The sequence below is a fragment of the Rhodobacter sp. P2_H5 genome (genome assembly GCF_056403335.1).
This window is the reverse complement of record NZ_JBFUFS010000006.1, coordinates 1-226,968: the sequence shown is the minus strand read 5'-3', so window position 1 is coordinate 226,968 and position 226,968 is coordinate 1. Positions and strand designations below refer to the sequence as shown.

General features: G+C 65.0%; 204 protein-coding genes, 1 tRNA gene, 1 rRNA gene, 2 riboswitches and 1 other annotated feature. Of the genes, 97 read left to right on the top strand and 109 right to left on the bottom strand.

Annotation, left to right across the window (positions count from 1 at the left end):
* The first annotated feature begins 34 nt into the window (after positions 1 to 34).
* A complete protein-coding gene (locus AC1DVR_RS10680; RefSeq protein ID WP_478000547.1) occupies positions 35 to 1,060 on the top strand; it encodes a LacI family DNA-binding transcriptional regulator in 1,026 nt (341 codons plus the stop codon).
* Between the two features lie 7 nt (positions 1,061 to 1,067).
* Here the strand turns inward: AC1DVR_RS10680 and AC1DVR_RS10675 are convergent, their stop codons facing one another.
* The gene (locus tag AC1DVR_RS10675) at positions 1,068 to 2,096 is read right to left on the bottom strand and encodes an NADP-dependent oxidoreductase (protein WP_478000546.1); all 1,029 of its coding nucleotides are present in this window, start codon (positions 2,094 to 2,096) and stop codon (positions 1,068 to 1,070) included.
* 236 nt (positions 2,097 to 2,332) lie between these two features.
* On the opposite strand from AC1DVR_RS10675, the gene AC1DVR_RS10670 reads away from it, so the two are divergent.
* The 4 genes from AC1DVR_RS10670 to AC1DVR_RS10655 are packed head-to-tail and all read left to right on the top strand — an operon-like array spanning position 2,333 to position 6,152.
* Positions 2,333 to 3,196 (top strand): FAD binding domain-containing protein, encoded by an 864-nt coding sequence (locus AC1DVR_RS10670; RefSeq protein ID WP_478000545.1) that lies wholly within the window; start codon positions 2,333 to 2,335, stop codon positions 3,194 to 3,196.
* Positions 3,193 to 3,669, top strand: a complete 477-nt coding sequence (locus tag AC1DVR_RS10665; RefSeq protein WP_478000544.1) for a (2Fe-2S)-binding protein — start codon at positions 3,193 to 3,195, stop codon at positions 3,667 to 3,669. The genes AC1DVR_RS10670 and AC1DVR_RS10665 overlap by 4 nt, the downstream gene beginning before the upstream one ends.
* A gap of 1 nt (position 3,670) precedes the next feature.
* Complete coding sequence (locus AC1DVR_RS10660) at positions 3,671 to 5,905, top strand: xanthine dehydrogenase family protein molybdopterin-binding subunit (protein ID WP_478000543.1); 2,235 nt, start codon at positions 3,671 to 3,673, stop codon at positions 5,903 to 5,905.
* A gap of 1 nt (position 5,906) precedes the next feature.
* Positions 5,907 to 6,152 carry a MoaD/ThiS family protein gene (locus AC1DVR_RS10655; RefSeq protein ID WP_478000542.1) on the top strand — a complete coding sequence of 82 codons (246 nt, stop codon included), beginning with the start codon at positions 5,907 to 5,909 and terminating at the stop codon, positions 6,150 to 6,152.
* Here the strand turns inward: AC1DVR_RS10655 and AC1DVR_RS10650 are convergent.
* Complete coding sequence (locus AC1DVR_RS10650; protein ID WP_478000541.1) at positions 6,149 to 7,639, bottom strand: SulP family inorganic anion transporter; 1,491 nt, start codon at positions 7,637 to 7,639, stop codon at positions 6,149 to 6,151. The two genes, AC1DVR_RS10655 and AC1DVR_RS10650, sit on opposite strands and share 4 nt — an antisense overlap.
* Before the next feature lie 63 nt (positions 7,640 to 7,702).
* Positions 7,703 to 7,760, bottom strand: a sequence feature (sul1 is cis-regulatory element that is thought to sense ions involved in sulfur or methionine metabolism; They are found in Alphaproteobacteria).
* Positions 7,761 to 7,873: 113 nt separating this feature from the next.
* On the opposite strand from AC1DVR_RS10650, the gene AC1DVR_RS10645 reads away from it, so the two are divergent.
* From AC1DVR_RS10645 to AC1DVR_RS10605, 9 genes are all read left to right on the top strand, one after another.
* Positions 7,874 to 8,362, top strand: a complete 489-nt coding sequence (locus tag AC1DVR_RS10645; RefSeq protein WP_478000540.1) for a DUF2478 domain-containing protein — start codon at positions 7,874 to 7,876, stop codon at positions 8,360 to 8,362.
* A gap of 86 nt (positions 8,363 to 8,448) precedes the next feature.
* Positions 8,449 to 9,714 carry a flavin-containing monooxygenase gene (locus AC1DVR_RS10640; RefSeq protein WP_478000539.1) on the top strand — a complete coding sequence of 422 codons (1,266 nt, stop codon included), beginning with the start codon at positions 8,449 to 8,451 and terminating at the stop codon, positions 9,712 to 9,714.
* A gap of 19 nt (positions 9,715 to 9,733) precedes the next feature.
* Positions 9,734 to 10,150, top strand: coding sequence for a RidA family protein (locus AC1DVR_RS10635; protein ID WP_478000538.1), 417 nt, complete (start codon positions 9,734 to 9,736; stop codon positions 10,148 to 10,150).
* Between the two features lies 1 nt (position 10,151).
* The gene (locus AC1DVR_RS10630) at positions 10,152 to 10,826 is read left to right on the top strand and encodes a DUF1028 domain-containing protein (RefSeq protein WP_478000537.1); all 675 of its coding nucleotides are present in this window, start codon (positions 10,152 to 10,154) and stop codon (positions 10,824 to 10,826) included.
* A complete protein-coding gene (locus tag AC1DVR_RS10625; protein WP_478000536.1) occupies positions 10,826 to 11,752 on the top strand; it encodes a LysR family transcriptional regulator in 927 nt (308 codons plus the stop codon). Before AC1DVR_RS10630 ends, AC1DVR_RS10625 begins: the two co-directional genes overlap by 1 nt.
* Positions 11,753 to 11,760: 8 nt before the next feature.
* Positions 11,761 to 13,827 (top strand): oxidoreductase, encoded by a 2,067-nt coding sequence (locus tag AC1DVR_RS10620; protein ID WP_478000535.1) that lies wholly within the window; start codon positions 11,761 to 11,763, stop codon positions 13,825 to 13,827.
* A gap of 3 nt (positions 13,828 to 13,830) precedes the next feature.
* Positions 13,831 to 15,396, top strand: coding sequence for an amidohydrolase (locus tag AC1DVR_RS10615; protein WP_478000534.1), 1,566 nt, complete (start codon positions 13,831 to 13,833; stop codon positions 15,394 to 15,396).
* Between the two features lie 73 nt (positions 15,397 to 15,469).
* Positions 15,470 to 15,666: riboswitch (cobalamin riboswitch) on the top strand.
* Positions 15,667 to 15,761: 95 nt separating this feature from the next.
* Positions 15,762 to 17,000 carry an aromatic ring-hydroxylating oxygenase subunit alpha gene (locus AC1DVR_RS10610; protein ID WP_478000533.1) on the top strand — a complete coding sequence of 413 codons (1,239 nt, stop codon included), beginning with the start codon at positions 15,762 to 15,764 and terminating at the stop codon, positions 16,998 to 17,000.
* 3 nt (positions 17,001 to 17,003) lie between these two features.
* Positions 17,004 to 18,095, top strand: a complete 1,092-nt coding sequence (locus tag AC1DVR_RS10605; RefSeq protein WP_478000532.1) for an FAD-binding oxidoreductase — start codon at positions 17,004 to 17,006, stop codon at positions 18,093 to 18,095.
* 49 nt (positions 18,096 to 18,144) lie between these two features.
* On the opposite strand, the gene AC1DVR_RS10600 is transcribed toward AC1DVR_RS10605, so the two are convergent.
* Positions 18,145 to 18,810 carry a response regulator gene (locus AC1DVR_RS10600; RefSeq protein WP_478000531.1) on the bottom strand — a complete coding sequence of 222 codons (666 nt, stop codon included), beginning with the start codon at positions 18,808 to 18,810 and terminating at the stop codon, positions 18,145 to 18,147.
* Positions 18,811 to 18,950: 140 nt separating this feature from the next.
* Positions 18,951 to 19,676, bottom strand: coding sequence for a sensor histidine kinase (locus AC1DVR_RS10595; RefSeq protein WP_478000530.1), 726 nt, complete (start codon positions 19,674 to 19,676; stop codon positions 18,951 to 18,953).
* Positions 19,677 to 19,884: 208 nt separating this feature from the next.
* Between AC1DVR_RS10595 and AC1DVR_RS10590 the strand changes: the two genes are divergently transcribed.
* Positions 19,885 to 20,565 carry a response regulator gene (locus AC1DVR_RS10590; protein ID WP_478000529.1) on the top strand — a complete coding sequence of 227 codons (681 nt, stop codon included), beginning with the start codon at positions 19,885 to 19,887 and terminating at the stop codon, positions 20,563 to 20,565.
* A gap of 6 nt (positions 20,566 to 20,571) precedes the next feature.
* Here the strand turns inward: AC1DVR_RS10590 and AC1DVR_RS10585 are convergent, their stop codons facing one another.
* From AC1DVR_RS10585 to AC1DVR_RS10550, 8 genes are all read right to left on the bottom strand, one after another.
* On the bottom strand, positions 20,572 to 20,985 hold the full coding sequence (locus tag AC1DVR_RS10585) for a response regulator (protein ID WP_478000528.1): 414 nt from the start codon (positions 20,983 to 20,985) through the stop codon (positions 20,572 to 20,574).
* The gene (locus tag AC1DVR_RS10580; protein WP_478000527.1) at positions 20,982 to 22,196 is read right to left on the bottom strand and encodes a sensor histidine kinase; all 1,215 of its coding nucleotides are present in this window, start codon (positions 22,194 to 22,196) and stop codon (positions 20,982 to 20,984) included. The genes AC1DVR_RS10585 and AC1DVR_RS10580 overlap by 4 nt, the downstream gene beginning before the upstream one ends.
* The gene (locus AC1DVR_RS10575; protein ID WP_478000526.1) at positions 22,196 to 22,834 is read right to left on the bottom strand and encodes a SpoIIE family protein phosphatase; all 639 of its coding nucleotides are present in this window, start codon (positions 22,832 to 22,834) and stop codon (positions 22,196 to 22,198) included. Before AC1DVR_RS10575 ends, AC1DVR_RS10580 begins: the two co-directional genes overlap by 1 nt.
* Positions 22,822 to 23,238, bottom strand: a complete 417-nt coding sequence (locus tag AC1DVR_RS10570; RefSeq protein WP_478000525.1) for an anti-sigma regulatory factor — start codon at positions 23,236 to 23,238, stop codon at positions 22,822 to 22,824. Before AC1DVR_RS10570 ends, AC1DVR_RS10575 begins: the two co-directional genes overlap by 13 nt.
* A gap of 2 nt (positions 23,239 to 23,240) precedes the next feature.
* Complete coding sequence (locus tag AC1DVR_RS10565) at positions 23,241 to 23,561, bottom strand: STAS domain-containing protein (protein ID WP_478000524.1); 321 nt, start codon at positions 23,559 to 23,561, stop codon at positions 23,241 to 23,243.
* Between the two features lie 39 nt (positions 23,562 to 23,600).
* The gene (locus AC1DVR_RS10560; RefSeq protein WP_478000523.1) at positions 23,601 to 24,509 is read right to left on the bottom strand and encodes a protoglobin domain-containing protein; all 909 of its coding nucleotides are present in this window, start codon (positions 24,507 to 24,509) and stop codon (positions 23,601 to 23,603) included.
* A gap of 204 nt (positions 24,510 to 24,713) precedes the next feature.
* Positions 24,714 to 25,946 carry an argininosuccinate synthase gene (locus tag AC1DVR_RS10555; protein WP_478000522.1) on the bottom strand — a complete coding sequence of 411 codons (1,233 nt, stop codon included), beginning with the start codon at positions 25,944 to 25,946 and terminating at the stop codon, positions 24,714 to 24,716.
* Between the two features lie 80 nt (positions 25,947 to 26,026).
* A complete protein-coding gene (locus tag AC1DVR_RS10550; RefSeq protein ID WP_478000521.1) occupies positions 26,027 to 26,356 on the bottom strand; it encodes an Hpt domain-containing protein in 330 nt (109 codons plus the stop codon).
* 198 nt (positions 26,357 to 26,554) lie between these two features.
* Here AC1DVR_RS10550 and AC1DVR_RS10545 point away from each other — a divergent pair, with 198 nt between their 5' ends.
* Complete coding sequence (locus AC1DVR_RS10545) at positions 26,555 to 27,814, top strand: PP2C family protein-serine/threonine phosphatase (protein WP_478000520.1); 1,260 nt, start codon at positions 26,555 to 26,557, stop codon at positions 27,812 to 27,814.
* Here the strand turns inward: AC1DVR_RS10545 and AC1DVR_RS10540 are convergent.
* Complete coding sequence (locus AC1DVR_RS10540) at positions 27,811 to 28,251, bottom strand: NUDIX domain-containing protein (RefSeq protein ID WP_478000519.1); 441 nt, start codon at positions 28,249 to 28,251, stop codon at positions 27,811 to 27,813. The two genes, AC1DVR_RS10545 and AC1DVR_RS10540, sit on opposite strands and share 4 nt — an antisense overlap.
* 90 nt (positions 28,252 to 28,341) lie before the next feature.
* Between AC1DVR_RS10540 and hslO the strand changes: the two genes are divergently transcribed.
* The 7 genes from hslO (at position 28,342) to AC1DVR_RS10505 (ending at position 36,610) form a co-directional block, all read left to right on the top strand.
* Entirely contained in the window at positions 28,342 to 29,355 is a 1,014-nt protein-coding gene (gene hslO / locus AC1DVR_RS10535) for an Hsp33 family molecular chaperone HslO (RefSeq protein WP_478000518.1), read from the top strand.
* Positions 29,345 to 29,935 (top strand): CoA pyrophosphatase, encoded by a 591-nt coding sequence (locus tag AC1DVR_RS10530; RefSeq protein ID WP_478000517.1) that lies wholly within the window; start codon positions 29,345 to 29,347, stop codon positions 29,933 to 29,935. Before hslO ends, AC1DVR_RS10530 begins: the two co-directional genes overlap by 11 nt.
* Positions 29,932 to 31,098 carry a CCA tRNA nucleotidyltransferase gene (locus AC1DVR_RS10525; RefSeq protein WP_478000516.1) on the top strand — a complete coding sequence of 389 codons (1,167 nt, stop codon included), beginning with the start codon at positions 29,932 to 29,934 and terminating at the stop codon, positions 31,096 to 31,098. The genes AC1DVR_RS10530 and AC1DVR_RS10525 overlap by 4 nt, the downstream gene beginning before the upstream one ends.
* A 37-nt stretch (positions 31,099 to 31,135) precedes the next feature.
* Entirely contained in the window at positions 31,136 to 32,986 is a 1,851-nt protein-coding gene (locus tag AC1DVR_RS10520; RefSeq protein WP_478000515.1) for an ABC transporter ATP-binding protein, read from the top strand.
* Positions 32,983 to 34,821, top strand: a complete 1,839-nt coding sequence (locus AC1DVR_RS10515) for an ABC transporter ATP-binding protein (protein WP_478000514.1) — start codon at positions 32,983 to 32,985, stop codon at positions 34,819 to 34,821. The genes AC1DVR_RS10520 and AC1DVR_RS10515 overlap by 4 nt, the downstream gene beginning before the upstream one ends.
* A complete protein-coding gene (locus tag AC1DVR_RS10510; protein WP_478000513.1) occupies positions 34,818 to 36,038 on the top strand; it encodes a class I SAM-dependent RNA methyltransferase in 1,221 nt (406 codons plus the stop codon). Before AC1DVR_RS10515 ends, AC1DVR_RS10510 begins: the two co-directional genes overlap by 4 nt.
* Positions 36,039 to 36,139: 101 nt before the next feature.
* Positions 36,140 to 36,610: a L,D-transpeptidase family protein gene (locus AC1DVR_RS10505; RefSeq protein WP_478000512.1), complete on the top strand. Its 471-nt coding sequence runs from the start codon at positions 36,140 to 36,142 to the stop codon at positions 36,608 to 36,610.
* A gap of 55 nt (positions 36,611 to 36,665) precedes the next feature.
* Here AC1DVR_RS10505 and dalA read toward each other — a convergent pair whose 3' ends face one another.
* Positions 36,666 to 37,193 carry a divisome-associated lipoprotein DalA gene (dalA, locus tag AC1DVR_RS10500; RefSeq protein ID WP_478000511.1) on the bottom strand — a complete coding sequence of 176 codons (528 nt, stop codon included), beginning with the start codon at positions 37,191 to 37,193 and terminating at the stop codon, positions 36,666 to 36,668.
* A 186-nt stretch (positions 37,194 to 37,379) separates the two neighbouring features.
* On the opposite strand from dalA, the gene AC1DVR_RS10495 reads away from it, so the two are divergent.
* The 3 genes from AC1DVR_RS10495 (at position 37,380) to AC1DVR_RS10485 (ending at position 38,854) form a co-directional block, all read left to right on the top strand.
* On the top strand, positions 37,380 to 37,991 hold the full coding sequence (locus AC1DVR_RS10495; RefSeq protein ID WP_478000510.1) for a L,D-transpeptidase: 612 nt from the start codon (positions 37,380 to 37,382) through the stop codon (positions 37,989 to 37,991).
* 276 nt (positions 37,992 to 38,267) lie between these two features.
* Positions 38,268 to 38,456: a hypothetical protein gene (locus AC1DVR_RS10490; protein WP_478000509.1), complete on the top strand. Its 189-nt coding sequence runs from the start codon at positions 38,268 to 38,270 to the stop codon at positions 38,454 to 38,456.
* A 206-nt stretch (positions 38,457 to 38,662) separates the two neighbouring features.
* On the top strand, positions 38,663 to 38,854 hold the full coding sequence (locus tag AC1DVR_RS10485) for a hypothetical protein (protein ID WP_478000508.1): 192 nt from the start codon (positions 38,663 to 38,665) through the stop codon (positions 38,852 to 38,854).
* 131 nt (positions 38,855 to 38,985) lie between these two features.
* Here the strand turns inward: AC1DVR_RS10485 and hemH are convergent, their stop codons facing one another.
* Entirely contained in the window at positions 38,986 to 40,047 is a 1,062-nt protein-coding gene (gene hemH, locus AC1DVR_RS10480; protein WP_478000507.1) for a ferrochelatase, read from the bottom strand.
* Positions 40,048 to 40,096: 49 nt separating this feature from the next.
* Positions 40,097 to 40,906: a methyltransferase domain-containing protein gene (locus tag AC1DVR_RS10475; RefSeq protein ID WP_478000506.1), complete on the bottom strand. Its 810-nt coding sequence runs from the start codon at positions 40,904 to 40,906 to the stop codon at positions 40,097 to 40,099.
* Positions 40,907 to 40,929: 23 nt separating this feature from the next.
* Between AC1DVR_RS10475 and AC1DVR_RS10470 the strand changes: the two genes are divergently transcribed.
* The 4 genes from AC1DVR_RS10470 to AC1DVR_RS10455 are packed head-to-tail and all read left to right on the top strand — an operon-like array spanning position 40,930 to position 43,245.
* Positions 40,930 to 41,652 (top strand): double zinc ribbon domain-containing protein, encoded by a 723-nt coding sequence (locus AC1DVR_RS10470; protein ID WP_478000505.1) that lies wholly within the window; start codon positions 40,930 to 40,932, stop codon positions 41,650 to 41,652.
* A gap of 48 nt (positions 41,653 to 41,700) precedes the next feature.
* Complete coding sequence (gene grxC, locus AC1DVR_RS10465; protein ID WP_478000504.1) at positions 41,701 to 41,955, top strand: glutaredoxin 3; 255 nt, start codon at positions 41,701 to 41,703, stop codon at positions 41,953 to 41,955.
* A 4-nt stretch (positions 41,956 to 41,959) separates the two neighbouring features.
* The gene (locus AC1DVR_RS10460) at positions 41,960 to 42,790 is read left to right on the top strand and encodes a carbon-nitrogen hydrolase family protein (protein WP_478000666.1); all 831 of its coding nucleotides are present in this window, start codon (positions 41,960 to 41,962) and stop codon (positions 42,788 to 42,790) included.
* Positions 42,787 to 43,245, top strand: coding sequence for a MarR family winged helix-turn-helix transcriptional regulator (locus tag AC1DVR_RS10455; RefSeq protein ID WP_478000503.1), 459 nt, complete (start codon positions 42,787 to 42,789; stop codon positions 43,243 to 43,245). The genes AC1DVR_RS10460 and AC1DVR_RS10455 overlap by 4 nt, the downstream gene beginning before the upstream one ends.
* A 2-nt stretch (positions 43,246 to 43,247) precedes the next feature.
* Here AC1DVR_RS10455 and AC1DVR_RS10450 read toward each other — a convergent pair whose 3' ends face one another.
* On the bottom strand, positions 43,248 to 44,372 hold the full coding sequence (locus tag AC1DVR_RS10450; RefSeq protein WP_478000502.1) for a polysaccharide biosynthesis/export family protein: 1,125 nt from the start codon (positions 44,370 to 44,372) through the stop codon (positions 43,248 to 43,250).
* Between the two features lie 120 nt (positions 44,373 to 44,492).
* Here AC1DVR_RS10450 and AC1DVR_RS10445 point away from each other — a divergent pair, with 120 nt between their 5' ends.
* The 7 genes from AC1DVR_RS10445 (at position 44,493) to AC1DVR_RS10415 (ending at position 52,285) form a co-directional block, all read left to right on the top strand.
* The gene (locus AC1DVR_RS10445) at positions 44,493 to 45,350 is read left to right on the top strand and encodes an NAD-dependent epimerase/dehydratase family protein (protein WP_478000501.1); all 858 of its coding nucleotides are present in this window, start codon (positions 44,493 to 44,495) and stop codon (positions 45,348 to 45,350) included.
* A 30-nt stretch (positions 45,351 to 45,380) separates the two neighbouring features.
* Positions 45,381 to 45,995, top strand: coding sequence for a sugar transferase (locus tag AC1DVR_RS10440; protein WP_478000500.1), 615 nt, complete (start codon positions 45,381 to 45,383; stop codon positions 45,993 to 45,995).
* Positions 45,996 to 46,143: 148 nt separating this feature from the next.
* Positions 46,144 to 48,096 (top strand): polysaccharide biosynthesis protein, encoded by a 1,953-nt coding sequence (locus tag AC1DVR_RS10435; RefSeq protein WP_478000499.1) that lies wholly within the window; start codon positions 46,144 to 46,146, stop codon positions 48,094 to 48,096.
* A 109-nt stretch (positions 48,097 to 48,205) separates the two neighbouring features.
* On the top strand, positions 48,206 to 50,362 hold the full coding sequence (locus tag AC1DVR_RS10430; protein WP_478000498.1) for a YjbH domain-containing protein: 2,157 nt from the start codon (positions 48,206 to 48,208) through the stop codon (positions 50,360 to 50,362).
* A 2-nt stretch (positions 50,363 to 50,364) separates the two neighbouring features.
* The gene (locus AC1DVR_RS10425; protein WP_478000497.1) at positions 50,365 to 51,060 is read left to right on the top strand and encodes a YjbF family lipoprotein; all 696 of its coding nucleotides are present in this window, start codon (positions 50,365 to 50,367) and stop codon (positions 51,058 to 51,060) included.
* A gap of 76 nt (positions 51,061 to 51,136) precedes the next feature.
* A complete protein-coding gene (locus tag AC1DVR_RS10420; protein WP_478000496.1) occupies positions 51,137 to 51,352 on the top strand; it encodes a hypothetical protein in 216 nt (71 codons plus the stop codon).
* Between the two features lie 99 nt (positions 51,353 to 51,451).
* Positions 51,452 to 52,285, top strand: coding sequence for a YihY/virulence factor BrkB family protein (locus AC1DVR_RS10415; RefSeq protein WP_478000495.1), 834 nt, complete (start codon positions 51,452 to 51,454; stop codon positions 52,283 to 52,285).
* A 3-nt stretch (positions 52,286 to 52,288) separates the two neighbouring features.
* Here AC1DVR_RS10415 and AC1DVR_RS10410 read toward each other — a convergent pair whose 3' ends face one another.
* Both AC1DVR_RS10410 and AC1DVR_RS10405 read right to left on the bottom strand, forming a co-directional pair.
* Entirely contained in the window at positions 52,289 to 56,089 is a 3,801-nt protein-coding gene (locus tag AC1DVR_RS10410; RefSeq protein ID WP_478000494.1) for a translocation/assembly module TamB domain-containing protein, read from the bottom strand.
* Positions 56,089 to 57,897 carry an autotransporter assembly complex protein TamA gene (locus tag AC1DVR_RS10405; RefSeq protein ID WP_478000493.1) on the bottom strand — a complete coding sequence of 603 codons (1,809 nt, stop codon included), beginning with the start codon at positions 57,895 to 57,897 and terminating at the stop codon, positions 56,089 to 56,091. The genes AC1DVR_RS10410 and AC1DVR_RS10405 overlap by 1 nt, the downstream gene beginning before the upstream one ends.
* A 154-nt stretch (positions 57,898 to 58,051) precedes the next feature.
* On the opposite strand from AC1DVR_RS10405, the gene mgrA reads away from it, so the two are divergent.
* The gene (mgrA, locus tag AC1DVR_RS10400) at positions 58,052 to 59,080 is read left to right on the top strand and encodes an L-glyceraldehyde 3-phosphate reductase (RefSeq protein WP_478000492.1); all 1,029 of its coding nucleotides are present in this window, start codon (positions 58,052 to 58,054) and stop codon (positions 59,078 to 59,080) included.
* A gap of 101 nt (positions 59,081 to 59,181) precedes the next feature.
* On the opposite strand, the gene ubiG is transcribed toward mgrA, so the two are convergent.
* Positions 59,182 to 59,913, bottom strand: a complete 732-nt coding sequence (gene ubiG, locus AC1DVR_RS10395; protein WP_478000491.1) for a bifunctional 2-polyprenyl-6-hydroxyphenol methylase/3-demethylubiquinol 3-O-methyltransferase UbiG — start codon at positions 59,911 to 59,913, stop codon at positions 59,182 to 59,184.
* A 59-nt stretch (positions 59,914 to 59,972) separates the two neighbouring features.
* Between ubiG and pip the strand changes: the two genes are divergently transcribed.
* Positions 59,973 to 60,950 carry a prolyl aminopeptidase gene (gene pip, locus AC1DVR_RS10390; RefSeq protein WP_478000490.1) on the top strand — a complete coding sequence of 326 codons (978 nt, stop codon included), beginning with the start codon at positions 59,973 to 59,975 and terminating at the stop codon, positions 60,948 to 60,950.
* On the opposite strand, the gene AC1DVR_RS10385 is transcribed toward pip, so the two are convergent.
* From AC1DVR_RS10385 to AC1DVR_RS10365, 5 genes are all read right to left on the bottom strand, one after another.
* Positions 60,947 to 61,657: a YoaK family protein gene (locus AC1DVR_RS10385; protein ID WP_478000489.1), complete on the bottom strand. Its 711-nt coding sequence runs from the start codon at positions 61,655 to 61,657 to the stop codon at positions 60,947 to 60,949. The two genes, pip and AC1DVR_RS10385, sit on opposite strands and share 4 nt — an antisense overlap.
* A gap of 138 nt (positions 61,658 to 61,795) precedes the next feature.
* Positions 61,796 to 62,449, bottom strand: coding sequence for an ATP-binding cassette domain-containing protein (locus AC1DVR_RS10380; protein WP_478000488.1), 654 nt, complete (start codon positions 62,447 to 62,449; stop codon positions 61,796 to 61,798).
* Positions 62,446 to 64,143 (bottom strand): ABC transporter permease, encoded by a 1,698-nt coding sequence (locus AC1DVR_RS10375; RefSeq protein WP_478000487.1) that lies wholly within the window; start codon positions 64,141 to 64,143, stop codon positions 62,446 to 62,448. Before AC1DVR_RS10375 ends, AC1DVR_RS10380 begins: the two co-directional genes overlap by 4 nt.
* The gene (locus AC1DVR_RS10370) at positions 64,140 to 65,324 is read right to left on the bottom strand and encodes an ABC transporter substrate-binding protein (protein ID WP_478000486.1); all 1,185 of its coding nucleotides are present in this window, start codon (positions 65,322 to 65,324) and stop codon (positions 64,140 to 64,142) included. The genes AC1DVR_RS10375 and AC1DVR_RS10370 overlap by 4 nt, the downstream gene beginning before the upstream one ends.
* A 31-nt stretch (positions 65,325 to 65,355) precedes the next feature.
* The gene (locus AC1DVR_RS10365; RefSeq protein WP_478000485.1) at positions 65,356 to 65,964 is read right to left on the bottom strand and encodes a CDP-alcohol phosphatidyltransferase family protein; all 609 of its coding nucleotides are present in this window, start codon (positions 65,962 to 65,964) and stop codon (positions 65,356 to 65,358) included.
* Between the two features lie 179 nt (positions 65,965 to 66,143).
* Here AC1DVR_RS10365 and AC1DVR_RS10360 point away from each other — a divergent pair, with 179 nt between their 5' ends.
* On the top strand, positions 66,144 to 66,914 hold the full coding sequence (locus tag AC1DVR_RS10360; protein WP_478000484.1) for an enoyl-CoA hydratase/isomerase family protein: 771 nt from the start codon (positions 66,144 to 66,146) through the stop codon (positions 66,912 to 66,914).
* A 44-nt stretch (positions 66,915 to 66,958) separates the two neighbouring features.
* Here the strand turns inward: AC1DVR_RS10360 and AC1DVR_RS10355 are convergent, their stop codons facing one another.
* The 10 genes from AC1DVR_RS10355 to AC1DVR_RS10310 all read right to left on the bottom strand — a co-directional run bounded on the left by AC1DVR_RS10355 (position 66,959) and on the right by AC1DVR_RS10310 (position 80,302).
* Complete coding sequence (locus AC1DVR_RS10355; RefSeq protein WP_478000483.1) at positions 66,959 to 68,737, bottom strand: thiamine pyrophosphate-binding protein; 1,779 nt, start codon at positions 68,735 to 68,737, stop codon at positions 66,959 to 66,961.
* An 86-nt stretch (positions 68,738 to 68,823) separates the two neighbouring features.
* Complete coding sequence (locus AC1DVR_RS10350; protein WP_478000482.1) at positions 68,824 to 70,365, bottom strand: FGGY-family carbohydrate kinase; 1,542 nt, start codon at positions 70,363 to 70,365, stop codon at positions 68,824 to 68,826.
* Positions 70,366 to 70,370: 5 nt separating this feature from the next.
* Positions 70,371 to 71,360: an ABC transporter permease gene (locus AC1DVR_RS10345; protein ID WP_478000481.1), complete on the bottom strand. Its 990-nt coding sequence runs from the start codon at positions 71,358 to 71,360 to the stop codon at positions 70,371 to 70,373.
* A 2-nt stretch (positions 71,361 to 71,362) separates the two neighbouring features.
* Positions 71,363 to 72,352, bottom strand: coding sequence for an ABC transporter permease (locus AC1DVR_RS10340; RefSeq protein WP_478000480.1), 990 nt, complete (start codon positions 72,350 to 72,352; stop codon positions 71,363 to 71,365).
* Positions 72,349 to 73,866 (bottom strand): sugar ABC transporter ATP-binding protein, encoded by a 1,518-nt coding sequence (locus tag AC1DVR_RS10335; protein ID WP_478000479.1) that lies wholly within the window; start codon positions 73,864 to 73,866, stop codon positions 72,349 to 72,351. The genes AC1DVR_RS10340 and AC1DVR_RS10335 overlap by 4 nt, the downstream gene beginning before the upstream one ends.
* Positions 73,867 to 73,941: 75 nt before the next feature.
* Positions 73,942 to 74,958, bottom strand: coding sequence for a sugar ABC transporter substrate-binding protein (locus AC1DVR_RS10330; RefSeq protein ID WP_478000478.1), 1,017 nt, complete (start codon positions 74,956 to 74,958; stop codon positions 73,942 to 73,944).
* An 80-nt stretch (positions 74,959 to 75,038) separates the two neighbouring features.
* Positions 75,039 to 76,520, bottom strand: coding sequence for a xylulokinase (gene xylB / locus AC1DVR_RS10325; RefSeq protein WP_478000477.1), 1,482 nt, complete (start codon positions 76,518 to 76,520; stop codon positions 75,039 to 75,041).
* An 85-nt stretch (positions 76,521 to 76,605) separates the two neighbouring features.
* The gene (glpD, locus tag AC1DVR_RS10320) at positions 76,606 to 78,150 is read right to left on the bottom strand and encodes a glycerol-3-phosphate dehydrogenase (protein ID WP_478000476.1); all 1,545 of its coding nucleotides are present in this window, start codon (positions 78,148 to 78,150) and stop codon (positions 76,606 to 76,608) included.
* Positions 78,150 to 78,959 carry an HAD-IIB family hydrolase gene (locus tag AC1DVR_RS10315; protein ID WP_478000475.1) on the bottom strand — a complete coding sequence of 270 codons (810 nt, stop codon included), beginning with the start codon at positions 78,957 to 78,959 and terminating at the stop codon, positions 78,150 to 78,152. The genes glpD and AC1DVR_RS10315 overlap by 1 nt, the downstream gene beginning before the upstream one ends.
* Positions 78,959 to 80,302, bottom strand: coding sequence for an iron-containing alcohol dehydrogenase (locus tag AC1DVR_RS10310; protein WP_478000474.1), 1,344 nt, complete (start codon positions 80,300 to 80,302; stop codon positions 78,959 to 78,961). The genes AC1DVR_RS10315 and AC1DVR_RS10310 overlap by 1 nt, the downstream gene beginning before the upstream one ends.
* A gap of 173 nt (positions 80,303 to 80,475) precedes the next feature.
* Here AC1DVR_RS10310 and AC1DVR_RS10305 point away from each other — a divergent pair, with 173 nt between their 5' ends.
* From AC1DVR_RS10305 to AC1DVR_RS10270, 8 genes are all read left to right on the top strand, one after another.
* On the top strand, positions 80,476 to 81,468 hold the full coding sequence (locus AC1DVR_RS10305; RefSeq protein WP_478000473.1) for a sugar-binding transcriptional regulator: 993 nt from the start codon (positions 80,476 to 80,478) through the stop codon (positions 81,466 to 81,468).
* A gap of 67 nt (positions 81,469 to 81,535) precedes the next feature.
* Positions 81,536 to 81,658: riboswitch (TPP riboswitch) on the top strand.
* Positions 81,659 to 81,780: 122 nt separating this feature from the next.
* The gene (gene thiC / locus AC1DVR_RS10300; protein WP_478000472.1) at positions 81,781 to 83,592 is read left to right on the top strand and encodes a phosphomethylpyrimidine synthase ThiC; all 1,812 of its coding nucleotides are present in this window, start codon (positions 81,781 to 81,783) and stop codon (positions 83,590 to 83,592) included.
* Positions 83,589 to 84,524, top strand: a complete 936-nt coding sequence (locus tag AC1DVR_RS10295) for an FAD-dependent oxidoreductase (protein WP_478000471.1) — start codon at positions 83,589 to 83,591, stop codon at positions 84,522 to 84,524. The genes thiC and AC1DVR_RS10295 overlap by 4 nt, the downstream gene beginning before the upstream one ends.
* The gene (gene thiS / locus AC1DVR_RS10290; RefSeq protein ID WP_478000470.1) at positions 84,514 to 84,711 is read left to right on the top strand and encodes a sulfur carrier protein ThiS; all 198 of its coding nucleotides are present in this window, start codon (positions 84,514 to 84,516) and stop codon (positions 84,709 to 84,711) included. The genes AC1DVR_RS10295 and thiS overlap by 11 nt, the downstream gene beginning before the upstream one ends.
* Before the next feature lie 2 nt (positions 84,712 to 84,713).
* Positions 84,714 to 85,472 (top strand): thiazole synthase, encoded by a 759-nt coding sequence (locus AC1DVR_RS10285; RefSeq protein WP_478000469.1) that lies wholly within the window; start codon positions 84,714 to 84,716, stop codon positions 85,470 to 85,472.
* Positions 85,472 to 86,083, top strand: a complete 612-nt coding sequence (locus tag AC1DVR_RS10280; RefSeq protein WP_478000468.1) for a thiamine phosphate synthase — start codon at positions 85,472 to 85,474, stop codon at positions 86,081 to 86,083. Before AC1DVR_RS10285 ends, AC1DVR_RS10280 begins: the two co-directional genes overlap by 1 nt.
* Entirely contained in the window at positions 86,080 to 87,030 is a 951-nt protein-coding gene (locus AC1DVR_RS10275; RefSeq protein WP_478000467.1) for a ThiF family adenylyltransferase, read from the top strand. Before AC1DVR_RS10280 ends, AC1DVR_RS10275 begins: the two co-directional genes overlap by 4 nt.
* Positions 87,027 to 87,767, top strand: a complete 741-nt coding sequence (locus AC1DVR_RS10270) for a hydroxymethylpyrimidine/phosphomethylpyrimidine kinase (RefSeq protein ID WP_478000466.1) — start codon at positions 87,027 to 87,029, stop codon at positions 87,765 to 87,767. The genes AC1DVR_RS10275 and AC1DVR_RS10270 overlap by 4 nt, the downstream gene beginning before the upstream one ends.
* 18 nt (positions 87,768 to 87,785) lie before the next feature.
* Here the strand turns inward: AC1DVR_RS10270 and AC1DVR_RS10265 are convergent, their stop codons facing one another.
* The 8 genes from AC1DVR_RS10265 to AC1DVR_RS10230 all read right to left on the bottom strand — a co-directional run bounded on the left by AC1DVR_RS10265 (position 87,786) and on the right by AC1DVR_RS10230 (position 97,367).
* Positions 87,786 to 89,576 (bottom strand): thiamine pyrophosphate-binding protein, encoded by a 1,791-nt coding sequence (locus AC1DVR_RS10265; RefSeq protein WP_478000465.1) that lies wholly within the window; start codon positions 89,574 to 89,576, stop codon positions 87,786 to 87,788.
* Positions 89,577 to 89,685: 109 nt separating this feature from the next.
* Positions 89,686 to 91,407, bottom strand: a complete 1,722-nt coding sequence (locus tag AC1DVR_RS10260; protein ID WP_478000464.1) for an ABC transporter substrate-binding protein — start codon at positions 91,405 to 91,407, stop codon at positions 89,686 to 89,688.
* A gap of 94 nt (positions 91,408 to 91,501) precedes the next feature.
* Positions 91,502 to 91,903, bottom strand: a complete 402-nt coding sequence (locus tag AC1DVR_RS10255; protein WP_478000463.1) for a DUF2160 domain-containing protein — start codon at positions 91,901 to 91,903, stop codon at positions 91,502 to 91,504.
* A complete protein-coding gene (locus AC1DVR_RS10250; protein ID WP_478000665.1) occupies positions 91,903 to 92,679 on the bottom strand; it encodes a carbohydrate ABC transporter permease in 777 nt (258 codons plus the stop codon). Before AC1DVR_RS10250 ends, AC1DVR_RS10255 begins: the two co-directional genes overlap by 1 nt.
* A gap of 94 nt (positions 92,680 to 92,773) precedes the next feature.
* Positions 92,774 to 93,646 (bottom strand): carbohydrate ABC transporter permease, encoded by an 873-nt coding sequence (locus tag AC1DVR_RS10245; RefSeq protein ID WP_478000462.1) that lies wholly within the window; start codon positions 93,644 to 93,646, stop codon positions 92,774 to 92,776.
* Positions 93,646 to 94,746 (bottom strand): ABC transporter ATP-binding protein, encoded by a 1,101-nt coding sequence (locus AC1DVR_RS10240; RefSeq protein ID WP_478000461.1) that lies wholly within the window; start codon positions 94,744 to 94,746, stop codon positions 93,646 to 93,648. The genes AC1DVR_RS10245 and AC1DVR_RS10240 overlap by 1 nt, the downstream gene beginning before the upstream one ends.
* A gap of 10 nt (positions 94,747 to 94,756) precedes the next feature.
* Positions 94,757 to 95,842, bottom strand: coding sequence for an ABC transporter ATP-binding protein (locus AC1DVR_RS10235; protein WP_478000460.1), 1,086 nt, complete (start codon positions 95,840 to 95,842; stop codon positions 94,757 to 94,759).
* Positions 95,835 to 97,367, bottom strand: a complete 1,533-nt coding sequence (locus AC1DVR_RS10230; protein WP_478000459.1) for an FGGY-family carbohydrate kinase — start codon at positions 97,365 to 97,367, stop codon at positions 95,835 to 95,837. The genes AC1DVR_RS10235 and AC1DVR_RS10230 overlap by 8 nt, the downstream gene beginning before the upstream one ends.
* 266 nt (positions 97,368 to 97,633) lie before the next feature.
* Here AC1DVR_RS10230 and AC1DVR_RS10225 point away from each other — a divergent pair, with 266 nt between their 5' ends.
* From AC1DVR_RS10225 to AC1DVR_RS10170, 12 genes are all read left to right on the top strand, one after another.
* Complete coding sequence (locus tag AC1DVR_RS10225) at positions 97,634 to 99,328, top strand: glycerol-3-phosphate dehydrogenase/oxidase (protein WP_478000458.1); 1,695 nt, start codon at positions 97,634 to 97,636, stop codon at positions 99,326 to 99,328.
* Positions 99,329 to 99,350: 22 nt separating this feature from the next.
* Entirely contained in the window at positions 99,351 to 100,130 is a 780-nt protein-coding gene (locus tag AC1DVR_RS10220) for a GntR family transcriptional regulator (RefSeq protein WP_478000457.1), read from the top strand.
* A gap of 138 nt (positions 100,131 to 100,268) precedes the next feature.
* Positions 100,269 to 102,782 (top strand): cation-translocating P-type ATPase, encoded by a 2,514-nt coding sequence (locus AC1DVR_RS10215; protein WP_478000456.1) that lies wholly within the window; start codon positions 100,269 to 100,271, stop codon positions 102,780 to 102,782.
* Positions 102,783 to 102,999: 217 nt separating this feature from the next.
* Positions 103,000 to 103,338, top strand: a complete 339-nt coding sequence (locus tag AC1DVR_RS10210) for an STAS domain-containing protein (RefSeq protein ID WP_478000455.1) — start codon at positions 103,000 to 103,002, stop codon at positions 103,336 to 103,338.
* Positions 103,339 to 103,467: 129 nt separating this feature from the next.
* Entirely contained in the window at positions 103,468 to 105,036 is a 1,569-nt protein-coding gene (locus AC1DVR_RS10205; protein ID WP_478000454.1) for a DUF3131 domain-containing protein, read from the top strand.
* Positions 105,037 to 105,038: 2 nt separating this feature from the next.
* Complete coding sequence (locus AC1DVR_RS10200; RefSeq protein WP_478000453.1) at positions 105,039 to 106,187, top strand: acyltransferase; 1,149 nt, start codon at positions 105,039 to 105,041, stop codon at positions 106,185 to 106,187.
* A gap of 6 nt (positions 106,188 to 106,193) precedes the next feature.
* Positions 106,194 to 108,014, top strand: coding sequence for a glycosyltransferase family 2 protein (locus tag AC1DVR_RS10195; protein WP_478000452.1), 1,821 nt, complete (start codon positions 106,194 to 106,196; stop codon positions 108,012 to 108,014).
* A 2-nt stretch (positions 108,015 to 108,016) separates the two neighbouring features.
* Complete coding sequence (locus AC1DVR_RS10190; RefSeq protein ID WP_478000451.1) at positions 108,017 to 109,336, top strand: DUF3131 domain-containing protein; 1,320 nt, start codon at positions 108,017 to 108,019, stop codon at positions 109,334 to 109,336.
* Positions 109,333 to 110,322: a hypothetical protein gene (locus tag AC1DVR_RS10185; protein WP_478000450.1), complete on the top strand. Its 990-nt coding sequence runs from the start codon at positions 109,333 to 109,335 to the stop codon at positions 110,320 to 110,322. Before AC1DVR_RS10190 ends, AC1DVR_RS10185 begins: the two co-directional genes overlap by 4 nt.
* 108 nt (positions 110,323 to 110,430) lie before the next feature.
* Entirely contained in the window at positions 110,431 to 111,045 is a 615-nt protein-coding gene (locus AC1DVR_RS10180; protein WP_478000449.1) for a response regulator, read from the top strand.
* Positions 111,046 to 111,160: 115 nt separating this feature from the next.
* Positions 111,161 to 111,676, top strand: coding sequence for a putative pterin-binding protein (locus AC1DVR_RS10175; protein WP_478000448.1), 516 nt, complete (start codon positions 111,161 to 111,163; stop codon positions 111,674 to 111,676).
* A 12-nt stretch (positions 111,677 to 111,688) separates the two neighbouring features.
* On the top strand, positions 111,689 to 114,223 hold the full coding sequence (locus tag AC1DVR_RS10170) for an ATP-binding protein (protein ID WP_478000447.1): 2,535 nt from the start codon (positions 111,689 to 111,691) through the stop codon (positions 114,221 to 114,223).
* A gap of 7 nt (positions 114,224 to 114,230) precedes the next feature.
* Here AC1DVR_RS10170 and AC1DVR_RS10165 read toward each other — a convergent pair whose 3' ends face one another.
* The 12 genes from AC1DVR_RS10165 to AC1DVR_RS10110 form a co-directional block, all read right to left on the bottom strand.
* On the bottom strand, positions 114,231 to 115,856 hold the full coding sequence (locus AC1DVR_RS10165) for an ABC transporter ATP-binding protein (RefSeq protein WP_478000446.1): 1,626 nt from the start codon (positions 115,854 to 115,856) through the stop codon (positions 114,231 to 114,233).
* A gap of 19 nt (positions 115,857 to 115,875) precedes the next feature.
* Positions 115,876 to 116,226, bottom strand: coding sequence for a cupin domain-containing protein (locus tag AC1DVR_RS10160; protein ID WP_478000445.1), 351 nt, complete (start codon positions 116,224 to 116,226; stop codon positions 115,876 to 115,878).
* 19 nt (positions 116,227 to 116,245) lie between these two features.
* Positions 116,246 to 117,568 (bottom strand): NAD(P)/FAD-dependent oxidoreductase, encoded by a 1,323-nt coding sequence (locus tag AC1DVR_RS10155; protein ID WP_478000444.1) that lies wholly within the window; start codon positions 117,566 to 117,568, stop codon positions 116,246 to 116,248.
* A gap of 4 nt (positions 117,569 to 117,572) precedes the next feature.
* On the bottom strand, positions 117,573 to 118,460 hold the full coding sequence (locus AC1DVR_RS10150; protein WP_478000443.1) for an ABC transporter permease: 888 nt from the start codon (positions 118,458 to 118,460) through the stop codon (positions 117,573 to 117,575).
* Positions 118,461 to 118,473: 13 nt separating this feature from the next.
* Entirely contained in the window at positions 118,474 to 119,424 is a 951-nt protein-coding gene (locus tag AC1DVR_RS10145; protein WP_478000442.1) for an ABC transporter permease, read from the bottom strand.
* A gap of 81 nt (positions 119,425 to 119,505) precedes the next feature.
* Positions 119,506 to 121,161, bottom strand: a complete 1,656-nt coding sequence (locus tag AC1DVR_RS10140) for a peptide ABC transporter substrate-binding protein (protein ID WP_478000441.1) — start codon at positions 121,159 to 121,161, stop codon at positions 119,506 to 119,508.
* A 96-nt stretch (positions 121,162 to 121,257) separates the two neighbouring features.
* Positions 121,258 to 122,589, bottom strand: coding sequence for an NAD(P)/FAD-dependent oxidoreductase (locus tag AC1DVR_RS10135; protein ID WP_478000440.1), 1,332 nt, complete (start codon positions 122,587 to 122,589; stop codon positions 121,258 to 121,260).
* Positions 122,590 to 123,285 (bottom strand): SDR family NAD(P)-dependent oxidoreductase, encoded by a 696-nt coding sequence (locus AC1DVR_RS10130; RefSeq protein ID WP_478000439.1) that lies wholly within the window; start codon positions 123,283 to 123,285, stop codon positions 122,590 to 122,592.
* A complete protein-coding gene (locus AC1DVR_RS10125; RefSeq protein ID WP_478000438.1) occupies positions 123,282 to 123,785 on the bottom strand; it encodes a MarR family winged helix-turn-helix transcriptional regulator in 504 nt (167 codons plus the stop codon). The genes AC1DVR_RS10130 and AC1DVR_RS10125 overlap by 4 nt, the downstream gene beginning before the upstream one ends.
* Before the next feature lie 252 nt (positions 123,786 to 124,037).
* Positions 124,038 to 124,793 (bottom strand): molybdopterin-binding protein, encoded by a 756-nt coding sequence (locus AC1DVR_RS10120; RefSeq protein ID WP_478000437.1) that lies wholly within the window; start codon positions 124,791 to 124,793, stop codon positions 124,038 to 124,040.
* Positions 124,794 to 124,795: 2 nt separating this feature from the next.
* Entirely contained in the window at positions 124,796 to 125,644 is an 849-nt protein-coding gene (locus tag AC1DVR_RS10115; RefSeq protein ID WP_478000436.1) for a cytochrome b/b6 domain-containing protein, read from the bottom strand.
* A gap of 68 nt (positions 125,645 to 125,712) precedes the next feature.
* Entirely contained in the window at positions 125,713 to 126,186 is a 474-nt protein-coding gene (locus AC1DVR_RS10110) for a hypothetical protein (protein ID WP_478000435.1), read from the bottom strand.
* Positions 126,187 to 126,427: 241 nt separating this feature from the next.
* On the opposite strand from AC1DVR_RS10110, the gene AC1DVR_RS10105 reads away from it, so the two are divergent.
* Positions 126,428 to 127,081: a peroxiredoxin-like family protein gene (locus AC1DVR_RS10105; RefSeq protein WP_478000434.1), complete on the top strand. Its 654-nt coding sequence runs from the start codon at positions 126,428 to 126,430 to the stop codon at positions 127,079 to 127,081.
* On the opposite strand, the gene AC1DVR_RS10100 is transcribed toward AC1DVR_RS10105, so the two are convergent.
* The 10 genes from AC1DVR_RS10100 to AC1DVR_RS10055 all read right to left on the bottom strand — a co-directional run bounded on the left by AC1DVR_RS10100 (position 127,021) and on the right by AC1DVR_RS10055 (position 138,811).
* Positions 127,021 to 127,965, bottom strand: coding sequence for a LysR family transcriptional regulator (locus AC1DVR_RS10100; protein WP_478000433.1), 945 nt, complete (start codon positions 127,963 to 127,965; stop codon positions 127,021 to 127,023). The genes AC1DVR_RS10105 and AC1DVR_RS10100 overlap by 61 nt on opposite strands.
* 123 nt (positions 127,966 to 128,088) lie before the next feature.
* Complete coding sequence (gene msrA / locus AC1DVR_RS10095) at positions 128,089 to 128,808, bottom strand: peptide-methionine (S)-S-oxide reductase MsrA (RefSeq protein WP_478000432.1); 720 nt, start codon at positions 128,806 to 128,808, stop codon at positions 128,089 to 128,091.
* A 73-nt stretch (positions 128,809 to 128,881) separates the two neighbouring features.
* Positions 128,882 to 130,219, bottom strand: a complete 1,338-nt coding sequence (locus AC1DVR_RS10090; protein ID WP_478000431.1) for a cytochrome c biogenesis protein DipZ — start codon at positions 130,217 to 130,219, stop codon at positions 128,882 to 128,884.
* Between the two features lie 24 nt (positions 130,220 to 130,243).
* Entirely contained in the window at positions 130,244 to 130,729 is a 486-nt protein-coding gene (msrB, locus tag AC1DVR_RS10085; RefSeq protein WP_478000664.1) for a peptide-methionine (R)-S-oxide reductase MsrB, read from the bottom strand.
* 300 nt (positions 130,730 to 131,029) lie between these two features.
* On the bottom strand, positions 131,030 to 132,004 hold the full coding sequence (locus tag AC1DVR_RS10080; protein ID WP_478000430.1) for an NAD-dependent epimerase/dehydratase family protein: 975 nt from the start codon (positions 132,002 to 132,004) through the stop codon (positions 131,030 to 131,032).
* Between the two features lie 117 nt (positions 132,005 to 132,121).
* A complete protein-coding gene (locus AC1DVR_RS10075; RefSeq protein ID WP_478000429.1) occupies positions 132,122 to 134,299 on the bottom strand; it encodes a GumC family protein in 2,178 nt (725 codons plus the stop codon).
* On the bottom strand, positions 134,296 to 135,318 hold the full coding sequence (locus AC1DVR_RS10070) for a glycosyltransferase family 4 protein (protein ID WP_478000428.1): 1,023 nt from the start codon (positions 135,316 to 135,318) through the stop codon (positions 134,296 to 134,298). The genes AC1DVR_RS10075 and AC1DVR_RS10070 overlap by 4 nt, the downstream gene beginning before the upstream one ends.
* 244 nt (positions 135,319 to 135,562) lie before the next feature.
* On the bottom strand, positions 135,563 to 136,663 hold the full coding sequence (locus AC1DVR_RS10065) for a glycosyltransferase family 4 protein (protein WP_478000427.1): 1,101 nt from the start codon (positions 136,661 to 136,663) through the stop codon (positions 135,563 to 135,565).
* Positions 136,660 to 137,610: a glycosyltransferase gene (locus tag AC1DVR_RS10060; RefSeq protein ID WP_478000426.1), complete on the bottom strand. Its 951-nt coding sequence runs from the start codon at positions 137,608 to 137,610 to the stop codon at positions 136,660 to 136,662. The genes AC1DVR_RS10065 and AC1DVR_RS10060 overlap by 4 nt, the downstream gene beginning before the upstream one ends.
* A gap of 19 nt (positions 137,611 to 137,629) precedes the next feature.
* Positions 137,630 to 138,811: a polysaccharide biosynthesis/export family protein gene (locus AC1DVR_RS10055; protein ID WP_478000425.1), complete on the bottom strand. Its 1,182-nt coding sequence runs from the start codon at positions 138,809 to 138,811 to the stop codon at positions 137,630 to 137,632.
* 559 nt (positions 138,812 to 139,370) lie between these two features.
* Between AC1DVR_RS10055 and AC1DVR_RS10050 the strand changes: the two genes are divergently transcribed.
* Positions 139,371 to 140,690 carry an O-antigen ligase family protein gene (locus AC1DVR_RS10050; RefSeq protein ID WP_478000424.1) on the top strand — a complete coding sequence of 440 codons (1,320 nt, stop codon included), beginning with the start codon at positions 139,371 to 139,373 and terminating at the stop codon, positions 140,688 to 140,690.
* Here AC1DVR_RS10050 and AC1DVR_RS10045 read toward each other — a convergent pair.
* A complete protein-coding gene (locus AC1DVR_RS10045; protein WP_478000663.1) occupies positions 140,656 to 142,077 on the bottom strand; it encodes a mannose-1-phosphate guanylyltransferase/mannose-6-phosphate isomerase in 1,422 nt (473 codons plus the stop codon). The genes AC1DVR_RS10050 and AC1DVR_RS10045 overlap by 35 nt on opposite strands.
* Positions 142,078 to 142,567: 490 nt before the next feature.
* On the opposite strand from AC1DVR_RS10045, the gene AC1DVR_RS10040 reads away from it, so the two are divergent.
* From AC1DVR_RS10040 to AC1DVR_RS10020, 5 genes are all read left to right on the top strand, one after another.
* Positions 142,568 to 143,482, top strand: coding sequence for a WecB/TagA/CpsF family glycosyltransferase (locus tag AC1DVR_RS10040; RefSeq protein ID WP_478000423.1), 915 nt, complete (start codon positions 142,568 to 142,570; stop codon positions 143,480 to 143,482).
* 150 nt (positions 143,483 to 143,632) lie between these two features.
* On the top strand, positions 143,633 to 145,027 hold the full coding sequence (locus AC1DVR_RS10035; RefSeq protein WP_478000422.1) for a sugar transferase: 1,395 nt from the start codon (positions 143,633 to 143,635) through the stop codon (positions 145,025 to 145,027).
* A gap of 50 nt (positions 145,028 to 145,077) precedes the next feature.
* Positions 145,078 to 146,136, top strand: a complete 1,059-nt coding sequence (locus tag AC1DVR_RS10030; RefSeq protein WP_478000421.1) for a UDP-glucuronic acid decarboxylase family protein — start codon at positions 145,078 to 145,080, stop codon at positions 146,134 to 146,136.
* Complete coding sequence (locus tag AC1DVR_RS10025) at positions 146,133 to 147,329, top strand: glycosyltransferase (protein ID WP_478000420.1); 1,197 nt, start codon at positions 146,133 to 146,135, stop codon at positions 147,327 to 147,329. The genes AC1DVR_RS10030 and AC1DVR_RS10025 overlap by 4 nt, the downstream gene beginning before the upstream one ends.
* 85 nt (positions 147,330 to 147,414) lie before the next feature.
* Positions 147,415 to 148,851: an oligosaccharide flippase family protein gene (locus AC1DVR_RS10020; RefSeq protein WP_478000419.1), complete on the top strand. Its 1,437-nt coding sequence runs from the start codon at positions 147,415 to 147,417 to the stop codon at positions 148,849 to 148,851.
* Positions 148,852 to 148,923: 72 nt separating this feature from the next.
* Here AC1DVR_RS10020 and AC1DVR_RS10015 read toward each other — a convergent pair whose 3' ends face one another.
* On the bottom strand, positions 148,924 to 149,511 hold the full coding sequence (locus tag AC1DVR_RS10015) for a LuxR C-terminal-related transcriptional regulator (protein ID WP_478000418.1): 588 nt from the start codon (positions 149,509 to 149,511) through the stop codon (positions 148,924 to 148,926).
* Between the two features lie 610 nt (positions 149,512 to 150,121).
* Here AC1DVR_RS10015 and AC1DVR_RS10010 point away from each other — a divergent pair.
* Positions 150,122 to 150,343 carry a hypothetical protein gene (locus AC1DVR_RS10010; RefSeq protein ID WP_478000417.1) on the top strand — a complete coding sequence of 74 codons (222 nt, stop codon included), beginning with the start codon at positions 150,122 to 150,124 and terminating at the stop codon, positions 150,341 to 150,343.
* A 153-nt stretch (positions 150,344 to 150,496) separates the two neighbouring features.
* Entirely contained in the window at positions 150,497 to 151,129 is a 633-nt protein-coding gene (locus AC1DVR_RS10005) for an LbetaH domain-containing protein (protein ID WP_478000416.1), read from the top strand.
* 5 nt (positions 151,130 to 151,134) lie between these two features.
* On the opposite strand, the gene AC1DVR_RS10000 is transcribed toward AC1DVR_RS10005, so the two are convergent.
* Genes AC1DVR_RS10000 through AC1DVR_RS09980 form a run of 5 tightly spaced genes read right to left on the bottom strand, consistent with a single transcriptional unit; the run spans position 151,135 to position 155,982 of the window.
* Positions 151,135 to 152,322 carry a DegT/DnrJ/EryC1/StrS family aminotransferase gene (locus tag AC1DVR_RS10000; protein WP_478000415.1) on the bottom strand — a complete coding sequence of 396 codons (1,188 nt, stop codon included), beginning with the start codon at positions 152,320 to 152,322 and terminating at the stop codon, positions 151,135 to 151,137.
* Entirely contained in the window at positions 152,319 to 153,320 is a 1,002-nt protein-coding gene (locus tag AC1DVR_RS09995; RefSeq protein ID WP_478000414.1) for an SDR family NAD(P)-dependent oxidoreductase, read from the bottom strand. Before AC1DVR_RS09995 ends, AC1DVR_RS10000 begins: the two co-directional genes overlap by 4 nt.
* A 12-nt stretch (positions 153,321 to 153,332) precedes the next feature.
* Positions 153,333 to 154,448, bottom strand: a complete 1,116-nt coding sequence (locus tag AC1DVR_RS09990) for a DegT/DnrJ/EryC1/StrS family aminotransferase (RefSeq protein ID WP_478000413.1) — start codon at positions 154,446 to 154,448, stop codon at positions 153,333 to 153,335.
* On the bottom strand, positions 154,445 to 155,464 hold the full coding sequence (locus AC1DVR_RS09985; RefSeq protein ID WP_478000412.1) for a Gfo/Idh/MocA family protein: 1,020 nt from the start codon (positions 155,462 to 155,464) through the stop codon (positions 154,445 to 154,447). Before AC1DVR_RS09985 ends, AC1DVR_RS09990 begins: the two co-directional genes overlap by 4 nt.
* Positions 155,461 to 155,982, bottom strand: a complete 522-nt coding sequence (locus AC1DVR_RS09980; RefSeq protein WP_478000662.1) for an acyltransferase — start codon at positions 155,980 to 155,982, stop codon at positions 155,461 to 155,463. The genes AC1DVR_RS09985 and AC1DVR_RS09980 overlap by 4 nt, the downstream gene beginning before the upstream one ends.
* A gap of 770 nt (positions 155,983 to 156,752) precedes the next feature.
* Between AC1DVR_RS09980 and AC1DVR_RS09975 the strand changes: the two genes are divergently transcribed.
* Positions 156,753 to 158,774, top strand: coding sequence for a right-handed parallel beta-helix repeat-containing protein (locus tag AC1DVR_RS09975; RefSeq protein ID WP_478000411.1), 2,022 nt, complete (start codon positions 156,753 to 156,755; stop codon positions 158,772 to 158,774).
* 567 nt (positions 158,775 to 159,341) lie between these two features.
* Positions 159,342 to 164,105: a DUF4082 domain-containing protein gene (locus AC1DVR_RS09970; protein WP_478000410.1), complete on the top strand. Its 4,764-nt coding sequence runs from the start codon at positions 159,342 to 159,344 to the stop codon at positions 164,103 to 164,105.
* 61 nt (positions 164,106 to 164,166) lie between these two features.
* On the opposite strand, the gene AC1DVR_RS09965 is transcribed toward AC1DVR_RS09970, so the two are convergent.
* Together AC1DVR_RS09965 and AC1DVR_RS09960 are read right to left on the bottom strand one after the other, a co-directional pair.
* A complete protein-coding gene (locus tag AC1DVR_RS09965) occupies positions 164,167 to 164,973 on the bottom strand; it encodes an anti-sigma factor family protein (RefSeq protein WP_478000409.1) in 807 nt (268 codons plus the stop codon).
* A complete protein-coding gene (locus tag AC1DVR_RS09960; protein WP_478000408.1) occupies positions 164,970 to 165,560 on the bottom strand; it encodes a sigma-70 family RNA polymerase sigma factor in 591 nt (196 codons plus the stop codon). The genes AC1DVR_RS09965 and AC1DVR_RS09960 overlap by 4 nt, the downstream gene beginning before the upstream one ends.
* 363 nt (positions 165,561 to 165,923) lie before the next feature.
* On the opposite strand from AC1DVR_RS09960, the gene AC1DVR_RS09955 reads away from it, so the two are divergent.
* Genes AC1DVR_RS09955 through AC1DVR_RS09945 form a run of 3 tightly spaced genes read left to right on the top strand, consistent with a single transcriptional unit; the run spans position 165,924 to position 167,877 of the window.
* Positions 165,924 to 166,898, top strand: a complete 975-nt coding sequence (locus AC1DVR_RS09955; RefSeq protein WP_478000407.1) for an MBL fold metallo-hydrolase — start codon at positions 165,924 to 165,926, stop codon at positions 166,896 to 166,898.
* A gap of 17 nt (positions 166,899 to 166,915) precedes the next feature.
* Positions 166,916 to 167,380: a tetratricopeptide repeat protein gene (locus AC1DVR_RS09950; protein WP_478000406.1), complete on the top strand. Its 465-nt coding sequence runs from the start codon at positions 166,916 to 166,918 to the stop codon at positions 167,378 to 167,380.
* 56 nt (positions 167,381 to 167,436) lie between these two features.
* The gene (locus tag AC1DVR_RS09945) at positions 167,437 to 167,877 is read left to right on the top strand and encodes a DoxX family protein (RefSeq protein ID WP_478000405.1); all 441 of its coding nucleotides are present in this window, start codon (positions 167,437 to 167,439) and stop codon (positions 167,875 to 167,877) included.
* Here the strand turns inward: AC1DVR_RS09945 and AC1DVR_RS09940 are convergent.
* On the bottom strand, positions 167,858 to 168,772 hold the full coding sequence (locus AC1DVR_RS09940; RefSeq protein ID WP_478000404.1) for a LysR family transcriptional regulator: 915 nt from the start codon (positions 168,770 to 168,772) through the stop codon (positions 167,858 to 167,860). The genes AC1DVR_RS09945 and AC1DVR_RS09940 overlap by 20 nt on opposite strands.
* A 133-nt stretch (positions 168,773 to 168,905) precedes the next feature.
* Here AC1DVR_RS09940 and AC1DVR_RS09935 point away from each other — a divergent pair, with 133 nt between their 5' ends.
* Complete coding sequence (locus AC1DVR_RS09935) at positions 168,906 to 169,445, top strand: carboxymuconolactone decarboxylase family protein (RefSeq protein WP_478000403.1); 540 nt, start codon at positions 168,906 to 168,908, stop codon at positions 169,443 to 169,445.
* Positions 169,446 to 169,457: 12 nt separating this feature from the next.
* Here AC1DVR_RS09935 and AC1DVR_RS09930 read toward each other — a convergent pair whose 3' ends face one another.
* From AC1DVR_RS09930 to AC1DVR_RS09915, 4 genes are all read right to left on the bottom strand, one after another.
* On the bottom strand, positions 169,458 to 170,522 hold the full coding sequence (locus AC1DVR_RS09930) for an ABC transporter ATP-binding protein (protein ID WP_478000402.1): 1,065 nt from the start codon (positions 170,520 to 170,522) through the stop codon (positions 169,458 to 169,460).
* A complete protein-coding gene (locus AC1DVR_RS09925) occupies positions 170,519 to 171,343 on the bottom strand; it encodes an ABC transporter permease (RefSeq protein ID WP_478000401.1) in 825 nt (274 codons plus the stop codon). The genes AC1DVR_RS09930 and AC1DVR_RS09925 overlap by 4 nt, the downstream gene beginning before the upstream one ends.
* Positions 171,340 to 172,224, bottom strand: a complete 885-nt coding sequence (locus AC1DVR_RS09920) for an ABC transporter permease (RefSeq protein ID WP_478000400.1) — start codon at positions 172,222 to 172,224, stop codon at positions 171,340 to 171,342. The genes AC1DVR_RS09925 and AC1DVR_RS09920 overlap by 4 nt, the downstream gene beginning before the upstream one ends.
* Before the next feature lie 111 nt (positions 172,225 to 172,335).
* A complete protein-coding gene (locus AC1DVR_RS09915) occupies positions 172,336 to 173,436 on the bottom strand; it encodes an ABC transporter substrate-binding protein (RefSeq protein ID WP_478000399.1) in 1,101 nt (366 codons plus the stop codon).
* Between the two features lie 374 nt (positions 173,437 to 173,810).
* On the opposite strand from AC1DVR_RS09915, the gene AC1DVR_RS09910 reads away from it, so the two are divergent.
* The 7 genes from AC1DVR_RS09910 to AC1DVR_RS09880 all read left to right on the top strand — a co-directional run bounded on the left by AC1DVR_RS09910 (position 173,811) and on the right by AC1DVR_RS09880 (position 179,408).
* Positions 173,811 to 174,812 (top strand): type III polyketide synthase, encoded by a 1,002-nt coding sequence (locus tag AC1DVR_RS09910; RefSeq protein WP_478000661.1) that lies wholly within the window; start codon positions 173,811 to 173,813, stop codon positions 174,810 to 174,812.
* A complete protein-coding gene (locus AC1DVR_RS09905) occupies positions 174,809 to 175,315 on the top strand; it encodes an isoprenylcysteine carboxyl methyltransferase family protein (RefSeq protein ID WP_478000398.1) in 507 nt (168 codons plus the stop codon). Before AC1DVR_RS09910 ends, AC1DVR_RS09905 begins: the two co-directional genes overlap by 4 nt.
* Positions 175,302 to 176,858 (top strand): DHA2 family efflux MFS transporter permease subunit, encoded by a 1,557-nt coding sequence (locus AC1DVR_RS09900; protein WP_478000397.1) that lies wholly within the window; start codon positions 175,302 to 175,304, stop codon positions 176,856 to 176,858. The genes AC1DVR_RS09905 and AC1DVR_RS09900 overlap by 14 nt, the downstream gene beginning before the upstream one ends.
* A gap of 53 nt (positions 176,859 to 176,911) precedes the next feature.
* Complete coding sequence (locus tag AC1DVR_RS09895) at positions 176,912 to 177,331, top strand: CopG family transcriptional regulator (protein WP_478000396.1); 420 nt, start codon at positions 176,912 to 176,914, stop codon at positions 177,329 to 177,331.
* 29 nt (positions 177,332 to 177,360) lie between these two features.
* Positions 177,361 to 178,545, top strand: a complete 1,185-nt coding sequence (locus AC1DVR_RS09890; RefSeq protein ID WP_478000395.1) for an extracellular catalytic domain type 1 short-chain-length polyhydroxyalkanoate depolymerase — start codon at positions 177,361 to 177,363, stop codon at positions 178,543 to 178,545.
* Between the two features lie 90 nt (positions 178,546 to 178,635).
* Complete coding sequence (locus tag AC1DVR_RS09885; RefSeq protein WP_478000394.1) at positions 178,636 to 178,887, top strand: GlsB/YeaQ/YmgE family stress response membrane protein; 252 nt, start codon at positions 178,636 to 178,638, stop codon at positions 178,885 to 178,887.
* A gap of 29 nt (positions 178,888 to 178,916) precedes the next feature.
* Positions 178,917 to 179,408 carry a YidB family protein gene (locus tag AC1DVR_RS09880; RefSeq protein WP_478000393.1) on the top strand — a complete coding sequence of 164 codons (492 nt, stop codon included), beginning with the start codon at positions 178,917 to 178,919 and terminating at the stop codon, positions 179,406 to 179,408.
* 167 nt (positions 179,409 to 179,575) lie between these two features.
* Here AC1DVR_RS09880 and AC1DVR_RS09875 read toward each other — a convergent pair whose 3' ends face one another.
* The 6 genes from AC1DVR_RS09875 to AC1DVR_RS09850 form a co-directional block, all read right to left on the bottom strand.
* The gene (locus AC1DVR_RS09875) at positions 179,576 to 180,655 is read right to left on the bottom strand and encodes an ABC transporter ATP-binding protein (protein ID WP_478000392.1); all 1,080 of its coding nucleotides are present in this window, start codon (positions 180,653 to 180,655) and stop codon (positions 179,576 to 179,578) included.
* Positions 180,652 to 181,575, bottom strand: coding sequence for a carbohydrate kinase family protein (locus AC1DVR_RS09870; protein ID WP_478000391.1), 924 nt, complete (start codon positions 181,573 to 181,575; stop codon positions 180,652 to 180,654). Before AC1DVR_RS09870 ends, AC1DVR_RS09875 begins: the two co-directional genes overlap by 4 nt.
* Positions 181,572 to 182,594, bottom strand: a complete 1,023-nt coding sequence (locus AC1DVR_RS09865) for an SIS domain-containing protein (RefSeq protein ID WP_478000390.1) — start codon at positions 182,592 to 182,594, stop codon at positions 181,572 to 181,574. The genes AC1DVR_RS09870 and AC1DVR_RS09865 overlap by 4 nt, the downstream gene beginning before the upstream one ends.
* Positions 182,591 to 183,436, bottom strand: coding sequence for a carbohydrate ABC transporter permease (locus AC1DVR_RS09860; RefSeq protein WP_478000389.1), 846 nt, complete (start codon positions 183,434 to 183,436; stop codon positions 182,591 to 182,593). Before AC1DVR_RS09860 ends, AC1DVR_RS09865 begins: the two co-directional genes overlap by 4 nt.
* A complete protein-coding gene (locus AC1DVR_RS09855) occupies positions 183,436 to 184,320 on the bottom strand; it encodes a carbohydrate ABC transporter permease (protein WP_478000388.1) in 885 nt (294 codons plus the stop codon). The genes AC1DVR_RS09860 and AC1DVR_RS09855 overlap by 1 nt, the downstream gene beginning before the upstream one ends.
* A gap of 94 nt (positions 184,321 to 184,414) precedes the next feature.
* Positions 184,415 to 185,650 carry an extracellular solute-binding protein gene (locus tag AC1DVR_RS09850; RefSeq protein ID WP_478000387.1) on the bottom strand — a complete coding sequence of 412 codons (1,236 nt, stop codon included), beginning with the start codon at positions 185,648 to 185,650 and terminating at the stop codon, positions 184,415 to 184,417.
* 118 nt (positions 185,651 to 185,768) lie between these two features.
* Between AC1DVR_RS09850 and AC1DVR_RS09845 the strand changes: the two genes are divergently transcribed.
* From AC1DVR_RS09845 to AC1DVR_RS09835, 3 genes are all read left to right on the top strand, one after another.
* Positions 185,769 to 186,974: an ROK family transcriptional regulator gene (locus tag AC1DVR_RS09845; protein WP_478000386.1), complete on the top strand. Its 1,206-nt coding sequence runs from the start codon at positions 185,769 to 185,771 to the stop codon at positions 186,972 to 186,974.
* Positions 186,975 to 187,073: 99 nt separating this feature from the next.
* Positions 187,074 to 187,466, top strand: coding sequence for a DUF3775 domain-containing protein (locus AC1DVR_RS09840; RefSeq protein WP_478000385.1), 393 nt, complete (start codon positions 187,074 to 187,076; stop codon positions 187,464 to 187,466).
* 250 nt (positions 187,467 to 187,716) lie between these two features.
* Complete coding sequence (locus AC1DVR_RS09835; protein WP_478000384.1) at positions 187,717 to 188,451, top strand: lysostaphin resistance A-like protein; 735 nt, start codon at positions 187,717 to 187,719, stop codon at positions 188,449 to 188,451.
* Between the two features lie 35 nt (positions 188,452 to 188,486).
* Here the strand turns inward: AC1DVR_RS09835 and AC1DVR_RS09830 are convergent, their stop codons facing one another.
* Both AC1DVR_RS09830 and AC1DVR_RS09825 read right to left on the bottom strand, forming a co-directional pair.
* Entirely contained in the window at positions 188,487 to 188,936 is a 450-nt protein-coding gene (locus AC1DVR_RS09830) for a RidA family protein (protein WP_478000383.1), read from the bottom strand.
* The gene (locus tag AC1DVR_RS09825; RefSeq protein ID WP_478000382.1) at positions 188,933 to 190,138 is read right to left on the bottom strand and encodes a pyridoxal phosphate-dependent aminotransferase; all 1,206 of its coding nucleotides are present in this window, start codon (positions 190,136 to 190,138) and stop codon (positions 188,933 to 188,935) included. Before AC1DVR_RS09825 ends, AC1DVR_RS09830 begins: the two co-directional genes overlap by 4 nt.
* 281 nt (positions 190,139 to 190,419) lie before the next feature.
* Between AC1DVR_RS09825 and AC1DVR_RS09820 the strand changes: the two genes are divergently transcribed.
* Genes AC1DVR_RS09820 through AC1DVR_RS09805 form a run of 4 tightly spaced genes read left to right on the top strand, consistent with a single transcriptional unit; the run spans position 190,420 to position 193,535 of the window.
* Complete coding sequence (locus tag AC1DVR_RS09820) at positions 190,420 to 191,391, top strand: alpha/beta fold hydrolase (protein WP_478000381.1); 972 nt, start codon at positions 190,420 to 190,422, stop codon at positions 191,389 to 191,391.
* A 48-nt stretch (positions 191,392 to 191,439) separates the two neighbouring features.
* The gene (locus AC1DVR_RS09815; RefSeq protein WP_478000380.1) at positions 191,440 to 192,147 is read left to right on the top strand and encodes an alpha/beta hydrolase; all 708 of its coding nucleotides are present in this window, start codon (positions 191,440 to 191,442) and stop codon (positions 192,145 to 192,147) included.
* A gap of 23 nt (positions 192,148 to 192,170) precedes the next feature.
* On the top strand, positions 192,171 to 192,845 hold the full coding sequence (locus AC1DVR_RS09810) for an isochorismatase family protein (RefSeq protein ID WP_478000379.1): 675 nt from the start codon (positions 192,171 to 192,173) through the stop codon (positions 192,843 to 192,845).
* A gap of 54 nt (positions 192,846 to 192,899) precedes the next feature.
* Positions 192,900 to 193,535, top strand: a complete 636-nt coding sequence (locus tag AC1DVR_RS09805; RefSeq protein WP_478000378.1) for a pyridoxamine 5'-phosphate oxidase family protein — start codon at positions 192,900 to 192,902, stop codon at positions 193,533 to 193,535.
* 4 nt (positions 193,536 to 193,539) lie between these two features.
* Here AC1DVR_RS09805 and AC1DVR_RS09800 read toward each other — a convergent pair whose 3' ends face one another.
* From AC1DVR_RS09800 to AC1DVR_RS09760, 9 genes are all read right to left on the bottom strand, one after another.
* Positions 193,540 to 194,004, bottom strand: a complete 465-nt coding sequence (locus tag AC1DVR_RS09800; RefSeq protein ID WP_478000377.1) for a nuclear transport factor 2 family protein — start codon at positions 194,002 to 194,004, stop codon at positions 193,540 to 193,542.
* A gap of 31 nt (positions 194,005 to 194,035) precedes the next feature.
* On the bottom strand, positions 194,036 to 194,959 hold the full coding sequence (locus AC1DVR_RS09795; protein WP_478000376.1) for an MBL fold metallo-hydrolase: 924 nt from the start codon (positions 194,957 to 194,959) through the stop codon (positions 194,036 to 194,038).
* 151 nt (positions 194,960 to 195,110) lie between these two features.
* Positions 195,111 to 197,966, bottom strand: a complete 2,856-nt coding sequence (locus AC1DVR_RS09790) for an ATP-binding protein (RefSeq protein ID WP_478000375.1) — start codon at positions 197,964 to 197,966, stop codon at positions 195,111 to 195,113.
* 133 nt (positions 197,967 to 198,099) lie between these two features.
* Positions 198,100 to 198,975 (bottom strand): carbon-nitrogen hydrolase family protein, encoded by an 876-nt coding sequence (locus tag AC1DVR_RS09785; protein ID WP_478000374.1) that lies wholly within the window; start codon positions 198,973 to 198,975, stop codon positions 198,100 to 198,102.
* The gene (locus tag AC1DVR_RS09780) at positions 198,972 to 200,081 is read right to left on the bottom strand and encodes a DmpA family aminopeptidase (RefSeq protein ID WP_478000373.1); all 1,110 of its coding nucleotides are present in this window, start codon (positions 200,079 to 200,081) and stop codon (positions 198,972 to 198,974) included. The genes AC1DVR_RS09785 and AC1DVR_RS09780 overlap by 4 nt, the downstream gene beginning before the upstream one ends.
* A gap of 11 nt (positions 200,082 to 200,092) precedes the next feature.
* Positions 200,093 to 201,691 carry a dipeptide ABC transporter ATP-binding protein gene (locus AC1DVR_RS09775; RefSeq protein WP_478000372.1) on the bottom strand — a complete coding sequence of 533 codons (1,599 nt, stop codon included), beginning with the start codon at positions 201,689 to 201,691 and terminating at the stop codon, positions 200,093 to 200,095.
* A gap of 1 nt (position 201,692) precedes the next feature.
* On the bottom strand, positions 201,693 to 202,523 hold the full coding sequence (locus AC1DVR_RS09770) for an ABC transporter permease (RefSeq protein WP_478000371.1): 831 nt from the start codon (positions 202,521 to 202,523) through the stop codon (positions 201,693 to 201,695).
* Positions 202,520 to 203,458, bottom strand: a complete 939-nt coding sequence (locus tag AC1DVR_RS09765; RefSeq protein ID WP_478000370.1) for an ABC transporter permease — start codon at positions 203,456 to 203,458, stop codon at positions 202,520 to 202,522. Before AC1DVR_RS09765 ends, AC1DVR_RS09770 begins: the two co-directional genes overlap by 4 nt.
* Before the next feature lie 3 nt (positions 203,459 to 203,461).
* On the bottom strand, positions 203,462 to 205,003 hold the full coding sequence (locus AC1DVR_RS09760; protein WP_478000369.1) for an ABC transporter substrate-binding protein: 1,542 nt from the start codon (positions 205,001 to 205,003) through the stop codon (positions 203,462 to 203,464).
* A 136-nt stretch (positions 205,004 to 205,139) separates the two neighbouring features.
* Here AC1DVR_RS09760 and AC1DVR_RS09755 point away from each other — a divergent pair, with 136 nt between their 5' ends.
* Positions 205,140 to 205,985: a MurR/RpiR family transcriptional regulator gene (locus AC1DVR_RS09755; protein ID WP_478000368.1), complete on the top strand. Its 846-nt coding sequence runs from the start codon at positions 205,140 to 205,142 to the stop codon at positions 205,983 to 205,985.
* A 12-nt stretch (positions 205,986 to 205,997) separates the two neighbouring features.
* On the opposite strand, the gene AC1DVR_RS09750 is transcribed toward AC1DVR_RS09755, so the two are convergent.
* The 8 genes from AC1DVR_RS09750 to AC1DVR_RS09715 all read right to left on the bottom strand — a co-directional run bounded on the left by AC1DVR_RS09750 (position 205,998) and on the right by AC1DVR_RS09715 (position 213,423).
* Positions 205,998 to 207,593: a ribulokinase gene (locus AC1DVR_RS09750; RefSeq protein ID WP_478000367.1), complete on the bottom strand. Its 1,596-nt coding sequence runs from the start codon at positions 207,591 to 207,593 to the stop codon at positions 205,998 to 206,000.
* Positions 207,594 to 207,602: 9 nt separating this feature from the next.
* On the bottom strand, positions 207,603 to 208,292 hold the full coding sequence (gene araD / locus AC1DVR_RS09745) for an L-ribulose-5-phosphate 4-epimerase AraD (RefSeq protein ID WP_478000366.1): 690 nt from the start codon (positions 208,290 to 208,292) through the stop codon (positions 207,603 to 207,605).
* Positions 208,293 to 208,375: 83 nt separating this feature from the next.
* Complete coding sequence (locus AC1DVR_RS09740; RefSeq protein ID WP_478000365.1) at positions 208,376 to 209,314, bottom strand: ABC transporter substrate-binding protein; 939 nt, start codon at positions 209,312 to 209,314, stop codon at positions 208,376 to 208,378.
* 91 nt (positions 209,315 to 209,405) lie between these two features.
* Complete coding sequence (locus tag AC1DVR_RS09735; RefSeq protein WP_478000364.1) at positions 209,406 to 210,392, bottom strand: ABC transporter permease subunit; 987 nt, start codon at positions 210,390 to 210,392, stop codon at positions 209,406 to 209,408.
* Positions 210,389 to 211,906 carry a sugar ABC transporter ATP-binding protein gene (locus AC1DVR_RS09730; RefSeq protein ID WP_478000363.1) on the bottom strand — a complete coding sequence of 506 codons (1,518 nt, stop codon included), beginning with the start codon at positions 211,904 to 211,906 and terminating at the stop codon, positions 210,389 to 210,391. The genes AC1DVR_RS09735 and AC1DVR_RS09730 overlap by 4 nt, the downstream gene beginning before the upstream one ends.
* Positions 211,903 to 212,679 carry a DeoR/GlpR family DNA-binding transcription regulator gene (locus AC1DVR_RS09725; protein WP_478000362.1) on the bottom strand — a complete coding sequence of 259 codons (777 nt, stop codon included), beginning with the start codon at positions 212,677 to 212,679 and terminating at the stop codon, positions 211,903 to 211,905. The genes AC1DVR_RS09730 and AC1DVR_RS09725 overlap by 4 nt, the downstream gene beginning before the upstream one ends.
* A gap of 247 nt (positions 212,680 to 212,926) precedes the next feature.
* The gene (locus tag AC1DVR_RS09720; RefSeq protein ID WP_478000361.1) at positions 212,927 to 213,163 is read right to left on the bottom strand and encodes a helix-turn-helix domain-containing protein; all 237 of its coding nucleotides are present in this window, start codon (positions 213,161 to 213,163) and stop codon (positions 212,927 to 212,929) included.
* 11 nt (positions 213,164 to 213,174) lie between these two features.
* A complete protein-coding gene (locus tag AC1DVR_RS09715; protein ID WP_478000360.1) occupies positions 213,175 to 213,423 on the bottom strand; it encodes a hypothetical protein in 249 nt (82 codons plus the stop codon).
* A 231-nt stretch (positions 213,424 to 213,654) separates the two neighbouring features.
* On the opposite strand from AC1DVR_RS09715, the gene AC1DVR_RS09710 reads away from it, so the two are divergent.
* From AC1DVR_RS09710 to AC1DVR_RS09700, 3 genes are all read left to right on the top strand, one after another.
* On the top strand, positions 213,655 to 214,530 hold the full coding sequence (locus AC1DVR_RS09710) for a Crp/Fnr family transcriptional regulator (protein WP_478000359.1): 876 nt from the start codon (positions 213,655 to 213,657) through the stop codon (positions 214,528 to 214,530).
* Positions 214,531 to 214,607: 77 nt separating this feature from the next.
* Positions 214,608 to 215,156, top strand: a complete 549-nt coding sequence (locus AC1DVR_RS09705) for an Hsp20/alpha crystallin family protein (RefSeq protein WP_478000358.1) — start codon at positions 214,608 to 214,610, stop codon at positions 215,154 to 215,156.
* 172 nt (positions 215,157 to 215,328) lie between these two features.
* A complete protein-coding gene (locus AC1DVR_RS09700) occupies positions 215,329 to 215,742 on the top strand; it encodes a type II toxin-antitoxin system MqsA family antitoxin (protein ID WP_478000357.1) in 414 nt (137 codons plus the stop codon).
* Between the two features lie 229 nt (positions 215,743 to 215,971).
* On the opposite strand, the gene ftsH is transcribed toward AC1DVR_RS09700, so the two are convergent.
* The gene (ftsH, locus tag AC1DVR_RS09695) at positions 215,972 to 217,816 is read right to left on the bottom strand and encodes an ATP-dependent zinc metalloprotease FtsH (protein ID WP_478000356.1); all 1,845 of its coding nucleotides are present in this window, start codon (positions 217,814 to 217,816) and stop codon (positions 215,972 to 215,974) included.
* A gap of 151 nt (positions 217,817 to 217,967) precedes the next feature.
* Complete coding sequence (locus tag AC1DVR_RS09690) at positions 217,968 to 218,165, bottom strand: hypothetical protein (protein ID WP_478000355.1); 198 nt, start codon at positions 218,163 to 218,165, stop codon at positions 217,968 to 217,970.
* Between the two features lie 1,083 nt (positions 218,166 to 219,248).
* On the opposite strand from AC1DVR_RS09690, the gene AC1DVR_RS09685 reads away from it, so the two are divergent.
* The 3 genes from AC1DVR_RS09685 (at position 219,249) to AC1DVR_RS09675 (ending at position 222,694) form a co-directional block, all read left to right on the top strand.
* Positions 219,249 to 220,166, top strand: a complete 918-nt coding sequence (locus AC1DVR_RS09685) for a zinc-dependent alcohol dehydrogenase family protein (protein ID WP_478000354.1) — start codon at positions 219,249 to 219,251, stop codon at positions 220,164 to 220,166.
* Between the two features lie 291 nt (positions 220,167 to 220,457).
* A complete protein-coding gene (locus tag AC1DVR_RS09680; protein ID WP_478000353.1) occupies positions 220,458 to 222,047 on the top strand; it encodes a peroxidase family protein in 1,590 nt (529 codons plus the stop codon).
* Between the two features lie 26 nt (positions 222,048 to 222,073).
* A complete protein-coding gene (locus AC1DVR_RS09675; RefSeq protein ID WP_478000352.1) occupies positions 222,074 to 222,694 on the top strand; it encodes a hypothetical protein in 621 nt (206 codons plus the stop codon).
* Here the strand turns inward: AC1DVR_RS09675 and AC1DVR_RS09670 are convergent.
* A complete protein-coding gene (locus AC1DVR_RS09670; protein WP_478000351.1) occupies positions 222,678 to 225,152 on the bottom strand; it encodes an adenylate/guanylate cyclase domain-containing protein in 2,475 nt (824 codons plus the stop codon). The two genes, AC1DVR_RS09675 and AC1DVR_RS09670, sit on opposite strands and share 17 nt — an antisense overlap.
* Positions 225,153 to 225,183: 31 nt before the next feature.
* Here AC1DVR_RS09670 and AC1DVR_RS09665 point away from each other — a divergent pair, with 31 nt between their 5' ends.
* Entirely contained in the window at positions 225,184 to 226,461 is a 1,278-nt protein-coding gene (locus tag AC1DVR_RS09665; RefSeq protein WP_478000350.1) for a YcaO-like family protein, read from the top strand.
* 262 nt (positions 226,462 to 226,723) lie between these two features.
* On the opposite strand, the gene AC1DVR_RS09660 is transcribed toward AC1DVR_RS09665, so the two are convergent.
* Both AC1DVR_RS09660 and rrf read right to left on the bottom strand, forming a co-directional pair.
* Positions 226,724 to 226,800: transfer RNA gene (locus AC1DVR_RS09660), tRNA-Met, on the bottom strand.
* Positions 226,801 to 226,844: 44 nt separating this feature from the next.
* Positions 226,845 to 226,959: ribosomal RNA gene (gene rrf, locus AC1DVR_RS09655) — 5S ribosomal RNA — on the bottom strand.
* Positions 226,960 to 226,968 lie beyond the last annotated feature (9 nt).

The window sequence follows — 226,968 nt, the reverse complement described above, 5'->3', positions numbered from 1 at the left end:
CGCTTCGAAGATCGGCAGGATGACGAAACCCCATATGCCCCCGCCTCGCGTGACCCTTCAGGACGTGGCCCGCGCGGCCGGCGTCTCTCCTGCTACGGTGGACCGGGTGCTGAACGGCCGCGACGGAGTGCGCGCCCGCACGCGCGAGGTGGTGATCGGCACGGCGCAACGGATGGGTTATATCGCAGGTCCCGCAGATACTCCCGAGTCCGAAGCGGCGCTGCGGCTGGTATTCCTGCTTCCGGCGGGCACCAATGCCTTCATCAACACCCTGCACCGCCAGATCGAGTTGGCCGCCGCCACCCGGCCGGAACTTGCCGTCACGGTGGAGCGGATAGAAGGGTTCAATCCGCTGACGCTGGCCGCGCGGCTTCTGGCCCTGCAAAGCGTGGCGCAGGGTGTAGGGCTGATCGCGCAGGACCACCCCCTGGTGCGCGAGGCGATCCGCAGCCTGGCGCAGGCCGGGGTTCCGGTTATCACCCTCGCCTCCGACATCCAAAGCGTGCCGCGTCTGGCCTATGTCGGCATCGACAACCGGCAGGCCGGGCGTCTGGCGGGGCTTCTGATGGGGCGGCTTTTGCCCAAGGGGCAAAGGTCAAAGGTGGCGCTGTTTGCAGGCTCCCTCTCCTACCGTGGCCATGAAGAGCGCGAGATGGGCTTTCGCCACATCCTGCGCGAGGAGTTCCCCGAAGTGCAGATCCTGGAGCTGCGCGAGATCATGGATGACCGCGAAAGGGCCATGTCAGAGACGTTTTCGCTTCTGGACCAGCACCCCGACCTGGCGGCGATCTACAACGTCGGCGGCGGCACTTCGGGCATTGCGGCGGCCCTGAAGGGACGCGGGGCAGAGCATAGCGTCGTTCTGATCGGCCATGAGGCAACCGAAAGCACCAAGCGGTTGCTCTTGGATGGCACGGTCGATGCCGTGATCGACCAGAACCCGCGGGTCGAGGCGCGCGAGGCCCTGAACCTCTTGACCGCCGCCCTGCAGGGCAGGCCCTATACTTATATCCCGCCGCGCCTGCAGCTGATCCTGAAGGAAAACCTGCCGGACGAATAAGGCGGGATCAGCCGACCTTGACCACTAGCTTGCCGAAGTTGGCGCCCTTGAGCAGGCCGAAGAAGGCTTCCGGCGCGTTCTCCAGCCCTTCGACGACCTGTTCGCGGTAGTGCATCTGGCCCTTGGCGATCCATTCGGTCATCGCGGCGGCGAAGGTCGGGTAAAGCGGGCCGAAGTCGAGGAAGATGATGAAGCCGCGCAGGGTCAGCCGGCGGCGCAGGATCATGCTCATCAGCATCGGCACGCGGTCCGGGCCTTCGGGCAGGGCGGAGGCGCTGTATTGCGAGATGAGGCCGCAGACCGGAATCCGCCCGCCGGGGTTCATCAGGGGCAGAACCGCATCCAGAACCGCGCCGCCGACGCTTTCGAAATAGATGTCGATGCCCTTTGGGGCGGCCGCCTTCAGACGGGCCGCCATGTCGAGTGCCTTGTGGTCGATGCAGGCATCAAAGCCCAGTTCCTGCACCGCATAGGCGCATTTCTCGGGCCCGCCCGCCACGCCGATCACCCGCAATCCCATCAGCTTGCCGATCTGTCCAACCACGGCGCCCACCGCCCCGGTGGCGGCGCCGACGCACAGGGTCTCGCCCGGTTTCGGCTGGCCGATCTGGGTCAGACCGGCCCAGGCAGTGAAACCCGGCATGCCCAGAATCCCCAGGGCCCAGGACGGCGATTTCGGGTCACGCCCCATGTTCACCACTTCGCGGCCATCCGACAGGGCATAATCCTGCCAGCCATTGGAACTCAGCACCAGATCGCCGGGGCGGAAACCCGGCAGGTCCGAGGTCACCACCTCGGCCACCGTGCCGCCGACCATCGGCTGGCCGACCTCGACCGGCGCGGCATAGGAGGGCGCATCGCTCATCCTGCCGCGCATATAGGGGTCCAGCGAAAGATAGATGGTGCGCAACAGCATCTGGCCCGGGCCGGCCACGGGGACGGCCGCTGTCTCCATCCGCAAGGTTTGCGCATCGGGCTCGCCCTTGGGGCGGGAGGCGAGGACAAGACGGCGGTTCACAGCGGGGCTTTGCGGCATCGGGAGGACTCCTGTCAGGGACACTTTCGCTGCTTGCAGGGGCAAGATCGGCGGGCGCAGAAAATATTTCATCCGCATTAGTCTGTTTACGGCAATTCCGTTCCGGGAGCGACCTGCCATTTCAACCCCGCCAGAAGCATGGCTTGAAACGGCGCAAGATTGGAGCTTAACCTAGGGCTGCCGGTGCAGACCCCATTTCCTGCGCCCCAAAGTTTCAGCCGACGGACAGGTCAATCATGAAATATATGACAGCACAGACTGCAAGGGCGGCCGCGCAGGCGATCGCCGCAGAGCCCGGCTCCGCCCGGGTTCTGGCGGGCGGCACCGATCTTCTGGTGCAGATGAAGGCGGGCAACCTGCAGGTGGACCTGCTGGTCGACATCAAGAAGATCCCCGGCATCCGCGAGATCACGCCCGAGGCGGGCGGTTTCCGCATCGGCGCTGCCGTGGCCAATTCCGAGCTGCGCGAACATCCCGAGGTTTGCGCGCTCTGGCCCGGCGTGGTCGAGGCGGCAGGCCTGATCGGATCGACCCAGGTGCAGGGCCGCTGCACCATGGCGGGCAACCTCTGCAACGGCTCCCCCGCGGGCGATTCGGTGCCGGCACTGGCCGCCGCGGGCGCCATCCTGCGCATCGAAGGCCCCGACGGCACCCGTGACGCCGAAGTGATGGAAATCCCGACCGGCCCCGGCAAAACCTCGCTGAAGAAGGGCGAGATCGTCACCTCGATCCTGCTGCCCGCACGCCCGGCGCATTCGGGTGACGCCTATCTGCGCTTCATCCCGCGCACCGAGATGGACATCGCCGTGGCCTCCGCCGCCGTCAGCCTGACGCTCGACGCTTCCGGCACCGTCACCGCCGCCCGCGTGGCTTTGGGCGCTGTGGCCGCGACCGTACAACTGGTCGAGGCGGCTGCCACGGCCATCATCGGCACCAAGCTGGACGATGCGGCGCTTGCCGCTCTGACCACGGCTTGCGAAGCGGCCTGCAAACCCATTGATGACAAGCGCGGCACCATCGCGTTCCGCACCAGCACGGCCGGCGTTCTGGCCCGCCGCGCTGCCAAAATCGCCTATGCCCGCGCCGGAGGTTCCAAATGAAGTCGACCCACGTTTCCACCACGATCAACGGCGATCCCGTCGAGTTCATCTGTACCCCTGACGAACCCCTGCTGGACGTGCTGCGCAACCGCCTGCACCTGACCGGCGCGAAAGAGGGCTGCGGCACCGGCGACTGCGGCGCCTGTTCGGTCACCGTGAATGGCCGTCTGGTCTGCTCCTGCCTCGTCCTCGGGGTCGAGGTGCAGGATGCCCAGATCACCACGATCGAAGGCATGGCCAAGGGTGACGAGTTGCACCCCTTGCAACGCGCCTTCATCGACGGTGCGGCCCTGCAATGCGGCATCTGCACTCCCGGCATTCTGGTCGCGGCCAAGGCGCTTCTGGAAAAAAACGCCAGCCCGACCGACGAGGAAGTGCGCTACTGGCTGGCGGGCAACCTGTGCCGCTGCACCGGATATGACAAGATCATCGCTGCCGTTCAGGTGGCTGCTGCCGAAATGAGGGGGGCATAATATGGCGCTCGACCAACCGAAACGCGAATTCCGCTATGTCGGCACCCGTCCGAACCGCCCTGATGGTGTGGACAAGGTGACCGGCCGCGCCCAATATGGCGCCGACTTCACCGCGCCCGGCATGCTGACCGCCGCGATCCTGCGCTCACCCCATGCCCATGCGCGGATCGTGTCGATAGACACCTCCGCCGCCGAAGCCATCCCCGGCGTACGCGCCGTGGTGACCGGCGCCGATTTCGCCCGCCCCGAGGATGATTTCCTGCGCGATGTGCAGGAAAACTGCATGGCCCGCGATGTCGCCCTCTATGATGGCCATGCGGTTGCCGCCGTCGCAGCAACCTCTCCCGCCATTGCCAAGGCCGCGCTGAAGGCGATCAAGGTCACCTATGAGGCGCTGCCCCATGTGATCGACGTGGACGAGGCAATGAAGCCCGGCGCTCCGGTCGTGCAATCGGGCCGCGCGATGGAGAATGTGCCCACCGGCATGTCCGAGAACGTGACCCATACCTGCGAATTCGGCCATGGCGATGTCGCCGCCGGTTTCGCCAAGGCCGATCTGGTGGTGGAGCGCAGCTTCAAGACCGCAGCCACCCATCAGGGCTATATCGAGCCGCACGCCTGCCTCGCCTCGGTCACCGCCGATGGCAAGGCGGATCTGTGGTGCTGCACCCAGGGCCATTTCTTCGTCCGCACCCTTTGCTCGGCCATGTTGGGGATGGAGGCGAGCCAGTTGCGCGTCACCGCTTCCGAAATCGGCGGCGGTTTCGGCGGCAAGACCACCGTCTTCATCGAGCCGGTGGCGCTGGCCCTGTCGAAGAAGGCCGGGCGCCCTGTGAAGGCCGTGATGACGCGGGACGAGGTGTTCCGCGCCACCGGGCCGACGGTCTCCACCTCAATGGACATCAAGATCGGCATGACCAAGGATGGCCGCATCACGGCGGGCGAGGGTCGCCTGCGCTATTCCGGCGGCGCTTTCCCGAACACCACCGTCGACATGGGGGCGCAGGCCGGCTTTGCCGCCTATGACCTCGAGGCGGTGCATACCCTCGGCTGGAACGCGATGACCAACCGCCCGAAAGAGGCCGCCTATCGCGCCCCGGGCGCCCCGCAGGCGATTTACGCGGTCGAAAGCGTGGTGGACGAACTGTGCCAGAAGCTGGGGCTTGACCCCTTGGCCACCCGCCTGAAGAATGCGGCCAAGAAGGGGACGCTCTCCTCCTACGGCCCGACCTTCAACGAAATCGGCCTGGTCGCGACGCTGGAGGCCGCCAAGGCCCACCCGCATTACACAGCACCCCTCGGGCCGAACCAAGGGCGCGGCCTGTCCTGCGGCTTCTGGTTCAACTTCGGCGGCAACACCTGCGTGTCCCTCAACGTCAACACCGATGGCACCGTGGGCGTGACCGAGGGTAACCCCGACATCGGCGGCTCGCGCGCCTCGATCAGCCTGATGGCGGCGGAAGAGCTGGGGATTCCCTACGACAACATCCGCACCATCGTCGCCGACACCAACTCGCTTGGCTATAACGATGTGACCGATGGCAGCCGCGTAACCTTTGCGGTCGGTCTGGCCACGATCAAGGCCGCCCGCGATGCCGTGAAGAAAATGAAGGCGCGTGCCGCGAAGTTCTGGGGCATCGACGAAGACGCCGTGGATTGGGTCGATGGCGCCGCCGTGCCCGCTGGCCCGAACGCGGGCAAGTTCCCGCCCTTGACGCTCGCCGAGATTGCCGCCACCTCGCCGCAGACCGGCGGGCCGATCGCCGGCCATTACGAGACCAACGTCGACGGCGCGGGCGTCTCCTTCGGCGTTCACCTCGTCGATGTCGAGGTGGACCCGGAAACCGGCTTCACCAAGATCCTGCGCTACACGATCTTCCAGGATGCCGGCAAAGCGGTCCACCCCGATTACGTCGAGGGCCAGATGCAGGGCGGCGCCGTGCAAGGCATCGGCTGGGCGCTGAACGAGGAGTATATCTACGGCAAGGACGGGCGTCTGCAAAACCCGGGCTTCCTGGATTACCGCATCCCGGTCGCCTCGGACCTGCCCAAGATCGAGACGGTGATTCTGGAAATCCCGAACCCCGGCCACCCCTACGGTGTGCGCGGTGTCGGCGAGACCCCGATCGTCCCACCGCTGGCTGCCATCGCCAACGCCGTCTCCCGTGCCGCCGGCGTGCGTCTGACCGAACTGCCGATGTCGCCGCCGCGCATTCTGAAAGCGATGAAGGGTTAAGATGGTCAAGGTCAAGCTTTGGGGGTCTTTGCGCCACTGGACCGACGGGCAATCCGTCGTCGAGGTGGAGGCCACGACCTTCAAGCAACTGCTTGACCGACTGTCCGAAACCTACCCCGGCCTCGCGCCGCAAATCCGGCGCGGGGTCTCGATGTCACTGGATGGGGTGATCTACCGCGAAGCCTGGTTTCAAGAGATCAAACCAGACTCCGAGGTCGTCCTCATGCCCTTCATGCAGGGCGGTTAGTGCACCGGCAGCTTGTCGAGCGCCCCCGGTTTGTCATGCAACGCCAACTTATCCACAATGGTCTCTGACGCGGCATTCATGCCCACAACCTTCACCACCGCGCCCGCGCGACGGAACTTGAGCACGGCCGTATCCAGCGCCTGCACCGAGGATATGTCCCAGATATGCGCCGCCGAGACGTCGATCACGACGCGTTCCAAAGCCTCCTTGAAGTCGAAGGCATTGCGGAAATCCTCGACCGAGGCGTAGAACATCTGCCCCGCCACCCGATAGGTGCGCTGCGTCCCATCGGAGCTGAGGGTTGAGGTGACCTTGAACAACTGCGCAATCTTGGCGGCAAAGAAGATGCCCGACAGCAGCACCCCCAACAGCACCCCGATGGCAAGGTTATGGGTATAGACCACCGCCGCCACCGTCGCGAGCATCACGACGGAAGACGAGGCCGGATGCGTCCTGAGGTTCCCGATCGAGGCCCAGGAAAACGTCCCAAGGCTGACCATGATCATGATCGCAACCAAGGCCGGCATCGGAATCTGGCTGACCCATTTGCCCAAGACCACGCAGAAGATCAGCAGCATCACCCCGGCAAAGCCACAAGACAACCGCCCGCGCCCGCCGGATTTCACGTTGATCATGCTCTGCCCGATCATCGCACAGCCCGCCATGCCGCCGATAAACCCGGTCGCCGCATTGGCAAGGCCCTGCCCGATACACTCCTGATTGCGGCTCGACTTGGTGTCGGTCACCTCATCCACCAGATTTTGCGTCATCAGGCTTTCCAAGAGGCCAACGATGGCCACGGCGAGGGAATAGGGGAAGATGATCTGCAACGTCTCGAACGTGAAGGGGATCTGCGGGATCAGGAAGACCGGCAAAGTGTCCGGCAAGGCCCCCATATCGCCCACCGTCCGCACATCCAGCCCAAAGCCCAGGGTCAGCGCGGTCAGCACAACGATGGTAACAAGCGGCGATGGCACCGCTTTGGTGACATAGGGAAACAGGTAGATGATCGCGAGGCCGGCCGCCACCAGCACATAGGTCAGCATCGGCACCCGGGCAGGGTCAAGCTCGGGCAGCTGCGCCATGAAGATCAGGATGGCCAGCGCATTCACAAACCCCGTCATCACCGATTTCGAGACATAGCGCATCACGAAGCCCAGCCGCAAAAGCCCAAGGCCAATCTGCAAAAGCCCCGCCAGAACCGTGGCGGCCAGCAAGTATTGCAGCCCGTGGTCTTTGACGAGCGTCACCATCAAGACCGCCGTCGCAGCCGTCGCAGCCGAAATCATCCCCGGCCTGCCGCCCGCAAAGGCCGTGATGACGGCAATCGAGAATGAGGCGTAAAGCCCCACCTTCGGGTCGACGCCTGCGATGATTGAAAAGGCAATCGCCTCGGGGATCAGGGCAAGGGCCACCACGAGGCCGGAGAGCAGATCGGCTCTGATATTGCCGAACCACTGGTTTTTGTAGGTTTCCAAAGAGATCATGTCTATCCGTTCCAGACCGATCGCGCCCCGCGAGGTCGCGTCGAAAGCTGAGGTTTGTCTGACGGTGGTCCGGCGGATCGGCGGCCGGAAGAGCCAGCCGGGGGTCGCACCCGGCTCCATGTTGCTGACCGTTCGCTTAACGGCCTCGGCCAGCAAAGCCAACCGTCTTTCGACCGTTGCCCCTTTTCCCCACCCGGATTTTCGGCGCATGATGCCGCAAAGCGGGAGAATGCCTTGAACCTACGCTATGTCAGCTTGGCCGGTCGCGGCCAGACCGATGCCTGCCTGACCGAAGCCGTGCGGCTGATGCAGGCCGCCGGGTTGCGGCTGGCGGGAACCTTCGCGCTGGAATTGGATGACCCCACCTGTGACATGCAGTTGCAGATCCTGCCCGATGGCCCGGTCATCCGCATCAACCAGAACCTCGGCCGTGCGGCGCGGGGTTGCCGTTTGGACGGTGGCGCGCTGGAGCAGGCAGTGATGGAGGTCGCCACCCGCACCGAAGGCGCGCAATTGCTGGTGGTGAACAAGTTCGGCAAGCTCGAATCCGCCGGTCGCGGCTATGTGCCGCTGATCTCCGACGCGCTGGAGAAGGGCGTGCCGGTGCTGATCGGCGTCAACACCCTCAACCTGCCCGAACTTTTGGCCTTTGCGGGTGATCTGGCCGAGGCGCTCCCAGGCGATCCGCGGGCGATTGCGGATTGGGCCTTAGCCTCCACCTAATCAAGGCTGAGATTTTCTGTTCTTTGCTTTAAGCAAGACCTGCGGCACTCTGTCCGGATTGCGGGGTACGAGGACGGGATCAGGACATGGTTGTTGAAAAGGTAGAGGCGCTGGTGGTCGGCGCGGGTCAGGCCGGCGTGGCGATGAGCGAGCATCTCTCGCGCTGCGGCATTGGCCATCTTGTGCTGGAACGGAGCCGCATTGCCGAGCGCTGGCGCTCGGAACGCTGGGATTCGCTGGTGGCCAACGGCCCGGCCTGGCATGACCGCTTTCCGGGGATGGAATATGCCGAAACCGCCCCCGACGCCTTTCCGGGCAAGGAACAGGTCGCCGATTACTTCGTTTCCTATGCCGAGAAAATCGCCGCCCCGATCCGCTGTGGCGTGGCCGTGACCAAGGTCACGCGGCTTGACGGCAAGCCCGGCTTTCGCGTCGAAACCTCTGAAGGCGTGGTCGAGGCCGACTATGTCGTGGCCGCCACCGGCGCCTTTCAACACCCGGTGATGCCCAAACTGGTGCCCGCCCAGCCCGGGCTGATGCAGCTGCATTCCAGCGCCTATCGCAACCCCGCCCAATTGCCCGAAGGCGCGGTGCTGGTCGTCGGCGCCGGCTCCTCCGGTGCGCAGATCGCGGCGGAGCTGCAAGAGGCCGGGCGCAAGGTCTATCTCTCGGTCGGCCCGCACGGCCGCCCGCCGCGCAGCTACCGCGGCCGCGATTTCGTCTGGTGGCTCGGGGTCCTCAACAAATGGGACCTCGAATATGTCCCCGGATCGGACCATGTGACCATCGCCGTCAGCGGCGCCAATGGCGGCCGCACGGTAGATTTCCGCAAGCTGGCAGTAGGCGGCATGACCCTTTTGGGCCGTGCAGAGACATATCAGGACGGCACCCTCACCTTCGCCGCCGACCTTGCCGCCAATGTGGCCAAGGGCGATGCCGACTACCTTTCCGTACTGGACGAGGCCGACGCCTTCGCCACCCGCAACGGCCTCGACCTGCCGCTGGAGCCTGAAGCCCGTGTGATCGGCCCCGATCCGGAGTGTCTGACCCATCCGATCCTGGCGCTGAACCTTGCCGAAGCCGGGATCACCTCGATCATCTGGGCAACCGGCTTCACCCAGGATTTCAGCTGGCTTGAGGTTGATGCCTTCCACCCCAACGGCAAACCCCGTCACCAGCGCGGCGTCTCCTCCGAGCCGGGGATCTATTTCCTCGGCCTGCCCTACCAGTCGCGGCGCGGGTCGTCCTTCATCTGGGGCGTCTGGCACGATGCCAAGCACGTCGCCGACCATATTGCCAAACAGCACGGCTATCTGGCCTATAAAGGCCCGGGCAAGCCCGTCACCGCCTGAAGCCCTTCCGGAGAGAAACATGGCCCACCAACGCATCCGCCCCTTCAACACCAAAGTCACCTATCCCGAGCAGAACCTCGACAATGACCTGGCCCATGCCGTGGTCACCCGCGGCGGCCGCACCGTCTGGTTCCGCGGCGCCTGCCCGCAGGATCTGGACACCGCGGTCAACCTCGGCAGCCACGATCCGGCCGAACAGACCCACAAGGTGATGCAGAACATCAAGCAGGTGATCGAAGAAGCCGGCGGCAAGATGGAGCATCTGGTCAAGCTGGTGGTCTATCTGACCGATGTCCGCCACCGTGAACCAGTGTATCGCACGATGGGCGAGTATATCAAAGGCGTCCATCCAGTCTGCACCGGCCTGACCGTTGTGGCGCTGGCCCGGCCCGACTGGCTGGTCGAGATCGACGCCACCGCTGTGATCCCGGATTGAGATGACCTTCTCCATCGTCGCGCGTTGCGCTGAAACCGGGCTGTTCGGCATGGCCATCTCCTCCTCCTCCCCCGCCGTGGCGGCGCGCTGCGCCTATGCGCGGGCCGGGGTGGGGGCCGCTGCCAGCCAGAACATCACCAACCCCGCCTTGGGCGATCTGATGCTGGATCTTCTGGGCTCTGGCCTCTCCGCTCCCGAAGCGGTGGCTGAAGCGGTCGCCCGTGAGAAATTCCCGGAATACCGGCAGCTTCTCTGCGTCGATGCCCAAGGCCGCACCGCCACTTGGTCAGGCCAGAACGCTCTCGGCATCTGGGGCGCGGCAGAGGGTGCGGGCGTGGCCGCAGGCGGCAACCTGCTCGCAGACAAAGCCATTCCCGCCGAAATGGTGACTGTTTTTGAAGAGACCACGGGCCATATCGGCGACCGGCTTCTCGCCGCGATGCAGGCTGCGCTGGCCCTTGGCGGCGAGGCGGGGCCGGTCCATTCGGCGGGCCTTCTGATCGTCGGCACCCACCCCTGGCCCCTCGCCGAGCTGCGCTGCGATTGGGAGGAGGGCGACCCCATCGCCCATATCGCCCGCGCCTGGGAGGTCTACAAGCCGCAGATGGAGGCCTACCAGACCCGGGCGCTGGATCCGCGCGCGGCGCCGTCTTACGGCGTTCCGGGCGAAAAATAGTGGCCCTCCGCCTGACCCTGCGCCAGCTTGAATACCTCGTGGCCGTGGGTCAGGCGGGGTCGATCACCCTCGCTGCCGAACGGCTCAGCGTCTCGGCCCCCTCGATCTCGACCGCCATCGCCCAGCTGGAGGCCGAGTTCGGCCTGCCCCTCTTCGTGCGCAAGCACGCCCATGGCATGTCGCCCAGCCAGGCCGGGCGCGAGATGATCCGCGAGGCCGCCCAGACCCTCGCCGCCGCCGCCCGCCTGACCGAACTGGCCGCACAGTATCGCGGCACGGTGATGGGGCGGCTGAACGTCGGCTGCCTGCTGACCTTTGCCCAGATCCTCTTGCCGCAACTGCGCCGCAGCTTCATCGACCGCTATCCCGCCGTGGAGTTCCGCCAGAGCGAAACCCATCAAGCCGCCCTGATCGAAGGCCTGCGCGACGCCTCTCTGGATGTGGCCCTGACCTACGATCTTTCCCTGCCCGCCGATCTGGAGTTTGTCTCCCTCGCCACCCTTCCGCCCTTCGTCATGCTGCCCGCGAGCCACCCGTTGGCGCCGGCGAAATCCCTCTCGGTTGGCGATCTGGCGGAGCTCCCCTTCGTCCTGCTCGACCTGCCCCTGTCGGGCGAATATTTCCTGTCCTTCTTCGAAAAAGCGGCTCTAAGACCGCGGATTGTGGAGCGGAGCCGGGATATGGCCGTGGTGCAATCCCTCGTCGCCAACGACTTCGGCTATTCCATCATCAACTTTCGGCCCCTGACCAACCTCGCCCCCGATGGCAAGAAACTCGCCTTCGTGCCGCTGACCGGCAAGGTGCAGCCGATGCGGATGGGGCTGCTTTGCGCGCCGGGCAGCCGCGCGTCGTTGACCATCAGCGCCTTCATCGACCATGCCGAAACCGACTTGCAGAGCCTCCTGCCCGACCTGATCTTGCGATAGGACACCCGATGCGCGATCCCCGCTATGACATCCTGTTCCAGCCTCTGGCCATCGGCCCGCTGACCGCACCGAACCGTTTTTACCAGGTGCCGCATTGCAACGGCGGCGGCTACCGCGACCCTTCCGCCGCCGCCGCGATGCGCGGCATCAAGGCCGAGGGCGGCTGGGGCGTCATCTTCACCGAACAGACCGAGATGCACCACACCTCGGAGATCACCCCCTTCATCGAACTGCGCCTGTGGGAGGACAAGGACATCCCCTCCATCGCCAAGATGGCGGCGGCGATGAAGACCCATGGCGCGCTGGCCGGCATCCAGCTGGCCTATTCCGGCATCAACGGCCCGAACATGTACACCAAGGAGGTGCCGCTGGCGCCCTCCGCGCTGCCGATCCGCACCTTCACCAATGACCCGGTGCAGGCCCGCGCGATGGACAAGACCGATATCAGGAACCTGCGCCGCTGGTTCGTGAACGCCGCCAGGCGCAGCAAATTGGCCGGCTTCGACCTGATCTGCCTGTATGGCGCGCATGGTTTTGGCATCTTCCAGCACTTCCTTTCCCGGGCGACCAACCAGCGGAGCGACGAATACGGCGGCAGTCTGGAAAACCGCTCGCGCTTTGCCCGCGAAGTGATTGCCGACATGCGGGATGCGGTGGGTGACACCATGGCGCTGACGCTGCGGGTCTCGCTGGACGAGACCATCGGCACCCTTGGGTTTTCCAATGCCGAGGTTCGCGATTTCGTCTCTATGAACGCCGAATTGCCCGATTTGTGGGACCTGGCGATGGGGACGTGGGAGGATTGTTCCGGCCCCTCGCGCTTCAAGGAAGAGGCGGCGCAAGAGGCCTGGGTGACCGGCATTCGCGAATTGTCACCGCGCCCGGTGGTGGGCGTCGGGCGCTTCACCTCGCCCGATGTGATGGCACGGATGATCAGGTCGGGGCGGCTGGATTTCATTGGTTGCGCGCGGCCCTCGATCGCCGATCCTTTCATCCCGAGGAAGATCGACGAAGGCCGCGTTGAAGACATCCGCGAATGCATCGGCTGCAACATCTGCATCACCGGCGACATGACGCAAGGCATGGGCCGCTGCACCCAGAACCCGACCTGGATGGAGGAATGGCGCCGCGGCTGGCATCCGGAGAAGATCGCGACCAAGGGCGCCAGCGAGACGGTGCTGATTATCGGCTCCGGTCCCGCGGGGCTGGAGGCAGCGCGGGCGGCGGCCCTGCGCGGCTATGAAGTGGCGGTGGCCGAGGCGCGCGAGGACTTTGGTGGCCGCGTGTCACGCGAACGCCTGCTTCCGGGCCTTTCCGCCTGGGGTCGCGTGGCGGATTATCGGCTGTTTCAGCTGAAACAGAGACAGAATGTGCAGCTCTACCCCGGCTCCAAACTGACCGCCGAGGAGGTTCTGGAGTTCGGCTTCCAACATGTCTGTGTGGCCACCGGGTCCACTTGGCGGGCCGATGGCGTGGCGCGCCAGCATGTCGTGGCGATGCCGATCGACGCCGCCATGCCGGTTTTCACGCCTGATGATCTGATGATGGGCCGCCTGCCCAAGGGCGAAGTCGTGATCTATGACGACGACCACTACTACATGGGCGGCGTTCTGGCCGAGCTTTGCGCGCAGGAAGGCTGTCAGGTGACACTCATCACCCCCTCGGCCTTTGTGTCGGACTGGACGGCGAATACACTGGAGCAGGCATCGATCCATCGACGGTTGGCGGGGCTTGGCGTCAGGATCGTGCTCAATACCGGGGTGACGGCGGTGCAGGCGGGCGGTGTGGCGACCAATTGCACCTATACCGGCGCGCCCGGCATCGTGGAGTGTGATGCGGTCGTGCTGGTGACCTCGCGGCTGTCGGAGGATGCGCTCTATCTGGCGCTGAAGGCGCGGGAGGCTGATTGGGCAGACGCGGGCGTCCGCTCGGTCAAGGTGATCGGCGATGCGGCGGCCCCTGCCCCCATCGCCTGGGCGACCTTCGCCGGCCACCGTTATGCGCGCGAGCTGGACGAGGCCAATATCGGCGACGCAATGCCCTTCCGCCGCGAAGTCACCAGGCTGGAAGATTAGGCCATGTCAGAGCCACACATCCTGCCCGGCTTGCGGTTCTTCGGGCAGAACGGCAGCCATGATCTGACCATTCAAGATGGGCTGATCACCGACATCAGCGCGGCACAGGGCGCCGGCACTCTGACCCTGCCCGCCTTCCGCGACGGTCATTTGCACCTGTTCCCCGGTGGCGTGGCACTGGAGCAGGTGAACCTCGCCCATGTCCATGACGCCGATTCCCTGCGCGTCGCCCTGTTGCCGCAGGCCCAGGCCTTGCCTGAGGGGGAGCTTCTTTGCGCCTATGCCGCGAATTACGACCTTTTGGGTGCCAACCGCCCCGACCGCCACGCGCTGGATGCCATCCTGCCCGACCAGCCCCTATGCATTGCCGCGACCGATTTCCATTGCGCCTGGGCCAATACCGCGGCCCTGCACCTCGCGGGCATCCTGAACGGCGCCGACGCGGGACCCGGCTCGGAGGTTGTGATGGGGCCGGACGGGCTTGCCACCGGCGAGCTTCGCGAGTTTGCCGCGATGAACCTGGTGCGCAATCTTGCCCCCTCGGGCGGGCGTGAGGTGCTGGGACTGTCGGGGTTGGAGCCGGAGGCCGTCACCCCAGCCCAGCGCGCCAGAGACAAGGCGACGCTGACTCGCGCCATCGATGAATGCTTGCGCCACGGCATCACCTCGGTCGTCAACATGGACGGCAACCTTTACCTTGCCGATCTTCTGACCGAGATGGCGGGCGAGGGCCTGCCGCTGGACATCAGTCTGCCGATGACCCTCGTTCCGGGGCAGAGCGACACGCGCCGCCGCGCGCTGATGGATTGCGCACGACGCGCGCCGGTCGGCAGGCTCAGCTTCGGTCGGGTCAAGATGTTCATGGATGGGGTTTTCGACACCTGGACCGCCTTTCGCACCGATGATTACCCGGACCGCCCCGGCTTCCGGTCCGCCCCCCTCTTCACGCCCGAGGAGTTTGCCCGCAACTGCATCGAGGCCGACGCGCTTGGCCTCAGCATCGCCACCCATGCGGTGGGCGATGGCGCGGTACGTGCGACACTGGATGGCTACGAGGCGGCGGCGAAGGCCAATGGCAGCCGCATTGGCCACCAGATCGAGCATATCGACATGATCCACAAGGACGACCTGCCCCGGCTGGCGGCACTGGGCGTCGTGGCCTCGATGCAGCCGGTGCATCCGCCGGGCCTTGCCGGGTTGCCGCTGGAGCCGACCATTACCATCATGTCGCCCGACCGCTGGGGTGATACCTTTGCTTGGAAAGCGATCGCGGCGCTTGGTGTGAACCTGGTCTTCGGCACCGACTGGCCGGTCTCGCCCCTGTCACCCTTCCACGCGCTGCATTGCGCCTTGTCGCGCCAGCCCTGGGCACCGGGCGTGCCCGATCAGCGGATTCCTCTGGCCGCGGCGCTGGCCGCCTATACCCTAGGCCGCAAAATCGCCATCGGCGCGCCCGCCGACCTGATTCTGCTGGAGGGCGACCTCGCCGATCTCGCCCATGACCCGCAGGCCTGCAGGATTCTCCGCGTGATCAGCCGGGGTCAGCAGGTCTGGCCGCCTGCAATTTGAGCCCGCTTGGGGCCCGCGTCTCCGCCGCGCATTGGCATGTCGCAAATGATCTATCCGGTCCGCCTGCGACATGCTCTAAAGGCCGGGCAAGGTGCCATCGGCGACGGTGGAGAATTGGGAAGCCGGTGCGAAGCCGGCGCTGCCCCCGCAACGGTGACGGAAAAAGCGGCGTGACGGGAGGCCACTGAAGCTCGCTTCGGGAAGGTGTCGCGCCGGGACTGCAAAGTCCTGATCCGCAGCCCGGAAACCAGCCTTGCACCAGACGTCACGCCCAAGGGCGGTTGGCGGCGCGGGAGGACGCGTTGCCGGTCGGCTCTATTCCACAATCGTTCCGCGCGGGGAGGCGCGGACCACAAAGGTGCAACATGCTGAAGACCGCCGAAATCCGCGCCGAACTCGATGCGCGCCGCCCCAATTACTCGCTGACCCGGGCGCTTTACTGCGACGAAGGGGTCTTTGAGGCCGATCTGGAGCAGATCTTTTACCGCGAATGGCTGTTCGCCGTGCCCGCAGCCGAAGTGGCCAAGACCGGCGCCTTTGCGACGCTGCAAGTCGGCGCCTATCCGGTGGTGATCACCCGAGGCAACGACGGCATGGTGCGCGCCTTCCACAACGTCTGCCGCCACCGTGGCCAGCGGCTCTGCGCCAAGGACAGCGGCAGCACGCCGAAGCTGGTCTGCCCCTATCACCAGTGGACCTATGACCTTGACGGCAAACTGCTTTACGCCCGCGACATGCAAGAGGGCTTCGACCCTTCGGCCCATGGCCTGAAGAAGGTGCATTGCGTCGATCTGGGCGGGATGATCTTCATCTGCCTCGCGCAGGTGCCGCCGCCGATCGCCGATCTGGCCAAGGTGATGATGACCTACCTCGCACCTTCGGGCCTCAAGGATGCCAAGGTCGCCTATTCCTCGACCATCGTGGAAAAGGGCAACTGGAAGCTGGTCCTGGAAAACAACCGCGAGTGCTATCACTGCGGCGGCTCGCACCCCTCGCTGTGCCGGACCTATTCCGACAATCCCCGCATGACCGCGATGGAGGGGCCGGACAGCGCCTCGCCCGACATCCTTGCCCATTGGACGCGGTGTGAAGCGGCTGGTCTGCCCTCGCGCTTCGTCAACCATCCCGACATGCAATGGCGTCTGGCGCGGATTCCGCTGCTGAACAACGCCGAAAGCTACACGATGGACACCAAGGCCGCCGTATCGAAAAAGATGGGCAAGATGCCCTTCAATGACGCCGGCAGCCTGTTGTTCTTCCACTATCCCAACACCTGGAACCACTTCCTCGGCGATCACGCGATCACCTTTCGCGTGCTGCCGATTTCCGCCACCGAGACTCAGGTCACCACTTTCTGGCTGGTCCACAAGGATGCGGTCGAGGGCGCGGATTACGACGTCAAGAACCTGACCGAGGTCTGGATCAACACCAATGACGAAGACCGCGTCGTGGTTGAGGAAAATCAGAAGGGCATCCTGTCGCCCGCCTACGAACCCGGCCCCTATTCCACCATTCAGGAAGAAGGTGTCATCCAGTTCGTCGATTGGTATTGTGGTGTGATGGGCCAGCGTCTGGCCCCAACACCTGCGATGGCTGCGGAGTAAATCATGGCGAAGTCCCGTCTGAACTGGTCCGTCGAACCCTGGAACGATTCCGAGCTTTTGGAATGCGCGATGATCGTGCCAGAGAATGACGATACCGCCTCCTTCACCTTCCGCGCGCCTTCGGGCGCGTGGTTTGACTATCAGCCGGGGCAGTTCATCACGCTGGATCTGCCGGTGGACCCCGCCAAGGGGCCCGCTGGCAACGTGCAGCGGACTTATACGATCTCGTCCTCACCCTCGCGGCCGCTGTCGATCTCGATCACGGTGAAGGCGCAAAGCACCTCGATCGGGACGCGCTGGATGCTGGACCATCTGAAGCCGGGGATGAAGATCCGCGCCTTTGGTCCGGCGGGGATTTTCAGCTTCCACCGCCATCCGGCGAAGAAGTACCTGTTCATCTCGGCCGGGTCGGGCATCACGCCGATGATGTCGATGACGACCTGGGCCTGGGATTCGGGCGAAATGCCGGACATCGTTTTTGTCCACGCCGCGCGCCGCCCGTCGGAGATCATCTTCCGCGAAAGGCTGGAGCAGTTCGCCAACCGCGTCCCCGGCTTGCAATTGCGCTTCACGGTTGAAGAGCCCGATCCCTTCCGCGCCTGGCCCGGGTTCAAGGGGCGCCTCAGCCAGATCATGCTGGGCCTGATGGCGCCGGATTATCTGGACCGCGAGGTCTTCTGCTGCGGTCCCGAACCCTTCATGCATGCCGTGCGCGAGATGTTGCAGAGCATCGGCTATGACATGACGCGCTATCATCAGGAAAGCTTCGGCCTGGCCGTGGCGACCGAGGCCGATGCCCCGGTGCTGGATGACGTGATCCCCGAAGAGGGCGCCAAGGCCGAGATCACCTTCGCCACCAGCGGTGTCACCACCGCCTGTGGCGAGACCGATACCGTACTGGCCGTGGCGAAACGGTCGGGCCTCAACATCCCGTCGGGCTGCACCTTTGGCCTTTGCGGCACCTGCAAGGTCAAGAAGCTGTCGGGCGAGGTTCATATGGTCCACAACGGCGGCATCTCGGACGAGGATGTTGCGGACGGCTACATTCTGGCCTGCTGTTCCAACCCGATGGGCAAGGTTTCCGTCGCGGTGTGAGGTGGCAAGGGCGGGGTCTGTCCCCGCCCTTCATCCTGTGAATTTCAGCTCAGCGAAACTCGAACGTATCCGCCTGCTCGAAATCGACCAGGAACTGGGCAATCTCGGGACTGGCCTGCAGACCCCAGCCGACGCCGACCATGCGCGCCATGGCCTCCAGCCCCTCTTGCATCGGTTTGCGCAGGATGTCGCGGATCGCCGGATCCTCGACCGCAAGCTGCAGCAGGTGGCGCATGTCGTCGAGCCCGAGATCCAGCCGCGGCCGGTCGAAATAGCGCGAGAACTGGCGTGAGGTGTTGAGCGCGCTCAACACGGCGCCCCGCAGGGATTGCGGCGAAATATCCGATTTCACGATGAAATCCTGAAATCCCTTTTTCATCGCCGAAACCGCAACCCTCTGGTCCGCCTGACCGGAGATCATGATGGCCACCGAATCCGCCTGCCCGCGGTGGTTGCGGATCATCTCCAACGCGGCGAGGCCGTCCGCCTCTGGCAACATGTAGTCGATCAGGAACAGATCAAAGCTTTGCCGGTCCATGCATTCGCGCAGCACTGCGACCGAGCCCGCCTCCTCGAAGTTCATCTTCAGGTCCAACCCGTCGCCCATTCGCCGGATGCGCTTGCGGTCAAAGCTGCTGTCATCCAGCACCAAAGTCCGGATGACCGGCAATTGTGAGCCCATTCCGGAGGACCACCCCGCTGAATGTTCATTCATCTAACCCGCTCCCACTTGGTCGTACGGCATGGCCAAGCTTGCTAGAAAGGCACCTTCCAAATGGTAAACTTTTTGGACGCCGTGACAGGATCTTTAGGCATGAGACGATACAAAATTCGTTCAATCCTTAGGGGTTCCACCTAGTCCGGAAACCTCAGGTCAAAGCAGACACCACGCCCGTCGGCGCGGTCAACCCAGGTCAGGCTGCCGCCGTAAAGCTGCAGGATCTTGCGCAGATGGGCGAGGCCCATACCGCTGCCCTCAACCTCATCCCGCGATCGCAGCGTGGTCATCGCGCGAAAGATGCGCTCGCGGTAGATCGGGTCCACGCCGGGGCCATCGTCGCCAAAATGCAGAACAGTGGTGCCCGCCTCGCTGCGCGAGGTCAGGGTGATGCAGCTGGTCCGCGCGTCGCGGTGCCGGACCGCGTTGGAGATCAGCGCGGTCAGCAGGGTCAGCAGATCCCGTTCACCCATCCAGAGCGACGGGGTCCGCAGGTCCACGTCGATCCGGATGCCGGGGGGGATGTGCAACTCCTGACAAACCTGGTCAATCGCCTCGGCCAGATCCAGCTTGCGGACGTCCTGCATCCGCCCGATCCGCGAATGGACCAGCAAATCGTTCAGCATCCGGTCGAGCCGCATCGTATGGGTGTTCATCAGGCCGATGTTTTCGGCCAGAGACCCCTCGATCCGATGCCCGCCCTCGACCAGATCCTCGGCGATCCATTGCGGCACCTCGATCAGCGCGCGCACCGAATTGCGTACGTCATGGCTGATCATATAGATGAAATCCTCGTAATCCCGCGAGGGCCCGTCCGGCAGGCTGGGCTGAGCGGGTGTGCCCGGTTCAACATGAACGTTCACAGATCACCTCTTGCTTGGTTTTCCGCATCTAACCCCGAATGTAGCTACGAAGCCCTTAACACAGAAAATTCTTATGGTTTTCTGTTGCTTCGCCTTCGGGTTGCCGTCGCATTTTAAGGATTGGCCGCAGTTCCGCCCCAAAGCCTTAACGAAGGCGCAAGGGCGCGCGCCTACAAAGCGGGAGGAATGGAACCTTTGGGAGGATGTGATGCACAGTGCAGCAGCGGCGATAGACCAGTCCAAATCCCGGCGGGCGGTGACCGGGCAGCCGATCAACGCCCTGATCCTCGATGACAGCAAGTTCGACCGGCAACGCATCCGCCGGATGACCCGCGAGTCGGGCCTGCCGATCTATCTGGACGAGGTGACCTCGATCGACGGGCTCCGCGCCCTGCTGGACGAGGATGAGTTCGATGTGATCCTGCTCGATTACCGGCTGAACGCCGGCGACGGGATTGAGGCGCTGGAAATGGTGCGCACCCATCCCCGGAATGCGCTGTGCCCGACGATCATGGTCTCGGGCGTGGCCGATCCCGATGTTGCCATCCGCGCGATGCGGCTGGGCTGTTCGGATTACCTCGCCAAAAGCCATATCGACGCCGACAGCCTGAAAGAGGCCGTCGTCGGCGCCATCGAAAAGGCTGGCGTGATGCGGGGCAGCGAAAAGCGCAAGAGCGAGATGATGCAGGCTCTGGTGAAGGCGGTACTGGCTCAGGTCCGCGAAAGCCTGCAACCGGAAATGGCCGCCATGGCGCGCGCGATCCGTGACCTGCGCGCGCAGATGGACCACCCCGATCTGGATCTGGAGCCCGCGCTGGACGGGCTGGAAACGCGGGCCCTGGCCATGTGGTCGCTGCTGTCGCGTCTGGTACAGAACCGACAGAACTGACCCCCCTCATCCTGCCATCTCGCGCAGGATTTCGGCGACCTCCTCCAGATGCTCACGCGTCAGCGGCTTGTTGATGAACCGCCGTACCACCGAATAGGAGGCGGCGCGTTCGCGGTCGCTCCGCTCTAGCGAAGTGGTCAGCATGACCACGACGATCCGGGCAAATTCCTCGCCCAGGGTCCGGGTCGCCGCCTCAAGGAATTCAAAGCCGTTCATCCGCGGCATGTTGATATCGAGGAAGATCACATCAATCGGCTTGCTGTCGGCAGAGGCCAGATAGGCCAGCGCCTCATCGGCATAGAGAAAGGAAATCACCTCGCCCACCAGACCGGAGCGGGTGATAACCCGTTGATAAAGCTTCTGATCGAAGCTTTCGTCGTCAATCAGCATGACAGTTTCGATGAGGGGAATCGGGGTCATTCCGGATACCTGTTGAGCATGACGGTGAAGCTGCTGCCCACACCGGGTTGAGATTTGACGCGGATGTCGCCGCCAAGATTGCCGGCGATACGTTTGCAAAGTGCGAGGCCGATCCCGCTGCCGCGATAGGCGCTGTGGGTGTGAAGCCGCTGGAAAAGGCCGAAGATCCGGTCGAAATGCTCCGCCGCGATGCCGATGCCGTTGTCCGTGATCGTGATCAGCACCCGGTGCCCCGAAATCGCCTTGCGTGAGATCACGACCTTCGGCTCGCGGTCGGGATGGCGGAACTTGAACGCATTGGAGATCAGGTTCTGAAACAGCAACTTGACCTGCATCGGATCGCCGAGGACCGACGGCAGCGCCGCGACCTTCAGATCGACGTTCGCCTGCAGCATGTCATAGCGCAGATCAGCGATGATCTCGGGAAGAAGTTCATTCATGTCAACGCGTTGAAAGGGATTTTGGTTGTCGAGGCAGCGCGAGTAGGACAGCACGTCATCGACCAGCCGCGCCATGCGGGCCGTCGTCTGGCGCGCCAGATCCAGCAGCTCCAGCCCGTCGGCATCCAGCGCCCCCGCGTAGCCGATCTGGAACTCGTTGATCAGCATCGCGATGGTATTCGAGGGCGACTTCAGGTCGTGCGAGATCGCATAGGTGAACTCCGCCTGCTCGCGGTTGGTCTGGCGCAATTGCTCCAGGGTTTTTTCGACATCGCGCGCCTTCGCCTGCAACTCTTGCGTGCGTGTCAGGACCTGGGCGTCCAGATTGTCGCGCTCGGCGGCGAGTTCGGCCGATTTCACCCGCAGCTCCTCCTCGATCCGCTTGCGGTCGGTGATCTCCTTTTGCAGAAGCGGCACGGCGTTCTGATAGCCCTGCAAGGCCATGTCGTAGACCGAGATGAACTCCAGCACGAAGGTCTCGACCCGGTCGCGGGCATCGGGCGACTGGCGCAGGACGCTGGCGATGGTGGAGACGGCCCCGAGGTGGAAGGCCAGGTATTCCGACAGCTGCACCCCCCGGGTCAGCGCCTCTCGTGCCAGCTCGTAGGCCAGCATCAGGTTGATTTCACTGCCATCCTGCACAAAGCCCCGCAGCGCCGCGCGGTAGCGGGCGCGCAGGCGATCATGCCGCCGGTCGCGTGTGGCCTTTGTCCGCCCGGCGGTCAGGGCAACGTGTTCGGCGGGGCCGTCTATGATGAAATTGACCAGCATCACCCGGCGACCACCGCGATCGCCAGCACAAGACAATCGTCGGTCCGGCTGCCGTAGTCCTGAAGGGTGCGGGCGGCGATCTCTTCCGCCGTCCGGTACATCCGCGCGCCCACGATATAGTTGCGCGCCACGCCATCGGTCGTCATCGCCAGGGTATCGCCCGGCTGCAACAGATGAGACTTCAGCGCGACACCGGAGAAGCTGACCCCCAGAGTCCCCGAAATCTGCAATATCCCGGCATAGCGCACCCGCTTGCCCTCACGCTCGCGCATCAGGATGCCGTCGACATCGCCCACCGCGGCCCAGGTCATCACGCCACTTTCGACATCGACCGAGACCACGGCGAGGGCCGCGCCACGGCCACCGCGAAGCTGCTCGTGGCACCGGCGAAATTCGGATTCAAGTTGATCCGACGCGGACTCGACGCTGGAAAGACAGTGCGAAACGGCACGCGCCGCCTCTGCCCCACTGCCGGAGCCGTCTGCCACGGCAAAGAGAAGACGATCGGCCTGTCGCAGGATCGTATAGCCATCGCCGCTTGGCTGACCCTCGTGTTTCGCGCGGGCCTGGACCGACCAGTGGAGCACGAAACCGCACTGGCCGAGGTCAATCCTGCCGCCTGCCTTCATCGGATCCATTTGATGACGGCCACCTTGACTCCTTTGCCGGGCTCGGAGGCGATGTGAAATTCGTCGACCATCCGGCGGGTGCCAGGCAGGCCCAATCCCAGCGATTTGCCTGTCGAGAACCCATCCGTGAGCGCGGCTTCCAGATCGGGGATTCCGGGACCCTCGTCGCTGGCGATGATTTGCAGCCCGCGTTTTCGCCCGCGGACGAGTTCGGACATCTCGATCCGCCCGACCTTGGCGTAATTCACGATGTTGCGGGCAAGTTCGGAGATTGCGGTGGCGATCAGGGCCTGGTCGGGGCGACCAAAACCGATGTCATCGGCCAGCTGGCGCCCCAATTGTCGGGCGGCCACGACATCCGCATCCGACAAGACCTTGCACCCTGTCGTGCGAGAGATGATCGGCAGGTTCAAGATCAGACCCTCCGCCCCAACACGGCCAATCCGGCGTCAAGATCGAGGGCGGTTGCGACATTGTTCATGTTGAGGCCCAGCAGCACCATGGACAGCGCCACTTCCGGCTGCACCCCCACGATCACCGTTCTGGCTCCGCGCAACTGGATCGAGGAGGCGATGTCCGACAGGATCCTGGTGCCGAAACTGTCCAGAACATCCAGCGCACTCACGTCGATGATCACGCCCGTCGCATTTCTTGCGATCACTTCCCCCAGCAAGCGGCGCTGAAGGTCCAGAAGGTCGCTATCGCTCAAGGCATCCTGGATGGATGCGATCAGCACATTGCCTTGTCTCAGGATAGGGACCCGTATTGCCATATTCTACCGCTCCAACATCGCTTCTGCTTCGAGGATGCCGTTTTCCAGATTGCCGGCCGTGTGCAGATCGGCTTTGCCGACCCCGAGTTTGACCAGCGACAACGCCACTTCGGACGAGACCCCGGTCAGCACGGACTTGGCCCCCATCAGACGTGCCGCCTGCATCGCCTGGATCAGATGATTGGCGACTGCGCTGTCGATGTCGGCAACCCCGGTAATGTCGAGCACCACCGCACCGGCCTGATAGTGGCGGATCCCCTCCAGAAGGGCGACTGTCAGGTTGCGCGCCCGCACCGCATCCAGCGCACCGACGACGGGAATCAGGATCAGCCCGGTCTTCAGCTTCAGCACCGGGGTGGGCAGTTCGCTCATCTCGCGCTGCTGTTGTTCGATCGTATGTTCGCGCGCCTCGACATAGGTCTCCAGCGCCAGCGACATGTCGAAATGGGCGATTTTCTGCAGCGAGAGGTAGAGTTTGAAGGCCGTATCCGGGTCATCCGCCATCTTTTCGCGGATCAGATGGCCCAGCCGGCTGAGGTAATAGGCGTAAGAGCCGATGTAGAGGGTCGGCGTGATGCCCGCCGCCTCATGAATGCGGCCGATACGGCGCCTTTCGTTGATATAGCCCTCATCAAGCTTGGCCGCGATCAGTTCGGTGAAATACCGTTTCTGGCCGGCTTTGACCCGGGCAATCTGCGCCCCGGAGGAGAACTGCTGCGCCGCGCTTTCGAAGCGCAGGATGTGGTCGTAGAAGGTTTCGATGATCTCATCCGCGACCTGGCCACTGATCGGGCCAAGCAGGGCTGCCTGTTCCCGATCGACAGGTTGCAGATCAAACCACGCAAGCGAATCTTCTAAGCCGGGGCTTTCGCTTGCCTGGTTCGCAAAGGAGCGAGAGAGGATTTCGTTCATGATATGGCCTGAATGTTGTTCGCTGGTTCGGTTCCTTCCTCAGGATTAGGGATTCAAGTTTAACGGGTGATTACCAAGGCCAAGGAATATGACGCGACCGGGCCGAAATCCGACATCGCCTTGCGGCGCAAAAGAAAAAGCGGCGCCGGGATCCCCGGCACCGCTTGTTTCAGATCATCATCGCAGAGGCTTGCGCCCCAGGCGTCAGCCTTTCACGCGGGCATTGCGCGTCGCGATCAGCTTCAGCCGCAGCGCGTTGAGGCGGATGAAACCCTCGGCGTCCTTTTGGTCGTAGGCGCCGGCATCCTCTTCAAACGTCACATGTTTTTCAGAGTAAAGCGTCTGATCGGACCAGCGCGCCACAGTCCGCGCCGAGCCCTTGTAGAGCTTGACCCGCACGGTGCCCGAAACATGTTCCTGGCTCTTGTCGATCAGCGCCTGCAGCATCTCGCGCTCGGGCGAGAACCAGAAGCCGTTGTAGATCAGCTCGGCATAGCGCGGCATGATCGAATCTTTCAGATGGCCCGCGCCGGAATCGAGGGTGATCTGTTCGATGCCGCGGTGCGCCTCCAGGAGGATGGTGCCGCCGGGGGTTTCGTAGATGCCGCGCGACTTCATGCCGACGAAGCGGTTTTCGACCAGATCCAGCCGGCCCACGCCATGCTTGCCGCCGATCTCGTTCAGCTTGGTCAGGATCGTGGCGGGCGACATCGCCTCGCCATTGATGGCAACCGCGTCGCCCTTCTCGAAGGTGATCTCGACCATTTCGGCCTGATCGGGGGCGGCTTCCGGGCTGACGGTGCGCTGATAGACAAACTCGGGCGCTTCTTCGGCCGGGTTTTCCAGAACCTTGCCCTCGGAGGAGGTGTGCAACAGGTTGGCATCGACCGAGAAGGGTGCCTCGCCGCGCTTGTCCTTGGCGATCGGAATCTGGTTTTTCTCGGCGAATTCCAACAGCTTGGTCCGCGAGGTCAGATCCCAGAGCCGCCAGGGCGCGATGACCTTGATCGCCGGGTCCAGCGCGGCAGCGGAGAGCTCGAACCGAACCTGATCGTTGCCCTTGCCGGTCGCGCCATGCGAGACGGCATCGGCCCCGGTCTCATGCGCGATCCGCACCAGATGTTGCGAGATCAGCGGCCGGGCGATCGAGGTGCCAAGCAGATAGAGCCCTTCGTAAAGCGCATTGGCGCGGAACATCGGGAAGACGAAATCACGGACAAATTCTTCGCGAACATCGACGATATGGATGTTTTCCGGCGCGATCCCCATCAGGATCGCCTTCTTGCGCGCCGGCTCCAGCTCTTCGCCCTGGCCGAGGTCGGCGGTGAAGGTCACCACTTCGCAGCCATATTCTGTCTGCAGCCATTTGAGGATGATCGAGGTGTCCAGGCCGCCGGAATAGGCAAGGACGACTTTCTTGGGCTTGAAGGCAGGCATAGGGGCGCTCCCGGGTCAAAAACTGACCGGGGTCTAGTCAGTTTTTCGGCCCGGAACAAGAACCATCGACACGGAAAACCTCAAGCCGCAAAGGCTTGGGCGGCCCCGGCCTCGAAAGCGGCGCGACAAGCGGCATAGGCGGCGCGCACGGCGGCAAGATCAACCGCCAGATCCCCCGCGCCGGCCCGTCGTTCGCCGTCCTGACAGAGGCCGGAAAGGTTGGCAAAGCCAAGGTTCAGCGCCGCCCCTTTCAGAAAATGCAGATCGGCGGCCAGCGCCTTGGCCCCATTGGCGGGCGACAGCCGGGCAATCGCCTCGTCCGCCTCTTCCAGAAACAGGCAGACCACTTCGTCAAAATCCTCCGCCCCGATTTCAGCGCGCAGTTCGCGTACCCTGTCCCAGTCGATCATGCAGGCATCCCCGTGGTTCCCTGCCCGCAGCTTGGCGCGGCAAGCTTAACAAGTGGTAATCCGCGCAACCTTAGAAATGAGAATTTTAGGCTTCATCCTCTCTTAAAGCCTGTGGGGCAAACCGGGGGAACGGGCAAAGTCCGGTTTCCCATGAGCAGCCGCAGTTGGCGCAGCCCCAAGGTAACGATGTCACGACCCATGATGATTCCGCGCGACGCCTTGCCCACGCCCGCCCCTTTTGGCCGGGTGCGCGTGCTTGTGGTCGACGACAGCGCGGCCCAGCGCCGGATCCTGTCGGTGCAGCTGAAACGCTGGGGCTACGAGGTGACCGAGGCGCCCACGGGCGACGCCGCACTGGACCTGTGCCGCGCCCGGACCTTCGACATCATCCTGTCGGATTGGGTGATGCCCGGCATGACCGGGCTGGAGCTGTGCCAGGCCTTCCGCGCCCTGCCGCGCGAGGGGTATGGCTATTTCATCCTGCTCACCTCGAAATCCGAAAAGTCCGAAATCGCCAACGGGCTGGAAAACGGCGCCGACGATTTTCTGACCAAACCGGTGAATTCCGACGAACTCCGCGCCCGTCTGCGCGCGGGGGAACGCATCGTCTCGATGCAGCAGGAGCTGGTCGAAAAGAACCGGCTGGTCGGCAGCACGCTGGATCAGCTGCAAAAGCTGTACGATTCTCTGGACCGCGACCTGATCGAGGCGAAAAAGCTGCAACAGTCGCTGATCCGCGACCGGCAGCGCGATTTCGGCGAGGGCATGGCCTATCTGATGCTGAAACCCTCGGGCCATGTCGGCGGCGATCTGGTGGGCTCCTTCGTCATCGACGAAAGGCGGATTGCGATCTATTCGGTCGATGTCTCGGGGCATGGCGTGGCCTCGGCCATGATGACGGCGCGGCTTGCGGGGCTGTTGTCGGGCGGCTCGCCCGACCAGAACATCGCGCTTTGCATCAATGCCGAAGGCGCCCGCGACGCCTATCCGCCGGAAGAGGTGGCCTTCCGCCTGAACCGCATGATGATCGAGGATGTGCAGGTCGAACAGTATTTCACCCTCGCCTATGCCGAGATCGACCTGCACAGCGGGGCGGTCCGGCTGGTGCAGGCCGGCCATCCGCATCCGATCGTCCTGCGGCGCGAGGGGGTGGAGACGCTGGGCGACGGCGGCCTGCCGATCGGCCTTATTCCGGGGGCGACCTACCAGGCCTTCTCGACCCGGCTTCTGCCCGGCGACCGGCTGTTTCTGGTGTCTGACGGGGTGACCGAATGCCCCGATATCACCGGCCATGAACTGGGGAGCGAGGGGCTGGAGGTCTTGCTCCAAAGCTCGGCCCACATGAACAGCGCCAACCTGCTGGAGGCGCTGATTTGGGATCTGTCGGTCTATGCCGGCGGGCGCGACTTTCCCGATGATGTCTCGGGGATCCTGTTTGACTATTCCGGCCCGGTTTAAAGCCGCAAGGCCTGCGCCAGCATCGCCCGGTCACCCACATTGTCCAGAAGATCCAGCGCCGCCCCGGCATCGGCCCAGATGGCGCTGTGGCCCGGCTCGCTCGGCGGGCCGATCCGCAAGGTGGGGCGCGCCACATAGATCGCGCAGACCTTCTCGGCCCACATGTCGTAATCCGGCATGAAGGTGAAACGCCGGTAGGTGCCAAGCCAGCGCGGGCTGTCGATGTGCCAGCCGGTCTCCTCGAAAACCTCGCGGTGCAGGGCGGCAATCGGCGCCTCGCCCTTGTCGATTCCGCCACCGGGCAACTGGTATTCCGGCAGGGGCGCCTCTTGAAAGGTCAGCAAAACCTCGCGCCCGCGCAACAGCACGGCATAGATTCCGGGCCGCCGCGTGTAGCGTTGACCCGCTTTTACCGCCTCGCCATGACGTCTGATCATCTCTTGCCCCTTGGTGGCCCGGTTGCTCTGCCTATATAGGCGCGGTATGCCAAGCATGGCACCTTAAGGAAACCCCCCAAGGAACCCGCAATGTCCTCCGGAAACCAGATCACCTGGGACGATACCGTCCTGCCCTTTCAGCTGGATACCAGCGACATCCGTGGCCGCGTGGTCCGTCTGGATGGCGCGCTGGACCGTGTGCTGCAACAACACAAATACCCGGCCCAGATCGAAGCCCTGGTGGCCGAGGCCGCCCTTCTGACCGCGCTGATCGGCCAGTCGATCAAACTGCGCTGGAAACTGTCGCTGCAGATTCGCGGCAAGGGCCCGGCCCGGCTGATCGCGACCGATTATTACGGCCCGACCGATGATGGCCAACCGGCCCGGATCCGCGCCTATGCAAGCTACGATGCCGAACGGCTTGACCCGCTCGCCACGCCCTTCAGCCAGATCGGCGAGGGCTATTTCGCCGTCATGCTGGATCAGGGCGAGGGGATGACCCCCTATCAGGGCTTCACCCCCATCGCCGGCAATTCGCTGTCCGACTGCGCCGAGACCTATTTCGCGCAGTCCGAACAGCTGCCGACCCGGTTTTCGTTGACCTTCGGCAAAAGCCAGATGCCAGGCCATCCCTCGCATTGGCGCGGCGGCGGGGTGATGCTGCAGCACATGCCGCAGGTTGGCGGCTCGGTGGCGGAGGGTGTCGCGGCCGAGGGTGGCTCGGGCGAAGGCGGGTTGCTCACACATACCGACATCCTCGCCGGCGAACCGGCCGAGAACTGGAACCGCGTCAACGTGCTTCTGGACACGGTCGAAGAGATGGAGCTGATCGGCCCGACCGTGGCGCCGACCGATCTTCTGGTCCGCCTGTTCCACGAAGAACAGCCGCGCGTCTTCGATGCGACCTCGGTGCATTTCGGCTGCTCCTGCTCGGGCGACAAGGTGCGTCAGACCATGTCGATCTATTCGAAGAAAGACATCGCCCATATGACCACCGCCGAAGGCATCGTGACCGCCGATTGCCAGTTCTGCGGCGCGCATTACGAGTTTGACCCCAAAACCCTGGGGTTCGATGCGGAAAAGGCGCCTGACAATGCCGAATGAAGTGGCTCGCCTGACCGCCGCTCTGGCTCGGTCGGGCGGCGCTTCGTCGGATTTCGACCTTAACCCCGAACTGGCCCCGGCGGAGCGCACCCTGCGCCCCGCCGCCGTGCTGGTGGGCATCATCGCGGGTCGGGCCGGGGCCGAGGTCATCCTGACCAAGCGCGCCTCGCATCTGAAACACCACCCCGGCCAGATCGCCTTTCCCGGCGGCAAGACCGAAGACAGCGACAGCGGCCCCGAAGCCACCGCCCTGCGCGAGGCCGAGGAAGAGATCGGCCTGCTGCCCGCCCTCGTCCGTCCGATCGGTCGCCTGCCCGGGCACGAGACGGTGACCGGGTTTCAGATGACGCCCATTCTTGCCGAAGTGGCCAATTTTTCACCGTGCCGCGACCCGAGTGAGGTGGAAGAGGTCTTTACCGTGCCTTTGGCGCATCTTCTCGACCCGGGCCGCTACAGTGTGGAACGACGGCAGTGGCGCGGGCAATGGCGGTCCTATTACGCTGTGCCCTGGGGGCCCTACTACATCTGGGGCGCCACGGCCCGCATTCTGCGCGGCCTTGCGGAAAGGGCCGGCGGGTGAGGATTGGGGGGGCTTGGCTGAAGCAGCACGGCACGCAAGCGCTGTGTGCGGCCGTGGGTCTGGCGGGGCACCGGATCCTGTTCGTCGGCGGCTGCGTGCGCAACGCGCTGTTGCGCGAGCCGGTGCACGATCTGGACCTTGCCACCGATGCCACGCCGCAAACCGTCACTGACATTGCCCAAACCGCCGGGTTCAAGGTCGTCCCCACCGGCATCGACCACGGCACCGTCACCGTGATCGCCAATGGCGTGGTTCACGAGATCACCACCTTCCGCCGCGATGTCCAAACCCACGGCCGCCGCGCCACCGTGGCCTTTTCGACCGACCTCACCGAGGATGCCGCCCGCCGCGACTTCACCATGAACGCGCTTTATGCCGAACCCTCGGGCGAGGTGGTCGACCCGCTCGGCGGGTTGCCCGACCTGATCGCGCGCCGCGTCCGCTTTGTCGGCGAGCCCGAACAGCGCATCCGCGAGGATTACCTGCGCATCCTGCGATTCTTCCGCTTTCACGCCGTCTATGGCGACCCGGCGCTGGGAATCGACGCCGAGGGCCTTGCCGCCTGCGCCGCCTTGGTCGACGGGATCGCGGGCCTCAGCCGCGAACGCGTCGGCGCCGAAATGCGCAAGCTTCTGGCCGCGCGCGACCCCGCACCCGCCCTGGCCAGCATGGCCAGCACCGGGGTTCTGGCCCAGGTCCTGCCCGGCGCCGACCCCCGACCCATTGCCCCGCTCATCCATCTGGAGGACGGCATCGCGCCGCGCTGGCAACGCCGGCTTGCCGTGCTCGGCGGTGCCGAGATGGGCGAGCATCTGCGGCTTTCACGGCAGGAACAGGCCGAAATCGGCAGGATCAGAGACGAAATCGGCACCACGCTCAGCCCCGCCGGTCTGGGCTGGAAACTCGGGGAGACGCCGGGCGGCGATGTCCTTCTGGCCCGCGCCGCGGTGCTGGAAACGCCGCTGCCCGCGGGGTGGCAGACCGAACTGCACCGCGGCACCGAGGCGCATTTCCCGATCACCGCCGCCGACCTGATGCCCGACCTGCGCGGCGCAGCCCTTGGTACACGGCTGAAAGAGCTGGAGGCCCTCTGGCTCGCCAGTGACCTCACCCTCAGCCGTGAGGCGCTGCTTTCTGCGCCTTCGGGTTTCCCTTCGGCCTGAAAGGGCCTATATGCCTTTGGCAATCCAAAGGTTCGTCATGTTTCGTTTTTTCGAGGGTCTCATTGACCCTTACGCCCCCTATTCGCAAACCGATACTCCGCCCCGCAGGCTTTGGCCGTTTCTCGCGGACTACATTCGGCCGTTCCGCAAGGTCTTTGTGGCGACCGGGATCTTGTCGATGCTCAACGCCGGGGCCGAGGTCGGGATGATCTGGTATCTCGGCCGCATGGTGGACCTGCTGTCGCAGGGCACCCCGGCCGAGGTCTGGGCCGCGCATGGCACCGAGGTCATGCTGGTTGCTGCCGCGATCCTTTTGCTGCGGCCCCTGATCAGCGGTACCAATGTCGCCCTGCTGCACAACACGATCCTGACCAATTTCGGCACCATGATGCGGTGGCGCGCCCATGCCCATGTGCTGCGCCAGCCGGTCGGCTGGTTTGAAAGCGATTTCGCCGGGCGGATCGCCAACCGGATCATGCAGGCGCCTCCCGCCGCGGGCGAGGCGGTGTTTCAGGTCTTCGACGCCGTGGCCTTCGCCTCCACCACGCTGATCGGCGCGGCGTTGATGCTGGCCAATTCCGATGCCCGGCTGCTGATCCCCTTGATCCTGTGGTTCCTCGGCTATGTCGGCCTGATGCGCTGGACGATCCGCCGCGCCGGCCCAGCCTCTGCCGCAGCCTCCGAGGCGCGTTCCGCCGTCACCGGGCGCGTGGTCGACAGCTATACCAACATCCATTCGGTCAAGCTTTTCGCCCATGACGCGCGCGAGCTTGACTATGCCAAGGAGTCCATCGAAGCCTCGCGCACCGCCTATCAAAAGGAAATGCGCATCGTCACGGCGATGGACATCATGCTGACCGTGATCAACGGGCTGATGATCCTCGGCGTCTCGGGCTGGGCGCTTTACCTGTGGTATCATGAGCTTGCCTCGATCGGCATCGTGGCGGGGGCGGTGGCGCTGGTCTTGCGGCTTAACAGCATGACCTTCTGGATCATGTGGGCGACGACCAGCCTGGTGCAGAACCTCGGCACCCTGATGGAGGGGATGCAGACCATCACCCAGCCGATCGAACTGGTCGACGACAAGGGGGCCAAGCCGCTGGCCTTCCGCGAGGGCCTGATCGAGATGCAAGGCGTCAGCCACCACTACGGGCGCGGCTCGGGCGGTTTGCGTGACCTGAACCTGACCATCCGCCCGGGCGAGCGGATCGGCCTGATCGGACGCTCCGGTGCCGGCAAGACCACGCTCGTCAAGCTGATCCTGCGGTTTTACGATGCCGAGACGGGCCGCATCCTGATCGACGGTCAGGACATCGCCCATGTCACGCAAGACAGCCTGCGCGCGCAAATCGGCATGGTTCAGCAGGATTCGAGCCTGATGCACCGTTCCGTCCGCGAGAATATCCTCTACGCCCGCCCCGATGCCGGCGACGCCGCAATGATCGCCGCCGCCAAACGGGCCGAGGCGCATGACTTCATCCTGACCCTGGAGGACCCGCAGGGCCGCCGCGGCTATGACGCCCATGTCGGCGAACGCGGCGTCAAGCTTTCGGGCGGGCAAAGGCAGCGGGTGGCCCTTGCCCGGGTGATCCTGAAGGACGCGCCGATCCTGATTCTGGATGAGGCGACCTCGGCCCTGGACAGCGAGGCCGAGGCCGCCATTCAAAAGGCCTTGTTCGGCGTGATGGAGGGCAAGACAGTGATTGCCATTGCCCACCGCCTGTCGACTATTGCCGCCATGGACCGGATCGTCGTTCTGGATGCCGGTCAGATCGCGGAGGAAGGCAGCCATGCCGAGCTTCTGGCCAGGAACGGGCTTTACGCCCAGTTCTGGGCCCGGCAGTCCGGCGGCTTCCTGCGCGACGACATAGAGGAGCCTGCACCATGATCCTTGGCCCGAAAATCGCGCCCTTCCGGCCGACCGACATCCCGCCGCCCGCAAAGCCGGTGAAATTCTTCCGCTGGGCGCTGACAGGCGCCTGGGCTGGCGTGCTTTGGGCCACCTTCTGGTCCGCCGCCGCAGGCTCGCTTGAAGCGGTCTCGGCCACGATCCTCGGCCGGGTGATCGACGCGGCCAATTCCGCCACGCCCTCGGAGGTTTTTGCCACCCACTGGCCGCTGTTCCTGGGCTTCGTGGTCTTCTACCTCGTGGCCCGGCCCCTGGTTTTCGGCATCAACACCTCGGCCCTGTCGCTGACCATCGAACCCAACCTCTTCCCGCTGATCCTCTCGCGTCTGCACCGCTGGACTTTGGGCCATTCGGTGACGTTTTTCGACAATGACTTCGCCGGCCGCATCGCGCAAAAGCAGATGCAGACGGCGCGGGCGGCGACGGATGTCGTCTCGGGCACCGTCGAAACCGTGGCCTTCGCGCTGGCCTCGGTCGTGGGGTCGGTCGCGCTGATGGTGGCGATCAACGGCTCTGTGTCCTTGCTGCTGGTCGGCTGGGTCGTGGCTTACGTCTTCTTCATCCGCTACTTCCTGCGCCGGGTGCGCGGAGCATCGGCGCAGCGCGCCTCGGCGCGGGCCAATGTCACCGGGCAGATCGTCGACACCGTCACCAACATGAAGACGGTCAAGCTTTTCGCCCATACCGAACATGAGGACCGCGTGGCGCTGGAGGCGATGGGCGCCTTCCGCGATTCGGCGATGGCTTACGGGCTGATCTCCTCCTGGTTTCGCTTCACGCTGATGGCCCTTGCCGGGGTTTTGCCGGTGCTGATGGTGATCGGCACCGTCTGGCTGTGGAGCCGGGGCGGCGCCACCGCCGGCGATATCGCCGCCGCAGGTGCGGTCAGCTTCCGGCTGGCGCAGATGACGGGCTGGGTCTCCTTCAGCCTGATGTCGATCTTCGGCAATCTGGGCGAGGTCGAGGACGGCTTGCGCACCCTGACCCCGCCCTATTCCCTGACCGATGCCGCCAATGCCACCGAAATGCCCCGCGTCTCGGGAAGGATCGAGATGGACCACGTCTCCTTCGCCTATGGCCGCCGGAAGGGCGGCTTGCAGGAGGTGTCATTGACCGTGCTGCCGGGCCAGAAAATCGGCATCGTCGGCGCCTCTGGCGCGGGGAAATCGACGCTGGTCGCCCTGCTGTTGCGGCTCTATGACACCGAAAGCGGCAAGATCCTGATCGACGGCATCGACATCCGCACCGTCACGCAGGAAAGCCTGCGCCGGCAGATCGGCATGGTCACGCAGGAAACCGCGATGTTCAACCGCTCGGCGCGCGAGAACATCCTTTACGGTCGCCCCGACGCCACCGAAGAGGAAATGTACGCCGCCGCCCGCGCCGCCGAGGCGCATGATTTCATCCTCAACCTGCGCGACCATCAGGGCCGCAAGGGCTATGACGCCTTCCTCGGCGAACGCGGCGTGAAGCTTTCCGGCGGCCAGCGCCAGCGCATCGCCCTGGCCCGCGCCTTCCTGAAGGATGCCCCGATTCTGGTGCTGGACGAGGCGACCTCGGCCCTCGATTCGGAAGTTGAAGCCTCGGTTCAGGGCGCCCTGACCCGGGTGATGGAGGGCAAGACCGTGCTCGCCATCGCGCACCGGCTGTCCACCATCGCCGAAATGGACCGGATTATCGTGCTGGATGAGGGGCGGATCGTCGAAGACGGCTCTCATGCCGAGCTTTTGGCCTCGGGGGGGCTTTACGCGCGCTACTGGAACCGTCAAAGCGGCGGCTTCATCGGCGTAGACGAAAAGGAAGCGGCAGAGTGACTTTCACCATAGCGCGGCTCGGCCATCTGGGTGACGGGATCATTCAGGGGCCCGACGGGGCGATCTTCGCGCCGCAGACCCTGCCCGGCGAAGCGGTCGAAGGCACGGTCAAGGGCGACCAGCTGACCGATATCCGCATCGTCACCCCCTCGGCCTTCCGGGTCAAGGCGCCCTGCGTCCACGCCCGCACCTGTGGCGGCTGCATGATGCAGCACGCCGCCAATGGTTTCGTGGCCGACTGGAAGACCGCCATCGTGCGCGGCGCCTTGGCAGCCCAGGGGCTGGAGGCGGACCTCAGGCCCATCATCACCTCTCCCCCCCGCTCGCGCCGCCGCGCCACTTTGGCAGCCCGCCGCACCAAGGGCGGGGTCCTGATGGGCTTTCACGCCCGCGCCTCGGAGGTGCTGGTGCCGGTGCCCAATTGCCAGCTCCTGCACCCCGACCTGATGGCCGCCTTCCCCGCGCTGGAAGAGATCGTCAAGCTTGGCGGCTCGCGCACAACGGAACTTGATCTGGCCGTCACCCGCACCTCCTCCGGCCCCGATGTCGCCGTCTCCGGCGGCAAACCGGCTGACGCCGCCCTGCAACTGGAACTCGCCCGCCTGACCGAGGCGCATGGCCTCTCGCGCCTGACCTGGAACGGCGAGATCGTGGCGTTGCGCGCCCAGCCGATGATCCGCCTTGGCCGCGCCAACGTGCCCCTGCCCTTCGGCGCCTTCCTGCAAGCCACCGCCGAGGGCGAGGCCGCCCTGCTCGCCGCGGTCATCGAATCGGTGGGGTCTGCCAAGCGGATCACCGACCTTTTCTCCGGCATCGGCACCTTCTCCCTGCCGCTCGCCGAAAAGGCCGAGGTCCACGCGGTCGAGACCGACGCCAAGATGCTCGCCGCGCTCGACAAGGGCTTCCGGATGGGCGAGGGGCTGAAGCGCGTGACGCACGAGGTCCGCGACCTCTTCCGCCGCCCGCTGGAACCCGACGAGTTCAAATATGTCGAAGCCGTGGTGATTGACCCGCCCCGCGCCGGAGCCGAGGCGCAGAGCCACACGCTCGCCCGCTCGAAAGTGCCGATGATCGCTGCGGTCTCCTGCAACCCGGCAACTTTCGCGCGCGATGCGAAAATCCTCATCGCGGGCGGCTACCGCCTGAATTGGGTGCAGGTCGTCGACCAATTCCGCTGGTCGCCCCATGTCGAGCTTGCGGCACAGTTCACGCTTTAGTGACGGGCCAGTTCGGTCTGGCCAGAACCGCCATCTTGCGCTAAAGCCGGGAAAAATACCTGAGGCAGGCACAGATGACAGCATTCTTCCGGGCGGTCTTGATGACCCTTGTTTTGTTTGGGCTGGTGGCCTGCTCCCACTCGAAGTTCCAGACCTATCGCGGCCCGACCGTCACCCTGATCGAGGTGCACAAAGCCGACCGCAAGATGTACCTGATGCACGACACCAAGCTCTTGAAGACCTACAACATCCAGCTGGGCGGCATCCCGGTGGGCCCCAAGCAGTTTGAAGGTGACCGCAAGACGCCCGAGGGCGCCTACTACATCACGCACCGCAACCCGAAGTCGACCTATCACCTGTCCTTGGGCATCTCCTATCCCAACGACTCGGACCGCGCCTATGCCAAGTCGATGAACAAGGAACCGGGCGGCGACATCTTCATCCACGGCCAGCCCGGCTGGACCAAGGCCAAGGGCGACTGGACCGCCGGCTGCATCGCGCTGACCGACAAGCAGATGGAAGAGGTCTATGCGATGGTCAACCCGGGCACCCAGATCAACATCTTCCCGTGACAGGAAAAAGGGGGCCCGAAAGGCCCCCCGCGTCGCGCTGCATGGCGGTCTGCCATCACGCGATGTTCGAACTGCCCATGAGCAGCGTCCACCACAGCTTGCCGCTCGGCTCCTGGAACCAGGAAAAGCCCATTTCGGTGGCTTTCGGGTCCAGAACCAGGCTGCGGGTGTCGGATTGGTTCATCCAGTCCGACAGGGTCACCAGCTCGGTCTCGTAGGTTTCCGAGATCAGCTCGCCCAAGAGCTTGCCGGTATAGCCGACGCGCTGGACCCGCACCAAGGGCGAAGACCCGTCAGAGCCGAAGTGCCAGGGCCGGTTCTGCACCGCCATGTCGCGCGAATGCGCCGCACAGGCGGCGATCAGCGCGGCGTTCAGCGTCAGCTGCGGGGCGCCCTTGCCCTGGCGCAGCGCGTTGACGGCATCCAGCATCCGGTAGGTGATGACCGATTCGTCGCCCGGCTTGATTCGGTACACCTGCGGCAGCGGGCGGCCGTCGGAACCGACCGGCGGGGGCGCGACCTCGCGCGCACAGGCGGCAAGTGCCGCTGCGGCGCCGAGAATAAGGGCAGAACGTCGTTGCATGGCAATACACCTGTATCGGGCCCTGAACGGACCTCTGAGATCATATCCGGCCCTCTTATCGCAACTCGCGCCCAAGAAAAACCCATTGCGTCAACTGGCCGATTGACATGCGTGTGAATTGCGGCTGCCGCGCCGGCGCTGTATGATCCGCCCAATCAAGCAGTAAAAAAGACCGGAGATCAGAGAATGTCTGACGAAAGCAAAGCGAAGTTGGGGCGACGTCTGTTTCTGGGGGCTGCGGCTGCGGGCCTGGGGGCTGCGGCCCTGCCGGCGCGGGCGGACGAATTCGCCAATTCCACCGAATTTGAAACTCCCACGACCGAGGCGACCCCGCGCGCCAATATCTCCAGCTTCCGCACGGTGGATTGGCGCGACCATTTCGCCAATACCAAGAACGGCGCCATCCTGGTCGACATCACCTCGCGCGCCCTGCACTTCTGGTCCGAGGATCAGTCGGTCTACAAGCTTTACCCGACCTCGGTCCCCCTGACCGAAGAGCTGACCAAGCGCGGCAACACCACCGTGATTCAGAAAGTCGTCAACCCGCGCTGGGTCGCCACCAAGGGCGAGCTGGAGCGCAACCCCGACTGGCCGCCCTTCGTCGCTGGCGGTTCGCCGGAAAATCCGCTGGGCGTGCGCGCGCTCTATCTCGGCTGGCCCGCCTACCGGATCCACGGCACCCATGACACCCGCAAGATCGGCCGCCGCTCGTCGAACGGCTGCATCGGGCTTTACAACGAACAGATTCTCGAACTGTTCGACCTGGCCAAGGTCGGGACTCAGGTCCTGCTGGTCTAGGCAGAAATATTCCCCCGAATTGGGAACGCAATAGGCTCGGGCGGCGTTAGAACGCTCGGGCCGCGACTTGGTTTCAATCATAAAAGCGCCGCCCGGTCCAACTTGGCCGGAAGGTGTTGCTTATTTGACGATTCCGCGGCCACCTGCGGCCACGAAGCCATAGAGCCTGTTGCAAAGCGGGTTTTGACCTGCTTTTTACGTCGTTATGAGGAACAGTCTTGGGCGCGCCCGCCACCTCTGCGCATACTAGGCAGGGCGCATTAACTGGAGATAACTATGAAGAAAATCGCACTCGCCGCTGCTCTGTCGCTGGCCGCTTCGTCCGCTTTCGCTGGCGGCGTCGTTGAGCCGACCGTTGTCCAACCGACCGTCGTCGAAAAAACCACCTCGTCCTCGTCGGGCGGTGGCTACCTGATCCCGCTGCTGCTGCTGATCGTTGTGGCTGCTGCTGTCGCCAGCAACTAAGTCCGGTTTTCGGATTTTTGGAAAAGACGGTGGGCTGCCCACCGTCTTTTTCTTTTGCTTTCGGTGGGTAATCTGGCAACAGTTGCGCAAACCCGTTGGCGAGCCGTTGCATTTGGACCGTCAAAATGCTTTTATCCTGCCACGAGCAACAATTCCGCCGCGCTCCTAACCAACCAAGCGGCCGAAGAATCAAAACGGAGATCAAGATGAAAAAAATCGCTCTCGCCGCCGCGCTGTCGCTGGCCGCTTCCACCGCTTTCGCTGGTGGCATGGCTCAGCCGGTCGTCGAACCCGCACCGGTCGTCGCCGAAACCCACACCAACTCGTCCTCGGGCGGTGGTTACCTGGTTCCGCTGCTGCTGCTGATCGTTGTGGCTGCTGCTGTCGCCAGCAACTAAGATCGCGCCTTCGGCCGCGTATCGCGAATTTGCAAAAGGACGGCAGATTTCTGCCGTCCTTTTCATTTGAAATCCCGCGGACAGACCCCAGACTTGGGTCCGAGACTCGGGCCCCAGACTCGGAACCTGGCCTAGACGATCCAGCCGCCCAGATTCTCGCGAATCACTGCCGTCAAAGCCGTGATATGATCGGGCTCGGCGTTCAGGCAGGGGATATAGGTGAAGCTTTCGCCGCCGGCATGCAGGAAGGCTTCGCGAATCTCGCCCTGAATCTCCTCCAGCGTTTCGATGCAATCGGCCGAGAAGGCCGGCGCCATCACCGCGATCCGCTTCTTGCCCGCCTTGGCGAGTTCCGCCACATGTTCGACCGTATAGGGCTTCAGCCACTCTTCCCGGCCAAAGACCGACTGAAAACTGACGTCGATCGCGCCCTTCTCCCAGCCAAGTGATTCTCGCAACAGCCGTGTGGTTTTCATGCACTGGCAATGGTAGGGGTCGCCCTCCATCAAATAGCGCTTCGGCATGCCATGATAGCTGGTCACCAGCACATCGGGCCGGTGGTCGAGCTTGGCATAGGCCGTGGCAACCGACTGGGCCAGCGCGGCAATATACTGCGGATGGTCGAAATACTCCGCCACCGTACGCACCGCCGGCTGACGCTTTTCGCGGCCCAAGGCCTTGAAAAACGCATCATTTGCCGTGGCAGAGGTTGCCCCGGCATAGTGCGGATAAAGCGGGAAAAACAGGATCTTCTCGCAGCCCGCCTCCACCATGGCCCGCACCTTGGACGGGGTCGAGGGGTTGCCATAGCGCATGCAGAAATCAACCATCACCCGGTCGCCGTACAGCGCGGCCAGGCTCTCGCGGATCGCGGCGGTCTGTTGTTTCGTGATGGTCAGCAGCGGGCTTTCGTTCAGCTCGTGGTTCCAGATCGACTTGTAATTCGCCCCCGAGCGCGACGGCCGGATCGTCAGGATGATGCCCTGCAGAATCGGCTGCCACTTCCAGTCCGGGATATCGACGACGCGCTTGTCAGACAGAAACTCGTTCAGGTAGCGCCGCATCGACCAATAATCATAGCCGTCCGGCGTGCCCAGATTGGCCAGCAGGACCCCGATCTTGGCCACCTTCACCTTGGGGTGGTCGGCAGGGGCGTGCGCGAGGCGGCCGGTTCCGGGGCTGACGTCAGACATGCAGGTCTCCTTCATTGCTGGGGCAGAGATAGACGTTACGCCCCCCATGTCAAAGCGGATCACGCGGCAGGCGCAATTCCGGCACCGCCAGCGCATCCGCAAGTCGCGCCTTGGCCGATCCGGGGCGCAGCGCCTTGGGCTGGCTGTCATGCGGGGCCCAGCCGGTCAGGACCACAATCTCGAACGTCGCGGGAATCCGCCCATCCGGCCCGCCGAAACTGTCCTGATAGATCTCCGCCGCGCGTTTGAAGACGGCGCGGCGCGTCGGCCGGCGCAGCCGCTCGGCCAGGGCATTGCCCTCCCCCATCGCGCGCAGATCGCGCATCAGGTGATACGCATCGCGGTAGCGCACCTCGGTCGAGAAGCTGTCGGCCACCGGCAAGGCAAACCCGGCCCGTTGCAGCAGCGCCCCCAGGTCGCGAATCTCGCCCATCGGCAGGATGCGCGGCGACAATCCGCCGGTCACCTCCGCCTCGGCCTGGCCCAGACAGGCGCGCAACTCGTGCAGGGTCTGGCCTGCAAACAGCAGCCCGACGAACCAGCCATCCGGTTGCAAGGCCCGGCGGCACTGCACCAGCTGCCCGACGAGGTCATTGGCCCAATGCAGCGTCAGCGCGTTGATCACGATGTCATGCGCATTCGGCTCCGCCGCCAGCACCTCATCATCGGCAATCGTCGGCATATCCGGCCAGATTTGCGGGAATCCGGTCACGGCGAGGGGTGATGTAAAGGTTCTGTTAACCTCCTTCAGCCTCTCCTGCACTTCATCGCGGGCGAGGTCCTGCAGGAACAGGGCGGTGGCACGCTGGCGATGGCGCAAAAGCGTGCGGCGGTTGGTCAGGGGGGGCGGTGTCTGCATGGCGCGGACCATAGGAGGGCGGGATGGGAATGCAAGCCTTGCTGCACATGATCTACCCGCCGCAATGCATCAGCTGTGGGGCGCGGGTGACCAGCGACTTCGGCCTCTGCGGCCCGTGCTGGGCCGAGACGCCCTTCATCACCGGCCTCGTCTGCCAGCACTGCGGCGTGCCCCTTCCGGGCGAGGACCGGCAGGAGGATGTGCTCTGCGACGACTGTCTTGCCATCGCGCGGCCGTGGACGGCGGGGCGGGCGGCGCTTTTGTACCGCGACAACGCGAGGAAACTGGTGCTGGCCTTGAAACACGGCGACCGGCTCGACCTGTCGCGCCCGGCAGCGCAGTGGATGTACCGCGCCGTCGCCCCGATTCTGGTGCCGAACATGCTGGTGGCGCCGATCCCGCTGCACTGGATGCGGCTGATCAAGCGGCGCTACAATCAGGCGGCGCTCTTGTCGGCCCGGGTTGCCAAACTCGCCAAGCTGGAGCATTGCCCCGACCTTCTGCGCCGCCGGCACAATACTGGCTCGCAAGACGGGCTCGGCCGCGACGCGCGCTTTGCCAATATGTCGGCGGCCCTGACCCTGCACCCCAAACGTGAGGCACGGGTGGAGGGGCGGCATGTCCTTCTGGTTGATGACGTGATGACTTCGGGGGCGACGTTGGCTGCCGGGGCCGAGGCCTGCATTGCAGCCGGCGCAATCGGGGTTTCCGTTCTGGTCATGGCACGCGTTGCGAAGGATGACTAGTTAGGTATAGTGCCCCTGCATCCGAGGATGCGCCCAAGGAAAACCGCCATGAAACCCGTCGAAATCTACACCACGCCGACCTGCCCCTATTGCACCGCGGCCAAGCGCCTGCTGACCAAGAAGGGCGCCGCCTTCACCGAGATTGACGTCAGCCGCGACCCTGACAAGCGGGCCGCGATGATGCGCCGCGCCAACGGCGGCCGCACCGTGCCGCAAATCTTCATCGGCGGCACCCATGTCGGCGGCTGCGACGACCTGCACGAGCTGGACCACGAGGGGCGGCTCGACCCGCTTCTGGCCTGAGCCCTTGCGCGCCGCCCTTGTCCAGCTGACCGTGACCGACGACCCGGCGCAGAACCTCGCCAGGACCTTGGCCTATATCCAGCAGGCCAAGGCCGGCGGCGCTGACTTTGTTCTGACGCCGGAATGCAGCAATGGCCTCTGGTCAAATCGCACCGCCCAACGCGCGCTTTTGCGCCTGGAAGCGGATGACGAAACCCTCGCCGCCCTGCGCGCGGAGGCGGCGAAACTTGGCATCTGGCTGCTGATCGGCTCGCTCGCCCTGCTGACCGAGGATGCGGATGGCCGTTTCGCCAACCGGTCTTTCCTGATCGCCCCCGATGGCAGCATCGCCGCGCGTTACGACAAGATCCACATGTTCGACGTCAACGTCTCGGAAACCGAGATTTATCGCGAATCGTCTGGCTTCCGGCCCGGCACGCAGGCGGTTGTGGTGGAAACCCCCTTCGCCCCCGTGGGCATGACCGTCTGCTATGACGTCCGCTTCCCCCATCTCTACCGCCGCCTGGCCCAAGGTGGCGCCCGCATCCTGACGGTGCCCGCCGCCTTCAACCACCTGACCGGTGCGGCGCATTGGGAAACTTTGCTGCGCGCCCGCGCCATCGAAAGCGGCGCCTTCGTCCTCGCCCCGGCGCAGACCGGCTTTCATGCCGAGGCCAACGGCAAGGGGCGCCGCACCCATGGCCACAGCCTGGCCATCGCCCCCTGGGGCGAGATCCTCGCCGATGCCGGAACCGAACCCGGCGTGACGCTGGTCGACCTCGACCTCGCCCGCGTGGACGAGGCGCGCCGCCGGGTGCCCTCGCTCACGCATGACCGGCCCTTTGACGGGCCATGAGCGACAAGGCCGAGAATGAGCGCACCGAAGACCTCGCGGTCTCGCTGTTTGGCGAGCTGTTGACGGCGGATCAGCTGGCGCGCAACCGCATCTCCAAGGTACTGCCCAAGGGGATGGAGCTGTCGCATTTCTCGGTGCTGAACCACCTCGCCCGCCTGCAGGAGGAACGCACTCCCGCTCAGCTGGCCAAGGCTTTCCACGTCACGCGCGGGGCGATGACCAACACGCTGTCCAAGCTGGAATGGGCCGGCCATGTCCATATTCGCCCCGATTGGGACGATGCGCGCCAGAAGCTTGTGGCGATCAGCCCCGCCGGAAAGGCGGCACGCGATGCCGCCGTCCATTCGGTGGCGCCCTTGATCGCCGATGTGGTCAAGGCGCTTGGCGTCGACCGGGTCCGCGCCGTCCTGCCGGTCTTGCGCGAATTGCGCATCCGGCTGGAGGAAAGCGACTAGACTTACTGCGTGATCCGCGAGACCGAGCGCGTCGTGCCCAAAAGGTCGCTGACGATGCCCAGGATGGTGCGGGTGTTGACCAGCGCGCTTTGGGTGACCAGCACCAGGTCGCGGTCCTCGATCTTGAACTCGCCCGCGCTGAACAGCCCGTCAGCCGAGGTCATGTCGAAGGCGAAGATCATCCGGTTCTTCGGCGGCCCGCGCTGCACGTCGCTGCGCACCATCGAGTCGGGGTAGTTGCGCAGGATCAGCACACCCTTGGGGTTCGCCGTGCTGGCATTCAGGCCGCCGATGATCGACAGCGCATCCAGCGTCGTGATGTTGTCGCGCGGGAAGTTGAACAGGGCCTCTTTGCCCGCCGCCCCCAGCGACAGGAAATAGCGGTCCTCGGGCTGGATGAATATCTTGTCGCCGCCGCGCAGGGTGGTGTCCAGCTCGGGATGGGTCAGGAGCGTGTCGGCCGCAATCCGGTAGACCCTGCCGCCGCGTGTCAGACTCAGCTGCGGGTTCACCATGCCGACCGGAACGCCACCGGCCTGCGCCAGAATCGAGGACACCGTGGTGCTGCGGTCGATCAGCGGGAAGCTGCCGTTGTTGGCCAGCCCCGACAGGACCTCGACCGAGTTGTTGACGCCCGACGCATAGTTCAGCTGCACCTGGGCCGAGGGGATGATCGCCAGAAGCTTGGTCTGGATCGCCTTGCGCGCCTGTTCCGGCGTCATGCGGGCAACATAGACCTCATCGACATAGGGCAAGAAGATCGTGCCCGAGGTCGAGACCTTGAGGTCGGGCAGCTGGATCACCTTCTGCGCCGGCTGGCTCAACAGCGAGGATTCGTCATTGTCCCAGACCGCCAGGCTCAGCTTGTCGCCAGGCTGGATCTGCGGGTCGCTGCCGGTGCGCTGATGGCCGATCCAGCCCGGATTGGCGCGCGGATGGCTGTCGGGCCAGGTGCGGAGCATCGACAGCGTGGCACGCGACACGATCTGCACGGCGAAGGTCGCATCGGCGCGGTCAACGCCGGCGGTGACTTGCTGCACATTCGCCACATCCTGCGGCGGGGTGCAGGCCGCCAGGAGAAGGATCAGAGCCAGTACGGGGCCGAAGGGCCTTGCGATTGCAGGCATGCGGGACTCCTTGATCCGGCCCGCATGGGCTGGACTTGAATGAGCCGCAGTACATACTGTCCCTTCTCGGCGGGTCAACCGGAATGGCAACGGCGCCCATAAACCTTTGGGGATAAGTTCGTGGCAGACCTTGAAAAATCGCAATGCTGCACCGTGGTGACCGGTGCGGCGGGTCGGGTCGGTCGCGCCTTGCGGGCGGTGCTGGGCGGTCACGCGGCGGGGGGGCCGATCCTCTGGTCGGCGCGCAGGCCCGGTCAAGGCATTGATCTTGTTTGGGATATCGGCACCGACCCGCCACCCGCACTGCCTGAAGGCTGTGTCATCCTGCATCTTGCCGGCCAAACCCGCGGCGATGCCGCCGCATTGGCGGAAAATTGCCGTAGTGCCCAGTTCTTGGGCAAAGCGGCGCAAATCGCGCAGGCGCGGCATGTTTTCCTGATGTCTTCGGTGGCGGTTTACCGCCCCGAACCCACCCCGATCCCCGAGGATCGCCCCCCCGATCCGATCAGCCCCTATGGCCAGGCCAAGCTTCTGGCGGAACGCGCCCTCCAGGCCGAGGTGCCCGCAGATCGCCTGACCCTCCTGCGCCTCGGCAATCTCGCCGGGGCCGACGCGCTTCTGACCGCCGCGCGCGCCGGCCCCGTGGTGCTTGACCCGATCGCAGGCCGCAGGGGCGGGCCCGAACGGTCCTACATCGGGCCGCAAAGCCTGGCCCGCACGCTGGAGGCGCTGATCGCCGCCGCCCGGCTTGGCGCGCCCTTGCCCGCGATCCTCAACCTGGCCCAACCCCCCGCCCTCGCCATGGCCGATCTTCTGACCGCCGCCGCGGCCGACTGGCGGTTCGGCCCGCCACGCGCCGCAGCCCTCCCGATTGTTGCCGTTTCGGTCGCCCGCCTGGCCGCTTTGGTTGACTTGCCCGCCGCCACGGCCGAAGGCATGATCGCCGAATTGGACTCACTCAAATCCGTTTGGCCCTGAAACGTGAACCCCTGAGACTCGCGGAGCCCCATGACCTTTGGCAAACGTCTAGCGGATATCGTCCTGGCCCTCTGCCTGATGGCTGTCCTGGCGCTGCCCTTCGGACTGCTGCTCCTCTGGCTTTGGTGGCGTGAAGGGCGGCCCCTGTTCTACGTGTCCGAACGGATGCGGGCGCCGGGACGTCCCTTCCGCCTGTGGAAACTGCGCACGATGAGCGTGGTGCCCCCCGAACAGGGCGTGTCGGGCGGCAACAAAAGGTCGCGCATCACGGCCACCGGGGCCTTCCTGCGGCGCTGCCGTCTGGATGAGGTGCCGCAGCTCTGGAACGTGCTGAAGGGCGACATGAGCTTTGTCGGCCCGCGCCCGCCCCTGCGGCTTTACGTCGAGCGCCACCCCGAGATCTATGCCCGGGTGCTGCGCAACCGGCCGGGAATCACCGGCCTCGCCACGCTGGTCTTTCACCGCCACGAGGAAAGATTGCTGGCCGCCTGTCACACTTCTGAAGAAACTGATACCGTATATTCACGGCGTTGCGTGCCCCGCAAAGCCCGGATCGACCTGATTTACCAAGAGCATCGCAATTTGATCTATGACTTCCGCCTGATGGCCCAGACCCTTGCCCGCGCCTTAAATATGAACAATTGAACGTAAATTGGCCTGCAGTTTATGGCGAAATGCTTGATCGCTAGGCGTCGCAGGCTTACCCTGAAGCCATTGGCACAGGCCGTGCTGCAAAGTCCGGTCCGGTCTTTGGCGACTGAACGCCAAATTTGCAAAGGCACAGCCTACCCAGATGTCGGAAATTAGAACGCGCCTTTTCTCTACGGTGGATCGCCTGAACCGCGTCCACAAACGCTTCGTATTTCTTCTGATCGACGTGGTGATCGCCCCCCTGGCGCTCCTCGCGACCGTGATGCTGTTGACCTCTTCTCTGTTTCCTCAGAACTCCGTTGTCCGCATGTCGGAGGTGTTTTTCTGGCTCCCGATCGCGGCGGCGCTGATCTCGCTGGTGCTCGGCATTCCAAACATCCGGCTCAAAGCCTATGAATCGCTCGCCGTGCTGCGGACGGCGGCCTTTTCGGGCCTTCTGGTGCTGGCGCTGTGGTTCATCTGCCGGGCGTCAGGGCAGGGATTTGCGGCGGTGGGCTACAGCCTGTTCGGGCTTTTGTTCTTCCTCGGCTCGGTCGGGGTCCGGCTGGCCATGCTCAACTTCTACCTTCTGGTGCTGCGCTGGGGGCAAAGGCGCTGGCGCGTGCTGATCTATGGCGCGGGCACCACCGGCACCCAACTGGCCGCCGCGCTGAAATCGCACGATTCCATCGTCGTCGTGGCCTTCATGGACGACAATGAAAGCCTGCATTCGATGACCGTGGCGGGCTTGCGGGTTCTGGCCCCGAGCCGGATCGAACAGATCGTCCGCGACAAGGAGATTGACCGCGTTCTGCTCGCCATGCCCTCGGCCTCGGCGCCCAAGCAGATGCAGATCGCCCGCCGCCTGCAGTCGCTGGGGGTGGATGTGCTGGCCCTGCCCTCTTTTGCGCAGCTGGTGGGGGCAGAGGCGCTGGTCGACAATCTGGCTCCGGTGACGGCCGACCAGTTCCTGGGCCGCCAATCGGTCGAAGACAAGGTGACCGATGGTGTCGCGGCCTATGCCGGACGCTCGATTCTGGTGACCGGGGCCGGCGGCTCGATCGGCTCCGAACTCTGCCGCCAGCTGTTGACCTTCGGGCCGAAGCGCCTGGTCCTGTTCGAGATGAGCGAACTTGCCCTCTACGAGATTGACCGAGAACTGCGCGCCCGCGCCGATCTGGGTGCCACGGTGATCGTGCCGGTGCTGGGCTCGGTGACCGATTCGCGCGCCACCCGCTCCGCCATGTCGGATCACGAGGTCGAGGTCGTCATCCACGCCGCCGCCTACAAACATGTGCCCCTGGTCGAGGCCAACCCCGTCGCGGGCATGGCCAATAACGTGCTGGGCACCCGGACCCTGGCCGACGCCGCCGAAGAAGCGGGGGTTGAACGCTTCATCCTGATCTCCACCGACAAGGCGGTGCGGCCGACCAATGTGATGGGCGCCTCCAAGCGCCTGGCCGAGATGGTCGTGCAGGATCTGGCGAAACGCTCGCGCAAGACGGTGTTTTCGATGGTCCGCTTCGGCAATGTGCTGGGGTCGTCAGGGTCCGTGGTGCCTCTGTTCAAGGAACAGATCCTGCGCGGCGGCCCGATCACCCTGACCCATGAAGACGTCACCCGCTATTTCATGACCATCTCCGAGGCGGTGCATCTGGTCCTGCTGGCCGGCGGCTTTGCCTCCTCGGGCGTCTCCTCCAACGGTGATGTCTTCGTGCTCGACATGGGCAAGCCGATGCGAATCCGCGATCTGGCCGAACAGATGGTCCATGCCGCAGGCTACACCGTGCGCGACGAGACGCGGCCCGATGGCGATATCGAGATCAAGATGATCGGCCTGCGCCCCGGCGAGAAGATGCATGAAGAGCTGTTGATCGGCGCCGGCCTTCTGACCACGCCCCATGCCAAGATTCTGCGCGCCCATGAAAACAGCCTGACCGAGTTGGACATGGCCAAGGCCTTGCAGGCGCTGCGGATTGCGATGGCGACCGGCGACGCGATGGCCGCCCGCGCCGTGGCCGCATCCTATGTCGAGGGGTTTGGCGACCTCGCCGGGGCGTCCCAACAGGGCCTGGCCGAGCCGGTCTTCGCCAAGGGCGCGCTGCCGAACGGTTGAGGCGCGGGCAGCGTTGCTGCACTGCCGCAGACGCGGAAATTTGCAACAATCGGGTTTGTCTCTTCCCGGGCTTGTCCTAGAGTGACCTCGCTCATGAAAGGCCATTCACGTGACCCATCCGATGAAACGGTTCGCCTCACGCATCCTCGCGACGGTAGCATGCCTCACGCTCGCGGTGCCCAGCCACGCCGAGTTTCGGCCCGGGCTGAACCTGTCGGGCCAGACCGGCATCATCGACATGCCCTCGGGCGAGCAGCTGCCGGATGGCTATCTGACCATCGACCACTCGAAATTCGGCCCGATCCTGCGGAACTCCCTGCGGTTCCAGATCACGCCGCGCCTGTCGGGCACCTTCCGCTATATTGGCATCCATCAGTGGAACAACAACTTCTGCCCCCCCGATTGTGATGGGGCGAACGGGTTTTCGACCTATTACGACCGCAACTTCGACCTCAGCTACCAGATCCTGAAAGAGGGCCGCTATGTGCCCGCCATCAGCATCGGCCTGCAGGATTTCGTCGGCACCGGGCTTTCGTCGGCCGAATATATCGCCGCGACCAAGAACGTCAGCCCGCGGCTCAAGGTCACCGGCGGCATCGGCTTCGGACGTCTCGGCAGCTACGGCTCCTTTGGCCAGCCCTTCGGCTCGCGTGCCAAGATCGACATCGGCACCGGCGGCAATTTCAACGCCAAGCAATGGTTCCGCGGCAATGCCGCAGCCTTCGGCGGGGTCGAGTATCAGCTGAGCGACAAGCTGGTGCTGAAGGCCGAATATTCCTCGGACGCCTATACCGAAGAGGCCAAGCGCCGCGGCGCCTTCAAGCACAGCAGCCCCTTCAACTTCGGTGTGGAATATCGCCCCAACTCGGCGTTCAGCGTCGGCGGCTATTACATGTACGGCAGCGAGGTTGGCATCAACCTCACCCTCTTCCTCAACCCCGACCAGCGTCCCGGCGGCGGCATCGGCGGCACGGCACCCGAGCCGCTTCTGCCGCGCCCCTCGCGCGCCAGCGACCCGATCGCCTGGTCCACCGACTGGACCCAGCAATCCGACGTCAAACAGGTCCTGCTGGAGAGCCTGAACAACAACCTGGAACGGACCGGCATCACCGTCGAATCCCTCGGTGTGACCGCGACCCGGGCCCAGGTCCGCTTCTACAACTCCACCTATGATGCGACGGCCCAGGCCGTTGGCCGCATGGCCCGCGCGATGAGCCAGGTGATGCCCGCCTCGGTCGAGATGTTTGAACTCGTGCCGATGGATCATGGCGTTCCCGGCGCCAAGATCGTCATCCGCCGCCTTGACCTCGAAGAGCTGGAATTCGCCCCCGAGGCCGGCCCCGACCTGCGCGTGCGCACCGACATCTATGACGGCGGCCCGCCGATGGCGGATTCGTACCGCAACCCCAAGGCCTATCCGCGGCTCACCTGGTCGATCCTGCCCTTCGTGCGGACCTATGTCTTCAACCCGCGCAACCCGCTGCAGGCGAGCTATGGCCTGCGCGCGTCAACCCAATATCAGATTTCGCCCGGCTTCATCCTGTCCGGCTCGGTGACGGCACTGTCGCTCAAGGGCATCGACGAGAATGTCGGCAAAAGCTCCAGCCGCCTGCATCACGTCCGCAGCGATTCCGTGCTTTATGCGACCAAGGGCAACCCCGACCTCGAGTCTTTGACCGCCGCCTGGTACACCAACCTCGCGCCGGCGGTCTATGGCCGGGTTACGGCGGGATATCTCGAACAGATGTTCGGCGGCATTTCGACCGAGGTGCTCTGGCGTCCGGAGGCCCGCAACTGGGCCCTGGGGGTCGAGGCGAACTATGTCGCACAGCGCAACACCGATGGCGGGCTGGGCTTTGACCAGTACGACTACCGCGTCGCGACCGGCCATGTCTCGGGCTACTACGACTTCCAGAACGGCTATCACATGCAGGTCGATGTCGGCCGCTATCTGGCGGGCGATTTCGGCGCCACGCTGACCCTGACCCGCGTCTTTGAGAATGGCTGGCAGGTCGGCGCCTTTGCGACCAAGACCAATGTCTCGGCCAAGGATTTCGGCGAAGGTTCGTTCGACAAGGGGATCCTCCTGTCGATCCCGCTGTCCTGGTTCATGGGCAAGCCGACCCGGACGGTGCGTTCGCTGGTGATCCGGCCGGTGGGCCGCGACGGCGGTGCGCGCCTTTATGTCAACGATCGTCTCTATGACGTCTTGCACAGCTACGATCAAACCAAGCTGGATGCTCAATGGGCGCGGGTCTGGAAATGAAAATGCGGTCCTTCTCCCTTCTCGGCCTTCTGTGTCTCTGCCTGCCGCTGCTGGCCGCCTGCGGCAATGGCGACGAGGCGCTGGACGCCCGCAATTCGCTCAATGCGGGCAAGGGCCTGTTCAGCGTGGTGCTGGCGGGCAAGGGCAAGCCGGTTCCGGTGCTGACCAACCTCGATCCCGCGATCGGCACGCCTGTGCGCACCGCGCTGGAGCAAAGCGGCCTGCCGGCGATTGCGGTCGGCCTGCCGGGGCGCGGCTATCTCAGCTTCATGGGCATCTATGGCCAGAACGGTCCGGTGACCACCTGGGTCAGCCAGACCTACGAGACGGTCTCGCTGCGCGACGGCATTCTGGTCGCCACGCGCGGCTTCGGCCCCGATCTGATGACGGCGGTCGCCCCCGAACTGTCGCAGGTCAGCCGCGCCTCGGGCAGCTTCCACCGCATTTATTACTACCTCGACGGTGCCGATCAGACGGTCAGCACCGATTACGACTGCGACTTCGCCGCGGCGGGCAAGGAAACCATCACCGTTCTGGGCAAGGCCTATGTGACGCGCAAGGTGACCGAATCGTGCGACGGCCCGCACAAACCCTTCGAGAACGCCTATTGGTTCGACGGAAGCGGAAGATTGCGGCAATCGGCCCAAAGAATGACCCCGGACCTGTCGCTGATGACGCTGCAACGTGTCATTGACTGACTTGTCCAGAAAGGTCTTATCAGCTCGACGAAATCGTGATAGAAAAACACCATCCCCCATGTATTGGAGAGAAGTCATGAAGAAGATTGCCGCATTGGCCCTGAGCCTTGCATTTGTTGCCTCGGTTGCTGGCGCCCAGACCGCCCCGGTGAAGCCGAAGCCCGCGCCGGGCCCGACCGTTGTGGCCGGCGGCATTACCGCTACCACCGTTGGTCTCGCGCTGATCCCGCTGGCCCTGCTGGCCGCGCTCAACGGGGGCAGCAGCAGCAGCTCGTCCTCGACCACGAACTGAGGCAAGCCGCTCAGGCCTGTTGAATTCTAGATTACGGGCGCGCTGTTTGGCGTGCCCGTAGTGATTCGTATTGTGTCAAGACCGCCGGAGGATTGGGGTTTGCGACGACTGCCGCTTTCGCCCCAGTATATCGCCGCGGCATTGCGCCTCTACCGCCGCTCCGAACAGGCCGAGCTGGGGCTGATTTCGGCGGGCGTCGCCTTCTTCGGCTTTCTGGCGATCTTTCCCGCCGCCGCCGCCGTGATTGCGGTCTGGGGCACGGTCTATGACCCTTCGGTCATCCAGACCCAGGTCGACCTCCTCAAAGGTTTTCTGCCGCCCGACGCCTTGAGCCTGGTGCGGACCCAGGTCCAGGGCCTTCTGGCCGTGCGCGGGCCGCAGCTCGGCTGGGCCACCATCCTGTCCACGCTCTTTGCCCTCTGGTCGGCGCGGGCCGGGGTGGCGGCCTTGATCCGCGGGCTGAACGCGATTCACCAGCTGCCCAACCGGCCCGGCGGCCACCACCAGCTGCGCGCGATGCTGCTGACCCTGGCGCTGATGGGGCTGGCGCTGGCGGCGATGCTGGTCACCGTGGTTGCCCCCCTGATCATCGGGCTTCTGCCGATGCCGGGCGACGATGCCGCGGTGCTGCACCGCGCCAACCTGGCGCTGGGGGTGATCCTGGTCGTCGTCTCGGTCGGGATCGCCTATCGCTACGGCCCCAACTTCGGCCAGCGCCGCCCGCCGTTCTTCAGCTGGGGGCTTCTGGTCGCGGTGGTTCTGTGGGCGCTGGCGGCGCGCGGCTTCATGCTCTACCTCGCGAATTTCCCGTCCTACAACCGGGTTTACGGGTCGATCGGCGCCGTGGTCGTGCTGCAGATGTGGCTTTACGTCAGCGCCTATTCGGTGCTGCTGGGCGCCGCGGTCGATGCCGAACGGCACCGCCGCAAGTAGCCCTCAGTAATCCTTCTGCAGGAAGACCCCCGCGCCCGTCGCCCCGTCCGAGGTGACATGCGCCTTCAGCGTCACGTTGCGCCCCACATCGTAGTTGAGGCTGATCGTGCTTTTCCCAGTCTGGTCCACCGTGACCTCGCTATAGGTCTTGTCGCTGAAATACTTGCCTGCCGTCAGCGAGGCATTCCCCGTCGCATCCGCCTGCACGTCCAGATTGTCCAGCCCCGTCCCGCTGCGGATCTTGGCGAGGATCCCTTCGCCGCCACCGCCGGCCAGCGTCGCCACCGCCCCGGCCAGCTGGGCCGCCTGAAAGGCGCTGATATTCTCCAGCCCGCGGTTGAACAACAGCCGCGCGATCACCTCTTCCTGCGGCAACGAGGGCGAGGAGGTGAAGGTCACCGTCGGATCATTCGCCTCCCCCTCGATCACCACCTGCGAGGTCACGCCATCGCTCTCGACCGAGGCCACGACCCGGACATAGGGCACCAGGGCGCCCTGCAGCTGGATCTGCGCCTCGGTCAGCACCAGCCGCCGGCCAAGAATGTCCAACCGGCCGCGGATCAGGTTGAAGGCGCCCGAGGGCGTGATGTTGGTGGTCGAACCGCGCAGCACCAGACTGCCGCCCAGTTCGGCATCAAGCCCGCGGCCGCGGATGAACACCTGATTGGGCGCCGAAATCCTTATGTCCAGCCCATAGCCCCGGTTCGGCTTTGCCACGCCAACCGAGGTGCCAACCCCGGCCCGCGCCCGGGTCGCCTTGACGGCGGCAGGCTCGTGCAGATGCTTCAGCCCCGGCAGGTTGCCATCGGCCCCCGCCCCGGTCGAAGGGATGCGCAACTCGGTCTTGCCCAGCGCAATCGCCCCGGCAATCATCGCCCCGCCCATCGCCGGGCCCTTGAAGGTCACCGCGCCATTGACCGTGGTCTCGTAAAGCTCGGGGTTCTTCAGCACGACGCTGTTAAGCTGGATCGCCAGATCCGCCGTATAGGGCGCATCCAGCCCGATGCCGCCCTTGACCGACAGGTTGCCCCCGGTCGAGACCGCGCTGTTCACGTCGATCTGCGCCCGCCCGCCCGAAAGCCGCGCCGTCGCCGCCAGCTCCTGCAGGGCAAAGTTCTGCGACGGGTCGGCCAGCCGCCCGCCCGTGATGGTCACCGGACCGCTCAGCGACGACAGCGCCAGCGGCCCGTTCAGCCGCAAATCGAACCGCATCGCCCCGTCAATCGAGCGCGGCCCGATGAAGGCATTGGCCAGCGAGGCCGAGGCGCTGCCAGCGATGCTCAGATCGGCGCGCGTGTAGTCGGCGGCGACCGTGCCCTTGATCTTGGCATCAAGCTGCCCCGGACCCTTGGCCGCGATATCCAGCGTGGTGCCGGCGGCGCCCTGCACCGCGGTCCCGGTCAGCGTCGCGGCACCGGGGAATTGCGGGTACAGAACCCCGACATTGGCCAGTTTGGCCGACAGCGTCAGGTTGCGGTTGGCGCCCTGCACCACGCCGATGATGCTGGCGCGCAGCTGCGCATTGCCGAGCTCCGCCTTGTCGATCTGCACGCCCTGCGGCGTCAGCGCCAGCTTCACCGAAACCGAGGAACTGCCGCGCAGCAGCGCATCGGCCTGCGCCTGCCCCAGCGCCAGATCGCTCGCCTTCACATCCAGCGTCACCGCTCCGTTCGTCGTCGTGCCGGTCAGCGTCGCATCGCCCTCGACCGCACCGCGATAGCCCGCGCCCAGCACCGACAGGTCAGGCAGCGACAACTTGGCCGCAAGGTCGTTCTGCGCGGCCGAGGCGGTGCCCGTGACCGCAATCACGCCCTGCGCCGTGGTGGCCTGCGCCTTCTGGATCGTGGCGACCTCATTGGCAAAAGTCGCCTCCAGCGCCAGATCGCTGGTGCCTTTCAGCATTGCATCCGCCTGCGGCTGGCCAATCGCCAGATCCTGCCCCTGCGCCAGCACCGAAAGCTGACCCGCCTTCATCGTGCCCGTGAAGCTGCCCTTGGCCGAAAGGCTGCCGTGATACTGCGGCCCAAGGGCTGCAAGATCGTTGAACTCCACCGTGCCCTTGAGGTCGCTGTTATCCCCCGTCAGCGTGCCCGACAGATCGACGGCCAGACTTTTCGCCTTCAGGCTCAGCGCGCGGATCACCGTCCCCGTCTCGTCCCGCTTGGCCGAGAGGTCAAGCGCACTTTGCCCCTCCAGCAGGTGATCCAGCTGCGCGATCCCCGCGCCAAGGCCCAGACCCTCCAGCGTGCCATCCACGTCAAAGGCGCCGCTTACCGGGCTGCCCTTGCCTTTCAGGTCGAACTGCACCGAACCCGTCAGGGGCCGCCCGGTCAGGCTGGCGAGCCGCGACAGGTCGTCATAATGGCCCTGTGCGGTGCCCTCCAGCTCGGCCAGGCCGCTGATATTGCCCTGGCTGGTGATCCGGTAGCCGGGTGCTGTCAGCGACAGGTCAGAAACTTGCAGCGCCGACTTGGCCTTGTCCCAGCTGAAACTTGCAGCCCCGGTCACGGTAGAGCCTAACGCCTTGGCCAGGCCAGGGTCACGCGGCAGCAGGGACAGCGCCGAAAAGCGCGCCGTGCCGTTGAACAGAAGGTCCTGCAACTGGCCCTCCGCCGTCAGCTGCAGCCGCCCGACCGCGACATTGCCGGTGTCGAACTGGTCGGCTGTCATGCCAAAGTTCCACAGATTGCTGACCGCCTTGTCATAGGCCAGCGTGAGGTCGGCATGGCCGACCCGGATCGGCAGATCCGAAACGACGGGCAGCGTCACCGGCCCGGTGGGCAGGCCAAGAACGCCGGTTAGATGCAGGTTCTCCGGCTGACCATCCGCGCCCAGCGCCATATTGCCCTGCAGTTTCAGCGCCTGCGCCTCCACCGCGAAATTGTCGATCGCGAGCGCGCCATCGGCGCCGCGCCGGCCCTTCAGCTGGATCGCGACATTGGGGCCGAAGAAGCTGGCATATTCCGGCAGGAAGACCGGCGTCGGATCGCCCGCGAGATCGGCGGTAAAGCTGCGGTTGCCCTCGGCATCGTCCTTCTGGGTCAGCTTGCCGGCAAGCCTTGTCTGCCCATCGGTCGACAGGTTCACCTCGGCGCCGAAATCCGACAAGGGACCCTTGCCCTCGATCGTCAGACTGGCCGCCGGAACGCCCGGCACATGCAGCAAGGTGCCAACAATCCCGCCCTCACCCTCCGAGGCGTCCAGCGACAGGGCCAGAACCTGCGTCGCATTGGCAAAGGAGGAGGAGAGCGTGACCTTGCCCTGCGGCCCGGTCCCGGTGCGCTCCAGCGCCACATGCAGCGTGCCCTCGCCCCCCGCGAGGTTGGCATCCGCCGCAAGGCTCGCCTCGACCGGCTGGCCCAGAACTGTCGGCCCGAGGATGATCTTCTTGGCCAGGATGCTCTTGATCGCGATCGACACCGGCAGATCCGGCAGGGCCCAGGGCTTGGCCTCGGCTGCAGGAATGGCACTGTCGGTCGAGCTGGCGGTGGGCAGGCGGTCGAGGTCGATCTCGCCCGCCGAAAGCTCGTTCACCGCGATCCGACCGGAGAACAGCGCGGCGCGGCTCCAGTCCAGCGTGACATCCTTCAAGGTCAGCCAGACCCCGGCATCATCGGCGATGGTCAGCTTGGTCAGGGTCGCCTGCGACGACAAGGCGCCCTGAAACCCCTCGATCGTGATGATCCGCCCGGCGCCGGACAGGTTGGTTTCCAGCCAGTTGGTGATGAAATCCTTGTCGGCCGCTTCATCGGCAAAGGCCGTGGCGGGCAGAAGGAACAGAAGGAACGCTACCAGAAACCGCATCAGAACGCCTGCCCCAAACCAACGTACAGCTGCACGCCCTGGCCCGTGTCGCCGTGAACCGGCATCGCCACATCCAGCCGGATCGGCCCGACCCCTGTGGCATAGCGCAGGCCCAGACCCGCGCCCGCCTGCCAGTTGTTGCCCGAAATCCCGCCGACGCCGACCGCGCCCGCATCCACGAAGCCCACCACGCCGATGTTGTCGGTCACCCGCACCCGCGCTTCAAGCGAGGTGGCAAGGAAGGTCGTCCCGCCAATGTCCAGGGGCGTGCCGTTGTCATCGACCGTCACCCCCAGCGACTGGTAGGGCTGGCCCCGCACCGTACCGCCGCCGCCCGAATAGAACAGATCCGTCCGCGGCGCCCCCAGCACCGAGGCGCCAAGGATCGCCCCGCCCTGCAACCTTGCGGCCAGAACCACGCCCTTCTTTTCGCCGACGCTTTTGTAAACCCGCCCGTCAAAGCCCAGCTTGATGCCATTGTCGGTCTGGCCAAAGCCGAAGAAGGGCTTGGCGCTGACGTCGATATAGAACAGACGCGTCGCGTCGGTCTTGCTGTCGCGGCGGTCCCAGGTCACGCCCATCGGCAGATCAAGGCTGCGGTACAGGAAATCCCCCGCCGCATCGGTGCCGTTGGAATAGTTGTAGGTCAGCGCGATATGGCTGGTCAGCTCTTCCGAGAAATAGTGCGTGAACCCGCCGCCCGTGGTGAAGGTGTCGGCGGAGAAATCGTCCTCGTCCTGGTGGCCGATATTGGCCAGAAGGTTCAGCGTGGTATCCGCCCCCGGCGTTGCCGGCCGGTCCAGCGTCACCCCCAAGGAGTAATCCAGCCCGCTTCCCGTGGTGCCGCCAATGTTGCTGACCGCCCCGGTGATCTGCAACCGCTCGCCACCGCCCAGAAGGTTGCGGTGCAGCCAGCTGCCGTTCAGGCTCAACCCGTCATCGGTCGCAACTTCGGCGCCAAAGGTGTAGCGGCGGCGCTTGGCCTCGACCAGATCCGCCGTCAGGCCCAGATAATCCGGCGGGGTGATCCCGGCATCTTCGGTCACCGTGACCGAGGAGAAGACGCCCGACCGCCGCAGCCGCTCCACCACGCGCTTTTCCTGCACCGGGTCAAAGCGTTCGCCCGTCGGCACGCCGGCAATCTTCTGCACCCGGTTCGGGCGGATGGTCTGCGCCCCGTTCACCTTCAGCGCACCAAAGCGCAGCACCGGCCCCGGCGCCAGCGCGACCCGCGCGCTGAGGGTAGAGGTCGCATGATCCGCCGTCAGATCCTGCGCCGCCACCTTGACCTTGGCATTGCCCTGACTGCGCCAGCCATCGACACCTGCCTGCACCGCGCCCTTGATCACCCCGGCCCCGGCGGGTTTGCCCACCGCAAAGGCCGGCGGCATCTCGGTCCGCGGCGCCAGGGGCGCCACCTGCGCCTGCGCGAAATTGAACACCGGGCCGGGATCGACCGTCACCGCAACCGTGCCAATCGTCGAAGGCGCGTTCAGCGGGGCGATGCTGGATGCCTCGCGCCCGTCGATCAGCACATGGATCACCGGGCCATAATGCCCCGTGGCGTAAAGCGCCGACAGAAGCCGGCCATATTCGGCCCGCGCATCGGCGAAAAGGTCCTGCGCGCTCCTGTCCTTGGCCGCCGCCGCCAGACCGGAGGCCGCGCGCAGCTCCTTGGTCAGCTTCGCGTCATTGCCCGCCACGGCGAATTGCACCGCATCAAAGGCCTGACCGGGCAGGGCCGCCGCAAGCCCTACCGCAAGCGCCGCAGCACCGACCAGAACCCGCCTGTGGATCGAAGCGCCCATAGTGACATGCGACCTTTCAATAAAGTGATTGGACTATCGCAGTCGTCACCACAAAGGGCAATGCAGCTGCGCGGCCTGCGGTTCCCTCGGCAGGTTAGCGCTGGAAATTCTTGCACGCCTATAAGACAAGACTGCAACACTTCAGGAGGCCGCCATGACCTATATCCCCGCAGACACCCGGTACGACCGGATGATCTACAACCGCTCGGGCCGCAGCGGGTTGAAACTCCCCGCCATTTCGCTCGGGCTCTGGCACAATTTCGGCCATGACACGCCGCACCAGACCAAACAGGCGATCCTGCGCACCGCCTTTGACCTTGGCATCACCCATTTCGACATCGCCAACAACTACGGCCCGCCCCCCGGCTCGGCCGAAACCGCCTTTGGCGAGATCATGCGCAACGATTTCAAGGGTCTGCGGGACGAGATGATCATCTCCTCCAAGGCGGGGTACCTCATGTGGCAGGGCCCCTACGGCGAATGGGGCAGCCGCAAGAACCTGATCGCGTCCTGTGATCAAAGCCTGAAACGCACCGGGCTCGACTATTTCGACATCTTCTATTCGCACCGCTTCGACCCCGAGACCCCCCTGGAAGAGACGATGGGCGCTCTGGATCAGATCGTCCGCTCCGGCAAGGCTTTGTACGTCGGGATTTCCAGCTACGGCGCCCAGCGCACCCGCGAGGCGGCGGCGATCCTGAAGGACCTCGGCACGCCCTGCGTCATCCACCAGCCCAGCTACAGCATCCTCAACCGCTGGATCGAGACCGAGGGCCTGCAAGACACGCTGGAAGAGCTTGGCATCGGCTCGATCGGTTTTGTGCCCTTGGCGCAGGGCATGTTGACCAACAAGTACCTCAAGGGCATCCCCGCCGGCAGCCGCGCCACCCAAGGCTCCAGCCTTGATGCCGGGCTTCTGACCGCAGGCACCGTGGCCAGCCTGAACAAGCTGAACGATCTGGCCCAGTCGCGCGGCCAGACCCTCGCCCAGATGGCCCTCGCCTGGGTCCTGCGCGACGGCAAGCTGACCTCGGCTCTGATCGGCGCGTCCAAGCCCGAACAGGTCGTGGACTGCGTCGGCGCCCTGCAGAACCTGACCTTCACCCCCGAGGAACTGGCCGAGATTGACCGGATCTCGCTGGAGAAAGACATCAACCTCTGGTCCAAGTCCTCGTCGGACTAGGCTCCTGTCCGGGTTAACGAAACCCTAACAGAATTTCGAAACCGGTTTGATATCAAATCCTTAAGCAGGATTGCACGCGTGCAATCCTGCCCCTTGCACGCCTATTTCCGGCTGGTCGTCACATAATTGACGGACAAATCCCGCGCCGAAAGGCTCCAGCTCCACCCGACCGGGTTGAAGACCATGCCCTTGCGGTCCAAAGGCGTCAGCCCCGCGCGGCGGATCAGGTCATAAAGCTCGTCCGGGGTGATGAACTTGGCCCAGTCATGCGTGCCCTTGGGCAACCACCGCATCACCCACTCCGCCCCGACAATCGCCATCATGAAGCTTTTCGCGTTCCGATTGAGGGTCGAACACAGCATGATCCCACCGGGTTTCAGCAGGGTCTGACAAGCGGTCAGATAGGCGAGCGGATCGCTGACATGCTCGACCACTTCCATGTTCAACACGACATCAAACCGCTCCCCGGCGGCGGCCAGATCCTCGGCCGTGGTGAAGCGGTAGTCGATGCTGAGGCCCGATTGCTCCGCATGAACCTGCGCCACCGGAATATTCCGCGGCGCCGCATCCGCCCCGACAACCTCAGCGCCAAGCCGCGCCATCGGTTCCGACAGGAGCCCGCCACCACAGCCAATGTCGAGGATCCGCAGCCCGGCAAAGGGCTTGGGCTGCGCCAGATCGCGGCCATATTCGGCGGCAATCTGGCTGGTGATATAATCCAGCCGGCAGGGATTCATCAGATGCAGCGGGCGGAATTTCCCGTTCGGATCCCACCATTCCGCCGCCATCGCCTCGAATTTCGCGACTTCACTCGGATCGATGGTGGTTTGCATGTCATACTTCCTTCAAAAACCGTGTGTCACAGGCCGCAGCACACGCTATATAGGCCGAGATGGATCACAGATCAGGCCCAAAACGCGCAAGCGACTATCTTTACCCGCCGGTTGAGCCCTTCGACCAGCGCATGATGGACATGGGCGACGGCCACCGCCTTTATGTCGAGCAATGCGGCAACCCCGATGGCGTGCCGGTCATCGTCCTGCACGGCGGCCCGGGCGGCGGCTGCAGCCCGGCGATGCGGCGCTATTTCGATCCGGCGCATTACCGTGTCGTCCTCTTCGACCAACGCGGCTGCGGCCGCTCGCGCCCGCATGCCAGCGTGGAGAACAACACCACCTGGCACCTCGTCGCCGATATCGAGGCGATCCGCGAGGCGCTGGGGGTCGAGAAGTTCATCGTCTTCGGCGGCAGCTGGGGCGCGGCCCTGGCCCTCATTTACGCCATCACCCATCCGACCCGCGTGGCCCACCTGACCCTGCGCGGCATCTTCCTGATGAGCCGGAGCGAGCTGGACTGGTTCTATGGCGGCGGCGCCGGCATGTTCTTTCCCGACCTCTGGGCCCGCTTCTTGGCCCCGATCCCGCCGGAAGAGCGCGGCGACCTGATCGGCGCCTATCACCGGCGGCTGTTCTCGGGCGATCTGGCCGAAGAGATCCGCCTTGGCCGGATCTGGTCGAACTGGGAAAACGCCCTCGCCTCGGTCAGCCATGACGGTTTCTGGGGCGAAGGCCCCGCCGACTATGCCCGTGCCTTTGCCCGGCTGGAGAACCACTACTTCCAGAACGCCGGCTTCCTGCCCTGTGACGGCTGGATCCTGCGCGAGCGCCACAAGATCGAGGGCATCGGCGTCACCATGGTCCAGGGCCGCCTCGACATGATCTGCCCGCCCGCCGCCGCGTGGCGGCTGACCCAAGGCTGGCCGGGGGCCGAGCTGCGGATGATCGCGCAGGCGGGCCACGCCCTCTCGGAGCCCGGCATATCCGAGGCGCTGGTTTCGGTGATGAACGGCCTGCGCGGCAGGACGTTCTAGGCGCCACCGCCCCGCGTCAGGAGCGTGGGCAGCGACAGGCCCAGCAGGATCACCGCCAGCGGCAGCGAGAAGAAGAAGCCGACATGGCCATATCCGACCGCCCCGGTCACGCCGCCCAGCAGGAAGGCCGAGACCAGCGTCGCCAGGATTCGCAGCTTGGCCCAATCCGGCCGCACCCCGCGCATCCGCAAAACGCCGCTGAAAATCGCCCGACCAAACTCGATCCCGATGTCGGTCACCATGCCCGAGGCATGGGTGGTGCGGATTCGCGCGTTGGAAATCTTGGTGATCGTCGCATTCTGCATCCCCATGATGAAACACAGACAGGCGAGCGAGAAGAGCCGGCCGACCTCACCCGTAAAGATCCCGCCCCACGAAAAGCACAGCATGAAGGCGCCCTGCAGCGCCAGCGGCAGGGCATATTGCTGGCGCAACAGGTGCTGGCGCGCCCAGTTGATCAGGATGGTGCTGAAGGCCGCGCCGCTGACGAAGGACCCGATTGCCAGCACGCTGACCAAGGCCACCGCGAAATCCAGCACCGCTACCCCGTCGGCGAGTTGCGAGATATAGCCCGTCATATGCGAGGTATATTTGCCAAGCGCAAAGAAGCCGCCCGCATTGGCTGCCCCGGCGATGGCTGCCAGAACGGTGGCCAGAACAAAGTCTCGCTTGCGCGACCGACGATGGCCCGACAGCGTCCGGGCCATGCGATGGCTTCGCAGGAAGACTCCGCTCTTTGCAGGTGTCATGAGGTCCAACGGTGCTGAAATTGCAAAAGCCGCAAATGGCTGTCGCCCAAGCCTTCCACCTTTCGCGCCGCCTCTGCAAGCCGGGCGCGGCAGAAATTATCCTGCCTCAGGCCGGGTTTGCAGGTGCACCACGGCGCCGCCCGCTAGGGCCGCATCCTGCGGGTCATGCGTGACCAGAAGCGCCGGGATGGCCCGGTCACGCACCAGGGCAAAGATGAAGGCGCGGATCTCGTCGCGCAGGGCCACGTCCAGCCGCGAGAAGGGCTCGTCCAGCAGCAGGGCCAGGGGCTCGGCCAGCAGGGTCCGCATCAGGGCCGCCCGCGCCTTTTGCCCGCCCGACAGGGTGGCGGGGTCGCGGGCGTACATGCCGGACAGTCCGGCCTGATCCAGCGCCGCCTCGACCGCGGCGCGGCGCGGGGCGCGGCCTTTCACCCGCTGCGGCAGGCCGAAGGCGAGGTTATCGCCCACCGACAGATGCGGGAACAGAAGCGCGTCCTGAAACAGCACGCCGATCCGCCGCGCCTCGGCCGGAAGGCGGGTCATGTCGGCGCCATCCAGCAAGATCTTGCCCGACAGGTGGAAACCATGCGCCAGATGGCCGCCGATCCCGTCCAGCAGCGTCGATTTGCCGATGCCCGAGGGGCCCATGACGGTGGCGACCTCTCCGGGGGCGACATGCAGGGTCAGAGGCGCAAACAGCGCCTCGCCCGCGGTGGTGCGGATGCAAAGCGCCTCCAGATCCAGGCTCATGGCACGGGCCCTCCCAGGAGGTCGCGGCGGTGGCGGTGCAGAAGGGCGGGCAGCAGGAAGGCCAGCAGATAGGCCGCCAGCGGCACGGCGGCCTGCAGGCTGGCATAGACCCCGGTCACCCGGCGGTCGGAGCCGGAGGAAAGCGTCACCGCCTCGGTCGTCAGCGTCGCGATCCGCCCCGCTCCGGCGAACAGCGTCGGCAGGTACTGCGCCACCGAAACCGCGATGCCGATGGCCGCCGCCGTCAAAAGCGGGCGCAAAAGGATCGGCAACTTGACCGCGACCAGCCTGCGCCACGGCCCCGCCCCCAGCGCCGCGGCCGCAGCCACCAGCCGGGGGTCCAGCGCGCGCCAGGGGTCCGACAGCGCGATCATCACATAGGGAAAAACGAAAAGCGCCTGCGCCCAGACCACCGCCACCATGCCGCCCGACACGCCCAGATGCAGGAAGACCACGTTCAGCCCGTAAAGAAACCCGATCTGCGGGATCAGCAGCGGCAGGTAAATCAGCGCCTCGGCCCAGGGGGCGCGCACGCGGTCCTCGCCCTCCAGCCAAGCCACGGCCAGCGCCAGCGACAGGCCGGTGGTCAGGCCCGCCAGCGTCAGGGTGTGGGACAGCGCGAGGCTCCAATCGCCGGAATGGCGGGTCCAGGCGGCCAGCGACCAGCTCTCCGGCAAAAGTTGCGGAAAGGACCAGCGCCACGCCAGGCTCCAGACCCCAAGCGCCAGCATCGCCACGGAACCCAGCGCCAGCAGGGCCACCACCGCAGCGCTCGCCGCCCGAAGCCCCGGCTCCGCAGAAAGCCCGCGACCGCCACGCCGCAGCCACCACAGGCCGATGTGCCGCACCAGCCCCTCGCCGCCCCAGAACAGGCCGATCGCCGCCAGCACCAGCGCCGCCTGCAGCAAGGCCCCGGCCGAGGCTGGCAGGATCATCGCGAGGTCCGCCGCCCCGTACCAGCGCATCACCGCGACCGACAGCGTCGGCGGGTTCGATGGCCCGAGGATCAGCGCCATGTCCACCGTCGACAGCGCATAGGCCAGCACCACCCAGACCGGCAGCCGGATCAGGGGCCAGACCTGCGGCATGATCACCTTGATCCAGACCAGCCCGCGCCCATAGCCAAGCGCCCGCCCCGCCGCCATCTGCCGCCCGACCGCGATCTGCGACAGGGCCGACAGGATCACCAGCAAAAGGAAGGGCACCTCCTTGACCATCAGCCCCAGCATCAGCGCGAGACCCCAGCCGTCGTTGACCGTGGCGAGATCCGGCGGCTGGCTCCACCCCGCAACCCCGGCCAAAGCCCGGGCGATCCAGCCCGAGGGTGCCAGCACAAAGGCCAGCCCCACCGCCATCGCCGCATGGGGCACCGCCAGAAACGGCGCCAGAAGCCGCTCACCCGCGGCCAGACGCATCCGCCCATGAAGCGCCGCACAAAAGCCGGTGGCCAGCAGCAAGGACAACAGCGTCGCCCCCAGCCCGGTGACCAGGGTCAACCGCAGACTGGTGGAAAAGCCGGGCAAGGCCGCCAATTGCCGCCAAGGCGCCAGGGACAGATCATGCAGCCCCAGCGCCGGCAGGATGCCAAAGGCCGCCCGTCCGGTCTGCCAAAGGCCAAGGCCGATGGGCGCGATCAGCCCAAGAGCCACCACGCCCAGCACGACCCCTCTGAGCAGCCGGCGCCCTTCGGTCATTTCGTGGTTCGCTTGGCCCATTCCGCGGTCAACCGGGTCATCCAGCTGGCATGCGGCTCCAGCAGCGTCGGGCCCAGATCAGCGGCCGTCGGCAAGGCGGGCGATTGCGGCAGGGCCGCGAAAGCCGCCTGCCCCGCCGCATCGAGCTTGGTGGGGTCCAGCACCGAGAAGGAGCCCAGCACCTCTATATTCTGCATCCGCGCCTGAGTTTCCGGCGCCAGCAGGAAATTCGCCACAACTTCCGCCCCGGCGCTATGGGCGGCGTTGAAGGGGATGGCCACAAAGCTGACATTGCCGATCGATCCCGCCTCGGGCACGAAAACCCGCGCCGTTTCGAGCAAAAGCCCCTGCCCGATGGCGGCGGCGGTCGAGGCCGGGTCGAAGGACATCGCGATATCAACCTCGCCATCGTTCAACAGCTGTTGCTGGATGGATTCGTTCTCCGGGAAGGTCTTGCCCTCATGCCAGAGGTTGGGGCGCAAAGCGTCATACCAGGCCCAGAGCGGGGCGGTCTGGGTCGCAAATTCCGCCTCCGTCACCGGCTTTTGCAGGGCACTCGGGTCAGGCGCCAGCTCGATCAGCGCCTGTTTCAGGAAGGTCGCCCCCATGAAGTTCGACGGTTGCGGATGGGTCAGCCGCCCCGGATGCGCCTTGGCCCATGCGCCCAGGGCAACCATGCTGCGCGGCGGAAGGGCCAAGCGGGCGCTGTCATAGCTGAAGACGAATTTCGCCAGCCGCCAGGGGCTTTCCATCCCCTCCACCGGCACGGTGAAATCAACCGAGGCCGGGGCTGCGGGCGACAGGTCGAGGTATTTCGCATTGGGCAAGTCGGCCACAAAAGGCCCATGCAGCAGGCCCTGCTCTTTCATCGCAAGGAAATTCGGCCCGTTGATCCAGATCAGGTCGACGCTGCCGCCCTGCACCTGCCCCGCCGCCTTTTCCGACAGGACCCGCGTCACCGCCTCGGCCGTGTCGCTCAGCTTGACCTGGGTCACCTTGACGCCAAACTGCGCTTCAGTCTGCGTGCTCACCCAGGCAATAAAGGCATTGGTCCGCTCATCCCCGCCCCAGGCGTTGAAATAGACGGTCTGGCCGCGCGCCTCGGCCAGCGTCTGCGGCCAGTCGGCTAAGGCGGGGCTGGCAAGGCCAAGGGTCAGGGCGGCGACGAGGGAAAGCTTCATGAAAACTCCGGATCGGTCAGGGCGGCGCGCCCTATTCTGAAAAACTCCGCCAGCCCTGGTGCCAGCGCAGAAGCGTGGTGACGGCGCAGGCCGCGGCATAAAGATAGGCCAGAAGCGGAAAGCTGCCAGGAAAAAGGCATATCGCCATGAAAAACGCAATTGTCTCAAAGCCTTCGGTCAGGCCACCCAGGTAGTGGATCCCCTTGGTGGGAAAAGCCGCCGCCTTCTGCCCGCGCTGCGCGGCCACGCTGGCGAAGGCCAGAAAGGACGACCCGGTGCCGACGAAAGAGGTGATCAGCACCGCCGCCGCCAAGGCATTGGCGCCAGGGTCCGCCAGTGCAAAACCCAAGGGAAACAGCGCGTAAAAGGCGAAATCGAGCGCGATGTCTAGAAAGGCCCCGCGATCGCTCGCCCCCGTCAGCCGCGCCACCGCGCCATCCAGCCCATCCGCCAGCCGGTTCGCCAAAAGAAGCGCCAGCGCCAGCCCGTAAAGCTGCAGGGCCAGCGCCGGCACCGCCAGCACCCCCAGCGCAAACCCCGCCAGCGAGATCTGATCCGCCGCCACCCCACGCGCCACCAGCCCTCGGGCCAGGGGCGCCAGAAGCCGGGCTTGCAGCGGTGCGAGGATTGCGTCGATCATCAGCCTCTCCTTTGCGGCCAGCCTTGGCCATGGCGCCGTGCCGGGTCAACCGGCAATCCGCAGGAGGCAGCCCTCGTGGGGATTGCCCTTGTGGGGAAAGCCCTTGTGGCGGCGCGCGGAAGACCCGATCCTTGGCCAAAGCACCGCGCCAGCGCGGTCCGGAGACAAGGGCGGAAGAGATGACGGATATTCTGGTCGAGATCGCGGCGGATGTGGCTTTGGTCACGCTCAACCGTCCGCAGCAGCGCAACGCGTTGACCTTGGCGATGTGGCGGGGCCTCGCCACGATCTTCGCCGATCTGGGGCGCGATCCGGGGGTCAAGGCGATTGTCCTGACCGGGGCCGGGGCAGATTTCACCGCCGGGGCCGATATTGCCGAGTTCGGCCAGATCCGCGACGACGCCGATCAGGCCCGCGCCTATGAGGCGGCGGTTGACGCGGGCTGCGACGCCATCGCCGCCTGCCCCAAGCCGGTGATCGCGGCTTGCAAGGGCTATACCCTGGGCGGCGGCATGCATGTCGCCATGGCCGCCGACTTCCGTCTGGCACCCGAGGATGGCCAGTTCGGTATCCCGGCGGCGCGACTCTCGATCGTTTATGGCGAGGGTGGGACGCGCAAACTGCTGGCCCTGGTCGGCCTTACCGCAGCCAAGCGCATCCTCTACACCGGCGACCGCTTTCCCGCTGCCGAAGCTTTGCGGATCGGCCTGTTAGACCGCATCGCCGCGGACCCTCAGGCGGCAGCTTTGGAGATGGCGCGCGGCCTTGCCGCCACCTCGGCCCCGCTGACCATCGCGGGGGCGAAATATATCCTGAACGGACAGGCCTTTGGCAGCTTTGATCCCGACGTAGCAGAGGCGCTCGCCGCCGCCGCGGCCTCAAGCGAGGACTACCGCGAGGGCCGCGCCGCCTTTGCCGCCAAACGCGCCCCGGTGTTTCGCGGGCGTTGAGGCATTCAGCCCTGCGGCAGGTTTGACCCTGCCGCAGGCGTGGCTCAGAGATCGGGTGAGATCTTGAACTGGCGGAGCTTGTAGACCGTGCCGGGACGCGGTTTCGGGGTGGCGTTCAGCTCGCGCATCCGGCGTTTGAAGGAATGGATCGGCGTGGCGCGGTCGTCGATGCGGACCTCGACCACCGAGGGGCCGTCATGCGCGAAAGCGCGGTCGAGGGCCGGGCCGATCTCGTCCGGCTTGTCGCAGTAGATGCCGAGCAGGCCAAGGCCCGCGGCGGCGGCGGCATAGCCCGGCGTCGAGGTCTGGCTTTCGAGGTTGGCCGACTGGACATTGCCGAAGTAGATCTCCTGCCAAAGCTGGATCCAGCCGAGTTTTCCGTTGTTGATCACGACGTTGACCACGCGCTGGTTGTACTGCGCCATCGTCGCAAGCTCGCCGATCGTATAGGAAAACGCGCCGTCGCCTGCCACGGTGACGATGCGCGCCTCGGGCCTTGTGGCGGCTGCGCCGATGGCGCCGGGCACGGCATAGCCCAAGCCCCCCTGGCCCCGCGCGAAGAGGAATTGGCGTTCGGATTTCTTCGCCGGGATATAACCGGAGATCCAGCCGGCGGAGAAAGACGCGTCGGAAACCACCACATCCGTATCCCCCAACCGCGCCGCGATCTCGCGCATCACGCGGGGCGGCAGGACGGGGATCTGCTCCGAGGCCATTTCGATCGCCTTCGCCGCATCTCCCTCGGCCTTGACCGCGGCAATCCGCGCGTCCCAGTCGGGGCGGGTGCCAGTCAGACTGTCGCCCAGAGCGGCGTTCAGGCTGCGCAGGATTTCGCGCACGTCGCCGAACAGCGGCACGGTCGGGCGGAAGGTGCGGCCATGCTCCATCGGGTCGCAGTCGATGGTGATCGTGGCCTGGGTTGCCTTCGGCAGGGTCCAGTTCATCCCGGTGTTCTGGCTGACCTTCGATCCGCACCAGATGATCAGGTCGGCCTCCTGAATGAGTTCAATCGCAGCCCAGGAGCCGAGCGGATTGAGGACCCCCGCCGCATAGGCGCGGGTTTCGGGGACCGAGCCCTTGCCGGACAGGCTTGTGACCACCAGCCCGCCGAGCCGGTCGGCGAAGGCCGTGGCCTCAACCGCCGCGACCGAGCCATGGACGCCGCCGCCATAGACGATGGCAGGGCGCTTGGCCTTCCTGATCAATGCGACCGCGCGTTCGATATCCTCGTTGGGGGCGGTGGAGCGGACGAAGGGGATTTGCTTCGCGCGGTCGTCGATGACGATGGGCAGGGCCTCTTCGTCCCATTCGGCGTCGAAAATGTCATGCGGGATGATCAGCGCCACCGGGCCGGGGCGGGGTGAGGTGGCGATGCGGAAGGCGGCGCGGATCAGGTCGGGGAGGGCCGCGACGGAAGGCACCAGAAAGGCCTCCTTCGAGCAGGTCTTGAAGAAGGCGAGCTGGTCGAAGCCCCGGCTCGCAATGCCTTTTTCCTTCAGGGACAGCCAATCCAGCGGCAGTTCCCCCACAATCGCGATCATCGGGATCGAGGCGTTCAAGGCCTCCAGAAACCCGGCAGGCAGCAGGTTAGCCCCCGGCCCCACGGTCACGTCGCAGACCCCGGGCTTGCCGGTCAGCCGCGCATAGGCATCCGCCGCATAGGCCGCGTTGCGCTCGTCCCGCATCAGGATATGCTTGATCCGGTCATTGCGCCGCGAGATCCCGTCGTGCAGCGCCGTCGTCTGCCCGCCTGGCATCCCGAACACCAGTTCGACACCGTATTGCGCAAGCATCTCAGATACGAGATCACCGATATGGGCCATGGTCTTTCCTTTCATGAAACAAGTCGAAGCCGTGCCGCAAACCGGGTCTGCGGCGGCATGGGGGCCGAAGCCTGGGGGAAGCCGGGTCAGCCTTGCGGGCTGGCCCTGGTGCGGGCGGCCATGCGGTGCATCAGCGGGCTGAGGGCGGCATGGGTTTCGAGATAGAATTCAAAGACCTCGCCATAGGCGGCATGTCTTGCGGCGTCAGGCTGCACCGTGCGGTGATGGCGGACCATCCGGGCAGCGGCCTCGGGCAGCGAAGAAAAGCAGCCCGCGCCGACCGCCGCCACGATGGCCGAACCCAGCGCCGTTGCCTCGGAAACCTCGGGCACATGGATCGGCAGGCCCGCGACATCGGCATGCATCTGCAGCCAGAAGGGGGTGCGGACCGCTCCACCCGCCACGGTCATCGACTGGACGCCGACGCCATGGTCAGTCAGCCGCTTCAGGATATTGGCGGTGCCATAGGTCACCGATTCCATGAAGGCGCGCAGCATATGGGCCGGGGAGTGTTTCAGCGTCAGGCCCCAGATCGCCCCCTGCAGGTCGTAGTCGATATAAGGATTGCGGTTGCCCTGCCAGAAATCGAGCGCGACCAGACCGTCGGCGCCCAGCGGCACCGCCTCCGCCTCGCGCATGATGCGGCTGTAGTCGTCATCACCGCCCTGCACCGCGATATTGTCGCGCCACCAGCGGATGACCGAGCCGCTGGAGACCTGGCCGCCCTCCATCACGAAAAGCCCGGGCACGACGCAATCGGGATGCGGGCCGAAGATGCCCTCGATCTGCGCCGCACTGTCGGTCATCGGCAGCACAAGATGCGACGATCCGGTGATGAAGGCGGTCTCGCCCGCCCGCAGGGTGTTGAGGCCAACCATCGCCACATAGGCGTCGGTGCCGCCGCAGACGACGATTGTCTTGCGGGTCAGACCCAAAGCCTCGGCCGCCTCGGCGGTCAGGGGGCCGATAGGGGCACCGAGGGGAAGCATGGTGGCAGGAAAGCGGGCGGTGATCCCGGCCAGACCCACCTCTGCCAGAAGCGCCTCGGGCCAGCCGCCCTTGCGCGGATCATAAAACCAGCGGTTGATCGTGTGGTTCAGGCCCAGCGTCAACTCGCCCGACAGGCGAAGCGCCATGTAATCGGTCATCTCGACGAACCAGCTTGTGGCGTCGAAGAGGGCGGGCTCGTTTTCCTTGAACCAAAGGATCTTCGGCAGCATGAATTCCGCACTGACCCCGCCTTTCGAGCGGCCAAGCGCCGGGTCCTTGCTGCAGCCGATCCGCCGCGCTTGCGGTGAAGCGCGGTTGTCCATCCAGAGGATTGCCGGGGCCACGGGCCGCAGATCGGCGCCCAGGGCCACGAAGGTGCTGGAGGTGCCATCGGCGCAGATCGCCAGCACGTCCTCGGGCTTCACGGCACCTTGCTGCAGGGCGCGGCGCACCGCCTCGGTGCCGGCTTGCCACCAGTCTTGCGGGGACTGCGTGGCCCAGCCGGGGCGGGGGTAAAGCGTGGGATATTCGACGCTGGCGACCGCGATCACCTTGCCCTTCAGGTCGCTGATCAGCGCCCGCGCGCCGCCGGTGCCGCAATCGAGGCCGATCACGACCGGTATTTTGGAACCTTTCATCGCCCTCACCTTGCCCGGCCAGCGCCAAGACGGCGGTTGGCGGTGGTCGCCACGATCAGGCCCAGGGCCAGCAGCACGCCCTGGATGATCTGGCGCTGATAATCCGGCAGGCCAAGCAGGGCCGCGCCGCTGAAGAGAACGCCGATGAACAGGGTGGCCGTGACGGTGCCAAGGATATTCGGCTTGCCGACATGGATCATCATGCCGCCCAGAAGCACCACGGTCAGCCCGTTGATCAGGTAAGGCCCGCCGATCATCGGCTGCCCGGATTCGAGGTTCGCCGCCAGCAAAAGCCCCGCGACCGAGGCGCTCGCCCCCGACAGCACGAACAGCGTCAGCACCAGCCGCCGCACCGGCACGCCGACCGCCTGCACCGCCGCCTCGTTCTGGGCGATGGCATAGATGTAGCGGCCAAGCGCCAGCTTCTCCTGCATGTACCAGCCCAAGGCGCAGAGGATCAGGACCGCGAAGATCACCACCGGCACCGGGCCGACCGTCGCATGCAACACCGTGCCGAGGAAGCCCGTGTCGGTGATCCGGATCACTGTCCCCTTGCCCAGCGCCGCCGCAGCCGAGGCGCAGATGCCCGCCGTCGCAATCGTCACGATCAGCGCGGGCAGCCGCAGATAGCAGACCAGCCAGCCATTGATCAGCCCGGTCAGCACGCCAACGCCCAGGCCCGCCGCCACGCCAACCCCCATGCCGTAGCCATGCGACAGGCTCCAGGCGAAGGTCATGTTGGCCAGGGCCGCGATTTGCATGAAGCTGACGTCGATCTTGCCCGCCGCCATCACCCAGGTCAGGCCCAGCACCATCACCACCATGATCGAAAAACTGCGCAGCACCGTGTTGATGTTGCCGGGGTCCAGAAGCTGCGGGCTGATGTTCCAGATCCCCGCGATCAGGAGGACCAGCACCCCCAGAAGCCAGCCGTTCATCACCATCCGGGCCAGACCGCCCTGCGCCAAGGGGCGCGCGCCTTCAAGGCTTTGCATCGTCATTGTCCTTCCCCCCGTGCCAGCATGATCCGCCACCCGCGCCACCCGTCGCGCACCGCATCGCTGAACAGGAGAACCCCCATCAGCAGGATCAGGCTGACCACCCCGTCGCTGTAGTAATAGGGCACCCCCAAGAGCGAGAACCCGTCGAGCAGCATGGTGATCAGGAAGATCCCGGCCAGCGAGGCGAGGACCGAGGTTCCCCCCATCAAGGCCGCGCCCAGGAACACCCCGGCATAGGCGGGCATCATCAGGTTGGCGCCCTTGTTGGTCTCGGCATTGCCGGATTCCGCCAGGATCAGCGTCACCGCCAGCACCGCGCAAATGCCGCAGATCACGAAGGCCAGCGTCGTATAGCGCCCGACATTGACGCCGGAATAATAGGCCGAAACCGGGTTCTCTCCCGCTGCGTAAAACGCCGTGCCGGAGCGCGTCCGGTGCATGACGAACCACGCCACCGCATAGGCCGCGAGCAGGAACCAGAGCGAAGCGCCGAAGCCGAGGAACCTTGCATCATTCAGCCGGATGATCCCGCTGGTGAAGAAGTTCTGAAAGATCGACCGCCCGCCGGTATAAAGAAACGCCATGCCAGAGACGATCGAGCCTGTCGCAATCGTCGTCACGATATCCGGCAGGCCAAAGCGGCTGACCGCGATGCCGTTGACGAGGCCAATGCCGCCCCCCACGATCAGCCCGGCCAGAACCGCCGTCCACAAGGGAAACCCCGCCGCGATCACCGCCCCCATCGACATGGCCGAGAAAGAGGCGACACCGGCCAGCGACAGATCGAACCGCCGCACGATGACGACGAAGGTCAGGCCCAGCGCGGCAAGCCCATTCGCCGCCATGTGCCGGGTGATGCCCGCGAAATTCGCCTGGCTGAGGAAGCGCGGCTCTGCCACCGCAAAGGCGCCGCCGATCAGCAGGACCAGCAAAACAAAGGCCAGAAACCGCCCGGCCCCCTTGGGCAAGGTTGAAACGCGGGTCATTTCGGGGCTCCTCCCAGGATTCCGGCCATCAGGAGTTCGTCGCGGGAATAGGCGGCCATCGGCGCGGGCACCTGGCGGCCCTTGTAAAGCGCGATGGAGCGGTCGGCGATGCCATGCACCTCGTCGCAATCCGAGGACATCACGATCACCGCTGCAGTCTGCGCCAGTTCGCGGATCAACGCGTAGATCTTGGCCCGGGCGCCGATATCGACGCCGATGGTCGGCTCGACGAAGATGTAAACCTTGGCCTCGGCATAAAGCCCCTTGGCCAGTACGATCTTTTGCTGATTTCCGCCGGAATAGCCACTGGCGGGCAGGTCAATGACAGGAGGATGCAAGGCCACCCGCCGCGTCAGTTCCCCCGCATCGCGGCGGATGCGGCGACGCTGCAGCATCCAGCGACCAGAAGTGGCGCGGCCCAGATTGGCGAGCGGCACGTTGAAGATGGCATCGCGCGACAGGGTCAGCCCTTCGGACCGCCGGTCGCCGGGCACCAGAAACAACCCGGCCTTCAAGGCTGCAGCCGGTGATTTCGGGCGCACCTCCCGCCCTTCCAACTGCATCCGGCCAGCCGAGACCGGCTCAGCCCCGAAAAGCGCCTTGGAAAGCTCATCCAGACCCGAGCCGACCAGCCCGAAAATCCCGAGGATCTCGCCCCGCCGCAGGTCGAAATTCACACCCTGAAAGGCGCGGCCGGCGGCAAGGCCCTGGGCTTCAAAGACCACCGGGCCTATGGGCGCGGCCTCTGCCTTCGGGGGAAAGACCCCGCCCAACGCCTCGCCCAGCATCATGGTGGCGAGGGACACGCCCTCGCGCCGTGCCTGTGCTGCACTCATCCGCGCCACGGTGCGCCCGCCACGAAAGACCGAGAATGTGTCGGCGATTTCAAACACTTCCTCCAGGTGGTGGGTGATGTAGATGATCGAAATCCCCTGCGCCCGCAGCACGTTCATCATCGCGAAGAGATCGGCGCGCTCGACCTCGGTCAGTGTCGAGGTCGGCTCGTCCAGGATCAGCACGCGGATGTTGTCCGAGGCCAAAGCCTGCAGAATCGCCACCGCCTCGCGCTGGACCGGAGACATCCGGGCGAGGGGTTGCGACAGGTCGATGTCGATCGGAAAGCGCTTGAGCAGCGCCGCCGCCCGCGCCTCCAAAGAAGCGCGGTCGATCCGGCCGAAAAGACCGCCGCCCTTGGTCTCGCGGCCAAGGAAGATATTGTCAAAGCCGGTCATGTCGCCGACCAGCTCGGGGTGTTGCTGCACGGTGGCGACGCCGGCGCGGATGGCGTCTTCGGGCTTTCGGAAATGCACCTCCTGGCCCGCCACGGTGATCGTGCCACCATCCTTCTGGAAGATGCCCGACAGGATCTTGATGAAGGTCGATTTGCCGGCGCCATTGATGCCGAGCAAAGCGTGGATCTCACCGGGCATCAGGGTGAAATCGACCTGTTCCAGCGCGACAACGGGGCCGAAGCGCTTGGCGATGCCGGTGGCCGTCAGGGTTGCAGCTTCCATCGGAAAGACTTTCTCATGCCGCTGAAGAAGGGGTGGGCCACGGGCAGCGCGCCCATGGCCCGTGAAGCAAGGCGCTCAGACGGCGCGGACCCAGCCCAGCCTTTGCGCATGGCCCGGCACGTCGAAATCGTCGGGGATCGAGTCCTTCAGCATGTCCTGCGTGACGGCATAGGTCGGCGTCACCACCAGACGCGGGGTGTTGCGACCGGCCAGTTTCTCATGGGCGTAGAAGACATCCAGGAAGGCCATCTCGTAGAAGCTCTGCGCCATCGACAGTTTCAGGGGAGAGTTGCCGGCGATGTAGTTGAAGGCCTGCGAACCGCCGTCGATGCCGGTGATGATCAGGTCGTTGCGCCCTGCGGCCCCGGCGGCCAGGGTCCCCTCGACCGCGGCGCCATCCCAGGCGCACCAGATCGCGTTGATGTCGGGGTTGGAGGTGAGGATATTGTCGACCGCCTGACGCGGCGTGACATTGCCGGCCAAAGCGAATGCCCATTCGGCAACGATCTTCACATCGGGATACTGCTTCAGCGTCCATTCCATCCCGAGCGTCCGCTGATCCCAGCTTTCGTTCTGCGGCAGCATGACCCGGGCGATCTTGCCCCTGCCGTTCAAGGCCTTGCAGATGAACTCGCAGGAATATTGGCCCATGCCAAAGTTGTTCGACATGGCGGTGGTGTTGACCAGCACGCCGGGAATGGCGCTGTCGCCACAGAAGACCGGGATACCAGCGGCCACGGCGCGCTGCACGGCGGGGGCAATGGCCACGGCATCGGCCGGGGTGATGAACAAAGCGTCGGGTTTGGTGGCGACAAGCGAGTCGATCTGGTCGGATTGCACCCTGGCGTCAAAGCCCGCGTCGGTGGTGGTCAGCGTGCCGCCCAGTTCCTTGACCGCAGCGGCGAAGCCGTCCTGCAGGTGACGCCCGGAATCATAGGTCGTCCAGCCGAGCGAGGCCGCGAACTTGCGGTCTGCCGCTTGCGCCAGCACGGCCTTGGGCCAGCTCGCCATGGTGGCCGTCGCTGCCGCCACGGCGGCCGAGGTCATGAACATCCGCCGGTTCATCGAACCTTGGGTGGTGTTTTCCGTCATCTCGCACTCCTCCTCTTTGTGCCTTCAGCCGCCTGTGGCGCACCCTTGGCACTGGTTAAGACCACCCTCCCAGATGGCCCCTATGCGCCGGACGCCGCCCCTTGCGGGGCGATCCTCCCGAGAACCGGCACAAGGCTTTGCCAGGCCTCATAGGCGCTGGTGTAACTGTCGGCATGGGCGGGATGCGGGCGCACCACCCCCCGGAGTTTCGGCGCCCGCAGCACGGTTTCGGGGCGCGCGTTGTTGGCGGCGACCATGGCGAGCCTTGCGGCGCCAAAGGCCGCGCCAAGCTCGCTCGCCTCGGGCAGATCCAGATCGGCGTCCAGAACCGAGGCGATGATCGACAGCCACAGCACGGACTGCGACCCGCCGCCCAAGGCCACCAGCCGGTCAAGCCTTGTGCCTGCGGCGCGGAAAGCATCGGCGCTGTCGCGCAGGGCAAAGGCCACGCCCTGCAACACGGCCTGCGTCATCGCGGCATCGTCGTGCTGATGCGCGAGGCCAAAGAAGCCTCCCCTGATCTGCGGGTCGAAACGTGGCGACCAGCAGCCATCGAGATAGGGCACGAAGAGAAGGTCCGTCGCCGGGCGCGGCTCGCTGCCAAGCTCGGTCACGAGGTCGCGGGCCGAGCGTTTCAGCCGCGCCGCCAGCCAGTTCAGCGTCGATGTCGCCGACAGGACCACCGACATCTGGTGCCACATCCCCGGCACGGCATGGCACAGCGTCTCGACCGAGATGCCGCGCGTCGGGCGCGGGGTATCAGAGGCCACGAACAAGACACCCGAGGTGCCGAGCGAGACCGTCCCCGCGCCATCGCCCACCGCCCCCACACCGCAGGCGCCGCAGGCATTGTCGCCTCCGCCACCGGCAAAGACCGGTTGCGCGGCCATGCCCCAACGCGCCGCCAGATCGGCGCGCAGGCGCCCTGTCGGCTCGGTGCCATCGAACAATTCCGGCATCTGGCTGCGCTGCATGCCGGTGGCGGCCAGCAAAGCGTCCGACCAGTCGCGCCGCGCCACATCCATCCAGTAGGTGCCGCTGGAATCCGCCCGGTCCGAGGCCTTGTCGCCGGTCATCAAGAGGCGGATGTAATCCTTGGGGAGAAGGACACTGCGGACTTGCGCGAAAACCTCGGGCTCGTGCCGCGCCAGCCAGGCAAGTTTGACCGCCGTCACGCCCGGGGTGGCGGAACGGCCCGCCAGCGCCTCGCCCTCGGGCAGGGAGGCGGCCAGATCGGCGCATTCGCGGGCGGTGCGCATGTCGTTCCACAGGATCGCCGGGCGGAGCGGCCTGTCCTCGCCGTCCAGCACGGTCGCGCCATACATCTGCCCCGAAAGCCCGATGCCACGCACCGCCGACAGGGCCCGGCCATGCCGCGCCTTCAGCCCGTCCATCGCCTCGCAGACCCCCGCCCACCACAGTGCCGGGTCCTGTTCGGACCAGCTGGGATGCGCCCGCGTCACCGCCAGCGGGCGAGAGGCATATTCACCGACCAGGTATTGGTTGTCGTCGATCAACAGGGCTTTCACGCCCGAGGTTCCAAGGTCCAGTCCCAGATACATCGATTTCCTCCCCGAAATCCGGCCCCTCCCAAGGCCGTTTGTGTTTCTGTGCAGTCTGTCGTGCGGTCTCCGGTCGTGTGGTGTCTTACTGCGCGGCCAGAGCTGCGCTGCTTTCGGTCTTCGCGGTCAGATAGGCGTCGATCGCAGCAGCGTCGGCCGGGCTGAGGACAAGGCCCAGCTTGCTGCGGCGGAACAGGATGTCCTCGGCACGGCGCACCCATTCCTCGCGGCAGAGGTAGTCAATTTCCCGTGCGGTCAGGCCGCCGCCGAATTCGTGCCCCAGATCGGCGCGCCTGGTGGCATTGCCGAGGATGCGACGCGCCCGGGTGCCGTATTGCCGGATCAGCCGATGCGCCTCGTCTCGGGTCAGGAAGCCGTAGGACTTGATCAGGCCATTGACCTGCATGTTCAGATCCTGCGGCTGGAACTCGCCACCCGGCAGGGGATGGCGACCGGTCCAGCCCTTGGCCTCGCCCTTGGTTCCCGCACCTGCGGGCAGAAGCGGCAGGATCTTGTCCAGCGCGGATTCGGCCAGCCTGCGGTAGGTGGTGATCTTGCCGCCGAAGACCGAAAGCATTGGCGCATTGGCGGTGGTATCGACCTCCAGCACATAATCGCGGGTCGCCTGCTGCGCCTTGGACTGGCCATCGTCATAAAGCGGGCGGACGCCGGAATAGGTCCAGACCACATCCTTCGGCGTCACTGCCTTGCGGAAATAGCCGCTGACGGCTGCGCAGAGGTAGCTGATCTCGGCCTCGGAGGCCGTCACCTTGGCCAGTTCGCCCTTGTAGTCGCGGTCGGTGGTGCCGATCAGGGTGAACTTGCCCTCGTAGGGGATGGTGAAAACGATCCGGCCATCGGGATTCTGGAAGATGAAGCAGCGGTCGTGGTCGTAAAGCTTGGGCACCACGAGATGCGAGCCTTGCACCAGCCGCACCTTGCCCTTGGGCGGGCGACCGACCAGATCATGCGCCACCTGATTGGCCCAGGGGCCGGCGGCATTGACCAGAACCCTTGCCCGCAGGCTGCGTTCCTCGCCCGTCGTCAGGTCCTGCGTCACCACACGCCAGCCGCCGCCCGCCTCGGGCGCAGCACTGATGCAGCGGGTGCCCACGGCAATCTCGGCGCCGCGTTCTTCGGCATCGCGGGCGTTCAGGATTACAAGGCGGTTATCCTCGACCCAGCAATCGGAATATTCATAGCCGAAGTCGATGCCGGCCTTCAGTCCCTGCCCGATGGGCGAGCGGGCGAAGTCCACGCGCGAGGTGCCGGGCAAAAGCTTGCGACCGCCCAGATGGTCGTAAAGAAACAGGCCAAGCCGCAGAAGCCAGGCAGACCGCATCCCCTTGGCATGCGGCAGCACGAAACGCAGCGGGCGGACGATATGCGGGGCGATGCCCCAGAGCACCTCACGCTCGATCAGCGCCTCGCGCACCAGGCGGAATTCGTAGTGCTCCAGGTAGCGCAAGCCGCCATGCAGCAGCTTGGTCGAGGCGGAGGAAGTCGCGCCCCCCAGATCGCCCTGCTCGCAGAGGTAGACCTTCAGCCCGCGCCCCACCGCGTCGCGGGCGATGCCGCAGCCGTTGATGCCGCCGCCGATGATCGCCAGATCGAAGACCTGCTCCCCCATCACCGCGCCCCCACTTGAAGGCTGTGCAGAAGGCGCTCGGCAATCTCGACAAAGCCGGCACCGCCCTTTTGGCTCGCGACAAAGGCGGGGAGGGTGCAGCCGGTGCCTTCGAATTCCTTCACATTGGCGACACCGCAGGAATTGGGGAAGAAGCCGAACATCGGCCCGTCGTTCGGGCTGTCGCCGACAAAGATGATCCTGTCGCGGTCGGCGTCGATATCCAGCCCCAGCACGTCCCTGGCAAAGATCCGGGTCATCGACAGCTTGTCATAGGCGCCGAACCAGCCGTTGACGTGGATCGAGGAAAGCTTGGCAACGGCGCCGGCGTTTTCGAAATGCGCCAGCACCTTGGCCACATCTTCCGCCGACAGCGGCTCGACATCCTCGCAGATATCGATCGCCAGATCCGCCTCGCGGTAGAGCTGGTCCGAGGCGATGCCTGCCCCCGGCACATCGGCGAGGATCTGGGTCCGCAACCCGTCCAGCTTCTGGCGGTTGCTGCGGCGTTCGGCGTCGGTGGCGAAGAACTTCTGCCGCATCTTGCGGGCCTCGCGATCGTAGGAGAAGTAGAAGGCGCCGTTTTCGCCCACGATCCCCGAGACCGGCCAGAAGCGGGCGATCATGTCGCACCAGCCCGCCGGACGCCCGGTGATCGGCACCACGGGCAGGCCGGCTTGCGAGAGCCGTTCCAGCGCGGCATAGGCTTCGGCGGGCAATTGGCCATCGGTGGTCAGCGTGTCGTCGATGTCGGTGAAGACGGCGATACAGCGGGACAGGGCTTCGCTCGAAAGCTCGGACAGCGGGCGCATCACAGGGTTTCCTCGATGAAATCTTCCAGAATCCCCATGTCTGCCGCCAGATCGAGGAACGAATACCGGTCGCGCATCTCGCGGCTATACCGCAGCGCATCGGCGTAAAGGGCGCGGTCAAGGCCGATCTCCTCAGGCGCGGCCCCACCGCCTGCGGCGCGCAGATGGCGGGCGAGGTCTGCCGAAGGGATCATCATCGCCCTCAGGGTCTGGCGCAGTTCGGGCCATTTCAGCGCCAGATCGGCGTTGAACCGGTCGGCCGCTGCCTGATCCATCACCTTGGCGCGGCTGGCTTTCAGACAGGCCTCCACCGCCGCCGCCGGATAGCGGGCGCGGATTTCCGCCTCGTCAAAATGGGTCGGGCCGACACGGGGCGCCTCTTCCATGGCCAGGATCTGCTCTTGCAACCGCGCCATGGTGACCGAGGCGACGCCGACCTGCTGGCCATGCACGGTGCCCGGGTGGCGGTCGCCGGCAAAACTGTCGATCCAGTGCGAGATCTGGTGTTCGCCCATCGAGCCCGGATGGCTCATCTTCGTCACGGCAATGCCAAGACCACCGAGGGTCAGGATGCGGTGCAGATAGCCCACCGCCTCGTGATCCTTGATGCCAAGTCCGGCGGAGCGGGCCAGCATCGCGACCTCATCCGCGTCTTGCAGCACATAGGGCGCGGTCGCGTAATAGGTGCCCAGCATCTGGTGCGAGAAGTACCAGTCGACCTGCGCCGTGGGCCGGCACAGACTGTCGCCAAAGCCCGCCGCGATCAGGTATTGCGGGGCGCGGGCACTCTCGGCCACGTCGAGGAAAACGCCTTTGGCGGCATGGGCGTTCTGGGTGGACTTCAGACCCGAATCCAGCGTGATCGAGGCGGTGGACGAAGTATAGCCGTTCATCGACGGCGCCGTGCCAAAGACCGAATACTGCCGACCGTCGCCAAAGGTCGCGAACTTGCAGAGGTCGTTCAAGGTGCCAGAGCCGACCGCCACCAGCGCCTCGATCCCCCTGGTTTCAGCCTGCAGGGCGCGCACCGTCTGCGCATCGGCATGGGGGTGGTTCAGCACGATCAGCCGCGCTTTCGGGCCGATCTGGGCTGCGACAGCGGCGCCCATCACGTCCACCGTGTTCTCGTCACAGACCACGCCATAGCTTTCGGCGGGCATCGTCCGGGCCAGAAGACCCGCCGCATCCTGGGCCAGCGTGTCGTGGATCACGATGGTCTTGAAGGGCACATCCGCCGGCTTTCCGGTGTCCGGGTCGATCCAGCGGCCTGCAGTGACCTCGTCGATCAGAGCGGTCCAGTCGCGTGTGGACGTGGCGTTTTGCGCCCTTGCCTCGTGGTCCATGCGCTCCTCCCAAAGCTTATCGACTCTCGATGACTGACAAATGTCACTATACGTTGTCATCTGTCAATGACGTTTTTCACAGGCATCTGAATTTTGCCAAATTCGAACGGCTGGATTTGTCCGCGATTTCCTGCAATGACAGAAAGATCCCAGACCAAGGACCAATCCCCGCGATGCCCCCTGCCGTGTCCGAGCCGAAATCGCCCAGCGCCCGCCGCGTGCCGCCGATGCAATTTGGCACCGATCAGGTTCTGTGGGCGGCCTGGCTTTATTACGAGGAAGGCCTGAAACAGGAGCAGATCGCCGAACAGCTCGGCATCTCGCGCGCCTCGGTTTTCAACCTGTTGCAAAAGGCGCGGGATGAGGGCGTGGTGACGATCACCATCGACCCTTCCCGCATCGCCCGTGCCAACCTAGCCCTGGAATTGCGCGACAAGATCGGGTTGGAGGAGTGCTTCGTGTTGCCCACCGGCACCTCGACCCAGCCCCTGTCGCAGCAGATCGGCCATCTGGGTGCGCGGCTTCTGGAAAGCCGGATCAAGGAGGACGAGATCATCGGCGTCGCCTGGGGCCGCACGGTGCTGGCCCTGTCGCAGGCCTTGTCCACGCTGCACCGCCCGCATGTCACGGTGGCGCAGCTGACCGGCAGTTCGGCGGCGACGATGGATTTCTCGCCGGTCTTCTGCACCTCGAACATCGCCGAAAGGCTCAATGCGCGCTGCGTCAACCTGCATGCGCCGGGCGTGGTCTCCAGCCCCGCGGTCAAGGATATCCTGATGGCCGAGCCCGCGATCCGCGAGCATTTCGACCTTCTGGGCCATTGCACCACGATCCTCTTCGGCGTGACGCAACTGACCGGCGAGACCTTGCTGGTCACCGGCGGCTTCATGACGCCGGACCAGCTGGCGGTCTACCGCGATCTGGGGGCTGTCGGCTTCGCCTCGGGGCATTTCTTCGATGCGGCGGGGCAGCTGGTGACTAGCGAGTTCGACAGCCGCCACATCACCATGTCGGCCGAAACCATGATGCGGGTGCCGCAGCGGATTTGCGTCGGCGGCGGCTTGGGCAAGGTCGACGCCATCGCCGGCATGATTCGCGCCCGGCTGGCGACGGTTCTGGTGACGGATGAGGAAACCGCCCGCGCCCTTCTGGCCAAGATTTCCTGACGGAAACGGGTCTGTGACGACCTTCCGAAAGATCCGCATTGACGGCGGTGCGCCTTTGGATATCCTTGCCTCACGTCGGGGGAGTCCCACCCAAGGGACTGAGAGGCTGATTTAGGGGGCAACCCCGGTGCAGCGACCCTTTGAACCTGACCCAGTTGACACTGGCGTAGGAAGACCGAAGGGCAAACCCTCCCCAATCTTATACGGGGTGGTCCTTTCGGGCCACTTGGGCCCTTTGCGCATCTGCGTGCCGGGCCTGATGGCCCCTTTCTGCCTTCGTTTCACTTGGGTCTTTTCGCGAGAGGAGACCAGATGAACAAGCCTATTTCCCAGACCAAAGCCCACCAGATCACGACCGGCGCCCTGCCCGGCTCGTCCAAAGTCCATGTCGCTGGCACGCTGCATGACATCCGCATACCCCTGCGCCAGATCACGGTGACCGGGGAAGCGCCGCTGAATGTCTACGACAGTTCAGGCCCTTACACCGATGCCGCCGTCTCGGTGGAAATCGCCAAGGGCCTGCCGGACGTGCGCGGCCTCTGGCTGCACCAGCGTGGCGATGTGGAACCCTACCCGGCCCGCGCCGTCCTGCCCGCCGACAATGGCTTTGTCGAGGGCGCCAGGCTGACCCCCGCCTTCCCGCACCAGCGCGATCCGCTGCGCGCCACCCAAGGCCGTGCCGTCACCCAACTGGCCTATGCCCGCGCCGGCATCATCACGCCGGAGATGGAGTTCGTCGCGATCCGCGAGAACGAGGGCCGCAGCGCCGCCTATTCCCGCGATGGCGAAGCCTTTGGCGCCGATCTGCCCGACCTCATCACCCCCGAATTCGTCCGCCGAGAAATCGCCGAAGGCCGCGCCATCATCCCAGCCAACATCAACCACCGCGAGCTGGAGCCGATGATCATCGGCCGCAACTTTCTGGTGAAGATCAACGCCAATATCGGCAACTCCGCCGTCACTTCCTCGATGGAGGAGGAGGTGGAGAAGATGGTCTGGGCGATCCGCTGGGGTGCGGATACCGTCATGGACCTGTCGACCGGGCGCAACATCCACAACATCCGCGACTGGATCATCCGCAACGCCCCGGTGCCGATCGGCACGGTGCCGCTGTACCAAGCCCTGGAAAAGGTCGGCGGCGTGGCCGAGGATCTGACCTGGGAAATCTACCGCGACACGCTGATCGAACAGGCCGAACAGGGGGTGGATTACTTCACCATCCACGCCGGGGTGCGGCTGCACATGATCCCGATGACGGCGCGGCGGGTGACCGGGATTGTCAGCCGCGGCGGCTCGATCATGGCGAAGTGGTGCCTGCATCACCACCGCGAAAGCTTTCTCTATGAACGCTTTGACGAGATCTGCGACATCATGCGCGCCTATGACGTCAGCTTCTCGCTGGGTGACGGCCTCCGCCCCGGTTCGATCGCCGATGCCAACGATCAGGCGCAGTTTGCGGAGCTTGAGACGCTGGGCGAACTGACCAAGATCGCCTGGGCCAAGGATTGTCAGGTGATGATCGAAGGGCCGGGTCATGTGCCGATGCACAAGATCAAGGCCAATATGGACAAGCAGCTGAAGCATTGCCACGAGGCGCCCTTCTACACGCTCGGGCCGCTGACGACCGACATTGCGCCCGGCTATGACCACATCACCAGCGCCATCGGGGCGGCGATGATCGGCTGGTTCGGTACCGCGATGCTGTGCTACGTCACGCCGAAGGAACACCTCGGCCTGCCCGACCGCAATGATGTGAAAACCGGGGTGATCACCTACAAGCTGGCCGCCCATGCCGCTGATCTGGCCAAGGGACATCCCGGCGCGCAGGCCCGTGACGATGCCCTGTCCCGGGCGCGGTTTGAATTCCGCTGGGAGGATCAGTTCAACCTCGGCCTCGACCCTGACACCGCCCGCGCCATGCATGACGAGACCATGCCGAAAGAGGCGCACAAGGTGGCGCATTTCTGCTCGATGTGCGGGCCGAAGTTCTGTTCGATGAAGATCAGCCACGACATTCGGGCCGAGGCGGAAAAGCAGGACGGCATGGCGCGGATGGCGGAAAAGTTCCGCGAAGGCGGCGCGTTGTACCTGCCCGCCGCCGATGTGAAGGAACCGGCCGAATGATCTCGGTTCTCGGGCAAGGCGTGGCGGGGCTTTGCGCCGCAACGGCCCTGGCTGACAAGGGCGTGGCGGTCGAAGTGATCGCCCCGCCCGACGCTCCACCCCCGGCCAGCCATCTGGCCGGGGGGATGCTGGCCCCCTTTTGCGAGGGCGAAAGTGCGCCCCCGGTGATCGTGGCGCGCGGGCAAGAGGCGGTGGATTGGTGGCAGGCCCATGTCCCCGGCGTGGTGCGGCGCGGCACGCTGGTTCTGGCCAGCCCGCGCGATCAGGGCGAGTTGGACCGCTTTGCCAAAGCCACGGGAGGTCATGAGGCCGTCAGCCCCGACGCGCTGGAACCTGACCTGTCGGGCCGCTTTCAGCGCGGGCTTTTCTTTGCCACCGAGGCGCATATGGACCCTGTCGCCGGGCTCGACCATCTGCGGAACACCCTTTTGGCGCGTGGCGTCAGCTTTCGCAGCGGTCCGCCGCTGGGCCGGATCGTCGATTGTCGCGGCATCGCGGCGGCGGACCGTCTTCCCGACCTGCGCCCCGTGCGAGGCGAGATGGTGGAGGTTTCGGCTCCAGATGTGACCCTGACCCGCCCGATCCGCCTGCTGCACCCGCGCTTTGCCTGCTACATCGTGCCACGCGGGCAGGGCCGCTACATGATCGGCGCGACCATGGTGGAAAGCGCCTGCAAAGGCGGCATCACCGTGCGGGCGGTGGTGGAACTGCTCTCCGCCGCCTTCACCGTCCACCCCGGCTTTGCCGAGGCTGAGGTCACAGCCACGGGCGCCGGCCTGCGCCCGGCCTTCCCCGACAACATCCCCGCCCTGCGCGTCCAAGGCGACCGCATCCACCTCAACGGCATGTACCGGCACGGTTTCCTCATGGCCCCGATCCTCGCCCGCGACCTCGCCACCCTGATCTGCAAGGAGCGCGCCGATGCGCATTGATCTGAACGGCCAAACCCTGGCCACGGCGGCCACGACCCTTTCCGCCTTGGTGGAGGAACAGGGCCTTGATGCGGCCTCAGTCGCAACGGCGCTGGACGGCAGTTTCGTGCCCCGGACGCTGCGCGCGGCAGCCGCCCTGCGCGACGGGGCCAAGGTCGAAATCCTGACGCCGATGCAGGGGGGCTGAGGATGTTCTACGGCACCAACCTCACCTCGCGCCTGATGCTGGGAACGGCGGGCTACCCTTCCCCCGCCGTGCTGCGGCAGGCCATCGCGGCCTCGGGCGCCGAGGTCATCACCGTCTCTTTGCGGCGCGAGGGTCCGGCGGGCCAGGCCTTCCGCGAGATCCTGGCCGACAGCGGCAGGCGCATCCTGCCCAACACCGCCGGCTGCCACACGGCACGTGAGGCGATCACCACCGCCCATATGGCGCGCGAGCTTTTCGGCACGGAGTGGATCAAGCTGGAGGTGATCGGCCACGCCGACAGCCTGCAACCCGACCCTTTCGCCCTGGTCGAGGCCGCCCGCGTGCTCTGTGCCGAGGGCTTTTCGGTCTTCCCCTACACGACCGAAGACCTGATCGTCGGCGAAAAGCTGGTCGAGGCCGGCTGCCGCGTCCTGATGCCCTGGGGCGCGCCGATCGGCTCCGGCCAGGGGCTGCGCAACATCGAAGGCCTGCGCGCCTTGCGGGCGCATTTCCCCGATATCGCGATGGTGATCGACGCCGGAATCGGCGCGCCCTCGCAGGCCATGCAGGCGATGGAGATGGGCTTTGACGCGGTCCTTCTCAACACCGCCGTCGCCAAGGCTCTTGACCCAGTGGCGATGGCCGCGGCCTTCGGTCAGGCCGTGGCGGGCGGCCGTGCCGCGCATGAGGCCGGCCTGATGCCGCGCCGCGACATGGCCCAGGCCTCGACCCCGATCCTCGGCCTGGCGGAGCTGGTGTGATGGCAAGGCTCGACCCCTTCTACCTGATCACCGGCCATGTTGACCGCCTGGCCGCCCTGCTGCCCCTTGGCGTGCGCTTGGTCCAGCTGCGCCTGAAGGACCTGCCGGAGGCCGAATTACGCCGCCAGATCGCTCTGGCTCGCAGACTTTGCGCCGCCCATCGCGCGCAGCTTGTGGTCAACGATCACTGGCAGATCGCGCTCGACCTCGGCTGCGATTTTGTCCATCTGGGGCAGGAGGATATGGACAGCGCCGATTTTACAGCTCTAAGCCGCGCAGGCATATCCTTCGGCCTTTCCACCCATGACGAAGCGGAACTGGACCGCGCTTTGGCCCATGCGCCGGCCTATATCGCGCTCGGGCCGGTCTGGCCGACCCTGCTGAAACAGATGCCTTGGGAACCGCAAGGTCTCGACCGGGTGCGCGACTGGAAGCGCCGGGTGGGGGCGGTGCCGCTGGTCGGCATCGGCGGCGTGACGCCTGACCGCCTGCCGCAGCTTTTCGCCGCCGGGGCCGACAGCGCCGCCGCGGTCACCGACATTCAGCAAGCCGCAGACCCTGTGGCGCGCTGCAAGGAATGGCTTTCGGCAACGCGGGAGTATGTCAGATGACCCGCTATGAAAGGCAAATCTGCCTGCCCGAAGTCGGCCCACAGGGCCAGGCCCGCCTGCGCGCCGCAAAAGTGCTGGTGGTCGGCGCGGGCGGCCTCGGCTCCACCCTTCTGCCGCTTCTGGCCGGGGCGGGTGTCGGCCATCTGCGCGTGATCGACCCCGACCATGTGGATGAGACCAACCTACACCGCCAGACCCTTTACCGCATGACCGACCTTGGCCGCCCCAAGGCCGAGGTCGCCGCCGAAACGTTGCACGCCCTGAACCCCGATTGCCGGATCAGCCCGCTCGTCCAGCGCCTCGACCCGGCTTTGGCCCGCACCGAACTGGCGAAAGCCGATCTGGTCGTCGATGCGGCGGATTCCTTCGCCGTGACCTATGGCCTGTCCGACCTGTGCCTGAGGCAGGACAAGCCCCTGATCAGCGCCTCGGTTCTGGGACATTCCGGCTATGTCGGCGGCTTTTGCAGTGGCGCGCCAAGCTATCGCAGCGTCTTTCCCGACCTGCCGGCGCAGATGGGCAGTTGCGCCACGGCCGGGGTGATGGGGCCGGTGGTGGCGACGCTCGCCGCCCTGCAGGCGCAGATGGTGCTGGCGGTACTGCTCGGGCAAAGCCCGTCGCCGCTGGGCCAGATGATCTCGGTCGATCTGAAAAGCTGGCGGATCTCGTCCTTTCGCTTTGACACGGCCCCCGAACCTGACCTTCCGGGCCCCGAAGTGATCGCCGAAGCCGACCTCCTCCCCGATGACCTCGTGATCGAGCTTCGGCCCGTCGAAGAGGCCGCCGGATTGCCGCGCGCCGTGCGGATGGCGCCCGGGCTGCTCGACACGGTGCCGCAGGGCCGTCGCGTGGTCTTTTGCTGCGCGACCGGCCTGCGCGCCTGGCGCGCCGCGCGGGCCTTGGGCGCAAGATGCGACAACCCCACGGCCATTCTGGCCCTGCCATGAGCGGCGCGCCGGTTCTGTTCATCGGTGGGATGGATTCCAGTGGCGGCGCGGGGGTGCTCCGCGATGCGGCGACCGCCGCCCAGCTGGGCGCGCGTTTCAGGGTCGCGGTGACCGCTGTGACCGCGCAAAGCGACGAGAGGGTCAGTGCGGTGCATCAGGTGCCGGCCGAGGTCGTGGCCGATCAGATCGCGATTGCTGCGGGAAACGGCCTCGGCGCGGTCAAGATCGGCATGCTCGGCTGGGCGGATACGGTCATGGCGGTGGCGCGCAACCTGCCGCAAGTGCTCGTGGTGCTGGACCCGGTGGTCTGCGCCTCCTCGGGCCGGGCGCTGATCGACAGCGCCGGGCTTGGCGCGCTGCTGGCGCTTTTGCTGCCACGCACCAGCGTGCTGACCCCGAACCTGCCCGAACTCGCGGTGCTGGGCGCGGCGCTTGGCCTCGGGCCCACAGCGGCAGAGGCCGATGTCGTGGCAGGCCTTCTGGCACACGGCTGCGGGGCGGTTCTGGTCAAGGGCGGCCATGCGGCAGATGCCGTGATCAGCGAGGATCGGCTTTACCAGCAAGGGCTGCCGATGCGCGCCTTTGGGGCGCCGCGTCTGCCGGGATCGGCCCGGGGCACCGGCTGCGAACTGGCCAGCGCCCTCGCCGTGCATCTGGCCCGAGGCGTGGCGCTGGAAGTCGCAGTGCAGAAGGCGAAAGATCTGGTGCGGGCCCGTCTTGCCCTGCGGCAGGTTTGACCCTGCCGCAGGGGGGTGTCACAGATCGGGCGAGATCTTGAACTGGCGGAGTTTGTAGACCGTGCCGGGGCGGGGTTTCGGGGTGGCGTTCAGCTCGCGCATCCGGCGCTTGAAAGAGTGGATCGGCGTGGCGCGGTCGTCGATGCGGACCTCGACCACCGAGGGGCCGTCATGGGCAAAGGCGCGGTCGAGGGCCGGGCCGATCTCGTCGGGTTTGTCGCAATAGATGCCGAGGAGGCCAAGGCCAGCGGCGGCGGCGGCATAGCCCGGGGTCGAGGTCTGGCTTTCGAGGTTGGCCGACTGGACATTGCCGAAGTAAATCTCCTGCCAGAGCTGGATCCAGCCGAGTTTTCCGTTGTTGATCACCACGTTGACCACGCGCTGGTTGTACTGCGCCATGGTCGCAAGTTCCCCGATCGTATAGGAAAACGCGCCGTCGCCTGCCACGGTGACGATGCGGGCCTCCGGCCTTGTGGCGGCGGCCCCGATGGCGCCGGGCACGGCATAACCAAGCCCGCCCTGGCCGCGGGCGAACAGGAACTGGCGTTCGGATTTCTTCGCCGGGATATAGCCGGAGATCCAGCCGGCGGAGAAAGACGCGTCGGAGACCACCACATCGGTATCCCCCAACCGCGCCGCAATCTCGCGCATCACGCGCGGCGGCAGGACGGGGATCTGCTCCGAGGCCATCTCGATGGCCTTGGCGGCATCGCCCTCGGCCTTCACCGCGGCAATCCTTGCGTCCCAGTCGGGGCGGCTGCCGGTCAGGCTGTCGCCCAGAGCGGCGTTCAGGCTGCGCAGGATTTCGCGCACGTCGCCGAAGAGGGGCACGGTTGGGCGGAAGGTGCGGCCATGCTCCATCGGGTCGCAGTCGATGGTGATCGTGGCTTGGGTGGCCTTCGGCAGGGTCCAGTTCATCCCCGTGTTCTGACTGACTTTCGAGCCGCACCAGATGATCAGGTCGGCCTCCTGAATGAGTTCAATCGCAGCCCAGGAGCCGAGCGGATTGAGGACCCCCGCCGCAAAGGCGCGGGTCTCGGGGACCGAGCCTTTGCCGGACAGCGAGGTCACCACCAGCCCGCCGAGCCGGTCGGCGAAGGCGGTGGCCTCCAGTGCCGCGACCGAACCATGCACGCCGCCGCCATAGACGATGGCCGGGCGCTTGGCCTTCCTGATCAATGCGACCGCGCGTTCGATATCCTCATTCGGTGCGGTGGAGCGGACGAAGGGGATTTGCTTCGCGCGGTCGTCGATGACGATGGGCAGGGCCTCTTCGTCCCATTCGGCGTCGAAAATGTCATGCGGGATGATCAGCGCGACCGGGCCGGGGCGGGGTGAAGTGGCAATCCGGAAGGCGGCGCGGATCAGGTCGGGCAGGGCCGCGACCGAGGGGACAAGGAAGGCCTCCTTCGAGCAGGTCTTGAAGAAGGCGAGCTGGTCAAAGCCCTGGCTCGCAATGCCTTTTTCCTTGAGCGACAGCCAATCCAGCGGCAGTTCCCCCACAATCGCGATCATCGGGATCGAGGCGTTCAAGGCCTCCAGAAACCCGGCAGGCAAGAGGTTCGCCCCCGGCCCCACGGTCACATCGCAGACGCCGGGCTTGCCGGTCAGCCGCGCATAGGCATCCGCCGCATAGGCCGCGTTGCGCTCGTCCCGCATCAGGATGTGCTTGATCCGGTCGTTGCGCCGCGAGATCCCGTCGTGCAGCGCCGTCGTCTGCCCGCCCGGCATCCCGAACACCAGTTCGACACCGTATTGCGCAAGCATCTCCGAGACGAGATCACCTATGTGTTGCTTGGGGGAGGTCATGATCTTCTCCTGACGCCGCGAACGGCGTGGGTTGTGTGCTTCAATTTTGGGGAAGGAGGAGGGGAGGCCGACCGACGTGGCGGTCGGCCTCGGGTTCAGGCGTCCGGGCTTACTTCTGCCAGGACTTGATCAGCTCGTCATAGGCAATGGTTTCGCCCTTCGGCTTTTCGTTCTCAAGTTTGGCCACCGGCGAACCGGGGGCATCCAGCCATTCCTGCGGATCTTTTTCCTCGTTCATCTTCGGGCCGATATCGCCCTGAACGCCGGACTTCTCGATCCGCGCCATCACTTTTTCCTGCTCGGCGCAGAGGCTGTCGAGCGCCTGTTGCGGGGTTTTCTCACCCGACATGGCGTCGCCGATGTTCTGCCACCACAGCTGCGCCATCTTCGGATAATCCGGGATGTTGGTGCCGGTGGGCGACCACGCAACGCGGGCGGGCGAGCGGTAGAATTCGATCAGGCCGCCGAGTTTCGGGGCGCGATCGGTGAAGTGCTGGCTGTTGATCGTCGATTCCCGGATGAAGGTCAGGCCGACATCCGATTTCTTCACGTCAACGGTCTTGGAGGTGACGAACTGGGCATAGAGCCAGGCCGCCTGCGCGCGGTCCACCGGGGTGGACTTCATCAGGGTCCAGGAACCCACGTCCTGATAGCCGACCTTGGTGCCTTCCGACCAGTAAGCGCCGTGCGGCGAGGGGGCCATGCGCCACTTCGGCGTGCCGTCCTCGTTCATCACCGGCAGGCCGGGCTTGACCATATCGGCGGTGAAGGCGGTGTACCAGAACATCTGCTGGGCGATATCGCCCTGGGCAGGAACCGAACCCGCCTCGCCGAAGACCATGCCGGCGGCCGAGGGCGGCGAGTACTTCTGCAGCCATTCGATCGACTTGGTGATGGCATAGACTGCAGCCGCGTCGTTGGTGGCACCGCCACGCGCAACGCAAGAGCCGACGGGACGGGATTTCTCGTCCACGCGGACGCCCCATTCGTCAACCGGCAGGCCGTTCGGCTCGCCCTTGTCGCCCATACCGGCCATCGACATCCAGGCGTCGGTGTAGCGCCAGCCCAGCGAGGGGTCCTTCTTGCCGTAGTCCATGTTGCCGAAGGCCGACTTCGGCCCGCCGATATAGGACATGTCGCGGCCGGTGAAGAACTCTGCGATGTCTTCATAGGCCGACCAGTTGATCGGAACGCCGAGGTCATAGCCGTATTTGGCTTTGAAATCGTCCTTGGTTTTCTGATCGTTGAACCAGTCGTAGCGGAACCAGTAAAGGTTGGCGAACTGCTGGTCGGGCAGCTGGTAAAGCTTGCCATCCGGCGCCGTGGTGAACTTGGTCCCGATGAAGTCGGCCAGGTCCAGCGTCGGCGAGGTCACGTCCTTGCCTTCGCCTGCCATCCAGTCGGTCAGGTTGCGGGCCTGCTGATAGCGCCAGTGGGTGCCGATCAGGTCGCTGTCGTTGATATAGGCGTCGTAGATGTTCTCGCCCGACTGCATCTGCGTTTGCAGCTTTTCGACCACATCGCCTTCGCCGATCAGGTCATGAGTGATCTTGATGCCGGTGATGGCGGTGAAGGCCGGAGCCAGCACCTGGGATTCATAGGTATGCGTGGCGATGGTTTCGGAAACCACCTTGATTTCCATGCCGGCATAGGGCTTTGCCGCATCGACGAACCATTGCATTTCCTTTTCCTGATCGGCCCGGCTCAGGGTCGACAGGTCGCCGATTTCCTTGTCGAGGAAGGCCTTTGCGGCATCCATGTCGGCGAAAGCCGGCATCGCAAAGGCCATCAGCGCAAGGGCCATGGCGGTTGACGTTGTACGCAGTCTCATTCGATTCCTCCCAGAATGTTGAGTTTGTCGCACCTGCGGGTTTGGCCCGCAGTTTGGTCTGCTGCGGATTTGGCCCGCAGTTTGGAGTTCCGGCCTAGACCCAGCGGAAGACCGCAGCGGCATAGACCAGACAGGCGATCAGGGCGCCCCAGAGGGAATCCCCGATGAGTGCGAGCCAGCCAAGACAGATGAAGGCCGAGCCCAGAAGCGAGATGAAAAGCCTGTCGCCGCGCGTGGTTTCGATATGCAGCACCCCGATGCGCGGCGTTTCGGGGAAGCGGATCGCCAGGATGGTGAAGATCACCAAGAGGCAGGCAATGAGGTAGAAGAACAGGGCCACCGGGAAGGTCCAGGCCATCCAGCCGCCCTTGATCATCGGGTCGAACCAGACGAAGGCGCCATCCTTGCGCGGCACGGCCCAGATCAGCGCGCCCAGCACGGCAAGCATGATCGCTCCGGTCGTGCCATAGATTGCGGGCCAGCGAGTAGCGGTCATCACACCCTCCCCAGGGCGAAGCCCTTGGCGATGTAGTTGCGGACAAAGTAGATCACCAAGGCGCCCGGGATGATCGTCAGCACCCCCGCAGCCGCCAGCAGGCCGTAGTCAAAGCCCGTGGCCGAAGAGGTCCGCGTCATCGCCACCCCGATCGTCTTCACATTGACCGAGGTCAGGGTCCGCGACAGCAGCAGGTCGACCCAGGAGAACATGAAGCAGAAGAAGGCGGCGACCCCGATGCCGGAGGCGATCAGCGGCAGGAAGATCCGGATGAAGAAGCGGCCGAAGGAATAACCGTCGATATAGGCCGTCTCGTCAATCTCACGCGGGACTCCGCGCATGAAGCCTTCGAGGATCCAGACGGCGAGGGGGATGTTGAACAGGCAGTGCGCCAGCGCCACCGCGATATGGGTGTCGAACAGCCCGATCGAGGAATAGAGCTGGAAGAAGGGCAGCGCGAAAACCGCGGGCGGCGCCATCCGGTTGGTCAGAAGCCAGAAGAACAGGTGCTTGTCGCCTACAAAGCTGTAGCGCGAGAAGGCATAGGCCGCAGGCAAGGCCACCGTGATCGAGATGACCGTGTTCATCACCACATAGATCAGCGAGTTCACATAGCCCATGTACCAGGTCGAGTCGCTGAAGATCTTCTCAAAGTTCACGAAGGTCAGGTGCTTCGGCACCATGCCGATGCTGGTCAGGATCTCGGTATTGGTCTTCAGGCTCATGTTGATCAGCCAGTAGATCGGGATGAACAGGAACAGAAGGAACACCGTCATGATCACGATCGAGACGGTGGGGCCCCAGTCCTTTTTCGGGCGGCTGGTTTCGGTCGCGGCGGAGAGGACTCCGACAGAAGATTGCACGGCCATCTCAGCGCTCCTCTTGTTTGTCGAGCGTGGTCATCACGGTGTAGAACACCCAGCAGACCAGCAGGATCACCAGGAAATACATGATCGAGAAGGCGGCGGCGGGGCCAAGGTCGAACTGTCCGATGGCCATCTTCACCAGATCGATCGACAGGAAGGTGGTGGCGCTGCCCGGCCCGCCCCCGGTCAGAACGAAGGGCTCGGTGTAGATCATGAAGCTGTCCATGAAGCGCAGAAGGATCGCGATCAGCAGCACGCCACCCATCTTCGGCAATTCGATATAGCGGAACACGCTCCAGCGGCTGGCCTGATCAATCTTGGCGGCCTGATAATAGGCCTGCGGGATGGATTGCAGCCCGGCGTAGCACAGCAGCGCCACCAGCGAGGTCCAGTGCCAGACATCCATCACCACGACCAGGATCCAGGCGGTGACGGGGTCTTTCCCCGGGTTGACCTCGATCCCGATGGACATGAGACCGGCGCCCAGAAGGCCAATGTCGGTGCGGCTGAACAGCTGCCAGATCGTGCCGACCACGTTCCACGGGATCAGCAGCGGCAGGGCGATCATCACGAGGCAGAAGCTGGACCAGCCGCCCTTTTTCGGCATGTTGAGCGCCACGATGATGCCAAGCGGCACTTCGATGGCAAGGATCGTGGCAGAGAACACGATCTGCCGGCCCAAGGCGCCCCAAAGCCGGTCGGATTCCAGCATCTCCTGGAACCATTCCAGCCCGGCCCAGAAGAAGGCATTGTCGCCGAAGGTGTCCTGGACCGAGTAGTTGACCACCGTCATCAGCGGGATCACCGCCGAGAAGGCCACCAGCAGAAATACCGGCAGGACCAGAAACCAGGCTTTTTGGTTGACTGTCTTTTCCATCACGCGGCCTTTCCAGAAACCAACCCGAGCGGGCTTTGGCGCCAATCGTCGGCAAACACGCTGATCCGGGCGGGATCGAAGCTCAGGTGAGTCATTTCGGCCCCGACGCTGGCATCTTCATCAAGGATCGCGCTCACTTCGCCCGTGGCGATTTCCGCGCGCAGGATGCGGTGACGGCCGACATCCTCGATCCGGATGATCCGCATCGGGATTCCACCGGCGCGGCCATTGGTCAGGCTGACGAACTCCGGCCGGATGCCGATCTGCACGCGGCCCTTGGGCGCGGTGTAGGTGCCGCCCAGCGGTACTGTGATATCACCAACCTTGGCCATGTTGCCTTCGACCTTGGCGTCCATCAGGTTCATCCCGGGCGAGCCGATGAAATAGCCCACAAAGGTATGCTCGGGCGTCTCGAACAGCTCCTGCGGGGTGCCCATCTGGACGACGCGACCCTCGTGCATCACCACCACCTTGTCGGCGAAGGTCAAAGCCTCGGTCTGGTCGTGGGTCACATAGATCATCGTATGGCCGAACTGGCGGTGCAACTGTTTCAGCTGGGTGCGCAATTCCCATTTCATATGCGGGTCGATCACGGTCAGGGGTTCATCGAACAGGATCGCGTTGACATCCTCGCGCACCATGCCGCGGCCAAGGCTGATCTTCTGCTTGGCATCGGCGGTCAACCCGCGCGCTTTCCGGTTCAGGTTCTGCTCCATCCCGATCATCCGGGCGATCTGCTCGACGCGCCCGGCGATGTAGCCCGCATCCATGCCCCGGTTGCGCAGCGGAAAGGCCAGGTTTTCGCGCACGGTCATCGTGTCGTAGACCACCGGGAACTGGAAGACCTGGGCGATGTTGCGCTCCGCCGTCGGCGCATCGGTCACGTCGCGGTCGCCAAACAGCACCCGGCCATGGCTGGGCCGGATCAGGCCGGAGATGACGTTCAGAAGCGTGGTCTTGCCGCAACCCGAGGCGCCCAGAAGCGCATAGGCGCCGCCGTCCTGCCAGACGTGGTTCATCTCTTTCAACGCGTAATGCGAGTCACGGTTGGGATGGCTGATATAGCTGTGGGCAAGGTTGGAAAGGGTGATCTGTGCCATTGCGTTTTCCCTAACTGGCCAAGGCATAGGCGGCGGGTGCGGCCAAGGCACCATCCGGCGAGAAAAGATAGACATAGGACGGGTCCAGCCAGACCGAGACATCCTGCCCCGAGGGCAGATCATGCACGCCCTCGACCAGCCCGACCCAGCGGTCAGGGCCATGGTCCAGATGCAGGAAGCTTTCCGAGCCGGTGATCTCGGTCACGGCGACCTTGCAGGGAAACTCCACCGAAGAACCGCTTTGACGGTGCAGCGACAGATGGTTGCCGCGGAAGCCCGCCGTATAGGTGCCATCCGGCAGCGCAGCGAAGGCACCTTCGGCGGGGGCCGAGGCGAGTTGACCAAAGCTCAGCCGCGCGCCGCGCTTTTCGGCGCTGATGAAGTTCATCGGCGGGTCTGAGAAGACCCGCGCCGTCGTTGCATCCACCGGCATCCGGTAGACGCGCGGCGTCGGGCCAAACTGGGTGATGCGGCCCTTGGACAGGGTGGCTGTATTGCCGCCCAGAAGCAGCGCCTCCTCCGGTTCGGTCGTGGCATAGACAAAGATCGCGCCCGAAGCCTCGAAGATCTTCGGGATCTCGCTGCGCAGCTCTTCCCGCAGCTTGTAATCGAGGTTGGCGAGCGGCTCGTCAAACAGCACAAGCCCCGCATCCTTGACCAGGGCCCGCGCCAGGGCGCAACGTTGCTGCTGGCCGCCCGAAAGCTCCAGCGGCTTGCGGTCCAAAAGCGGCGTCAGCTTCAGCATGTCGGAGGTTTCGCGCACCGCGCGGTCAATCTCGGCCGCCGATTTGCCCATCAGCTTCAAGGGCGAGGCGATGTTGTCATAGACCGTCATCGAGGGGTAATTGATGAACTGCTGATAGACCATCGCCACCCGGCGCTGCTGCACGGGCATGCCGGTGACATCCTTGCCATCCCATTTCAACGTCCCGGTGGTGGGCTTGTCCAGGCCCGCCATCAGCCGCATCAGCGAGGTCTTGCCCGACAGCGTGGCGCCCAGAAGCACGTTCATCGTGGCGCGTTCAAGGACCAGCGAGGTGGGCTCGATCCAGGTCTGGCCCTTGACCACACGCGAGACGCCCTGAAGTTCAAACATGCTGCACGCCTGTCGTAGCTGAAGTGGACCAGGCCTGAGCGAAAGCCGCGCTGAGGCCGACATATCGGGGATATTTCGCGAGATAAGGCTTGGCCCGCACCGCATCGCCGTCATGGCGACGGGCGATGCTGGTCATCGCAGCCACCGCGGCCTGAAGCGAGGGATAGACGCCAATCCCCGCCGCCGCACAGATTGCGACACCCAGGGCACCCAGCTCCGACCCGTCCGGCACTTCGACCGGCAGGCCCAGCACATCGGCGAACATCTCGGACCAAAGCTCGCTCCGCGACGCGCCACCGGCCAGCCGGATCACATTTGGCCGCGCGGCGTCATTGCCCGACAGAAGCCGGTCCACATCGACCTTGTGAGCGAAGACGATGCCCTCGAACACGGCCAGCATGATGTCGTCAAAGCTGTAATCGGCGGTCATGCCGACCAGACCGGCAGGCGCCCCGCTCGGGCCGCCGAAAAGAAAGGGGAAGAACAGGGCCTCTCTCGGCTTGCCCAGCTTGCGCGAGACGGCGGCGTTGATCACATCATAGATGCCGGCAGCCTGTTCGGGCGGCAGGGTGCCGCCATGGCTGAGCAGGGTCTTGACCATCCATTCCAGATTGCTGGCCGAGGTCGCGGCGCCTTCGGTCGCCAGATAGCCGCCGAGCGGATAGGGCGTCTGCAGGAAGGGCGCGAAGGACTGGCGCGGGGTGGCATGCAGCGTGGAGTTGATGCTGAAGGTGCCGGCGACGATGCTCATCTCTTCCGGCTGGGTCAGACCCGAGGACAGGGCCGCCGCCGTCACATCGACCACGCCACGCACCACGGGCGTGCCTTCCAACAGGCCGGTCAGACGGGCAGTTTCCGCCGTGATGCCGCCCACGACCTCGCAAGACGGGCCGATCGGCGGCAGCAAGGGCAGCCAGGCCTCGAGCCCCAGAAGCTTCAGCGCCTCCAGCGAATAGGTCGAGGTGGTCACGTCGATCAGCCCGGCAATCCCGCCATCCGACGGATCGGTGGAAAAGTCACCGCAAAGCTTGGCGCGCAGGAAATCCTTGCAGAACAGCACCCGGTTGCCCGGTTTCATCATCTCCGGCTCGTGGCGCTGCATCCAGCCCAGAAGCGCCAGGGTCTGGCCCGGCCAGATGCGCTGCTGGATCATCGGCTCGACCAAGGCAGCCAGACCGGCGCGAGTCCATTCCTCGACAAGGCTCGCGGCCCGGCTGTCGGTGGAAACGATACCGGGGCGCTGCGGATTCGCCTCCGCATCCACCACGTACAGACCGCCGCCGTAGCCCGCGACACTGACCGCCGCGACATCCTCGGGCCCGCGGCCCGACAGGCTCAACACCTCGCGGATGGCGCCAACCGCGGCATCCCACATCACGTTCGGATCACGTTCCGTCCAGCCCGGATGCGGAAACACCATGACGTTCTTGCGCCTTGCACAAGCCAGCTCTCTTCCCGAAAAATCGAAAAGCGCAGCCTTCGTCATGGTGCCACCGGCATCAATGCCGATCACACAATTCTTCATGGATCCCCCCTGCCAGAACGCCCCAGCTCCTCTTCCGAAGCGGCCTGACTTGTTATAATAAGTTACCGTAGACGAGATTTTCGTTCTGTCAACAAATCAATTTTACTAAGCAGATTCCGCCGTTTGTGCACATATTTCTGGCTTTTTGCGAAAAACTCGCAGAATCAGCTTCTCGGATCACCGCAAAGGCTGCATAACTTGTCATTAACAGTTGTCGGGTATGACCCTTGTCAAAAGGGCGGCCGGGCCGGTCGGGAGGGGCCGCTATGCAAACAAGAGACGAGCAGCTTGCGCGGCTGCGAGCGGGTGAATGTCCGCAGGTTTTGATCATCGGCGGCGGCATCAACGGTGTGGGCACTTATCGCGATCTGGCAGCGCAGGGGCAGGCGTCACTTCTGGTCGAGGCGGGTGATTTCGCCTCGGGAACAAGTTCGGCGCCGTCACGGCTGATCCACGGCGGCCTGCGCTATCTGGAAACCGGCGAGGCGGCCCTGGTGCGGGAATCGCTGACGGAACGAAACCTGTTGCTGAAGAATGCCTGTCATGTCGTGCATCCGCAACCGGTTTGGGTGCCGCTCGACAGCTGGTTTCGTGGCAGCCTGATGGCGGTCGCGCGGTTCCTGCGGCTGACCCGCACGCCGGGGCCGAAAGGTGGGGTGCCGGTCAAGCTGGGGCTGATGCTCTATGACCGCTTCGGCGAGGCGCACCAGACCATGCCGAATCACAAGATGTACGGCGCCGCGGCCGCGCTGAAGGAGATGCCGGTTCTGGCGCCCAGCCTGCGCGCCGTGGCCGAATACTACGACGCCCGCATCAGCCACCCCGAACGGCTGGTGGCCGAACTGGTCGAGGATGCTGAGCGCGATTGCCCGCAGGCGATGGCGATCCCTTATCTGGCGGCCGGAAAGCTGTCGGATGGCGGCGTGACCCTGACTGATGTTCTGACCGGTGAGACCTTTGTCGTCCGCCCCAAGGTGGTGGTCAACGCCTCCGGTGCCTGGGTCGATGGCGTGCAGGCGGCGCTGGGTTTTCAAGAGCGCATGATCGGCGGCACACGCGGCTCGCACCTCGTGATCAAAAGCGCCGATCTGACCCGCGATCTGGCCGGCAAGATGCTGTATTTCGAGACCGGCGACCACCGCGCCTGCCTGATCTATCAGATCGGCGAGGACCGTCTGTTGCTGGGCACGACGGATCTGCGCAGCGATGACGCCAATGACAAGTTCTGCACCGAGGCCGAGATCGACTATCTCTTCCGCGAGCTTCAGGTGGTGCTGCCCAAGGTCAGGCTGACCCGTGCCAACATCATCTTTGCCTATGCCGGCGTACGGCCCCTGCCCCTGACCAAGCCGGGCGCGACCGGCGCCATCAGCCGCGACCATAAGCTGGTGCAATACGCCCCCACGGCCGAACGCCCCTTCCCGCTGGTCACGCTGATCGGCGGCAAGTGGACGACCTACCGGGTCTGCGGCGAACAGATCGCCGATGCGGTCCTGGCCCATCTCGGGGCCAAGCGGCGCTGCACCACGCAGGACATGGTGATCGGCGGCGCGCGGGATTTCCCCTTCGAGCCCGCCCGGCGCGCCGCCTTCTGCAGCGATCTTGCGGCGCAAAGCGGCCTGTCCCTCGCGCGCTGCCAGACGCTCGCCACCCGCTATGGCAGCCGCGCCCGTGCCGTGGCGCTGGCGGAGGCTGCGGACCCCGCCATGATCGAGGGAATCGACGGCTACAGCCGGGCCGAGATCGCGCTTCTATGCCGCGATGAAAGGGTCAGCAAGCTGGACGACATCGTGCTGCGCCGCACCCTGATGGGTTTTGAAGGTGTGGTCACGCAAAAGGGATTGCGCGCCCTCGCCAGCCTTGTTGCATCTTTGCTGCATTGGGATGAACTGCGCCAATCGACCGAGACGGCGGCGACGCTTAGACTCTTGCAAGACCGGCACCGCATGACTATCGCCTGACTACCTTCATAAGGGGAAAAGCTTGGAATCCGCCAATACGCAGGATTTTGCAGATCGTTTGCAGCCAACCAGCCGAAGCAAGACAGAACCGCTCTGGCTTCAGGTCAAATCTGCGCTGTGCCATCTGATCCTGCAGGGCGAGTTGGCCGAACACGCGCAACTTCCATCCGAGGCCGAGCTGTGCCTGCGCTTTGCCGTGTCGCGCACCGTCGTGCGCGAGGCGCTGGCGCAGATGGTGAACGAGCGTTTGATTTACAAGCTGCAGGGCAAGGGCGCCTTCGTGGCCGGGCGGCGGGACGAACAGGATTTCATCGGCACCACGATCAGCTTTTCCGGCGAACTGGCCGACAAGAGCAAGACCGTCTCGCACCGCAACCTGCGGCAAGAGATCGCTTTGCCCACGGCCCGGATGTGCAAGGTCCTCGGCATCGACGAAAAGACCCCCGTGGTGGTTCTGGACCGGCTTCTGTCGGTGGATGGTCACCCGCGCTTCATCGTGCGCTGCGCCCTGCCCGAACATTTCGTGCCCGGGCTGGACAAGATGCCGATGGAGAACCGCTCGCTCTATGACACGATCGGGCGGCAATACGGCATCAAGCTGGTGCGCGCCGAACGCTGGATCGAGGCGACCAAAGCCGGGATCGAAGAGGCCAAGCTGCTGCTGGTCCCGGTGGGCAGCCCGCTTCTGGGCATCGAATCCGTCGGGATGAACGACCGGGGCGAGAAGGTCGAATATTACACCTCGCTTTACCTGACCGACCGGTCGCGGTTGCACTTCTCGGTCGTGTCGCCAAATCTCTGAAACCGGCCGCCCCGGATTGCAGCGGCGCGCGGTTTGGGCCTCGCCTTATGACCCAGATCAACGCGCAGGACCGCCAGATGCGGCCTTCTGTCCTTGGCCGAAGGCGATGATCCTGCAAGCGGCCGTCAGGGAGGCGCTATGACCGGCAGTTCTGACGCGAAGGCCCCGCCGCACGGCCTGACCCAGGCCGAGGCCGCAAGGCGCCTGGCGGCGCAGGGCCCGAACGAACTGGCGCGGACCAGAAGCCGTTCGGCGCTGCGCATCGTGGTCGACGTGATCAAGGAGCCGATGCTGGCGCTGCTTTTGAGTGGCGGCGTGGTCTATCTTCTGCTCGGCAACCGGGAAGAGGCGCTGATCCTTCTGGTCCTCGCCTGCCTCTCCATCGGCATCACCGTGGTGCAGGAGGCGCGGACCGAACGTGTGCTCGAGGCGCTGCGCGACCTGACCAGCCCGCGCGCCTTGGTGATCCGCGACGGAGAGCGCCAGCGCATCGCCGGGCGCGAGGTGGTGGTGGGCGATCTGATCGTGCTGGGCGAGGGCGACCGCGTGCCCGCCGACGCGCTGCTGATCGAGGCGACCGGTCTGGCCGCCGATGAATCCCTGCTGACCGGCGAAGCGGTGCCGGTGCGCAAGCGGGCGCAAGCCAGCCGCGGCCCCGCCGCCCGCGCCGGGGGCGAGGATCTGCCGCAGGTCTTTTCCGGCTCGCTGATCGTGCGGGGCCTTGGCATCGCCGAGGTGACCGCCACCGGTCCGCGCAGCGAGTTGGGCAAGATCGGCGCCTCGCTCGCCGCACTGGACTCCGAAGCCCCGCAGCTGCAACGCCAGATCGGCCGGCTGGTCCTTGTGCTGGCCGTCGCGGGGGGACTGATCAGCCTGACGGTCGTGGTGCTTTACGGTCTGTGGCGGGGCGGTTGGCTGGAGGCGGTCCTGGCCGGGATCGCCGTGGGCATGTCGATGCTGCCGGAAGAGTTTCCGATGGTGCTGGCGGTCTTTCTGGCGATGGGGGCCTGGCGCATCTCGAAGGCGCGGGTGCTGACCCGGCGGGCCTCGGCGATCGAGACGCTGGGTGCCGCCTCGGTCCTGTGCACCGACAAGACCGGCACCCTGACCGAAAACCGCATGACGGTGGCAGAGCTGCGTCTGGCCAATGGCCAGGCCCAGCGCGTGGGGACCGATCCGCTGGCCGACCCTTTCCTCGACCTGGCCGAGATTGGCACCATGGCCTCGGCCCCGCAGCCCTTCGACCCGATGGAGAAGGCCTTTCACGCCCTTTACCCGCTGGATGGCGGGCAAAACCTGATCCGCTCCTATCCCTTGACGCAGGACATTCTGGCAATGACGCAGGTCTGGGAAGCCGGCGACAGCCGGCTCGCCACCGCCAAGGGCGCACCCGAGGCGATTGCCGCCCTGTGTCATCTAGGCCCGGTGGCGCAAAAGGCGGTGATCTCGCAGGTCAACCAGATGGCCGCGCGCGGCCTGCGCGTGCTGGGTCTGGCGGTGGCCGAGGCGCGGCTGCTGCCCGATGCGCAGACCGGCTTCGCCTTCCGCTTCCTGGGCCTTGCCGGCCTCGTCGATCCCTTGCGCAGCCAGGTGCCCGCCGCCGTGGCGGAATGCCAGGCCGCCGGGATCAAGGTCGTGATGATCACCGGCGATTACCCCGCCACCGCCCGCGCCATTGCTGCGGAGGCCGGGCTGCAGGGCGAAGCCGTGATCACCGGCCCCGACCTGCAGAGCATGAGCGACGAGGACCTGGCCCGCGCGGTCACCTCCGCCACGATCTTTGCCCGCATCCAGCCCGAACAGAAGCTGCGCATCGTCAACGCCTTCAAGGCGGGCGGGGCCGTGGTCGCGATGACGGGTGACGGTGTGAACGACGCGCCCTCGCTCAAGGCCGCGCATATCGGCATCGCCATGGGCCGGCGCGGCACCGATGTCGCGCGCGAGGCGGCGGCGATGATGCTGCTGGACGACGACTTCGGCTCCATCGTCACCACGATCCGCCTTGGCCGCCGCATCTATGACAACCTGCGCAAGGCGATGAGCTTCATTCTGGCGGTTCACGTGCCCATCGCCGGCCTGGCCCTGATGCCGCTGCTTTTCGGGATGCCGCTGCTTTTTGCCCCCATCCACATCGCCTTTCTGGAGATGGTGATCGACCCGGTCTGCTCCCTCGTCTTCGAGGCGGAAGAACCCGAACCCGGCCTGATGCGCCGCCCGCCCCGCCCGGCGCGGGAGCCCCTGTTTTCCGGCCCGACCGTGCTGTGGAGCCTGTTTCAGGGGCTCATGGTCCTGCTGACCGTCGGGGCGATCACCTGGTACGCCCCCGCTTATGGCATGTCGGAAGGCCAGACCCGCGCCCTGGGCTTCACCGCGCTGGTCCTGTCGATCGTGGCGCTGATCCTGGTGGACCGGGCCACGACCTCCTCGATCGTCAAGGCGGTGCTGCGGCCGAACCGGGCGCTGGCGGTGGTGGTGGCGATCGTGGCGGTCACGCTGGGCATCGCCCTGTTCTGGCCACCCGCCCAGATGGCCTTCGGCTTTGCCACCCTGCCCACGCCTGCACTGGCCCTGCCCCCCGCAGCAGCTTGCGTCGTTCTGGCCGTGCTGGAGCTGGTGAAGCCGATCTGGCGCCGCGCCGTCGGGTTGCGCTGAACTTAGCTGAAAATTTGGTTCAAACTGATGGAAGCCTATCCTTTGGGGTATGGGATTTCTCCCTTTGCCCGTTCACGCTTGGCCCGCATTCCGGGCTATTCCTTTCGTAACGAAGATCGCCCCAACCGGCTCGCCGAACGCACTTGATCGTTCGCGCCCTGGCTCCGGACGGTCTTTGACACCCCTTGCGGCCCCTATCGTGAACAGGAATTACAGAATGTATAAGACCGAAAATGCCCCGCACAGCATCATGCTGATCGCCCCGCAATTTCCCAAATTGACCGCTGCCAACGCGCAGAATTTCAAAGAGCATCTTCTGGATCTGGTCGAAACCGGCAACAACCGCCTGGTGATCGACCTTGGCGCCGTCGGCCTGGTGGATGCTTCGGGGATCAGCGCCCTTGTGGCCCTGCTCAAGCGGATCGGCAACCGGGGCCAGGTCTCGCTCTGCGGGTTGAACGACTATGTGATGCAGCTGTTCCGCATCACCCGGATGGACAGCCTGTTCAAGATCCACACCACCAGCACCGACGCGCTGGAGGCCTTTGGCGCCTGACGCCACGCCCGCACGGCCCGGCGCGGCCAAGCGCCAGAACTCCCGTTTTCCCGCCACGAGAAGTGAGCGCCCCAGCCAGATGCGGGGGCCTGTGCTTTGACGCGCGCCCCAGCCACGGATTGAACCAAAATGACCATCAGGATGAAGAGAATATTGCTGGGCGCCGCAGCTGTTGTCGCGGGACTGGCCTGGGTCGGCCCGCAGGCCGGCCGGGCGCTGGAGCCCAAGGCGGCCATCACCGCAGCCGCCGACCTTGCCACCCCCTTTGGCCGCCATGGCGCCCTGACCCCGCGCGAACGCGCGATGGCCGAGGTGGCCTGGTCCTATTTCGTCGCCTCCTATCAGGAGAAGACCGGCCTCGTGAACTCGGTCGGCAGCTTTGCCTCGACGACGATGTGGGACACGGCCTCCTATCTCAGCGGCCTGGTTTCGGCCCATGAGCTGGGGATCATCGACAAGCCGGAGTTTGACCGCCGCGCCATGCTGATCCTGGCCACGCTGCGCAACCTGCCGCTGTTCCGCGGCCAGCTGCCCAACAAGGTTTACGAGACCTCCAAGGGCAAGATGGTGAACTATGCCAATGCGCCCGGCGAGATCGGCTTTTCGGCGCTGGATATCGGCCGGCTGCTGATCTGGCTGAAGATCATGAAAGAGCGTTACCCCTACCTTGCCGGCAGCATCGACAATGTCGTGCTGCGCTGGAACTTCTGCAATGTCATCACCCCGGACGGCGAACTGAACGGCGCCATGATCGGCAAGGATGGCCAGCCGCGTTATGTGCAGGAAGGCCGTCTCGGCTACGAGGAATATGCCGCCAAGGGCTTCCAGCTCTGGGGCTTTGACACAACCCGTGCCTCCGCGGCCGATCCTTACAAGTTTCTGCCGATCTATGACGTCCAGGTTCCCGTCGATGGCCGCGACCCGCGCGTGTTTCAGACCCAGAACTATGTCCTGACCGAAGGCTACATGCTGGAAGGGCTGGAGCTGAACTGGGATCTGGCCACCGACCGCAGCGGCAAGCCCGGCCAGGCCTCGGACGGCTGGCGCGCCGAGTTTGCCGACCGGATCTATCAGGTGCAGGAAAACCGCTTCCAGCAGACCGGCATCCTGACCGCCCGTTCGGAGCATCAGGTCGAGGGCGCGCCCTACTTCGTCTATGACGCGATCTATGCCGATGGCTACGAGTGGAACACGCTGGACCCGACCGGGGCCTATCAGCCCGACCGCGCGGCCGTGTCGACCAAGGCGGCCCTGGGCATGTGGGCGCTGTGGGACCGGCCCTACAGCCAGCTTCTGTTCGATGCCGTGGCCGACCAAAGTGTCGCCGGCAAAGGCTTTTACGAAGGCGTCTATGAGAACGGCAATGGCGTCATCCCGCTGGAGACCGCTAACAACAACGGCATCATCCTGGCCGCACTGCTCTACAAGGTTCAAGGCCCGATCCTGCAATACCACAACGACCTGCCGCAGATCTGGGACAAGGCCTTTGCCGGCACCGGCCAGCGCCAGAACCGCTGCCTGCCTCCGGCGGTGGCGGAGCCGGTCACGCTGCCCCCCGTCGCCAGCACCGCGCCCTGCCCCGAAGCCGATGCCGCCTCGGGCGCCCCCGCCTACTGCCGCCCGGTCGAAAGCGCCGCAAACTTCATCGCCACCCCTGCCTCTGCAACCCTTTCAATCTCGGACACGACCAGCAAATGAGCATGACCCAAAAACCCCGCATGATCTGGTTCGATGCCAATCGCGTCTGCGCGGCGATCGGTGTCACGATCATCCACTCCACCTGCGACACCTCTGGCCGCGTCTTTGCCGATGCCGCCCCCTCCGAACGGATCATCCCTGTCCTGTTGCGTTCGATCGGCGAGATTTCCGGGTCTGAGATGTTCTTCACCTTCTCGCTGTTCCTGCTGGCGATGAAGCTGGACCGCAAGCGCGTCGGCTATGCCGCCAACCTGGCCGACCAGATGCGCCGGCTTCTGGTGCCCTTCGCCGTCTGGACCGTGTTTTACGCCTTCTTCCGCCTGATCAAGGCCGATGCCTTCCACTATGATGCGCAGATCTGGGCTCAGCTGGGCGACTGGCACAATTGGCTGGCCTATTTCGTGCTCGGCTCGGCGCAGTATCACCTGCACTTCCTGCCGACGCTGTTCCTGCTGATGTTCTTCGTCCCGGTGATGAAACTGGGCCAGCGCTTCCCCCTCTTCGGCCTGGCGATCGTCCTGTGCCTTGGCGCGATGCAGACGGCGCAGGGCGCGATCTGGAGCCTGCCGATCGACGGCCTGCCGCGCGACTACCTGCTGCGGGCGACCAAGGTTCTGGGCTATGTCGGCTATGGTCTGGCGGCCTTCTCGCTCTATGGCCTGTGGAAAGACGGCATCGCCCGCGGCGAATCGCGCCTGATCCGTCAAGCCGGCTTCTTCTTCGTGGCCATCGCCCTGCTCGCCTGCCTGCCCTTCTATGCCGCCGCGGCGAAGAACGGCGTCTATGCCGCCCGCGAAGGCTGGGCTTTCTACGGCCATTTCCTGATGCCGATGGCGGTTTTCGCCATCTTCCTCGGGTCGCAGCATCTGAACTGGAATCCGCGCTGGTCCAGGCTGAGCCAGTATACCTTCGGCGTCTACCTGCTGCATCCGGCCGTGATCGACCTCATCGACGTTGCGGTGAAATCGGCCGGCCTCACCCCGGCACCCTGGGCGATCGTGACGATCAAGGGCCTCGTCGTCGCCCCGCTCACGCTGGCCCTGGTGATCGCCATCTCGCGCAGCACGCTTCTGGCCTGGACCGTCGGCCTGGGCGAGCTGCCCTGGAAGGCCGCGCGGCCTGCGGCACCCCAGCTGCAGATGCAGGGGTAAGCGCAGATGGACGATTACTTCCGCGCCTTCGAGGACCGCAAACCGCCCGCGCCGCTGCGCTACTCCGCCAAGCGCGAGGCCCTGTGGCAGGTGCTTGCGGTGGCAACCCTGGTGATCGGCGCCCGCTACATCGCCTGGCGCTGGATGCACTCCCTGAACACCGAGGCCCTGTGGTTTGCCCTGCCGCTGATCCTCGCTGAAACCCTGGCCTTCATCGGCTTGATCCTCTTCATCTTCAACCTGTGGAAAGACGCCCCCGTGCCCGAGATCGCCCCGCCCGTGACCCTGCGCGACGTCTCTGCCACCACGGTGGAAGCGGACCGCCCGATTGCGGTGGATATCTTCATCGCCACCTATAACGAGGACCCCGAACTGGTCCGCCTGAGCATTCAGGACGCCAAGGCCGTCACCTACCCGCACCCGATGCAGATTCTGGTGCACGTTCTGGACGATGGCCGCCGCCCCACCATGCGCGCCGTCTGCGATCAGGAAGGCGTCAACTACATCACCCGGGCCACCAACGAAGGCTACAAGGCCGGCAACCTGCGCAACGGGATGGAGCAGACTTCGGGCGACTTCCTGGTGATCTGCGACGCCGACACGCGGCTTTTCCCGACCTTCCTCGACCACACGATGGGCCATTTCCGCGATCAGAAAATGGCCTGGGTCCAGACGCCGCAATGGTTCTACGACCTGCCCGAGGGCGAGGCTCTGCCGCTCTGGCTGGGCAAGCGTCTGGGCCGGGTCGGCCGCTGGATCGGCCACGGGGTCGAGACGGTGATGGGCGCCGTGGTGATCGGCCGCGATCCCTTCGTCAACGACGCGCAGATGTTCTACGACGTGATCCTGCGCCGCCGGAACTGGGCCAATGCCGCCTTCTGCTGCGGCGCAGGCTCGATCCACCGCCGCGAGGCCGTGGTCGAAGGCGCGTTGCGCAGCTTTGCCCAAAAGGTCGAAGCCCGCGTCCGTGCCGCCGAGGAAGAATACACCCTCGCCAGCAAGGAACGCGACGTGGCGCCCGAACTGCTGGACGCGCTGCGCAGCGAGGCCGTCCGTACCGAGGAACTGACGCCCTACCGCTTTCATGTTTCCGAAGACATCTATACCTCGATCTTCCTGCATTCGGACCGAGCGCGCGGCTGGAAGTCGATGCTGCACCCGACCATCGAAAGCCGGATGCTCTCGCCCCAGGATCTGCTCTCGTGGTCGATCCAGCGGTTCAAATACGCCGGTGGCAGCCTGGACATCCTGTTCAACGACAACCCGCTGTTCCGCGCCGGCATGACCCTGCCGCAGAAGCTGATGTATGCGACGACCTTCTGGTCCTACCTCGGCTCGATCTGGAACCTGGTGTTTCTGGTGGGACCGATCGTCTACCTGGCCAGCGGGATCTCTCCGGTGGCGGCCTATTCGACGGACTTCTTCCTGCACGCCATCCCGTTTCTGGTGCTGCTGGAACTGGCGATGATGGTCGGCACCTGGGGGGCGGGCAGCCATGCCGCCAAGGCCAGCTATATCGCCTTCTTCCCGCTGGGCCTGAAGGCGCTCGCCACCGTGCTGCGCGGCAAGAAGATCGCTTTCCCGGTGACCCCGAAAGACCGCCAGTCAGGCCGCTTCCTCCACCTCGTGCCGATGCAGATTGGCGTCGTGGTGCTGACGCTGGCCGCCGGGCTTTGGGCGCTGTTTGCCCTGCGCCTTGGCGCCGAGGGCTACAGCACCACCGGTGTTGTCACCAACCTCGCCTGGGGCCTGTTCAACTGCCTCGCCATGATGACCGTAATCCGGGCCGCGCTGTGGTCCCCCGCCGATATGACTGGACAAGCTTGATCATGACCACTTTCACCCAAAACCTGACCCGGGCGCGCAGCCACATTTTCATGGTCATCGGCCTGCTTGGCGGCCTTGGCATGGTTTTCGCCCTTGAAGGCCTGCCGAGCGGCGGCGCCCAGGCGGCCCTGCCGGTCGATGCCCTGACCGCGATCAAACCGCTGGAACTTGCCGCCCCGCGCAAGCCCTCGGCCGAGGATATGGCCGCGGCGACCATCGCCTGGCGCTATTTTACCAACAACACCTCGCCCGTCAGCGGGCTGGTGGCCTCGGTCGACCAATACCCCTCCACCACGATGTGGGAGACCGGGTCCTTCGTCGTGGCGACCCTGTCGGCCGAACGTCTCGGCCTGATCAGCGCGGATGCGGCCTCGGCCCACCTGGCCAAGGTCGTGGCCAGCCTGTCGCAGCTGCCCTTGGGGGCGGAAGGTCTGCCCAACAAGGCCTATGACATCACCTCGCTCGCCATGGTCGATTACACCAACAAGCCCAGCGCCACCGGCATCGGCTGGTCGGCGCTGGACATCGGGCGGCTTCTGGCGGCCCTGATGGCGGCGGAGAAGGCGCATCCCGAACTCGCCCCCGCCGTGCAGCGCCTTGTGGCGGCCTGGGACCTGAACCGCCTGGTGGCGCAGGGCGAATTGGTCGGCGGCAATGTGAAGGAAGGCCGGATCGCCGAAAACCAGGAGGGCCGGATCGGCTATGAACAATATGCCGCCAAGGCGCTGATGGGCTTTGGCCTTGATGCGACGAGGGCACTGGACGTGGCCGATCACCTGACCCTGCGCGATGTCGGCGGCATCGCCGTGCCCTCGGACACCCGCCTGAACGCCAAGGGCATCCCCGCCGTGACGACGAGCGAGCCCTATCTCCTCGACGGGCTGGAGTTCGGCTTTGACTGGCGCTCGCAGATCTTCGCCTCGCAGGTCTACCGCGCGCAGGAGACCCGCTTTGCCGCGACCGGCAAGCTGACCGCGGTCAGCGAGGGGCATCTCGATGTGAAACCCTATTTTGCCTATGGCACGGTCTGGGGCGGCGGGCAGGACTGGGCCGTGCTGGCCTTCGGCGGGGAACGGATGGACAGCCGCCGCGTGCTGTCGACCAAGGCCGCCTTCGGCTGGAACGCCCTTTTCGACACCCCCTACACCGAGAAGCTGGTCGCCGCCGTTACGCCGCTCGCCACGCCGGACCGGGGTTGGCAGGAGGGCATCTACGAAGCCACCGGCAAACCCGACACCGCGATCACCGCAAACACCAATTCCATGATCCTGGCCGCCATCGCCTTTCGCAGCGCAGGCCCGCTTGTGAGGACCGCAAAATGAAGACCCTGCTCTGCACCCTTGGCCTGGCGCTTGGCCTTCTTTCCCCCGTCGCGGCCCAAAGCGGCCCGCTCTGCCCGCCCAGGGACATGCTGGCGCAACTGCCCGGCACCGAGAATGTCACGGTCGGTCAGGCCAGCGTTTCGACAGCAGGCTTTCCCGGCATGTGGCAGGAGGGCAGGCTGAAGGCGTCGGGCCTGCAGTACCGGCTGTTCGTCAACGCCTCCGGCACGATCGGTGAAGATGCCAAGATGCGCGGCTGGCGGGTGGATTTCGCCTGCGATCTGGCCGGGCACTCCTGCGCGGTGACCCCGTCGGGCGGCGCGCCCAAAAAGGCGGTCGAGGCGGCAAAGGCGATCGGCAACTGCCTGATCCACCAGTTCCCGAAGTCCCTGGCGCATCCGGTCTCCAAACCTCCGCAGCCCAAGGCCCTGCCGCAGGCAGAAGTGGTTGCGGCCGCCCGGCCCAAGAAACCGGCGCCGATGCCGCAGGTTGCCACAAAGACCACCGCGACCATTTCCCCCGCCGCAGACAAGCGCGCGCCGGTTGCGATAATCAAAGCACCCGCTCTGGCCAAAGCCTTGCCGGTCCTGGCTGGCGCGCCGCTTCTGGTTCAGACGGCGGTGCAAAAGGCCAGCAAGCCCGCAAGCCTGGCCGCCGCCAAACCGACGGCTAAACCTGCAACGCAACCGGCAGCACAGTCCAAAGCCCAGCCCAACACTCAGGCCCTAGCCAAGCCCGCCGCACAAGGCGCCTCGCCCTGCTGGGTCGAGGGCCTGCCGGAAGAGGCGCCGGCGGCGCGGACCCAGCGGCTATTGCTGCTGGCCGGATTTGACGCCGGCCCCGTGGATGGCCATTTCGGCAAGCGGACGGTGAAGGCCCTGGCGCAGGCCCTGGGGTCCTATCCGGCCAGTGCGGATCCTTCGGTCACCAACGGGCGCCTGCGTGACCTTTTGTGTCAGAAAAAGCCCGGCCAATCGCGGCCTTGACCCGGCGCCCGCCCCCCAGTCGCTCTGTGGTTGCGGGCGGGGCCGGCTTGCTGTTAGCCTGCCAAAAGGGCGGCGCCACACCCGGCGGCGCCCTTTTGGCAGGACAAGATGCGCATATTGCTGGCAGACGATCAGGAACTGGTCCGCGAGACCATCGCCGCCTTTCTGCGGCAAGAGGCCGACATCGCGGTCGAGGTCGCCTGCGATCTGCCCTCGGCGGTGGCGGCGGTGCGCACGGCGGCCCGCTATGACCTGATCCTTCTGGACTACATGATGCCGGGGATGAACCGGCTCGGCGGCCTTGCCGCTATGAAGGCGGCGGCCCCCGGTGTGCCTGTCGCGATCATCTCGGGGGCGGCGCCGCGCGTCGTGGCCGAACAGGCCGTCTCTGCCGGGGCGGCGGGCTTTCTGCCCAAGACCATCTCGACCCGCTCGCTGGTCGCCGCCGTCCGCTTCATGGCGGCGGGCGAGATCTATGCGCCCCTTGTCCTGAAGACCGAAAAGGACACCCCGCCCCCCGATCTGGCCAGCGCCAACCTGACCGCGCGCGAGCTGGAGGTGCTGCACCGGCTGTGCCAGGGCATGGCCAACAAGGAAATCGCGCGCGAGCTTGGCCTGCAGGAGGTGACGGTCAAGCTGCATGTCAAGACGCTCTACCGCAAGATCGGCGCCAAGAACCGCACCCATGCGGCGATCCTGGCCCGCGAGGCCGGGCTGCTCTGACACCCGCCAGGGGGGGGCATAGTTTCTACCCCTTTCGGATAGGGTGGCTACCCCATCGCCTTCCACGGTCCGCCCCGCGCCATGATAGGACTGCCGGAACTTCAGGAGAATCTTCATGTTCAAATCTCTCACCAGGTCCATCCTCGCGCTTGGACTTTCGCTGTGCATGACCACCCTCGCCTGGGCGGGCGATTTCGCCGCGCCGAAGGGCGAGGTTCTGCTGACCATCAAGGGCAGCATCGCCGCCAAGAATATGGGCGACAGCCTGCAACTGGATCAGGACCAGCTCGCCGCCCTGCCGCAGACCGCTTTCACCACGTCCACCACCTGGACCAGCGGCACGCCGACCTTCAAAGGTGTGCTCCTGAAGGATCTGATCGCGGCCGTGGGCGCCACCGGCAAAAGCATCACGCTGAAGGCGGCCAACGACTACGCCATCACGATCACCGCCGATGACGTGAAGCCGGACGCGCCGCTTCTGGCCTATCTGATGGACGACAAGACCATGTCCTTGCGCGAAAAGGGCCCGGTCTGGATGGTCTATCCCTATGACCAGAACGAGGCCTACCGCACCGAGGAGACCTATGCCCGCTCGATCTGGCAACTGACCGAGATCACCTTCAGCGAATAGGGCCGGAACACCATGTCGCAGGCCTCGCTTCGTCTGGAACGTCTGGCCAGAACCCTTCGCCCGGTTCTGGTGGCGCTCTTGATCGTGGCGCTGGTCTTCGTCGTCCTTCTGGGCACCCAGATCCAGACTGCCCTGACCGAGCTGGAGGAACAGCCGGCCGACAACCTGCACTGGAACCTGACCCAGCTGGAGGTTGATCTGGTCCGCTTTGGCGAAGAGCTGCGGATCGTTTCCCTCGACCCGAAGGAACCCATCCGCGAGCTGCGCAAGCGTTTTGATCTGTTCTACAGTCGGGCGCAGAACGCGATCGGCGGCCAGGGCTTCACCTCGCCGGGGCTGGAGGATGTGGCCAGCAAGATGGGCGCGCTGCTGAGCAGCTATCTGGCGCGGGAAACGCCGAATATCGACGTTTCCGACGAAGAGCTGCGCCGCAACCTGCCGCAGATGATTTCCTCGGCGGAGAAACTGCGCGATGAGCTGCGCCAGACCTCGATCAGCATGATCGAACGCCTGGCCAAGCTGAACGACATCCGCCGCGCCACGTTCGGCGACCTCGTACACCAAATGGCGCTGGCCCTGGCGGCCTCGGTCGGGACCCTGACCGTTCTTCTGTTGCTGGTGATCTGGCTAAACGGTCAGGCGACGCGCGAGGCGCGCTACACTGCACGGATCTCGGCGCGGCTCTCGGCGACGGTGAACACCTCGCTCGACGCGATCATCGTGGCCGACAGCGAAAGCCGTATCATCCAGTACAACCCCTCCGCCGAAAGCATCTTTGGTTTCAAGCAGGAAGATGTCATCGGCCACGACTTGGGGCAGCTGATCGTGCCCCTCCGGATGCGAGAGGCCCATGCCCAAGGGATGGAACGCTTCCTGAAGGACGGCAGCTTCAAACTGGTCAACTCCGGCCGGTTCGAGACCGCCGCCCTGGACGCCTCCGGCCGCGAGTTCCCGGTCGAGCTGGCGATTTCGGATGCGCAGGGCGAGGATGGTACGATCTTCATCGCCTTCATCCGCGACATCTCGGCCCGGCGCGCGGCGCAGGCGCAGCTGATGGCCGCCCGCGACGAGGCTCTGGCCGCCGAACGCGCCAAGACCAACTTTCTGGCCGTGATGAGCCACGAGATGCGTACCCCCCTGAACGGCGTGGCCGCCTCGCTGGAAATCGTGGCGGGCAAGGCCACCGATCCGACCCAGGCGCGCTTCATCGCCCTGGCGCAGGATTCGGCGGCGCAACTGTTGCGGCTGGCCAATGACGTGCTGGACATCAGCCGGGTTGAAAGCGGAGGGCTGAGCCTCGACGAAGAGGATTTCGATTTGGGCCTCCACCTCTCCGGTCTGGTCGAGGCGATCCGCCCGCTTTGCGAGGACAAGGGCATATCGGTCGACCTCGCCCTGCTGAGCCCGTTGCCGCCCCTGCACGGCGACCGCTTCCGGATCGGGCAGATCGTGCAGAATTTCCTGTCGAACGCACTGAAATTCGTTGAAGAGGGCGGCATCACGGTCGAGGCCGAGGTCGCCGACAGCCAGGGCGAGTTGCGCACCATCGAAGTGCGGGTGATAGACACCGGCCCCGGCATTGCCGAAAGCGATCAGGAGCGGATCTTCGAGGAATTCGTGATGCTGGACCCGTCCTTCGGGCGTCCGGGTGGCGGGGCAGGGCTTGGCCTTGCCATCTCGCGCCGGTTGGCCACGGCGATCGGCGGCGAGATCGGGGTCGAGGGCGAGCCGGGCGAGGGCAGCTGCTTCTGGCTGCGGGTGACCTTGCCCCTTGCGCAAAGTGCCACCGTCCCGGCCGCAACCCCGGCGGCGACCGAAGCGATTCCGGCGCAGGATGTGCTGGTCGTCGAGGACAACGCAACCAACCGCGCCGTGCTGGAGGAGATGCTGCTGCATCTGGGCCAGCGCGTCACCATGGCCAACGATGGCCAAAGCGGTGCCGATGCGGCGCGGGCGCGGCGCTTTGACCTGATCCTGATGGATATCTCGATGCCGGTGATGGACGGTCTGACCGCGACCGGCCTGATCCGGGCCAAGGGCGCCTCAAAGGCCAGCCGGATCGTCGCCGTCACCGCCCATTCGATGCCCGCCGACCGCGACAGGTTCCGCGCTGCCGGGATGGACGAGGTGCTGGAAAAGCCGATCTCGCTGTCACGCCTCAGCGCCATTCTGGCGCATCAGGTTACGGCTGCCCCGCCGCAGGGTGACGCAGTTCTCGACCCCGTCAGGCTTGGCGATCTGCGGCAAGCCCTGGGCGCCGAAGGTGTGGCCCGGATCGTCGCGAGGTTCCGAGAAGATGGCGAAAGTCTGAAGGCCCGGCTGATGGAGGCGGTTGCAAGCCAGGCCCCACAGGAGGTGACCCGGGCCCTGTGCCACGAGGCCGCTGGTCTGGCGGCCGTGGTCGGCGCGCAGCGCCTGCGCGGCCACTTCGCCAAGGCCGAGCTTCTGTGCCACGACGGTCACCTGGCCGAGGCGCGAACCCTGCTGGCCGACGCCACCGAGAGCCTGTGGCGCGAGGCACTGGACGCCGTGTCCCGGCAGGTCTGAGCGGCCCTCAGGTCCGGTTTTCCCAATGGCTGCCGGGGATCGCTGCGACCAACTGGCGAGTATAGGCCTGCTGTGGGTCGCGGAAGATGCGGGCGGGCGGGCCGGATTCGACCACCTCGCCGCGGTGCATGACCAGAACCTCGTCGCAGATCTGGCTCGACACCCGCAGATCATGGGTGATGAAGACCAGCGCCAGATGACGTTCCTTCTGCACCCGGGCCAGAAGCTCCAGGATCTGCGCCTGGATCGAGACATCCAGCGCCGAGACCGCCTCATCCGCCACGATCACATCGGGGTCGAACATCAAGGCCCGGGCGATGCCGATGCGCTGGCGTTGTCCGCCGGAGAATTCGTGCGGAAAGCGGTCATAGGCCGCCGCATCCAGCCCGACCTGGGCCAGAATGTCATAGGCCTTGGCCCGCGCCGCCGCCCGCTCCATCCCCTGCGCCACCGGCCCGACCGTCAGCGAGGCCCCGACCGTCTGGCGCGGGTTGAGTGAGGCATAGGGGTCCTGAAAGATCATCTGGATGCGCGGGCGCAGGGGCCGCATCTCGGCCTCGGACATCGGCAGGATGTCGTGGCCGTCCAGAAAGATCTTGCCCCCATCCGCGTCGATCAGCTTCATCAGGATCCGCCCCATCGAGGATTTCCCCGACCCGCTTTCGCCCACCACGCCCAAGGTCTGGCCGCGTCGCAGCGTGAAGCTGACGTTGCGCACCGCGTGAACCACACGCTTGCGGCCGAAGAAGCCGGTGGAGGTGTGATAGGTCTTCTCCAACCCCTCGGCCTGCAGGACCACGGGGGTTTCCACCTCGGGCGCGCGGTCGGCCTCGCGCAGGCGGGGGACGGCGGCGATCAGGCGTTGGGTATAGGGATGCACCGGCGCATTCAGCACCTGCGCCGCCGGGCCCTGTTCCACCAGAAAGCCCTTTTCCATCACGATCACCCGGTCGGCGATATCGGCCACGACGCCGAAGTCATGGGTGATGAACATGACACTCATCCCCTTGCGGCGCTGGATGCTGCGGATCAGGTCGAGGATCTGCGCCTGCGTCGTCACGTCCAGCGCGGTGGTGGGTTCGTCGGCGATCAGCACCTCGGGGTCAAGCGCCAGGGCAATCGCGATCATCACGCGTTGGCGCTGCCCGCCCGACAGGCGGAAGGGGTATTGGTGCTGCAACAGCGCGGGGTCGGGCAGGCCGACCTCGCCCAGCAAAGCCAGAACCTTGGCGTCGCGGGCCGGACGGTCGCCCCAGCCATGCGCCACCAGAACCTCGTCGATCTGCGCGCCGATGGTCATCAGCGGATTGAGCGCCGAAAGCGGGTCCTGGAAGATCACCGACAGCGCCTTGCCACGCAAAGCCCTGCGACCTTTCTCGGGCATGGTCAAAAGGTCGGCCCCGTTGAACAGGATCTTCCCCGCCGTCACCCGCATCGCGGGCGGCAAAAGCCCCATGACCGTGGCGGCCGTCACCGACTTGCCGGAGCCGGATTCGCCGATGATGCAGAGGATCTCGCCCCGCTGCAGGTCAAAGGACACCCCGGACACGGCATGTTGACGTTCCATCTCTTTGGGCAGGCTGACGGTGAGGTCTTGCACGGAAAGGACGGGGTCGGGGCGAGGCTCGGTCATGGGGATCTCCGCAGTCAGATCAGGGCTTCGGGACGACGGTGGCAAGCTTGCGGAACGGCGTCAGCACATGCAACCAGGGCGCGACACCCTTGGGCACCCGCACGATGGAGCCGGGGCCGATCTTGACTGGCTCACCGCCGCCAAGGCTGCAGATCGCCTCGCCCTCCAGCACGACGAAAGTCTCTTCCAGATCGCGCGGCGGATAGGGGTAGATGCCCGGCTCGGCGATCCAGACCGCGACCTTGGTGGAGGTTTCGGGCGCGCCGGCATCCTCCCAGATCATGCGGCGGAAGGACTTGGCCGTGCCGTCCTCGGCCATCAGACCGGGGGTCAGGGCTTCGTCAGCGGAGATATGGGTGATCAGGCTCATGCAGGTTTTCCTTTTGAAGTCAGTGATGGGGCGGCAAAGGCGCGCCGTGGCGCAGGGCGGCCAGCCGGTCGGTCATCCGCATCTGGCGCAGCTTCAACGAGGGGGCGTAGGCCATCCAGAGCGGCGATTGCTGCAGGGGTTCGACCCGAAGATCCAAGTCGGCCTCGGGCACGCCCAAGGCCCAGTCGGACAGGATGCCGCCAAGCATCGACCCGGTGGGCACACCGCGCCCCGAAAGCCCGGTCAGTGCCACAACCCCCGGCGCCAGCCCATAAAGCCGCGGCACGGTGCGCTGCTGCATGTCCAACTCGCCGAACCAGAGGTAATCCCAGCGGATCTCCTCCCGGACCTCGGGGTGGAGCCAGCGCAGGCGGTCGGTCAGGACCTGCCGCGTATAGGCCAGATCGCGCCCGCGCGGCCCCATCGGGAACATCGAGGCGACGATGCGGCCCTCGGCATTGTATTTGTAGACGAAGATGTCGCCGCGCCCGTCATGGATCGTGGTGTTGCGCGGCAGGACATGGGCGCGGGTTTCGGCTGACAGCGGCTGGGTGGCGGCGACAAAGACGCGCTGGATGCGAAAGCTGCGGTCCAGCTTCGGCCAGCCGCCGACGGTATAGGCCCCGGTGGCGAAGATCACCTTGTCAGCCAGAACCCGGCCTCCGGCGGTTGAAACCTGCCAGCCGGAGCCTGTCTTCTCGCAGCCGGTGACGGCGGAGCGCGTGTGGATCACCCCACCCTCCTGCATCACGGCGCGGGCGAGGCCGCGGGCATAGCCCAGCGGGTTCAGATGCCCCGCCTCCTCATGCAGCCAGCCGCCGTAGAAGCGCGGGCTGCCGGTGATCTCTTGCACCTCGGCGCGGTCGAGCACGCGGGTCTTGGCCCCCACTTCGTTGTAACTGCGGGTCTTTTCCTCCATCAGCTTCATCTGGCCGGGGTGGAGCGCGCCCATCACATAACCGCGCTGCACCCATTCGCAGCTGATCTGATAGCTTTCGATCATCTGCCCCGCGCGGTCATTGGCCCTCGTCTGCCGCCGGATCAGCCGTTCCGCCCAAGGTTGGCCGAGGATGCGGCGCAGATCGTCAAGGCCGTAGTGGGTGAAGGTCGGCGTGCAGTGCCCGGCGTTGCGGCCCGAGCCGCCAAAGCCGATCTCCTCGCGCTCCAGAAGCACGACGCTGGTGCCGGCCTTGGCAAGCTCCAGCGCGGTGGTCAGGCCGGTGTAGCCGCCGCCGACGATGCAGACATCGGCCTTCACATCGCCCTGCAGCGGCGTGGTCGGCATGGCGGGGGTGGCGGTGGCAAACCACAAGGTCGCGTCGAAGGGGGAGAATTTGGTCATCGCCTCACCTCTGGTCCGAACGGGCGTCCAGCGCGTCGCGCAAGCCGTCGCCGATGAAGTTGAAACCCGCCACGGCCATGGTGATGGCAACCCCCGGAACGATGGCCAGCCAGGCCGCCTTGTCGAGGTATTGCTGCGCGCCGTTCAGCATGTTGCCCCAGCTGGGCAGGGGCGGCTGGATGCCGTAGCCGAGGAAGCTGATGTAAGCTTCCAACAGGATCGCGCGGGCCACGGTCAGGGTGGCGGCCACGATGATCGGGCCGACGACATTGGGCAAAAGCTCGCGGAACATGATCTGCGCTGTGGGCAGACCCACCATCCTTGCGGCCAGCACGAAGTCGCGGTCACGCAGGGATCGCACCTCGGTTTCCACAATGCGGGCGACCTCCATCCAGCTGGTGACGGCAATGATCACGGTGATCATGATCGGGCTCGGGCTGATGAAGGCGGCCAGCGCCAAGAGAAGGAAGATCGAGGGGAAGGACAGGAAGGCATCGACAATCCGCATCAAGACAGCCCCGGTGCGCCCGCCGAGATAGCCTGCCACCACGCCGACCACGGTGCCGACGACGGTCGACATGACCATGGCAAAGAAGCCGACCAGCAGCGAGATCTGCCCCGCCTTGAACAGCCGTGCGGCGATGTCGCGCCCTAGGGGATCGGTGCCGAAGATATGCGCCCCGGTGCCGGGCGGCGCAAAGCGGGCGCGCAGGTCGATGTAAAGCTCGTCAAACGGCAGAAGATGCGGGCCAAGCACGCAGGCCAGCGTCAGGCCAAGGATCATCACGACGCCCACCATCGCCAGACGGTTGCGCGCAAAGCGGCGGACGGTGCGCGAGCGCCACCAACGGGCGGGCGGGAGGTGCGCTGCGGTTGCGGATGCGGCACTCATGGCAGACCTTCCTTCAATCAAGACGGATGCGGGGATCGACGAGGGCGACAAGGATATCGGCGGCCAGATTGCCGATCAGCACCAGCACGGCCGAGAACATCAAAAGCCCCATCACCACCGGATAATCGTTGTATCCAAGGCTATCGAGGAAGAGCCGCCCCATGCCGGGCCAGGTGAAAACCGTCTCGGTCACCAAAGCCCCACCCAAGAGCGTCGGCAGCTGCAAGCCCGCCAAAGTGATCATCGGCACCAGCGCGTTGCCGACGATGTGCTTCATCAGCACCCGGCGCGGCGCCAGGCCCTTGGCCTTGGCAGTGCGGACGAAATCCTGGCTCATCACATCCAGCGTGGCGCTGCGCATATAACGGCTCCACACCGCGACGTTGACCAAGGCCAGAACCAGGCTCGGCATGATCAGGTGGATGGCGAAGTCGCCGAAGGACCCGTCGCCCACAGTGTACATATTGCCGGCAGGCAACCAGTGCAGCCAGAGCGAGAAGGTGAAGATCGCGATCAGGCCGAACCAGAAGGTCGGGATCGACAGCGCGACCATGGCCGCGACCGTGGTGACATAGTCAAAGGCCGAACCCTGGCGCATTGCACTGCGGATGCCGATCCAGGTGCCGATGACCACCGAAATCACGGTGGAACTGCCCATCAAGAGCAGAGTGGCAAAGAGGTGCCCGTTGATGATGTCCAGAACCGGACGCCCATCGCGGTAGGATTTGCCCCAGTTGCCTTGCAACAAGTGCCAGAGCCAGTCGATATACTGGATCGGCAGGGGCCGGTTCAGCCCCATCTGTTCGGCGATGCGGTCCAGCGCCTCTTTCGACATGCCCGGGGTCAGCGCGTATTGCGACAGGGGGCCGCCTGGTGCCAGGTTCAGCACCATGAAGCCGATCAGCGAGACCAGAAACAACAGGACGATGCTTTGCCAGAAGCGCAGCAAAAGATATCGCAGCACGGTGCACCTCCATCAGGGGACGCTTCGGAAGAACGGGAAGGCGCGTGCCGCAGCAAGGCGGCACGCGGGGGGGGGGCTGGATCAGGCCCAGCGCCAGCTGCGCACGTTCCAGGTGTCGATGCGGTTGTTGATATTGGCCTCGTAGCCCTCAACACCCTTCTTCCAGCCCGGGATGATCGCGTATTGGAAGATCGGCAGGAAAGGCAGGTCGGCGCGCATGATCTCCTGGATCTTCTGATAGACCGGCAGGCGATCCTTGGGATCGACCAGCTCGCCGCCTTTCTTCAGCAGGGCGTCCACCTCGGGGTTGACGTAAACCCAGGTGTTTTGCCCGTTGCCGCCGCTGGCCGGCGAGGAAGTGGACATGAAGTAATCCGACGTGTCGGGGTCCGGACCGGTCAGGCAGTTGAGGCCCACGACGACCGAGTCGAACTGCGACAGCATCCAGTAATCGCCCCACATCACGGCCGGCGGCAGGTTCGAGATGGTCATCTCGACGCCGATGTCCTTGAAGGATTGCTGGAAGAACTGCTGCGCCTGTTCGCGCAGATGGTTGCCCGCGGTGGTGGAGTTGGTGAAGGCCAGACGCACACCATCCTTGGCGCGGATGCCGTCCGCACCCGGAACCCAACCCGCCTCGTCCAGCAAAGCCTTGGCCTTGTCGGGGCTGTATTCGTGCTTGGGCAGGTCGGCGTTGAAGTAGAAGCTTTCCTTCGGCATGTAGGTCTCGGTCGGCTTCGGCACGCCGTAGTACAGCGCGTCGATGATCGCCTGCTTGTCCAGCGCATGGTACAGCGCCTGACGCACCTTGAGGTCCTTGAACTGCGGGCGCTGCATGTTGAAGGTCAGCGATTCAAACGTGGCGGAGCCAAAGACCTCGACCACCTTGCCCTCGAGGGTCTTGGCCTCTTCGTAGTGGTCCGGTGTGATCCATTGCAGGCCGACCACGTCGATGTCGCCGGTCTTGAACTGGGTGTACAGCACGGTCAGGTCAGGGACATAGGTGACCACCAGCCGTTCCAGATAGGGGCCGTCGCCGAAATAGTCGGTGTTGGCGGCCAGCTCGATATGATCGCCCGCGACCCGCTCTTTCCACTTGAAGGCCCCGGTGCCGATGGGGGCGGTGTTGAAGGGCGCTTCGTTCTTGTCGGCCACGCCGTCAAAGGCATGTTTCGGCACGATGAAGGTCGAGGCAAGGATCGAGGCATAGGGCGCAAAGGCCTTGTCCATCTTCCAGGTGATCTCGGTCGGCGAGACGACGGTCAGGTCGCGGACGTGTTCATGCCCGGTGCGGCGCCAGCTGCGGAAGTCCTTGTCGAGCAGCAGTTCCAGCGTGAACTTCACATCCTCGGCGGTGAACGGGGTGCCGTCGTGCCATTTCACATCGTCGCGCAGGGTGACCTTCCAGGTCAGACCATCGGCAGAGATGCCGCCGTTTTCGACCGTGGGCACTTCCTTGGCCAGAAGCGGGTAGAACTCGCCCTTGGCATCGACATCAAACAGCGGGTCGAAGATGGCGTAATGGATGCCCTCGTCCACCTCGATATGCGGCAGATGCGGGTTGAAGACGGTCGGCTCTTGCGAGAAGCCCACCACGATCTGCCCCTTGGGCGCGTCCTTGGCCTGTGCCGCGCCAAGGCGCGACAGCGAGGGGGCCAACGTGGCCAACCCGGCCGCACCCATCAAGAGCAGCGCCTTGCGGCGCGACGTCTGAAAACTGCCAGTATCCTTGATCATTTCCGTGGTCCCTGTGCTGGGGTGAACCGAATGCCGCTTCTGATGGCCGCTGTCCGGGGGTGAGGTGGCCCGGCGGGTGCCGGACCATGCTTCGGGTCAGAACCCGCTGATCAGCTCGATTTTCGAGCCGTCGGTGAAGCGGTTGAACCGGAAATGCGCCGGATCAACCAGGGGTGTGCGGCCTGTCACCAGATCGGCCATCAGCCGACCCGCCGCTGGGCCGATGCCAAAGCCGTGGCCTGAAAAGCCCGAGGCCAGAAAGAAACCGGGGATGCGGTCGATGGGCGACATCACCGGCACGGCATCGGGCGTCACGTCGATGTAGCCTGCCCAGCGCTGGGCGATTTCCGCGGCGGCGAGGGCGGGAAAGGCCTTGATCGCGGCGCGCATCGCCTTGTCGGACAGCGCCTTGCTCGGCACCGGGTCAAGGACGCGGTTGTATTCAAAGGGGCTCGGCTCATCCAAGCTCCAGCGCCGCGCCAGCCGCGCTTCATCCAGAAAACGCAGACCAAGACGGAAGTTGAGCGATCGCCATTCTTTGCGCAGAGCTGGCAGGAAGGCCAGCGCCTGACGGAAGGAGGCGGGCACGATGTCCACGACGTTTTCATGCCCCGAAGCGATGGTATAGCCGCCGTCCTGCCGCTTGCGGATCGCGAAATCCTTGTGCCAGATCGCCTCTTCCGGGCCGCCCTCCAAAGGCTTGGTGCGGATGACCGAGTTCATCACCTTCAGCTGCGGAAAGTTGATCCCGAGGTTGCCGGAAAACAGGCTCGACCAGGCCCCGCCCGCCAGAACAACCGCCTTGCAGGCGATGGGCCCGCGTTCGGTCACCACGCCGCTGACCGCCCCGCGCGAGGTTTCAATGCCGCGCACCGCGCATTGGGTCAGCACATGGGCGCCCTTGTCACGGGCGGCCTCGGCAATCGCGGGGGCGGCCTTTTGCGGCTCTGCCCGGCCATCGGCGGCGGTAAAAAGCGCGCCCTTCAGCTTGATGTTGGCATTGGGGAACTTCTCGCCAAATTCCTTGGCGCTGAGCATCCGGCTTTCCAGCTGATAGCCATCGAGGTTGCGGTTCCACGACTCGTGCTGGGCATATTGCAGGTCGTCGGCGCAGGTGAAGATGATGCCGCTGCGCTTGTAGCCGGTATCGCGCCCGATCCTGGCATCAAGGCCCGACCAGATCCGCAAAGCCTCGGCCATCAGGGGCACTTCGCGCGGGTCGCGGCGCGAGATGCGCACCCAGCCCCAGTTGCGACTGGATTGCTCGTGACCGATCCCGCCCTTTTCGCACAGCGCCACCCGAAGCCCGCTTTCGGCCAGTTCCAGTGCGGTCGAAGAGCCGATGATCCCGCCGCCGATGACGACGACATCCACCTCGCGCGGCAGATCCGCATCGCCATGAACGGGAACGACATAGGGGCCGGGCATTCAGAAGCTCTCCTCAAGCTGGCAGTTCACCGCGAACTCAGCGACGCTGGATTCGTTCGGCAGTTCCAGGATCATCGCGATGATCCGGGCGAGGTCCTTCGGATCGGTCATCTTGTCCTGCGGCATGGCGGAGATGGCGGCGCTCATGTCGGTCGCCACAAACCCCGGGCAGACGGCGGTGGCGCGGATGCCATGGGCGAAGCCTTCGTGCCGCAGGGCATGGGCGAGGGCCACGGCGGCGAATTTCGACAGGGAATAGCTGCCCGCGGTGGAGGATTTCACCCTTTTGCCCGACAGCGAGGCGAGGATCACCACCCTGCCCTGCCCCGAGGCCATCAGCGCCGGCCAGGCCGCCTGCGCCAACCGGCGTGGGGCGAGGACGTTGACCTCCATCAGGGTCTGCATATCCTCGTCGGTCGCCTCGATCACCGATTTCGGGATCATCACCCCGGCATTGGCCACCACCGCGTCAATCCGGCCGAACCGCGTCAGAGCGGCGGTCACCCAGGCATCCTGCGACGCCGGGTCAGTCGCGTCATAGCGGTGCAGATGCACCTCCGAACCGGCCCAGCCGGGCCGTTCGGGATGCCGCATCCCCAGCGAGACATCCCAGCCATGGCCCGCAAGCCATTCCGCCACCGCAGCGCCGATGCCACGGCTCGCTCCCGAGATCAGGGCCACCGGTTTCCCGCTCATGGCTTCACCTCACGCAGGCGGGCATAGGCCCGCTTCAGAATGTCGATCATCACCGCCTGCTCATCGCGCGGGATGATCCGGTCGAAGAAGTCTTCCGATTGCTGCACCGCGATGGTGCGCACCTTGACCGCCAGCGCCGCCCCTTTCGGGGTGATGTAAAGCTCCTGCGCCCGGCTGTCCTCGACCGAGGTCTGCCGGAAAATCAGGCCCTGATGTTCCAGCGTGTCCAGAATGCGCCCCATGGCCGAACGGTCGCGGAAGGCCAGCTCCGCCACGACCGAGGGGCGGATGCCGGGATGGCTGTCGATCAGCAGCAGCGCCGTGATCTTGCCCTTGCCCTTTGCCACCTCCAGATTGGCCAGCCGCGCATCCAGGTCGCGCGACACCGAGGTGTCGATGACGCGGATGTAGAAGCTCAGGACATTCTCCAGAACGTCCAGATCGACATGGTCAACATGACTGGCCGTGGCCGCAGAAACGGCCTCCTTTGGCTTTTTCACGAGTGGCTCCCATCGCCGGCGCGACTCTTGGCCGCCTTTAATGTTGGGTTACGCTAGGACCGATGATGGATAAATACAACTAATTTTAGTGGACAAATACAAATATCCTGAAGCGGCGGAATCGCCTGCGAAACGGGCAGATCCTCATTGCGACCGGTCTCTTCGCTCCTGATTTCAGCAAAGCAAGAAAACGCCCTGCGGCAGGTCATGCCGCAGGGCGTTGTTCATCAGGGAGTTGAATGGGCGGGGCGGCTAGATTCCGGCGTACCAGTCATAGCCGATCTGGTCCTCCCAGAAGCCGCCCTTGCCGAGGCCGACGCCGGCCAGTTCGGCGCGGGCCTCGATCCGCATGATGTATTTGGCCTGTTTGTAGCCAAGCTGCCGTTCGACCCGCAGACGCAGGGGCGCGCCGTGGCCAACCGACAAGGGCGCATCATTCATCGCATAGGCCAGCAGGGTCTGCGGGTGGAAGGCATCCACCAGGTCGATGCTTTCGTAATAGGCGTCTCCACCGAAATCGTCGGCGCAATGCAGCACCAGATAGCGCGCGGTGGGCAGAAGATTGACCTGCGCCAGAACCGCGCCCAGCGGCACGCCGGTCCATTTGCCGATCGCGCTCCACCCTTCCACGCAGTCGTGGCGGGTGATCTGGGTGCGCGCCGGCATCGCCTTCAGCGCGGCCAGCGAGAAGCTGGCGGGCGTGGCAACCAGACCATCGACCTGCAGCTGCCAATTGGCAAATTCGCTGTCCAAATGGCGCTGGTAGTCGTCCGACGCGGGCATCGTATTGCCGTTGGTGCGGAAGTCTGGCGAAAGGTCGGCCTCGGTGAACTCGGGCGCCAGCGAGTTGCGGCCGATCAGACGGTGGGTCCGATAGGACAGCTTCTCGCCGCTGCTGAGGACGAGGTCGCGGAACGACGGGCTGAGGATCAGCCCCGCCGTGCCGCCGATGATCGGGGCGAAGCCGAGGCCGGTCAGGACCGTGCGGCGGGTCAGAAGCGGGGCCATGGTCATTTCTCCTCGGGCAGACGGTAGCGGCCGGTGATCATCGAGCGGATCTCGTTGATGGGGCCGGCCAGGACGACCATCAGAAGATGGACCAGAATGAAAAGCACGATGCCGAAGGCAAAGATGAAGTGCAGCGAGCGCGCCGATTGCCGGCCGCCGAAAAGCACCAGAAGCCAGGATTCCGAGGCATCGAGGCCGGGCGACATGGTGAAACCGGTCAGGACCATACCGGGGATCAGGACGATCAGCACCGACAGATAGGCAAATTTCTGCAGCACGTTGTAGCGCCGGGCCGCCTCGCCCTTGGGGAAGTTCAGCGTGGCGTGATGCTTGATGTCGGTCCAGACATGCGCCGGCTTCACCTCTTCCGCCGTGGGCAGAAGGTCGCGCTGCAGGTGGCGGTTGCTGAGGCTGCGGACCAGATAGGCCGCGATACCCACGGCAAAAACCCAGGCAAAGGTCAGATGCCAGCGCCGGGCCAGTGCCAGGTTATAGGTCTGCGGCAGGGTCGCCCAATAGGGAATGGCGCGGTTGTGGGCCGTCCCTTCGGCATCGGTCCAATGCCCCAGCACGCCGGTGGTGGCAATGGTTACGGAGCCGATGCGCAGATATCCGGTGTCGTCCTGTGTGGCCCCGATCTGCAGCCAGGCATGGTCGGGATTTGCGCCGTATTTGCCCCAGTAAAGCCGGGGATGCGCGTTGAAGATCATCAGCCCGCTCATCAGCATGATCACCAGGGTGACGACGTTGGTCCAATGCCAGAGCCGGGTCGAAAGGCGATGCCGATCGACAACATCGCCACCGACGGGCGCAGAGGCGGTCGGCATGTCCATGGGTTTGGTGATGTGCATCTTGACCGTCCTATTCATGTTGAAGGGACTGGGCGGGCACCGGGCCAGGGACCGGTGCCCGCGTCAGATTATTTCTTGGGGTGCAGGGCTTCCGAGACCATCATCTTGGGATGGGCGGCGCAGGTCTTTTCCACGGCGGCCATAGATTCTTCCGGGCTCATCGCCATCGCGTCGCCAGCCTTCATTGCATCATCGGTCTTCATCGCATCGCCGGAGGCCATGGCATCGCCCGACTTCATTGCGTCATCGGTCTTCATGGCGTCGCCCGAAGCCATCGCATCGCCCGACTTCATCGCGTCATCGGTCTTCATCGCATCGCCCGACTTCATCGCGTCATCGGATTTCATCGCATCGCCGGATTTCATCGCATCGGCGCCCATCATCGCATCGCCCGCCATCATCGCGGTGTTGAGGGCGGCGACCTTCTTGTCATGGCCCATCTTGGTGAAGGCGCTGCAGCTGATGTCCTTTGCGGCGGTGTCGGCAAAGGCGGGCGCGGTCAAAGCGGTGGCCATTGCAAGAGCGAGCATGAAACGGGTCATCGGAAGTCTCCATAGGTTGCGGGCGTCGCCGGTATTGGCGGGGTTCCGTCAGGGTCGAACCGATCCTTTTGCGGACCGATTGCAGTGAGGGTGACCCAGCCGGGCCAAAAGGGGAAATGCCACCTGCCAATGCTTTCAATGCCCGGAGGCTATGAACCCGAGCCGCTCCATGCCGGGGATGTATGGAACCCATGCCAGCCTTGCTCTTTAAGTGCGGAAGGTTTTGCGCGATGGTGGCGGGATGAAAAACCCAGTTTCCCTTGCCGCGCGTCTAGAAGTTTGCCGCAACCGTCCCGGCAAATGGCTTGCGAGCTACGATGCGATGATCGCGCGGCTGAAGGCCTCGGATGCGATGGCGGGGGCGCCGCGGGTCGGTGATCTGGCCCCTGATTTCGCCCTGCCGGATGCGAACGGCGTGCTGCACCGGCTCAGCGACCTTCTGGCCGAAGGGCCGGCGGTCCTCAGCTTCAACCGCGGCAGCTGGTGTCCCTATTGCCGCGAAGAGGTCGGTGCCTGGTCGGAACGTCGGGATGACCTGACGGCCGCCGGGGGGCGGCTGATCATCGTGACGCCGGAAACCGGGGGCAAGCTGAAGGCCCTGGCCGCGATTGCCGGGCCCGGGGTGACCGTGCTCTGCGACCCCGACCTTGGCGTGGCGCTGCGCTATGGCCTGGCCTTTCCGGCTGGCCCTGCGCTGCTGCAGGAGTTTCTGGACGGCGGCTTCGATCTGGCCGAGGCTTACGGCACCCACAACGGCTTTCTGCCCGCCCCGGCGACCTTTCTGCTAGACCGCGCGCGGCAGGTGCATCTGGCCTTCGTCGACCCGGATTTCCGTCACCGGGCCGAGCCTGCCGATGTCCTGGTGGCCTTGTCGATCATGGGCAAACCGGCCTGATCCGCCGCATCCGGCAGCCCGGCCTGCCAGTCGCGGGCGCGGGCGGCGCGCAGGAAGGCTTCTGCGGCGGGTCCGCGCCGGCGCCCGGCCACGGCACTCAGCACCACCTTCAGATAAAGCTCGCAATCCTTGAACCGTACGGTGGAAACCCCCGGGCCGCAGGTGCCCGCCGGCACGATGGCAGGGCCAAGCCCCAGCGCGATCAGACGCAGGGCCTGGTCGCAGTTTTCCACCCGGTGGCGGAAGGCGGGCGCCAGCCCCATCATGCCCGTGACGCTGCGCCATTGCGCGGTACCATCGTCGTTGCAGTCGATCCAGGGCTCACCCGCCACTTCGGCGAGGCAGATCGGCCCGCCAGAGGCCAGCCGGTCGCCGGTGCGGAGTGCCATTTCATAGCGTTGCAGGTAGAGGGGCCAGCTTTCCAGCCGCTCGTGCGGCTTGTCGGGCTGGGCGATGATCAAAAGGTCGATGCCGCCTTTCAGCGATTGTTCCACCAGCTCTTCGCTGGTGCCGCTGCGCAGGTCGATGGTCAGCGCTGGCAGCATCTTGGCCACTGCCGCAAGCGTCTCGTCCAGAACGGCCGAACCGAGGCCATTGGCCACGCCGATCACCAAAGGCACCACCTCGGCCCGGCCAATGCTGATGGCAAGCGAGGTCGCGGCCTCGGCCGCCTCGTAGGTCTGCTCCAGATGGGGCAGCACCCGGCGGCCCAGTTCGGTCAGGTGGGTCAGCGCACGTTCGCGGTTGAACAGCGGGCTGCCGAATTCATCTTCCAGCTTCTGGATGGCGCGGGTCAGCGCCGGCTGGGTCACGTTGCACTGATCGGCGGCGCGGGTGAAATTCAGCGTCCGCGTCACGGCCAGAAAGTATTTGATCTGGTGCATTTCCATTGGTTTACAGGTCACCCAGCTGCTGTGCCGACCGCGGTCATTTCCCGGAATACCCACGAGGCCCGGTTTGCCTGGCATCGTGGGTTCGAAGCTTGTCGAAAGGATTTGGCGAATGCCTCAGTTCATAACCAGTACAGGCTTCGCGCGATAGTCACCGGGGAAGTATGTTTGTAAATCCTCGATTTTCGGCAGGTCGTTTACCACAATATACCCATAGGTCGGATGGAGCGCGAGAAAGTCCTGATGCGCGTCCTCGGCCCGGAAGAATTTCGCGGCGGGTTCCACCCCGGTCACGATCGGGCGGCGGAAGACTTTGGCCGCGTCCAGCTGCGCGATATAGGCCTGGGCCAGGCGTGCCTGCTCGCCATTGGCCGGGAAGATCGCCGAGCGGTACTGTGTGCCATGGTCCGGCCCCTGGTAGTTGAGCGTCGTCGGATCCGCCGCCACCGAGAAGAAGATCTGCAAGAGATGGCCATAGGTGACTTTGGACGGGTCATAGACGATCTTGACCGCTTCGGTATGGCCGGTGGTGCCGGAGCTGACCTCGTCATAGCTCGGGTTGGCCTTGCTGCCGCCGGCATAGCCCGAGGTGGCGCTGATCACGCCCTTCACATGCTGGAACACGCCCTGCACGCCCCAGAAACACCCGCCGGCAAAGACAGCGGTTTCGGTACCGGACTTGGCCGCCTCGTCAAGGACGGGCGCCGGGATGGCCAGACCTTCCCCCGCAAAGCCGGGGCTGGCCGGCAAAAGCCAGGCACTGCCCAGCGTGGCGGCCAGGGCCAGGGCCGTCAGCGTCCTGCCACGGCGGGGGGTCTTGTGTGCGATTGGTGTCATGGTCGTTCCTTTCAGAAGCGAGGGGGGAGGGTGCCGGGCCGCCCTGCGCAGCGGTCCGGCACGCGGCACAGGGTCAGAGACCGGCCTTGTCGGCCTCGGCCAGAAGTTGCTGGATCACCAGTTCGGATTCTTCATAGGCGCCTTCGCCGAAGTGGTGGTAACGGACATGGCCCTCGGCATCGATGAAATAGGTCGCAGGCCAGTATTGGTTGGAGAACTGGCGCCAGATGATGAAGTCGTTGTCCAGCGCCACCGGGAAGGTCACCCCCAGGTCGGCCACGGCCTTCTTCACATTCGCCGGGTTCTTCTCATAGGCGAACTCGGGCGAGTGGACGCCGATCACCACCAGGCCCTTGTCGGCATATTTCGCGGCCCATTCCTTCACATGCGGCAGGGTGTGCAGGCAGTTGATGCAGCCAAAGGTCCAGAAGTCGATCAGGACGACCTTGCCCTTCAGCTGATCCAGCGACAGGGGCTTGGAGTTCAGCCATTGCACCGCGCCCTTGAGGTCGGGCACCGTGTCTTCCACCGGCAGGTCGAACTTGGCCTGCAGCAGGGGAAGGTCAAGATCGGCCTTCTGCGCCGTGATGTCGATCAGCCTTGCCACCGGGCGCGGCTGGGCGCTGGCCGGGGTTTCTTCGATCAGGCGGCTGCTGCCCTCCGGCATCGCGGCCGCATTGGAGCGGGTCAGATGATCCAGAAGGCCCTGCTCCAAGGCGTTGGTGCTGGCATAGGGGCCTTGCGCCAAGAGCTTCGTGTCGACCCCAAGGCCAATGGCGACCGAGGCTGCGACAACCGCCAGCCCCAGACCGCGGCGCAGGACGATCCCCGCGCCAAGCGCGTTCTTCATTGCCCGGAACATCCGCCCGCCAACCAGAAGCGCCAGCGCCAGCGAGGTGGCAGCGCCCAGCGCATAGGCCAGAAGCAGCAGGCTGGTGCCAAGGTTGGCCCCATGCAGTGCGGCGCCGGTCAGGATCAGCCCCAGCACCGGTCCGGCGCAGGGCGCCCACAAGAGCCCGGTGGCAACACCCAGCAGCAACGAGACCGCCACAGTGGACCCGCCCGAGCGGCTTTCACGATCCGCCCGGTCCGACAGCCGGGCGCCCAGAGCCACCACGGGCCGCGTGACCTTGTCCGCCAAAGCCGGGAACAGCAGGATCAGGCCGAAACCGGCCAGCACCACAAGGGCGAGACCCCGGCCATACTGGTTGGCCGCCACCGCCCAGCCGCCGCCGATGGCAGCAAGCGAGGCCACGGCGGCAAAGGTCGCCGCCATCCCCACCAGCATGGGCAGGGTGCTTTTCAGGAAGGATTGGCCGGTCCGGGCAAAGACAAAAGGCAGGACGGGCAGGATGCAGGGGCTGACGATGGTCAGAACGCCGCCGAGATAGGCGAGCAACAGCAAGAGCATGGGGATATCCTTTGGCTTTTCGGTTCAGGCCGCGGCGGCGTGGAAGGTCAGCGCGACCCCGTTCATGCAGTAGCGCAGCCCGGTCGGCTTCGGCCCGTCGGTGAAGACATGGCCGAGGTGCCCGCCACAGCGGCTGCAATGCACCTCGGTCCGGGCGGACAGGAGGGCGTGATCCTCGGAAGTGGCCACGGCGCCCGTCCGCGGCTGCCAGAAGCTGGGCCAACCGGTGCCGCTGTCAAACTTGGTGGCGGCGGAGAACAGCGGCAGATCGCAGCCGGCACAGGCGAAGGCGCCGGCGCGATGCTCGTCGAGCAACGGGCTGGTGAAGGGGCGTTCGGTGCTTTGCTGGCGCAGGACCCTGTATTGGGCCGGCTTCAGCAACCGGCGCCATTCGGCATCGCTGTGGGTGACGGCAAAGCTCTCGCCCGCATGGGCGGGCTTGCCCGTCAGCGCAAGGCGCAAGCCCGTGATGCCAAGCGTCAGGGCGGTCAGGGCGGAACGGCGGGTCAGCGGCATGGGCCTGGTCTCCGGGTTGGGCCCGTTGGCGCGGCAGGCGCGTCGGTCGGGCGGGTTGGTGTTCCCGGCAGAAGGCACCGCTTTCGCGCCCACTGCCGTCGCCGGGGTTTGATCCCGGTCTCGGAAAGGCACTTCGCGGGATGGAGCGGCGCGTTACGCCGCTCACGCTTTGGTGTTCAATTTGCTTTTGGGGGGCGCGTCGGCTTCAAATGGCAAGGAGCGGACACAGCCCCGTCAGAGGCATGCCCGCTCCCGCAGTGAAAAGGACTTTACCCGGGACTGACCAGACGCTGGTCAGGCAAATTCCTTCTCACGTTGACGTTCGGAAATCCAACCCAGCGTCTTTTCCAGGCCCGCCTTCAAAGGCTGCGACGGCGCCCAGCCAAGGGCCTTGCGGATCAGCCGGTTGTCGGAATTGCGACCGCGCACGCCCTGGAAGCCGGGGATGTTCTCGATCGTGATTTTCTTGCCGGACAGGCTGATGATCAAACGGGCGAGATCGTTGATCGAGATCATCTCGGTCGACCCGATGTTAACCGGCCCGGCGAAGTCGGAGCGCAAAAGCCGGATCGTCCCCTCGATGCATTCGTCGATGTAAAGGAAGGACCGGGTTTGCAGCCCATCACCCCAGACCTGAATCTTCCCACCGTCCGGCGTCTCGGCGACCTTGCGGCACAGGGCTGCGGGGGCCTTTTCCTTGCCGCCGCGCCAGGTGCCCTCGGGGCCGAAGATGTTGTGATAGCGCGCGACGTGGCAATCCATCCCGTAGTTGCGGGCATAGGCGAAGTAGAGGCGTTCGGAAAAAAGCTTCTCCCAGCCGTATTCGCTGTCGGGGTTGGCGGGATAGGCGCTGGATTCCTCGCAATTGGGATTGTCGGGATCGAGCTGGTTGTGTTCGGGATACATGCAGGCCGAGGAGGAATAGAAGATCCGCCCCACCCCCTTTTGCCGGCAGGCATCCAGCACATTGAGGTTGATCGTCGCGGAGTTGTGCATGATGTCCGCGTCGTTTTCCCCGGTGAAGATGTAGCCGGCGCCGCCCATGTCGGCGGCCAGCTGGTACACCTCGTCAAAGCGCTGGTCGATCACCGTGCGCACCACGGATTGTTCGCGCAGATCGCCGATCACAAAATCATCGGCCGGGCTTTTGGAAAATTCATTGTGCTTCAGATCGACACCGCGGACGTACATCCCGTCACGCTTCAGCCGCTTCACCAAATGGCCCCCGATAAATCCACCGGCACCAAGAACCAGAGCTGTTTTCCTCATCTTCTCTCTCCTGAACGAAGGCTTCCTGTTGTGTGATTGCGCCAGAGGCATCGCGGTGGCAGACCCGGCCTCCGTGGAAATTGATCCGTCGAAATTGACCCGGCCTGCGGGACGTTCTCACCAGCCCGCGGCGGCGGACTGGACCGAAAATGCCGGGGCGTCGCGATAGGGATAAAGCGCGTGACGTTTGGGATGGACCCGGTTCAACAGCGTCAGCACGCGGTCGACATGGCCGGCGCGCAGGCGCTGCGCGGTCAGCACAACGCTGTCGCGCGGGGTCGCCCCCCAGCCGATCACCAGAATGACCCGCTGCACCACGGCCGCGATCCGCATGGCCGAGGTGTTGTTCAACACCGGCGGGCACACGAAGATGACCAGCAGGCCGAAGGCAGCGCCGTAATCGAGGATATGCTCGATCCGCTCGGCGTCGGTCAGCGGGGTAAGCGGACCATTGCCGCGCTCCAGGATGTGCAGGCCCTTGCAGTCCAGATCGGCGACCAGTTCGGCCAAGGGCATTTCATGGCGCAGATACTCGGCCAGACCCGGACGGCCGGTCGGCTGGCGGAGCAGCCGCAGCCGGTCGGGCGGGGTCACAGCATCGACGATCAGCACATTGTGGCCGCCTTCCACCAGTTCATGCGCCAGCCCGTTTGCGACGAAGGAGACGCCTTCGCCGGGCCGGGAGGTGGTGATCATAAGGCTGCCGGGCACCACGCCGCCATTCTCGTTCTCCATCGCCAGCACGGTGCCGCGCAGGGCTTCCTTCAACTGGCTGTCCGGTTTGTAATGCGCCTCACCGAGGTTCTGGTCCGGCTGACGCCGGCCCGAGGCGGGCAGCATCCCGATCGGCACCAGTCCCGGCTCGCCCGCCAATTGCTGATGGCTGTGCACGGTGCGGTCGGTCAGCTCGCCGATGCCGGCCAGGGTGACCGCCAGAACGGCCGAGGCCAGGAACGCCAGCACGAGGTAAATCTTCTTGCCATGACCCTCGGGCCAGAGCGGTCTGGTGGCCGGGGTCAGCAATTCCAGATCGAAGACCGGCTGTTTGCGCAGACCATCAAGCTGGGTCTTCTCGGCCTCGATCCCTTCCAGGATCTGGGTCTGGATCCCGGCGCGCCGAACCAGATCGGCCAGCTGCAATTCGGCGATCGAGGTTTTGGACAGGGCGCCCTGGGCAGCCGTATCGCTGGCGGCAAGCTGGGATTCCTCGGTGCCGAGCTGCGCAAGCTGCGCCCGCATCGACAGGCCCCAGGCCTTCAGTTCCTTCTGGATGGCCTCTTCCAGGCTGGTGATCCGGGCCCGCTGGGTCTGCACCCCGGCAAAGCCGTCGCCAAACCGGGTGCGGAGCCGGGTGAGTTCGTTCTGCTCTTGCTGCAGCGACTGGCGTAGCTGGATCAGGGCCTCGGTCTCGTTCAAGGGGGGCGGCCCATTGCCGGACAGCGCGGCCTCGACCGCCGAGATGTTCGATTCCAGTTCAGACCGGCGTTTGCGCAGATCGGCCTGCTGCGCGTTGAGCAGGGCCAGCTGGTTGGTCTGAAGATCCACGCCATGGCCAGCCGAGGTGACGCCGTTCTGCTTCTGGAACTCGCTGACGGTCGCGGCGGCCTTGTCCACCAGGGCCTGTTGCGCCGCAAGCCGGGCCTCGACGAGGGTCAGGGCCTCCTCGATGCGGGCCTCGTGAAACGCTTTGCGGTCCGCGACATAGGCGTCCATCATCGCATTGGGCACATCGGCGGCCAGCTGCGGGTCCATCGAGGTGAAGCTGATCTGCATGATGCTGTCGGCCTGGCGCGAGACGCTGAGCCGATCATAGAACGCCGCGATCACGGACTGCGCGGCATCGGGCTTGGCTGTCGGCTGGACGGCTTCCCTTCCGGGGACCATGGCCTTGATCCCGGACATCAGCTTGCTGAGGGACGAGACGGGCTGCAGCTCGCGGTTGAACTCCGGCCGGCTGGCGAGGTCGAAGCTGGCCACGACGCGATCGGCGACGGCGCGCGCGCTGACGCGCTGGATCTCGTCTTCCAGGTTGAAGGCGGACTTGGCCCCGGCCGCGTCCGGCGAAATCGGCTGCTGGATCAGAAACCGGGCCTCGGCCTTGTAGACCGTCTTCAGCATCATGATCAGGGGCAACGCCAGAAGGGTCAGCGTCACCGTGAGAATGGCGATGAACCAGATGCGGCGCCGGATCAGCCGCACGATCATCGTCAGATCCAGATCGGATTCCCGCACTTCGGCGGGCTCCGGGGCGGAAAACTCCAGCTGGGCTGGGCGGTAACGGTTCAACTGGTTCACGGGGCACCTGTTTCGGCTTGCAGGGCGGCTTGCACGCCCGGGTTGAGCGCACGGTGGAAGGCATCCAGCTTGGCCATGTAGGCCTCGATGCTCAGCGCAGAGAGGTAATGCGCCCGCCCGGCCGCCGCGATCTTCCGACGCTCCTTCGGATGCGTCACCAGATAGGCCAGGGTATTGGCCAGGGTCCGCGCGTCGCCCACCGGGACGAAGACGCCGGTTTCGCCATCGGTCAGGACCTCTTCATGCGCGCCGACCGGGGTTGTCACGACGGCCAGCGCATGGGCCAGACCTTCCAGCACCGCCATGGCCATGCCTTCGCCATGCGACGGCAGCACGAGGATATCGGCGCCCTCGCACAACTGGCGGGTCTGATCCTTGCCAAGCCAGCCGGTCAGGGTGACCCGGTTGGACAGGCCCAGATGGGTGGCCTTGACGCGGTAGTTTTCGACCGGCCCGTCGCCGGCCAGAACCGCCCGCCAGGGCAGATCCTTCAACACCGGATGCGCCAGCGCCTGCAACAGTTCGGGGACGCCCTTGCGCGGGCCAAGCTGGCCGAGGAAGACGATGACGACAGGGTCACTGTCCGCGGCCGGGGCATCAGAGCGGTCGGGCGCATCGGGGTGGCGCTTGGGGTCGGGGACCGCATTGTGCAGAACCCGCACCCGGTCGTAGGGAACCTGCAACAGGTCCACCACGGTGTCGCGGTCGCGGTTGCCCAGGGCGATGACGGCGTCAGCGCCGCGGAACAGCCGGCGGATCGCGCGTTTCTGCCAATCGGGCCGCCGCACAAAATCGGCGGCGTAGTCGAAATCATGCAGATGGATGACATGGGAGCAGCCAAGCCCACGCGCCAACCCGCCCAGGATCAGCTTGCGCGCCGTGCTGCCGCGCCCGGCGATATGGATGTGATGCACGCGGTCCGGCGCGAAAACCCGGTCGCCCGCCATGGCGGCAAGCGCACCCAAAAGGATGAGCGGAGAGCGCAGCCTGTCCCACCGCGGACCGCGGGTGTCGGTCACGCGGTGGTCACTCAGGCTGCGCGCTTCAAGAATATAACTTATCAGCCGGCCGATTCCTCCCCCGTGTTCGGTACCGCCAGCAACATAATGTCTTACACGAGAAACGGGCTTCGACGCTCTGACTGCTCCGTCCATATGCTTTCACCCGAAAAGGTCGTCTCCACTCACCTCAAATGTCCGGCAGGAGCAGTGCAGTTACAATCTGACCCTCCGTTTGCGCGAACCATCCGTTTGGCGCGCCGGACTAGGCCCTTTGGAGGATATGCGTGTAGATCGAGACCGCATGGGCGCCCACGGCGCCGGGTCCGGTCACCCGCTCCGCCCAAAGGCTGGCGTTTTCGCCGCAGTGACGCCGCAGTTCGGGATCGCCGGCCATCCTGGCGATGGCCCGGGCCAGTTCCGCAGGGTCGCCGGGCGGCACGACGAGGCCCAGTCCATGCGGCACCACCGTGTCGCGCAATTCGCCGACATCGGTCACCACCACAGGCTTGCCGAAGGTCGCTGCAACCGGGATCACCCCGCTTTGCGAGGCCTCGCGGTAGGGCAGGACGATCAGATCGGCGTCCAGAAACAGCTGCGCAACCTCGCGGTCCTCGATGAAGCGGTGCCGGATATCGTACCGCGCCGGGTCCCCCATCGACGCGGAAAGCGCCATGGGGTCGTCGCCCCGCCCGGCCACCACGATCCGCAGGCCCGGAATGCTGTTGCCCAGCAGCTTTTCGGCTTGGATCAGCTGATCGAGCCCCTTGTAGGCGAAGATCCGGCCAAAGAGCAGCACGGTGAAGGTGTCCTTGCTTTCGGTCCGCCGCAGACCCTCGGCCCGGGCGAGGTCGGCATAGCGGCGGATCGCCGGGTGCGGCAGGACCTGAACGCGCGCCTCCGGCTTGCCGAAATGCGCGATGGCATCGCGCCGCAACGCCGCGCCATGCACCACGAGGTCGGGCGACTGTCGCGCCATCAGACGCGGGCTCCAGCCCGGCAAGGTTGCAGTGTCGCGGTCGCCGGGGTGCAGGCGCACATCATGCACCGTGGTGACAAGGGGGCGCCCGCGCCAGAACGGCACCGCGAGGTTCATCCAGAGGACGGTGTTGCTGAGCACATGCACGAGGTCGGGTTTCAGCTGGCGGATGAGGCGGGTCAGGCGCCACAGAAAGGCCGGATTGGCCAGGCTGCGGTGGCGTGGCCAGTCGATGGGCCGCACGTCGATCGCCGGATCCAGCCAGGGCGCCAGCGCGGCCAAGCGGCTCTTCGGCAGAACCAGACTCACCGAGGCGCGGGTCGCCACGCTGTTGGCGTAGGCGATGGTGTAATCGGCCGGCTCTGACCCGATCAGAAGCACCTTCATGGCGCGTCATTCGCGGGGGCACCCACCATGCCGCCGCCGGAAATCTGGCTCACCTCGCGCAGGGTGTCGCGGGCGCGGCGCAGCAGGTTCGGCTCGCCATTGTCGCGCAGGCCGTGCAGCAGCAACCGCGCCCGTGTGGCCAGATCCGCCCCGTGAAGCCGGGCCCGCGCGATCTGATAGGGGTGGTGGTCATCCAGGCTCACGCTCCACGGCAGTTCGTTGAAGCGCAGGAAGCGGTCGGTCACGGCCACCGTCGCCTTCCAGTGCTCCATCCGCTTTTTCAGCATGGCGGCCTCATCCTTGGCCCGGTACCATTGATTGGCATGGATGCGGTAATAGCCCAGCACCTCGGGCAGCCCGATCACCGGGGCCAGGAAGGGATAGATCCCGACCAGCCAGGCATCCGCCGAGATGCGAAAGCTGCGCGGGATCTCGCCGGCCTGATCCCAGGCCGCGCGCCGCACCGAAACCGCCGAGGTCATCGGAAAGGGCCAGCGCCCCCCGGTGGCGGCCATCAGCGGCGCCAGATTTCCATTGCACAGACTGCGCGGGATCGCGCGAAAGGCATGGGTGCCGTCCTGCAGGATGGGCTGCAGGCGGTGATAGGCCAGCCCGGCCGCCGGGTTGCCGGCGAAGGCCGCGGAGATCGCCGCCAGCTTGCCGGGCAGCCACCAGTCATCGGCATCCAGAAAACTCAGGATGTCGCCCCGGGCCTGATGCACGCCGGCGTTGATCGCGGCGGCCTGACCGGCGTTCTCCTGCAATACCGGAATGATACGGTCGCCAAATTCGCTGATCACCTCGCGCGAGGAATCCGTCGAACCGTCATCCACCACAATGACCTCCACCGGCACGCCAGTCTGGTCCAGCGCACTTTGAATCGCCTTCGGCAGAAATGCCCCATAGTTGTAGTTGTTGATGATGACGCTGAAGGACAGCTCGGCCATTGCGGATCTCCTGTCTCGGTCAGTCGCGGGGGAGGTCGGGCAGTTTGACGTCAAGGACATCGCCGGGCTGCAGATCCGTCTCCATGGTCACGGTCAGCTCGGAGGAGGCGCCCGCGACACGACGATGGATCACGAGAAGGGGTTCGGCGTCAGAGATGCCGTCCTTGGCGGTTGAGACCTGTCCGACCGCCAGCAGATGCCCGTCGATGATGTCGAGTTCGGCCTGCAGCGCCGCGTGGTCCTGCAGCGCCTTGCGGTATTCCTCCAGCACCTTGATCCGGGCCTCGGCATCCGCCGCCGCGGTGTCCTGACGGATGCGCTCGATATCCTGACGGGCGCGGGCGGCGAAGGCGAAATTCTCCAGCAGATCGCGGGAAATCCGCGATTCCTCGCGCTGCAGGTCGGTCAGCCGCGGCAGGGGCACCAGACCCTTGTCCACCATCACGCGCGTGCTTTCGACCTCCTTATGCTGCAGGTCGCGCTCTTTCTTCTGCAGTTCCGATTGCTGGGTCAGCACGTCGAGTTCCAGCTGCACCAGGGTCACCGCGGTTTCCGCATAGGCGCGCCGCGACTGGCGCTGCACATCAAGGGCCCCGAGCAGATCTTGGTCAACCGAGGCGAAATCTCCGGCGTCCGGCGCTTTCGCCGCCGGCCGGTCAAGGCCCGCCTGCGAGGGCCGGGGCGGCACATCCTGCGCCGGCGCGGCAGGGGGTTGCACCGGGCCGGGCTGCCCCTGCGGCGAGAGGGCGTAGGGGGCGAGTTGCGCTTTCAGCCGGGCGATCTCGCTGTCGCTTTGCGTCAGGCTCTGCTCGGTCGCCTGACGCCGGGCCAGCAATTCCATCACCTGTCCGACATCGGCGGTCTTGTCACCCGGCACCAGGGAAAGCCCCCCGGCGGCGATAATCGCCTGACGCACTGTCAGGCCCGGCTGAAATGGCGCCTCGCCACTGGTCCGCACCGCGCCGCCGACATAGACCGGGCGATAGGTGGAAACCTCGACCAGAACCACGGGCGACAGCACGATATCGCGCGCCACCAGCGCCGTTTCGATCCGGCGCTGAATCTCGTCCACATCGGCGCCGGCCACGTCGATCCCGCCCAGAAGCGGCAGGCGGATGCGGCCATCGGCATCGACCTTGGCGTCGCGCGTCATCTCGGGCGCCCCGGAGACCGAGACATAAAGCACATCGCCCCGCTCCACGGGCGTTCCGGCGAAGGCACGGAGCGACGCCTGGCTGAAGCCCGAAAAGGTCCACAAGACCAGGGCCGAAACGCCAATCCGTTTTAAAATCCTGTGAGAAGCCACGCAATTCACACTTGGCTGAAACATTCCAAACCGACCTGACACTCGCGGGACCGGTGCGGACCCGCGCCGCACGGTCCGCAGAAGTCTACGTCAGCCGGGGAAACGGCCGAAGATGGCTATCGGGTGTAAGGATCCGGGGCCGCTACGCCCTTCGGACGAACGCGGCGCAGAATAGGCGCCGGATGGTGGCACCCCCCGCCGAACGGAGGGATGGACCCGATCGGGTGGGCAGGGTCAAATCGGGCGTTCAGCGGCAGCGCCGCTACGCACGCCGCTTGCACCCGCTGGCCGTGCCAGACCGCGCGCCGGTAGCCTTGGAGAGATGAGCCATGCGCAAAGTCATGCGCCAATCCGGTGCAGCCCCGGCGGTCGCGGTCCTGTCGGGGTTTGGCCTGTCGCGGTCTGGCCTTTCGCGGTCTGGCCTTTCGCGGTCTGGCGTGATCGGTCGCCCGAGATGATCGCAAGGGCCATTCCGGCGCGCCAACCCGGGCTGCGCATCAGCTGGCGCAGGTTCGAATGGTGGGGCTCCGCGCTCGCGCTGTTCCTGACCTCGGGCGCGGTCTTTCCCTTGCTGCTGATGGTGCAGAATGGTGAGCTGGGCGATGCCGAGCGGTCCAAACTGCAATTGCTGCAGCTTCCGGTCTATCTGGTGACCTTCGCGCTGATGGCGCGCTTCCCCGGACAGCTTCTGCTTGCGATGCGGCGCACCCTTCCGATCGTGCTGCTGGTCGCGCTGGCCTTCAGCTCGACCCTGTGGTCGATCGAGCCCAAGATCACGCTGCGCCGGGATATCGGGCTCTTGATGGGGATCCTGCTGGCCTACCTTTTTGCCATCCGCTTCACGCCGCGGCAGTTTCTGGCGCTGGTTTCCATGGTCGTCGGTGTCAGCCTGTTTCTGAGCCTGGTCCTGATGGTCGCGCGCCCTTCCATGGCCTTCATGCCGGACGGCACCGGTCTGCGCGGAATCTACACCCACAAGAATGTTCTGGGCTGGGCGGCCTGCGTCGGGGTGATCCTCGCATTCGGCCTGATGAAAGAGGCCGGAAAGCTGCTCTGCCGGCGCGGGATGGTCATGCTGGCGATGAGCCTTGCCTGTCTGATACAGGCCGGCTCCGCGACGAGCATCTTCTCGGTGGTGATCGGTGTGCTGCTTTTTGGCTTTTACGCCCTGTTGCAGCGCACGTCGGGCGTGTCGCGCGCCGTGCTGATCCTGCTGGTGCTGGAACTGACGGTGGTGCTGTTGCTGTCGCTCGACCTGTTTCTGGTGCCGCTGCTGGAATCGCTGGGCAAGGATGCCACGCTGACCGGCCGGGTGCCGCTCTGGGCGCTGGTCGATATCCGGATCCGCGAACGGCCCTGGCTTGGCTATGGCTATCAGGCCTTCTGGTCGCCGGGCAAACAGCAGGCGCTGTGGGTCGCCGGTATCCTGCAATGGCAGCCGCCGCATTCCCACAACGGCTACCGCGACACGCTGTTGAACTTCGGTGTGGTGGGCCTGGGCCTTTTCGCGATGGCGATCGTTCAGGCGATCCGTAACGGCGCCGTGCTGCACTGCGCCGATCCGCGCGGCGGCTGGGCCTGGATGAACGTGATGGTCGGCGTCATGCTGACGCTCAACCTGACCGAAAGCAATTTCCTGACGCAGAACGATCCCTGGTGGCTGATGCTGATGACCATCATCGCAAGTTTCGCCCTGCGCCGGACGGCGCCGGCCCCGGAAGGCGGGGCCGGCAGCGCAGTCAGGAGCGGGAATAGACGTCCTCGTAGCGGATGATGTCATCCTCGCCGAGGTAGGAACCAGTCTGCACCTCGATCAGCACCATGGGCAGCTTGCCGGGGTTTTCCATCCGGTGCACGGCGCCGAGCGGGATATAGACCGACTGGTTCTCGGTCAGCAGGGTCACCTTGTCATCCACCGTGACGCGGGCGGTGCCTTCGACCACGGTCCAGTGTTCGGACCTGTGATGGTGCGATTGCAGGCTTAGCGCGGCGCCGGGTTGGACCACGATGCGCTTGACCTGGAAGCGCGGGCCTTTCACCAGCGATTCAAACCAGCCCCAGGGCCGGTGATCCTTGGGAAACTGCGTCGCCTGAACCGCCCCTTGCGCCTTCAGTGCGGCCACAACCTTGCCGACATCCTGCGCGCGGCTGGCATCGGCCACCAAAACGGCGTCGGGCATAGCCACGGCGATGATGTTCTTCAGGCCGAGGCCCACCAGCTGCACCGAAGGATCCTCCGATCGCAGCAGCGTGGCCTCGCAGTCGATGGCATTGGCGGCGCCAAAGACCGCCACCCCGCGCGCATCGTGATGCGTCTCGCGCCAGACGGCATCCCAGCAGCCCAGGTCCGACCAGCCGCCCTCGAAGGGGACGACGGCGAGGTTGGTCGCATGCTCCATGATGGCAAAGTCGATCGAGATATCCGGCGCGCCGGCCCAGGCCTGCGGGTCGATCCGCACGAAATCGAAGTCGGTGCGCGCCGCCTTCACCGCCGCGGTCACCGGGGCGATCAGCTCCGGGGCATGGGCCTGGAAGGCCGCGATCACCGCCTCGACCGACATCAGGAAGATGCCGGTGTTCCACAGGAAGCGGGTGTCCGCCGCCATTCGTGCCGCGTTGACCGCGTTGGGCTTTTCCACGAACCGCGCGATGTCGCGGACGCCGGGCCCGAACTCCTCGGCCACCGGGCCCTGTTCGATATAGCCAAAACCGGTTTCGACCCGGGTCGGGCGCACGCCAAAGGTGACGAGCCGCCCCGCCTGAGCCGCCTTGCGCCCCGTCTCCACCGCCGCGCGGAAAATGGCGCTGTCAGGGATCAGGTGATCGGAGGGCGCCACCAGCATCAACGCCTCGGGCGTGGTGCGCTGCAGGTACAGCGCCGCCGCCAGAACCGCTGGCGCGGTGTTGCGCGCTTGCGGCTCGATCAGGATGGCGGAGGGGTCGATGCCGATATCGGCCAGCTGCTCGGCCACGATGAAGCGGAAATCGGAATGCGTGATGATCAGGGGCGCGGTGAACCCGGCCCCGGACAGCCGTTTGGATGAGGCCTGAAACAGCGTATCCTCGCCCACCAGCGGCACGAACTGCTTGGGATAGCTCTTGCGCGACAGGGGCCACAGCCGGGTGCCGGAGCCGCCGCACAGCACGACCGGCGTGATCAGCGTGGGCGCGACGCTCCGGTGCGACGTGCCGGACCCTGCGGCGGCCGGAGCACCGGCGTCACGCAGATCGGCACCCTGTCCGGCGGGCTCTTCGGCGGGAGTTTTCAGAGGCGTGCGGATTTCGGTATTCATGGCAGTGCAATCTCCTGAACCAAGAAGGGCGCCTTCCGACACCTGGCCTTCCGCGCGTCACGCCTCTTGCGCGTCACGTCGCGCGCGGCCTTCGGAAACGGCCCGTTTGCAAACACCACCATCGGCGGCGATTGGCCCTTTCAAGTAAAGTCCGCCGATCGGCGCATGGCGTGGCGGCGGCAGGTGTCTGACACCTCCAATCGGATAAAAAGGTTAAGAAAGTGGTAACCAATGGAGGAAACCCCTCCGCTGTGGTGCTGCTGCATTGGTATCCGGCACCACCCTTCTATCAGGTTCCCCGAAGTCCTGCCGGACCGTAGCTTTCTTTACAGAGTGTGTGTGTGACGGGGAGTGGGTGATGCAGACGGATAACCCGGGTTTGGGGGGCGAAAGGTCGCCGATTCTCGCGCTGCAGGACGGCGAAACCCTGCGGTCGCATCCGGTTACCAATGTTCTTGGCGTTTCGGTCTCGGCGCTTGATCTGACATCGGCGGTGCAGTTGGTGGCGAGCGCCGTGGCCAGTGGCGCCCGGGGGTATGTCTGCGTCTGCGGCGCGCATGGCGTGATCGAATGCCAGAGTGACCCCGAGCTGCGCCGCATCCACAACCGGGCCATGGCCGTCACCCCGGACGGCATGCCGCTGGTCTGGGCCTTGCATGGCGACGGGCACAAATCGGCCGGGCGGGTCTATGGGCCGGACCTGATGCAGGCGGTCTTCGCGCGGGGCCTGCGGACCGGGATGCGGCATTTCCTGTACGGGACCACGCCGAAGAACCTGCTTGAACTCGAACTCCGGCTCCGCCGGATGTTCCCGAACACTGATATCGTGGGCGCCTTCGCTCCGCCGTTTCGCCCGCTGACGGCGTCGGAGGAGGAATATGTCTGCGACCTGATCAACGCCTCGCAGGCGGATGTCGTCTGGGTCGGCTTGAGCACCCCCAAGCAGGAGAAATGGATGGCGCGGATGCGCCCCAGGCTTGACGCGCCGGTACTCCTTGGGGTCGGCGCGGCGTTCGACTTCATCGGCGGCAACAAGGCCGGTGCGCCGAAGGTGCTGCAAAGGGCGGGGCTGGAATGGGCCTTCCGCCTTGTGACCGAGCCGCGCCGGCTGTGGCGCCGCTATGCCCGCGTGGTCCCGAGCTATCTGGCGTTGCGGTTGCTGCAGAAGACCGGGCTGAAGCGGTTCCCGATCGCCTTCGTGCCCGCCGAGGACGCGGCTCTTTCCATCGCTCCCGGGCAAGAGCGCCAGATGGACATTTCCAAGACGGGGTAACCCGCTTCAACCAGAGATGAGGAAGCCTTGAATGACAATGCGATTTGAGACGGCCGTTCCGGCAGATCACCCGCCGCATTTGTGGCAAACCGCCCCGCATGGCCAGCCGGAAGGCGCCGGGTCTTGCGCGATGGGGGGGAGGACCGGGGCATGATGCTCGCAAATCCCGAATTGCCGCAGCGCGCCGAGGGGCTGCACACCGCCGCGCTGAACGCCGCTTCCCCGACCAAATCGACCGCGGCCGGCACCGAGCGTCATCTGGGGCTTCATCTCGGGTCAAAAGTCCGCAGGACGCTCTGCAGCGGTGTCATGGCCCTTGCGGACGCAGCGGGCTTGGCCCTTGGCATAGTGGTGGCTACGGCCACCGGCGCGGCGGCGGGAATGGTGCCGGGTCTGGTCATGATCGGGGCGGCCATGCTGGTCGTGAACTGGCTTTACGGCCTTTACCCCGCCGACCGGCTGCACGCGCAGGAAATCCTGCGGCGCAGGGCCCTGATCACGGCGCTGGCCCTTGCGCTGACCCTTGCTCTTGGCGCGGCGGTCCATGACAGCTGGACGGCAACGCTGGCGGCTGGCGCAGCCCTGCTGATCGCAGTGGCGCTGCAGACGCCCCTGCGGATGGTGGCCCGCGCCGCCCTGCACCGCACCGGTCTTTGGGGCACGCGCACCGACTTCTTCAGCACCCCGGAAATGACCCGCAAGCTGGAGACCCGCTTCGCCACCCATTGGCACTATGGCCTGATCCCGGGGTCCGGCCGCGGCGAGATTGCCGCCACGAGCTATTTTCCCGATCCGCACCAGACCGCGCAGCTGCGCCAACGCTATGGCGAGGTGATCGTTCTGGCCGACCTGCCGGAGATGCGGGTCTCGGGCCTCAACCCGGCCGATCTTGGCGGCGCCATCGGCCTGTCGCTCGGCAAATCGGGCCAAGGCGCCGCGCTGAAACGTGCGATCGACCTTGCCATCGCCCTGCCCGCGCTGATTGTGGCCGCGCCCTTCGTGCTCATCGCATCCGCGGCGATCTGGATCGTCGATCCCGGCCCGGTCCATTATGTGCAAGAGCGCGAGGGTTACCGCGGAAGCAAACTGCGTGTCTTCAAGCTGCGCACCATGTACCGCGATGCCGAAAGCCGGCTGCAGGAGCTTTTGCGCGTCGATCCCGAAGCCAATGCCGAATGGCAGGCGCATTTCAAACTGCGCAACGACCCCCGCGTCCTGCCGGGGATCGGGCGGTTCCTGCGCGTCTCCAGCATCGACGAACTGCCGCAGCTGCTCAACGTCCTCTCCGGTCAGATGAGCATCGTCGGCCCGCGCCCCTTCCCCGAATACCACCTGGCCGCCATGCCGGTCGAGTTTCGCGCGAAACGCCGTTCGGTCGTGCCGGGGATCACCGGTCTCTGGCAGATCAGCGCGCGCAGCGATGCCGACATCGCCCAGCAACAGCAGCTTGATGAGCACTACATCGACAACCAATCGGTCTGGCTCGATCTGCAGATCGTCCTGGGCACCTTCGCAGCATTGGTCGGACGCAAGGGGGCCTACTGATTTCTGCGGGATTTAGCGTTTCAGAGAAAATCAACAAGGAGGATTCTACTTTGGATAGGACCAAGACAATTCTGGTCACCGGTGGCGCCGGGTTTCTCGGGTCGCACCTCTGCGAGCGGCTGATCGACGCCGGACATGATGTCATCTGCCTCGACAATTTTCACACCGGCAGCCGCGGCAACATCATGCATCTGCTGGACAATCGCCGCTTCGAGCTGTTGCGCCACGACGTGACCGTGCCGCTCTGCGCCGAGATCGACGAGATCTACAACCTCGCCTGCCCGGCCTCGCCGATCCACTATCAGATCGACCCGGTCCAGACCGTGCGCACCAATGTCCATGGCGCGATCAACGTGCTGGATCTGGCGATGCGCGCGCGTGCCAAGGTCTTTCAGGCCTCCACTAGCGAGGTCTACGGCGATCCGGCGGTGCATCCCCAGGTCGAGGGCTATTTCGGCAACGTCAACCCGATCGGCCCGCGCGCCTGCTACGACGAGGGCAAGCGCTGCGCCGAGACGCTGTTCTTCGATTACCACCGGCAGTACAAGGTCAACATCCGGGTGGCGCGCATCTTCAACACCTATGGTCCGCGGATGCGGCCCGATGACGGGCGCGTGGTGTCGAACTTCATCGTGCAGGCGCTGCGCAACGAGCCGATCACGATCTATGGCAGCGGCAACCAGACACGGTCGTTCTGCTATGTCGATGACCTTGTCCGCGGCTTCATCAGCCTGATGAACGCGCCTGACTCGGTGCCGCTGCCGGTCAACCTGGGCAACCCGACCGAGTTCACGATGCACCAGCTGGCGCGCCTGGTGCTGGAGATCACCGGCTCGCGGTCGATGCTGGTGCACCGGCCCCTGCCGCAGGACGATCCTACCCAGCGCAAGCCGGACATCTCGCGCGCCAAGGAACATCTTGGATGGAGCCCCACGGTACAGCTGCGTGAAGGTCTGACGCGCACGATCGCCTATTTCGAGTCGCACTTGTCCGACACGCCGAGTGTTCAGCCGCCGCTCAAAAAGCGCTACCAGACCCTCACGCCCAACCCTGTGCCTCCGGCAAACGGCCGCATCAATGGCTCCGCCCTGCACGGCCCCGGGGCATGAAACTCCTCGTCTTTGCACATCGGCTGGAGTTGGGTGGAACCCAGGTGAATGCCATCGAGCTTGCCGCACATCTGCGCGACAAGCATGGGTTTGACATCATCTTTCACGCCTCCGAAGGTCCGGCGCTGGATCTGTTGAAGGGCAAGGGGCTGCGCTTTGCCAAGGCGCCTGATGTCAGATTGCATCCTTCCTGGGCCCGCATGCGGGCGCTGCGGGATCTGGTGCGCAAAGAGCAGCCGGAGCTGATCCACGCCTGGGACTGGTGGCAGGGGCTGGAGGCCTATTGCGCGGCTCATCTGACGATGCGGACGCCGCTGGTGATCACGGACATGATGATGAACCTTACGCGGTCCATGCCGCGTGAGGTGCCAACCACTTTCGGCTTTGCCAACCTGAAAGCCGAAGCGGACCGGAAGGGCTGGCGCAAGACCTGTGTGCTGGTGCCCCCGGTGGATATTCAGGCGAATGCGCCGGGTTGCGCAGACGGAAGGGCCTTTCGACGCGGCCACGGGGCAAAGGATACCGACATCGTTCTGGTCTCGGTATCGCGGCTGTCAGAATTCATGAAGGCTGACGGGCTGATCCGCGCCATCGCCGTGGTCCGCGATCTGGGTCGGCAATTGCCGCTGAAGTTGCTGATTGTGGGCGACGGTGCTGCGCGTCCGAAGTTGCAGCGCCTTGCAGAGGACACCAATCGCCATCTCCAACGCGACGCCGTCGTCTTGACCGGCGCCAAGACCGACCCTCGTCCGGCCTACGACGCCGCAGATGTGGTCTTGGGAATGGGAGGTTCCGCGCTGCGCGGCATGGCGTTTGGCAAGCCGGTGGTGGTGCTGGGCGAGCGTGGCTTTGCCAAGCTGTTCACACCACAGTGCTCTGAAGGGTTCCGGATGACGGGCATGTTCGGGATCGGGGATGGCGGCGACGACAACCGCAACCTGGCAACCCCAGTCATCAGCCTTGCCAAGGATGCAGCGCTGCGGGTTCAGCTTGGGCAATTTGGCCGGGACTTTGTTATGCGCCACCACGGGCTCGAACCCGTGGGCGATGTGCTGGCAGAGTTCTGCCAAGAGGCCGTGGCCGAGCATCCCGCGTTCCGCTCTGAAGCGATAGATGCGCTGCGGACCGCCTATTTTTATCTGCGCGAACGCAGATTCCGCGTCGCCTCGCGCGATGCTTTGCCTGTCCGATGACAGGCCGTGAACCCTGCCGCCGGGCAGGTCCGGATTTGGGCAGCCCGCTCGTGTCGCCCCCTCTTCTTTCAAAGGTACTTTTACCATGATCCGCAGATCGTTCGCACTCGCCTTTGCTGACAAGGTCGCAGGCGTGGCGATGACCTTGGCGACGATGGCCATCGTGTCGCGCATCCTGACGCCGGCAGAAGTCGGCCTGTTCCTGTTGTCCAGCACCGTCGTGATCCTGATCGAGGCCTTCCGCGATTTCGGCATCGGCACCTTCCTGATCCAGGAGAAGGATCTGAACACCGGAGTCGTGTGCACTGCGGTGACCATCATGACCCTGATGTCGCTGGGCCTCGGCCTTGGTGTGCTGGCCGCCTCCGATGTTCTGGCGCGCTACTATGGGAACGCCGATCTCGGCGGGCTGATCCGGGTCGCAGCCCTGGCCTTCATGGTGGCGCCGATCAGCAATCCGCTGCTGGCTCTGATGCGGCGCGACATGGCGTTTGGCAAGGTCACCCTGATCGGCATGGCGACCGGTCTGGTCAATGCGGTGACCACGATCGGGCTGGCGCTGGCGGGGTTCGGACCCTTCAGCTTCGTCTGGGGCTCGGTTTGCGCGGCCGGGGTCATGGCGGTTGGCGCGCTGATCTGCCGTCCCGAGTGGTGGATCTTTCGCCCCACCCTGCGGCATTGGCGCCAGATCCTGCCCTTTGGCGCATGGTCGACCGTCGTCACGCTGCTCGGCATGTTGTTCGAGGCCTTCCCGCGGCTGATCCTCGGGCGGGTGCTGGGCTTTGGCGAGATCGGGCTGTTCTCGCGCGCCATCTCGCTGAACCAGCTGCCGGACCGGCTGGTGCTGAGCGCGGTGCAGCCGGTGCTGTTGCCGGCGCTGTCGGCCCATGCGCGCAACTCGGGCACGTTGAAGGGGCCGTTTCTGACCGGGCTGTCCTATGTCTCGGGTCTGCAATGGCCCGCGCTGGCGATGATCGCGATTCTGGCCGATCCGATCGTGCGGCTGCTTTTGGGTCCGCAATGGCTGGCCGTCATCCCCCTGGTCCGGATCGTGGCGCTGGCCAATTTCTTCCTGTTCCCGATCTACCTGTGCTATCCGGTCCTCGTCTCGCTGGGCCGGGTCCGCGACATGGCGCTGGCGATGTCGCTGGCGCTGCCGCCCTGTTTCGCAATCACGCTCTGGGCGTCACACCACGGGCTTTATGCGATGGGGCTCAGCATGTTCCTGACCGGGCCGATCCAGGTTCTGGTCCCGCTCTGGTTCGTCCGGCGCCAGGTGCCCTTTGCCATGAGCGAGTTTGCCGCCATTCTGCTCAAGAGCGGCGCGGTCACGGCGGCGACCGTGGCGCTGCCGATGGCGATCATTGCCGCCCTCGGCTCGTGGCAGCAGATGCCGATCGACATGGTGGTTCTGGCGATCGCTGGCGCTGCGGCCGGATGGGCCGCGGGCGTGATCCTGGTGCCGCATCCATTACGCCGCGAGTTGGGCGTGATCGGGACCTTCGTGTTCAGGGCCGCCTGAGGCGGCCCTGAGAGGATCAAACATGCGATCAATGCCATGCGAGCCTGTGCGAAACGCGTTCCGCCACCCGTGTCACGCCTTGGCGTCCGGGGTTTCTTCCGGCCATCCGGTCATCTGGTTCAGCAGGAAAGCGGCCTGGGTGCGGTTCGTCGCTTTCAGTTTCTTGAAGATCTGGCGGACATGCACCTTGACCGTGCTTTCGCGCAGGCTGAGCTCGTAGGCGATCGTCTTGTTGGCCGCCCCTCTGCGCAAGACCTGCGCCACGGTAAGCTGCCGTGTCGTGAACTGGTCCAGCACCGACGTGTCGCCCGTGCCGAGCGAGGGGACCACATTGCGCAAGGCGAACACGCTCTTGCGCGACAGGAAGATGCCCCCGACCATCGCAAGGCTCGCCGCCTCCTCGATATGGGCAAAGCGGATGCAGGGCGGAATGTACCCGATCGCACCGCATTCCAGCGCGGCAATGACCGAGTCCACATCGTCGCTGGCGCCGAGGATGATCACGGGAACCGACTTGGCCTCCGCCACCAGTTTCCTTGCCTCGTTCTTGACATTTTCATCCGTCAGCGATTGCGAGCCGATGCTGTTGAGGATGATCTGGTTCGTACTCGTACCCGCATCATTCTCGCGCCATTCGGCCACCGATTCATACCCTACCACCCGCGATCCAGGACATTGGTGCTGCAGGCAAAGGACGAAGGACTCGCGTTCACGCGGCCTTTTGTCAATCACCACAAAAAGGTCGAAAACCGGGGGTTTTGCCGAGGGCTGCACCGATTGCTTTCTAAGCCCGGCAATAGACGAAAGGGCCCGGGCGCCTGTGTCCATACCTCGTTGCGCAAACACATACTTACCCTTAAGCGACTCGCCATTTATTGCGCCGCGTTCCATATTACCACCTCCACATCGAACAATAATGCACACACCGATCAAGCTTCTCGGGAAGTCCCACCCTCCCAAAATCAAGTGGCGCTCAGACGTGATCAGCTCCACCAAAAGGCGTAAGCCAGTCCGCAAGATGGTGGAGCGGACCATAATGCTCCCAGCGATAGTTGGTCCAAGAGATATAATGTCTGAGCGTATATACATATAAAGCAGATAAAACCGTAATTTGTCAATTGCGCCATGCCTTTGCACCGGCAGAAAACCGATTGAAGACGCGCAATGCCATATCTTTGCGCGGGTCGGCCCAGGCCTTGTGCGCAATTAAATCGGGGCGAACCGCCGGAGGCATTTTTCATTTCCTGGCCTTATTTGACAAGGGAGGGAAATGCTGACCCTTTCAGGATTCTTGGTTAACTTTCAACCAGCTGAGATGCACTCTTCACAGGTCGGCGCGCAGGATATCGCGCCAGAAATGGGTTTTCCGCGCGCGCTGCCTGCATTTCGCGATTGCAGAAACCCGGCTCAATGCAGCGGTCAGACGCCGCAAACCGCGCGGATCGAGAGGCGGTGGCGCAGGGCAAATTTCTTATTCCAGCTTCGCCAATGAGCAACCCTGGATTGAGCAATTGCTTCCATTAACAACGACAGGGGGCGATTATTGCAATACTATTGCCTGAGCTTCCAATGAAGTTACACTTTGGATGATTCGGACCCAAGCCTTCGTCAATTGCTCCGCGAGATTTCATCAGAAAGTGACCAAATGGCTACGCCCTCCATCATCCTGATCGGCCTCAGTGGCAACACGTTGGAGATCCTGGAGGCCGTTCAGGCCGACCATAAGGTGGTGGCGATCCTGTCTGATGACCCCCGGCATGGCCCCAGTTTCGAGGGTATTCCGATCGCTCCGCTGGCGCAGGCGAAGTCCCTTGGGGCGGATTCCTACCTGTTCCTGATCGGGTCGGAGAAGTCCTTCCTGCGGCGCCAGCAGATGATCGACACCCTGCAGATTCCCGAACATCAGTACGCCATCATCCGCCATCCGCGGGCCCATGTGTCGGCCTTTGCCAAGCTTGGGGCGGGGTCGGTTCTCTATCCGGGAGTAGTCGTCACCTCGAATGCGACGCTGGGCAATCATGCCATGATCTTGCCCAATTCGGTTATTCACCACGATGTGAAAATCGGCGCCTGCTCGATCATCGGGTCGAACGTGACCATCGCGGGATCGGTCTCCATCGGACGCAGCTGCTACATCGGCAGCGCCAGTTCCATACGCAATGGCATCAGCATCGGCGACGGCGCCCTGATCGGCATGGCCGCGAATGTGGTCAAGGACGTGCCGGCCGGCGCGGTCATGGTGGGCAACCCGGCGCGGCAGATCCGCGACCGGGCCTGAGCGGGTTACAAATCAGCCGGAACGGGTTCCGCGACCGCGCCCCCATGTGCCATCAGGCGCATGACCTCGTCGCGCAGGGTGGTGACAACGTGATGCACCTCCGCATCGGTCATCTGTGCGTAAAGCGGCACCAGAACTGAATGATCGCGGGCCCTTTCGGACCGGTGCAGCGGGTGGCGGAGCGGCAGATCGGCCTGGGCGGCCTCCATATGCATGCACATGATGCCGCGCCGCGTGGTCACGCCCTTGTCGAGCAGGGCCTGCATCAGCTTGCGCTGGTCGATGCCGTCGTCCAGCCGGATGCAATAGCTTTGCCAGTTCGAGCGTGCCCATTCCGGCTCCACCGGCGTGGTGATGCCCGGGATATCCGCCATCAGGTGATCGTACTCCGCCGCAATCGCCCGGCGGCGGCGGATGATCTCGGGCAGCCGCTTGAGCTGTTCACGCCCGACGGCGGCCTGGATGTCGGTCATCCGGTAATTGTAGCCACGTTCGGGGTAGGCCTCGAATTCGATCTGCGCGGCGGAATGGCGTTTGACATCCGAGATCGACATGCCGTGCTGGCGCCACAATCTGAATTTCGCGTCCAGCGCGGCATGGCGCGTGGTCAGCATGCCGCCCTCGCCGGTGGTGATCACCTTGCGGGGGTGGAAAGAGAAGCAGGCGATGTCGCCATGCGGCTTGCCGATCTTCTCCCAGGCGTCGCCGATCCGGATTTCGGAGCCGATAGCGCAGGCGGCATCCTCGATCAGTGGCAGGCGGTGATCCTTGGCGATCGCCAGAAGAGCGCGCAGGTCGCAGGGCATGCCGATCTGGTGCACGCAGAGGATGGCCTTGGTGCGCGGCGTGATGGCCTTGACCACGGCGGCGGGGCTGATGTTGTAGCCGTTCTCTTCAATGTCGACAAAGATCGGGATGCCGCCGTTTTGCCGGATCGCATTGGCTCCCGCGATGAAGGAATGGCTGACGGTAATTACCTCGTCGCCCGGCCCGATATTAAGCGCCTGACAGGCGAGGTGCAGCGCCGTCGTGCAGTTTGACACCGCGCAGGCGTGGGACGCCCCGACAATGGCGGCGAAATCGGCCTCGAAGGCCGCAACCTGCGGCCCTTGGGACACCCAGCCGGACAGGACGGCGGCGCGGGCAGCATCGGCCTCGGCCTCGCCCAGCAGGGGTTTTGCGATCGGGATCATGCCGCAGCCTCCGCTTTCGCACCTTCCGCGCGTTCCGCCAGCCACCAGGCGATCAGATCGTCCAGGCCCTCGGCCACGTCGATCTGCGGCCGGAAGCCAAGCTGCTCCCACGCCGCCCAGCCCGAGGACAGACGGCGCGGCACCGGATTGACGGCGCGGGCTTCGGCATGGATCGGCACAAGATCGGGCCGCCCCATCCCCTGCGACAGCAGGGAGGCCAGTTGCAGAAGCGAGGTTTCGGTCTCGCTGCCGATGTTGAAGACCGCGTCCGTGACCGGCGCCGTCGCGGCCAGGATGTTTGCCCGGGCCACATCGCGCACGTCGATCATGTCCATGGTCTGCAGCCCGTCGCCAAAGACGATCGGCGGCTCTCCGGCGGCAATGCGCTCCATCCAGCGCACCATCACCTCGGTATAGCGGCCGTGCAGATCCATGCGCGGGCCAAAGACGTTGAAATAGCGCAACGCCACATAATCCAGCCCGTACATGTCGTTGAAGGACCGCAAGAGCCCTTCGCCGAAGGCCTTGGCGGCCCCATACAGCGTGCGGTTGGGATAGGGCGGTTCGGCCTCCGTGGTGGGGAAATGCTCCGCCATCCCGTAGATCGAGGCCGAGGAGGCCATCACGACCTTGCGGGTTCCAAGCTGACGGCAAAGCTGCAAGAGGTCATAGGTCGCCTGCACCATGACCGACATCGCCTCGTCCGGTTCGGCCGCGCAATGGGTGATGCGCAACGCCGCCTGGTGGAACACGGTGTCGGTGCCCGACACCAGGCGCTCCATCAAGGCGGCGTCGCGGATGTCGCCCTTGATCAGGGTCACCCGCCCGCTGGCCATCGCCTGCGCCAGATTGGCGGGCCGGCCGCGGACCATATTGTCCACGACCACGATCTCACGGCATTTTTCCTGGATCAGAAGATCGACGATATGAGAGCCGACAAAGCCGCTGCCGCCCGTCACAAGAACGCGCTTGTCCGCGAGAAGGCTGGTATCTGACATGATTTCTTCCTCTCAGGCCGTCATGAGGGACGGAACGGTGGCAAACCGGTTCACCGCCTCGATGACGATGTTGATGTCGCGCGGCGTCAGATCGGGATGGATCGGCAGCGAAAGCGCGGTTTCGGCGAAGGCCTCGGCAACCGGAAAATCGCCCTTGCCATAGCCCATCGAGGCATAGGCAGGCTGGAAATGGACAGGCTTGGGGTAATGCACGCCGGTCGGCACGCCGACCGCTTCAAGCCTTTTGCGCACCTCGTCCCGGTTGGCCACCTGCAGCGAATAGACGTGGCAGACGTGATCGGTGCCGAACGGCCCCGCCGCGCGGGCAATCTCGGGGGCGAGACCGGCGTGATAGGCATTGGCGACCTTGCGCCGCGCATTGGTCCAGTCCTCCAGATGGCGCAGCTTGACGTCGAGGATCGCGCCCTGGATCGAATCCATCCGGAAGTTGTAGCCCTGCAGGACATGGTTGGCCTTGCCCTGCTGCCCCCAGTCGCGCAGGCAGCGCACCGTCAGGTCATAGGCGCTCGAATTGGTGACCACCGCGCCACCCTCGCCACAAGCCCCGAGGTTCTTGCCGGGATAGAAGCTGAAACAGCCGATGTCGCCGAAATTCCCGGCCCGCACCCCGTCACGCTCGGCGCCATGGGCCTGGGCGGCGTCCTCGATCACGACCAGATCGTGTAGCCGGGCGATGCTGCGGATCGCATCCATGTCGGCAAGCCGACCGTGCAGATGCACCGGCAGGATCGCCCGGGTACGCCTGGTGATCGCCGGAGCGATCTTTTTGGGGTCCATCGTCCAGGTGACCGGGTCGATGTCGACCAGCACCGGCACCGCACCGGTGTAGAGGATCGCCGCAACCGTCGCCACAAAGGTGGTCGGCACCGTGATCACCTCGTCCCCCGGCCCGATCCCGGCAGCCAGAAGCGCCAGGTGCAGGGCGGAGGTGCCGGTATTCACGCCGATCGCGGTCTTGGTGCCGCAATAGCGCGCGAAATTGGCTTCGAAACATTCGACGGGTTCGCCCAGGATGTAATTTCCGCTGCTGAGGGTGGCGAGCACCGCCTCGTTCAGCTCGGGCGCGATGGAACGGTATTGGGCTTGCAGGTCAAGGAACGCAATCATGATGCCTCTCTCTTCAATTCAAGTTCAATCGGTACACCGCGCCGCTTGCTGGACATGCTGGCCGCGGACAAAAGGTCCACCACGCGCATCCCGCTTCTGCCGTCGGACAGGGGCGTGGCGCCGGTCTCGACGCAGCGGACGAATTCCTGCACCTCGGTCAGCAGCGCCTCCTTGGAGGACAGCGCCGGGGCCCGCATGTCCCCGAGCCGGTAGGAAACCATCGATTCATAGGGATTGTCGCCCAGCGCCGCGCCGCGGTCATAGACCTTGACCTTCTCGCTGGTCTGCATGTCGTCATAGATCACCATGCGCCGGCTGCCGCCGATCACGGTCTGGCGGATCTTGACCGGCGCCAGCCAGTTGACGTTCAGATGCGCCATCGCGCCGTCGTCGTAGTAGACCGAGATATGGGCGAGGTTGGCTTGGCTGCCCGCTATGCAATTGGCCGAGCTCGCGGTTACCGCCACCGGCTTCGAGGACATCAGGTGATCGAGTATGGCGAAGTCATGCACCGCCAGGTCCCAGATCACATCGACGTCGCGCTGAAAGATGCCAAGGTTCACCCGGGTCGAGTCGTAATAGTAGATGTCGCCCAGCTCCCCCTCGGCGATCAGCGCCGCGATCTTCTGGACGGCGCCGGTGTAGACGAAGGTGTGGTCCACCATTAGCACCAGCGAGCGGGAGGCGGCCTCCTGCACCAGAATGGCGGCCTTGCCGGGGGTTTCGGCCATCGGTTTTTCCACCAGCACATGCTTGCCCGCCTTCAGCGCCGCCATGGCCAGGGGGAAATGCGTGGTGACCGGGGTCGCGATCATGACCGCATCGACCTTGGGATCGGCGATCATCTCCAGGATGTCACCGGTCAGGCGCGCCGAAGGGTGGCGCAGCGCCGCCCGGGCCCGCGCGGGCTCTGCCATGTCGGCAATCATCTCGACACGGGCGCAACCGGATTCCGCCACCGCGCGGCAAAGGTTCGGTCCCCAGTAGCCATAGCCGGCAATGCCAATATTGATCATGTCCGTAACACCCCCGTGTCAAATGTTCTGCTGTTCTGCGGCTCGCCGCCCCGCCTGGCCGGGCGGATGACACGCGCCGGCACACCCGCCACCGTTGCGCCCTCCGGCACGTCTTTCGTGACCACGGCGCCCGCCCCGACCAGGGCGCCCGCGCCGATCGTCACGCCACACAGGATCGTGGCGTTCGAGCCGATGGCGGCGCCGCGGCACACCAGGGTCGGCTGGCAGGTCCAGTCCTCCGCCCCTTTGAGAGTGCCGTCCGGATTGGTGCTGGCGGGGTACATGTCGTTGGTGAACATCACCCCATGGCCGACAAAAACCTCGTCCTGCAGAACCACGCCTTCGCAAAGGAAGCTGTGCGACGAGATCTTGCAGCGCGCGCCGACGCTGCAGTTCGCTTGAATTTCGACAAAAGGCCCAACCATGGTCTGCGCGCCGATCTGGCAGCGATAGAGATTGACCAGATCCGGATGGGTGATCTTAACCCCGGGCCCAAGCGTGCAATTGTTCACTGGCAAAAGGGTGCTCCACGAAATGACGTTGAAAGCATGTGGTTTAACAGGGCGTTCAAACACGGGACGATTGCCATAAAACCTAACAACCAGCGCCTCTTGCAGAGAAGTTCGCACTTGGGTGCTGATCATCCCAAAACGGCGGAGGGTTGAGACCCGGTTCAACGACTTTCGAAGTTCCGCCCGCTCAAAGGCGGAGAGGGGATGCTGCAAATGGAACAGAATTGACCGCAGCCTCCTTCGTTTGGCGAAAGAGGGCGGATCAAATGATCCATGACCCATCCGGCAATGGCGCATATACCTCAAAAGGCGTATAAGCTCATCCAAAAGGAGTAGGTCGCAATTGGGCGACGGCCGAATCCCGCAGGGCTGGTGCGAATCAACGAAATCTCAATGGCCCGCATCCCGGGCAGCGAAAACGCGCCGAGACCACGCGGAACCCCGCTCACGCGTGAATATCTTGATTATTCATTAATTCCTCTCTGGCAAATTCCCGCTCATCGCGGCGAACGGCGTGCTTTTCCGGCCTCTGACCAAGCATTTGAAGTCCCGCCTAAAAATGCAATTAAGGCAAAAAGTTGCCATAATTCTCGGTTTAAATTCGCCCAAACGAGTGGGAATGCGCTCATCACCGCAATCACATGGTCAGAGGGGGTTTCCCAACTTGATGCTGTCAAGATACCCAAATAGGACGAACACGGATCATTAGACGGCTAAGACCAACAGGCAGGCATCCAAGGATCCAGGCAAGGCTCACAAGAGAAGGAGAGTAAAATATGGCTTCGTATTACGTAGATGTGCACGGCAGCGACTCCGCGATCGGCAGTTCGGCTTCCCCTTTCAAGACGATCAATGCGGCGCTGAGTGCAAATCTGAAGCCAGGCGACGAAATCATTGTGCGGGCAGGCACTTACAACGAAACGCTGAACATCAACAAGGGCGGTTCGGCCGCCGGTGACGTCACGATCCACGCCGAGGTTCCAGGGCAGGTCCTGATCCGGCCGACGACCGGCTATGACGCGGTCGATGTGAACGCGAACTATGTCACCATCGAAGGGTTCGACATCGCCGGGGCCAAGGGCGATGGCGTCCAGGCCAATGGCGTGCACCACATCACCGTCCGCAACAACGTCGTCCACGACAACGGCGAGTCCGGTATCCAGTTCAATTATTCAGACTTCATCACCGTCGAAGGCAACGAGACCTACGCCAACGCAAGTTCGGGCTGGTTCTCGGGGATCTCGATCTATGAAAACCGCAACATCACCGGCGACACCTCGACGACCGGGTACCGGACGATCGTGCGCAACAACTACTCGCACGACAACGTCACGAAAAGCGGCGAGCATACTGATGGCAATGGCATCATCATCGATGACTTCCAAAGCACCCAGACGAGCGGCTATGCCAGCTACAACTTCGCCACACTGGTCGACAGCAATGTCGTCTCCGGCAACGGCGGCAAGGGCATTCAGGTGACGTGGAGCGACAATGTCACGGTGAGCGGCAACACCGCCTATCACAACAACGTCGACCTCGCGAACACCGGCACCTGGCGCGGCGAGATTTCGAATGCGCAGTCCAGCAACAACACCTTCGTCAACAACATCGCCGTCGCCGACAATTCCATCAAGGGCAACACCGCCTTCGACAACAACTCCTACGGCGGATATATCAACAAGGGCACGGTTTTCTACAATAACGTGCTGTACAATGGGGTTGCGGGGCAACTGTCGTTCAAGAACGACGGCGGAAACACGGTGGCAACAGCCGCGAACCATAACGAGATCGGTGTGAACCCGCTCTTCGTGAATGCCGCAGCCGGCAATTTCAACCTCTCCGCGGGCTCTGCCGCCATCAACGCCGGCACCGCAGCTTTCGGTTTGGGCAAGACGGACGTGAACGGTGATATCCGGGTGGTCGGAACGGTCGATATCGGCGCACAGGAGTATGGATCCACCCCTTTTTTGTCCGGCGCCCACGCGATCGGTGAATCCGGCATCGTGTCGGTAAACCAAGCCGACCGCACAGAGTGGCACACGGTCACTTTTGCAACGGCGCTCGACAATCCGTCAGTGGTGATGGGGCCGATGACGATGAACGGGACGCAGTCGGGCTCTGTGGTCGTGCGGAACGTCACGAACACCGGTTTCGAATACCAGATCAAAGAGTGGAACTACCTGGACGGCACCCACGTGACCGAGCAGATCAGCTGGATGGCGGTCGATGCCGGCACCCATACTCTGGCCAATGGCCAGGTGATCGTGGCCGGTTCGACGACGGCCACCGGGGCTACGTCCAATGTGGCGTTGAATGGGGCGTCCTTCCACACCAAGCCGCTGATCATGGCGCAGGTCGCCTCGGACAATCAGACGGCGACCGTGACAGACCGGATTGGCGCGGTCGGGGCCAATGGCTTCCAGCTGACGCTGGATCAGCAAGAGGCCAACACCGGCGTCATCAAGGCCGAAACCGTGCACTGGATTGCGCTTGATGCCGGTGACGGCAGCAATGGCGGCTTGCTGGCCGGCAGCATCGGCGCGATCGACGACAAGGGCGCTACCCTGAACATGACGGGTGCCTTTGGCAATGACCACTTTGCCTTCATCTCCGACATGCAGACGCTGAACGGAACCGATACCGCTGATCTGCGGCTGAACAACGTGTTCACCGATGGCGTCTCGCTCTTCGTGCAGGAGGAACAGTCCGGCGACAAGGAGATGAACCATGTGAACGAAGTCGCAGGTTACGTCGCGCTTGACCCTGGCCTGATCTACGGGGACGCGCTGCTGGCCTGAGGGCGCTGAAACGCACCATTGCGCCGGGCGGATTGTCTGAAAAGACGAACCGTCCGGCGTTTTCATGTCGTCTCTCAGCATAGGGCGCGCGCCCATTGGACGCCCGCATCAGGGCCTGCGCCTTAGGCGGCATCGCATGGCACCTCTGCCGCTGTCAGCCGGTTGCACTGCGTAGAATCTGCCCCGATTCCCCCGCCCGCCCCTTCCCATCAACAGAGGTAGCAAACGCGCGCAAAAGGATGAGCGCCCCGCCAATTCTTGCCCCTGATGCTGAACCTTCGGCGAGAGGGGCACCATTCTCCGATGCAAATTGCTTCCGGGCTTCCGCCGAATTTATGCCGCCGTAGTCAACCCGCCACATAAGAGCGGCCAGAAATCCCGACTAGTCTGCCTTGTAGAATTGACGAGGCCCTATCCTGGTCCTGGCATTTTCCAGGCGGATCATACTGGTGGGAAACAATGGATCTGAACCCGATTTCCGACGAAGGTCACAAAACCGGCGCGGCGCGTCATGTTTCCGATGCGAGCGCCAGAGCCCTGGCATTTCTGGCGCCCCCTGATCAGGAAATGCCGTCGACCAGCCGCAGCGGCAATTTTTACAGTCTGGACACGGGCTTGCCGGATGGCAGCCAGCCGATGGCCCCGCTCGCCTCCTCCCTCATGGGGCAGGAAGAGCAAGGCTCCACGGTCTCGCTCCACGCCCAGGGTGGCAACGGGCACGGCGGCTTCTCCACCACGGGCGGCCTCCATTCCGGCGCGGATGCGGGACAGGGTGGCTCGGTCCACGGTGGCCTGCCGGACTTCGCCCAGGGCGGTCTGACCATGTCGGGCCATTGGGGAGAGATCGGCGGTACCGCGCATGCGACCTCGCTGGAGATGTCGCCGATTTCGGTATCCGCGATGTTCACGCCGGGCGCAAGCGCGCCTGGGGCCAGCCCGCTGTCCGCCGCGATCACAGGCAGCGATACGTTCGTGCTGAACCTTGGCGGCGGCAACGATGCGGCCCACCTTGTGGCTTCCGCACCGACCAATGCGCCTGCCCTCCTGATCTTGCCGGAAGCCACCGCCGCCATCAGCGTGGCCCCCGAGGCGCCGGCTGAAGCGCCGCTGGCGGGTCTTGCGGCGAACGGGACGACGAACTCTGCCATCGTGCTGGAAAACCAGAAGCAGGGTGTCGCGCGGGAGATCTGGGACGCGGCCACCAGCAAGAACATCGAGGGTTTTGCGACCGATATTAGCGTCAACCACGGCAGCGACATCTCCTTCAAGATCAACATCAACACCACGCCGGGTAACAACATTCCCTATCATGTCGAGATCTATCGCCTCGGCTATTACGGCGGCGATGGCGCCACGCTTGTGACCACGCTGAACGGCCTGCACGGCAGCGCCCAGGCCCAGGCCCTGACCGATGCGCGCGGCGTGGTCGATGCCGGCAACTGGGCGGTTTCGACGACCTGGCACACGCCCGCCGATGCCACTTCGGGGGTTTATCTGGCCAAGGTGGTGCGGGACGACACCCACGAAAGCAACCAGATCCCCTTCATCATCCGGCAGGACGAAGCCCGGGCCGATGGCAGCCACAGCGACATCGTGCTGCAGACCTCCGACACGACCTGGCAGGCCTATAACGGCTGGGGCGGCAACAATGGCAAGCTCGGGGGCAACTTCTATGGCGGCTCCAACCAGACGCCGATCCCGACCGCCGACCCCGGCCCCTTTGGAGCGGACCGGGCCTACGCGGTGTCTTACAACCGGCCGATCCTGACCCGCGATGGCGGCGGCACCGCCTCCGGCCCGCAGGACTATCTGTTCGGCGCGGATTTTGCCGCGATCTCCTACCTCGAAAAGAACGGCTACGACGTCAGCTATATCTCGGGCGTCGACACCGACCGGCTCGGGGCGAGCGCCCTGCTCGGCCACAAGGCGTTTCTTTCGGTCGGGCATGATGAATACTGGTCCGGCGGGCAGCGTGCCAATGTCGAGGCCGCACGGGCCGCCGGGGTCAACCTTCTGTTCTGGGGCGGCAACGACGTCTATTGGAAAACCCGCTACGAGAAGAGCATCGACAGCTCTGCCACCGATTACCGCACCCTCGTGTGCTACAAGGAAACCTGGGCCAATAATTCGCTGACGGCGGGGCCGCAGGACTATGCCAACATCGACCCCTCCGATCAGTGGACGGGAACCTGGCGCGATCTGCGCTTTACCGGCGCAGTGGACGCGCAGGGCCATCCGATCGCCGCGGGCGCGAAGCCCGAGAATGCGCTGTTGGGCACGATTTTCGCCGGTGACGGCGGGGTTCCGAATGTGGGCATGGACGTGTCGGCAGCCTTGGGCGGCTTGCGGGTCTGGCGTGACACGTCGGTTTCGGCCGGCGGGGTGAACGACCTTGCACCGGGAATCATCGGCTACGAGTGGAACACCGTGGCCGAGGATGCCTATCGTCCGGCCGGGCTGATCCGGCTGTCCAACACGCTGGTGACCGATCCCGATATCCTGATAGATCAGGGCAACCGGACCGCCCCGGGCACCGGCACCCACAGCCTGACACTGTACCGCGATGCCGCCAGCGGCGCGCTGGTCTTCTCGGCCGGGACGGTGTTCTGGTCCTGGGGCCTGAGCAATGAACACGACAACGGGCCCTATGGGGCCACGATCGCGAACACCGCGGTTCAGCAATTCACCATGAACCTCTTTGCCGACATGGGGATTCAACCTGGCGTGGCGGATCTGGTCCTGGCCTCCGAAGGCTTGGTGCGGGCGACCAAATCGACCGACACGGTCAGCGCCAAGGCCTTCATGAATGCCTTTCCCAATACGGTCGAGGCGCTGAAGTCCTATACGCTGACCGGCACCGCCACCGACGACGACGGCAACGCCGCGACCGCCGATGGCAAGGTGGCGCTGGTCGAAGTCTCGCTCGACAATGGCGTGACGTGGAACCCGGCGACCGGCCTGTCGAACTGGACCTACACCTGGACGCCGGCGACCACCGGCACCTACAACGTTCTGGTGCGCGCGATCGACGACAGCCTCAACCTGCCCTCCAACGGCGTCCTGACCGGCGAGGTCATCACGGTGACGCCGCCGACGCCGCCGACAGAGTACTCGCTGTTCGGTGGTGGTGCGGTGACGGCCCAGCAGAACAACGATTCCACCTCGGTGGAGCTTGGGATGCAGTTCAAGGCAGCCCATGCCGGGGTGATCACCGAGCTGCACTATTACCGCGGGGCCGGCGATGCCACGGATACCGATGTGCGTGCCGGCCATCTGTGGGATGCCGCGGGCCATCTACTGGCCACGGTGACCTTCACCTCGACGCCGGGCCAGGTCGGCTGGCAAACCGCCACCCTGTCGGCGCCCGTCGTGATCCAGGCCGGGGCCACCTACACGGCCTCCTACCGGACGCAGGACAACTACCTGGCGACCGGAGGATATTTCGCGACCGATCATGTCGATGCCTTTGGCGAGCTCACGGCGCCGGGCGGGATCAACGGGGTGTACGTCTATGGCACCAGTCTGGTCGAGCCGACCAGCTCTTACAACGCGTCAAATTACTGGGTCGATGTCAGCTTCCAGCTCGGCGTGCCCTCCAACGCGGCACCGGTCATCACCTCGGGGACGACCTATTCGATGGCCGAGAACAAGGTCGCGGTGGGTGCCGTGACCGCGACGGATAGCAATGGCGACGCACTGACCTATGGCATTGCCGGCGGTGCGGATGCCGGGCTCTTCACGATCAACGCGGTCACCGGGGCGCTGTCCTTTGTGGCACCGCCCAATTACGAGGCGCCCGCGGACAGCGGCGGCAACAACGTCTATGACCTGATCGTCAGCGTCTCCGACAATATCGCATCGGCGGTGACCAAGGCCATTCAGGTCACGGTTACCAATGTCGAGCCGGAAACCCCGCCGCCCGCCGTGGTCTCGCTCTTTGAAAAGGGGGCGGTGACTGCAACCTCCTACAACGATAACGCCGGGCTGGAGCTGGGAATGCGGGTGACCGCGACCCAGGCCGCCAGCGTGACCGAGCTGCGCTATTTCCGCGCCGTCAGCGATTCCAACGATACGGACGTGCGCGACGGCCATATCTGGGACAGCGCCGGTCATTTGCTGGGCACGGTCACCTTTACCTCGACCGTCGGGCAAAGCGGGTGGCAGACCGCCACGCTCGCCACGGCGGTGAACATTCAGGCCGGGCAAACCTATACGGTGTCCTACCACACGCTCGACAATTATGTGGCGACGGGGGGCTACTTCACGACCTCGCACACCGATGCGACGGGAGAGTTGACCGCGCCGGCCGGATCGAACGGGGTCTATGCCTATGGCAGCGGGTTGACCCTACCTGCGGCCACCTATGGCAATACCAACTATTGGGTCGACCTCGGAGTGACGACGAACCAGACCACCGATACGCCGCCGGTCATCACCTCCTCCAACAGCTTCAGCATGGCAGAGAACCAGTTGGCGGTCGGCACCATCTCGGCCACCGACGCGAATGGCGACGCCTTGACCTATGGCATCGCGGGCGGTGCCGATGCAGCGCGGTTCATCATCAATGCCACCACGGGCGCGCTCAGCTTCGCCACGGCGCCGAATTACGAAATTCCGACCGATGTGGGCGCCAACAACATCTACGACCTGACGATCAGCGTGTCGGACGGCATTGCCGCGGCTGTGACCCAGGCCATCCAGGTCACCGTGACGAATGTGGAGCCGGAGCCCCAGGTTGCTCTCGCCACCCTCTTCGGCGCTGGTGACCTTCCCGCGGTCACAGTCACCAACGATCCGGCGAATTACGAGCTTGGCACCAAGTTCGTGGCCAATGCCGCAGGCTCGGTGAGCGAGTTGCGCTACTATCGCGGCGCAGCTGATGCCACGGACACCGACATCCGGACCCTGCATCTGTGGACAACCGCCGGGCAGCTTCTGGCCACGGTGACCGTGCAATCCGATCCGGGCGCCGTGGGCTGGCAGGTTGGCACGCTGGCCGCACCCGTCACGTTGGCCAACGGCGGCAGCTACATCGTCTCCTATGGCACGACGCAGAACTATGTGGCCACCAACAACTACTTCAACACCAGCCACGGTGGCACTGCCGGCCTGCTGACCGCCCCCTCCGGCGGCAACGGGGTGTTCTCGACCGGCGGTCCCGGCGCCTTCCCGACCCAGACCTATCTCAATTCCAACTACTGGACCGATGTCGCCTTCACCCCCGATCCGGTCGGGGCGCCGCAAAACCTGGGGCTGATGGCATCGGCCGACGAATTCTCCTTCGCGCTGGCTTCGGCGTCGATGCACGACCACGACATGGCCTTCGCCTAGCGCTGGAGGCCGCAGCTTCGGGAAGCGGGCGGGGCCAAACGGCCCCGCCCTAACTCCGCGCTCAATAGCCGGTATTTGCGCTGAACAGGGCGTGAAAGTCGGCGACCTCATTGGCCGCCGCATCCGACACGGCCCAGAAGGTCAGCCCGCCCGCCGACCATTTGGTGAAGTTGTAACCGTCGAGCGTGCTGGCCACCGGATGGGCGAACCTTGCCGTATCCGGCGAGATGAAAAGGTTGATCACATGGTTGTTGCGCCGGTAAACCAGCGCCGCAACCACCCGTCCGCCGAAGTAATCGACCCGGCCGCCCACCAGCGGATAGCCCTGTGCCACCAGATCCACTACCGGCGGGGAAAAGTCGATCTTGCCGTTGAACCAGGGCCGCACCGTATGGCGGTCCGAGGTTTCGACATCCACCAGATGGTTGGCGAGCATCGAGCGGATATGGCTGGCCAGGATCTGGTCCTGCAGATCGTCGCCGCGCAGCGGGTTGAACGAAAGGACCACCACCGCCGCCAAGGCGGCAAACGTCGGAACAGCGCCCCAGCGCCGCAGAACCGCCCAGCCGCGATCCAGCAGCGCACCCTTGGCAGAAGCGGCCTTCGCCAGACGGTGATCGCGGGCGCTTTCCGCCGCGAGCGCCGCCATCACCGCGCTGCGGGCGGCATCGGGCATCGCCCAGCGCACCTGCGTCTGGCCAACTTTCTCCCGCAGGGCGCGCAGATCGGACAGCGCGTCGCGACAGGCGGCGCAACCCGCCAGATGGCGCTCCACCTCAAGGCTGTGCAGGGCGTCAAGCTCGCCATCGGCAAAACTGTGCAGACGGTCGGCCCAGTCCGGGCAAGCTTGCTCTGCGGCTTGGCTCATGGTGCTGTTCCCTCTTGCTTGCAAAGTTCCGTCCAGGCCAGGCTGAACTCCTGCCGCGCCCGCGCCAGCCGTGACATGACGGTGCCGATCGGCACCTCGATCATCTCGGCGATCTGGCGATAGGAAAAATCCTCGAACTCGCGCAGCACCAGGACCTCGCGCATCGGTTCCGGCAGGGCGCCGATCACCGCACGCACCCGCTGCTGTTCCGAGCGGCGGATCAGGCCCATCTCGGGCGTATCCTCGTCCGAGGGCAGATCATAGGCACCGGCGCCCTCTGGTCCGTCGCCGCCCGGTCCATCCCCCAGAGGTGTCTCCTTGAAGGCCCGCTCGCGCCCGCTGCGCGCCCAGCCCCGGTAGCAGTTGCGCACAATGGCAAAGACCCAGGCCCGCGCATCCCCGCCGCGAAACTGCGCAAAGCCACGATGCGCCCGCAGAAAGGCCTCCTGCACGATATCCTGCGCCGCATCGGCATCACGGCTGAGAAAGCGCGCGAAGTTATAGGCCGCGTCCAGATGCGGCAGGATGGTGGCATCGAACTGCGCCTGCGCCACCGGCTGCGGCGCGGGTTTCAGGAAGTTCCTCATCCTCTGACCCCAAGGCCGCAAGCGGCGCGCCTGCCATGGCGCAGGGCCCCGGACCCCCGGTTGTGAATTCGCGTCATTCCTTCTCCGGCATTGCAGAATCGTGGCGCGGCCCGGCGGGTAGAGCGGGGCCCGTTGCAGACTAGACCGGTTTGGACGGCGGTTTATTCCCTGCTCTGCAAACAATTTGGTGATCAGGGGGCCTTGCCGGACATAGGCCCGAAAAATCGCCCCGTGGCGCCGATTTTCCGGGAATTTTCGGCTGCGGAAGGAATAAACCGGCGGGCCGCGGGCTCTTGCTTGGCAGTGGGGCACAAAAGGTGCGGCCCATGACGACAAGACTTCCCTTCAACCGGAGATCCCAGAATGACACATCTGACACGCCGCGGCGTGCTTGGTTCTGCTGCCGCCGCCGCTGCCTTCGGGCTTGCCGGCAAGCTTGAGTTCCTGACGCCCGCTTTCGCCGAGACCGGGGACGAGCCGACCGTGGGCTTTCACCGCTACATGGTCGGCGATGTTGAAGTGACTGCGATCTATGACGGGATCTGGCGCAAACCGCATGACCCGGCCTTCATCAAGAATGCCACGGTGGATGACGTGAAGGCTGCACTGGCCGCGGCGCATCTGCCGACCGATTTCATGCCGATCCCGGTGACCGTGCTGGTGCTGAAGATGGGCGACCGGCTGGTGATGATGGATGCGGGCTCGGGCGTTGGCCAATGGCAGGCCAATGCGACCAACCTGCCCAAGAACATGGCCGCCGCCGGGATCGACTATAAACAGATCACCACCATCGTCATCTCGCATTTCCACCCCGACCACGTCTGGGGCCTGATGGAGAAGGGCACCAACGCGCCGATCTTCCCGAATGCCGAGCTGATCGTGAACGCGGTCGAATACAACTGGTGGACGGATCCCGCCCGCCTTGATCAGCTGCCCGAGGGTCGCAAGCCGGCCGGCAAGCGCATCGCCTCGGTCTTCCCGACCTGGAAGAACTGGACCCTGGTCGAGGACGGGGCCGAGGTGCTGCCCGGGATGCATATCCTCGCCGCGCCCGGCCATACACCCGGGCATTCGGCCTTCCTGATCGATGCCGGCAGCGAACAGCTGATGGTTTCCGGCGACACGATGTATGTGCCCGCCCTTCTGGCGCCGCATCCGGAGTGGCAGGGCACTTATGATCAGGACGGCCCGACCGCGATTGCGACCCGCCGCCGTCTGATCGACCGGGCGATTGCCGACAACATCAAGATCACCGGCACTCACTTCCCCTTCCCCGGCGCAGGCACCTTCGTCAAGGACGGCGCCGCCTATGGCTTCATGCCGGCGCAGCTGGGCTGACCCTGAAAGGACAAACCATGTCGAAACTGAACCTTTTGCGCGCCCTTGGCCTGTGCCTGATCGGCCTTGCCACCCCCATGGGCCTGGTGCAGCCCGCCTTTGCCGTTGACAACATCGACCCCGGCTCGGCGCCGGACCTGACCTCGGTCCGCGCCAAGATCGCGGCCGAGGACTACAAGGGCGCCCTGGCCGAGCTGCGCGACCTGGCCGAGGACAACCAGCAGGCCGATGTCTACAACTTGCTGGGCTTCACGCTGCGCAAGACCGGCGATTACCAGACCGCGCTGACCTATTACACCAAGGCGCTGGACCTCGACCCCGGGCATCTGGGCGCGCATGAATATCTGGGGGAGCTGTATCTGCAGACCCACGATCTGCCAAAAGCGAATGAACAGTTGGTAATTCTGACCAAGCTGTGCCCCTCAGGGTGTGAGGAGTTGGAGGACCTGCAACAGGCCATCAAGGCCGGGGTCGCCAACTGACCCTTCAGGGCAGGCGCCGCCTGCGCCTGCCCCGCTTCTCTGGCGTGGAGAGCCTGATGAAATTCCCCTGTCCTGTGCCCGGTCAAGCCCTGGCCGATGCGGCGCTTCTGCTGGCGCGCCTGCTTCTGGCGCTGATCTTCCTGCATGAAGGTATGACGCTGGCCACCCATTTCGCCGGCGCGCTGGCGGCCTTTGCCAAGCTCGGGCTTGCACTGCCCGTGCTGATTTTGACCATCGGCGTGCAGATCATCGCCGGCCTGTCGGTGGCCACCGGCTGCTTCACCCGGATCGGCGCGCTGGCGCTTGGGGGGTTCTGCCTGGCCACCGCCCTGCAGATCCACACCAATTTCGCCGTCCAGAACGAGCTTCTGCATTTCGAGAAGGACCTTGCGATTGCCGGGGGGCTTCTGGCGCTTGCCGTCACCGGGCCGGGCCGCCTTGCGCTGGACCGATGCGGGCAAGGCGGGCCGGCCTGGCTCAGGGCGCTGCGGCGCTGAGCTTGGGGTCAAGCTGGAAGGCGGCGGCGAAGAAGTCGATTGCGGCGCGGACCTTTGGCGCCAGAAACCGGCGCGAGGGGTAGACGGCCGAGATCGGAGCGGCCGGCATCGCGAAGGGCTGCAACAGAACCTGGACCTGACCGGTTTCAATCTCGCCCTTGATGAAATGCCAGATCGGAACATTGGCGATGCCCAGGCCATGAAGCGCAGCGGCCAGAACGGCTTCGGTGTTGTCGACCCGGACCGGGCCGGAGACCGGCTGCGCGATTTCTCCCTCGGGCCCGGCAAAGGTCCAGACCGGGCCACCCGCCAGGCCGCCATAAAGAAGACAGCGGTGACCCGACAGGTCGGCCGGATGCAGCGGCGTGCCGTGCCGCGCCAGATAATCCGGCGTCGCCACCACCACCCGCCGCGACACGCCGATCTGCCGCGCGATCAAGCCGCCGTCGTGCACTTTGCCGACCCGCAGGGCCAGGTCGACGCCCTCTTCGATCAGGTCGGTGAAGCGGTCATGCATCACAAGATCAATCTCGATATCGGGATGGCGCGCCATGAACGCCTCCAGCCGGGGGATGACATGCAGTCGCCCGAAGACCCCCGCGCAGGCGAGCCGGAGCCGCCCTGTCGCCCTGCCCCGCTGCCGCCCCACAGCACTTTCCGCCTGCGCCACGGCGTCCAGCGCGTTCAGCGACAGTTCGTAAAAGCTGCGCCCGTCCTCGGTCAGGGTCAGGCTGCGCGTGGTGCGTTGCAGCAGAAGGCAGCCCAAATGATCCTCCAAAGCCGCGACCTGCTTGCTGATCGTGCTTTGCGTGGCGCCGACCGCCCGCGCCGCGGCCGAGAAGCTGCCGCTTTCCACCACCCGGACAAAGACCTGCATGCCTGCCAAACGATCCATCCCGCACCCCACTCATTCGCGCTGCGACTATATGTTAGGAGGATTGGGGCTCTAATTCAAATCATGGGAATGAGTAGATCTGGCATCAGCCGCCGCATGCGGCCCCCTGACCCTTTCCAAAGGAGATGCCCCGATGACCCCGATCAACGTTCCCACCCAAGCCGACGTAAGCCCCGCCAATCAGGCGCTGTTCGACAGCCTGAAGAAAGGGCTCGGCATGGTGCCGAACCTCTACGCGACCATGGCCCTTTCCGAACATGCGCTTGGAAACTACCTGGCCCTGCAGAACGCCAAAAGCAGCCTGACCGGCAAGGCGCGCGAGGTGGTCAATCTGGTGGTGAGCCAGGTCAACACCTGCGACTATTGCCTGGCCGCGCATACCGTCGTGGGCGGCATGGTCGGCTTCACCCCGGCGCAGATCTTGGAGATCCGTGGTGGTCATGCGACCTTCGACGCCAAGCTGGATGCGCTGGCCCGCCTGGTGCAGGACATCGCCACCCGCCGCGGCCATGCCGACCCGGCCCTGGTCGAGGCCTTTTTCACCGCGGGCTGGAGCAAGGAAAACCTAGTCGATGCGATCGTCACGATCGGCGACAAGACCATCTCGAACTATCTGCACGGCACGACGCTGGTGCCGGTGGACTTTCCGCCCGCACCGCCGCTGACGGCCTGAGAGGGCCTGCCGTCAGGCCAGCACGAGGATCTCTTGCGGCGGGATGCCCAGGCGGACCTCGTGCCCGATTTCAGGCAGGGTCTCGCCGGTCCGGTTGAAGCAGTCGATGCCCAGGGTGACATCCTGGGCCATCTCGGCGCGGAAACGGACGATGGCGCCCAGAAACTCGCGCGTCATCAGGCGGCCGGCGAAGGCTTGCGACTTCTCGGCCTCGCCCGGGCTCATCAGTCGCAGCGATTCCGGGCGGAAGGCCAGGGTCAACGCAGTGCCCACAGATTGCGGCACGACCCGGCCCAGCGACATCGGGCCGAGCGGTGTCTCGACCTGACCGGTCGACGCATCCCGCAGGGTGGCGGGCAGCATGTTCAGCGCGCCGATGAACTGGGCGACAAAGCGGCTGGCCGGGCGGTTGTAGATCTGATCCGGCGTGCCGACCTGTTCGGCCCGCCCGCCGTTCATCACGACCACGCGGTCGGAAACCGCCATCGCTTCTTCCTGATCATGGGTCACGAAGAGGGTGGTGATGCCCAGTTCGCGCTGGATGGCGCGGATCTCGCCGCGCAGGGCAACACGGATTTTCGCATCCAGCGCCGAGAGCGGTTCGTCCAGCAGAAGAACCTTGGGGCGCGGCGCAATCGCGCGGGCCAGGGCCACGCGCTGCTGCTGGCCGCCCGACAGTTGATAGGGATAGCGCGCGCCAAAGCCGGACAGGCCGACCATGGCCAGCATCTCGTCCACCCTCCGGGTGATCTCGTCCGCCGGCACGCCGGAGACTTTCAGGCCGAAGGCCACATTCCCCGCCACCGTCAGGTTCGGGAACAGTGCATAGGACTGGAACATCATCCCGATCTTGCGCTGGTTCGGGCGCAGGGCGGTCACGTTCTGCCCGTCGATCTCGATCGCACCCGAGGTCGGCGTTTCAAACCCGGCCACCATCCGCAAAACGGTGGTCTTGCCGCAGCCCGAAGGCCCCAGAAGCGAGATGAACTCGGCATCCTTCAGGCTCAGGTCGAAATTCTTGACCACCGTATTGGCGCCAAAGCTTTTTTGCAGCGCGCGCAGGTTCAGAAGGCTCATGGCGTGGGACTCATCTTCTTGGGCGACAGGCGGAATGACAGGCCTTTGCCGGGCTTCATATGGGCGAAGGCCTGCATCAGGGCCATCAGGATCCAGGTGAGGGCAAAGCTCATGATCGCCAGAGCCGCCGGTTCATAGGCGCGGTCCTGACCAAGCTGCACCATATAGGGGCCGAAGGCGGGGCGGTTGAGCAGGCTCGCGATGGCAAATTCGCCAAGGCAGATCGAAAAGGTCAGGAAGGCGCCGGAGACGACCGCCACCCTTATATTCGGGAAGATCACCGTGGCGATGATCCGCATCCGCGAGGCGCCAAGGCTTTCCGCCGCCTCAGTCAATGTGGCGATGTCGATGGCCGCCATGCCGTTGTCGACCGCGCGGAACATGTAGGGCAAAGACAGCACGACATAGCCGATCACCAGCAGGGCATTGGTGCCCCAATCCGAAGTCGTCAGCGGCAGGAAGGAACTGGAGCCGAACATCCTTATCTGCCCGAAGACCAGCACGACCGGCGGGATGATCAGGGGCAGAAGCGAGATGAACTCCACCACCGGGCGCAGTTTGGGCAGGCGCAGGCGTACCCAATAGGCGGTGGGCACCACCAGCACCGCCCCGATCACGATGGCCGCCGCCGAGGCGAGGATCGAGAAGCTGACGGCATGGAGGAAGACACCATCCTTGAAGACGGATTCATAAGCCGCAAAGGACAGCGTGCCGCGCTTCATCTGCAGGGAAAACTGGAAGGCGGCATAGAGCGGCACGAAGAAATACAGGATAGCGGCCAGCGTGATCAGCGTCGGCCCAAGGCGGAAGCGGGGCTTCATTTCTGCCACCTTTCAGCGCGTTGGCGCAGGAAGAGATAGAGCAGGTTCGACACCGACATGATCAGGATCATCCCCAGCGCCAAGGCATATCCCAGGTTCGGGTTGTACAGCACATTGCCGCGGATCTGCTGGAACAGAAGGATCGGCACGACCGAGAAGTTCGACCCGGTCAAGGCAATCACCGTGGCCAGCGTGCCGAAGGCATTGGCAAACAGCAGAAGAAAGCATCCCATGACCGAAGGCGCCAGAACCGGCGCGCCGACCATCCGCCAGTATTGCCCGTCGCTGGCACCAAGGCTTTCAGCAGCCTCGCGCCATTCGGGCTTAAGCCCTTCCAGCGCGGGGGTGATGACCAGAAGCATCAGGGGCATCTGGAAATAGAGATAAGTGATGGCGAGGCCCCAGAAGGAGAAGAGGGAAAATCCGGTGCCATAAAGGTTGATGCCGAAAATGTCGCGCAGGGCCATGGTCACCAGACCCAGGCGCCCCAAAGTCGCGATGAAGGCGAAGGCCAGCGGAACCCCGGCGAAGTTCGAGGCGACGCCGGAAAAGGTGGTCAGCGCCCGGCGCAGCCAGACCGGCATCCCGCCGAGGATCAGCGCATGGGCCAGCATCAACCCCGCCACCGTGCCGATCGCCGCCGAGGCGAGGCTGAGGCGGATCGACAGCCAGTAAGAGGCGGCGATGGTGGGCGACGCGAGTCCCGCCATATTGGCGAGGGTGAAGCCGCCCTCCGGGCTCTGGAACGCGCCGAGCACGAGGTAGGAGACCGGGGCGATCAGAAACAGGAAGGTGAAGGACAAAAACGGCAAGGCACCCAGCCAGGACCAGTTGAGGCGGCGGGCGGGCAGGACATCTGGGGCGACGCTGGTCTGGGTCACGTTCGCTTACTTTCGCCGGAGGCAAAATGGAAGAAACCCGAAGGGGAGCGGGGGAGCGCCGCTTCCCCTCGGGTCGAGGGCAGAGGCCCGGCCTTGCGACCGGGCGGGGGCTCAGTTGGCCCCCATCTCCTTGGCCCAGTTGTCGGCGGTCGCGGTCTTGGCGGCGCCTTGTTCTTCCAGCGTCGGGAAGACGGCTTTGGCATAGGCCTCGGCCGGGGGCAGCTTGGCCATCAGTTCGGCAGGCAGCGTGCCAGCCTTGGCCATCGCGTTGAAGCGGATCGGGTGGCAATAGCCCGAGAGCCAGCCGTTCTGGCCCTCGTCGGAATAGAGGTATTCCATCCAGAGCTTGGCAGCATTGACATGCGGCGCATAGGCCGAGATCGCCTGGACATAGACGCCGGCGATGACCGAATCCGACGGGATGACGACGTCAACCGGCGGGTTGCCGGCCAGCTTGTCGCGCATGGCGAGCAGGTTGTAGTCCCAGTCGAAATAGACCGGCGTCGTGCCTTGCGCGAGGTTCTGGGCCGAGCCATTGACCGGCACCAGATTGCCCGAGGCCTTGAGGTCCTTCATGAAGGCGATACCTGCGTCCAGCGCCTTGGCGCCGGACAGTTTCGCATCGCTCGACAGACCGGCGGCATAGACCGTCATCATCGAGGAGTTGCCGGTGCGCGGGTCGCCCGGCATCGCGACCGAATTCGCGAATTTCGGATCTTTCAGGTCGGCGAAGCTTTTCGGCGCGTCCTTCACGACATCCTTGTTCACGCCCATCGCCAGCACGCCGTAGTAGTCGCCGTACCAGTAGCCCTCGGCATCCTTGACCGAATCCGGAATGTCGGCCCAGGTCGAGACCTTGTAGGGCTGGATCAGGCCGTCTTTCTTGGCCGAGGGGCCAAAGCTCAGACCCACGTCGATGACGTCGGGGGCTTGCGGGCCGGTGTTGCCCTTGTTGGCCTTGATCGCCTCGATCTCGTCGCCCGAACCGGCGTTGGGGTTCAGCTCGTTGACGGTGATGTCCGGATACTTCTTCTTGAAGCCCTCGATCACGGCGCCGTAGTTGCACCAGTCATGCGGCAGGGCGATCACGGTCAGCGCGCCCTCTTTCTTGGCGGCGGCTTCCAGATCAGCCATCGCATCGGCATGGGCGAGGCCCGCGGCCATCATGGCCAAGAGGCTGGCGCCGGCGAAAAGACCCTTTTGGGTGGACATGTCGTACTCCTGTTCTTTCAAGCAATCCCTGCGCCAGGGGCCTGCGTACGGCAGGCGGCAGCCAAGGCGCGGTGTGGTTCAGCTCACCGGGCGTCGGTACGCCGCCGATGTGACGGCAGGGCATCAGTTTGATCAAAGATTTGCGACAGTTGCCGGGGCTGCGCGTGGCCAGGGCAAAGCACTCTCCCCCTGGCTGTGCGGCCTGCAGGCCTGGGGCGTAAATCGCGGCGGGGGAACCCAAATCTGCGCGCGGCGTTGAGCATTGGGCAGCCCGAACCGCCGCGGCCTGACCATGGTGCTTGAACGGTGGCTTAGGAAACTCCGTGTCCCAGCAGGTAAAATTGCTCTCGGTCAGTTCGGCCGTCCCTCCCCACATGGTGACCCAGCTTGAGGCCGCGAAAGTCGCACATGACGCTTTCGGCGCACGCTTCGATGACTTCGCCCGGATGGTCAGCGTGTTTGAAAGCGCCGGAATCCTGCGCCGCTATCTGACCCAACCGCTGGAGTGGTATTTGCAGCCCCTGGGCTGGGAGGCGCGCAATGCGGCCTATCTGGACGGCGCGCGCAATCTGTTCGTGGAGGCGGCGTCCAAGGCGCTGACCGCAGCGGGCGTGACGGCTGCGGCGGTGGATACGGTCGTGACCATCTCTTCAACAGGCCTCGCCACGCCGAGCATCGACGCCCGCGCCGCCGAGATCCTGGGCTTTCGCAGCGATGTGGAGCGGGTGCCGGTCTTTGGCCTTGGCTGCGCGGGCGGGGTAACGGGGCTGGGGCTGGGCGCCAGGCTCGCGCAGTCGCGGCCGGGCAGCATTGTTCTGGTCGTGGCGGTGGAGCTTTGCTCGGTCGCCTTCCGGATGGACAAGCTGACCAAGGAGAACATCGTGGCGACGGCGCTGTTCGGCGACGGGGGAGCGGCCTGTGTGCTGCGCGCCGGGACCGGCGGCCTCGCGCAGGTCGAGATGGCGGGTCAGCACACCTGGCCCGGCACGCTGGACATCATGGGCTGGAACGTCGATGACACCGGGCTTGGTGTGATCTTCGACCGCGCCATCCCGCCCTTTGCCGAGGCCAATATCGCGCCGGCGCTGTCGGGCATTCTGGCCCGCGGTGGGCTGGCCTTGGGCGATGTCGACCGCTTCGCCTGCCATCCCGGCGGGTCCAAGGTCATCACCGCGCTCGAACGCGCGCTGGCCCTGGAGCAGGGCGCGCTGGACCATGAACGCACGGTTCTGGCCGATTACGGCAACATGTCCGCCCCGACCGCCCTTTTCGTGCTGGAGCGGCTGGTGCAGGCGGGCCTGCCGCAGCGCACGCTGCTTACCGCGATGGGGCCGGGCTTCACCGCCAGCTGCGTCTCGCTACAGGCCGCCGCATGAGCCCCGCCGAGGTCTTGCTTGCGCTGGTCGCGCTGGGGCGGCTCGGAGAGCTTTGGCTGGCGCGGCGCAACACAAGGGCCCTGAAGGCGCAGGGCGCTTATGAGGTGGCGCCGGGCCATTACCCGCTGATCGTCGCCCTCCACGCCTCCTGGCTGGTGATCCTGTGGCTGTACGGCGCGGACAACCCGGTCAATCTGGTGTGGCTCACGGTGTTTCTGGTGCTGCAGGTGCTGCGGGTCTGGGTTCTTTCGACGCTGGGGCCGCGCTGGACGACGCGGATCATCGTTCTGCCGGGGGAGCCTCTGGTTTCGCGCGGGCCTTACCGTTTCCTGAACCACCCGAATTATCTGGTGGTGGTGGGCGAGATGGCGGTGCTGCCGCTGTGCCTTGGCCTGCCTTGGGCGGCCGCGCTGTTCAGCGTGCTGAACGCCGCGGTTCTGGCCATCCGCATCCGGGCCGAGAACGCCGGATTGCGGCGAGGCACGCGCAATGCAGCAGCCTGAGGCCGCAAGCGGAGAGACGGTCCGCCCCGCCACCTGGCTGGGGTTTGCCGCCATGTGCATCGGCATGTTCATGGCCATTCTGGATGTGCAGATCGTCGCCACCTCGTTGCCGACGATCCAGGCCGCGCTGAACATCGCACCCGATCAGATGAGCTGGGTACAGACCGCCTATCTGATCGCGGAAGTGATCGCGATTCCGCTGACCGGCCTGCTGATGCGGATGCTGACGATGCGCTGGCTTTTCGTGACGGCGGTGGCGCTGTTCACGCTTGCCTCGGTCGGCTGCGCGGCCTCGGGCAGTTTTGCGGCGCTGGTGGCCTGGCGGGTGCTGCAGGGACTGGCGGGCGGCACGCTGATTCCAGCGGTCTTTGCGGCGGTGTTTCTGCTTTTTCCGCAGCGCCGGCAGGGGGTGGCCACCACACTGGCCGGGGTTCTGGCCGTGCTGGCGCCCACGGTTGGCCCGGTAATCGGCGGCTGGATCACCGAGACCTATTCCTGGCATTGGCTGTTCCTGATCAACGTGGCCCCCGGCCTTCTCGCCATCCTGATCGGGGCCTTTGTCCTGCCGCGCGAGGCGGCGCGGCTGTCGCTGATCCGCTCGGTCGATCTATTGGCGCTGGGTCTGCTGGCCCTGGCTTTGGCCGCCCTGGAGATCGCCTTGAAAGAGGCGCCCCACCGCGGCTGGCTGTCCGGGCTGGTGCTGGGGCTTCTGGCGCTTGCCGTGGTCAGCGGAGCGGGCTTTGTGCGGCGCAGCCTGTGGGGGCACAGCCGGGTTGTCGATCTGCGCACCTTCACCGACCGCAGCTTTGCGCTTGGCAGCATGCTCAGCTTCGTTCTGGGCGTCGGACTCTTCGGCTCGGTCTATCTGATGCCGGTGTTTCTGGCCTTCGTCCGCGGGCATGGCGCGTTCCAGATCGGCACCATCATGCTGGTCACCGGGGTTGCGCAGCTTCTGATGGCGCCGGTTGCCGTGGCGCTGGAGCAGCGGGCGGATGCGCGGGTGCTGACCGCTTTCGGCTTTGGTCTTTTCGCCATCGGGCTGGGGATGAGCGGTTTCCAGACGCCCGAGACGGATTCCGCCGGCATGTTCTGGCCGCAGGTCCTGCGCGGCCTTGCGATCATGTTCTGCCTTCTGCCGCCGACGCGTCTGGCGCTGGGGCATCTGGCAGCCGAGCGGGTTCCCGATGCCAGCGGCCTGTTCAACCTGATGCGCAATCTGGGCGGCGCCATCGGGCTCGCCCTGATCGACACGGTGATTTACGCCCGTGCGCCGGTCCACGCGCAGGATCTGATGGCGCGCCTGCAGAGCGGGGATACGGAGGCGGCGCAATTCGTCGGAATCCCCGCCGAGATCTTTGCGGCGATGCCGCCCGGCCCGCCCGATGCCCCGACCCAGGCGCTGCTGGCCCCCCTGCTGGAGAAAGCCGCGCTCACCGCGGCGATCAACGATGCCTGGCTGATGATCGCGGCTTTGACTCTGGCGGCGCTGCTCTGCGTGCCATTCGCGCGCCGGGCCGCTGCGGGTGTTGAAAAGGTCTTGTAAACGCGGCACAAGGCATCCATATACCATCCATACAGATGGTTAATGGAGGGCACATGCCGAAACCAACCCTGGTCGCCGCGTCCAAAGTGCCTGATTCTGAAAAGTTGACCATCAACCTCGGTTATGTCGACTTGGGCCAGATCGAGCTTCTGGTACAGGAAGGTTTCTATTCCAACCGCAGCGATTTCATCCGCACCGCGATCCGCAACCAGATCGAGCGGCATGCCGAGACGGTGCGCCAGCTGGTCACCCGCAAAAGCGTGGATCTGGGGGTGCGCCATATCACCCGGGCCGAGCTTGCGACGGCAGAGGCGGCGGGCCAGATGCTGGACATCCGGGTTCTGGGCCTTGCCGTGGTGGCCCCGGACATTTCGGCCGAACTGGCGCGCGCCACGATCGCCGCGCTGAACGTCCTTGGCGCGCTGCAGGCCAGCGAGGCGGTCAAGACCGCCCTGGCAGACCGGATCAGCTGATCCTCCTTTTTTTTCAAGAAAGCACTCCGATGACCACTCCTTTCAAACGCGGCATGGCCAAGGCCGCCGAACTGACCCGCTCCGGCAAGCTGAAAGAGGCGACGGAGGCGATCCAGGCCCTGCTGACCGGCGGCAAGTCCGAGGCCAAGCCCCCGGAAACCGGCGCCACCATTGACGGCACCTTCACCCGGCTCGGGCCCGATACCGCCCCGCCAAAGGGCGCCCCGCCCAAAGCGGCCGCGCCTAAAGCCACCCCGCCTAAAACCTCCAGACCGCGCGCAGCTGTCAGCCCGCTTGCCGAAACGCTGCGCAAGATCGCGGCGGGCGGGATGCCGGCGCGCGGCCCGCTGGCCAGCGCGGGGCCGATCCCTGCGGGGGCAGAGTTCCTGTCGCTGACCCACAGCAGCCCGAAAGGCAGCCGCAGCTACCGGCTCTACATCCCCGCCAACCGCGCCAAACTGCCGATGCCCGTCGTCGTCATGCTGCACGGCTGCACCCAAAGCCCGGAGGATTTCGCGGCCGGCACCGGGATGAATGCCCTGGCCGAGGAATTCGGCTGCCTGATCGCCTATCCGGCGCAGCCTTCGGGGGCCAATGCGCAGAAATGCTGGAACTGGTATCGCCCCGAGGACCAGTACCGCGACCGCGGTGAACCCGCGCTGATCGCCGGTCTGACCCGCGACATCTGGCGCGACCATCACGGCGATCCGGCGCGCACCTATGTGGCCGGCCTCTCGGCGGGCGGGGCGGCGGCGGTTGTGGTCGCCGCGGCCTACCCCGAGATCTTCAGCGCCGTCGGCGTGCATTCCGGCCTGCCCGCGGGCGGGGCGCAGGACATCCCCTCGGCCTTCGCGGCGATGCGGGGCGGCGCGACCGGCAAGCCGCACCGGACCATCCTGCCGACCGTGGTCTTTCAGGGCATGGCCGACAGCACGGTGCATCCGAACAACGGTGCTGCCGTGCTGGCCCAGGCGCTGCACGCGATGCCCGCCCTGCAGGCCACGACCCGGCAGGATGTCTCGGACGGCGGGCGCCGCTACCGTGCCACGCGCCACAAGCATCCCGATGGCCGCAGCCTGGCCGAATATTGGGAGATCGACGGCATGGGCCACGCCTGGGCCGGGGGCCAGTCCGCCGGCAGCTACACCGACCCCGAAGGCCCCGACGCCTCCCGCGAGATGCTGCGGTTCTTCCTGCAGCACCACAAGAGCTGACCAAAGAGGGGGGATTAATTGCGATCCTGAGGGAACAACTCACAGAGTAGTGCGTTGAGGCCGCGAGTGTTTCAACAACAGGAGGCCACTGTGGGTATCATCTGGACCATCATCATCGGTTTTGTGGCGGGCGTGATCGCCAAATTCGTGACCCCGGGCAGCAACGAGCCCTCGGGTTTCATCCTGACCGCGATCCTGGGCATCGTCGGCGCCTTTGTGGCGACCTATCTGGGTCAAAGCCTCGGCTGGTATGCACCGGGTGAAGGCGCGGGTCTGCTGGGTGCCGTCGTCGGCGCTTGTATCGTTCTTCTGATCTGGGGGTTCATGCGCAAGCGCGCGTGACCCCGGAATCCCATTGGCGGAGAGACATCATGTCAAGATCGACCCCTTCCTTGCTTGCCCTGCTTGGACTGGCCGCCGTTGCTGGCTACCAGAACCGTGACCGGATCAGCGACATGCTCGCCGAAGCCCGGCAAAAGGCCTCTGCAGCCGGGTCCGCACCCGGATCTGCGCCCGGATCCACGGCAACGCCCGGCGGCGGCGGGTTTCTGGCCGAGATCGGCCAGTTCCTGAACGCCAACCACCTGTCCACCGCCCTGAACGATCTGGTGGACCGGTTCAAGGCCGCTGGTCCTGCCGATACCGCGCACAGCTGGGTGTCGGACAAGGACAACATGCCGATTGCCACTGACGACCTTGCCGCCGCGCTCGGCCCCGACACGCTGGACGAACTTGCCCGGAAGACCGGCCTGCGGCGCGACGACCTGCTCGCGCGCCTGAAGGTGGCGCTTCCCGAGATGGTGAACGGCTTCACCCCGCAGGGGCGCATTCCTACCGACGAAGAGGCGCGAAGCCTCGTCTGAGGTCCCACGTTCTGAAGCCCTAAGACTGGCGCCTCTCGTCCGGGCCACCTTGCTCCATCCAATGCCGCGGGCGGGAACGCCTCCCCCGCCCCGGTCTTTAAGATACATCACCCCGGAAGCGGCGCTTTTTGCCGCTTCCGGGGTGATGCGCATTTCAGGCCGCGGCGTCAGGCTTCCGATGACACGAGATGCAGTTCGGTCCTTCTGCCGCTTGCCACGTCGAAGGCCGAAAGCCGTTCCGGCATGACATGCAGATCGAGCGCCTGGCCCGGCGCGGCCGGAAATTCGGCCGGCAGGGTCGCGGTCAGCGGTGTACCGGCGAAATCCAGGCTGATGATCTGCTCGGGGCCGGTCAGCTCCACCATGGTGATCACGCCGGGCAACGTCAGGCAGCCTGGCATCGGGGTGGGCTTCAGCGCCTCGGGGCGGATGCCCACGACGACATCCGCCGCAGGCGGCTTGCAAGCCAGCACGGTCTGCGACGAGCCAAGGCGCAGACCGTGGCTGACCTGGGTGGTGGGCAGCATGTTCATCGGCGGCGCGCCGATGAACTCGGCCACAAAGCGGGTGGCGGGGCGGTTGTAGATCTCGGCGGGCGTGCCCAGTTGCTCGATCCTTCCGCCGTTCATCACGGCAATCCTCGTGGCCAGCGTCATCGCCTCGATCTGGTCATGGGTGACATAGACCACGGTCACCTGCAGCATCTGGTGTAGACGCTTGATCTCGTGGCGCATTTCCATCCGCAGCTTGGCGTCGAGGTTGGACAAAGGCTCGTCAAACAGGAAGAGCTTGGGCTGCCGCACCATGGCGCGCCCAATCGCCACGCGCTGGCGCTGGCCGCCCGACAGATCGCCGGGCTTGCGGTCCAAGAGGTGTTCGATCTGCAGCATCCGCGCCGCCTCGGCCACGGCCTTGTCGCGGGTGGCGCGGTCGACGTTGCGCATCTCCAGCCCGAAGCCGATGTTGCGCGCCACGCTGAGGTTCGGGTAAAGCGCATAGGACTGAAAAACCATCGCGATATCGCGGTCCTTCGGATGCACGCCGTTCAGCACCCGACCATCCAGCACGATCTGCCCCTCGGTCGTGTCGGCCAGGCCGGAGATCATGCTCAGAAGCGTGGACTTGCCGCAGCCCGAGGCGCCCAGCAGCACCAGAAACTCCCCCGAGCTGAGGCTGAGGTCGATGCCCTTCAGCGCCTGCATGGTGCCAAAGGACTTGTGGATGCCTTTGAGTTCAAGCGTGCTCATGCCAGGACCTCCTGCAAAGTGTAACAACGGGGAGAGGTGGAAACCGCGCAAGAGGCCGTGGCCACCGCATGGTTTAGCGCCTGCGCCAGGGTCGTGCCGTGCGCCAGGGCGGCCAGGAAGGCCGCGTTGAACACATCCCCCGCGCCGATCGTATCGCAGACGGTGACTTTCGGAGCCATAGCGGCGGCAAACTGCCCGACATGCAGGGCCATCGCCCCCTTCGGCCCCAGCTTGACCACCGCGATGCCATCGGCCGGCAGAAGGCCGGCCAGCGCCTCAAGCGCCGCGCGGGCATCGGGGGCGCCGGTCAGGTTCATCGCCTCGACCTCGTTCAACAGGACCATCGTGCTGCGTTCGACCCAGGACAGGACGCGGGCACGGACCGGCGCGGTCCAACCCTCGACCGGCCAGCCGGTGTCCAGCGCCACCTTCACCCCGGCCTGATCGGCGCGGTCGAACAGACGGTCATAGTCCGCAACCAGCCGATCCATCAGGAAACAGCCGCAGAGCAACAGCGTACCGCCCTTGAGCCGCGCCCAGTCGATCTGGCCATCCACCTCGGCCCAGGTCAGTTCGGGCAGGTGGCCCCGGGTGCTGAGGAAGGTCCTTTCGCCGTCCGGATGGGTCACGCCCACGGAAAGCGCGGTCTTGGCGCTGCTTTTTGTCCAGCCATCCGCGACCGGGCCAAAGCCCGCGCGCAGCCAGTCGCCGAAATGATCCGAGCCAGTGCTGGCCGCACATTGGAAGGGCAGGCCCAAGGCTTGCCAGGCCAAAGCGACATTGCCCGCCGCCCCGCCGACGCGCAGCTCGTCCTGCGGGCAAAGCACTTCCGAACCCGGAGCAGGCCAGGGCGCCACCGGCCCGAGGATCAGGTCCACATTCACATTGCCAACCGTGGCAAGAGGGCTTTGCATCGTCATTCGACTTTCGTCACTTTCGAACAGCGCAGCGGCGTGCCGACATCGGCCACGCGCGAGGCTGCGAAATCCACCATGAACCGCTGCGCCGCCGGCAGCAGCGCAAACGAGGCCGCAAGGCCCGCGCTGGTCTTGCACGGCACCGTCAGCGCCCCTGTCACAGGCGGCAGGCCCGAGGCGTCAAAGATCACCAAAGGCGAGGCGCTTGAGGCCAGAACAAATTCCGCAAGGCTGGTGACATAGGTGGCCGAGGCATCGGCATCGCGGAACATGACCACACCGACCTCTGGCCCCAGCATCTCCACCGGGCCGTGGCGCAACTGGCCGCCCTCCAGGCTGAAACAGGGCAGCCTCGACAATTCGGTCAGGCCAAGGGCGATGGCCTCCGCCACGCCCTGCTGCGCGCGGCCCGAAGTGACGATGGTCCGCACCCCCGCCATGGCGGCGACGGCGGCGGCCACGTCGGTCACCTGCGGCGCTGTCAGCACAGCCAAAGTCGCGGCCAGATCGGCGCCCAGCGCCTGCAAAACCGCGGCATGCAAGGCGAGCGTCACGGTCAGGGACCTTGTCGCCGCAAAGGGAATCTCCGACCCGCCCGCACCGACCAGACAGGTCGCGAGCCGGGCGAGGGAGGATTTCGGCTCCATCGTCAGGCCAAAGGTGTCCTGCGGCGCGTGGCCTTCGGCGAACCAGCGCAGCACCTCGGCGCTTTCGCCCGATTGCGAAGAAACGATCACCGTGCGCCCGATCAGGGTCAGGGGCTTGTCGAGCTGTTCAGACAGGGGCAAAGTCACGGCGTCAATGCCCAAGGCACGGTAGCAGGGCTCCAGAGCGCGGCCCACAGCGTGTGATCCGCCCATGCCGAGCATTACCAAACGTTGGTTCTCTTTTATCGTTGCCGCAATCGCGGCGGCCTGTTCGCGGTTCTGGGTGATGGTGTCGCGGCTGTCATCCATCTGGCGCGCCATCTCGGCATAAAGCGCCTCAAGCACCAGGTTCTGGGTTGCGGTATGGGTTGTCATCCTTTGACACCTCCGTTGGTCAGCCCGGAAATCAGGGCGCGTTGCATGAGAATGCCGATCAGCACCGGCGGCAGGGCGGCGATCACCCCGGCGGCGGCGATCATCCCGTAGTCCGACACGCGCCCTCCCGCGAGGTCGGCAATCGCCACGGTGATCGTCTTGGCCTGTTCGGTGGAGGTGAAGAGGAGCGCGTAGAAGAACTCGTCCCAGGCCAGCAGGAAGGCGAAGATCAGCGCGGTGGCGATTACGGGCATGGCCAGCGGCAGGATTACGATGCGCAACATCTGGTCCAGCCGCGCGCCGTCAATCGCCGCCGCTTGTTCCAGATCGCGGGGGATCGGGTCGAAACCGGCTTTCAGCAGCCAGGTGACAAAGGGCGCGAGGATGGAAAGGTAGACCAGCGCCAGCCCGAAGACATTGTTCAGCAGGCCAAATTTCGACAGGATCAGGTACAAGGGGACCGACAGCGCCACCGGCGGCAGCATATAGGTCGCAATCACCCCGCCCAGCGTCCAGCCCAGCTGCGGATGGCGCGAAGCCGCCCAACCCGCCGGCACCCCCACGGCGAGTGCCGCCAGCGTTGCCATGCCCGCCACCTTCAGGCTGTTGCCCAGCGAGGCCAGGAACGCCGCCCCCGCCGAACCCTCATCCCGGCTGAGAAGGGTGGCATAGCGCGAGAAGTCCAGCGCCTCGGGCCACCAGTGCAGGGGCTTGGCCGACAGGTCGGCACTGGAGGATATGCTCATCACGAAGAGCCAGGCGAGGGGGGCCAGGATGATCAGCGCCACGGCCAAGGCCATAATGTGAACGAAGATTTGGAAACCGCGCGATTGACGTTCCATCACCGCCCCTCCCCCGCCAGACGCCGCATCAACATCAGATAAGCCACCGCCAGAACCGTGATCATCAGGGTGATCATCAAGGCCAGCGAGGCGCCCGAACCGGCCCTCTGAAAGGCGAAGGCCTCTTGATAGACCAGGATCGACAGGCTGCGCGTCGTGTTGGCCGGGCCGCCTCGGGTCATGATCCAAATGAGGTCAAAGACCTTGACCGCCTCGATCGTGCGCAGGACCAACGCCACCAGAAGGGGCCCGACCAGATAGGGCATTGTCACATAGCGGAACCGCCGCCAGACATTGGCGCCATCCGAAATCGCCGCCGCCCTGATGTCATTCGGGATCGCCTGCAGCGCGGCCAGGGCGATCAGCGCCACCAGCGGAAAGTTCTTCCAGACATCCGCCACGATCAGCGCCACCATGGCGGAGTCCGGTTCCCCCAGCCAGGAGCGGTAGTCGGTCATCAACCCCATCCCGGTCAGCGCCGCATTCAGCGCGCCATATTCGGGGTTGTAGATCAGCCGCCAGAGCGTCGCATTGACCACCGTGGGCAGGGCCCAGGGCAGGATCATCAGCGCGCGCAGCACGGTGCGTCCATAGAATTGCTGGTTCAGAAGCAGGGCCACCAGCACGCCCAGCACCAGTTCGGCACTCACCGACCACAGGCTGAACTTCAACGTCGTGAAGAAAGCCGTATGCAGGCTCGCGCTGCCCAGAAGCTTGATATAGTTCTGCAAACCCACAAAAGCGCCACCAGTCCCCACCAGCTTGGCATCGCTGAAGGACAGGCGGATGGTGTCGATCAGCGGCCAGCCGATGACGGCCAGCATCACCAGAAGCAGGGGCAGCATCAGGAACCAGACACGCGGGGAAAGGCGTTCCGTGGACATCTCGTATGGCCTTGTCAGATGGGGAGAGGGTCTTGGCCGGCCCTAAGGCCCGGCGGGTCCTGCGCCGCAGGATTGCTGCGGCGCAGGGTCAGGCTCAGAGCCCGCTGTTTTCAGCGGCACCTTTCAGCGCCTCTTCCGGGGCAGAGTTGCCGAGGAGCGCTTCCTGGATGGCCTGTTGCAGGGCCAGCGACATTTCCTGATACTTCGGCGTCATCGGGCGCGGATACATCGCGGCAAGGCCGGTCTTGGCGGCAGCGATCAGCTCTTCCTGGCCCTTGGTCACTTCGGGATCGGTGTAGGAGCTGGCCCAGATCGGCAGGCTCAGCTTGGCATAGGCGTTCTGCACCTTTTGCGAGGTCATGTAAGTGATGTAATCCCAGGCCTCGCCCTGATGCTGCGAGGTCGAGGTAATCCCCAGCCCCATCGAGCCGTTGACGGCCGAAACCTCCGACACACCCTCGACGCCCGGCGCGGGCACCACGCCCACCTCGCCGGCGACCTTGCTTTCCTTGGGGTCATTGGCGAGGTTGTACATATAGGTCCAGTTCAGCGCGAAAGCCGCGTCGCCGTTCTGGAAGACCTTGCGGACGTCTTCTTCAAGGAATTCTTTCGAGTTCGGGTTGGTCAGACCGCTGTTATAGCTGTCGACCATGTAATTCAGTGCCGCCAGCCCGCCGCCGGTCTGGAAATCCGGCTTGCCGTCCTTGATGAAATCGCCGCCATTGGCGCTGAGGAGCGTGGTATAGTCGCAGATCGCGGCCTCGGCCTGCGACCAGCTCCAGGCGATGGGGAATTTGACGATGCCGGCGTCCTTGATCTTCTGGGCATCGGCCTTCAGCTCGGCCCAGGTCTTGGGCGGCGTGTCGATCCCTGCCTTCTTCAGCATGGCCTTATTATAGAACAGATATTTGGTATCGAGGATCCAGGGCATGCCATAGGACTTGCCGTCATAGGCGACCGTGGTCCAGGCACCGGGCAGGACGCCGGATTTCATCTCGGGCGTGATCTTGTCGGTGACATCGACCAGGACCTTGTTCGTGGCATATTCGGCCGGCCAGATCACGTCGAACAGCACGACGTCATAGCCGCCGCCCGCGCCCTGCGACAGGACGGTCTTGTCGTGCAGCCCTTCGTAGGGGACGAATTCAAGGTGCACCTTCACATCCGGATGCGCGGCCTCATAGGCCGTGGTCATCGCGCGGATGTCGTCTTCGCTATAGGCCGCCTGCGCCATGAACAGCGCGTTCAGCGTCGTCTCGGCCTGGGCCAGGCCGGTCAGCCCGAAAAGGGCGGTCGCGGCAAGCAGCGGCGCGTGCAAGGGGGATTTCATGGGTCTCTCCTGTTGGATCGGTGGGAGCGCATCTGCCGGACCCTCCTCTGCGGGTATTTAGTCCAACTGATGGACTTAATAATTGCGCCCAGCTTCGTGACATGTCAATGTCTTTTTCATGAAGGCGAAACCCACTCCCATCCGGGCCATGTCCGGCACCAGCGCCGGGGCTGCGGCGGTCCACAACCGGCGTGTCGTGATCGACGCGCTGCGCAGCAATGGCGCCCTGTCGCGGGCCGATCTGGCGCGGGCCACGCTGCTCACCAAGCAGACCCTGTCCAACATCATCGAAGAGCTGGAGCGTGACGGTCTGGTCACCGCCGGCGAGACGGTGAAAGAGGGGCGCGGCAAGCCGGCCCTGCCCTATCACCTGGCGCCGACCGGGGCCTATTCGATCGGGGTGCAGATCGACCGCCATGTGGCAAGAGCGGTGGTGGTCAACCTGGTGGGCGAGGTGGTGCTACGCCGCAGCCTGAAGATCGGGCTGAGCGACCCGCAGGCGGGGATGGAGCAGCTGGCGCTTCTGGTCGCCGGGTGCCGCGCCGATCTTGCCACCCTCCACCCCGGATCGGCCGAGCGCACCGTGGGCCTTGGCATCGCGATGCCCGGCCCCTTCGGCCCGCAGCCTGCGGGTCTGGGGGAGGATGACTATACCATGGCGCGCTGGCAGGGCTTTCCGCTTGGACCGGAGCTGGCGGCGCATTCCGGCCTTGAGGTGAACGTGCAGAACGACGCCTCTGCCGCCGCCACGGCGGAGCGGATGACGGGCAAGGCGCATGGCCTGCGCAACGGCGTCTGTCTTTATCTGGGCTATGGGCTTGGCGCGGGGCTGATCCTGAACCGCGACCTCTTCAACGGGCGCTTCGGCAATGCCGGAGAGATCGGGATGATCCGCGATCTTGGCGCCGAGGGCCCCGCTTCGGTGATGGAGCGTGCGGTGGCGCTCGGCAGTTTCTGCGCGCGCTTCGGCCTCGATTATTCCGACGAGGCCCTGTTCGGCCAGATCGAGGCGCTGCTGCGCCAGCCGCCCGAGGGCCTGACCGCGTGGCTGGACGAGGCCGCCCGCCGTCTGGGCTGGCTGGCGGGCATCCTGCAACTGCTTTTGGACCCTGATGCGGTGATCCTTTGCGGCACCGCCCCGCCGGCGCTGATCCAGGCGCTTGCCGCACGGGTGAACGCGCAAAGCGGCCCGATGGGCGGCCAGCCGCGCCGCCTGCCGCTGCTGGTCGGGCGCGGCGATCCCTGGATCGTGGCCACCGGCGCCGCAGCCGAGCCGATCAGCCGCAACTTCGACCCAAACTACGCCGCCATCCTGAAAAGCTGAACCCCGCCGCCCCGGCAGAAAGGGGATGCCGCGCCATTGAAATCAGTGCAGGATCGCCCAGGTAAGCCACTATGGCGATGACAATACAGGAGCGGATTCATGGCGGCCCTTCCCTTTGACGAGACCGAGATCGAAGAACTGGTCCTGCGCTTCAACGCGGTGATGGCCAAGGAAGGCGCGGATTTCCCCGACCTTGACGGCAATGCCACCGATGACGAGGTGGCCGAGACCTTGCAGGAGACCGAGGGTGATCTGAGCCGCGACGAGATCACGCAAGAGATCGAAAGCATGAACGATGAACAGAAAGACGCCCTTGTTGCCCTGTTCTGGATCGGCCGCGGCGATGCCGAACCCGAGGAGTGGGAAGAGACCAAGGCCCTCGCCCGCCAGCAGCATGACGGCCTGGTCAGCCGCTATCTGCTTGGCCAGCCGGAAGTGGGCGAGTTTCTGACCGAGGGTCTGGAGAAGATGCTGGAATACGGCGTCGATTGACGCCGCCTAAGCCGACCGCCCGTCTTTACAGCCGCAGCGCGGCGGCAGGGCGCCATGCCGGCGGACCGTTGGCACGCATTAGCTGCGCAAGCTGGCCAGAAGGTGCTCCATTTCGCGAAACGGCAAGAACATGCGTGTTTGCCGCGCCATGACCCGCGATGGGGTGACGGGGCAGCGCCCCTATGGTTGATGGGCCGTGCCGGGGTGCGGTCCGTACCTTGGCCGCATCTCGCAAGAAGGCAGGCCCTGCATGTCGGACAGACCGGATTTCCCCTTCTACGCTGCGCCGCCCGTCGGGCTGGACGGCAGGGGATGGCTGATCGTGATGGCCGCACAGGCGCTGGCCTTCGCGGCCCTGATCGGCGTGCCGATCTATGACTTTCCGCAGAACCTGATCCCGGCGCTGCTGTTTCTGGCGATTCCCCTGGTCGCGCTGCGCTCGGTCGCCGGTGCGCGGTGGACGGCGCTGTTTCGCCCCGTCGAGTGGCGACAGATCGGGCAGATGGTCATCTTCGGCCTGCTGACGCTTGGCGCCTCTCTGGCCATCGGGCTGATCCTGACCAAGTACTTCACCTTCAGCCAGAACCCGCAGCTGGAGGCCATCGGCCGCATGTCGGGCGGTGCGCTGGTCCGGATGATGATCCCGACCCTGCCCCAGCTGATCGGCGAGGAGCTTCTGGGCATTCTGCCCTTCCTCGCCGTGCTGTGGCTTTGTGTCACGCGCCTCGGCCTGCCGCGGCTTGTCGGGATCGTTGCGGCGCTCCTGGCCTCTGCCCTGATCTTCGGGGCGGCCCATCTGCCGACCTATGACTGGAACTGGGGCCAGGCGCTTCTGGGGATTGGCACCGCGCGGATCGTCCTGACACTCGCCTATGTCGCGACCCGCAACCTGTGGGTCGCGGCGGGCGCGCATATCCTGAACGATTGGACCAGCTTTCTGTTTGCCTTCGCGCTGGGTCATGCCCAGTTCGGCACCGCCTCCTGACCGGGGCTGCGGGATCGGCCCGCTCCGACCCCGATCTACGCCTGACTCCGGTCAAGAACCGCCGCCACCAGCTGGACCTCGACCGGCGCATTGCCGGGCAGCGTCGCCACGCCGACCGCAGCCCTTGCCCCGATGCCGCAGGGGCCAAGCTCTTGCACCAGGAAAGCCGAGGCGAAATCGGCGAGGGCGGCGTGCCTTGTGAACCCCGCCTCTGCCGCGATGAAGACGGTGAGGGACAGGACCGCGCCAAGCGCCTCGCCGGGCTGCAGAAGGCTGCGGGCGGCGGTCAGGGCATTGCCGCAGGCCAGTTCAACCGCCGTCTGATGCCGGGCCAGATCATCATGCGCGCCGACTGGCCCGGTAAACAGCAAGACGCCCTCCCGGCGCGGCGTCATGCCTGCGGTAAAGATCAGCGCGCCGTGCCGGGTTGCGGGCACATAATTGCCCTGCGGCACCGGCAGGCCCTGCCCCTTCGCGGTGCTCATGCGCGGTACCGTTCGACCAAGGCGGCCAGCCGCTGCACCGCCTGCACCGCAGCCGCATGATCCTGCGAGAAGTTCAGGCGCAGGCTGTTTGCGGCATGCGGGCTGAACTCGGTCCCTGGCGTTACGACCACCCCGGCCTGCAGCCGCACCAGGCGGACGAAATCGGCATAGGACACCGACAGCTCCGGCAGCGCGGGGAAAAGGTAGCTGCCCGCCTCGGGTGTGCGGGCCGTCACACCGGGCACCGCGCGCAGGATCTGCAGCAGATCGTCGCGGATCGCCTGATGCTGGGCAATCCGCGCGGTCAGCCAGCCTGCAGGTTCGTTGAACCACTGGCGCAGCACAGCCTGGCTGTAGCCGCCCGCCCGCAAGGAGACGATGGCCTGCAGCTTCTCCATCCGGGTGATGACCTCCGACGGGCCGAAGGCCACGCCCAGACGATAGCCGCTGAGCGACTCCGTCTTCGACGGTCCCATGATGGTGATGACATTCGGCGCCTCTGCCCGCGGATGGGTGTAGCTGCTGCCGGTGAAAAGCTGGCGGGCATAAAGCTGGTCGACGATCACCGTGGCACCATAGCGGCCTGAAAGGGCGGCGATCTCGGCAATCTCCGCGGCCGAATAGATCACGCCCGCCGGGTTGTTCGGGTTGGAGAACAGGAACAGCTTCGCCCCGGCCTTGAAGGCGTCTTCCAACTGGCCCAAGTCCAGCCCGGCGCGGCCCACGCTGCCGGCATAGTCCATGCGGACCGGCAGGATCTCGCCCTCAAAGAACTCCACCAGCTTGCGGTTGGCGAAATAGTCGGGCTGGACGATGGCCACCTTGTCCCCGCGCGAAACGGTGCTCGCGACGGCCAAAAACAGGGCACCCTGCGTGCCGGGCGTGATGATCAACCCGTCGCGCGCATCGACCGGCGCGCCGGTGAAGGCGGCCAGACGCGCGGCCACCGTCTCGCGGATACCCATGTCGCCCCGGTATTCGGTATAGGCCTGCCTGCCCCCCAATGCGACGCCTTCGCTGAACAGCTCGAAGGACCCGGGCGGCGGCGGAAAGGCATCGACATCGCCATGCGAGAAATCGACCGGCCGACCCTCCAACGCCGCGCCCCGCATCAGGCTCTCAATCCCGGCCGTCTGCTGGCGCCCTTCCTGACCCGGGGCGTTGTCGGTGGCCAGACGGCTGAATTTGCTTTGGATGGACATGGCGTGCTCCTGCGATGGGGGGAAGCCTTCGGGTGGGCCTTTGACCGAGCGAGTGTAGGTCAACCGGGGGAGGGACGAAACACCCTGCATCGCGTCTTTGGGAGGCGGGAAAACCTTTCCGGCGACGCGCTTTTCGGAAGACAATGTCGCGGTGGCGGCGGCAAGCCGGGCCGTTCGCAACCTTAATTAACCTTGCTTAACTTGGATCACATCCGCGTGTGCCCCTAGGATCATTCAACGGTGGCGCAGATCGCGAGCCATTCTTTTCAAGGGGATATGACATGAAGCGACTGATTGTGATGGCCGTGGCCTGCACTGCGTTTGTCACCCCGGCGGTGGCGCAGACCACATGCCCGAAGCCGGTCGAGCGCCCTGCCGCCTTCTCGGTTCCGGTGATCCATTACAAGACGGCGGATATCGACGGCGTGAAGGTCTTTTACCGCGAGGCCGGCCCTGCAGATGCCCCGGTCGTGCTGCTGCTGCACGGCTTTCCGACCTCGTCGCATATGTTTCGCAACCTGATCCCGCTGCTTGCCGACCGCTTTCATGTGATCGCGCCCGACTATCCCGGTTTCGGACAAAGCGATGCGCCGGATCATGCGAAGTTCGAATACAGCTTTGCGCATATGGCTGACATCATGGAGAAATTGACCGTGGCGCTCGGCGTCGATCACTACAGCATGTATGTGATGGATTATGGCGCGCCCATCGGCTACCGGCTCGCCCTCAAGCACCCGGAGCGGGTTCAGACCCTGATCGTCCAGAACGGCAATGCCTATACCGAGGGGCTTGCCGCCTTCTGGGACCCGATCAAGGTCTATTGGGCCGATCAGACGCAGGCCAACCGCGATGCGCTCAACGGGCTGGTCACGCCAGAGATCACGAAGTTTCAATACACTGACGGCATGGGCGATGTGGCCCGGATAAGCCCGGACAACTGGACGATTGACCAGTCCTTGCTGGACCGCCCCGGCAACCGCGACATCCAGCTTGACATGTTTCGCGACTACGGCACCAACCTGCCGCTGTACCCGGACTTTCAGGCCTTCTTCCGCGACAAGAAGCCGCCGACGCTGATTGTCTGGGGCAAGAACGACGTGATCTTCCCCGAGGCCGGCGCGCATCCCTACCTGCGCGACCTGCCGGATGCCGAGATGCATATTCTGGACTCCGGCCATTTCGCGCTGGAGGACAGGCTGGATGTGATGGCCCCGCTGATCCACGACTTCCTCGACAGGAAGCTGTGCTCCTGAGCGGCAAGGCGCTGCACCGGACTCCCCTATTTCATGAAAGGAAAGACGATGGCTGACGCTGGTCAATTCCCGCAAGGCGTTTCGGTGGTTCTGGTGCACGGTGCCTTTGTCGATGGCTCGGGGTGGCGGGCCGTCCACGACTGTCTTTCCGCCAAAGGCTATGAGGTTCTGGTGGTGCAAAACCCGACCCTGACCCTGCAGGGCGATGTTGATGCGACACGGCGCGCGATTGTCACCGCCCGGCATCCCGTGGTTCTGGTCGGCCACAGCTATGGCGGCGCCGTGGTGACCGAAGCGGGCGGTGACACCAAGGTGAAGGCGATTGCCTATATCGCGGCCTTCGCGCCGGATCTGGGCGAGTCGGTGGCCTCGCTCAGCGCGGCGCCAGCCGAACCGGGCGAGGCGACAGCCCCCGTCCTGCCGCCGCAGGATGGGTTCCTGATCGTCGACCCCGCGAAGTTCCCGCAGGCTTTTGCGGCGGATGTCGAACAGGCGATCACCCGGTTCATGGCCATATCGCAGGTGCCCTGGGGTCTGGGGGCCGTGACGGGAGAGATCACCCACGTCGGCTGGCGCGAAAAGCCCACGCATTATATCGTTGCAACTGCCGATCAGATGATTCCGCCGCGCGCGCAGAGGATGATGGCGGGACGGATCGGCGCCAAGGTTGTCGAAATCGCCAGCAGTCACGCGGTGATGCTTTCGCATCCGCAAGAGGTCGCCGCCATTATCGAAGCCGCAGCCACCGCGAGCTGAACCTCATCAACGGGAGAATGACCATGAGCCCCGCCCCCGCCACAAAATCGAGCCTTCTGCCCACCGGTGGCGGTGCCGCCCTGATGGATCCTTCCGACACCGTGGTCCTGTTGCTGGATCATCAGTCCGGCCTGTTCCAGACCGTCAAGGATATCCCCGTCGCCGACCTGCGCCGGAATGTCGAGATGATCGCCAGGCTTTGCACCCTCCTGAAGATCCCGGTGATCACCACCGCCTCGGAGCCTGCGGGCACCAATGGACCCCTGATGCCGGAGATCCACCTCCACGCCCCGCACGCGGTCTATGTCGCCCGCAAGGGCGAGGTGAACGCCTGGGACAACCCGGATTTCGTGGCCGAGGTGATAAAGTCGGGCCGCAAGACCCTGGTGATGGCCGGGGTCTGGACCAGTGTCTGCGTGATGTTCCCGGCACTCGATGCCGTGGTGGCGGGCTTTGATGTCTACGCGGTGATCGATGCGTCCGGCGACCCCAGCGAGATGGCCTCGCGCACCTCGCTCGCGCGGTTCGTGCAGGGCGGCGTGAAGCCCACGACGACCAACGCCCTCCTGTCCGAACTGCACCGCACCTGGGCGCGGCCGGAGGCCGGGGATCTGGCCCAGCTTTACGGGCTCGTCTCGCCCAATTACGCGGCCGTCATCGAAAGCTATGTGGCGGCCCAGCGGGCGGCCCGGACTTAAGGGGCACCGGGGCGGCATCGCTCGGCAGGAATTGCCAGATATCGGAGGACGCGGATGGCCTATGGCTTCATGGAGATCGCGCTGACGCCCAGCGTTCACGCGGCGCAGGTGGAGATGGGCGCGGACCATCTGTGGACACCGTTCCGCGGCCATCGCGAATCCGACCGTTTCACCGAACAGGAGGCCGGTTTTATCGCGCAACGCGACAGTTTCTATATCGGCTCGGTCTCGCAATCCGGCTGGCCCTATGTCCAGCATCGCGGCGGGCCTGCGGGGTTCCTGAAGGTGATCGACCCGCAGACCCTGGCCTTTGCCGATTACCGCGGCAACCGGCAGTATATCAGCACCGGCAATTTCCTCGCCAATGGCAAGGCCTGCCTGATCCTGGTCGACTATCCCCGAAGGGCGCGCCTGAAGATTTACGGTGAGGTCGAAAAGCTGGGACCGGAGGACGACCCGGCCCTGCGCCACAGCGTCACCGACGCCGACTACGGCGCGCGGATCGAAAGGATCTTTCGCCTGCGGCTGAAGGCCTTCGACTGGAACTGCCCCCAGCACATCACCCCCCGCTTCACCGAGGCAGAGGTCGTGGCATCCGTGCAGCCCCTGCACGAGGCCATCGCCCGGCTGGAGCAGGAAAACGCCGCGCTGCGCGCCCGACTGGGCGAAGCGGGCCCGCCGCCCGGCTGAGGTGTTACAGGCCGAGGTCCGACAGGCCGGGATGATCGTCCGGCCTGCGACCCAGCGGCCAGCGGAACAAGCGGTCAGCCTCGCGGATCGGCAGGTCGTTGATGCAGGCATGGCGGTGCGCCATCAGGCCATCCGCCGCAAACTCCCAATTCTCGTTGCCATAGGAACGGTACCAGTTGCCGCTGTCGTCGTGCCATTCATAGGCGTAACGCACGGCGATCCGGTTGCCGGTGAAAGCCCACAGCTCCTTGATCAGGCGGTAGTCAAGTTCGCGGTTCCACTTGCCGGTCAGAAAAGCTTGCGCCTCGGCGCGGTTGGTCACGAAGGTCACGCGGTTGCGCCAGCGCGTATCCTCGGTATAGGCGAGCGCCACCTTGGCCGCATCACGGCTGTTCCAGCCATCCTCGGCCAGCCGGACTTTCTGGATGGCAGTCGCTTCGGTGAAGGGCGGCAGCGGGGGCCGGGTCATGGTGGCATTCCTTCTTCAGGGTGGGGCCGGATCAGAGCGCCACGAAACGGAAGGCCCCGCCCGCGCGCTCCACACGGCCGAGCCCCGGCGCCGTGACATGGTTGCCGGCGACAATCAGCCCCTCGCTTGCGGCCATGTCAAGAACCTTGCGGCGCGTGACCTCTGCGGTGGCCGGATCGGCGTCCAGCATCCAGCCGACTTCGGGATGTTCGAAATGGATGTGGTCCGAGACCACGGTATCGCCGAGCAGAAGCAGCTTCTCGGTTCCCAGATCCACCAGAACCACGTTGTGGCCTGCGGTATGGCCGAAAGCGGGAAGCATCGTCACGCCGTCGCCCAGATCGGCCTCGCCCTCCTGCAGGACGACCGCCTCTTTGACCTGACGCGCGGTTTCCTGCACGGCGGCCACCATGGGGCGCATCGCCTCGGGCGCGGTGGTGTCAAACCCGTCCTGCGTCCAGAAGGCCCATTCGGTGGCGTTCACATGGATCTTCGCATTGGGAAAGGTCCGCGCCCCGTCAAAGACCGTGCCGCCGAAATGGTCGGGATGCATATGGGTGATGACGATGTCGGTGATATCCTCCCGCGCAAGCCCCGCATCGGTCAGTTCCGCGGGCACGCGGCCGACGGTCTTGAACTGCGAGGTGATGAACGTGCCGTTGCCCGCGCCCGCATCCAGCAGGAAAACCCGCTTGCCCGCGCGCAGAACATAGGCATTGGCCCCGATCACCACGGGATTGCCCAAGCCTGCCTTCTCGGCGTCGGTGGCCCCGATCCAGGCCTCGTTCGGGAAGGCGAAGGTGCCATCCGACAGGGCGATGACCGTCTTGCTGCCGAGCTTGAAGGGTGTTGCCGCGAGGGCGGGGCGGGAAAAGCCTGCTCCGGCAAGGCTGGCGCCGGCCATCGCGGCCAAGCTGTTGGTGAAACGCCGGCGGGACATGCGGTTCGGGATCATGGGGTTTCTCCAGTTCTGGCTTGCGGGCATCGGGGGCTCTCCGGGCGGAGGGTAACCGGAGCGAGGGGCGGCGCCTTGTTAATTGTGGTAAAAACCCGGGGAAGCCGCCCCAGAGTCCGCGCCACCTCGCGGCACGATCCGCGTGCCGCAGTCAGCAGCCGATATCGCTCAGGATCCGGCAGGCAAGCTTGAGGTCGCCCGTGTCGTGCCCCTCGGTGAATTGCAGATAGATCGGGTGCAGCATCTCGCGCGCGCGGTCCGCCTGGTTCGCCGCAGACCAAAGCCGGGCAAGGTCGTTCGCAGCCCGCAACTGCCAGCCCAGCGCACCCGTCTCCGCCGCGAGGGCGATGGCCTTGACCAAAAGCGCTTCCGCCGCCTGCCTGCGCCCTTCCAGACACAGAACCGAGGCTTCGATGCGCAGAAGTTCGGGCAGGCACCACACCTCCTCCTGCGCCCGCGCACGGTCAAGCGCCTCGGCAATGGTGCGTTTCGCCTCGTCAAGCTGACCGCTGCCAGCAAGGGCGGCGGCGAGGGCGCCGACGAAATACGGCGTGCGCACCCGGTGCCGGATCGCGTCGAGACCGGCAATGCCCTGCTTCAGCAGGGCGATGGCCTCGGTCGATACCGCATCCTCGGCACAAGCCAGCAGCCCGCGGAAACACAGGATCACCGGGCGCCAGGTTTCCAGATCGTTGCGCTCGACCAGCGTTTCCAGCAGCGCCAGATGACTGCGGGCCAGGTCGTGTTGATGGTTCCACAGCGCGACCGGGATGGCCGAGACGACCAGGGCCGTCACGATCGTCATCTCGTGGCCAATCTGCATCGTATGGTGAAGCACCGCGTCGCTGGTGCGGGCCGCCGTGTCGGGGCGCCCGGCGACCCATTGGAACATCCCGAGGATGACGCCGAACTTGCTGGTCGTCTCGAACAGGAACCGCGCCAGCTGCGCGCCGGTGGCCGCGGCGGGGTCAGGGCGGAACCGCTGCTCGATGCGCTGCATGGCGCGGTCGATATGCCCAAGATAAAACTCCGCCAAAGACAGAAGCGTCATGCCATCGGGAAGCGCGGAAATGTCCCTTGTCTCCGCCAAGGCCAGAAAGCCCTCCATCCGCGCCTGGGCGGCCTTGTGTTGGCCGGTGAAGACTTCGTAGCCCGCAATCAGCCAGAGATTGCGCAGATGGAAGTCAGTGTCGCCCAGCGCCTCGGCAATCTGCATGGCGCGCTCTGCGGCAGCCAGGGTGTCGATCTTCAGGCTGTAGGTGAACATCGACGCCCCGGCCAGAAAGGTCTGAAGCTTCATCTCGGTCGCTGTCCCTGCCAGCCCCGAAGCTTCAAGGGCGCCAATCGCGCGAATGACTGCGACCCGACACTCCTTGGTCAGCGAGAAATGGTTCCAAAGCGGGGTGCCCGCGGCCGTCAGCCGCACCAGATGGGTCGGGTCACCGCCCTCGGACCCGGCCCAATCCAGCGCGGCGCGCAGTTCGGCGAGGACGGACTTGTAGCGGTTGCCCCAGTCCGGCGCCGGGGTCGTGGGCCATTCCCGGGCGGCCTGATCCAGCACCGCGCAGATCCGCGTGGCGTGGCGGCGGTGCATCCCATCCAGCCGGCCCGAAGCCAGCAGGCGGTCCCGGCAATAGGCGCGGGTCGTTTCCAGCAGCCGGTAGGCGACCTCGCCGGACCGGAGTTCGGAGGAGACGAGCGACTTTTCCGCCAGATGCATCATCCGGCGCCCAACCTCCGCCCCGTCCATCTCTGCGACCGCCGACGCATCGGCCAGACCAATTCCGCCCGCAAAGACGGAAACCGCGCTCAGAACCTCGGCCTCTTCGGACGGCAGCAGATTGTAGCTCCAGTCCAGTGTGGAGATCAGCGTGCGCTGGCGCTCGGGGCCGGCGCGGCGGCCGACCAGAACGCGAAAGCAATCATCCAGCTGTGCGAGCAGGTCACGGCCCCCGAACATGTCGATGCGCGTCGCCGCAAGTTCGATCGCAAGAGCGAGCCCGTCCAGCTTCCGACAGATCCGGGCCACCAAGGGCGCCTCGTCATCGCGCAGGACGAAGGCGGCAGAACGCGCCGTCGCCCGCTCCGCAAAAAGCTGAACCGCCGGAAAGGCGAGCGCCTGCGCCGCGGTCAGATCCGGCAACTCCGGCGGCGTGTCCAGCCCGCCCAGACGGCGCACCCGCTCTCCCCTGACGCCCAAGGGCTCGCGGCTGGTGGCGAGGATGCGCAAACGCCCCGCCCGCGACGAGATCCGCTCCGCACATTCCGCCGCGACTTCGATGACATGCTCGCAATTGTCGAAGATCAGCAACATCTCGCGGTCGCGCAAATGCTCGCAAAGCGCGGCGAGCGTGTCGGCCGCGCCGGTCCTGAAGCCGATGGCCGCGGCCACCGCGAAGGGCGCCATGGCCGGGTCCTTGAGCGTGCCGAAATCGACGAACCAGACCCCGGCCCGGAAGTCGCCCACCGCCAACTCCCCCACCGCCAGGGCCACGGTCGTCTTGCCGACCCCGCCGGGACCGACGATGGTTTCGATCCGGGTGGTCGCCAGATCGGCACGGATCGCCGCGATCTCGGCATCGCGGCCGAAAATCCGCAGCGCCCCGCTGGGCAGGTTGTCCGCCCGACGTGCGGGCGCGGGGTCCTGGCCGGGCGGGCCGATCCCAGGGCGCTGGTCCACCGGGGCTACGAACCGGTAGCCCCTGCCGGCGACCGTCGCGATATAGGGGCCGGAACCGGGCATTTCCCCCAGAACCCGTCGCAGGGCCGACATGTTGACCTTGAGATTGCTCTCATCGACCACGGTGCTGGGCCAGACCCGATCCATCAGCGCCCTTTTGCTGACGATTTCTCCCGGCCGTTCGACCAGCATGGTCAGGATATCCAGCGCCCGCCCGCCCAGTCGCACCGGAGCGCCCGCGCAAAGCAGGGATTGGCGTTCGGGCGTCAGCTCGAAAGGGCCGAAGACAAAGCGGCTTGGCCCCGGCCTCGGTGGGTCGATTTGCATGGCAGGCTGCCCCCGCTGGAGTGGTCAGGCAGGAATCCTAAGGCATGGACGCGCGCGGGTCTATCCGGAGGATGGGTTCTGACCGCGCCAGGCCACACTCCCCTCTTGCCGGTCTGCTGGCATGGGCCTTCGGTCACGGCTGCCGCTTGCGCATCGGCTCCAGCGGGCCAAGACTGTTAAGATAAGGGGAACGGCGCGCCTCGTTGGGGTCCTCGAAAGTGACGCTCCCGTCGCGCCACGACTTCAGGACCTGACCCAGGCCATTCGCGCCATCGCGCCGCACCTGCCGGACAAGACCCAGATCCAGCATGACCGGGAAAATCTCGGGCGTCTGACCCGCCTGATGGACGACATTGCCACCGGGATCGGTCACGACCGAGCGACCGATACCGCCGCCCTCCAGCCCGTTCACATCGACCACATAGCATTGGAACATCGCCGAAGTCGCCCGCGCGATGGCGCCTTCGGCTGACCGATCCGTGGTGCCGGTCAGCGTCGGATGCAGCAGGACCTCGACCCCCTGGTTTGAAAGCGTGCGCATCACCTCGGGAAACCAGATGTCGTAACAGATGCTCAGGCCAAATTTGCCGACCTTGGGCACGTCGAAGCTGAGAAAGCCCGTGCCGCCGGTGACGCCGTTTTCAAATGGGGCAAAGGGAAACAGCTTGTCATAGCGCCCGGCGATGTGGCCCTCTGGGTCGATCACCACGGCATGGTTATAGATCGCCCCCTCGCGCCGCAGGTAGAAGGAGCCGGGTACGATCCAGACCCGATGCCTGGCCGCAAGGGCGCTGAAGGTGGCAATATCCGCCTCCGGATCGGAGGAGGCCCGCGCCAGCAGCGGCCCGTGCATCGCGAGTTCGGAGAAGACAATCATGTCGGTGCCGGGAAACAGCGCCATGACCTCGGCCACCTTGGCCGCCATCGCCGGGATGTTCCCGCCGCCCAGCGCCACCGGCATCTGCACGCCGGTGACCAGAAAGCGCGTGTCTTCGCGTGGGGTGGTCATTCGGCCGGCTCCATGACGGGTTTGGTGGCGCCGCGTCCATAGGCCGCCATGACCTCCATCAGGCGCCCCGTGTCGATGGCCGGGCAGATTAAACCCTCGGGCTTGAAGGTCGGGGCATCCTCCCCCGCCACGATGGCATTGATGACACTTTCATCGACCGCCTCGACCGCGGCTTCGTAGAAAGGATCAAGCTCCTCCCAGTTCAGCGAGTGCCTTGTGATCATCGGCCCGGCGAACAGGCTGTGCGGCATGTCGTCGGCCACCGAAAACGCGAGGAAGATATCGCCGGAGTTGTTGCCGCCCGGCGTGCCCGAGCGCCCGATGCCGATCGAGGCGCGCTTGGCCAGCTGCCGCAGGATCGCATCAGTCAGCGGCGCGTCGGTGGCGATGATCACGATGATCGAGCCGGTCTCCTTGTTGCGCTGCCAGCCTTCCGCCATCTCGCGCCCGACCGGCACGCCCAGCACGGTGAACCAGGGCCGCGAGCCAAAATTGGCCTGCACCAGAACCCCGATCGTATAGGTCTTCCCCCCGACCACGATCTGGCGCGAGGCGGTGCCGGTGCCGCCCTTGAAGTCATAGCAGATCATGCCGTTGCCGCCGCCGGTGGAACCTTCCTCGACCGGACCAGATTTGGCCGCATTCAGCGCGGCCACCGCATGTTCCGGCTTGACGAACATCGCATTGATGTCGCTGAGCGTGCCGTCATAGGTCTCGGCCACGATGGGCATGGCCCAGGCATGTTCCTCCTTGAAATGCTTGGAATAGGTGGAAATCATCCACTCGGTCGAGCCGGTATGGGCCGCGCCCACGCCATGCGTGTTGGTGATGCAGATCGGCCCGACGAAATAGCCCGCATCGTTGATCCAATGCACGCCGGTCATCTCGCCATTGCCGTTCAGCGTGTGAAACCCGGCCCAGACCGGGCGCGGGCTGCCGGTTTCCGCGCGCGGCAGGATGGCAGTCACCCCGGTACGCATGTGGCGGGACGGATCGGTCAGCGTGGTGAAACCCACCAGAACGCCGGGCACATCGGTGATCGCGTTGAAGGGGCCGGGTTGGCCGGGAAAGGGCAGACCCAGATCACGGGCGCGCGGTTTTGTCATGGAAAAGGTCCTCATTCAGGAAGCATCAGTTTCGGCACCGCGTTCAGCAGCGCCCGGGTGTAAGCGGTTTGCGGATGGCGCAGGACCTGTGCGGCGGGGCCGAATTCGATCAGCTTGCCGTGCTGCATGACGGCCACGTCCTCGCACAGGTACCGCACCACCGCGAGGTCGTGCGAAATCAGGATCAGCGTCAGGCCAAGGTCGCGCTGCAGCCGTTTGAACAGGTCCAGAATTTGCGCCTGGATCGAGACATCCAGCGCCGAGGTCACCTCATCCGCGATCAGGATATCGGGCGACATGGCGAGCGCCCGGGCAATGCCCACCCGCTGCCTTTGCCCGCCCGACAGTTGACCGGACTTGCGGCGCAAAAGATCCTCGGGCAATTCGACTTGCCGCATCAGGGCTTTCAGGCGGGCCGGCACCTCGGACGGGGCGCAGAGCTTGTGGGCGATGAAGGGCTCGGACAGGGTCTGCGCGATGGTATAGGCGGGGTTGAGCGCCAGATAGGGGTCCTGAAACGCCATCTGCACCACCCGGCCCCGATCACGCCCCCCGATCCCCGCAATCTGCAAGCTGCCCGAGGTCGGCTTGACGAGCCCCACCAAGGCGCGTGCGAGGGTGCTCTTGCCCGACCCGGATTCCCCCACGACCCCCAGCGATCCGCCCCGCCGCACCGAGAGCGACACATCCTCCACCGCGCGCACCACATGGCCGGGCTTGCGGCCCACGATGTCGCGCAAGGCCCTAGGCGCGCCGAAATGCACCGACAGATTCTTGACCGAGACGATCTCGGGCCCCTCCGACGCAGGCTCTGCCCGGTCGGGCAGCAGCGAGGGTTGCGAGCGGATCAGGTTGCGGGTGTATTCGGCCTTGGGGGCGGTCAGAATTTCCTGCGTGGTGCCGGTCTCGACGATCTGGCCGTCCTTCATCACGATGATGCGGTCGCACACCTCGCCGATCACGCCAAGATCGTGCGAGACGAGGACCACCGTCAGGTCACGCTCCTTGCGGATGGTCTGGATCAGGCCAAGGATCTGCGCCTGCACCGTCACATCCAGCGCGGTGGTCGGCTCGTCCGCAATCAGCAGGCCCGGCCCGCAGGCGAGGGCGGCGGCGATCATCACGCGCTGCCGCATGCCGCCTGACAGTTCATGCGGATAGGCCTGCGCGCGCCGCGCCGGTTCCAGGATCTTCATGTCATCCAGCAGCTGCACCGCCTGCAAGGCAGCCTCGGCCCGGTTGAGGTTGCGGTGGATCATCAGCCCCTCGGCCACCTGATCGCCGACCTTCATGATCGGGTCGAGATGGGTGGACGGGTTCTGAAAGATCATCGCCGCCTTCTCGCCGCGATAGGCGTTGAGGTCGGTGGCCGACATCTTCAGGACGTCCTTGCCCTCATGCAGGATTTGCCCCCCGGTGACCCGGGCGTTCGGCGCGAAAAGCTGCAACAAGGCACGGCAGACCACCGACTTGCCCGAGCCGCTTTCTCCGACGATGCCCAGCGCCTCGCCCCGGCGGATCGCGAAGGAGACGTCGCGGACCGCATCAACCGGCCCCTGTGTCGTATCAAAGCTGACCGACAGGTTCTGAACGGAAACAAGGTCTTGCATGTCAGCTTTCCGGGTCCAGAACTTGCGCCACGCCATCGGCCACCAGCGACAGGCCAAAGGCCAGCGAACAGAGGGCGATGCCGGGGCAAAGCGAAATCCACCAGGCGCTGCCCAGATAGGTGCGCCCCTCGGCGATCATCACACCCCATTCCGGCGTCGGCGGCTGCACTCCAAGGCCAAGGAAGCCCAGCGACGATCCCAGCACGATGGTCAGCACCGCATCGGTCATCAGGAACACGGCCGAAGGTACGATGGCATTGGGCAGGATATGGCGGAACATGATCCGCAAGCGGCCATAGCGCAGCACGCGGGCGGCGAGGATGAAATCGGCATGGGTCAGCACCAGCGTCTCGGACCGCACCAGCCTGGCATAGGTCACCCAGTTCACCACGGTCAGCGAGACGATGTAACTTTGCAGCCCCGGCCCCATGATCGAGACGATGGCGATGACCAGCACGAAATAGGGGAAGGAGATGGTCACCTCAAGAATCCGCATCAGAACGGCGTCGATCCAGCCGCCGGAATAACCGGCCAGAAGACCGATCGCGGTGCCCAGAACGAAGGGCCCGGCGACGCCCGCCACCGCCATCAACAGATCCATCCGCGCGCCGTACAGGATGCGCGCCAGAAGGTCACGGCCGACCGAGTCGGTGCCCAGGGGATGCGCGCCGCCCGGCGGCAGCAGGGCATTCACCGCGTCGATCTTGATCGGATCGAAGGGGGTCAGCATCGGGGCGAAGGCCGCCGCAAGCACCCACAGAAACGTCACGGTCAGGCCGATCTGCAACGAGCGCGGGGCCTCTTTTTGCAGCCAAAGGGTTGTGGTTCTCATGTCTTCACCCTCGGGTCCAATGCGGCAATCATGAGGTCAATCAACAAGTTGGAGATCACGATCCCCGAGGCCATGACCAGCGTCACCCCCTGCACCACCAGATAATCCCGGCTTAATACCGAGCGGACCAGAAGCAGCCCAAGCCCCGGAATGTTGAACACATTCTCGATCACCACCGTGCCGCCGATCAGGAAGGACGCCACGACGCCGAACAGGCTGACCGTCGGCAGAAGCGAGTTCCAGAAGACATGGCGCCAGAACACTGTCTTTTCCGGCACGCCTTTCGACAGGGCCGCCACCGCGTAACCGGCGTTCATCTGCTGCAACAAGGTGGCGCGAAAGTTCCGCGTCAGGATCGGCGTGACCGAGATGCCGATGGTCAGGGCGGGCAGGAACAGGTGGTAAAGGTTGGCCAAAAAGCTGTCGGCATAGCCCGAGACCGGGAAGATCTTGAAGCTGAGCGAAAACGCCAGGACCAGCAGCAGGCCTACAAAGTAAGACGGAATGCCAACGCCCACGACGCAGATCACCCGGATGGTCTGATCCACCCAGCCGCCCTGGCTCCGCGCGGCCATCACGCCAAGGATCAGCGTCAGCAGAACCGACAGCGCCAGACCATAGACGAGGATGTAGACCGTGGGACCGATCCGGTCGAGCAGCACCGGGCCGATGGCGGACCGGAAACTGATCGACTGGCCAAAATCGCCGCCCAGCACGTTCTTGATGTAATAGAAGTACTGCACGAAGACCGGCTGATCCAGGCCATACCTTTGCCGGACCAGGGCAATCGCCGCGTCACTCGCCTTAGGGCCGAGCAGCAGCCGCACCGGGTCGCCGGGTGTCAGTTGCAAGAGGATGAAGGTGATCAGGCTGATCCCGAACAGAACCGGGATCAGCTCGAACGGGCGCCGCAGCAGAAAGGCGAAACGGCCCATGGCTCAGCCGACCAGATCCGTGTCGTCGATCGTGGCATATTGCGAGCCAAGGTCATAGGTCAGCGCCGTCACCGACTTGGCGCGCGCGCTGGTCCAGGTCGGGTGATAGAGGGCGACCTGCGCCACTTCATCCACGCAGATCTTCTGGATCTTGGCGTACATTTCGGCCCGCTTGGCATCGTCGGACTCACCCGCCGCCGCGTCGATCAGCGTGTTGACCTCGTCATTGTTGTAGCGGGTGTAATAGGACTTGTTGTCGCCCGCGCCCCAGACGCACCAGCGCACGGCGTTGTCGGGGTCGGTGGTCTCGTTGTACCACCAGTTCAGCTGGGCCTGATAATCGCCCGACACCAGCTGGGTCCAGACCTGCCCCGGGTCGACGGTCGAGACGGTGACCGTGATGCCCACCTCGGCCAGCTGCGCCTGAATGAGGACGGCGGTCTTGTCCTCGTCCGTGGTGCCGGCATTGGTCAGAAGCTCGAACGACGGCGCCATGCCGGAGGACGCCAGCAAGGTCTTGGCCTTTTCCACATCGCGGGCAATCACGGGCAGGTCCTTGTCGAAGAAGGCCAGCTTCGGGCTGAAGATCGAGCTTGCCGCCGTGCCATAGCCCGCCGTCACCGCATCGTTGATCACCTGGCGGTCGATGCCGAAGCTGATGGCCTGGCGGAAGGCCAGGTTGCTGAACGGCTCCTTTTCATGGTTGATCAGCATGTCATAGGTGGCCGAGGACGGTTCCGAGACGACGGTGACCCCCGCCGCCTCCAGCTCTTTCATCCGGCCGAAGGGCACGCCCATCGACACCTCAAGCTCGCCTGCCTGCACCATCGCCACCCCGGTGTTCACGTCGGGGACGAAGATGAACTCCAGCCCGTCCAGCAGCGGATGGCCGGGGATATAGTAGTTCTCGTTGCGCGCCATGATCACCCGGTCGCCGGTCTTCCATTCGACCAGCTTGAAGGGGCCCGAGGTTACTTCGGGTTTGGTGGCGAAAGCCTCGTCCCCCACTTTGGTGACATAGGCTTTCGAGACGATGCCGGTGTTCCAGATCTCGCACAATTTCAGGAAGGGCGGGAAGGCGCGGTCCAGACCGAATTTCACCGTCAGCGGGTCCACCGCCTCGATGGTTTTCAGCGGCTGGAAGGGGGCGGCGTAAACCGTGTCCTTCTGAAACCGCATCCGGTTGAAGCTGAAGGCGACATCCTCGGCAGTCAGCGGGCTGCCGTCCGAGAACTTCAGCCCCTCCCGCAGTTTGAAGACATAGGTCAGGCCATCCTCCGAAATGGTCCAGCTTTCGGCCAGACCCGGCCCCACCACGCTTTCATCGGCATTGGCCTTCATCAGGCGGGCGAACATCATGCCCTGGCTGATGATGTCCGGCCCGAAAACGGTCTTGATCGGGTCCAGCGTCTGCACCGGGGCCGCATAGCCCATCCGCAGCACCTTGGTGCCCGCCGCCGCCGCGGTCGAGATCATGCGATCCATCAGGAAAGTTCCGCCAAAACCGGCGGCCAAAGCAGAGGTGATAAAGCTGCGACGATCCATTTCGATTTCCCCTGAGACAGGCGGTTTTCAAGCACCGCGTTGGGGAAGAGTGTCCGCCCGACGTTGACTTTCTGTCAATAACATTATCATGGTATATTTCTGTCAGATCTGACCCCTCTCGTGGAGCCCGCTGCGCATGTCCGTCACGACCACACGCAAGCTGAACGCGCTGATCCCGAAACTCTCGGCGACCGAAGCGCGCATCGCCCACTACATCATTCGAAACATGGACCAAATTCCGTTCGAGACGGGCAGCTCTCTCGCCCGCAAGGCCGGTGTCAGCGAGATTTCGGTGAGCCGTTTCCTGCGCAAGGCGGGCTACAAAAGCATCACCGGCCTGAAATTGGAGCTGAAACTTGAGGCCGTAAACGAACGCCACCTGACCGATGACAACAAGGACGCAGAGTGGCGCGACCTCTATACCGATGTTAGAGCCAACGAAATCCGCGCCATCGAAAAGCTGTTTGCCGAGTTCACCGGCGAATCCTGGCGCGAGCTGGTCAAGACGGTCGCGGGCTCGGAGCAGGTCTATGTGACCGGGTTTCAGGCCCTGCGCGGCACCGCGGAAGACTTCAGCCGCCGCCTCGCGCTGGCCCGCGACAATGTGCGTTTCCTGTCGGCGGGCGATGGCATGCTGGTCGAATGGCTGTCCCATGTGGGTGATCCGCGGCCGAAGCCCATCACGGTGATCCTGATCGATGGCGTGCCCTATGCCAACGACGGCCTGAAGATCGCCGAGATCGCCAAGGAGATCGGCTTCAAGGTCATCGTGATCAGCGATGAATATTGCGACTGGGCACATGAGGTGGCGGACCACCGGATCTATGCGGCCTCCGGTTCCGGCCTGTTCATTGAATCGACGGTGGCGCTGACCCTGATCCTGAATGTGCTGGTTGATGCCGTGGCACGCAGCAACCAGGATAACGGCATCCTGCGCCATGACCGCTGGCAGATTCTGATGCGGCGCCTGAACCTGTTCTGAAACCGCGCCCCTTCAGCCGGGGATGAGCTCTGCAGCTGCCGCGTCGAGGCGGTTCTTGCGGAGCCTTGGCAACACATCGGACAGATCGACATGCCCGGTCTGGCCGAAGGCGAAGTAGGTCCGGCGATAGAGCGCCTTCAGCCGGTCATAGGTCGCACGGTTTTCGGGCCTTGGGTGATAGACCTTGGTCGCGCGGCACAGCTTGGCCTGGGCGGTTTCCAGATCCGGGACCGCACCGGCGGCCAGTGCCGCAAAGATGCAGGCGCCGACGCCCACCGGCGGGACCGAGGGCACATGGACCTCGCGGCCAAGGACATCGGCGTAGATCTGGTTCAGCACGGGATTCTTGCCCGGGATGCCCCCGGCATTGATGATACGGCGCACCTGCAGGCCGCCCTCCTCCATCCGGTCGTGGATGATGCCGACATGCATCGCCATGCCCTCGATCGCGGCGTGCAGCTCGTCCTGCGGGCCGTGGTTCAGATCCCAGCCCAGCGTCACGGCGCCGAGATCCGAGCGGACCAGCACGGTGCGGTCGCCATTGTCCCAGTTCAACCGCATCAGCCCGGTGGCACCCGGCCTGATACGGTCAAGCCCCTGCGACAGGGCGCCGACGCTGGTGCCGGCCCGGCGGGCGATCGCCTCGAAAACGTCGCCGGTGGCGGATTGGCCGGATTCGACCCCGACATGGCCCGGCAGCACCGATCCCGGCACCACGCCGCACAGACCGGGGACCGGGCGATAGCCCGGACCGGCCAAAGCGATGATGCAGGTCGAGGTGCCGATGATGTTGGACACATCGCCCGGCCCGGCGCCGGCCCCGATCGCGTCCCAATGGGCGTCAAAGGCGCCGACCGGCACCGGAATCCCCGGCCTCAGCCCAAGCTGCACCGCCCAATGGGGCGAGAGATGCCCCGCGAGATGATCGGAGGTCAGATAGCGTCCGGCGAGCCTGGCGTTCACCCCGTCCAGCAAAGGATCGACCCGGCTGAGGAAATCCTGCGCGGGCAACCCGCCCCAGGCCGCGCCCCACATCCACTTGTGCCCCATGGCACAGACCGAACGCGGCAGATCGGCCAGCGCCGTGATGCCGCAAAGCGTGGCGGCCACCATGTCGCAATGTTCCAGCGCTGTAGCGAAGCGCGGCCGCTTGTCCGGGTTGTGGCGCAGGAAATGCAACAGCTTGGCATAGCCCCATTCGTGGGAATAGGCGCCGCCGCACCAGTCCAGCGCCTCGACCCCCATCGCGCGGGCGGTGCGGGTGATCTCCTCGGCCTCGGCATGGGCGCGGTGGTCGCACCACAGGTAATAATCCCCCAGGGGGCGCAGCTGGTCATCCACCATGACGACAGAAGAGCCGGTGGTGTCGCAGGCCAGCGCCGCCACCTCGTCGCCCTTCAGCCCGGCCTGCTGCAGCGCGTGACGCATGGCGCGGGCCAGTCCGTTCATGTGGTCGTCATGCGCCTGCCCGCCCAGAAGCGGGTCGGCGGCCGAGCGTTTCAGCGGGTATTCCGCGATCCCGACACCCAGATTGGCGCCGGATTCCGTGTCCATCAGCGTGACGCGCACGCTCAGCGTGCCAAAATCGGCTCCTGCGACAATCGCCATCGGCGGACCTCACTGACCATAGGTGGCGTTCACGCCATGCTTGCGGAAATAATGGCAGTCCAGCAGATGTGACGAGATCGGCGGGACCTGCGGGGCCAGCATCAAGGTGTGCCAGGCGAATTGCGCCGAGACTTCCAGCATCAGTGCATTGTTGACCGCCTCGGCCGGGGTGCGGCCCCAGACGAAGGGCCCGTGATTGGCGACCAGGACCGCCGGCACCTCCATCGGGTCGCGGTCGCGGAAGGTCTCGACGATGACGCGGCCGGTCGCTTCGACATAGTCTCCGGCGATTTCCTCGGGGGTCAGCGGGCGGGTGACCGGCACCTCGCCGTGGAAGTAGTCGGCATGGGTGGTGCCCAGGGGCGGGATCGGCCGGCAGGCCTGGGCAAAGATCGTGGCATAGGTCGAATGGGTGTGGATCACCCCGCCCACCCCGGGAAAGGACCGGTAGATCACCGCATGGGTGGCCAGATCGGACGAGGGGCGCAGCCGGTTGTCCAGCGCCACGCCATGCAGGTCGGCGGGCACCATGTCTTCGGGCCGCAGATCCTCATAGGGCACGCCCGAGGGTTTGATGAGGATCCGACCGCTGGCTTGGTCGAAGCCGCTCGCATTTCCAAAGGTCGAGACGACCAGACCGAGACGCACCGTTGCGAGGTTCGCCTCAAGTACGGAATGCCGAAGATGTTCGATAAGCATATTCCACTCGCGGGACAGACAGAATGCAGGAAAAGGCGGAAGGTGGGCCGCGCCGGGGAGTGGCGACGCGGCCCGAAGGCCGGTCAGCGCGGGGCTGTCCAGCCCTTGTAGGTGGCCAGGTTTTCCTTAGTGATCAGCTCCGGCTCCAGAAGGATCGTGGAGGGATCGGGCTTTTCGCCCTGCAACACCTTGTAGCCCATGTCGAGCGCCATGCCGGCCATGACATAAGGGTCCTGCGAGGCCGAGGCTTTGACCATGGAATCCCCCGCCAGGGCGGTTTCGATGTCGGGCGCGCCATCCACCGCGGTGATGATGAAATTGGTGCGCTTCAGCTGCTTGGCCGCCAGTTCCGCGCCGATGCCCGTCGGGTCATTGATCGCGAAAACCGCGTCAATGCTGTCGAAACGGGTCAGCAAGGATTGCATCACGTTCAGCCCGCCATCGCGCGAACCCTGGCCGTTCTGGTCATCCGACAGGATCTTGATGTCGGGATGCTGGGTCAGCACGTTCTTGCAGCCCTTCACCCGGTCGATGATCGAGGAGGATTGTGGACCATTGATGATAATGACGTTACCTTTGCCGCCGATGGCATCGACGATGTACTGGCAGGCTTTCTCGCCGGCCTGGATGTTGTTGGTCATCACTGTGACGTCGGCGCCCGGTGCGGACACATCGAAAGCGGCGACGACGATGCCAGCGTCTTGCGCACGTTTCACGGCGGGGGCGATGGCGCTGGCATCGACCGCATTCAGCATGATGATATCCACGCCCGAGGCGATGAAGTTGTCGATCTGGCTGACCTGCTTGTTCAGGTCATAGTCGGCCGAGACCGAGGTGACCTGAACGTCGGGGTTGATCTTCTTGGCCGCGTCCTCGATCCCCTTGATCGTGGCCACGAAGAACGGGTTGCCCAGAAGGCCGACCGAGATGCCGACGCTTTTCAGGTCCTTGGCCGCGGCGGGCAGGGACAGCGAAAGCCCCATGGCCGCCACAAGGGCCGTAGTTGCGAACAGTTTAGTCACGCGCATCATATCCTCCATGTTCAGTTGCGTGTGGTTCTGCCGGGCGGGATGGCGCGGACACACCGTCCTGCCCGGGTCGTCGGGCCGCCCCTCAGGTCCGCGCGCCGCCCTTCAGGCGGTAGCGGTCGAGGGTGACGGCGATAATGATGACAAGGCCCTTGATGATGTACTGCCAGATGTCCGACACCCCGACGAGGATCAGGCCATTGGACAAGACGGCGATGATCAGGGCGCCGATCAGCGTGCCCCAGATCGAACCGACGCCGCCGACAAAGCTGGTGCCGCCCAGGATCACCGCGGCGATGGCGTCCAGTTCGTAGGACTGGCCCAGCTGCAGCCCGTTGGCCGCATAAAGTCGCGCCGCCGACATCGCACCACCCAGACCCGCCAGCAGCCCCGAGGCGCCGTAGACAAAGAGAAGCACCATCGGCACCTTGATCCCGGTCAGCCGCGCCGCCTGCGGGTTGCCGCCGGTGGCATAGATCCAGGTCCCCAGAACCGTGCGGCGCAGGATGAACCACGCGCAGACGATCACCGCGAAGGCGATCAGAGCAAGCCAGGGAATCCCGAGGAAGGAGCCGTTGCCAATCACGTCGAAGGGCAGTTCCGGGTTGAAGACCGTGGTATCGGCGCCCAGAAGCCGCGCCACCCCCCGCACCGCGGTCAGCGAGCCCAGGGTCACGATGAACGGCGGCAATCGCACCAGGGCCACCAGGATCCCATTGGCCAGCCCGCAAGCCAGCCCGGCCAGCATTGCGGCGGGAACCCCCAGCCAGCCGATCCCCGGAAACAGCGAGATGATCACCGCGACCATCGCACTCAGCGCAAGGACCGAACCGACCGACAAATCAATGCCACCGGTCAGGATGACGAAGGTCATGCCCGCCGCCAGCACGATGTTGATCGACGCCTGCTGCATGACGATCGACAGGTTGTTCACGCTGACGAATTTGCCGCTCATCAGCTGAAAGCCGATCGCCAGCAGGATCAGGACCGGCAACATGCCCAGAACCTGCAACATGCCGCGCAGGCTCTGGTTGCCCGCCTCGGGTGCGGCCGTGGCCGTCTTGGTATTCATGCGCGCTCCTCCTCGGCGGCGGTGGCTCCGGTGCCCAAAGCCATGATGTGCTCTTGCGAGATCGGGGCCCCGTTGACGGGGCTCACCTCACCCACGATCCGCCCCGCGCGCATCACCAGCGCCCGGTCGGCGACGCCGACGATCTCGGCCAGTTCAGATGAGATCATGATGACCCCGATCCCCTGCTGCACCAGAGTGTCGATCAGCTTGTAGATCTCGGATTTCGCGCCCACGTCCACGCCGCGGGTCGGCTCGTCCAGGATGATAACCTTGGGTCCGGTCTCCAGCAGGCGGCCCAGCAGGACCTTCTGCTGGTTGCCGCCCGACAAAGCGCCGACATTGAGCCGCGCCGAGGTGGTCTTGACCCCCAGCCGCTGGATCACGCCCGCCACCCGTTCGGCGGCCCGACTGCGGTTCAAGACGCCCCAGCGGCGGGCATCGCGGGCGATCACGCCCAGATTGACGTTGTCGGAAATCGTCATGTCGAGAAACACGCCCAGCGCGGCGCGATCTTCGGTCAGATAGGCCAGCCCGGCGCCCAGCGCCTCGTGCGGCGAGGCCGGATCGAAGGGGGCGCCGGCCAGTTCCATGGTTCCGCCGGTCTTGCGGTCTGCCCCGAAGATCAGCCGTGCCAGCTCGGTCCGCCCGGAGCCGACCAGCCCGGCAATGCCCAGAACCTCGCCGGGATAGAGCGTCAGATCGCAACCCTGCACCATGCGGCCATCGGTCAGGCCCCGCACTGTCAGGATCGGCCGACCCCCGGTCGGGGCCGCCTTGTGGTCCTTGCGGTAAAAGCTGGAAAGATCGCGGCCGACCATCATCGACACCAGCCGCGCGGCGTTCAGATCGGCGCGGTCCAGCGTGCCGACATAGGCACCGTCCCGCAAGACGCTGACCCGATCGGCCAGGGCATAGATCTCTTCCATCCGGTGGCTGATGTAGACAATCGCGATGCCTTCGGATTTCAGCGTGCGGATCACATCGAACAATCGTTCGGATTCGCGGGTGGACAGCGACGTCGTCGGCTCATCCATCACGATCAGCCGGGCGTCGGTGGACAGGGCCCGGGCGATCTCGACCATCTGGCGCTCGCCAAGCGACAGGTGCCCGACTGGCGTCAGCGGCGAAAAGGCCATCCCCAGCCGGTCCAGCACCGGCTGGGCCCGCGCCACCAGCGCAGCGCGGCTGACGGTCGAAAAGGCCCGTCCCTCGCGGCCCAGGAACATGTTCTCGGCCACCGTCAGGTTGGGCGCCAGCGACAGTTCCTGATAGATCACCGCAATTCCATCGCCGCGCCCGTGGCGGGTCTGACCCATGAAGCGGATCTCGCCGCCCGGGTCGGCGACATAGGCGCCCGAGAGGATCTTCATCAGCGTCGATTTGCCTGCGCCGTTCTCGCCCATCAGGGCATGAAGTTCGCCCGGGCGGACATCCAGGCTGACATCGCGCAGCGCGCGGTTGCCGCCGAAGGTTTTCGAGATGCCGCGCATCTCGAGGATCGGAGCCGCGGTCATGCCTCACCCGTCCTCGGCGCGATGACGTATTCGACGCCGTGGTCCTCCAACATCCGCGCATGTTCGCCGCTCAACCCCTCATCGGTGACAAGCTTGGAGATACGGCCCAGCGGCAGGGTCACGGTCGGCGGGCGGGCGCTGAACTTGCGGCTGTCGACCAGAACGATCACTTCATTGGCGCGCTGGCTCATCTCGGCGGTGAAGCGCACCAGAAGCGGATGCTGCTCCAGCAGGCCCTCTTCGCTGATGCCCAGCGCCCCCACGAAGAACTGCGAGGCGTAGAACCCGTAATCGCCGCCCGTCGCATCGTACAGGATGCCCGGTTCACGGTGCAGATCGCCGCCGCCCACTGTCAGCTGGCACGAGCCGTTTTCGCCGAGATAGGCCGCCAGCGGCAGTGAATTGGTGAAGACGCGCACATTGCGATGCGCCAGTTCGCAGCCGAACTGATAGCAGGTCGAGCCACCATGCACGATGATCAGGCTGCCGTCGCGCACCAGCCGCGAGGCGGCCCGGGCGATGTCGCGCTTTTGCGACACCGCGATGTCGCGGTTTTCCATGAAGGGGAGTGCCGCAATCTTGCGCCCGCCGCCATCCAGCGCCGCCACGCCGCCATGCACTTTGCGCACCCGCCCCGCGCCGTGCAGCTTTTCGATGTCGCGGCGCAGCGTTGCACCCGAGACCCCGATCGCCAACTGAAGATCGCGCACCGAGGCGAAGGGCTGTTCTGCGAGCAGTCCAAGGATTCGCGAATGTCGATCACTGTCGTTCATGCTTGCCGTCCTCCCGCCGATGATTACATCTGATCACATAAAGTGAGTCAATGCGCAATTTTCATCACTGATGAGCAAATTCGCGCTGCACCTGCAAGAAAGTTTCTGCATCTGCGACACCCTTGCGCAGTTTCACACAGATCGGGAGGAAAGCTCGGAACCGGCCACGAGGCCGCGAAGGCCTCTCATGCGCGGATGATCAAGGGCGGGACGGCGAGCGGAGCGGGCTCCGGGCGGCCGCTGCCCGTCACTCCAGGTCCAGCGTCAGATCGTCGCCGGACATGTCGGTCAAGGCCTGCAGATCCAGAACCTCGAAGATCTCGGGGTTTATGATCCGCAGGATGGCCTTCTCGGCCAGTGCATGAACAGCGCGGCTGAGGGATTCCCGCCGCGTGCCGAGATAATGCGCCAAGTCCTTGCGCGACAAGGACAGATGCAGCGTGATCGGCTCGCCAAACAGGCGGCCGAATATATCGGTGGGCACCAGCAGACCAACTATATGCGGTCGCTCGTGATCAATGATCTGCACCATGCCCAGCTGCCGTCGATCACATAGCCGATCTCGCTGGGAATTTGGCCGTTTTCCAGAATGATGCCGCCGGTCGGAACCTCTCGCAGATCCGCCTGCGCCTGCAATTGGGCGGCCACATCCGGCGCAAGCGACGTGAAGAGCTTGCCCAAAAGACCGCTGCCCAGCCCGATAAGGCCGCTGATGTCGACGCGATCAGGGGAATCCTCGTCCATTTTATGACCTCGGGCCGTTTCCGAACAAAAAGAACCGGCCCCGACCCAAGGTCCGCTCCCATGCAGGCTCGTTCCTTGGGCCGGTCGCGGCGTTGATGATGGTCAATGCCGGGCCACCTGCACGCATCGTCAGATCACAAAGCGGCGGCCTGATTCGACCCCTTGCAAAAACAGTGGTGACGAGGATTCCTGAATCGATCGAGCCGCCTGCAATTTGGGTGCGAATGCGATTTGGAGGGCCGTCCCAAGCGCCATTCGCACCCGGCAAAAGGATTGGAGAGTGGAATGGAAGCGCCTATCAATGTGCACTCCGTCGGCAAGTTACATGAAATCAGACCGATGGGTCCGAGTGCGCGTTGCCGGACCAGCCTGATCAGTGGTCAGCGCAAGCATCGCGCGTCGGGACAACAGGTCGATCTGGGCGCCGATTGCGAGGTGATCGCCGACCAATCGCGCGATCACGGCGTCTGGCTGATCAGGACCGGGATCCTCCGGCTGCAGCGGTTTGCCTTCGACGGAAGGCGGCAGATTGTCTCCCTGTTTCTGCCGGGCGAGATCGTCGGCTATGAACATCAGCGCCGCGAAGGGATGAGCGTCGTATCCGCAACCCCATGCAATCTGTGCCGGTTCGACCGGCGGGATTTCGATACCCAGCTGGACGAGGACCCGGCCCTGCGCAAGGATTTCGATCTGCAGCAGACCGAGCAACTGGGTCGTCTGCGCTGGCTGACCTGGTCGATCGGCGCCCTCAGGCCTGAAGAAAGGCTGTGCGCGTTCTTGGCGCTGTCGACCAGATACATGCCCTATCAGCCCTTGCCCGACGGGACGGGGATCCTGTCGATGCTGCTGTCGCGGGCCGATATTGCCGACCTTCTGGCCACCACCGTGGAATCGATCAGCCGGATCACCCGTGGTCTGGACGAATCCGGGGTGATCGAGATCCGCGACCCTTCCCATTTCCGGATCATCGACCGGAGAACCCTGACCGCGCTTGGCCGCGTCGACTCGGGTTTTGACACCATGCCCTTCCGGACCTGGCACCGCCCCGAAGGCCGCACGATCTGGTCGCCGGCCTGCGCAAACTGCGTGTTCGATTCCAGCTGTTGACGGCGGTCAATGCTGGACTCAGGCCACAATTCCTATCGTCGCGCCATGGGTTGTCATCAACGAGGAGGTTCGGTGAGATGACGAAGAACGAGATGGCAAAGAAGTCGGAAGAGATCGAGGTGAAGCGCGAGCCTGCGCAGGCGGGTGCCGTTCTGCCGCTTGATTGGGAACCGCTGCGTGCCTTGCAGCAGCAGATGGCCCGGCTGATGTCCGATTTCGATTGGCCTGACTTTCGGTTCAATCCGCCCCGCAAGATGATGATGCCGGCCACGCTCTGGCCGGAGAGCGGCGTGGCGATGCCCCCCGTTGATCTGGTCGAACGCAACGGCGGCTACGAGCTTCAGGCGGAATTGCCGGGTCTGAAAGAGGACCAGATCGAAATCAAGGTCTCGGATGGCCTGATGACGATCAAGGGCGAGAAGTCGGCGGAACGGGTCGAAGACGAGGCGGACTTCCATCTGCGCGAGCGCAGCTATGGGGCCTTCCAGCGCACCTTCCGCATGCCTTCCGGCGTCGACGCCGACAAGATCCAGGCGAAATTCGAAAACGGCGTGCTGAAGGTCGATCTGCCCAAGACGGCAGCAGCGCTGCAGAAAGAGCGCAAGATCGAAGTCAAGGCCGCTTAGGGGTACGAGTGGTTCGGGTAAAGAGTGCTGACAAGGGCCGCCCAAGCTGCGGCCCTTGTGATTTTTCAGGCACTGGCGGCACAGACGCAAAGGCCCTCGGGGGGCTCTTGGCCCTTTAGGCGCCCGTTACAAGGCCCGGAAACCCCGGACAGATCCCGCTTCCCCCGCGATTGTGACGGGGATCAATGCGCCGCAGGGCCTGACCAAAGATCCTGTCCGAAATCTGCAGAAGGAGAGTGATGTGATCGCGAACAGACATGAACGGACGTCCCACGAATATCTTCCGGCGGAAGCGATTCCTCCGGCGCGTTCTTCGCATGGCTTTCCGGGGTGCCCACGATGCGATGCGGGCCCCCTGCAATCGCGAACCGTGACCAGCATGTTCTGGCGCGGCACCGAGGCGCTGATGGTCCGCAGCATACCCGCCGTCTTCTGCACCCGCTGCGGCGAGGAATTCGTGAGCGAAGCGACCGCCACCGAGCTTGAACGGATCAGGGCCGCCGGCTTCAACGGCTCGGGTCCCGAGGCCTGGGTCAGCATCCCGGTTTTCAGCTTTGGGAGGACCAGCGGCGGCGCAGGGCAATGATGCGTTCCGGGGATTGCCCGGAACTTTCGCGCGGCACCCCTTGACCTGGGGGTGCAGCGTCTTGCGTGCAACGGCAAAGACCCGACTGGCGGCGGACGGTATTGCGCGCTGCGGTCAATGCCAGCGGCATCGGGGTGCCTCTGCACGGGCAGTGGGCAAAGGGCCGTCGTTCGGGTGAGGGTATCATTGCGATCTTCCGCACTGCGACTCCGAAGATCCCCATGGCGTTTCAGACCGACGCCGCGAGGGCCGGGTGATCCTCAAGGCTGGATTGACCGTCCTGCAATAGCGGCGGGAAGTCGGCGGGGGTGATGGTTTCGTGCTTCAGCAGCAGTTCGGTCCCCGTGTCGAGTTCGGCGCGGCGGCGCATGAGCAGCACCTTTGCCTTCTCGTAAGCGCCACTGATGATTTCGCGGATCGCCAGGTCAACCTCGCGCGCGGTGGCTTCAGAGTGGTCACGCGGGCTGAAGGCGGCAGGGGCGTCGCCCAGAAAGCCACCGCGATCCGGTTCCAGCACAGCCTGACCCAGCTTGGCATACATCCCGAAACGGGTGACGATCTGGCGCGCGATGTCGGTGGCATGGACCAGATCATCCGCGGCCCCGGTCGAGATGTCGCCCACCACCAGTTCCTCCGCCGCGCGCCCCGCCATCAGCACGATCAGGCGCTGGTCAAGGTCGCGGCGGTTGATCAGGAAGCGGTCCTCGGTCGGGCGGGTCATCGTATAGCCCAAGGCCCCCACGGTGCGCGGGATGATCGAGACCTTGTGCACCCGATCCGCCCCCGGCAAGGACGCGGCCGCCAGCGCATGGCCCATCTCGTGGCAGGCGACCGCGCGGCGTTCGGCCGGGTTCAGGAGGCGCCCCTTGCGCTCCATCCCCGCGACGATGCGTTCGACGGCGGCGGTCACATCGGCGATTTCAACCGCCTCGGCGCCGCGGCGGGTCGCCTGTATGGCGGCCTCGTTCACCAGATTGGCCAGTTCCGCCCCGGAAAACCCCGGTGTCAGGGCGGCAATCTGCTCCACATCCAGATCCGCCGCCACCTTGATCTTCTTGAGATGAACTTTCAGGATCGCCGCCCGACCGATCTTGTCGGGCCGGTCCACCACGACCTGCCGGTCAAAACGGCCAGCGCGCAGCAGGGCCGGGTCAAGGATTTCGGGGCGGTTGGTCGCCGCCAGAAGCACGATCCCCTCGCGCGGGTCAAAGCCGTCAAGCTCCGCGAGCAGCTGGTTCAGCGTCTGCTCTTTCTCGTCATGCCCACCAAAGGCGCCGACGCCGCGCCGCATGCCCAGCGCGTCCAGCTCGTCGATGAAGATGATGCAGGGCGCGGCCTTGCGGGCCTGTTCGAACAGATCGCGCACGCGGGCGGCACCGACCCCCACGAACATCTCGACGAATTCCGAACCGGAGATCGAGAAGAACGGCACCTTCGCCTCGCCCGCGATGGCGCGGGCGAACAGGGTCTTGCCGGTGCCGGGCGGACCGGTCAGCAGGATGCCCTTGGGGATATGCGCCCCCAGGCGATTGAATTTCTTGGGTTCGCGCAGGAACGAGACGATTTCCTTCAGCTCGGCCTTGGCCTCGTCAACGCCGGCCACGTCATCAAAGGTGACACCGGTGTCCGTCTCGACATAGACCTTGGCCTTGGACTTGCCGACCGCCATCATCCCGCCCAGACCTTGTCGCTCGGCGATGCGGGGCAAGAGGAACATCCAGAAGGCGATGATCATCAGCATGGGCACGATCCAGCCCAGGAGCGTGCCGATCCAGGTGTTCTGCACCGTCCCGTCAAACTTGACCCCGGCGGTCTGCAGGGCATCGGACAGATCCTTCGGCACGATGTTGGTGACGAAATTGGCCGGCCCGTCACCGGAGTTCTTCAGGACACCCCTGATCTGTTCGGGATCGACCGCGACCTCGGCAACTCCGTCGTGTTTCAACAGGTCGAGGAATTGGCTGTAGGGGATCGCCCGGGTATTGGCCAAACTCTGCAACCAGATCTGAAACAGCAACAGGCCAACGAGCGCGACGGCGAAATACCAGAAGTGAAAACGGTGTTCCTTTTCCATTCTGGGCTCCTCATGCCTTTGCTCATAGGTCCCGGGCGCGTCGCACCCCGGCCGGCCATGGCGCTCTTCTGGGTGAAACTTGGGGCGCGCGCCTTGATCCGCATCATTGTCCGGGCAGAGATTGCGCCGGTCCTGACGCGGTAGCATCGCGTCAGCCGCGTTCAACCGCAGCGACGATCTTCTTCACCGCCAGGAAGACGTCCGGCGTCACCGGTGTGGAATCGATGTCCGCCGGCACCAGCACCCGGGCGAAGTCGGGGTCGTCGCTGGGGGCCCCCGACCGCAGAGACCGACCTTCCGCATGGGCGCGGCAGACCGGGGCCATGGCGATGACATTGTCGAAGCCCATGGTTTCACGCAACCTTCGGATGGCATGACATTCCAGCGCAAACCCGTCCTTGGCGGCGTCGTACTTCAGCCCGGCTTAGCGGGTCAGCGCGAGGGGGTGGACCCGGATGCCGTTTGTGGTGGCGAGGTCCATGCGGGCCATCCACCGGCATCCATCACCAGCGCGCCGCGGCGGCCGAGTTGACAAGATTGAACCTGCTTGTCGAAACCCAGCCCCGTGTCGATGGAGAACATGACTCCCAATCCCCCGGTATCCGACCGCACCATGCGCTGGACACGATCAAGAGCGCCACCTTCGCGCTGCCGAACCCTTTGAGCGCCCGATAGGCGATCGCGGTTGGGGAACAGCGAGGAGTAGCAGCGCTGGACCGCACGGCCATCGGAGCCGCACCTTGCGCCCGCCCGAAGAAGCGTACGAGCGTAGGTGGTCGGCCACGCCCAGGACCCCGAGCTTGCCTAGACACTTGTCTTGGCTTTGTTTCGGGTGGCGTCCTATCCGGGCCGAAAGAGCCAATGATCTGACCAAATGGCTCCGTTGGCGGCGCGGGCTACGCCATCGCAGGTGGTTTGCTTGCGTGGGGGCCACAAGGTCACTCTGGCGCGGCCCGGCGTCCGGAGGGGTTCATGCCGAAGCACCCCGCTTCCGTCTGACGGCGCGGAAAACGGGTCCGCAGCGGAAATGAACCGGCGATGGCCAGAAGAGCGCAGGCCGCACTGCGCAGCTATGGCGGGGCAAGGTGAGCGATCTTTGTCGCCAGCAACCCCTAGTAAGGCCGATGCGCAACCCCCAGAGCATAATGCCAATCAGGAGGGGGAAGATATCTGGCGCGAACGCCCGCATCAGAAGGAACTTGTCCGCTTTGCTCTCGGTTCAGTGCTGAACCGCCGTCGTTCGCTTCATGGCGTGATGCCGATGACCTTGCAGGCTGCCGCCGGAACGAAGCCATGATTCACGACAGTGGTGATCATGCCCTCTGCGTGACCAAAGCGGCGTCAGAAGGATCGGGGGAGCCTCCTTCTTCTGGGCGGAATCCGGTGTGGTTCCATCCGCCAGCCTCGTCGGTGGCGTGAGATCGGCAGGCAAATGGAGGGCCAAGGCGGCGGCCTGCGCGTCGAAGCCTGCGGTGTGTGCAGGACCGACCTGCATATTCTGGACGGGGATCTTCCTGCCGCAAAGCTGCCCCTGATCCCGGGGCACGAGATCGTCTGGCGGATTGACGCGCTGGGGGATGGGATTTCGCACCTGACCCTCGGCCAGCGCGTTGGCGTGCCCTGGCTTGGCGCCACCTGCGGGCATTGCGCATACTGTCTGAGCGGGGCGGAGAACCTGTGCGACACGCCGCAATTCACCGGCTTTCGCCGCGACGGCGGCTTTGCCGAATATTGCGTGGCCGATGCCCGCTATGCCTTTGCGCTGGCCGAGGCGGCCGATCCGGTGGCACTCGCGCCACTGCTCTGTGCCGGATTGATCGGCTACCGTGCGCTGCGGATGGCCGGATCGGCGCAAAAGCTTGGCATATGGGGTTTTGGCGCCGCCGCCCATATCCTGTGCCAGATTGCCGTCTGGCAGGGGCGCGAAGTCTATGCCTTCACCCGGGACGGCGACGCGGCCGCGCAGCTTTTCGCGCGCGACCTCGGTGCCTGTTGGGCCGGGGGGTCCGACAGCCCGCCACCGGCAAGCCTGGATGCATCGCTGATCTTCGCACCAGTGGGCGCGCTGGTGCCGCAGGCGCTGAAAAGCCTGCGCAAGGGCGGTACGGTGGTGACGGGCGGGATCCACATGTCCGACATCCCGGCCTTTCCCTATGCCGACCTCTGGCACGAGCGTGTGATCCGCCCCGTCGCCAACCTGACCCGCGCCGATGGCGAGGAGTTCTTCCCTTTGGCGGCGGCCGCCGAGGTCAGAACCAGGACCACGGCCTATCCGCTGCACGCCGCGAATGCCGCGCTGGATGATCTTCGCGCTGGCCGCCTGCAGGGCGCCGCGGTTCTTGCACCGTGACTTGGGCCCTTCAGGGGAGGGAATTGGTATTAACCCCTGACCTTTCTGAAGCGATCCTCCTGTCGCGGCGTTATTTGGCCATCCGCATTTCTGGAAATCAAAGCCGTTTTCAGCACGTCTCTCAATGACACACCATCTTTAATCGCCCAATTCCGTCGCGCGTATATTTTGGAGCGCCGACGGGAGCGCGCGTCAAGCAGTACAGCCGTTCCGCGTTAAAACGTATTGGCGCGGGGGTCGAAGCTCGATTCACCCAATCAATATCACGTTATTTATGATATGCTTTGATTCATGTTTTTGCGTCGGGTGGTGCAGATGGATCAATGCCTTCATGGGGCCGGGGTCAAAATCGTGCTGGACGAGCCGCTTAACGTGGCCTCAGACGAAGAATCCTATAAGGCTCATGCCTTCTTCGGTGTACCCGGCGGCGCGTCGCAAGAGTTGAGTGTGTCTGTGCGCGGCGGCAGGTTGGAAGCCCTCTTGCCCAGTCAACCGCTCAACGCCCAATTTGACGCGGCATCGACGAGTTATTCGACTTATGACCGATTGGTGGCTGCGGAAGAGGATCAACGGTCCTCAGCACTTTTGGCCCTCGCGGATGCTTTTCTCGGTCCAGCGCCGGCTGGCGCATCCAATGCGGCTGGCCTGCCGGCGATTTACACCTATTTCGGCCAATTCATCGCGCATGAGGTGAGCCATCTGAGCCGGCCCACAGAGGTCGACCCCAGCGGCCAGAACCTCGTCGCTGGGGTCATCAATCTGAATACCGCCAGCTTCGACCTTGACACGATCCTGTTTGCAGCAAGCAAATATCAGGGGGAGATCCAGAAGGCCGCGCCGCTTTGCAGCGAATTCGGACTCGCGGCCTTGGGCAATACGGCGCCGGGCACGACCGTCGACCTTTCGGACCTGCCGCGCAGCACCATCGGCGATCCCGTGGTGCCGGACGGCCGCAACGACGCCAACCTGCCATTGGCGCAACTGCATGTGGCCATCCTGAAAAAGTATCACGCGCTGTGGGAGAACAGCCCCGACCCCGAGACAGACCTCAGGCGGCTGCTCCATGCCATCACGATCCACGATTATCTGCCGCAGGTCATCGATGCCTGCGTCTACGAGGACGTCCTGCAATCCGGGCGCAGACTGGTGTTCGTCGATCCGGACCCGCAGGATTTCTTCCTGACGCCGATCGAATTTGCCGTGGGCGCCCAACGCTTTGGCCACGCAATGGTGCGGGGCGCCTATCGGTGGAGCAGGGCAGCGCCCGCCCCCGATGCGGCGCTGCAGAACCTGATGCGGCGCACCTATGTGGGAGGAGGCCTGGCCTTCGACGCGGGCCCCAGTCCGAACGACGACATCCGGCGGCTGGACTCAAACTGGACCATGGAACCCTGCGACATGCTGCCCTGCCCCGGCGTACAGGAGCCGAACCTTGCCAACCTCATCGGCCCGGCGCTGGCCCGACCGTTGCAGCAGCTGTCCGGGCTCCATGTTCAGGATGCCGATCCGCTTTCCACGGTGAACCTCGCCGAAAAGACATTGCTGCGCGGGCAAGAGGTCAAGCTGCCCTGCGCGCAAAGCCTCTGGGCCGCGATCGAACCGGTTTGCGGCCGATTCCTGACCCAGGCCGAAATCGCCGGTCCGGCCGGCAGCCCCTTTCATGACGCCCTGACCATGGCCAATGCCGAGGGTCCACCGCTCGTCGAGCGGACGCCGCTGTGGTTCTACGTCCTGCGCGAGGCAGAGGTTCTGCAGGCCGGGCGAAAATTGGGGCCACTGGGCGGGCGCATCGTGATGGAGACGATCCATGCCGCCATCGAAGCGGCGGGCAGCGATCCCCTCGGGCTGGCCCCCGCGACGCTGGCCGATTTATTCACCTGACTATCATAGGCAAGGAGGCCTCTGTCATGAGCACGATCATCGTCTACAAGCGCACTGGGCTCGCCAACTTTGCTCTGGATCCCTTCGAACGGCAGAACGGCATGTTGGACGCCGGCAGCAAGCTGCGAACCAAACTGGCGTCCTTCGGCGGCAGTGCCAATGACGACGAGGCCGAGGACCGGGTGCGCGACGTGCTCGATCGGCTGATCAGCGACATGATCCCGAAAACCGCCCTGCACCAGTACGAGGTCAGGCTTGAGGAAAGCCGGGGCACTGCGCCGATCTACAAGATCGCCGGCGGAATCGACAATCGGCAGCGCTACATCCTGACACACAAGACCAATCTGGCAACTGACCCGAACAACTCACCGATCCCCGACAACCAGCTTACCGCTGCGCAGCGGGCCTTGAACGGAAGGCTGAAGTTGGACATCGGGCTGGACAACCTCGCGAACGCCAACAACGTCTACAAGATGCGCGTGACGGTGCCGCGGGCTGCGGCAAACAGCACAAGCTGGGGATATCTGTCGACCGATATATTCCAGGACGCAAAAGCCGTCGAGGCTGGCCCGATCGGCCCTGGAACCGTGGCCGAGAACATCGAAGACTACCTGATCTCGACTTTCACGTTCAGCCGCTGCCGCTGATCTTAAGCTCTGACGGGGCTGGCATGGCGAGGCGGAGGGCGCGGGAAAGTGCGGCGCGGTCTTCCTCGCGGCGGATCGGGTAGGCCGTGGTGAACCAGGCATGCACGCTTTCCGCGTCGGGTGGCCGCGCTCCGGCCCAGACGGGCGCGATTTCGGTCATCAGTCGGGCGAAGGCGTCTTGCGCCTCGGCGATCTTGCCTTGCCGGGCCAGGGCGGCGGCGAGCCAGCCCTGATTGTCCACGATCTGGTCGCCCGATCGGCGCGCGGCTTCGACGGCGGCCGCATCATCGCCGCCCATGAACCGCACCGACGCGGCGTAGCACCACTGATAGGACCGCAGCATCGGCGCCAGCGCGATCGCCCGGTCAAGCACCTGACCGGCGCGCAGATGATCGCCGAGAAACGCATAGCCCATCGCCGCCGAAATGGTGGTGGTCGGGCTAAAGGGGTTGAGCGACAGCGCCAGGTCAAGATGGACGGCCGCCTGGTCAAACCCGCCGGTCAGGGCCGCCGACCACGCCATGGCGAGGTGATTGCGGGCATCCATCGGGTCAAGCTCGACCGCGCGCGAGGCGCTGATCCGGGCGGCCCTGGCGGCCTCGGGCTCGGGCGGGCTGCCCGGAAAGACGATGTGGCGCACATTGTGGATGCTGGCAACGCTGGCATGGGCCGGGGCGAATTCCGGGCTGCGCGAGATGATCCGCGAGAAAAGATCCTTGGCCTCCCGGTCGGCCTCAGCGGTCCAGCGCAGCAGAAGCGACTCGCCGCGCAGCCAGTCGTCGTAGTCCGCCAGATCGGTCGGCGCGACACTGATGCGCTGCGCAAGCCGGTCGGCCGAGAGATAGACTTCAAATGCCGCCGCGATCTTGCCGACGATCTGGCCTTGCACCCCGCGCCATTCGGCGGCGGAAATGCTGTAAAGCGCGCTCCACGCCACGCGGCGGGACTTCGGCTCCACGAGGCGCAGGCTCAGGCTTACGCCGGTCTCTGACATGTCGCAGCGCGCGGTCAGAACGTAATCGGCGGCGCCGAAATCTTCATTGGCCAGGTCCAGAACGGCCCAGGTCCGGAAGCGCGAGAGGTTGTCCAGAAGGTCAGAGCGGAATTTCTCGGCGACGGGTTGCGCCCGCGGGTCCTCGGCACTGAAGCTGCCAACCGCAATCTGCGGCAGGCGCAGCGCAGCACCTTCCAGACGCGCGTCGACATCGCGCTGGTTCAACCCGTGAAGCGAGGCCGCAAAGACGCTGATCTCCCGGCCGGGCGCCAGCTGATAGACATCGCGCAGGTGGCCGGACAGGCGGTCAAACTCCCGCAGTGCTGCCTCACTTCGGCCGGTGGCCGCGAAGTGCCGCATCAAGGCGTGCGAGGCCGGTTCATGCCCGGGCTCGAACTCCAGCAGAGCCTCGGCGGCGGCGCGGAGTGCGGGTTGCGCATCGTTGTGCCGTTCAAGGCAAAGCTCCAGGCCAGCGATCAGCCGATCACGCCAGATCCCGCGCTGGACTCGCAGCCAGGTCGAAAACAGCGGGCTGATGGCGTCCAGGCCGGACAGCAGCCCTTCAATCACCCTTTCGGGCCGGCGCAGACCCGGCTCCACGGTGCCGGAAATGAGCGACCTGTGCACAAGATGCAGATCAACATCCACGGCGCTGGTATCAAGCCGCAGCATCGGGCCTTCGGCCAGGATCAGGTCGGGCACCGCGAAGGCCGCACAGGCATTCGACAGCCGCCGGGTCTGCGCCAGAGCCTGTCGCGCTTTCTTGGGCTCCTTGGCTGGCCACAGCATCACGGCGAGCCGGCTCGCCTCCAGCCCCTCCTCCGGGTCAAGGGCCAGCGCGCCGATCAGCGCCATGGCGGCCCTCGATCGCAGGGGAAGCGTCGCGCCGGCTTTGGTCTTCAGGCGCATGCCGCCGAGAATTTCCAGGTTCAACGGCGCTTTCGCCTGCCGCCGGCCCGGTCCTTCAACCAGACGATAGGCCCCTAGATCATCCCCGATGTTCTTCAACAAGGGATGGCCGATCGCATCGAGGTGATAGCCCGAGGAGGGTGCGATCATGGCGATCACGGGTTGCGAGACGATGATGCCGCCCGGATCGGCTAGGGCTTGCAGCCGCGCCGCGATGTTGACGGCATGGCCGTAGACGTCATTGCCCTCCAGCCGCACCTCGCCGAGATGAACGCTGATGCGGAACTGCGAAGGTGCATCGTCCTCCAGCCGGCGGGTCTGGCGGTGCAGAAGCCGTGCGCAATTCACGGCATGGCCGGCGCTGGCAAAGAGCGCGATCCAGCCATCGCCCGTCGTCTTGACCAGGGTTCCCCCGAACCGCATACTTGCCCGGCGCGCCCGCTCAAAGCTGCGCTCCATGAAGGCGATCGTCGCCACTTCATTTCTCGTCATGTGCCAGCTGTAGGCTTCGAGATCGGCAAACATGATGGCAAGAAGCTGAGGTTTGTTCAGCATGCAGCTACCCAGATGTGATCCGGCTTCACCGATGGTACTGGAAATGGCGGAAAACCGCGAGGAAATGCATCCGCCGGACTGGCGGCTCGGGCATCTGGAGTCCTTCTTCGACATCCTGGCGATGCCGAGCGGTCCCCTCGTCCAGCTTTGCGCGGTCGTCCCCAATGCGCGCGCCTTGCAGAAATGGCCCAGTTTCCCCGCCGCCGCCTTGCCAGCTTCGGGTCGCGTGGCCACTGGCTGCGGTCTCACCCGGGCGGCCAGCCGGCGCAGCGGGATGGGAGAAGCCGTTGAATTGATGAAAAGCTGCGTTTGGGGCGACGAGCCGCTCATCTCGGCCAGCGCAAATGCCCTTGGCCCCCGCGCCCTTCGCCCGGACCGCCTCAACGGTTTTTCGGACCGCCAGATGCGGCTCCGCGCGCAGACAAATCAGACGCTGGCCGGGCATGACTGGGTGCCTGCGCCCTTTGATGCGGAGACGCCTGTGAAGTGGATCGAGGCTGAAGAGGCCAGGACCGGCCTGCGCGTCTATGTTCCAGCCGATGCCGTTCTGATCGGATTGCGCCAGCCGGGCGATGCCGGTGCCGTTGCGGTGGCCGACAGCAACGGCTGCGCCTGCGGCCCGACACCCGAAGCGGCCAAGCTTGCCGGACTCTTGGAGGTTATCGAACGGGACGCCGCCGCCCGCTGGTGGTACGGCAAGCGCAAACGCCCCCCTCTGGCCCTTTCCATCCTCGAGCCGCATCCCGATCTCTGCGCCTATCTGACCGGGCGGCCGCGCATTTTCAGGCTTTTCGACATCACCACCGATCTGGCCGTACCGGTGGTGGCCGCCGCCTCTTTCGAGCCTGATGGCACGGTCATCGCCCTTGGCTTTGCGGCAAAGGTCGATCTGGCCACGGCAGCCCTGGCCGCAACGGTTGAAATGCTCGCGATCGAAACCTCGCTCCCCCCCTGGCGCGACCTGTCGGGGGATCTCAAGGCGCAAACCTGGGTGCAAGAGGCCAACGCCCGCAACCCGCCCCTGTGCGAGGGGTCCCAGCCGCCAGAGCCCGCGCCGATGCACCCGGACCAGGCGCCTTGGCGCCTCGACACCTGCATTGACGCGCTTCTGACCCACAACTGCCAGGTCCTGTTCATCGATCTCTCCCGCGGAGACCCTCACGCCCCGGTCTTCAAGGTGATTTCTCCGGAACTTTGTCCTTTGAAACCGAGGTTTGGTAAGCCCAGATTGCGGGATCCGGACAATCGCGACCTCGAATCGCTCAGTAACCCGTTCAACGAGGCCGATGCCGGGCCAGTCCTTCTGTAGGTTCACTCAGGTTGAGCCTGCCTCCCTGCCCCATCACTATGCGTCTGCCGCGCTAATCTGGCGGAACTGCATCGTTGGACAGATGGCCGATCTTTTATCCGCCTCGGCCGACGCAGATATCCGCACGGCAGCTTGGGAGATCATCCGCGACCGGACATTTGCACCGAGGGCGCACTGACGGCGATGATTGGCTTGGCCCAAAACGACAAAAGCCCGCTTGGGAGCGGGCTGTGTGTTGGCATTGTGGATCGTTTGGTATTTTTGGTTGCGGGGGCAGGATTTGAACCTGCGGCCTTCAGGTTATGAGCCTGACGAGCTACCGGGCTGCTCCACCCCGCGCCGGTTAGGGTTTGTCGTCGTATAGAGATATCGCTTCTTTCTAGGATTGGCGGTGACCTACTCTCCCACGTCTTAAGACGGAGTACCATTGGCGCAACGGCACTTAACGGCCGAGTTCGGGATGGGATCGGGTGTTTTGCTCGTGCTATGACCACCAATCCGAGGAAG

Bases quoted from the DNA above. Each gene is read 5' to 3' on its own strand.
- AC1DVR_RS10130 (WP_478000439.1), bottom strand. From the start codon at position 123,285: ATGAGCGGGAAACCGGTGGCCCTGATCTCGGGAGCGAGCCGTGGCATC.
- AC1DVR_RS10495 (WP_478000510.1), top strand. From the start codon at position 37,380: ATGTCTGACGAAAGCAAAGCGAAGTTGGGGCGACGTCTGTTTCTGGGG.
- AC1DVR_RS09970 (WP_478000410.1), top strand. From the start codon at position 159,342: ATGCCGTCGACCAGCCGCAGCGGCAATTTTTACAGTCTGGACACGGGC.
- AC1DVR_RS09955 (WP_478000407.1), top strand. From the start codon at position 165,924: ATGACACATCTGACACGCCGCGGCGTGCTTGGTTCTGCTGCCGCCGCC.
- AC1DVR_RS10035 (WP_478000422.1), top strand. From the start codon at position 143,633: ATGATGCTCGCAAATCCCGAATTGCCGCAGCGCGCCGAGGGGCTGCAC.
- AC1DVR_RS10630 (WP_478000537.1), top strand. From the start codon at position 10,152: ATGACCTTCTCCATCGTCGCGCGTTGCGCTGAAACCGGGCTGTTCGGC.
- AC1DVR_RS09805 (WP_478000378.1), top strand. From the start codon at position 192,900: ATGGCCTATGGCTTCATGGAGATCGCGCTGACGCCCAGCGTTCACGCG.
- AC1DVR_RS10280 (WP_478000468.1), top strand. From the start codon at position 85,472: ATGGCAAGGCTCGACCCCTTCTACCTGATCACCGGCCATGTTGACCGC.
- AC1DVR_RS10675 (WP_478000546.1), bottom strand. From the start codon at position 2,096: ATGCCGCAAAGCCCCGCTGTGAACCGCCGTCTTGTCCTCGCCTCCCGC.
- AC1DVR_RS09925 (WP_478000401.1), bottom strand. From the start codon at position 171,343: ATGAAGCCCCGCTTCCGCCTTGGGCCGACGCTGATCACGCTGGCCGCT.
- AC1DVR_RS10335 (WP_478000479.1), bottom strand. From the start codon at position 73,866: ATGGAAGCTGCAACCCTGACGGCCACCGGCATCGCCAAGCGCTTCGGC.
- AC1DVR_RS10575 (WP_478000526.1), bottom strand. From the start codon at position 22,834: ATGGATCCGATGAAGGCAGGCGGCAGGATTGACCTCGGCCAGTGCGGT.
- AC1DVR_RS10635 (WP_478000538.1), top strand. From the start codon at position 9,734: ATGGCCCACCAACGCATCCGCCCCTTCAACACCAAAGTCACCTATCCC.
- AC1DVR_RS10310 (WP_478000474.1), bottom strand. From the start codon at position 80,302: ATGGACCACGAGGCAAGGGCGCAAAACGCCACGTCCACACGCGACTGG.
- AC1DVR_RS10450 (WP_478000502.1), bottom strand. From the start codon at position 44,372: ATGCCTGCAATCGCAAGGCCCTTCGGCCCCGTACTGGCTCTGATCCTT.
- AC1DVR_RS10295 (WP_478000471.1), top strand. From the start codon at position 83,589: ATGATCTCGGTTCTCGGGCAAGGCGTGGCGGGGCTTTGCGCCGCAACG.
- AC1DVR_RS09950 (WP_478000406.1), top strand. From the start codon at position 166,916: ATGTCGAAACTGAACCTTTTGCGCGCCCTTGGCCTGTGCCTGATCGGC.
- AC1DVR_RS09780 (WP_478000373.1), bottom strand. From the start codon at position 200,081: ATGACAAAACCGCGCGCCCGTGATCTGGGTCTGCCCTTTCCCGGCCAA.
- AC1DVR_RS09860 (WP_478000389.1), bottom strand. From the start codon at position 183,436: ATGGAACGTCAATCGCGCGGTTTCCAAATCTTCGTTCACATTATGGCC.
- AC1DVR_RS10275 (WP_478000467.1), top strand. From the start codon at position 86,080: ATGACCCGCTATGAAAGGCAAATCTGCCTGCCCGAAGTCGGCCCACAG.
- AC1DVR_RS10665 (WP_478000544.1), top strand. From the start codon at position 3,193: ATGAAGTCGACCCACGTTTCCACCACGATCAACGGCGATCCCGTCGAG.
- AC1DVR_RS10660 (WP_478000543.1), top strand. From the start codon at position 3,671: ATGGCGCTCGACCAACCGAAACGCGAATTCCGCTATGTCGGCACCCGT.
- AC1DVR_RS09895 (WP_478000396.1), top strand. From the start codon at position 176,912: ATGCCGAAACCAACCCTGGTCGCCGCGTCCAAAGTGCCTGATTCTGAA.
- AC1DVR_RS09795 (WP_478000376.1), bottom strand. From the start codon at position 194,959: ATGATCCCGAACCGCATGTCCCGCCGGCGTTTCACCAACAGCTTGGCC.
- AC1DVR_RS10610 (WP_478000533.1), top strand. From the start codon at position 15,762: ATGCTGAAGACCGCCGAAATCCGCGCCGAACTCGATGCGCGCCGCCCC.
- AC1DVR_RS09855 (WP_478000388.1), bottom strand. From the start codon at position 184,320: ATGTCCACGGAACGCCTTTCCCCGCGTGTCTGGTTCCTGATGCTGCCC.
- AC1DVR_RS10605 (WP_478000532.1), top strand. From the start codon at position 17,004: ATGGCGAAGTCCCGTCTGAACTGGTCCGTCGAACCCTGGAACGATTCC.
- AC1DVR_RS10650 (WP_478000541.1), bottom strand. From the start codon at position 7,639: ATGATCTCTTTGGAAACCTACAAAAACCAGTGGTTCGGCAATATCAGA.
- AC1DVR_RS10200 (WP_478000453.1), top strand. From the start codon at position 105,039: ATGACCCAAAAACCCCGCATGATCTGGTTCGATGCCAATCGCGTCTGC.
- AC1DVR_RS10205 (WP_478000454.1), top strand. From the start codon at position 103,468: ATGACCATCAGGATGAAGAGAATATTGCTGGGCGCCGCAGCTGTTGTC.
- AC1DVR_RS10025 (WP_478000420.1), top strand. From the start codon at position 146,133: ATGAAACTCCTCGTCTTTGCACATCGGCTGGAGTTGGGTGGAACCCAG.
- hslO (WP_478000518.1), top strand. From the start codon at position 28,342: ATGTCCTCCGGAAACCAGATCACCTGGGACGATACCGTCCTGCCCTTT.
- AC1DVR_RS10135 (WP_478000440.1), bottom strand. From the start codon at position 122,589: ATGCCCGGCCCCTATGTCGTTCCCGTTCATGGCGATGCGGATCTGCCG.
- AC1DVR_RS09910 (WP_478000661.1), top strand. From the start codon at position 173,811: ATGGTGACCCAGCTTGAGGCCGCGAAAGTCGCACATGACGCTTTCGGC.
- AC1DVR_RS10065 (WP_478000427.1), bottom strand. From the start codon at position 136,663: ATGAAGGTGCTTCTGATCGGGTCAGAGCCGGCCGATTACACCATCGCC.
- thiS (WP_478000470.1), top strand. From the start codon at position 84,514: ATGCGCATTGATCTGAACGGCCAAACCCTGGCCACGGCGGCCACGACC.
- AC1DVR_RS09915 (WP_478000399.1), bottom strand. From the start codon at position 173,436: ATGTCCACCCAAAAGGGTCTTTTCGCCGGCGCCAGCCTCTTGGCCATG.
- AC1DVR_RS10540 (WP_478000519.1), bottom strand. From the start codon at position 28,251: ATGATCAGACGTCATGGCGAGGCGGTAAAAGCGGGTCAACGCTACACG.
- AC1DVR_RS10355 (WP_478000483.1), bottom strand. From the start codon at position 68,737: ATGGCCCATATCGGTGATCTCGTATCTGAGATGCTTGCGCAATACGGT.
- msrA (WP_478000432.1), bottom strand. From the start codon at position 128,808: ATGACACCAATCGCACACAAGACCCCCCGCCGTGGCAGGACGCTGACG.
- AC1DVR_RS09730 (WP_478000363.1), bottom strand. From the start codon at position 211,906: ATGACCGCGGCTCCGATCCTCGAGATGCGCGGCATCTCGAAAACCTTC.
- AC1DVR_RS10620 (WP_478000535.1), top strand. From the start codon at position 11,761: ATGCGCGATCCCCGCTATGACATCCTGTTCCAGCCTCTGGCCATCGGC.
- AC1DVR_RS10365 (WP_478000485.1), bottom strand. From the start codon at position 65,964: ATGATCGACGCAATCCTCGCACCGCTGCAAGCCCGGCTTCTGGCGCCC.
- AC1DVR_RS10005 (WP_478000416.1), top strand. From the start codon at position 150,497: ATGGCTACGCCCTCCATCATCCTGATCGGCCTCAGTGGCAACACGTTG.
- AC1DVR_RS09850 (WP_478000387.1), bottom strand. From the start codon at position 185,650: ATGAAATCCCCCTTGCACGCGCCGCTGCTTGCCGCGACCGCCCTTTTC.
- AC1DVR_RS10345 (WP_478000481.1), bottom strand. From the start codon at position 71,360: ATGCAAAGCCTTGAAGGCGCGCGCCCCTTGGCGCAGGGCGGTCTGGCC.
- AC1DVR_RS09935 (WP_478000403.1), top strand. From the start codon at position 168,906: ATGACCCCGATCAACGTTCCCACCCAAGCCGACGTAAGCCCCGCCAAT.
- AC1DVR_RS09815 (WP_478000380.1), top strand. From the start codon at position 191,440: ATGGCTGACGCTGGTCAATTCCCGCAAGGCGTTTCGGTGGTTCTGGTG.
- AC1DVR_RS10440 (WP_478000500.1), top strand. From the start codon at position 45,381: ATGACCTTTGGCAAACGTCTAGCGGATATCGTCCTGGCCCTCTGCCTG.
- AC1DVR_RS09995 (WP_478000414.1), bottom strand. From the start codon at position 153,320: ATGTCAGATACCAGCCTTCTCGCGGACAAGCGCGTTCTTGTGACGGGC.
- AC1DVR_RS10405 (WP_478000493.1), bottom strand. From the start codon at position 57,897: ATGGGCGCTTCGATCCACAGGCGGGTTCTGGTCGGTGCTGCGGCGCTT.
- AC1DVR_RS09670 (WP_478000351.1), bottom strand. From the start codon at position 225,152: ATGCTGAACAAACCTCAGCTTCTTGCCATCATGTTTGCCGATCTCGAA.
- AC1DVR_RS10515 (WP_478000514.1), top strand. From the start codon at position 32,983: ATGATCCTTGGCCCGAAAATCGCGCCCTTCCGGCCGACCGACATCCCG.
- AC1DVR_RS10080 (WP_478000430.1), bottom strand. From the start codon at position 132,004: ATGAGGAAAACAGCTCTGGTTCTTGGTGCCGGTGGATTTATCGGGGGC.
- dalA (WP_478000511.1), bottom strand. From the start codon at position 37,193: ATGCAACGACGTTCTGCCCTTATTCTCGGCGCCGCAGCGGCACTTGCC.
- AC1DVR_RS10370 (WP_478000486.1), bottom strand. From the start codon at position 65,324: ATGAAGCTTTCCCTCGTCGCCGCCCTGACCCTTGGCCTTGCCAGCCCC.
- AC1DVR_RS10110 (WP_478000435.1), bottom strand. From the start codon at position 126,186: ATGACCCGTTTCATGCTCGCTCTTGCAATGGCCACCGCTTTGACCGCG.
- AC1DVR_RS10240 (WP_478000461.1), bottom strand. From the start codon at position 94,746: ATGGCACAGATCACCCTTTCCAACCTTGCCCACAGCTATATCAGCCAT.
- mgrA (WP_478000492.1), top strand. From the start codon at position 58,052: ATGACCTATATCCCCGCAGACACCCGGTACGACCGGATGATCTACAAC.
- AC1DVR_RS10490 (WP_478000509.1), top strand. From the start codon at position 38,268: ATGAAGAAAATCGCACTCGCCGCTGCTCTGTCGCTGGCCGCTTCGTCC.
- AC1DVR_RS10270 (WP_478000466.1), top strand. From the start codon at position 87,027: ATGAGCGGCGCGCCGGTTCTGTTCATCGGTGGGATGGATTCCAGTGGC.
- AC1DVR_RS10160 (WP_478000445.1), bottom strand. From the start codon at position 116,226: ATGAGCCTGATCACCCATATCTCCGCTGACGAAGCCCTGACCCCCGGT.
- AC1DVR_RS09990 (WP_478000413.1), bottom strand. From the start codon at position 154,448: ATGATTGCGTTCCTTGACCTGCAAGCCCAATACCGTTCCATCGCGCCC.
- AC1DVR_RS10470 (WP_478000505.1), top strand. From the start codon at position 40,930: ATGGGAATGCAAGCCTTGCTGCACATGATCTACCCGCCGCAATGCATC.
- AC1DVR_RS10115 (WP_478000436.1), bottom strand. From the start codon at position 125,644: ATGCACATCACCAAACCCATGGACATGCCGACCGCCTCTGCGCCCGTC.
- AC1DVR_RS10040 (WP_478000423.1), top strand. From the start codon at position 142,568: ATGCAGACGGATAACCCGGGTTTGGGGGGCGAAAGGTCGCCGATTCTC.
- AC1DVR_RS10315 (WP_478000475.1), bottom strand. From the start codon at position 78,959: ATGCGCCCGCTGTCCGAGCTTTCGAGCGAAGCCCTGTCCCGCTGTATC.
- AC1DVR_RS09790 (WP_478000375.1), bottom strand. From the start codon at position 197,966: ATGCAAATCGACCCACCGAGGCCGGGGCCAAGCCGCTTTGTCTTCGGC.
- AC1DVR_RS10190 (WP_478000451.1), top strand. From the start codon at position 108,017: ATGACCACTTTCACCCAAAACCTGACCCGGGCGCGCAGCCACATTTTC.
- AC1DVR_RS10600 (WP_478000531.1), bottom strand. From the start codon at position 18,810: ATGAATGAACATTCAGCGGGGTGGTCCTCCGGAATGGGCTCACAATTG.
- AC1DVR_RS09905 (WP_478000398.1), top strand. From the start codon at position 174,809: ATGAGCCCCGCCGAGGTCTTGCTTGCGCTGGTCGCGCTGGGGCGGCTC.
- AC1DVR_RS09960 (WP_478000408.1), bottom strand. From the start codon at position 165,560: ATGAGGAACTTCCTGAAACCCGCGCCGCAGCCGGTGGCGCAGGCGCAG.
- AC1DVR_RS10385 (WP_478000489.1), bottom strand. From the start codon at position 61,657: ATGGCCCGGACGCTGTCGGGCCATCGTCGGTCGCGCAAGCGAGACTTT.
- AC1DVR_RS09810 (WP_478000379.1), top strand. From the start codon at position 192,171: ATGAGCCCCGCCCCCGCCACAAAATCGAGCCTTCTGCCCACCGGTGGC.
- AC1DVR_RS09965 (WP_478000409.1), bottom strand. From the start codon at position 164,973: ATGAGCCAAGCCGCAGAGCAAGCTTGCCCGGACTGGGCCGACCGTCTG.
- AC1DVR_RS09825 (WP_478000382.1), bottom strand. From the start codon at position 190,138: ATGTCCATCCAAAGCAAATTCAGCCGTCTGGCCACCGACAACGCCCCG.
- AC1DVR_RS09725 (WP_478000362.1), bottom strand. From the start codon at position 212,679: ATGAACGACAGTGATCGACATTCGCGAATCCTTGGACTGCTCGCAGAA.
- AC1DVR_RS09800 (WP_478000377.1), bottom strand. From the start codon at position 194,004: ATGACCCGGCCCCCGCTGCCGCCCTTCACCGAAGCGACTGCCATCCAG.
- AC1DVR_RS09830 (WP_478000383.1), bottom strand. From the start codon at position 188,936: ATGAGCACCGCGAAGGGGCAGGGCCTGCCGGTGCCGCAGGGCAATTAT.
- AC1DVR_RS10505 (WP_478000512.1), top strand. From the start codon at position 36,140: ATGACCCTTGTTTTGTTTGGGCTGGTGGCCTGCTCCCACTCGAAGTTC.
- ftsH (WP_478000356.1), bottom strand. From the start codon at position 217,816: ATGGAAAAGGAACACCGTTTTCACTTCTGGTATTTCGCCGTCGCGCTC.
- AC1DVR_RS09685 (WP_478000354.1), top strand. From the start codon at position 219,249: ATGGAGGGCCAAGGCGGCGGCCTGCGCGTCGAAGCCTGCGGTGTGTGC.
- xylB (WP_478000477.1), bottom strand. From the start codon at position 76,520: ATGTATCTGGGACTGGACCTTGGAACCTCGGGCGTGAAAGCCCTGTTG.
- AC1DVR_RS10670 (WP_478000545.1), top strand. From the start codon at position 2,333: ATGAAATATATGACAGCACAGACTGCAAGGGCGGCCGCGCAGGCGATC.
- AC1DVR_RS10170 (WP_478000447.1), top strand. From the start codon at position 111,689: ATGTCGCAGGCCTCGCTTCGTCTGGAACGTCTGGCCAGAACCCTTCGC.
- AC1DVR_RS09890 (WP_478000395.1), top strand. From the start codon at position 177,361: ATGACCACTCCTTTCAAACGCGGCATGGCCAAGGCCGCCGAACTGACC.
- ubiG (WP_478000491.1), bottom strand. From the start codon at position 59,913: ATGCAAACCACCATCGATCCGAGTGAAGTCGCGAAATTCGAGGCGATG.
- AC1DVR_RS10235 (WP_478000460.1), bottom strand. From the start codon at position 95,842: ATGTTTGAACTTCAGGGCGTCTCGCGTGTGGTCAAGGGCCAGACCTGG.
- AC1DVR_RS10000 (WP_478000415.1), bottom strand. From the start codon at position 152,322: ATGATCCCGATCGCAAAACCCCTGCTGGGCGAGGCCGAGGCCGATGCT.
- AC1DVR_RS10380 (WP_478000488.1), bottom strand. From the start codon at position 62,449: ATGAGCCTGGATCTGGAGGCGCTTTGCATCCGCACCACCGCGGGCGAG.
- AC1DVR_RS10350 (WP_478000482.1), bottom strand. From the start codon at position 70,365: ATGAAAGGTTCCAAAATACCGGTCGTGATCGGCCTCGATTGCGGCACC.
- AC1DVR_RS10020 (WP_478000419.1), top strand. From the start codon at position 147,415: ATGATCCGCAGATCGTTCGCACTCGCCTTTGCTGACAAGGTCGCAGGC.
- AC1DVR_RS09785 (WP_478000374.1), bottom strand. From the start codon at position 198,975: ATGACCACCCCACGCGAAGACACGCGCTTTCTGGTCACCGGCGTGCAG.
- thiC (WP_478000472.1), top strand. From the start codon at position 81,781: ATGAACAAGCCTATTTCCCAGACCAAAGCCCACCAGATCACGACCGGC.
- AC1DVR_RS09865 (WP_478000390.1), bottom strand. From the start codon at position 182,594: ATGACAACCCATACCGCAACCCAGAACCTGGTGCTTGAGGCGCTTTAT.
- AC1DVR_RS09930 (WP_478000402.1), bottom strand. From the start codon at position 170,522: ATGAGCCTTCTGAACCTGCGCGCGCTGCAAAAAAGCTTTGGCGCCAAT.
- AC1DVR_RS10210 (WP_478000455.1), top strand. From the start codon at position 103,000: ATGTATAAGACCGAAAATGCCCCGCACAGCATCATGCTGATCGCCCCG.
- glpD (WP_478000476.1), bottom strand. From the start codon at position 78,150: ATGGGGGAGCAGGTCTTCGATCTGGCGATCATCGGCGGCGGCATCAAC.
- AC1DVR_RS09675 (WP_478000352.1), top strand. From the start codon at position 222,074: ATGAGCACGATCATCGTCTACAAGCGCACTGGGCTCGCCAACTTTGCT.
- AC1DVR_RS10420 (WP_478000496.1), top strand. From the start codon at position 51,137: ATGAAGAAGATTGCCGCATTGGCCCTGAGCCTTGCATTTGTTGCCTCG.
- AC1DVR_RS09750 (WP_478000367.1), bottom strand. From the start codon at position 207,593: ATGGCGATTGTCGCAGGAGCCGATTTTGGCACGCTGAGCGTGCGCGTC.
- AC1DVR_RS10060 (WP_478000426.1), bottom strand. From the start codon at position 137,610: ATGGCCGAGCTGTCCTTCAGCGTCATCATCAACAACTACAACTATGGG.
- AC1DVR_RS10265 (WP_478000465.1), bottom strand. From the start codon at position 89,576: ATGACCTCCCCCAAGCAACACATAGGTGATCTCGTCTCGGAGATGCTT.
- AC1DVR_RS09735 (WP_478000364.1), bottom strand. From the start codon at position 210,392: ATGAATACCAAGACGGCCACGGCCGCACCCGAGGCGGGCAACCAGAGC.
- AC1DVR_RS10640 (WP_478000539.1), top strand. From the start codon at position 8,449: ATGGTTGTTGAAAAGGTAGAGGCGCTGGTGGTCGGCGCGGGTCAGGCC.
- AC1DVR_RS10340 (WP_478000480.1), bottom strand. From the start codon at position 72,352: ATGACCCGCGTTTCAACCTTGCCCAAGGGGGCCGGGCGGTTTCTGGCC.
- AC1DVR_RS09940 (WP_478000404.1), bottom strand. From the start codon at position 168,772: ATGGATCGTTTGGCAGGCATGCAGGTCTTTGTCCGGGTGGTGGAAAGC.
- AC1DVR_RS10545 (WP_478000520.1), top strand. From the start codon at position 26,555: ATGATGATTCCGCGCGACGCCTTGCCCACGCCCGCCCCTTTTGGCCGG.
- AC1DVR_RS09875 (WP_478000392.1), bottom strand. From the start codon at position 180,655: ATGAGCACGCTTGAACTCAAAGGCATCCACAAGTCCTTTGGCACCATG.
- AC1DVR_RS10180 (WP_478000449.1), top strand. From the start codon at position 110,431: ATGCGCATATTGCTGGCAGACGATCAGGAACTGGTCCGCGAGACCATC.
- AC1DVR_RS09900 (WP_478000397.1), top strand. From the start codon at position 175,302: ATGCAGCAGCCTGAGGCCGCAAGCGGAGAGACGGTCCGCCCCGCCACC.
- AC1DVR_RS10150 (WP_478000443.1), bottom strand. From the start codon at position 118,460: ATGAGTGCCGCATCCGCAACCGCAGCGCACCTCCCGCCCGCCCGTTGG.
- AC1DVR_RS10530 (WP_478000517.1), top strand. From the start codon at position 29,345: ATGCCGAATGAAGTGGCTCGCCTGACCGCCGCTCTGGCTCGGTCGGGC.
- AC1DVR_RS09770 (WP_478000371.1), bottom strand. From the start codon at position 202,523: ATGAGAACCACAACCCTTTGGCTGCAAAAAGAGGCCCCGCGCTCGTTG.
- AC1DVR_RS10475 (WP_478000506.1), bottom strand. From the start codon at position 40,906: ATGCAGACACCGCCCCCCCTGACCAACCGCCGCACGCTTTTGCGCCAT.
- AC1DVR_RS09840 (WP_478000385.1), top strand. From the start codon at position 187,074: ATGGCGGCCCTTCCCTTTGACGAGACCGAGATCGAAGAACTGGTCCTG.
- hemH (WP_478000507.1), bottom strand. From the start codon at position 40,047: ATGTCTGACGTCAGCCCCGGAACCGGCCGCCTCGCGCACGCCCCTGCC.
- AC1DVR_RS09690 (WP_478000355.1), bottom strand. From the start codon at position 218,165: ATGGGCTTCGACAATGTCATCGCCATGGCCCCGGTCTGCCGCGCCCAT.
- AC1DVR_RS09945 (WP_478000405.1), top strand. From the start codon at position 167,437: ATGAAATTCCCCTGTCCTGTGCCCGGTCAAGCCCTGGCCGATGCGGCG.
- AC1DVR_RS10175 (WP_478000448.1), top strand. From the start codon at position 111,161: ATGTTCAAATCTCTCACCAGGTCCATCCTCGCGCTTGGACTTTCGCTG.
- AC1DVR_RS10580 (WP_478000527.1), bottom strand. From the start codon at position 22,196: ATGCTGGTCAATTTCATCATAGACGGCCCCGCCGAACACGTTGCCCTG.
- AC1DVR_RS10155 (WP_478000444.1), bottom strand. From the start codon at position 117,568: ATGACCAAATTCTCCCCCTTCGACGCGACCTTGTGGTTTGCCACCGCC.
- AC1DVR_RS10255 (WP_478000463.1), bottom strand. From the start codon at position 91,903: ATGACCGCTACTCGCTGGCCCGCAATCTATGGCACGACCGGAGCGATC.
- AC1DVR_RS10305 (WP_478000473.1), top strand. From the start codon at position 80,476: ATGCCCCCTGCCGTGTCCGAGCCGAAATCGCCCAGCGCCCGCCGCGTG.
- AC1DVR_RS10245 (WP_478000462.1), bottom strand. From the start codon at position 93,646: ATGGAAAAGACAGTCAACCAAAAAGCCTGGTTTCTGGTCCTGCCGGTA.
- AC1DVR_RS10410 (WP_478000494.1), bottom strand. From the start codon at position 56,089: ATGCGGTTTCTGGTAGCGTTCCTTCTGTTCCTTCTGCCCGCCACGGCC.
- AC1DVR_RS10195 (WP_478000452.1), top strand. From the start codon at position 106,194: ATGGACGATTACTTCCGCGCCTTCGAGGACCGCAAACCGCCCGCGCCG.
- AC1DVR_RS10615 (WP_478000534.1), top strand. From the start codon at position 13,831: ATGTCAGAGCCACACATCCTGCCCGGCTTGCGGTTCTTCGGGCAGAAC.
- AC1DVR_RS10050 (WP_478000424.1), top strand. From the start codon at position 139,371: ATGATCGCAAGGGCCATTCCGGCGCGCCAACCCGGGCTGCGCATCAGC.
- AC1DVR_RS10250 (WP_478000665.1), bottom strand. From the start codon at position 92,679: ATGACGGTGTTCCTTCTGTTCCTGTTCATCCCGATCTACTGGCTGATC.
- AC1DVR_RS09820 (WP_478000381.1), top strand. From the start codon at position 190,420: ATGAAGCGACTGATTGTGATGGCCGTGGCCTGCACTGCGTTTGTCACC.
- AC1DVR_RS09985 (WP_478000412.1), bottom strand. From the start codon at position 155,464: ATGATCAATATTGGCATTGCCGGCTATGGCTACTGGGGACCGAACCTT.
- AC1DVR_RS10560 (WP_478000523.1), bottom strand. From the start codon at position 24,509: ATGAACGAAATCCTCTCTCGCTCCTTTGCGAACCAGGCAAGCGAAAGC.
- AC1DVR_RS10485 (WP_478000508.1), top strand. From the start codon at position 38,663: ATGAAAAAAATCGCTCTCGCCGCCGCGCTGTCGCTGGCCGCTTCCACC.
- AC1DVR_RS10455 (WP_478000503.1), top strand. From the start codon at position 42,787: ATGAGCGACAAGGCCGAGAATGAGCGCACCGAAGACCTCGCGGTCTCG.
- araD (WP_478000366.1), bottom strand. From the start codon at position 208,292: ATGCTTATCGAACATCTTCGGCATTCCGTACTTGAGGCGAACCTCGCA.
- AC1DVR_RS09760 (WP_478000369.1), bottom strand. From the start codon at position 205,003: ATGGATCGTCGCAGCTTTATCACCTCTGCTTTGGCCGCCGGTTTTGGC.
- AC1DVR_RS09775 (WP_478000372.1), bottom strand. From the start codon at position 201,691: ATGCAAGACCTTGTTTCCGTTCAGAACCTGTCGGTCAGCTTTGATACG.
- AC1DVR_RS10425 (WP_478000497.1), top strand. From the start codon at position 50,365: ATGCGGTCCTTCTCCCTTCTCGGCCTTCTGTGTCTCTGCCTGCCGCTG.
- AC1DVR_RS10550 (WP_478000521.1), bottom strand. From the start codon at position 26,356: ATGATCGACTGGGACAGGGTACGCGAACTGCGCGCTGAAATCGGGGCG.
- AC1DVR_RS10375 (WP_478000487.1), bottom strand. From the start codon at position 64,143: ATGACCGAAGGGCGCCGGCTGCTCAGAGGGGTCGTGCTGGGCGTGGTG.
- grxC (WP_478000504.1), top strand. From the start codon at position 41,701: ATGAAACCCGTCGAAATCTACACCACGCCGACCTGCCCCTATTGCACC.
- AC1DVR_RS09680 (WP_478000353.1), top strand. From the start codon at position 220,458: ATGTTTTTGCGTCGGGTGGTGCAGATGGATCAATGCCTTCATGGGGCC.
- AC1DVR_RS09705 (WP_478000358.1), top strand. From the start codon at position 214,608: ATGACGAAGAACGAGATGGCAAAGAAGTCGGAAGAGATCGAGGTGAAG.
- AC1DVR_RS09755 (WP_478000368.1), top strand. From the start codon at position 205,140: ATGTCCGTCACGACCACACGCAAGCTGAACGCGCTGATCCCGAAACTC.
- AC1DVR_RS10100 (WP_478000433.1), bottom strand. From the start codon at position 127,965: ATGCACCAGATCAAATACTTTCTGGCCGTGACGCGGACGCTGAATTTC.
- AC1DVR_RS10225 (WP_478000458.1), top strand. From the start codon at position 97,634: ATGCAAACAAGAGACGAGCAGCTTGCGCGGCTGCGAGCGGGTGAATGT.
- AC1DVR_RS10090 (WP_478000431.1), bottom strand. From the start codon at position 130,219: ATGCTCTTGCTGTTGCTCGCCTATCTCGGCGGCGTTCTGACCATCGTC.
- AC1DVR_RS10555 (WP_478000522.1), bottom strand. From the start codon at position 25,946: ATGCCTGCCTTCAAGCCCAAGAAAGTCGTCCTTGCCTATTCCGGCGGC.
- AC1DVR_RS09765 (WP_478000370.1), bottom strand. From the start codon at position 203,458: ATGGGCCGTTTCGCCTTTCTGCTGCGGCGCCCGTTCGAGCTGATCCCG.
- AC1DVR_RS10520 (WP_478000515.1), top strand. From the start codon at position 31,136: ATGTTTCGTTTTTTCGAGGGTCTCATTGACCCTTACGCCCCCTATTCG.
- AC1DVR_RS10010 (WP_478000417.1), top strand. From the start codon at position 150,122: ATGCTGACCCTTTCAGGATTCTTGGTTAACTTTCAACCAGCTGAGATG.
- AC1DVR_RS10185 (WP_478000450.1), top strand. From the start codon at position 109,333: ATGAAGACCCTGCTCTGCACCCTTGGCCTGGCGCTTGGCCTTCTTTCC.
- AC1DVR_RS09975 (WP_478000411.1), top strand. From the start codon at position 156,753: ATGGCTTCGTATTACGTAGATGTGCACGGCAGCGACTCCGCGATCGGC.
- AC1DVR_RS10590 (WP_478000529.1), top strand. From the start codon at position 19,885: ATGCACAGTGCAGCAGCGGCGATAGACCAGTCCAAATCCCGGCGGGCG.
- AC1DVR_RS09845 (WP_478000386.1), top strand. From the start codon at position 185,769: ATGAAGGCGAAACCCACTCCCATCCGGGCCATGTCCGGCACCAGCGCC.
- pip (WP_478000490.1), top strand. From the start codon at position 59,973: ATGGATCACAGATCAGGCCCAAAACGCGCAAGCGACTATCTTTACCCG.
- AC1DVR_RS09870 (WP_478000391.1), bottom strand. From the start codon at position 181,575: ATGACGATGCAAAGCCCTCTTGCCACGGTTGGCAATGTGAATGTGGAC.
- AC1DVR_RS10230 (WP_478000459.1), bottom strand. From the start codon at position 97,367: ATGAAGAATTGTGTGATCGGCATTGATGCCGGTGGCACCATGACGAAG.
- AC1DVR_RS09880 (WP_478000393.1), top strand. From the start codon at position 178,917: ATGTCAAGATCGACCCCTTCCTTGCTTGCCCTGCTTGGACTGGCCGCC.
- AC1DVR_RS10435 (WP_478000499.1), top strand. From the start codon at position 46,144: ATGTCGGAAATTAGAACGCGCCTTTTCTCTACGGTGGATCGCCTGAAC.
- AC1DVR_RS10680 (WP_478000547.1), top strand. From the start codon at position 35: ATGCCCCCGCCTCGCGTGACCCTTCAGGACGTGGCCCGCGCGGCCGGC.
- AC1DVR_RS10140 (WP_478000441.1), bottom strand. From the start codon at position 121,161: ATGATCAAGGATACTGGCAGTTTTCAGACGTCGCGCCGCAAGGCGCTG.
- AC1DVR_RS10165 (WP_478000446.1), bottom strand. From the start codon at position 115,856: ATGACCGAGCCTCGCCCCGACCCCGTCCTTTCCGTGCAAGACCTCACC.
- AC1DVR_RS09835 (WP_478000384.1), top strand. From the start codon at position 187,717: ATGTCGGACAGACCGGATTTCCCCTTCTACGCTGCGCCGCCCGTCGGG.
- AC1DVR_RS10330 (WP_478000478.1), bottom strand. From the start codon at position 74,958: ATGACGGAAAACACCACCCAAGGTTCGATGAACCGGCGGATGTTCATG.
- AC1DVR_RS10360 (WP_478000484.1), top strand. From the start codon at position 66,144: ATGACGGATATTCTGGTCGAGATCGCGGCGGATGTGGCTTTGGTCACG.
- AC1DVR_RS10285 (WP_478000469.1), top strand. From the start codon at position 84,714: ATGTTCTACGGCACCAACCTCACCTCGCGCCTGATGCTGGGAACGGCG.
- AC1DVR_RS10260 (WP_478000464.1), bottom strand. From the start codon at position 91,407: ATGAGACTGCGTACAACGTCAACCGCCATGGCCCTTGCGCTGATGGCC.
- AC1DVR_RS09715 (WP_478000360.1), bottom strand. From the start codon at position 213,423: ATGGACGAGGATTCCCCTGATCGCGTCGACATCAGCGGCCTTATCGGG.
- AC1DVR_RS10215 (WP_478000456.1), top strand. From the start codon at position 100,269: ATGACCGGCAGTTCTGACGCGAAGGCCCCGCCGCACGGCCTGACCCAG.
- AC1DVR_RS10655 (WP_478000542.1), top strand. From the start codon at position 5,907: ATGGTCAAGGTCAAGCTTTGGGGGTCTTTGCGCCACTGGACCGACGGG.
- AC1DVR_RS10585 (WP_478000528.1), bottom strand. From the start codon at position 20,985: ATGACCCCGATTCCCCTCATCGAAACTGTCATGCTGATTGACGACGAA.
- AC1DVR_RS09665 (WP_478000350.1), top strand. From the start codon at position 225,184: ATGGTACTGGAAATGGCGGAAAACCGCGAGGAAATGCATCCGCCGGAC.
- AC1DVR_RS10105 (WP_478000434.1), top strand. From the start codon at position 126,428: ATGAAAAACCCAGTTTCCCTTGCCGCGCGTCTAGAAGTTTGCCGCAAC.
- AC1DVR_RS10120 (WP_478000437.1), bottom strand. From the start codon at position 124,793: ATGGCCCCGCTTCTGACCCGCCGCACGGTCCTGACCGGCCTCGGCTTC.